The following is a 228,880-nucleotide window of genomic DNA, read 5'->3' as shown; positions in this document are numbered from 1 at the left end:
AAACCGCGTTCCACCGCCAGATTTCTTTCCGGTGTGCGTGGCTTTTACCGCTATTTGCTGCGGGAGAAGCTGATTACGGTCGATCCGACCTTGCGCGTCGACATGCCGCAACTGGGCAGGCCGCTGCCCAAATCGTTGTCGGAAGCCGACGTCGAAGCGCTGCTCAAGGCGCCGGATCTGAGTGAAGCCATCGGTCAGCGTGATCGCGCCATGCTTGAAGTGCTGTACGCCTGCGGGCTGCGCGTGACCGAACTGGTCAGCCTGACGCTGGAGCAGGTCAACCTGCGTCAGGGCGTGTTGCGGGTGATGGGCAAGGGCAGCAAGGAGCGGCTGGTGCCGATGGGCGAGGAGGCGATTGTCTGGATCGAACGCTACATGCGCGATGGTCGCAGCGAGCTGCTGGGCGGGCGCCCCAGCGATGTGCTGTTCCCCAGCCAGCGCGGCGAGCAGATGACCCGCCAGACCTTCTGGCACCGGATCAAGCATTGGGCCAAGGTCGCCGGGATCGGCAAATCGCTGTCGCCGCACACTTTGCGTCACGCCTTCGCCACGCACCTGCTCAACCACGGCGCCGATCTGCGGGTAGTGCAGATGCTGCTCGGCCACAGTGATCTGTCGACAACGCAGATCTACACCCATGTGGCACGTGCCCGCCTGCAAGACCTGCACGCCAAACATCACCCGCGCGGCTGATGCCCCCCTGTAGGAGCTGCCGAAGGCTGCGATCTTTTGACTTTGCTTTTGGAATAACAAGCAGGATCAAAGGATCGCAGCCCTCGGCAGCGCCTGCATGTCTTGTGTCAGGCGCATTCGGCCATGCGAGCCTTATGTGGTAGGCTTTGCCGGTTTGCACGATGGACGGTTATGACCCGGTGTTCCGGCACGGGCGTTCTGACCGTTTCATTTGTCCGCCTTCAGGAGTTCTCATGCGTCTGACCCAGATTTTCGCCGCCGCAGCCATTGCGTTGGTCAGCACCTTTGCCGTCGCCGATGACGCGGCCGACAAAGCCATTCGTCAAAGCCTGGAAAAACTCGAACTCGAGGTTCCGGTAGAAAGCATCAGCACCAGCCCGTTGCCGGGCATGTATGAAGTCAAGCTCAAGGGCAGCCGCGTGCTGTACGCCAGCGCTGACGGCCAGTACATCGTTCAGGGCTACCTGTTTCAGCTCAAGGACGGCAAACCGGTCAACCTGACCGAGAAGACCGAACGCCTGGGCATCTCCAAACTGATCAATGCCATTCCGGTGGCCGAAACCGTGGTTTACCCGGCCGTGGGCGAGACCAAATCGCACATCACCGTGTTCACCGACACCACCTGCCCGTACTGCCACAAGCTGCACGCCGAAGTGCCTGAGCTGAACAAGCGCGGCATCGAAGTGCGTTACGTGGCGTTCCCGCGTCAGGGCCTCGGCTCGCCGGGTGACGAACAACTGCAAGCCGTGTGGTGCTCGACCGACAAGAAAGCCGCCATGGACAAAATGGTCGATGGCAAGGAAATCAAGGCCGCCAAGTGCGCGAACCCGGTCTCCAAACAGTTCGCCCTCGGTCAGTCGATCGGCGTGAACGGTACACCGGCCATCGTTTTGGCCGACGGACAAGTCATTCCGGGCTACCAGCCGGCGCCACAAGTCGCCAAACTGGCGCTGGGCGCCAAGTAATTCGCATCGTCACGGTCAGCCTTTGACGATCATGGTCCGGTGGTAATCTCGCCGGGCCATTAATAGAGAGCCGCGAACACGCGGTTGTTTTCCGGCCGACCTTGCGTCGGCCGTTTCATGGGGAGTTCACAGTGAATCCGGTCAAAGTAGGCATCTGTGGGTTAGGGACCGTCGGTGGCGGTACCTTCAACGTACTTCAGCGCAACGCCGAGGAAATTGCTCGTCGTGCCGGGCGTGGGATCGAAGTGGCACAAATTGCCACGCGCACGCCAAAGCCTCAGTTCCAGACGACCGGTATTGCGATTACCAACGATGTCTTCGAAGTGGCCACGAACCCTGAGATCGACATCGTCATAGAGCTGATGGGCGGCTACACCGTTGCCCGCGAGCTGGTACTCAAGGCCATCGAGAATGGCAAGCATGTGGTCACCGCGAACAAGGCACTGATTGCCGTTCACGGTAATGAGATTTTCGCCAAGGCACGCGAGAAAGGCGTGATCGTGGCGTTCGAAGCGGCCGTGGCCGGTGGCATTCCGGTGATCAAGGCGATCCGTGAAGGCCTGTCCGCCAACCGCATCAACTGGGTCGCCGGGATCATCAACGGTACCGGTAACTTCATCCTCACCGAAATGCGCGAGAAGGGTCGCACCTTCGAAGACGTGCTGGCCGAAGCGCAAGCGCTGGGCTACGCCGAAGCCGACCCGACCTTCGACGTTGAAGGCATCGACGCGGCGCACAAGCTGACGATTCTGGCGTCGATCGCGTTCGGCATTCCGCTGCAGTTCGACAAGGCTTACACCGAAGGCATCACCAAGCTGACCACCGCTGACGTGAACTACGCCGAAGCGCTGGGCTACCGCATCAAGCACCTCGGTGTGGCGCGCAGCACCGCTGCCGGCATCGAGCTGCGCGTGCACCCGACGCTGATCCCGGCCGATCGTCTGATCGCCAACGTCAACGGGGTGATGAACGCAGTAATGGTCAACGGTGATGCCGCCGGTTCGACGCTGTTCTACGGCGCCGGTGCCGGCATGGAGCCGACCGCTTCGTCGGTGATCGCTGATCTGGTGGACGTGGTTCGCGCCATGACTTCCGATCCGGAAAACCGTGTGCCGCACCTGGCCTTCCAGCCGGACTCGCTGTCGGCGCATCCGATTCTGCCGATCGAAGCCTGCGAAAGCGCTTACTACCTGCGCATCCAGGCCAAGGATCATCCGGGCGTACTGGCTCAGGTGGCGAGCATTCTCTCGGAGCGCGGCATCAACATCGAGTCGATCATGCAGAAGGAAGTCGAGGAACACGACGGCCTGGTGCCGATGATCCTGCTGACCCACCGCGTGCTGGAACAGCACATGAACGATGCGATTGCCGCTCTGGAAGCATTGGCCGGCGTCAACGGTCCGGTTGTGCGGATCCGCGTCGAGCACCTTAACTAAGCAGAAGCAGCTGCAAGCGTCGAGCTGCAAGCGGCAAGAGAAAAGCGGTCTGGCTTTTACTTGCAGCTTGTAGCGCGTAGCTTGAAGCTCAAACCGAAGGTTTGCCCTTATGCGTTATATCAGTACCCGCGGCCAGGCACCGGCCCTGAATTTCGAAGACGTCCTGCTGGCCGGTCTGGCCACCGACGGCGGTCTGTACGTCCCGGAAAACCTGCCACGTTTCACCCAGGAGGAAATCGCTTCCTGGGCCGGCCTGCCGTATCACGAGCTGGCTTTCCGCGTCATGCGCCCGTTCGTGACCGGCAGCATCCCGGACGCCGATTTCAAAAAGATCCTCGAAGAAACCTACGGCGTGTTCTCGCACAGCGCCGTAGCCCCGCTGCGTCAGCTCAACGGCAACGAATGGGTGCTCGAACTGTTCCACGGCCCGACCCTGGCGTTCAAAGACTTCGCCCTGCAACTGCTCGGTCGTCTGCTCGATTACGTGCTGGAAAAACGCGGCGAACGCGTGGTGATCGTCGGCGCCACCTCGGGTGACACCGGTTCGGCCGCCATCGAAGGCTGCAAACACTGCGAAAACGTCGATATCTTCATCCTGCACCCGCACAACCGTGTGTCCGAAGTGCAGCGTCGGCAGATGACCACCATCTTCGGCGAGAACATCCACAACATCGCCATCGAAGGCAACTTCGATGACTGCCAGGAAATGGTCAAGAACAGCTTCGCCGACCAGAGCTTCCTCAAGGGCACGCGCCTGGTAGCGGTGAATTCGATCAACTGGGCGCGGATCATGGCCCAGATCGTCTACTACTTCCACGCAGCCCTGCAGCTGGGCGGCCCGGCGCGTTCGGTGTCGTTCTCGGTACCGACCGGCAACTTCGGCGACATCTTCGCCGGTTACCTGGCGCGCAACATGGGCCTGCCGATCAACCAGTTGATCGTCGCCACCAACCGCAACGACATCCTGCACCGCTTCATGAGCGGCAACCAGTACGTCAAGGAAACCCTGCACGCCACGCTGTCGCCGTCGATGGACATCATGGTTTCGTCGAACTTCGAACGCCTGCTGTTCGACCTGCACGGTCGCAACGGCGCAGCGATTGCCGGGTTGATGGATTCGTTCAAGCAGGGCGGTGGTTTCAGCGTCGAGCCAGAGCGCTGGACCGAAGCCCGCAAGCTGTTCGACTCGCTGGCCGTGGACGATGCGCAAACCTGCGAAACCATCGCTGAAGTCTACGCGCAGTGCGGCGAAGTGCTGGACCCGCACACCGCCATCGGCGTGCGTGCTGCCCGCGAATGCCGTCGCAGCCTGGATATCCCGATGGTGATCCTGGGTACTGCGCATCCGGTGAAATTCCCGGATGCCGTGGAGAAAGCGGGTGTAGGAAAAGCTCTCGAACTGCCTGCACATCTTTCTGATTTGTTTGAGCGAAACGAGCGCTGCACCGTTCTGCCAAACGAGCTGAAAGCCGTACAGGCCTTTGTCAGCCAGCATGGCAACCGCGGCAAGCCGCTGTAAGCCGTAAAAGCTGTCACATTTTGAAGCCCGTCTCCTGACGGGCTTTTTTGTTTCTGCTGCCACACTGCTCGGGTTTTCGCCCATGAAGGACGGGTGAGTCGATCTCGAAGGAAGTGGCAATGCTGTTTGAAAGAGGATGGAAACACACCCTGAAGCAGGCACTGCTGTTGTGCCTGTTGTACGGCTGGCGCGTGAGCGCGGTTGCGCACCTGGTGCATGAAGAGAAGTTGAACATCGGCACCGTGGTGCTGGATGAAGAAGAGCGGCAATGGATTCGCGACAATCCGACGGTGATCGTGGCGGCGGAGCAGTACCCGTTGTACCTGTTTCTGGATGAGCACGGTCATTGGAGTGGCCTCAACAGCGATGTGCTCAAGCGCATCAGCGCCATGACCGGCTTGCAGTTCATCTACCGGGAGTCCTTTTCCACCGCGCAGATGCTCGAGCGCCTGGAGACCGGTGCCGCCGATATGAGCACGACCCTGGCGATGAATGATGAGCGCCGATTGAGTCTGGATTTCAGTCATGCCTTTGGCGGTGCCGGCTGGGTATTTGTCGGCCGCGCCGGCGAGCCGGGAGTGCAATCGCTGGAGCAGTTGGCCAAACGGGTGCTGGTATTGCCGGGTCGGCATGCGCTGGAGGGGGTGATCCGACGCGATTATCCGTCCATCGAATTACGCTCGGTGAAAACCTATGCCGAGGCGCGGGCGCTGGTCGAAAGCGGTGAGGCCTATGCCACCATCGAAAATGAAATCGGTGCGCAGCTCTATCCCTCAGGCCTGCTACAGGTCGGCGAAATTCTGGAAGGCAAATGGGAGGCCGATCTTTTGGCAGTGCGCAGAGGCCAGCCGCAATTACTGAGCATTCTGAACAAGGCGCTCGAAGCGTTCCCGGCCTCCGAGCTGCGTGCCATTCGCCTGAAATGGCTGGGCGGCATCGGGCCGAAACCGGCCGCCGCCGGTTGGCAGCACTGGCTCCGCTCAAGCTGCTGGGGGGTGGTTTTGGTGGGGGGCTTTTGTGTGATGTCGCTGTTATGGAATCGGCGAATGGCGGCCGTGATCAAGCAGCATCGAGACGTGCAAAGCGAGCTCGGCGATCAGTTGGTCTTCCAGCGCGCCTTGATTGATGCCATGCCCGATCCGGTGTTTGTCCGTGACCTGGAAGGGCGCCTGATCCTGTGCAACAAAAGTTATGAAGAGGCGTTGTCGCTCCGCTTTGAACAGGTGCAGGGATGCCGCTTGATCGACGTCGATGCGCTACCGCGAGCCACCGCCGACATGCTGCATGATGAGTTCCTGATTCAGTTGAGAACGCGCAGAACCCGTTTCAGCAGACGCCGTTTGCAATTCAACGATGGCAATCGGGAAATCTACCAGTGGACCGTCCCGTTCTACAGCGCCAATGGGGAATTGCGCGGCCTGCTCGGGGGCTGGACGGATATCACCCAGCGTGATGCAACGGCGGGATGACGTCCGCATTGATATAGGGAAATTTCCTATGTCACACGCCTCTTTTTCCGATGGGGGACTGAAGGAGGCTGCCCTAAAGTGGTCAGCAACTGCGGACGAGTCCGCGATTGCCGTTTCCGAGGTCGCCCATGCGCTCGCTCAAAGTCCTGATTCTCGAACCTGATCCTTATCGAATGATGGCGTTGCACCAGATGCTCAACGCGGTCGGTATCTATGACGTACTCACGGCGCCATCGCTGGCCTCGGCACGCTGCTCGCTGGAGCGGCGCACCCGGGTCGACATCGCGATCTGCGATCCGCAACTGCGTGGCGGAGAGGGCCTGGCGCTGATCCACCATCTGGCGGCCGAACGGGAGGCCAGCGCGCTCATTCTGCTGGGGCGAGTAGCACCGGGCCTGCTGAGCGATCTGGAAAACCTGCTGCAAGCACAGGAGTTGACGCTGCTGGGGCGCCTGCAGACGCCGGTCTCGGCAGTGCTGATGCGCGGGCTGCTGGACACCTACTTGCAAGCGGTAGCCCATCCAGCGGGGGCTTGAGCCGATGGTTATGTTTCTGTCATCTTCACCGTGCATGCTCTGACAGACCGCTAACTGCTCCGGGAGCAGCGCGGTATTCAGAACTTTCTTCTCGGGCCGGTGGTCATTTATTGTGAACACGCCCCAGGCACAATGTTTTCGGACTATTGAGTGGAGATCGAGATGGAAAGTATCAGTCTATTGCTCGGTGAGGCTCTGAGCCCGTATCAGGTGACGTTGACCCCCCGTGGTGCCCATGGCGAGTGCCTGGTGACCTTGAGGAACAGCAACGGCGCCCTCGTGGTGGAGCGCGAATTCAATCAGGCGCAATTGAGCGACAAACGCCTGCTGACAGATGTGGTCGACGGTTTGCACCGTGACGTCCTGATCGCCGAAGGGCGACTGGAGCCCTGTGTTATCGCGGCCTTGCGTAATGCAGCACTCGATAAGCGCGCGGCATTGTGAAGATGAAATAATTTTTGTGGGAACCTTCCTGCATCCCCGTCAGTCAGACCCCGTAACAGCAGGATCAAGCATTGTGCTCCGGTGCTTGTCGCTTGCTGCTACGGGTCTTTATGTAGACCGCGTTTAACCCCGAGTCGTCTCCCCACTTCTCGGGGTTTCTTTTTGCCCGCAGGTTTTATGGCGCAGCCTGTTGCTCGAAAAAAATCCGCGCCTGGTGCAGGTAATCCGTGCGCATTTCGGGGTCCAGCCAGTCGGCATACGACTGGTTCAGTTGCTCGTGGGGCAGGGTACGCAGCAGTTGGTTGATCTCACTGATCGCCTGACGGCCCTGGGGAGTATCGGAACACCCGACATAGCCAGACAGATACTTGCCGGTGCCGCGAATCGGATAGAACACCAGTTCGTCTTCGGCAATTTGCGCCTGATGCGCCTGATAGCGGATCTCCGGCGAGTAACCCAACACCACTTGCAGGCGCCCCAGACGCTGCATCGACAGCAGGCTGCTCAGGGCGTCGTTGCCATAATGCGGCGTCAGCGCACCGTCCGGGGCCTGCTTGAGCAGCGTGTCGAGAAACTCGCCGTAACTGCGCTCGGCGACGACTCCGACCTTGATTTCGCCGTTGGCCAGAAATGCCGTCAGATCGACTTCACCGTCGATCAGGTACGGCGCCAGCACATTGCGATCTTTCTGACGCACCACCAGTCCATTACTGACAGCGCGAAACGCCGGGATAGAGAACGCGATCCATTGCGTGCGCTCCTTGCTCCAGATCAGTGAGGGGTCGCAGGTGAAGGACGGCTCGTGCAGCATCTGCATGCCACGGGCGCGATTGACCCGCATCAACGTGTGTTCGTATTGCGGCATGCCGGCGATCAGCATCGGCATCAGTTGATCGATCACACCCTGGCCCTTTTTCGGGCCTTCGAAGATGGTCAGGGGCGGCAGGTCACGCAACAGCCAGACCAGCGTGGGTTTCGCTTGCGCCCAGGCGGGCAGGGCGAGCAGAAACAACAGGCCGAACAGCCGCCACGTCCACCAGTGGTGGGCGCGGTTGGCGTCCGATGTCCGGTGATGTTTCAGGTTAGATAGCTCCGTCTGCGCGCAACCGGGCGATCTGCTGTTCGTCGTAGCCAAGATCGTTCAGTACCTGCGCATTGTGTTCACCGAGCTGCGGCCCGACCCATTCGGAAGTGCCCGGTGTCTCAGAGAGTTTCGGCACGATGCCCGGCATCTTGAAAGGCTTGCCGTCCGGCAGTTTTGCCTGCAGGAACATTTCCCGGGCGAGGTACTGCGGATCGCTGAACATGTCTTCGGCACTGAAGATCCGGCTGGCTGGTACTTCCGCCTGATTGAGCAGGTCGAGCACGCTTTGCAGCGGCAGCGAATTGACCCAGCGGTCGATCACGCCATACAACTCGTCACGGCGACTGTCGCGCCCGTCGTTGCTCGCCAGCGTCGGATCGTTGGCCAGATCTTCGCGGCCGATGATCAGCATGAAGCGCTTGAAGATCGCGTCGCCATTGGCGCCGATCTGCACATGTTTGCCATCGGCGCTGGTGTGGATCGATGACGGCGTGATGCCCGGCATGATGTTGCCGGTGCGCTCGCGGATGAAGCCGAACACGTCGAATTCCGGCACCATGCTTTCCATCATGGCGAAAATCGCCTCGTACAACGCGACATCGACCACTTGGCCGAGACCGCCGTTGACCTCGCGATGACGCAGCGCCATCAGCGCGCCGATCACGCCCCACAGCGCAGCAATCGAGTCGCCAATGGAAATCCCGGTACGCACCGGTGGCCGGTCTTCGAAACCGGTGATGTAACGCAAACCGCCCATGGACTCACCGACCGCGCCGAAGCCCGGTTGATCTTTCATCGGCCCGGTCTGGCCGAAGCCCGAGAGGCGCACCATCACCAGTTTCGGGTTCAGGGCATGCAGGGTTTCCCAGCTCAGCCCGAGTTTTTCCAGCACGCCGGGGCGAAAGTTCTCGATCAGGATGTCGGCTTCGCCCAGCAGTTTTTTCAGGATCGCCAAGCCCTCGGGGTGCTTGAGGTTCAGGGTCAGCGACTTCTTGTTGCGCGCCTGAACGAACCACCACAGCGAGGTGCCTTCATACAATTTGCGCCATTTGCGCAGCGGATCGCCGCCGTCGGGCGATTCGATCTTGATCACTTCGGCGCCGAACTCGCCGCAAATGCGCGAGGCGAACGGCCCGGCAATCAACGTACCCAATTCAATGACTTTCACACCGCTGAGCGGTTTGTTGGCGAACGGCATACTGAATCCTGTAGGACAAGGCTGAGCGAATACAGCGTTTTAACATAGCCGGCTGTCAGACGCCGCAGCTTGATCGCCATCAATTCGATGATTGCCTACGGCATCGGTTAGACTTGCCGACTTTCCTCGTATCAAGAAGCCCGTTCATGGCCCAGCCGTCTACCACGTACAAATTCGAACTGAACCTCACTGACCTCGACCGCAGTATCTACGAGAGCGTCAAGCAGACCATCGCCCGTCACCCTTCGGAGACCGAAGAGCGCATGACCGTGCGGCTGCTGGCCTACGCGCTCTGGTACAACGAGCAGCTGTCGTTCGGCCGTGGTCTGTCGGACGTGGATGAACCTGCGCTGTGGGAAAAAAGCCTGGATGACCGCGTTCTGCACTGGATCGAAGTCGGTCAGCCAGACGCTGATCGCCTGACCTGGTGCTCGCGTCGCACCGAACGCACCAGCCTGCTGGCCTACGGCAGCCTGCGCGTGTGGGAAACCAAAGTGATCCCGGCGATCAAGAACCTGAAAAACGTCAACATCGCTGCCGTCCCGCAGGAAGTGCTGGAAACCCTGGCCAAGGACATGCCGCGCGTCATCAAGTGGGACGTGATGATCAGCGAAGGCACGATCTTCGTTACCGACGACCGTGGTCAGCACGAAGTCCAGTTGCAATGGCTGCAAGGTGAACGCGGCTGACCCTGCGCCGTTCACTGATTAATCCCACGTATTCAAGAGAAGTTTCCGTTAGCCCATGCGTATTGAACCTCGACCGTTGCCTGCCACGCTGCCGTTTCTCGGTGACCTGCCACCTTTGCTGACCCGTTTGTACGCGGCGCGGGGTGTGCAGTCCGAGGCGGAGCTGGATAAAAGTCTGGCGCGGCTGATTCCGTTCCAGCAGCTCAAGGGCATCGAGGCGGCAGTGGACCTGCTGGTGACGGCACTGGAGCAACGTCAACGGATTCTGATCGTCGGTGACTTCGACGCCGATGGCGCGACGGCCAGTACGGTTGGCGTGCTCGGCTTGCGTCTGCTGGGCGCGGCGCATGTCGATTATCTGGTGCCGAACCGCTTCGAATACGGCTATGGCCTGACCCCGGAAATTGTCGAAGTCGCCCTGACGCGCGAGCCGCAGTTGCTGATCACCGTCGACAACGGCATCTCCAGCGTCGAAGGCGTGGCGGCGGCAAAAAAGGCCGGGCTCAAGGTGTTGATCACCGACCACCACTTGCCCGGCGATGAACTGCCGCTGGCCGATGCGCTGGTCAATCCGAACCAGCCCGGTTGCGAGTTTCCGAGCAAGGCGCTGGCCGGGGTCGGGGTGATTTTCTACGTATTGATGGCTTTGCGCGCGCGCCTGCGCACCCTCGGCTGGTACGAGAGCAAGCCGCAGCCGAACATCGGTGAACTGCTGGATCTGGTGGCGCTGGGCAGCGTTGCCGACGTGGTGCCGCTGGACGCCAACAACCGGATTCTGGTGCATCAGGGCCTCGAGCGGATTCGTGCCGGGCGCGCACGGCCGGGGATCAAGGCGATTCTTGAAGTGGCCAAGCGTGACGCCGCGCGGATTACCTCCACCGACCTGGGTTTTATCGTCGGCCCGCGTCTGAACGCGGCGGGGCGCCTGGATGACATGAGTCTCGGGATTGAATGCCTGCTCACCGCCGACGCCAATCTGGCGCGGGAAATGGCCGCGCAACTGGACGGCATGAACCAGGATCGCAAATCCATCGAGCAGGGCATGCAGCGCGAGGCGCTGGCCCAGCTCAAGGATTTGCCGGTGGAATCGATGCCGTTCGGCCTGTGCCTGTTCGATCCCGAGTGGCACCAGGGCGTGATCGGCATTCTCGCCTCGCGGATGAAAGAACGTTATTTCCGTCCGACCATTGCCTTCGCCGATGCCGGTGACGGCCTGCTCAAGGGTTCGGGACGTTCGGTGCAGGGTTTCCACATTCGCGATGCCCTGAGCGTGGTCGCGGCGCAGCATCCGAACCTGATCGCCAAGTACGGTGGCCATGCGATGGCGGCCGGTCTGACCTTGCCGCAAGAGAATTTTCCGCTGTTCGCCGAGGCGTTTGACGCTGAAGTGCGTCGGCAACTTCGCGAAGAGGACCTGACCGGGCGCATGCTCTCGGATGGCACGCTGGCGGTCGAGGAATTCCATCTGGAACTGGCCCGTGCCCTGCGTCATGCGGGGCCTTGGGGCCAGCACTTCCCGGAGCCGCTGTTCCATGGCGTGTTCCAGTTGGTCGAGCAGCGGGTGGTCGGCGAGCGGCACCTGAAGGTGGTGCTGAAAAGTGAATGCGGTTCGGTGAAGCTGGATGGCATCGCTTTCGGCATCGATCGTGATGTCTGGCCGAACCCGACCATTCAGTGGGTCGAGCTGGCTTATAAGCTCGACGTTAACGAGTTTCGGGGCAACGAGACGGTGCAATTGATGATTGCCCACATCGAACCACGCTGACCCCTTTGTGCTTGTGTGGCGAGGGAGCTTGCTCTTGCTGGGAGCAGGCTCCCTCGCCACAGGTTCGGTGGCACTCACAGAAAACGTCTTGAACCCTCCCTCATCCCCGGTTGTCGACTAGGCTCTAAGCACTGCTTGATTGGCCTTGTGACGTCTTGTCGAATTTTTTGCCCGCGGGGGCGGGTGCTGCACCTTTTCCTGTCACTCGTCGACTTTTCAAACAGAACCCTGGAGCCTGCCCACTGATTTGAGAGGTGCCCCATGAGTCTGCTGCTCGAACCCTTTACCCTTCGCCAACTGACCCTGCCCAACCGCATCGCCGTGTCGCCGATGTGCCAGTATTCCAGCGTCGACGGTCTGGCCAACGACTGGCATCTGGTGCACCTGGGTAGCCGCGCGGTGGGCGGTGCCGGACTGATTTTCACGGAAGCCACGGCGGTCACCGCCGACGGGCGAATCACCGCCGAAGACCTCGGTTTGTGGAACGACGAACAGATCGAACCGCTGCAACGCATCACCCGTTTCATCACGGCTCAGGGCGCTGTCGCCGGCATTCAACTGGCCCACGCCGGGCGCAAGGCCAGCACCCATCGGCCATGGATCGGCAAACACGGTAGCGTCAAGCCGGAGGATGGCGGCTGGATCCCGGTCGGGCCATCGCCGATTGCTTTCGATCCGCAACACACGCAACCGAAACAGCTCGATGAAGCGCAGATCGCCGACGTAATTCAGGCGTTCGTTGCCGCCGCCAAGCGCGCATTGACCGCAGGTTTCAGCGTGGTTGAAGTGCATGCCGCCCACGGTTATCTGTTGCATCAGTTTCTGTCGCCATTGAGCAACCAGCGCCGCGATCAGTACGGTGGTTCGTTCGAAAACCGTATTCGGCTGGTGTTGCAGGTCACCGAGGCTGTTCGTGAGGTCTGGCCGCAAGAGTTGCCGGTGTTCGTCCGGGTTTCGGCCACCGACTGGGTGGAAGACGGCTGGAACCCGGATGAAACCGTGGAGCTGGCGCGCCGCCTCAAGGCACTGGGAGCGGATCTGATCGACGTCTCCTCCGGTGGTACCGCCGCCAACGCCGAGATTCCCGTGGGGCCGGGTTATCAGACACGCTTCGCCGAACGGGTGCGCAAGGAGTCCGGCATCGCTACCGGCACCGTCGGCATGATTACCGAGCCGGCGCAGGCTGAGCACATTCTGCGCACCTGTCAGGCCGACATCATCTTCCTCGCCCGCGAGCTGTTGCGTGACCCGTACTGGCCGCTGCATGCCGACGATGATCTGGGTGGGCGTAAAGCGGTGTGGCCGGCGCAATATCAGCGCGCCACCCATCGTGATCAGCCGATTCACGAGTCTGACCTGCGCGATTGAGTCGGTTGCGGTAAAGCAAAAAGCCCCGGTCAGTGATGGCCGGGGCTTTGTTTGGTCTGGTTGTCGTTGCGCTGCCTGGTCGGACGCTATCGCGAGCAGGCTCACTCCTACAGTTGATCTGCGTCGAACACTCATTTTGTGAACGATAGATCCCCCTGTAGGAGTGAGCCTGCTCGCGAAGAGGCCAGGTCAGGCGCTACATAACCCTCAAGGGTATTTACGCTTGTCCGGCGCCGGCGGGAAGTACTGGTACAACCAGGTCTCGCTCAGCGTGCGGTCATTGGTGCGGATGAACAGCCGCAGTTCCACCGGGTCGACGCTGTCGCTGGTCGGGTACCAGTCGAACAGGATCCGGTAACCCTTGATGTCATCGAGCACCAGCACGCTGAAGTCTTGCACCTTGCCGTTGGAGCAAGTGACCACCGGTTCGATCCCGGTGCCCTGCGGCAGGCGATCCAGGCCGCCACCGGTAAAGTCCACGGCAAAACGACGGGCCCAGACCGGCGGGTAATGCTCGCCCGGTGCCCAGCCTTCGACGAATCCACCCATGCCCGAACGTGTCGCATGCACCCGCGCCAGCGGCGTGCCCACCGGTGGCAGGGCGCTCCAGTAAAGCTTATAGCCGTAGTTCAGCGAGTCGCCGGCAGCCACTGGCTTCTTCGGGGTCCAGAACGCGACGATGTTGTCGAGGGTTTCGCCGGTGGTAGGAATTTCCAGCAGATCAATCGAGCCTTCGCCCCACGCGGTGGTCGGTTCGACCCACAGGCTCGGGCGCTTGCTGTACCAGTCGACAGTGTCCTGATAGTTGGCGAATTCGTGGTCGGTCTGCACCAGACCAAAACCCTTCGGATCCTTGTCGGCGAACGCGTTGAACTGCAGGGTCGCCGGGTTGTTCAGCGGACGGCAGATCCACTCGCCATTGCCACGCCACATCGCCAGGCGATCAGAGTCGTGGATCTGCGGGTGAATGGTGTCGCACATGCGGCGTTCGTGGGTGCCGCAGCTGAACATGCTGGTCATCGGCGCGATGCCCAGTTGTTCGATGGCGGTACGCGCGTTGATGTGGGCGTCGATCTCCATCACCACGCGCTCGGCCTGGCAATCGATGTCGAAGCGGTAGGCACCGGTGGCGCTCGGCGAGTCGAGCAGGGCGTAGACCACGAAGCGCGTGGCGTTCTGTTCCGGGGTCTCGAACCAGAATTTGGTGAAGTCGGGGAATTCTTCGCGCTTTTTCGCGTAGGTGTCGACGGCCAGACCACGGGCGGATAGGCCATATTGGCCAGTGGCATCCACCGCGCGGAAATAGCTGGCACCGAGGAACGACACCACGTCATGGCGATCCAGTTCCGGGGCCTTGAACAGCTTGAAGCCGGCAAACCCCAGGTCGCCTTTGAGCTGCTGGGTGTCGACCGAGGTGTTCTCGTAGTTGAACAGCGTCGGGCGAAAATGCACTTCGCGCGCGGTACGGGTCTTCGGATCGACGCTGTACATGCGCACCGGCTGGCGGAACCCCATGCCGACGTGGAAGAACTGCACGTCCAGCTGACCCTTGTTTTCCTTCCACAGCGAATGGTCGCCGTCGTAGCGGATCGCGTTGAAGTTCTGCGGGGTCATGGTCGCCAGAGTCGGTGGCAGCACCTGTTTGCTGTCCTGATAGGCCGAGCCGGCCAGTTGCTTGGCCTGACGCTTGAGCGCTTCGAAGTCGAAGGCCTGCGCTTCACCATCGGCAGCGCCACCATTGGCGGCCCAGGCACGGGCGGCCAGCAGGCCGGAAGCCGAGAGACCGGTGTAAGCCGCAATGGCCATCGACGCTTTGAGCAAATTCCTGCGGTGCATAATTACAACCTGTCGTGAGCAATCCCGCGCCGTTCCTGGCACGTGCTGGATCAGAAATTACGGTTCGGACAAGCCTTCGGCCAAACGCAACGGACTATAAACAGATGCCGGCTAGCTTAAACGGTTCGCTCGCCGAGCAAAATTCGTTGATACACAGTGACAGAGTGTCAATGAAACAAGACATGTCGGTTAAATGTCTGACGGCACTTTCTGATTTACAGGGCATATCTGCTTTTTTCGACTAATTACTCTAAAAACCGCTTTTCAGCGCCGATTAAATTTCTATTCTATGGGCATGGCCGGCACGACCGGCAGGGCACAGGCGCTGCTGTAAGGGGCAGGGCGATGTGGTGATCAAGCAATTCTTCGAAGTATCAGAGAAGGACATCGTCCATGGCAAAAATTCAAGGCATCGCCGAAATGCTCGGCATCTTTCCCTGCCTCGGCAGCGGCCGCAGAAGGCGTCGTTTGAGTTCTGAAGAGCTGAAGCTGGTGGAACGTTATCGCGAGTTGTCGGAGAGTGACCGGATTGCGATGCGGTATCTGGTGGATGCGATGCGCAGTGTTTCGCGGTTTTAACGCTGGGATTGCGATCGTGAAAGCCATTTGGCTTTTACGGTCGCCAAGTCAATCAACTTGCCTGCGTCGGCATCAGCGATGCCGACTTTTATTGCTTCCTGGCGCATGGCTACGCTGATTTGCTTTAGGTAACACTCTGCGAAGAACTCATCGCTTGGGATAACTTCCAGAACGTGGGGCATTTCAGTGATTGGCAATCTCGTCTGCAAAACAACTCGTCTAGAGGTTTAAACGCTGGACCTGTGGCGAGGGAGCTTGCTCCCGCTGGACTGCGCAGCAGTCCCCTGCTTTTTGTAGAGGGGCCGCTGCGCGACCCTGCGGGACGGTGCGACGATTCGACAAGCTCCCTCGCCACAGGTTTTTTATTAGATGGGCTTCAGCTACAGGTTCCGAGCACCGGATACGGCTGCTGGCCGTGCATCAACTCCGGCACGTCACGCCATTTGACCCACGCCTGTTGCTGCCAGTGCAGCAGCGGCACAGTGACGCCAGCCCAGTTCACCGAACTCAGGCTCGGGCAGTTCTCCAGAGATATCGCGCTGGTTTCGCGCAACATCGGAATCACTTCATGGCTCAGCCATTGGCGCAGGTTGCGGTTTTCCGGAACGAAGTGATGAACGAGCAGTGCGAACAGGCCGGATTCGCTGACCATCGCGCAATCGATAATTTCGCCATCCCGACGCAGGAGGACATGGCGGCGCTGATCGGGATCGAGTTTCAGGGTGAGGCGTTCGTTTAGCGGATAGCCCATCAGGCGACCGAGATCCTGAACACAAAACCAGGCTTCGTGTTCCTGCATGAAGGCGTGGAGGAAGCGGTTGTGGCGGGTGAAGACGGTGGGGGTGAAGTGAGGAAAGTTTTCAGAGGTGTTTTTGATTTGTTTAGGCATTTGTCGACTCCAATATTCAGAATAGAGCCGCCACTCAAATGAGCGCGGTTGCGCCATGTTGATTTTGTTCCGGCTTCGACACCGGGCTGCTGATTTCACAGCCGGAAAGAAGACTATCTCCCGGATGCTCTCCGCGCCAAGTCTGCGCTATCGACACTAACTGTAGGAAACGGAGCTTTTTCAGGAGGGCTGCGTCTGTAGGAGATGCCTGTTTTTGCACTGGCGCCAGTGAAACGACCCCTAACCAGTGTTTTTTCCGCTATTTGTTTGAATCTCGCGCATCGCTTCAGATGCTCGGCCCTTGGTTTCAGGGCTCAAAGGATCGTTATGAATAATGGAGAATTCAATGAAGGTATCCCTCAAACAGATCAATGGACCTTGGGATCAGGGCTGGGTGCTGGACAAACACATGGTAAGTAGTACCTTTCTTGGCAACGATGATCGCGGGTATCCATGCTTCGATAACCAGCGCACCGAGATCGGCGAAGCGACCTACCAGCTCAAATACCAGAAGGATTGGACTCAGGTCGGCCCACTCGCCCAAGCGGTAGCGACAAATGTGTTCCCAAAACTGGATCAGGTCGGATTTGTGGTACCTATGCCTGCTTCAAATATTCGTCAGCGACAACCGGTAACCGAGGTTGCCCTGGCGTTAGGACAAATTACTGGGCTGCCGGTTTTCTCTGATTTGCTTCGAAAAGCGGCCACTGGAAAATCGCTCAAGGATTTGCATTCCAAAGCAGACAAGATTGCTGCGATTGGGGACAGTTTCAGCGTCAATGATGAAATCACCACGGATGGGCGCTGGAATGTATTGGTTGTAGATGATCTGTTTGATAGCGGGGCGTCGATGGACGCGGCCTGCGCTGTTTTGCGTAAATATCCCAAGGTAGGGAAGATTTACGTAGCGGCGCTAACTTGGAAGTGAACTCAATGACCACTGTATTTATTGCCGGCTCTATCAACATCAAGAACCTTGATCCGAAGGTTAAAGAGCGTATCAATAATATCGTTGCGTCCGATTTTGAGGTGGTGGTGGGTGATGCAGGGGGGGCCGACACTTCCATTCAGGAGTATCTGCTGAGTCTTGAGAGATCCAGAACCACGGTGTTCTGCAGCGGTTCGGCACCGAGGAATAACCTTGGGAAATGGCCCGCCAGAACAGTCGACTCCAAACATTCCAAAGGGTCGAGAGCCTTCTTCACCGAAAAAGACGTGGTGATGGCCGAAGCGGCTGATTACGGCCTGATGATCTGGGATGCAAAGAGCACCGGCACGCTCAGCAACGTCATTGAACTGTTGTCGAGAAAGAAGAAGTCGCTTGTCTTCGTCAACAAGGAAAAGGAATTCAAAGTGGTCGGAGACGTCAGTCAGCTCGAAGAGTTGATTGCATTCATGTCCGATCACGCCAAGCAAAAAGCCAATGAAAAAATCAGGTTGTTCGATCGTATTTCCTTGCTGAAGCACGATCAGGCAGAGCTTTCTTTTTGATGACTTTTTTCGTCTTTGCTGAACCCCGACACCTTGTCGGTGCCGGGGGCAGAAGCGCTTAGCGACTCACCTTCCACGCATCCCCAGCCGGCGCCTTCCCATGGTCATACGGCTTGCCGATCCACATATAAACCAACCCCAGTCCAATCACGATGGCCGTGCTCAACACCATCGCATAGTTCACATACCAAGCCGCATCCGGCGTGCGTGGCCAGGCCATGTTGATGATCGCGCCGACGCCATACACCAGCGCGCCGATGTTCACTGGCCAGCCCCAGGCGCCGAGGGTGAATTTGCCGCTGGGTTTCCAGCCTTTGCTGCGGGCGTACAGCGCGGCGAGGACGATCATCTGGAACGCGAGGTAGATGCCGATGGCGGCGAAGCTGACGATGGTGGCGACGGCGTCTTGCAGGAAGAAACCGAGGGCGATGATCAGGGCGGGCAGTACGCCGGACACGAACAGCGCGGCAACCGGCACCTGGGTTGTAGGAGAAATCTTTTTCAGCAGTCGGCTGCCGATGACCATTTCATCGCGAGCGTAGGAGTACAGCAGACGACTCGCTGCGGCCTGCAGGCTGATGACGCAGGAGATGAAGGAAATCATCACCACGCCCATCACCACTTTCGAGCCGATCGGGCCGAAGGCGTTGTTGAGGATGGTGGTGACCGGGTCTTTGTCGGTGCCGTTGATCACCGCTTGCATGTCCGGCACGGCGAGGATCAGCGCCAGGCAGGCGAACATCGCCGCGACGCCGCCGATGTAGATGGTCATGCGCATGGCCACCGGGATTTTCGCGCTGGGGTTCGGGGTTTCTTCGGCGACGTCGCCGCAAGCCTCGAAGCCGTAGTAGAGGAACATCCCCGCCAGCGAAGCGGTGAGGAACGCCGGCAGGTACGAGCCATCGACGCTGATGTCGAAAGTGTTGAACAGTACGCTCAGCGGTTGGTGGCGCTCGAAGATCAGCAGGTACACGCCGACGATCACCGCGCCGACCAGTTCGCAGAGGAAGCCGAACATGGCAATGCGCGCCAGTACTTTGGTGCCGCTCAGATTCACCAGCGTGGCGAACAGGGTCAGCACCAGCGCGATGACGATGTTGGTGTTGTTGCTCGGCTCAAACCCGAGCATCGCCGCCAGATACGGGCCGGCACCGACGGCGACTGCCGCGATGGTCACACACAGAGCGATGGAGTAGATCCAGCCGACCATCCATGCCCATTTCTTGCCGACCAGACGTCGTGCCCAAGGATAAACACCGCCGGAAATCGGGAACTGCGAAACCACTTCGCCGAAGATCAGACACACCAGCAACTGCCCGCAGCCGACCAGCAAGTAGGCCCAGAACATCGGTGGCCCACCCGCGGCGAGGCACAGGCCGAACAGGGTATAAACCCCTACGACCGGTGACAGATAGGTGAAACCTAACGCGAAGTTTTCCCACAGGCTCATGCTGCGGTTGAAGTTCGAGGTGTAGCCGAGTTTGCGCAGTTGTTCGGCATCGCTGTCGGCAACGGCGGCCGAGAATTCGGGTGAGGCACTCATGGGTGTTTGCTCCGTGAAATCGGCAGATTTCGGATGGCCGAGGCCGTGGCGGGGCTTTGCGGGCGCCGCCCGGGTCGGTAGTTATTGTTTTGGTTTCGGTTAAGCCTGGTGGTGAATCGCCGACATCATCCATGTGTCGCGGAAAAGATCGCAGCCTGCGGCAGCTCCTACAGGAGCACGGCGTCCATCTTGTAGGAGCTGCCGCAGGCTGCGATCTTTTTGCTTTTAGTGCTTGAACATCACATGCCGAACCGTGGTGTAGTCCTCCAGCCCGTACATGGACATGTCCTTGCCGTAGCCGGACAATTTCTGACCGCCATGCGGCATTTCGCTGACGAGCATGAAGTGTGTGTTAACCCAGGTGCAGCCGTACTGCAGCCGCGCCGACAAGCGATGCGCGCGTCCGACATCCGCCGTCCACACTGAAGAGGCGAGGCCGTAGTCGGAGTCGTTGGCCCACGCCAGCGCCTGCGCTTCATCGGTGAACTTGGTCACCGACACTACCGGCCCGAACACTTCGCGGCGGACGATCTCGTCATCCTGCTGCGCGTCGGCCAGCACCGTCGGTTCGAAGAAGAAACCGTCGCCTTCCACAGTCTTGCCGCCGGTGATCAAGCGAATGTGCGACTGCGCCACGGCGCGTTCGACGAAAGCAGCCACGCGGTCGCGATGTTGCGCAGTGATCAACGGCCCCAACTCGGTCGACGGATCATCCTGCAAGCCGTACTTGATGCTGCTGACCGCTGCGCCGAGCTTTTCGACGAACCGGTCGTAGATGCCTTGCTGCGCGTAGATCCGGCACGCGGCGGTGCAGTCCTGTCCGGCGTTGTAGAACCCGAAGGTGCGAATGCCTTCGACGGCGGCATCGATGTCGGCGTCGTCGAAGATGATCACCGGCGCCTTGCCGCCCAGTTCCATGTGCATGCGTTTGACGCTGTCGGCGGTGCTGGAAATGATGTTCGAGCCAGTGGCGATGGAGCCGGTCAGCGAGACCATGCGCACTTTCGGATGCGTGACCAGCGGGCTGCCGACGGTAGGACCACGGCCGAACACCAGATTGAGTACACCCGCCGGGAAGATTTCCGACGCCAGTTCGGCCAGACGCAGCGCGGTCAGCGGGGTTTGTTCCGACGGCTTGAGCACCACGGTATTACCGGCAGCGAGGGCCGGGGCGATTTTCCAGGCGACCATCATCAGCGGGTAATTCCACGGCGCGATGGACGCGATCACGCCCACCGGGTCGCGGCGGATCATCGAGGTGTGGCCGGGCAGGTATTCGCCGCCGGCCGAACCGCTCATGCAACGGCTGGCGCCGGCGAAGAAACGGAACACGTCGGCAATCGCCGGGATCTCGTCGTTCAGCGCGGCGCTGTAGGGTTTGCCGCAGTTGTCGGATTCGAGTTTCGCCAGTTCCTCGCCATGGGATTCGATGGCGTCGGCGAGTTTGAGCAGCAGCAGCGAACGGTCTTTCGGCGTGGTTTGCGACCACTCGGCGAACGCGCTGTCGGCGGCGCGCACGGCGGCATCAACCTGGGCCTCGCTGGCTTCGTTGATTTCCACCAGTACGCTGCCGAGCGCCGGGTTGAGCACCGGTTGGGCCGGGCCTTCGCCGTTGACCAGATGGCCGTTGATCAAGAGTCTGGTTTGCATGGTTCTGTCCTCTGCGAATCCATTATTTTTCTCTGGAGAAACCGGATCCCGTGTAGGAGCTGCCGCAGGCTGCGATCTTTTGATCTTGATCTAAAAAAACATCAGAAGATCGCAGCCTGCGGCAGCTCCTACAGGGGGGATTTATTTCCCGCCACTACCGGCGACACTCTCGCCACCCCGGGTCAGGTAGTACGCGCCAAGGATCGGCAACATGGTCACCATCATCACCAGCATGGCGACGACATTGGTCACCGGCACATCCCGTGGCCGGCTCAGTTGATTGAGCAGCCACAACGGCAACGTGCGCTCATGCCCGGCGGTGAACGTGGTGACGATGATTTCGTCGAACGACAGCGCAAAGGCGAGCATGCCGCCAGCCAGCAAGGCCGAGCCGAGGTTCGGCAGGATGATGTAGCGAAAGGTCTGCCAGCCGTCGGCACCCAGATCCATCGAGGCCTCGATCAGGCTGTGCGAAGTGCGGCGCAGGCGGGCGATGACGTTGTTGTAGACGATCACCACACAGAAGGTCGCGTGGCCGACGATGATGGTGAACATCCCCGGCTCGATCCCCAGCGTCTTGAACGTCGCCAGCAACGCGATCCCGGTGATGATCCCCGGCAGCGCGATCGGCAAAATCAGCATCAGCGAAATGCCCTGCTTGCCGAAGAAGTCACGGCGGTACAACGCCGCTGAAGCCAGCGTGCCGAGCACCATCGCGATCAACGTGGCGATGGCGGCAATCTGCAGCGAGAGCTTGATCGCCTCCAGCACATCCGGCCGGGAAAACGCCACGCTGAACCAGTGCAGGGTGAAGCCCTTCGGCGGAAAGCTGAACGCGGCTTCTTCGGTGTTGAAGGCGTAAAGAAAGATGATCAGGATCGGGAAGTGCAGAAACACCAACCCGCCCCAGGCAGCAATGCGCAGGCCCGGTGAAGCGCGCTCAGAGTGCATCGAAGGCCCCCAGACGTTTGACGATGGACAGGTAAATCGCGATCAAGACAATCGGCACCAACGTGAACGCTGCGGCCATCGGCATGTTGCCGATCGCACCTTGCTGCGCGTACACCATGCTGCCAACGAAGTAGCCGGGCGGCCCGACCAGTTGCGGCACGATGAAATCGCCCAGGGTCAGCGAGAACGTGAAGATCGATCCGGCAGCAATTCCCGGAATCGACAGCGGCAGAATCACCTGCATAAAGGTCTGACGCGGCTTGGCGCCAAGGTCGGCGGAAGCCTGCAACAGCGACGGCGGCAGACGCTCCAGCGAGGCCTGAATCGGCAGGATCATGAACGGCAGCCAGATGTAGACGAACACCATGAACCGTCCCAGATGTGAGGTCGACAGGGTGCTGCCGCCGACACCGGGAATCCCCAGAATGAACTGCAGGACCGGCTCCAGTCCCAGATGCTGGACGAACCATTGTGCGACGCCGCCCTTGGCCAGCAACAACGTCCACGCATAGGCCTTGACGATGTAACTGGCCCACATCGGCAGCATCACCGCGATGTAGAAAAACGCCTTGGTCTTGCCGGTGGTGTAGCGCGCCATGTAATAGGCAATCGGGAACGCGACAATGGCGCTGGCGATCGACACGACGATGGCCATGCTCAGCGTGCGCAGGATGATGTCGAAGTTCGACGGCTGAAACAGCGCAGCGAAATTCGCCAGCGTGAGGTCAGGGGTGACCGCCATGGTGAAGTCGTCGAAGGTGTAGAAACCCTGCCACAACAGCACCAGCAGCGAGCCGAGATAAATCGCGCCGAACCACAGCAGTGGCGGCACCAGCAGCAGCGACAGATACAGATTCGGCTTGCGATAAAGCAGGTTGGAAAACCGGCGCAAGGGCGCTGTTTGAGTCATCGTGAGCGTGCTCATTTCACACCCCGCCGGCCACGGTGTCGTGCAACGGGATCATTGCTTCCCGCGCCCAGCGCGCGCTCAGGCGCTGGCCGGGCTGGTGTTGTGCGCTGCTGTCGATCCACTGATTGTTGGCGTGGCTGATGCTCAGGGTCTGGCCGTTTTCCAGCGTCAGTTCATAACGCGTGGCGCTGCCCTGATACTGGATGTCGTGGAGCAGACCGCTGACTTCGATTTCGTGGCTGGCGAGGGGGCCTTCGGCGAAACGCACGTGCTCGGGGCGGATCGAAAACGGCTGCGGATGGCCGCTGAGCTGGCGCGCCAGATCGCCACGGATCACGTTCGAAGTGCCGACGAATTCGGCGACGAAGGTGGTGGTGGGTTTCATGTACAGATTGCGCGGGGTGTCGACCTGTTCAATGCGGCCCTTGTTGAACACCGCCACGCGGTCGGACATCGACAATGCTTCTGTCTGGTCGTGGGTAACGAAGATGAAGGTGATGCCGAGCTGGCGTTGCAGCTTCTTCAGTTCGCTCTGCATTTGCTCGCGCAGTTTCAGGTCGAGCGCGCCCAACGGTTCATCGAGCAACAGCACCCGTGGTCGATTGACCAAGGCGCGGGCGAGGGCGACCCGCTGGCGCTGACCGCCGGACAACTGCACCGGTTTGCGTGCGCCGTAGCCACCGAGGGCGACCATGTCCAATGCCTCTTCGGCGCGCTTGTGGCGTTCGGTTTTGCTCACGCCTTTGACCTTCAAGCCGTAGGCGACGTTGTCCAGCACGTTCATGTGCGGGAACAGTGCGTAATCCTGGAAGACGGTGTTTACATCACGCTGATACGGCGGCAGACCGGCCGCTTCGGCGCCGTGAATGCGGATCGAGCCGGCGCTCGGTTGTTCGAAACCGGCGATCAGGCGCAGGCAGGTGGTCTTGCCCGAGCCCGAAGGGCCGAGCATGGAAAAGAACTCGCCGTCCTGGATATCGATGGAAACCCGGTCAACGGCCTTCACCTCGCCGAACTGCCGGGAGACGTTGGTGAACTGGACTGCAAGCGTCATGGTGCGGTGCTCCAAAAAGGCGTGGGCCGTCGCAGCGGTCCTCGCCTGGACTTCTGAAAAAGCTGAATCTTGTTGCTTTTGTGGCGAGGGAGCTTGCTCCCGCTGGAGTGCGCAGCACTCCCAAATTGGCCACATGCGATTTGAATGGCAGACCGCATTGCCAGGTCTTGGGGCGGCTTCGCCACCCAGCGGGAGCAAGCTCCCTCGCCACAGGTGAGCGGCGTGTCAGCGGCCGCCCATGATCGCGATGTAGTCCTGGGTCCAGCGGCTATAAGGCACGAATTTTCCGCCCTCAGCCTGTGGGGTTTTCCAGAAGGCGATCTTGTCGAACTGGTCGAAGCCATTGGTCTTGCAACCCTCGGCACCGAGCAGTTCGCTCTCCTTGCACGCCGCCGGCACGGCTGGCAGCGAACCAAACCACGCCGCCACGTCACCCTGGACTTTCGGCTGCAGCGACCAGTCCATCCACTTGTACGCGCAGTTCGGGTGCTTGGCCTCGGCATGCAGCATGGTGGTGTCGGCCCAACCGGTAGCACCTTCTTTCGGAATGGTCGAAGCGATCGGCTGTTTCTCGTTGATCAGGCCGTTGACCTGATACGGCCACGCGCTCGACGCCACCACACCTTCGTTCTTGAAGTCGCTCATCTGTACCGTGGTGTCGTGCCAGTAGCGGTGAATCAATGGCTGCTGTGCGCGCAACAGATCGAGCACAGCCTTGTACTGTGCTTCGGTCAGTTGATACGGATCCTTGATCCCCAGCTCAGGTTTGGCGGTCTTCAGGTACAGCGCCGCGTCGGCGATGTAGATCGGGCCGTCATAGGCTTGTACGCGGCCCTTGTTCGGTTTGCCGTCGGGGAAATTCTGCGCGTCGAACAGGACGTTCCAGCTGGTCGGCGGCGTCTTGAACACGTTGGTGTTGTACATCAGCACGTTCGGGCCCCACTGATACGGGGTGCCGTAGGTCTGGTTGTTGACCACGTACCACGGCGCGTCTTTCAGGCGCGGATCGAGGGTGTTCCAGTTCGGGATCAATGCGGTGTTGATCGGTTGCACGCGCTTGCCCACGATCAGGCGCAACGAGGCATCACCGGACGCGGTGACCAGGTCGTAACCGCCCTTGGCCATCAGACTGACCATCTCGTCGGAGGTCGCGGCGGTCTTGACGTTGACCTTGCAGCCGGTTTCCTTCTCGAAACCGGTCACCCAGTCGTAGGCCTTGTCGCTCTCGCCACGTTCGATGTAGCCCGGCCAGGCCACGATATCCAGCTGACCCTCGCCGGCGCCGACCGCCTTCAACGGCTCGGCAGCTTGCAGGCTGGCGCTGGCCAGCAAGGCTGTGGTGATTGCACTGAGCAGTGCGGTCTTGTGCACGAACATGGTTGAACCCTCTTCTTTAAATTATGGTCGGGGCAGTTGTGAACGCGGTGAAGCATGCCGTTGGCGGCTTGTTATTAGCGTAGTCAGAGATGCTGGCCGTGGCGGGCCATGATGTGCCGCACCACGCTGTAGTCCTGCAGCGAATCACTGGATAAGTCTTTGCCGTATCCGGAGCGTTTCAGCCCGCCGTGGGGCATTTCGCTGACCAGCATGAAATGGCTGTTGATCCAGGTGCAGCCGTACTGCAAACGGGCGGCGACCTGCATTGCCTTGTCCAGATTCTGCGTCCACACCGATGAGGCGAGGCCGTATTCGGAGTCGTTGGCCCAGTCCACGGCTTGCGCGAGTTCGTCGAAACGGGTCACGGTGACCACCGGGCCGAACACTTCGCGCTGGACGATTTCATCAGTCTGTTTGCAACCGGCCAGCAACGTCGGCTGGTAGAAGAACCCGGCGCCGGAATGCACCGCCGCGCCGGTCACGCGCTCGATGTGCGGCTGGCCGAGGGCGCGCTCGACGAAACTGGCGACGCGGTCGCGCTGACGGGTGCTGATCAGCGGGCCGATCTCGTTGTCGGCATCACGCTTGCCGGCGAAGCGCAGGCTGCTGACTGCCGCACCAAGTTCGGCGACCAGTTTGTCGTGAATCCCGGCCTGCGCGTAGATCCGGCACGCAGCGGTGCAGTCCTGCCCGGCGTTGTAGTAACCGTAGGTGCGCACGCCGTCGACCACCGCTTGAATATCCGCGTCGTTGCAGACAATCACTGGGGCTTTGCCGCCGAGTTCAAGGTGTGTGCGTTTCAGGGTTTTCGCCGCAGCCTGGAGGATCTTCTGCCCGGTGACGATATCGCCGGTCAGCGAGACCATGCGCACCTTGGCGTGCCCGACCAGATGGCTGCCGACGCCTTCGCCGCCACCGCAGATGATGTTGATCACCCCACGCGGCAGGATCTCGGCGAGTGCTGGCGCCAACGCGAGGATCGACAGCGGTGTGTGTTCCGACGGCTTGAACACCAGCGTATTGCCGGCGGCGAGGGCCGGGGCGATTTTCCACGCGGCCATCATGATCGGGTAGTTCCACGGCGCGATCGACGCCACCACGCCAATCGGATCGCGACGCACCATGCTGGTGTAGCCCGGCAGGTATTCGCCGCTGAGCTGACCGGTCTGGCAGCGCACGGCGCCAGCGAAGAAGCGGAACACATCGACAGTGGCGGTCAGATCGTCCTGCCGCGCCAGGTGCAGCGGCTTACCGCAATTCAGTGCTTCGAGGCGAGCGAGGTAATCAGCGTGTTTTTCGACGGCGTTGGCGATGTCCAGCAGCAGACTGGAACGTTGTTGCGGCGTGGTGCGTGACCATTCGCCAAAAGCGCGATGAGCGGCGAGGATCGCGGTTTCGACCTGCTCGGTGCTGGCCTCGGCGATGTGGGTGAGAATTTCACCGCTGGCCGGGTTGAGGATCGGTTCGACGAAACCTTGCCCGGCGATCAGTTCGCCGTCGATCAACAACGCGGTACACATCGGGGTCTGCACGCCAGCCATTTTCCGCGATCTCTTTTCTTGTGTGGTCATTGTGGCTCCCGTGCCCGGGAGCCGACCGTCTTATAGATGCAGCAAGACTAGTGCGCGGCTCCGAGGTCGACAAATTCTAAATACTGAAGGTGGCATTCGATTAAATAGATGGTTTGCGTCCGCCGTGTGGCTGCTCGCGGGCCACGGTCAGAAATGGATCAACCAGGGCAGGGCGCGCTGTCCCGCGGCGCCAGGCCAGACCGACATCGAGGGTCTGGTTGAGGTCGGCAATCGGCCGCGCTTCGATGATGTCGCCTTCGAGCGACCATGGGCGGTAAGTCATGTCCGGCTGGATTGATACACCCAGACCTGCTGCAACGAGGCTTCGCACGGCTTCGGTGGATGCCGTGCGCAGGGTGATCTTCGGTTGCAGCCCGGCGCCGCGCCACAGGCGTTGGGCATTGCGATCCATCTCGTCGACGTTCAGTTGAATCAACGGCTCGCGAGCGACGTCGGCGAGGTTGATGCTGTCGTGTTCCAGCAGTGGATGCTGGGCTGGCAGCCACAGACGATGCGGCGAGTGGGTCAGCACTTCGGTCTGCAGGGCGTGACGGTCTTCGAGGTTGGAGAGGATCAGCACGCCGACATCGATTTCGCCGCTGACCAGCAAATGCTCGATGTACGGCCGCTCGTCCTCCATCACCCGGATCTCGACGTTGGGATAGGCGCGCTGGAAACGGGTCAGCAAATCGGCCAGGTAATAACCGGCGACGAGGCTGGTTACGCCGACGATCAACTGTCCGGCGACCTGATCGGTGCTTTGTTGCAGGCTGCGTTTGGCGTTATCCACCGTTGCCAGTATCAGGTGCGCCTGCCGCAGGAACTGATGACCCTGATGAGTCAGCGTCATGCCCTTGGCGTGACGGCTGAACAGGCTGACGCCGATTTCCTCTTCCAGTTGCTGGATCGCCAAGGTCAGGGTCGATTGGGAAATGAACGCGGTTTGCGCAGCGGCGGAGATCGAGCCGGTCTCGGCCACCGCAATGAAGTGACGGATCTGACGCAGGGTCATCATGAGGAGGGTACCCGGTGGGCGGTTTTTATCGATTGGCTGGAGTGTATATCGTTTTTTTTGATGGGGGCGCGAGCGGCAAGCTGCAACGCAAAGCCTGAGCAACATCTGGAAGCACACTCGCAGGCCGGGCCGGGGCACTTTCCAACTAGGCTGAGGGCCTGATAGATCCGGATAACCCCTGTTTTGGAGGCGGAACATGAACACCCGTGGATTGCTCGATCAACTACTCAAATCCGGCCAGGATCTGTTGCAGAACAAGGCTGGCGGTTCGCATAACAAACCGGCGGCTGGCGGGCTGGGCGGCTTGCTTGGTGGGTCTTCTGGCTCCGGGGCGCTGGGCGGCCTGCTCTCGGGGGCGGGCGGTGGAGCTCTGGCGGCTGGGGCCATGGGCCTGCTGCTCGGCAGCAAAAAGGCCCGTAAGGTCGGCGGTAAAGTCGCGGTATACGGTGGCCTCGCCGCGCTCGGGGTGCTGGCTTACAAGGCCTACGGCAACTGGAACGCCCAGAAAGGCACCGCCCCGCAAACCGAACCGCAGACGCTGGATCGACTGCCACCGGCGCAAGCCGAGCAACACAGCCAGGCGATTCTCAAGGCGCTGGTCGCTGCCGCAAAGGCCGACGGCCACATTGATGACCGTGAGCGCCAGTTGATCGAAGGCGAGTTCACCAGACTCGACAACGATCAGGAACTGCAGCACTGGCTGCACGCCGAACTCAACAAACCCCTCGACCCCTCCGACGTCGCCCGCGCCGCGAGTACGCCGGAAATGGCGGCGGAGATGTACATCGCCAGCGTGATGCTGGTGGACGAGGAGAGTTTTATGGAAAAGGCGTATCTGGAGGAATTGGCCAAGCAACTGAAGCTGGAGCCGGGCTTGAAGGTAGAACTGGAGAAACAGGTGCGGCAGGCGTCGCTATAAAACTGCCTGAACCCGGTACTCATGTAGGAGCTGCGGCACGCTGCGATCTTTTGATGTTGGCTTTAAAAATCAAAAGATCGCAGCGTGCCGCAGTTCCTACAAGGTTTTGGACTGGACGGCGAAATTCATGGGAGCGAGCCTGCTCACGATTGCGTTTTCAGCCGCGCATCCACAGCAATGGCCGATCCAGCGCCCCTTTTTGCCGTTCCATCACTGGCACGCCAGCCCCGGATTGTCGGACAGTCCCACCCCAGAGCCTTCCCGCCAACCACGTCGGGCCGGCTCGAGGGTTAAAAAGCGTCTTATAAATGAAACACCGCCCTCGGCTATACTCCCCGCATTTCGACTTAGGCACGAGGAATCACTGTGAAGAACTGGACGTTGCGCCAACGCATTTTGGCGAGCTTTGCGGTGATTATCGCCATCATGTTGCTGATGGTGGTCGTTTCGTATTCGCGGCTGCTGAAGATCGAGGCCAGTGAAAACAGCGTGCGTGATGACGCGATTCCCGGCGTCTATTACAGCTCGATGATTCGCGGTGCGTGGGTCGACAGCTATCTGCAGACCCAGGAACTGCTCGGGCTCAAGGAAGGTCAGGGGGTTTCCAGTGAGGATGCGGCGGACTACAAGTCGTTTGAGGTGCGTTTGCAGGAGCAGATGGCCAACTATCGCAAAACCATGGCCACTGACGAGGATCGTACCGAATTCGCCGCGTTCGAGAAGTACCACGACGCCTACATGCAGATCCAGGATCAGGTGCTCGACTTGCACAAGCGCAACCTGGAAGCCGAAGCGGTCAAGCTGTTCACCGAGAAGCTGACCCCGGCCTGGTACACCGGCCGTATGAAACTCAATGACATCATCGGCGAGAACAAGCGGGTCGCTGATCAGGCCATGGCCAACATCGACGAAGCTGTAGCGGCGGCCAAGGTCAGCATGTTCGTCTCGCTGTTGGTGGCCGTGCTCGCAGCCGGTGCCTGCGGTCTGTTGCTGATGCGCGCGATCATGGCGCCGATGAACCGCATCGTGAAGATCCTCGAAATCATGCGCACCGGCGACCTCAGCAGCCGTCTCAATCTGGATCGCAAGGACGAGTTCGGCGCGGTGGAAACCGGCTTCAACGACATGATGACCGAGCTGACTTCGCTGGTGTCCCAGGCCCAGCGTTCCTCGGTGCAGGTGACCACTTCGGTGACCGAAATCGCCGCCACCTCCAAGCAGCAACAGGCCACCGCCACCGAAACCGCGGCCACCACCACCGAGATCGGCGCGACCTCACGGGAGATTGCCGCGACTTCGCGGGATCTGGTGCGCACCATGACCGAAGTGTCCACCGCCGCCGATCAGGCCTCGGTACTTGCCGGTTCCGGCCAGCAAGGTCTGGCGCGCATGGAAGACACCATGCACTCGGTGATGGGCGCGGCCGATCTGGTCAATGCCAAACTGGCGATCCTCAACGAGAAGGCCGGCAATATCAACCAGGTGGTGGTGACCATCGTCAAGGTCGCCGACCAGACCAACCTGCTGTCGCTCAACGCGGCCATCGAGGCCGAGAAGGCTGGCGAATACGGTCGCGGTTTTGCCGTGGTCGCCACCGAAGTGCGGCGTCTGGCGGATCAGACCGCCGTCGCCACTTACGACATCGAGCAGATGGTTCGCGAGATCCAGTCGGCGGTGTCTGCCGGCGTGATGGGCATGGACAAGTTCTCCGAAGAAGTGCGCCGGGGCATGGCCGAGGTGCAACAGGTCGGCGAGCAGCTGTCGCAGATCATCCATCAGGTGCAGGCGCTGGCGCCGCGGGTGTTGATGGTCAACGAAGGCATGCAGGCCCAGGCCACCGGTGCCGAACAGATCAACCATGCACTGGTGCAGTTGGGCGACGCCAGCAGCCAGACCGTCGAGTCTCTGCGTCAGGCCAGTTTCGCCATTGACGAACTGAGCCAGGTGGCCGTCGGGCTGCGCAGCGGCGTTTCGCGATTCAAAGTCTGATGAGCGAAATTACCGCCAAACGCAGCGCTGCGCCGGTGGCGAAGCAGGCGTTGTTCCTGCTGTTTCGCATCGGCAGCGAGCGTTACGCCTTGCGCGCCACCGAGGTGGCGGAAGTGCTGCCGCGCCTGCCGTTGAAGCCAATTGCCCAGGCGCCGAACTGGGTCGCCGGGGTGTTCGCCTATCGTGGTGCGGTGGTGCCGGCGATCGACCTCAGTGCGCTGACTTTCGGTCATCCCGCCGAGGCGCGCACCAGTACCCGGCTGGTGCTGGTGCATTACCGCCCGGATGCACTGCAGCCGCCGCGCTGGCTCGGGCTGATCCTTGAGCAGGCGACCGACACCCTGCGTTGCAATCCCGAGGATTTTCAGCCGTATGGTCTGGACAATCGTCAGGCGCCGTACCTCGGTCCGGTGCGCGAAGATGCTCAGGGGCTGGTGCAATGGGTGCGGGTCAACGACTTGCTGGATGACGCCGTGCGTAGCCTGCTGTTTCCGGTGCCGCTTGAGGCGCAGTCATGAGCAGCGATCAGCGTTTTTTCGATTTCCTCAAGGAACGCATCGGACTGGATGTCACGTCGGTGGGGCCGGCGATCATCGAGCGCGCGGTGCGTCAACGCACCACGCTCTCGCAAGCGGCGCACAGCGATGAATACTGGCAACTGCTGCAAGGTTCGCGGGACGAACAGCAGGCGTTGATCGAGGCGGTAATCGTCCCCGAAACCTGGTTTTTCCGTTATCCGGAATCCTTCGCCACGCTCGGCAAGCTGGCGCGCAAGCGTCTGGACGAATTGAACAACATGCGCGCGCTGCGCATCCTCAGCCTGCCGTGCTCGACCGGCGAAGAACCCTATTCGATTGCCATGGCCCTGCTCGATGCCGGGCTCAAGCCGCATCAGTTCAAGGTCGACGGCATGGACGTCAGCCCGCTGTCGGTGGACAAGGCGCGGCGCGGGCTTTATGGCAAGAACTCGTTTCGGGGTCAGGATCTGGACTTTCGCGAGCGTCATTTCACGGCCGAGCAGGATGGTCATCGAGTCAGCGAAGCCGTGCGCGAGCAGGTGCGCCTGCAGGCCGGCAATGTGCTGGATCCGACGCTGCTGGCGGGTGAGCCGCCGTTCGACTTCGTGTTCTGCCGCAACTTGTTGATCTATTTCGATCAGCCGACCCAACAGCAGGTTTTCGCCGTGCTCAAGCGCCTGACGCACGTCGACGGCGTGTTGTTCATCGGCCCTGCCGAGGGCAGTCTGCTCGGGCGCCTGGGCATGCGCTCCATCGGCATCCCGCAGTCGTTTGCCTTCAGTCGACACGCTGAACCCATGCCCGAACCTGTGGCATTGCCGACCCCAACCCCTTTGCCGGTGCGCCAACCGCTGCGCAGTCCGCCGCCAGTACCGCCGCCGGTGCGTCCACGTCCGTTTGCCAGCGTTGCACCGTTGCCTGTCAGCAGCAAAAGCGCCAACCCGGACGCGGCGACCTTGCTCGCCAACATCGCTGCGCTGGCCAACGAAGGCAAGAGTGCCGAGGCCCGAGCGGCGTGCGAGCAGTATCTGCGCAGTCACGAACCGGTGGCGCAGGTGTTCTACTGGCTCGGCCTGCTCAGCGACGTGGCCGGCGCAGCGCTCGAAGCCCAGAGTCATTACCGCAAGGCCTTGTACCTTGAACCGCAACATCCCGAAGCGTTGATGCACCTGGCCGCCTTGCTGCAGGCCCAGGGTGACAGCGCCGGTGCCAGACGATTGCAGGAACGCGCCGCCCGCAGCGGCCGCACCGCCGACAGTGAGCGTAAACGATGATCCCGTCCGACACCTTGAACGTCACCCACGAAGACGCCCGGGCCATCGATGATTGCTGGAACCGTATCGGCATTCATGGCGACAAGTCGTGCCCGTTGCTGGCCGAGCATATTCATTGCCGCAACTGCGCGGTGTATTCCGCCGCCGCTACGCGCCTGCTTGACCGTTATGCGTTGCAGCAGGACGAACGCGATCCGGTCGCCGTGGCGGTCGAAACCGATGTGAAAACCCGTTCGCTGCTGATGTTCCGTCTCGGCGAAGAATGGCTGGGGCTGGCCACCCGCAGCCTGGTGGAGGTAGCGCCGCTGCAGGCGATTCACTCGCTGCCGCATCAGCGTTCGCGGGCCTTGCTCGGCGTGGCGAACGTGCGCGGGGCATTAGTGGCGTGCCTGTCGCTGGTCGAATTGCTTGACCTGGATGGCAACGCCGCACCGGCCACTGGCGCGCGAATCATGCCGCGCATGCTGATCATCGCCGCCCACGGTGGGCCGGTGGTGGTGCCGGTGGACGAAGTCGACGGCATCCACGCCATCGACGAACGCATTCTCGACGCGGCCTCGCGTGCCGGCGCTGAACACCACAGCACGGCCAGCGCCAAATACACCCGTGGAGTCCTGCAATTCCGGGGGCGCAGCCTGCGTTGGCTGGATGAAGAACAGCTGCTGTCCGCCGTGACCCGGAGCCTCACATGACCCCCGAGCAAATGCGCGACGCCTCGCTGCTGGAGCTGTTCAGCCTTGAAGCCGAAGCCCAGACCCAGGTGCTCAGCAGCGGGCTGCTGGCGCTGGAACGCAACCCGACTCAGGCCGACTATCTGGAATCGTGCATGCGCGCGGCGCACTCGCTCAAGGGCGCGGCGCGGATCGTCGGCATCGACAGCGGTGTCAGCGTCGCCCACGTGATGGAAGATTGCCTGGTCAGCGCGCAGGAAGGGCGGCTGTTGCTGCGTCCCGAGCACATCGATGCGTTGTTGCAGGGCACCGATCTGTTGATGCGCATCGCCACGCCGGCCAATGCTCCGCAAGCGCCGGACATCGAAGCGTATGTGGCGTTGATGGGGCGCCTGCTCGACCCTTCGGCACCGTACGCAGTCGCGCCGCCGCCCATGGCCGAATTGCAGATGCAGGCGCCGCCGCCTGCACCTGCACCGATTGAAACCCCGGCGCCATTGATCGATACACCGCTGGAAACCTCCGACCCGGCCCCGCGCAAGAGCAAGCGCACCACCGAGGGCGGCGAACGGGTGCTACGGGTCACCGCCGAACGCTTGAACAGCCTGCTCGACCTGTCGAGTAAATCACTGGTCGAAACCCAGCGCCTCAAGCCGCATCTGGCGACCATGCAGCGTCTCAAGCGCATGCAGAACAATGGCCTGCGGGCATTGGAAAGCCTCAATGTGCACCTCAAGGAACATGCGCTGAGCCTTGAGGCCCAGGAAGCCCTTGAAGACGCGCGGCGCTTGCTGGCTGAATCCCAGCAATTGCTCGCGGAAAAGAACGCCGAACTCGACGAGTTCGCCTGGCAAGCCAGCCAGCGCGCCCAAGTGCTCTACGACACCGCGCTGGCCTGTCGCATGCGCCCGTTCGCCGACGTGCTCACCGGTCAGGTGCGCATGGTTCGGGACCTGGGGCGCAGCCTCGGCAAACAGGTGCGGCTGGAGATCGAAGGCGAGAAGACCCAGGTCGATCGCGACGTGCTGGAAAAACTCGAAGCGCCGCTGACCCATCTGCTGCGCAACGCGGTCGATCATGGCATCGAAACCCCGGAACAACGCCTGCTCAAAGGCAAGTCCGCAGAAGGCCTGATCCGCCTGCGTGCTTCGCATCAGGCCGGTTTGCTGGTGTTGGAGTTGAGTGATGACGGCAATGGCGTCGATCTGGAAAAGGTCCGCCGCAGCATTGTCGAACGTCAGCTGTCGCCCGCCGAGACGGCGGCGCAGTTGAGCGAAGAGGAACTGCTGACGTTCCTGTTCCTGCCGGGTTTCAGCCTGCGCGATACGGTGACTGAAGTGTCCGGGCGTGGCGTCGGTCTTGATGCGGTGCAGCACATGGTCCGGCAACTGCGCGGCGCGGTGGTGCTGGAGCAGACGGCGGGCGAGGGCAGCCGCTTTCATCTGGAGGTGCCGCTGACCCTGTCGGTGGTGCGCAGTCTGGTGGTGGAAGTCGGCGAGGAGGCTTATGCGTTTCCGCTGGCGCATATCGAACGCATGTGCGATCTCGAGCCACAGGACATCGTGCAGATCGAAGGACGCCAGCATTTCTGGCACGAAGGCCGGCATGTCGGGCTGGTTGCGGCCAGTCAGTTGCTGAATCGTCCGGCCAGTCAGAGCAGCGGCGAAACCCTCAAGGTCGTGGTGATCCGCGAGCGCGACGCGGTCTACGGGGTGGCGGTCGAGCGGTTTGTCGGCGAGCGCACGCTGGTGGTGCTGCCGCTGGATGAGCGGCTGGGCAAGGTTCAGGACATTTCCGCCGGGGCCTTGCTCGACGATGGTTCGGTGGTGCTGATCGTCGATGTCGAGGACATGTTGCGTTCGGTGGACAAGCTGCTCAACACCGGGCGTCTGGAACGCATCGCGCGTCACGGCAATCAGGCCGCCGAAGTGGCGCGCAAACGGATTCTGGTGGTCGACGACTCGCTGACTGTGCGCGAGTTGCAACGCAAGCTGCTGCTCAATCGCGGCTACGACGTCGCGGTCGCGGTGGACGGCATGGACGGCTGGAACGCGCTGCGTTCGGAGGACTTCGATTTGCTGATCACCGACATCGACATGCCGCGCATGGATGGCATCGAACTGGTCACCCTGTTGCGCCGCGACAACCGCCTGCAATCGCTGCCGGTGATGGTGGTCTCGTACAAGGATCGTGAAGAGGACCGGCGTCGTGGACTGGACGCCGGCGCCGACTATTATTTAGCCAAGGCCAGTTTTCATGACGACGCCCTGCTTGATGCAGTGGTTGAGCTCATTGGAGGAGCGCGGACATGAAAATCGCAATCGTCAACGACATGCCCCTGGCGGTGGAGGCTTTGCGCCGTGCGCTGGCCTTCGAGCCGGCGCATCAGGTGGTCTGGGTCGCCAACAACGGTGCCGAGGCGGTGCGTCTGTGCGCCGAAAACACCCCGGATCTGATCCTGATGGACCTGATCATGCCGGTGATGGATGGCGTCGAGGCGACCCGGCGGATCATGGCCGAAACCCCGTGCGCCATCGTCATCGTCACGGTCGACCGCCAGCAGAACGTGCACCGGGTCTTCGAAGCCATGGGCCATGGCGCGCTGGACGTGGTCGATACCCCGGCCATTGGTGCGGGGAACGCGCAGGAAGCGGCGGCGCCGTTGCTGCGCAAGATCCTCAATATCGGCTGGCTGATCGGCGAGAAAACCCCGCGCTCGCGCCCGGTGCCGACGCCCCACCGCAGTTCGGCGTCGTGCAAGCGGCTGGTGGCGATCGGCTCGTCTGCCGGCGGACCGGCAGCGCTGGAAGTCCTGCTCAAGGGACTGCCACGCAATTTCTCGGCAGCCATCGTGCTGGTGCAGCACGTGGATCAGGTGTTTGCCGCGGGCATGGCCGAATGGCTGGCCAGCGCCAGCGGTCTCGACGTACGTCTGGCCCGCGAAGGCGAGCCACCGCAGGCCGGCGCGGTGCTGCTGGCCGGCACCAACCACCATATTCGTTTATTGAAAAACGGCACGCTGGCCTATACCGCCGAGCCGGTCAACGAGATTTACCGACCTTCGATCGACGTGTTTTTCGAAAGTGTCGCCAGTTATTGGAACGGCGATGCCATCGGGGTTTTATTGACCGGGATGGGACGCGACGGGGCCCAAGGGCTTAAGCTCATGCGCCAGCAGGGTTATCTGACCATCGCGCAGGACCAGCAAAGCAGTGCGGTGTACGGCATGCCCAAGGCAGCAGCGGCCATTGATGCGGCCGTCGAAATCCGTCCACTGGAAAAGATAGCGCCACGATTGCTGGAGGTATTCCCCAAATGAACAGGCTATTCCGCAATCCTGGCCCCCGCAGTACTCAGGTGACCGCCCATGAATGATTTACAGATCGACGACATTAAAACCGACGAAAACGCCGCCATGGTGTTGTTGGTGGACGATCAGGCGATGATCGGCGAAGCCGTGCGCCGTGGGCTGTCGAATGAAGAGAACATCGACTTCCACTTCTGCTCCGACCCGCACCAGGCCATCGCCCAGGCGGTACGGATCAAGCCGACGGTGATTCTGCAGGACCTGGTGATGCCCGGCCTCGACGGCCTGAGCCTGGTGCGCGAATACCGCAATCATCCGGCGACCAAGGACATTCCGATCATCGTGCTGTCGACCAAGGAAGACCCGCTGATCAAGAGCGCGGCGTTTTCCGCCGGGGCCAACGATTATCTGGTGAAACTGCCGGACACCATCGAGCTGGTGGCGCGCATCCGTTACCACTCGCGCTCCTACATGACCCTGCTGCAGCGGGATGCGGCGTACCGTGCGTTGCGCGTCAGTCAGCAGCAGTTGCTCGATACCAACCTGGTGCTGCAACGGCTGATGAACTCCGACGGCCTGACCGGACTGTCCAACCGTCGGCACTTCGACGAGTACCTGGAGCTGGAATGGCGCCGCTCGCTGCGCGACCAGAGCCAGTTGTCGTTGCTGATGATCGACGTCGATTACTTCAAGTCCTACAACGACAGCTTTGGGCACGTCGAAGGCGACGAGGCGCTGCGCAAGGTCGCCACGGCGATCCGCGACGCCAGCGCGCGACCGTCGGACCTGCCGGCGCGTTATGGCGGTGAAGAGTTCGCACTGGTGCTGCCGAACACCTCGCCGGGCGGCGCACGACTGGTGGCGGAGAAACTGCGCCAGACCGTGGCGGCGCTGAAGATTCCACACAACACCCCGGGCGACGGGGCGAGCCTGACCATCAGCATCGGCCTGGCGACCATGGTGCCGCAGTCGGGCAGCGATTGCCGGCTGCTGATTTCGGCGGCGGATCGCGGGCTGTACCTGGCGAAGAACAACGGCCGCAACCAAGTCGGCATCGAATAACCCACGCAAGCCCACTGTGGGAGCGAGCCTGCTCGCGAAAGCGGCCGCACGGGCGACAGTGATGTTGTCTGATGCACCGTCTTCGCGAGCAGGCTCGCTCCCACAATGGATCGGCGGCATGTCAAGTGATTCGCCCTGACAGCCGCCAGACGGGCTGCCGTGACAGCTTGATTACGTTATACTCGCCGGCTTTCAAAAGTTCGCCAACGAGTGCTGCCCGTCATGGAAATCAACCCGATCCTGAACACCATCAAGGACCTGTCCGAGCGCTCCGAAACTATTCGGGGGTATCTTTGACTACGATCAAAAGCATGAGCGTCTGACTGAAGTCAATCGCGAGCTTGAAGATCCGAGTGTCTGGAACAAGCCTGAATACGCCCAGGAACTGGGCCGCGAGCGCTCGGCGCTGGCGCAGATCGTCGACACCCTCGACGAGCTGAACGGCGGTCTGGCCGATTGCCGCGACCTGCTGGACATGGCCGTCGAGGAAAACGACGAAGGTGCAGTGGGCGATGTCGTCGCCGAGCTGGCCCGTCTCGAGGAAAACCTCGCCAAGCTTGAATTCCGCCGCATGTTCAGCCACGAGATGGACCCGAACAATGCCTACCTGGACATCCAGGCCGGCTCCGGCGGCACCGAGGCTCAGGACTGGGCCAACATCCTGCTGCGCATGTACCTGCGCTGGGCGGACAAACGCGGTTTCGACGCAACCATCATGGAGCTGTCGGCCGGTGAAGTCGCCGGTATCAAAGGTGCGACCGTGCACATCAAGGGCGAATACGCCTTTGGCTGGCTGCGTACCGAGATCGGCGTGCACCGTCTGGTGCGCAAGAGCCCGTTCGACTCCGGCAACCGTCGCCACACCTCGTTCTCTGCCGTTTTCGTCTCGCCAGAGATCGACGACAAGGTCGAAATCGAAATCAACCCGGCAGACCTGCGGATCGACACCTATCGTTCCTCCGGTGCCGGTGGTCAGCACGTAAACACCACCGACTCGGCCGTACGTATCACCCACGTACCGACCAACACCGTGGTCAGTTGCCAGAACGAACGGTCCCAGCACGCCAACAAGGACACCGCCATGAAAATGCTGCGGGCCAAGTTGTACGAGCAGGAAATGCAGAAGCGCAACGCTGCTTCCCAGGCGCTGGAAGACACCAAGTCGGACATCGGCTGGGGTCACCAGATCCGTTCGTACGTGCTCGACGCGTCGCGGATCAAGGACCTGCGCACCAACATCGAACGCAGCGACTGCGACAAGGTGCTCGACGGCGACATCGACGAATACCTGGAAGCCAGCCTGAAATCGGGGCTGTAAAAGACGCACACAGGATCGCTGATGCAACGCGATCCCTGTAGGAGCCAGCCCTGCTGGCGATTCCCGGGCCGTCAGGCCCGGGGGCAACGAACCTGATGGAATATCTGAAGACATGAGCGACCAACAACTCGACCCGCAAGCCCTGCAACAGGAAGAAAACTCCCTGATCGCCCTGCGCAAGGAAAAGCTGGCTGCCGAGCGCGCCAAGGGCAACGCCTTCCCGAACGACTTCCGCCGCGAAAACTACTGCGAAGATCTGCAGAAGAAATACGCGGACAAGACCAAGGAAGAGCTGGCCGAGGCTGCAATCCCGGTCAAGGTTGCCGGTCGCATCATGCTCAACCGTGGCTCGTTCATGGTGATCCAGGACATGACCGGTCGCATCCAGGTCTACGTCAACCGTAAAACCCTGTCCGAAGACACCCTGGCCGCCGTCAAGACCTGGGACATGGGCGACATCATTGCCGCCGAAGGCACCCTGGCGCGCTCCGGCAAGGGCGATCTGTACGTCGAAATGACCCACGTGCGCCTGCTGACCAAGTCGCTGCGCCCGCTGCCGGACAAGCACCACGGCCTGACCGACACCGAACAGCGCTACCGTCAGCGTTACGTTGACCTGATCGTCAACGAAGACGTGCGCCAGACCTTCCGCGTGCGTTCGCAAGTGATCGCGCACATCCGCAGCTTCCTGATGAAGCGCGACTTCCTCGAAGTCGAAACGCCGATGCTGCAGACCATTCCAGGCGGCGCCGCGGCCAAGCCGTTCGAAACCCACCACAACGCGCTGGACATGGAAATGTTCCTGCGTATCGCGCCTGAGCTGTATCTGAAGCGTCTGGTGGTTGGCGGTTTCGAGAAAGTGTTCGAGATCAACCGCAACTTCCGTAACGAAGGCGTTTCGACCCGTCACAACCCTGAATTCACCATGTTGGAGTTCTACCAGGCTTACGCCGACTACGAAGACAACATGGACCTGACCGAAGAACTGTTCCGTGAGCTGGCGCAGCTGGTGCTGGGCAGCACCGACGTGCCGTACGGCGACAAGGTGTTCCACTTCGGCGAGCCGTTTGTCCGTCTGTCGGTGTTCGACTCGATCCTCAAGTACAACCCTGAGCTGACGGCCGATGATCTGAACGACATCGACAAGGCGCGCGCCATCGCCAAGAAGGCCGGCGCCAAGGTGTTGGGCTTTGAAGGTCTGGGCAAGCTGCAGGTGATGATTTTCGAAGAGCTGGTCGAGCACAAGCTGGAGCAGCCGCACTTCATCACTCAGTACCCGTTCGAAGTGTCGCCGCTGGCCCGTCGTAACGACGAGAACCCGAACGTCACCGACCGTTTCGAGCTGTTCATCGGCGGCCGTGAAATCGCCAACGCCTACTCCGAGTTGAACGACGCGGAAGACCAGGCCGAGCGCTTCATGGCGCAGGTGGCCGACAAGGACGCCGGCGACGACGAAGCCATGCACTATGACGCCGACTTCGTGCGTGCGCTGGAGTACGGCATGCCGCCAACGGCCGGTGAGGGTATCGGCATCGACCGTCTGGTGATGTTGCTGACCAACTCGCCGTCGATCCGCGATGTGATCCTGTTCCCGCACATGCGACCGCAAGCGTAAACGTTTCAGTTAAAAAGCCGCCTAAAACAGGCGGCTTTTTATTGCCTGTCTGGTACAAATGTATCAATTGGTTAATTTTGCAATAGCAGAGGAAGTCCAGTCGTGATGGTTGCAATCGCTCAAGAAGGTGCAGCGGGTATCGCCACTGCGGTCGCTGAAAGTGTTCAGTACCAGGGCCGCAAGGCCAGCCGACAGGGCAGTGAGCAGCGTCGACAGGACATTCTCGACGCAGCGATGCGCATTGTCGTGCGCGACGGCGTGCGCGCCGTGCGCCACCGGGCGGTGGCGGCCGAGGCCGGTGTGCCGCTGTCGGCCACCACTTATTACTTCAAGGATATCGATGACCTGCTCACCGATACCTTCGCCCAATACGTCGAACGCAGCGCGGCCTACATGGCCAAGCTGTGGATCAACAACGAAGGCCTGCTGCGCGAGATGGTCGTCAGTGGCGACGGCAGCCCCGAGTCGCGCTCGCAACTGGCGGACGACATCGCGCGGCTGATGGCCGACTATGTGCACCGGCAACTGGTCAATCGTCGCGAGCACCTGATGGCCGAGCAGGCGTTCCGTCAGGAAGCGCTGCTCAACCCGCGTCTGGCGGATCTGGTGCGCTCGCATCAGCAGATTCTGCTGCAGGGCACCTGCCAGTTGTTCCAGGTGCTGGGCTCGCGTGAACCGCAGCAGGATGCCAAGGTGTTGACGGCGATTATCGGACGGATGGAATATCAGGGCCTGCTCAACGACGCCGAGCCTTTGGCCGAACAGGACATGCTCGGGATTCTGACGCGGTATATGCATCTGGTCCTCGCCTCGGTGTAACGCCAATCCCTGTGGGAGCGAGCCTGCTCGCGAATGCGGTCTGACATTCAACATCTTTGTTGCCTGACACACCGCTTTCGCGAGCAGGCTCGCTCCCACAGGTGAAAGTGGTGATCGTCAGGGCGGGATATGTTCATAGGGAGTATTGAATGAAAGCCTGGCGTGGCGTGCTGATCGCCTTGTCGTTCCTGCTGCTCAGTGGCTGTCTGGTGACCTTCAAGGATCCGCTGCCTGCCAGTGACCCGGCGCCCAAGGGCCTGCTGGGCACGTGGTCGAGCACCAATGCCTGGGGCGAGCCGATGAACCTCGAGCTGACCCGCGTCGGCAATAATCGCTATCAGGCCATCACCTGGTTCAAGGCCCGGCCTCACGAGCGCGAGGCGTACCCGTTCACCGTGTCGCGCCATGGCAGTCGCTGGTACCTGTCGGCGAAAGTCCCGGCGAGTTACGGTGGCCAATACACCATCGCCGGTTTCGAACTCACCGACAAACACGAGCTGGTGGTGTACAACCTCGACCTCGAACAGATCAATCAGGCGATCAAACAGCAAGCCCTCGACGGCCAGCCGTTCCAGACCGCCGACGACGGCGACGGCGTGCAGGTCGACAGTAGCCTCGACAAGGTCTTTGCTTACCTCGACGATCCGGCCAATTCCGATGTATTCGTCGAGGCCGCGCGCTATCAGCGTCAGGCCCGCGCCAAATAATTCAGTTATTTACAGGAGTTTCGGGTGGACGATTACCAGCAGACGATACGCACGCTGTCCGATCGCATTGTGCTGGCGCAGACGCCGATCCGCGTGCTCGATGCGGTGAAGTGGGACGAGAACATCCGCAAGGGGTTTCTCAAGGCCAAAGGCAAGGAAATGCCGGCGGTGGATCGTGACTACTACCTCAATCGGCCGCTGTCCTTCGATTCGAGCAAGGTCAAACTGGAATTCCAGAACATCGAGCGCGACATCACCCGCCAGCTCGGCCAGTTCAACCCGGTCGGGCAGATCATGCGGCGCATGTGCAAGGAATACCGCATGGTGGTGCGCATGCTCGAAGCGCGCGGCACCGAGGATTTCGGCCTGATCTCCCAGGAACTCTACGGTGCCGCCTCCGATGCGTTCCACGCCGGCGACCCGACCCTGGCCGACCTCGGCCTGATGATGTCCGACTATCTGAACAACATTGATGGCCGTGGCGACCTGAAGGACGAACCGAAGATCCTCACCGCCAAGGATGCCGTGCACCTGCTGCAAACCCGGTTGAACAAGGTGTTTGGCGAGGCCGAGGAAACCATCCGCGTGTTCGAGTCCGACGGCATCGTTGCCGACGCGGCGGCAGGCGCCGACTACATCAAGATCCGCACCGACGCGCTGTTCAACGACCGCGACGTGCGTGCGCTGGAAGTCCACGAAGGTCTGGTACACGTCGGCACCACGCTTAATGGTTTGAATCAGCCGATCTGCACCTTCCTGTCCAAGGGCCCACCCTCGTCGACGGTGACCCAGGAAGGTCTGGCGATCCTGATGGAAATCATCACCTTCGCCTCCTACCCGAGTCGCCTGCGCAAACTGACCAACCGTACCCGCGCCATTCATATGGTCGAGGAGGGCGCGGACTTTTTGCAGGTGTTCGAGTTCTTCCGTGAGCAGGGCTTTGAAATGGCCGAAAGCTACGGTAACGCCAGCCGGGTGTTCCGTGGTTCGACCCCGACCGGTCTGCCATTCACCAAAGACTTGTCCTATCTCAAGGGCTTTATCATGGTTTACAACTACATTCAGTTGGCCGTGCGTAAAGGCAAGCTCGAGCAGGTGCCGCTGCTGTTCTGCGGCAAGACCACGCTGGAAGACATGCGTACCCTGCGTCAGTTGGTCGATGAAGGTCTGGTGGTGCCGCCGAAATATCTGCCGGAACAGTTCCGCGACATGAACGCGCTGTCGGCGTGGATGTGCTTCTCCAACTTCCTCAATCACTTGAGCCTGGACCGGATTGAGGCGGATTACTCCAATATCCTCTAACCCACACACAAAACCCTTGTAGGAGTGAGCCTGCTCGCGATAGCGGTGTGTCAATAACATAAATATCGACTGACACACCGCTATCGCGAGCAGGCTCACTCCTACAGTTTTTGACGGTATTCCAATTCGAATTCTGCGAGGTTTCACCGGATGAGAATCCTCGGCATCCTTTGCCTGCTCCTGACCCTCGGCGGTTGCAGTTCGCTGTTGTTCTACCCCGAACCGGGCCAGATCTTTACCCCTGAAAAAGCCAGACTCGAGTACCGCACCGTTACCCTGATCACCGCCGATGGCCTCAAGCTCAACGCCTGGTGGCTGCCGGCCAAACCCGGGGTCGAGGTCAAAGGCACAGTCCTGCACCTGCACGGCAACGGCGGCAATCTGCCGATGCACCTCGGCGGGAGCTGGTGGTTGCCGAAAAACGGCTATCAGGTGCTGCTGGTGGACTATCGCGGGTATGGCTTGTCCGAGGGCAAGCCGAGCCTGCCGGCGATCTATCAGGACATCGACGCCGCGTTCGCCTGGCTGGATCAGGCGCCCGAGGTCAAAGGCAAGCCGCTGATCCTCCTCGGCCAGAGCCTCGGTGGCTCGATGGCCGTGCATTGGCTGGTGCAGCACCCCGAGCGGCAGAAACAGCTCAAGGCCTTCGTACTCGACGGTGTTCCCGCCAGTTACCGCAGCGTCGGCCAGTACGCCCTCAGCACGTCGTGGCTGACCTGGCCGTTCCAGGTGCCGCTGTCGTGGCTGGTGCCGGACGGCGACAGCGCGATCCACTCGATGCCGCAGCTCAAGGGCGTGCCGAAGCTGATTTTTCACAGCATCGACGACCCGCTGGTGCCGATGTCCAACGCCATCCGCCTGTATCAGGCTGCGCCGCCACCGCGCGTGCTGCAACTGACCCGCGGCGGCCACGTGCAGACCTTCGGCGACCCGGTCTGGCGGCAGGTGATGCTGCGTTATCTGGAAGATCCCGAACACTTCAACGGCCTGCGCCGCCTCGGCGAGATCCCGAATTATCCGCAACCTCCGAATTCTGAAGATGAGAGTCCGCAATGACTGAAGAACGTAACGCCATCCCGCTGATCATCACCGGTATCTGCAGCATCCTCGGCACGGTCGGGGCGCTGTGGTACTACGGCTACCTGCACTTCGCCAAACCCGAGGATGCGCTGCTGCTCAACGAGTTCACCATGCTCAAGACCGTGCCGGGCGAAGACTACAAAGTCTCGCTGGACCCGGCGCCGCAAGTGGCGCAGTGCATTGATGGCGTGCTGGTGCTGTTCGACACCGAGCAGAAAGGCCTGACCGGTGTGCTGATCAATGCGCAGAAAAAAGCCGTGCGCTGCATGGGCCAGGAAACCCCGCAGAAACTCGAACCATAAAAGCAAAAGATCGCAGCCTTCGGCAGCTCCTGCAGGAGAATGCATTCCAATGCAGGAGCTGCCGAAGGCTGCGATCTTTTGATCTTAAAAAGCCCCGCCTGATCACTCAGGCGGGGCTTTTGCGTTAGCGCGTGTTGCTTAGTTCGAGCTGACTGCCGAACGTGGCATCACTGGCTGGTTGTCGTTGGAAATGGTCACTTCCACACGACGGTTCATTGCACGACCCGAGACGCTGCTGTTATCGGCAACCGGGTATTCCTTGCCATAACCCTGAACCACGATGCGCGAAGGATCGACGCCCATCTTGATCAGAGCGACTTGTACCGAGGTGGCACGACGCTCGGACAGCGACTGGTTGTACGAAGCAGCGCCGGTGCTGTCGGTGTAACCCTCGACGATCACTTTGCGATCAGGGTTTTCCTGAAGGAATTGCGCCAGTTTGTTGATGTTCACCAGACCGCTGGATTTCAGGTCAGCCTTGTTGGTAGCGAACAGTACGTCACCGAAAGTCACCAGGGTACCGCGATCGGTCTGCTTGGCGTTCAGGCTGTTCTGCAGCTGTTTGATCTGCTGATCACGAGCGTCCAGACGCGCCTGGGCACGTTGCGCGGCGGCGTTCTTCAGGTTGTTCTCAGCGGTGCGCAGGGCGATGGTCTGCTTGGCCACTTCCACGCGCTGGTTGGTCAGGTAGGCCAGTTGGTCAACCTTGGCCGCGTCTTGCTTGTCCAGGTAAGCCTTGTCGGCCTTGTCCAGGTAATCGCTGGCGTCCTTGGTTTCCAGGGCAGCGACTTTGCTCGCCTGCGGGTTGGCCTGCAGGCCGGCGTAGTTGGTGCGCGCCTGCTCCAGGTTAGGGTTAGGCGGAGTGGAGCAGGCAGCCAGGGCAACGCTTGCGGCCAGAAGAGCGGGGATCATCAGTTGCTTACGCATAATTTGTCGTCCTTTCTATCGATAAAAGTTTCAGCTTTGCGATTCGGGATGCGCGCTTACTGCACGGTGCGCTGACTTTCCTGACGCAGTTCCTGAACACCTTTCTGGGAATCCTTCACAGCCTGTTCGGCCTTGGCAGCCTGAGCCTTGCGTTCTGCTACGCGAGCGTCCCATTCGGCTTGCTCGGCAAGGGTACGAGCCTGTTCATACTTCTTGTCGTGCATGGCGATTTCGGCTTGCTTGAGCTTGTCCTGAGCCTGCTTCATTTCCACTGCAGCGAACTCGGTACCACCGGCGCTGACGGCGCTGTTGACGGCCGATTGAGTCACGGCGTACTGCTCGGTCGGCGGGTTACCGGCGCAACCGGCCAGAACGAAGCTGGTACCGATAGCCAGAGCAGCCAGTTTCAGACCGCGCAGGTGGGAGAACGAGGTTTGGGTCTTCATGGTCTTCAACTCCATTGTTTAACTCCTGATAAAACCGAAAATCCATCCTGGTCGAGGAGTCGCAAGCGTCATGTGAAAGCGCGTTTTTGAAACGCTCGTTCCAGGCGTGGTTACAGGTTCCGACCGGAGGCGTTTTTCAAAAGTTCAGAAAAGATGGCCTATCGCCAAATTTTTTTTTGACCAAATCGACAAGGCTCTAAACCGGGAACTTTGGAGGCGGGGAGAGGTACGCGCGAGGAAAAGTCAGACAACTTTTCAAAAGGAAACACGACCCTGTAGGAGTGAGCCTGCTCGCGATAGCATTGTGTCAGTCAGCATCAAAAGCCACAGATACACCGCTATCGCGAGCAGGCTCACTCCTACAGTTTGATCTATGTTGTGTCAGTGTTTTTGCTTGCCGGCGGCAGTCGACAAATCCTGCAGATGCCGGCGCGACAGTGCCAGAAAACGTGGTGTCGGCCCGACGTCCTCATACAGCGGATCACCTTCCTCATCAGTCGCCACCACCGTCGAGCCTTTCACATACGGCAGGCTCGCTTCGAACTCTTCGAGCGCGGCGCCGATCAGTTCGCCGAGCAGTTCTTCCGGGTGGCGTTTGGGGTACATCTCGGCAATCGCCGCCAGTCGCGCTGCGGCCTCGACGTCCAGATGAATCGTGTAGCCGGTGTCGGTCAGGCGACCCTTGGCGTTTTCTTCCCAATGCTGGGCGAGTTCACGAATTTTCATGATGACCTCATTTCGCGCCTGCTCGTGGCAGGCCTGGGTGAGTGTCCGGCGGGGCCGGCGGCAAGCCGTTGTGCGGCTTACTGTTGAGACTAGCTCCAAGCCCCAAGGTTTAAAGTCCCTTCGTCGTCTGCTTGTAAGAAGCGCCGTAGAGCGGCACTCTCTGGGCAAAGCATTCGTTTCTGCGCCGTCCCGATTAACGCTGGAGAACTGCTGATGACCGATATTGATGCACGCTTGCGCGAGGACGTTCACCTGCTCGGTGAGCTGTTGGGCAATACCATCCGTGACCAGTATGGCGAGGAATTTCTCGACAAGATCGAGCAGATCCGCAAGGGCGCCAAGGCCGACCGCCGTGGCTCGATGGACGCCGAACTCAGCGCCAGCCTCAATCAGTTGAGCGAAGACGAACTGCTGCCGGTGGCGCGGGCGTTCAACCAGTTTCTCAACCTGGCAAACATCGCCGAACAGTATCAGCTGATTCATCGCCGCGAAGAGTCGCAACCGGCGCCGTTCGAGTCCCGCGTCCTGCCGGAACTGCTCGCCCGTCTGCGTAACGAAGGCCACAGCGCGGAATCGCTGGCGCGGCAACTGGCGCGCCTGGAAATCGAACTGGTGCTGACCGCGCACCCGACCGAGGTGGCGCGGCGCACGTTGATCCAGAAGTACGACGCGATCGCTGCGCAACTGGCGGCACAGGATCATCGCGACCTGACCAGCGCCGAGCGCGAACAGATCCAGAACACCCTGCAACGGCTGATCGCCGAAGCCTGGCACACCGAAGAAATCCGCCGCACCCGGCCGACCCCGGTCGATGAAGCCAAATGGGGTTTTGCGGTGATCGAACACTCGCTCTGGCAGGCGATTCCCAACCATATGCGCAAGGCCGACAAGGCGCTGTATGAAGCGACGGGCCTGCGCTTGCCACTGGAGGCGGCGCCGATTCGCTTTGCTTCGTGGATGGGCGGCGACCGCGACGGCAACCCGAATGTCACAGCCGCAGTGACCCGCGAAGTGCTGTTGCTGGCGCGCTGGATGGCTGCCGACCTGTACTTGCGCGATGTCGATCACCTGGCCGCCGAACTGTCGATGCAGCAGGCCAGCGATGCGCTCAAGGCCAAGGCCGGCGACAGCGCCGAACCTTACCGGGCGGTGCTCAAGCAATTGCGCGAACGCCTGCGCGCCACGCGCAACTGGGCCCATGCGTCGCTGACTGCGAGCACGCCGGCGCCGGCCGACGTGCTGCACAACAACCGCGATCTGCTCGATCCGCTGGAACTGTGTTTCAACTCACTGCACGAATGTGGCATGGGCGTGATCGCCGATGGGCCATTGCTCGATTGCCTGCGTCGGGCAGTGACCTTCGGCCTGTTCCTGGTGCGCCTCGATGTGCGTCAGGATTCGACGCGGCACAGTTCGGCGATGACCGAAATCACGGACTACCTCGGCCTCGGTCGCTACGAAGACTGGGACGAAGAACAGCGCATCAGCTTCCTCACCCGCGAATTGAGCAATCGCCGGCCACTGCTCCCGGCGCATTTCAAACCGTCCGCCGACACCGCCGAAGTGCTCGCCACCTGCAAGGAAATCGCTGCCGCACCGGGCGCCTCGCTGGGTTCCTACGTGATCTCGATGGCGGGCGCCGCCTCCGACGTGCTGGCGGTGCAATTGCTGCTGAAAGAGTCAGGCGTGCTGCGGCCGATGCGTGTGGTGCCGCTGTTCGAAACCCTCGCCGACCTCGACAACGCCGGGCCGGTGATGGAGCGTCTGTTGCTGCTGCCGGGCTACCGCGCAAGGCTGCAAGGCCCGCAGGAAGTGATGATCGGTTATTCCGACTCGGCCAAGGATGCCGGCACCACCGCTGCGGCCTGGGCGCAATATCGCGCGCAGGAGCGGCTGGTGGAGATCTGCCGCGAGCAGCAAGTCGAACTGCTGTTGTTCCATGGTCGCGGTGGCACCGTGGGCCGTGGCGGCGGTCCGGCGCACGCGGCGATTCTGTCGCAACCGCCGGGGTCGGTGGCGGGGCGTTTCCGCACCACCGAGCAGGGCGAAATGATTCGATTCAAATTCGGCCTGCCGGACATCGCCGAGCAGAACCTCAATCTGTATCTGGCCGCGGTGCTTGAAGCGACATTGTTGCCACCGCCGCCGCCAACGCCAGAATGGCGGCACCTGATGGATGAACTGGCCGCCGATGGCGTCGCCGCGTATCGCGCCGTGGTGCGTGAGAATCCGCAGTTCGTCGAGTACTTCCGCCAATCGACGCCGGAGCAGGAGTTGGGACGTCTGCCCCTCGGTAGCCGTCCGGCCAAGCGCCGTGCCGGTGGCATCGAAAGTCTGCGGGCGATCCCGTGGATTTTCGGCTGGACTCAGACTCGTCTGATGCTGCCGGCCTGGCTCGGCTGGGAAACCGCGTTGAGCAAGGCGCTGGAGCGCGGCGAAGGCGAGTTGCTCGGGCAGATGCGCGAACAGTGGCCGTTCTTTCGCACGCGTATCGACATGCTGGAAATGGTCCTGGCCAAGGCCGACGCCGACATCGCGGTGTCGTACGACCAGCGTCTGGTCGAGCCGGACTTGCTGCCGTTGGGTGCGCAGTTACGCGACCTATTGTCGCAGGCGTGCGCAGTGGTGCTTGGCCTGACCGGGCAGTCGCAGCTGCTGGCACATAGCCCCGACACCCTGGAATTCATCCGTCTGCGCAACACCTATCTTGATCCGCTACATCTATTGCAGGCCGAGCTGTTGGCCCGTTCACGGCAACAGAATGTCGAGCAGGGCAGCCCGGTGGAGCAGGCGCTGCTGGTGTCTGTGGCGGGTATTGCCGCTGGTTTGCGAAATACCGGCTAAGGTTTTTGCTGTGGTATCAGGCGCCCGGTGCACAGGCCGGGTGCCGCTTTGTACACAGGCACAAAGTGCGGGCAGGCGACAGTTAATGATGGGGTTGCGACTTGGGTTACCGCGTCGCAAGGTCGCGGCAGGCACCGGTTTCTCCGACTTTTGGCGTCTTGTGTGGGCGCAGCCTGCTGTGTATCTTGATCAGCCTTTGGCCGTTTGTGCGGCCACGACCCGTTTTTTAAGATTGGCCCAAAGAGGCGAATCCCGTTGTTTTCTATATAAAAAATTGAGGAGCACATCGATGCGCGTCATTCTGCTGGGAGCTCCCGGGGCCGGTAAAGGTACTCAGGCTAAGTTCATCACCGAGAAATTCGGCATTCCGCAAATCTCCACCGGCGACATGCTGCGTGCTGCGGTCAAGGCCGGCACTCCGCTGGGCATTCAGGCCAAGAGCATCATGGATGCCGGCGGCCTGGTGTCGGATGACCTGATCATCGCGCTGGTGCAGGATCGCATCGCTCAACCAGACTGCGCCAACGGCTTTCTGTTCGACGGTTTCCCGCGCACCATTCCACAGGCCGAAGCGCTGGTAACTGCCGGTGTCGAGCTGGACGCCGTGGTTGAAATCGCTGTTGAAGACGAAGAAATCGTTCAGCGTATCGCCGGTCGTCGCGTTCACGAGGCCAGCGGCCGCGTTTACCACATCGTCTACAACCCGCCGAAAGTGGCTGGCAAAGACGATGTCACCGGCGACGATCTGGTGCAGCGCAAGGACGACACCGAAGAAACCGTGCGTCATCGCCTGTCGGTCTACCATTCGCAGACCAAGCCGCTGGTGGAGTTCTATCAGAGCCTGTCCGCCAAAAATGCTGGCAAGCCGAAGTACAGCCACATTCCGGGCGTTGGTTCGGTTGAAGCGATCACCGCCAAGGTGCTCGAAGCACTGAGCTGAAAAAGCTGACGTGTTGCATCATCCACGGCCCGCTTGCGGGCCGTAGTTGTTTATACTGACGCACTTTTTTCCCACCTGTTTTGGATACATCGATGAGCACCTTGCTGGCCCTGGACACCGCGACCGAAGCTTGCTCCGTTGCCTTGCTGCATGACGGCAAGGTCACGAGCCATTACGAGGTGATCCCGCGTCTGCACGCGCAGAAACTGCTGCCGATGATCCAGCAACTGCTGGCCGATGCCGGCACCACGTTGCAGGCGGTGGACGCGATCGCGTTCGGTCGCGGGCCGGGTGCGTTTACCGGTGTACGGATTGCCATCGGCGTGGTGCAGGGGCTGGCGTTCGCGCTGGATCGTCCGGTGTTGCCGGTGTCGAACCTCGCCGTACTGGCGCAACGTGCGTATCGCGAACACGGCGTGAGCCAGGTCGCGGCGGCCATCGATGCGCGAATGGATGAAGTGTATTGGGGCTGCTACCGCGAGACCGCAGGCGAAATGCGTCTGGTCGGTGTCGAAGCGGTACTGCCGCCGGAAGTGGCAGCGCTACCGGGCGATGCCAGCGGTGAGTGGTTCGGTGCCGGGACGGGGTGGGGTTACGGTGAGCGGATCGCGGTCAAACCGAGCGGTCAGGACGCTGGCATGCTGCCTCACGCCGAAGACCTGCTGACCCTGGCGCGATTTGCCTGGGAACGCGGCGAGTCGATCCCGGCAGACGATGCGCAACCGGTTTACCTGCGCGACAAAGTCGCCACCCCGAAGGCTCGCTGAGCCTTTAACAGATCGCAGCCTGCGGCAGCTCCTACAGGGGTTGCACGCTTCTGTAGGAGCTGCCGAAGGCTGCGATCTTTTGCTTCTACAGCTGCCAATCATCAGTTTCCATCCCCTCGCTTTAAACCTTTTGCGCTTTATGTGTTCTAGTTATCACTCGGCAGTTTGCTAAGTCGGTCAAGTGCCGCTAAATTGCCATCATCGATACCGAGCATGAAATTATGCGTATAGACGGCCTTTCCTCTCAGTCCTACCCCATCAAGCGCAAGCCTCGCAAAGGCAATGTGGCGCTGGATGAATCCGTCGACGATATCGACGGCGAGCTGGAATTCCCGACTGAAGAGCAAATGGCCGCCCGCGCTGCCAAAGCCCCCGCACAACGCCTGGCCAATCTGCCCGCCCGTCAGCAAGACATGATTTATCACCGCGCCATGAGCAAAAGCGTAGCGATGGCCCTGGCCAGCTACCTGAGCACCGCCGGGTTTGTCGATTGGGATGCGGATGTGCTGGGCCTCGACCTGTACATCTGATGGATCTGCCTTACTACCTCGGTTGTCCGTCCTGGAGTGAAAACGCCTGGCGCGAGTACCTGTACCCCGAAGACGCCAAGACCTCGGACTTCCTCAGTCTTTATTCCCAAGTGTTCAACGCCGTGGAGGGCAACACGACCTTCTACGCCAGCCCCTCGCCGGCCACCGTGCAGCGCTGGGCCGAGACCATGCCCGAACACTTTCGCTTCACCGCCAAGTTCCCCGGCGACATCAGCCACAGCGGTGACCTGCGTGATCAACTGACCGCTGCCGAAACCTTCGTAAATCTTCTCGGCCCGCTCGGCGAGCGCGTTTCGCCGCTGTGGCTGCAACTGTCGAAAAGCTTCACCCCGCATCGATTGCCCGAGTTGACCGCGTTCATCGACGCGCTGGATCGGCCACTGGCGGTGGAAGTGCGCCACGAACAGTTCTTCGCCAAGGGCGAGAGCGAACGCCTGCTCAATCGCTTGCTGCTGGACCGTGGCGTGGAACGCATCTGCCTCGATCCACGGGCGCTGTTCAGTTGTCTGTCCACCGAGTCTTCGGTGATCCATGCACAATCGAAAAAGCCCCGGGTGCCGACCCGTCCGGCGGCGTTTACCCAGTTCCCGCAGGTGCGCTTCATCGGCCACCCGGAGCTGGAAGCCAACGATCCGTTCCTCGTGCCGTGGGTGGCGAAAATCGCCGAATGGATCGAAGAGGGCCGCACGCCTTACATCTTCCTGCACACCGCCGACAACGTCATGGCGGCGAAGCTGGCGCAACGTTTTCACGCAAAATTGATGCAACGTTTGCCTGGCCTGCCATCCCTGCCTGAGCTATACAGAGAACCCGCCGCCGAGCAACTCGGCTTGCTCTGAAGGCGGATTTTTCCCCTGCCCAGGAGCCTGCCGATGGACGCCCACGCCCTTCAAGAACAAGCCCGCAAAGCCCAGGCCTTCAAGGCCCTGCATGAGCGATCGGGGATTTTCGTGATTCCCAACCCGTGGGATGCCGGCTCGGCGAAGATGCTCGCCAGTCTGGGCTATCAGGCACTGGCAACCACCAGCGCCGGTTACGCGTTTTCCCAAGGCAAGGCCGACGGTGCCTTGAGTCTCGACGACACCCTGGCCAATGTCCGGGCGATTGTCGCGGCGACCGATCTGCCGGTGGCGGTGGACCTGGAAAACGGTTTCGCCGATGACCCGGCCGAGTGCGCCAAAAGCCTGTTGCGTGCTGCCGAGGCCGGCGCGGTCGGTGGTTCGATCGAGGACGCCACGGGCCGCGTCGACGCGCCGATCTATTGCTTTGAACACGCTGTGGCGCGCATCGAAGCTGCTGTCGCCGCGGTGCGCACGCTGCCATTTCCCTTCCTCCTGACGGCCCGCGCGGAAAATTATCTGCACGGCAATCCCGATCTCAACGACACCATCCGCCGCCTGCAAGCCTTTGCCGAGGCGGGCGCCGACGTGCTGTATGCGCCGGGTTTGCGCAATGCCGAAGAAGTGCTGGCGGTGGTGCGCGCGGTGGCGCCGAAACCGGTCAATGTGTTGATGTCCGGCGGTTTGAAACTGACTGTGCAGGCGCTGGAAGAAATGGGTGTGCGCAGGATCAGTACCGGTTCGGCGTTGGCCTTGGCTGCGTTCGGCGAGTTCTTCCGCGCGGCTGAAGAGATCCAGCAGCACGGCACCTTCGGCTTCACTGCGCAATCGATGCCGTACGCCCAGGCCAATCAGTTTTTCAAGGGCTGAGCATGGGCCGCTGGATCACGCTGTCAGTGCTGTTGATAATTGCTGGCGCCGTGCTCAGCGTCTGGCGCGGCTGGCTCGACGTGCCGGCCGAGTGGAATCCGTGGGCGCCGCTGGATGTGAAGGCCGCGCCCAATTGGCTGACCGGTTTCAAACTGATGCGCCTGCGCAGCAATCCCGAGTTGTGCGCGCAAGTCCTGAGCAACGCGGGTCTGCGCGTCACAGCGCAAGCCGACAGCCCCGGCGCCAAGTGCCCGCTGATCGGCGCCGTGCGCGTGCAGGGCGGTGAGGTGGCGCTGAGCAGCAGCTTCCTTGCCAGTTGCCCGCTGGCGGTGGCTTACGCGATGTTTGAACGGCATACCCTGCAACCCGCCGCGCAATCTGTTTACGGGCAGAGGGTGGCGCGCCTTGATCACCTTGGCAGCTTTGCCTGCCGCAATGTCTATAACCGCGAGAGCGGGGCGCTCAGTCGGCATGCCAGTGCCGATGCGCTGGATATCAGCGGATTTCGTCTGGCGGACGGGCGCAGCATCAGCGTGCTCAAGGACTGGCCGAAACAGAATCAGGATGCGCAGTTTCTGCGTCAGGTGCGCGATGGCGCCTGTGAGGCGTTCAGTGTGGTGTTGAGTCCGGATTACAACGCCGCACATCGCAATCACTTTCATGTCGATGTCGGGCGCTGGAGCGTGTGTCGCTGAGGGATCAGGCGGCGATGCGCAGGTTCTGCAGGACGATCGGGCGCGCCCAGCCGTTATCGAAGTCCAGCGCTTTCTGCTGCTCGACGATTTCTTCCGGCGGGAACGGTGGATAAGGTTTTTGCAGCAGATCGAGGTCGAACTCGGCAATCGGCAAGTACAGCGGCTTCTTCTGCGGCGCCGGGCCAGGCTCTGGCACCGGCTGACCATTGTTGATCACGATCGGACGGACCCAACTGCTGTCGAAGTCCTGCTGCTCCTGCTGAGCCTTGAGTTCTTCTGGCGGGAATGGTGGGAACGGCTTGTCCAGCAGATCGGTTTCGAACTCGGCGATCGGCAGGAACAGCGGCTCCGGCGGACGCACCTCGGTCTCGACCACGTCGCACTGACGCTGCTCGACGATGTGCGCGTGCAGCTCGCTGCCCAGGGTCGGTTCTTCCGGGCTGTTCAGGTCAACCGGTGGAAAGGTGCCACAGGCCGGCACCACATCGCTCGATTGTTCGGCCAGGGCCTGGGCAAAGAAATCCTGCCACAGGTGACTGACGCCGCCCAATGCTTGAGTGTTATGACGGCTGAAGTCGCCCTTGGGCGAAATGTAGCCAATCGATGTGGGAAGAATGCCTGACATTTTTTTCGGTTGACGCTCAGCTCTGGCAAAATGCGCGTTGATTGGTTTATCGGCCACCTTCTGCCGATCCTTAACTTTTTTGAGCGTGTTTTCATGATTGAGCAACCCGCGGCCTGCCGCATCCATGTCCAGGCCCTCGGCCCGACGTTTGAAGCGCAAGCCGAGCAGTGGGCCGAGCGTCTGGGCCTGCCGCTGCAGGTGGACGACGGCGAGTTCGCCTTGCAGCTGGGCGAGCAGGGTTTGCAGCTGCAGCAGCTCGGCCCGGATGCACCGGGGCCGGTACGGGTGGACTTCGTCGAGGGTGGCGCGGCGCACCGGCGTCTGTACGGCGGCGGCAGCGGGCAGATGATCGCCAAGGCGGTCGGCATTGCCCAAGGCGTGCGTCCACGGGTGCTGGACGCGACGGCGGGGCTGGGCAAGGATGCGTTCGTGCTGGCCAGTCTGGGCTGCGAGATGAGCCTGATCGAGCGTCAGCCGTTGATCGGGGCGTTGCTGGAGGATGGTCTGGCGCGGGCGGCGGAAGATTTCGACGTGGCGCCGATTGTCGCGCGGATGAAGCTGCTCAAGGGCAACTCGATCGAGGTCATGCGCAACTGGGAGGGCGAGCCACCGCAGGTGATTTACCTCGACCCGATGTTCCCGCACCGCGAGAAAACCGCGCTGGTGAAGAAGGAAATGCGCCTGTTCCGGCCGCTGGTCGGGGATGATCCGGATGCGCCGGCACTGCTCGAAGCGGCGCTGGCCCTGGCGACACACCGTGTGGTGGTCAAGCGCCCGCGCAAGGCACCGTGCATCGAGGGGCCGAAGCCGAGTCATGCGCTGGATGGCAAATCCAGTCGGTACGACATCTACCCGAAGAAAGCGCTCAAGGCCTGAGACCGCGTCTACCCCTTCGCGAGCAGGCTCGCTTGTATGCTGGTACTTGAAGGGAGGAGGAGGGACAAGGCTCGATTCTGACTGTTGACGCAGTACAGATCCGTGGGAGATTTCGCCCCTCCTCCTTTCACCCAAGCGCCGATAAAGAATGCATCTGGCTAGACCGACGATAGGAACAAGCCTGCGCCTCTGGGTGAGCCCTTCAAGTGCTCAAAACCATATCTCGGGGAGTGTTCAATGGCAATGTCGGTTTCTGTTTCCAAGCCAATCGTGGGCGTGGATGTCGCCAAAAATGAACTGGTGATCTACCAGGCCGAACTGGACCTGCTTGAGACGCTTCCCAATAACAAGCCCGCCATCAAGAAATGGCTGAAAGCCTTGCCGGCACCGGTCGACGTAGCGATTGAGTCGACCAATATCTATCACTTGGAATTCGCCGATCTGGCCCATGATGCCGGCTGCACGATTTACATGGTCGGTGGCTATGAACTCAGCCACTACCGCAAAGGGGTGAAGGTTCGCGCCAAAACCGACGCGCTGGATGCAAAGCTGCTCGCCCGTTATCTGAAAAATGAATATGAAGAGCTTCACCCATGGACTCCACCATCGCCGCTGTATCGTCAACTCTTGAGCCTTTTCCGCCGGCGCGCCGCGCTGGTTCAGGCACGAGTGGGCCTGGTACAGAGCTGGGCAAATGAACCGCTGCTCAAAGCCGCTTTTGCCGAGCAAATAGCCTCAATGCAGAGGCTTGAAGTGCTGGTCGAGAAGATGATCAACGACCAGCTTAAAGAGGCCGGTCTACTTGCCCATCTAAGGCGCTGCATGAAAGTTGAAGGCATAGGCTTTTTGACTGGAGCTCGCCTGATCGCGGCGTTTCAGCGGGGCGAGTTTAAAAACGCTGACGCATTCATCGCCTTTTTGGGAATGGATTTACGAGTTTCACAGTCGGGACAGAAGGACGGTCGCCGCAGTCTGACAAAACGAGGTGATCCGGAGGCGCGCCGACTTTTGCACAATGCAGCCATGTCGGCCAGCCGAACGGCGACCTGGAAAGGCTTTTATGAAGAGCAACGAGCTAAAGGGTTCAGCACCACTCAGGCACTGGTGATTCTGGCTCGTAAACTTGCTCGTGTCGTATTCGCACTACTGAAGGGGCAGAGCGAATACCAGCCGAAAGCAGGTTGAGGGCTTCCCCTCAACCATAGAATCTCCCACATTGGAATGCATTTCAAATGTGAAAGTGAGCCTGCTCGCGATGGGGCCATTCAATACACCGCATAATCAGGGCCGATACGCCCGCATGAACAACCCCACCACTTCCTGCACATGACTCTCTGAGGCCTCTTCGCTCAGCGGCTCACCGCAGCAATACAACAAGCGAAAATTCCCCGCGCCCTTGATCAGGCAGAAGAAGTGCTCGGCCGCATTACGCGGCAGGTCGATGCTCAGCGCGCCGGTTTCGTCGATGCGTTTCAGCAGCCGCTCCATGCCTTGCACCATGCGTTCGGGGCCGGCCTCGAAGAAAATCTGTGACAGCTTCGGATCCTGCGTGCCCAGCGCCATCATCAGCCGGTGCAGATTCACCGACTCGTCGCTGTTGATCAGTTGATGAAAGCCTCGGGCAATGTTCAGCAACACATTTTCCACGGGGGTGCCGCCGGGCAATTCGAAGAACAGCGGCGGTAACTGCTCCTCGCATTTGGCCATCACGGCGGAGGAGAACAGCGTCTCCTTGTCGTTGAAGTGGCTGTAAACCGTCAGTTTCGACACGCCAGCCTCGGCGGCGACCGCGTCCATGCTGGTGTTGGCGTAGCCGTGACTCAGAAACAGGGTTTTCGCCGCGTCGAGGATCGCCCGGCGCTTGGCCGGATCCTTCGGACGGCCCGGGCCGTTTGGAGCTGAAAGATTGTTCGACATTCTTCGCTTTTAATACTGGACTGGTGAGTTTGCTATTAATACCATACCGACCAGTATAAATATTCCAAGCACCATTAGCGAAAGGTCCGTCACCATGTACCGTCATGCACTGCACCTCATGTGGCCATTTGCATTGCCAGTCAGTCTGGCTTTTTTGTTGGCAGCCTGCGGTCAGGAAGAGGCGACGCAAGTCAGCGTGCGACCGGCTATGGTGGTTCAGCCAGAGCCTTCGGCGCAGGCGATGGAAAGTTATCCGGGCGAGGTGCGCGCCCGCTACGAGCCCGATCTGGCGTTCCGCATTGGCGGCAAAGTCAGCCGACGACTGGTCGAGGAAGGCCAGCGGGTGAAGGCCGATCAGCCACTGGCCGAGCTCGATCCGCAGGACGTGCGCCTGCAACTCGAAGCCACCCGCGCACAGGTCGCCGCCGCCGAAGCCAACCTGAATCTGGTGCGCGCCGAGCGTGACCGTTACAAGACCTTGATGGAGCGGCAGATGGTCAGCCGTTCGGCCTACGACAACGCGGAAAATCTCTACCGCTCCGGCGAAGCACGCCTCAAGCAGATCAAGGCCGAATTCAACGTCTCGACTAACCAGGCCAGTTACGCCGTGCTGCGCGCGCCGCAGGACGGCGTGGTGGCCAAGCGTTCGGTGGAAGTCGGGCAGGTAGTCGCCGCCGGGCAAACCGTGTTTACCCTCGCCACCGATGGCGAGCGTGAAGTGTCGATCAGCCTGCCGGAGCAGAGCTTCGGGCGGTTCAAGGTCGGCCAGCCAGTCACCGTTGAACTGTGGGCCCAGCAGAACCAGCGCTTCGCCGGGCAGATTCGTGAGCTGTCGCCGGCAGCCGATCCGAAATCCCGCACCTTCGCTGCACGCATCTCGTTCACCAGCGGCAAGGTTCCGGCCGAACTCGGCCAGAGCGCCCGGGTTTTCGTGCAATCGGCAGAAAGCGTGTCGCTGTCGGTGCCGCTCTCGGCGCTCACCGCGGAAAACGGCGCGACCTACGTCTGGGTCGTCAGCGCCAACAACACCCTTAAAAAGACCCCGGTGCGCATCGGCCCGTTTGGCGAGAAAAGCGTGCCGGTGCTCGAAGGCCTGAATGCCAGCGACTGGGTGGTGGCCGCCGGTGTTCACGTATTGCTTGAAGGTCAGCAGGTGCGTCCAGTGGATCGCTCCAACCGTGTGGTCAATCTGGCGGACAAGGAGTAAGTCCCGATGCGCTTCAACCTTTCCGAATGGGCGCTGCGTAATCGCCAGATCGTACTGTTTCTGATGCTTTTGCTGGCCGTCGTCGGCGCGCTGTCCTACACCAAACTCGGCCAGAGCGAAGACCCGCCGTTCACCTTCAAGGCCATGGTCATCCAGACCCGCTGGCCGGGAGCGACTGCGCAGGAGGTCTCGCGGCAGGTCACCGAACGCATCGAAAAGAAACTCATGGAAACCGGCGAGTACGAGCGCATCGTATCGTTCTCCCGCCCGGGCGAATCGCAGGTCACCTTCATTGCCCGCGACTCCATGCATTCCAAGGAAATCCCTGACCTGTGGTATCAGGTGCGCAAGAAGGTCAGCGACATTCGCCAGACCTTGCCGCCGGGGATTCAAGGGCCGTTTTTCAATGATGAATTCGGTACTACCTTCGGCAACATTTACGCGCTGACCGGCGACGGTTTCGACTACGCGGTGCTCAAGGATTACGCCGACCGTATCCAGATCCAGCTGCAACGGGTCAAGGATGTCGGCAAGGTCGATCTGCTCGGTTTGCAGGACGAGAAGATCTGGGTCGAACTGTCCAATGTAAAACTGGCGACGTTAGGATTGCCACTGGCGGCGGTACAGCAGGCGCTGGAAGAGCAGAACGCGGTGTCCACCGCCGGCTTCTTCGAAACCGGCAGCGAGCGTGTGCAACTGCGGGTCTCGGGGAATTTTCAGACGGTCGAGGAGATCAAGAACTTCCCGATCCGGGTCGGTGACCGGACGTTCCGCATCTCCGATGTCGCCGATGTGCATCGCGGTTTCAACGATCCGCCGGCGCCGCGCATGCGCTTCATGGGTGAAGACGCCATCGGTCTTGCGGTGGCGATGAAGGACGGCGGCGACATTCTGGTGCTGGGTAAAGCGCTTGAGGGCGAGTTCTCGCGCCTGCAGAAAAACCTCCCGGCCGGCATGCAATTGCGCAAGGTATCCGACCAGCCCGCCGCGGTGAAAACCGGCGTCGGCGAATTCGTCCAGGTGCTGGTCGAGGCGCTGGCAATCGTGTTGCTGGTGAGCTTCTTTTCTCTCGGCGTGCGCACCGGCATGGTCGTCGCGCTGACCATTCCGCTGGTGCTGGCGATGACCTTCGCCTGCATGTATTACCTGGGCATCGGTCTGCACAAGATCTCCCTCGGTGCGCTGGTGCTGGCGCTGGGCTTGCTGGTGGACGACGCGATCATCGCCGTGGAAATGATGGCGATCAAAATGGAGCAGGGTTTCGACCGGATCAAGGCCGCGAGCTACGCCTGGACCAGCACCGCGTTCCCGATGCTTACCGGTACGCTGATCACCGCTGCCGGCTTCCTGCCGATTGCCACCGCGCAGTCCGGCACCGGCGAATACACCCGTTCGATCTTCCAGGTGGTGACCATCGCGTTGCTCGCCTCATGGGTCGCGGCGGTGATGTTCGTGCCGTATCTGGGGGAAAAACTCCTGCCGGATCTGGCGAAGATTCATGCCGCCAAACACGGCACGACCGATGGCCAGGCCGACCCGTATGGCACGCCGTTCTATCAACGGGTGCGACGTCTGGTGGAGTGGTGCGTGGCGCACCGCAAAACCGTGATTGTGCTGACAGTGGGGCTGTTCATCGCTTCGGTGATGCTGTTCCGTTTCGTGCCGCAGCAGTTCTTCCCGGCCTCCAATCGACTGGAGTTGATGGTCGATCTGAAACTGGCCGAAGGTGCGTCGCTGGCCAACACCACGGCCGAGGTCAAACGCCTGGAAGCGATGCTCAAGGATCACGCCGGTATCGACAATTATGTGGCGTATGTCGGCACCGGTTCGCCGCGTTTTTACCTGCCGCTGGATCAACAACTGCCGGCAGCGAGCTTCGCCCAGTTTGTGGTATTGGCGAAAAACATCGAGGAGCGCGAGACCCTGCGTACCTGGTTGATCGAGACCCTTAACGAGCAATTCCCGGCCATGCGCTCGCGGGTCACGCGTCTGGAAAACGGTCCGCCGGTTGGCTATCCGGTGCAGTTCCGCGTCACCGGTGAACACATCGAGGAAGTCCGTGCGCTGGCGCGCAAAGTGGCGGCCAAGGTGCGCGAGAACCCGCACGTGGTCAACGTGCACCTGGATTGGGAAGAACCGAGCAAAGTGGTGTACCTGAACATCGATCAGGATCGTGCGCGGGCGCTCGGTGTGAGCACGGCCAATCTGGCGAAATTCCTCCAGAGTTCGCTGACCGGTTCGAGTGTCAGCCAGTATCGCGAGGACAACGAACTGATCGAGATCCTGTTGCGCGGCACGGTGCATGAGCGTACTGAGTTGTCGTTGCTGCCGAGTCTGGCGGTGCCGACCGATAACGGTCGCAGTGTGGCGCTGTCGCAGATTGCCACGCTGGAGTACGGGTTTGAGGAAGGGGTCATCTGGCATCGTAATCGTCTGCCAACCGTGACCGTGCGGGCTGACATTTATGGCAAGGAGCAGCCGGCGACGCTGGTGAAGCAGATCGAGCCGACGCTGGATCCGATCCGTGCCGAATTGCCTGACGGGTATCTGCTGGATGTTGGCGGCACGGTGGAAGATTCGGAGCGTGGGCAGAAGTCGGTGAATGCCGGGGTGCCGATGTTCATTGTGGTGGTGCTGACGTTGCTGATGGTGCAACTGCGCAGTTTCTCGCGCACGGCGATGGTGTTTTTGACGGCGCCGCTGGGGTTGATCGGGGTGGTGTTGTTTCTGATGGTGTTCCGCCAGCCGTTCGGGTTTGTGGCGATGCTGGGGACGATTGCACTGTCGGGGATGATCATGCGCAACTCGGTGATTCTGGTGGATCAGATCGAGCAGGATATTGCCTCTGGTCTTAAGCCTTGGCAGGCGATTATCGAGGCGACGGTGCGGCGGTTTCGGCCGATTGTGTTGACGGCTTTGGCGGCGGTGCTGGCGATGATTCCTTTGTCGCGCAGTGTGTTTTTCGGGCCGATGGCGGTGGCGATCATGGGGGGGTTGATTGTGGCTACGGCTTTGACGCTTTTGTTTTTGCCTGCTTTGTATGCGGCCTGGTTCCGAGTGCGTCGTGACGCTTGATGGTTTTGGACGTGGCGGCCTTTGGGCCGACCATGTTCTGGGTGTTCTTTGTGAATATCCGTTGCTTCGGGTGGTGCCACTGGCGGTTTCGCCCTTACGGCGAGTCACTTTTCCAGACGCCGAAAAGTAACCAAAAGGCTTGGCCCCGGCGTACGGCCCTCGCCGTGGCTCGGGTTCCTTCGTTGCGGGGCTCATCCGGCGGCATCGCCTCCGGTTTGCTTCGCTGCACCTCCTCTCGATGTGTTTGGCTGCGCCAAACGTCGCTGCGCTCCCACCCCCGGATAAGCCCCTCCACTCAGCCTGCCGATGGGGCCGGCACGGCAAGATCAAGAGCTTTCGGCGAGCTGACACTCGGCCATTTGAGTGGTGAAGAGCATGCGCTCGGCTTTTGCTCTTCTGTAGGAGCCAGCCTGACAGCGACCACTCTCCAACTGCCCGCACCCAATCCCACTGTAGGAGTGAGCCTGCTCGCGATGGCGGCCTGACAGCCGACCACCCTCCAACTGCCCGCACCCAATCTCCTGTAGGAGCTGCCGAAGGCTGCGATCTTTTGACCCTGGCTTTTCAAAAATCCAAAGCCAGATCAAAAGATCGCAGACTTCGTCAGCTCCTACATTGAGTCTGGTTGTGTTTAAGGGTGTGAGAGAAAACCAGAACCTTCCCAAGTGCTTTTGTGGGAGCCAGCCTGCTGGCGATGGCGGCCTGACAGCCGACCACTCTCCAACTGCCCGCACCCAATCTCCTGTAGGAGCTGCCGAAGGCTGCGATCTTTTGACCTTGGCTTTTCAAAAATCCAAAGCCAGATCAAAAGATCGCAGCCTTCGGCAGCTCCTACATTGAGTCTGGTTGTGTTTAAGGGTGTGGGAGAAAACCAGAACCTTCCCAAGTGCTTTTGTGGGAGCCAGCCTGCTCGCGATGGCGGCCTGACAGCGACCACTCTCCAACAGACCACACCCAATCTCCTGTAGGAGCTGCCGAAGGCTGCGATCTTTTGACCCTGGCTTTTCAAAAATCCAAAGTCAGATCAAAAGATCGCAGCCTTCGGCAGCTCCTACATTGAGTCTGGTTGTGTTTAAGGGTGTGGGAGAAAACCAGAACCTTCCCAAGTGCTTTTGTGGGAGCCAGCCTGCTCGCGATGGCGGCCTGACAGCGACCACTCTCCAACAGACCACACCCAATCTCCTGTAGGAGCTGCCGAAGGCTGCGATCTTTTGACCCTGGCTTTTCAAAAATCCAAAGTCAGATCAAAAGATCGCAGCCTTCGGCAGCTCCTACATTGAGTCTGGTTGTGTTTAAGGGTGTGGGAGAAAACCAGAACCTTCCCACAAGGTTTTCAGGTTGCCCGTCTGGCCCATGCCTGCGAAACGCTGGCCTCGGCCAATGTCATGGCCAGTGAGTTGGCGTTTACCCTGAGCGGCCCGACGTGCAGTCAGCTGCTTGGCATTCAACAGATGATTTCGCTCGCTGGGCTGTCGGTAAACCGCGTCCTCGATCAGGTCGAACCGCAAGGCTGACACGCAACAAAAAGCCCGCTGACCTTCACCGGTTCAGCGGGCTTTTGTGTGCAGCGGCAAAAATTACAAAGTCTCGAAGACCTTTTTCGCCAGACCGGTCGCTGCAGCTGCCGGATTCTTGCGGATGGTTTCTTCCTGTTTGCCGATCATTTCGAACAAGCCATTGAGCGCTTGTTCGGTGACGTAGTTTTCGACGTTGGCGCTCTTAGCATCCACCACACCCAGGGTCGCGGCCTGGCCGGCGAAGGCGTTGTATTTCTGCGCCACGCCGACTTTGTCGGTGGCTTGTTTGACGATGGGCAGGAACTTGGCGCGGATCTGTTCGCGGCTGGTCTTGTCCAGGTATTGGGTGGCCGAGTCGGTGCCGCCGCTGAGGATGCCCTTGGCGTCGGCCACGGTCATTTTCTTCACGGCGTCGACGAGGATCGGTTGGGCCTGGGTCACGGCACTTTCTGCGGCCTTGTTCATGGCGGTTTCGAGTTCGTCGACCTGGGCGCCCATGCCGAAGGCTTTCATCTTGCCGGCGACTTTGCCGAGTTTGCCCGGCAGTTCGATCTTCACCTCCGGGTTGTTGCTGAAACCGCCCGGGGTGCCGAGTTGTTTGACAGCGATTTGCGCGCCTTGGGTCAGGGCGTCCTTGAGGCCGCCGGTGGCGTCTTGTTGCGAGAGGTCGCTGAGCGACAGCGCCAGGGCGCTGGCAGAGACCATCAGGCCCGCGCACAGGCCGGCGAAGCGAAGGGTAGGGCGGAACATGGCAGCTTCCTTGAAAGACAATTAACGAATCGCGTCGACGCGGATTTTCAGCGGCTGCGGATCGTTGCCGTCCAGTTGCACGGCGTGATTTTCGGTGGTGATGAACATCAGCTCGCCGTTGACTTCAATGCGCGCGCTGATCGAGTAGCGGTGGCCGGGCTTGACCTGGGCCGGATCGTAACTCAAGTGGAACGGCAGCGGCACCTGGCCTTTGACCGGGCCTTTCTGTTCGTCGAGAACCACCGCCGGGGCGTCGGCCAGCGACACGTCCTGCAGGCTCACGCTCAGGGTCGCGCTCGGTGGCAGGGCGATGCGTTGCAGGTAGAACACTTCGCCATCGAGGCCGACTTTGCCGGCAGGGTTGGTCGACTGGCAGGCGCTCAACAGGGTGGCTGCGGCGAGAAGGGTGAGTTTTTTCATCGGGACCTCTGAGACTTTCGCGCCGGAAAAATCCCGGCGCCGAAGCAAATCTAGCGGATTTTGGCGCCAGCGTCAGTGAACAAACGTAAGGGTTTTTCCAGCCACTGCATCAATTTTTGAAACGACTGCGCGCTTGTATTGGGCATCGCGGGAACCAGTTCTACTTGTTCAGGCGAAATCCTAAGACGTTGATGGTAGCGGTTTTCAATACCCGTCAGTGCATAGCGCTTACCGGGTATAACGCTGTCAGGATCATATTTCAGATAAAACCCGGAGACTGACTGTTCGTCCTGTTTGACACTTACCAACTCAACGTCGGGAGACTCTGCTTCATGCAGACTGATGGTGATCGCTTCTTCTGGCGCAACAATCTCGGCTTCTTGAGCCTCGACATATAGAAACCCGATCGGACTCAAGTGCAGGGTTTGACGGTGGGGAGTGTTGTTGACAGTAACAAAGTAGTCCTGCTCGATCAGCAAGGGTATTTGGTTATGAAGGATCTGGACATTGACTTGATACCTGACGCCTACATCGCCGTAGTGATGAGGGAAGTCAAATTTCCAACCGGCGTCGAAGATCGAAGCACGGTGCCAGTCCTTGATGTTAATAGGCGATTGGGAATTGAATACTTTGATGCTGACAATGGTTTCATTGACACCATCGGCAGGTGCGCGGAATTCGGGTGGTAGACGGAAGTCCAGGATTACTGTGCAAGTTTCTTCGATTAACAGGCTCATCTCGATATCCGTATCGTGATTGGTGGATTGAGCCTATTAATCCATGAATCAACTAACGGGGCCATTGAAGTGTGCGCCCGTTAGTTGTCAGCAAGTTTCAGGCTTGTGGTGTATTCGCTGTTTCGGCGGCATCTTCACTGCGGTGCAAAGCCACCTGACGAATCGATAGACGAATCTCCGCTGGCAACACCCGTTTGGCCGCGCCTTCGGCCAGTTCGCCGAGCAGTTCGTGGTAGCTCAGCTTGCCCGCTTCGTCGCGGCGCAGGACGTCGAGGTCGAGCAGGGTCTGGATGAAGTGGCGGAACAGGCTCTTGTCGAAGAACTCCGGGGCGTTCAAACCGTGAAGGATCGACAGACGCTGGGCCATGACCGTGCACAGGTCTTCCAGCTCTTCGGCGCTGATGCTGTTCTGGCCGCTGTTGAGCAACAGGGACACGGTCATGTAGAAGCGCTGCAGGGTTTGCGCGATGCTTTTCGACAGCAGGGTCAGCAGCACAAAGTGCCGCGAACTTGGCGCCGGACGCAGGTACACGTCCTTCTCGAAACGCAACAGGCCTTGCTCGACGAAGGCTTCCAGCCATTGATCGACCACACCGTCCAGTTCATCCAGCGACCAGCGAATGAACAGCTCCGACTGCAGGTACGGATACAGCGCGCGGGTGTAGCGCAGGATCTGCTCGCGGCTCATGCGCGAGGTGCTCTGGAAGAAGCTCGCCAGCAGCGCCGGCAAGGCGAAGATGTGCAGCACGTTGTTGCGGTAGTAGGTCATCAGGACCGCGTTCTGCTCGTCCAGATAGAGAATCTTGCCCAGCGCATCGTTTTGCTCGGCCAACAGATCCATGTCCTTCACATGCTCGATCAGCGCGCGACCATCGCCTTCCGGCAGGGTGGTATGCGGCGAGTACGGGACTTTGCGCAGCAGTGCCAGATACAGATCCAGCACCCGCGCCATGGCTCGATCGTCCAGTGCCAGGCGGGTGGTCGAGAGCAGCGCCAGCGCCACCAGGTTGACCGGATTGATCGCCGCTGCTTCGTTCAGGTGCTGCGCGACTTTCTCGCCAAGGCGGTTGGTGGTTTCGTTGAGCCACGCCGGTTTGTACTGCGGGCCGAGTTCCTGCTGGCGCCAGTCTGGCTGTTCGCTGTCGAGGAACTCCGCGAGTTTGATTGGCTCGCCGAAGTTCACCGCGACCTGACCGAAGCGTTGCTTGAGCGCGCCGATGACTTTGAAAATGTCGAAGATCGACTCTTTCTTCTTGCTGGCGCCACGCAGTTCGCCGAGGTAGGTGCGGCCTTCAAGAACGCGCTCGTAACCGATGTATACCGGTACGAAGACGATTGGCATCCGCGACGAACGCAGGAAACTGCGCAGGGTGATTGCGAGCATGCCGGTCTTCGGTTGCAGCATGCGCCCGGTGCGCGAGCGGCCGCCCTCGACGAAGTATTCGACCGGGAAGCCTTTGGTGAACAGAGTGTGCAGGTATTCGTTGAACACCGAGGTGTACAGCGGATTGCCCTTGAACGTGCGACGCATGAAGAACGCCCCGCCTCGGCGCAGCAGACTGCCGATCACCGGCATGTTCAAGTTGATCCCGGCGGCGATGTGCGGCGGGGTCAGGCCGTTGCGAAACAGCAGATACGACAGCAGCAGGTAGTCGATGTGGCTACGGTGGCACGGCACGTAGATCACTTCGTGACCCTGAGCGACCTTCTGCACGCCCTCGATGTGGTTGACCTTGATCCCGTCGTAGATCTTGTTCCAGAACCAGCTCAGCACCACTTCAAGGAAGCGGATCGCGGTGTAGGTGTAGTCCGAGGCGATCTCGTTGCCGTAGCGCAGGGCCTGGGCCTTGGCTTTTTCCGGGGAGATGTTCTCGCGTTCGGCTTCGTCGAGGATCGCTTGCTTGACCAAGGGCTGGTTGAGCAGGCCCTTGACCAGATTGCGCCGGTGGGAGATGTCCGGGCCGATGACAGCTGCCTTCAGGTTACGGAAGTGCACGCGCAGGATGCGCTGGGCCATGCGTACGGTGCGTTCGTGGCCCTTGTTGTGCTCGATCAGTTCGCGCAGGTGGATCGGCGCGGAGAACTGCACGCGGGTCTTGCGCCCCAGAACGATGATGCTCAGCAGTCGACGCAGGCGCCCGGTGACCGCCCAACTGTCGGCGAACAGCAGCTTCCACGGACTGTTTTCGCTGTCCGGCGACTGGCCCCAGAACACACTGACCGGAATGATCTGCGCGTCTTCGGCGGCGTTCTGGGTCAGGGCGCTGACCAGACGGGTCAGGGTCGGCGGTGCGCCGCGCTTGTCCTGACGGCCGAGCCAGTCCGGGTCCGGTGTCAGATAGAAAAACGCCGCCGGTTCGATCAACGGCCCCACCGACACCGGCAGCACCGGACGTGGCAGACCGGCCTTGGTGCACTCGGTGTCGACCACCGCCAGATCGGTGAGCGAGGGGTTTTGCAGGACGTAGAACACCGGGCGACTGCGGTCGAGGTTGAGGGTGAACGACGACTGGTTGATCGTCTCCGAGCGAACCCAGAGATACAACAGTCGGCGCAAGGTGCCAAACACAAGACGGCGGAACGGGGAACGGGTCATACGGCTTCTGCGTGAGTGAATAAAACCGAGCAGATGCTCGGGGGCGGACAGTTTGCCGTATTCACCGAAAATCGGCAAAAAAGCGGCGAAGTAATCTCCTGTTGAGAGTTTTTGCGCCTGTCATATACTCGGCAATCTGTCGCCGGGGCCCTTTATGGACGTCGGGCGCAGGCTGACGTTCCGCAAAGGCTTTCCTGCGAAAAGCCTGTTCAATAATAAAAAAGGAGTATGAACAGATGGCAACACGTGAAACCGGCAATGTGAAGTGGTTCAACGACGCCAAGGGCTACGGCTTCATTCAGCGCGACGACGGGGTGGACGTGTTCGTGCACTACCGCGCGATTCGCGGTGAAGGGCATCGCTCGCTGACTGAAGGTCAGCAGGTTGAGTATGCGGTGGTGACGGGGGAGAAGGGGTTGCAGGCAGAAGATGTGGTAGGTCTGTAACTTTCAAGATCAAAAGATCGCAGCCTTCGGCAGCTCCTACAGTTCGGAATGCATTCCCCTGTAGGAGCTGCCGAAGGCTGCGATCTTTTGCTTTCAGGCAGTCTTCCAGGTGATCTCTTCTTCACCATCTTCGCTGATGCGAATCCAGCGATCAGCGGTTTCCTCACCTTCTTCCTCGACCCACGTGCCCGGTGCGCAACGCACCTCGACGTTCAGCGCGGCAAAGGCTGCACGGGCGCAGGCGATGTCGTCGTCCCATGGGGTCGCGTCGCTTTCCAGGTACAGGCTGTTCCACTTGCCCACGGCTTTCGGCAGCCAGGTCACCGGAACATCGCCAGCCTTGCACTTGTAGGTCTGCCCCTTCTGTACCCAATCGCTGCACGGGCCCAGAGCCTCACCGAGCCAGGCGGAAATCGCCTTGTGGTCGACGTCGGCGTCTTTCAGGTAAATCTCGATATCCGGTTGGCGCATGGATGTCCTCACTGCGGGTCTGAAAAATCCATTCGCGGATTTAGCCGGCCGCGGGCACTTGCCCGAGACCAAAAGTTATTGAAGAACGAAATAATCGTAGCGCATCGACACGGTGGTCACGAACGGCTCGGCCTGCTCGATCACTGCGGCGCGGCGTTCGGCACTGGCGCGCCAGCCGTGGGGCGTCATCGCCAACAGGTGGGCGCGATCCTCGGGCTTGTCCAGCGTCAGTTGGAATTCCAGGGTTTCACTGTGCGCCAGCGCCATGCCTTCGGGCACTAATGCCAGATGCTTGTCGTCGGTGTACTCACGCACTTCGTCGTACAGACGTTCGCGCAGCTCCATCAGGTGGCCGCTGGTCGGTCCGACCTTCATCAGGCCGCCGCCGACGCTGAGCAGACGCTTGGCCTCTTCCCAGTCCAGAGGACTGAAAACGCTGGCGAGAAACTGGCAACTGCCCGACGCCAATGGCACGCGGGCCATGCTGGCGATCAACCAGGTGATTGCCGGATTGCGCTTGCAGGCGCGTTTCACCGCCTCGCGGGAGATGTCCAGCGCGTAGCCATCGGCGTCCGGCAGGGCATCGGCGATCTGTGCGGTGTAGTAACCCTCACCGCAACCGATATCGACCCAGCGTGCCGGCGCATAACTCGCCGCCAGCTCGGCCAGACGCTTGGCCACCGGCGCGTAATGCCCGGCGTTCAAGAAGTCGCGGCGCGCCTCGACCATCGCCTGATTATCACCAGGATCACGGCTGTTCTTGTGCTGCACCGGCAACAGGTTCAGGTAACCCTGACGCGCACGGTCGAAGCGGTGGCCGGCGGGGCAGACCACGCCGTTGTCGACGCTGTTCAGCGGTTCACTGCAGATCGGGCACGCGAGCATCAGGCGAGCAACTTGATCAGGGTCTGGTAGTAGATCTCGGTCAGCACGTCGAGATCGGCCGCCAGCACGCGCTCGTTGACCTGGTGAATGGTCGCGTTGACCGGGCCCAGCTCAACTACTTGCGTGCCCATGGTCGCGATGAAGCGGCCATCGGAGGTACCGCCGCTGGTCGACGCCTTGGTCTCGCGGCCGGTGATGTCCTTGATGCTCGACGACACCGCGTCGAGCAGTGCGCCCGGCTCGGTGAGGAACGGCAGGCCGGACAGCGCCCAGTCGATGTGCCAGTCCAGAGCGTGCTTGTCGAGGATGTCGGCCACGCGTTTCTGCAGGCCTTCGACGGTGGATTCGGTGGAGAAACGGAAGTTGAACACCGCCACCAGATCACCCGGGATCACGTTGGTCGCGCCGGTGCCGGAGTTGAGGTTGGAAATCTGGAAACTGGTCGGCGGGAAGAAATCGTTGCCGTGATCCCAGTGCTCGGCGGCCAGCTCGGCCAGCGCCGGAGCGGCGAGGTGGATCGGGTTCTTCGCCAGATGCGGGTAGGCCACGTGACCCTGCACACCGCGCACGGTGAGCTTGGCGCCCAGCGAGCCGCGACGACCGTTTTTCACCACGTCACCGACCAGCGTGGTGCTCGACGGTTCGCCGACGATGCACCAGTCCAGACGTTCCTTGCGCGCCACCAGACGTTCAACCACCGCTTTGGTGCCGTGGTGCGCCGGGCCTTCTTCATCGCTGGTGATCAGAAACGCGACCTTGCCCTTGTGGTTCGGGTAGTCGGCAACGAAACGCTCGGCGGCCACGGTCATCGACGCCAGGCTGCCTTTCATGTCCGCTGCGCCGCGACCGCAGAGCATGCCATGCTCATCGATCACCGCGTTGAACGGGTCGATCTGCCAGGCGGTCACCGGACCGGTCGGCACCACGTCGGTGTGGCCGGCGAAGCACAGCACCGGGCCGTCGTTGTTGCCGTGGGTGGCCCAGAAGTTATCCACATCTTCGATGCGCATCGGTTCGAGGGTGAAACCGGCATCGCCCAGGCGCTGCATCATCTGCTTCTGGCAATCGGCGTCGACCGGCGTCACGGACGGACGGCGGATCAGGTCGATGGCGAGTTGGAGGGTCGGCGAAAGGTCGGCGTGGGCCGTCATGTAATAACTCCGGGGTGCGCACGGTAAACCTGTAGGAGCTGCCGCAGGCTGCGATCTTTTGATTTTGTTTTTGAAAATCTACAGCGAGATCAAAGGATCGCAGCCTGCGGCAGCTCCTACAGGATGTGTTGGCATTGAAAAAGGCGACCATTCTAATGCAAAACGGCGACCCGAAGGCCGCCGTTTGACGTTCAACAATAACTGATCAAGCGGCGGCCGGTTCAGGCTCCGCCGCAGGTTTCGGCAGCGACGACAGGAACGCCATGATCAGCGCCGCGAGGTACGGCAGTGACTGCACCAGCAGCATTGCGACCCAGAAGCGCATGTCGTTGCTCGGAATGCCCTGCACCAGGTAGATCCCCAGCGCCGCGCCCCACAACAGCAGCATGATGAAGAGTTCTTCGCGAGCTTCGGAAATCGCCACCCAGAAGCCGTGGTTGTCGGCGTTTTTCGGTGTGCGGAAGAACGGAATGCTGCTGGTGAAGAAGCCGTACAGCACCGCTTTGGCGATGGTGTGCGACAACGCCAGACCGGCCAATGCCGCGCAGAACGCATCCTTGAGGTTTACGCCGACGGCGCGACGGTACAGGAAGATGATCTTGCCGACCTTGAACACGAACAGCGCCAGCGGCGGGATTGCGAAAATCAGCAGCGGCGGATCGACCCGTTGCGGCACGATGATCATCGCCGCCGACCACAGCAGCGCGCCGACGGTGAAGAAGATGTTCATACCGTCCGCGACCCACGGCAGCCAGCCCGCGAGGAAGTGGTAACGCTGGCCACGGGTCAGCTCGGTGTCCTTGCCGCGCAGCAGGCTACGGGTGTGGCGCTTGATGATCTGGATCGCGCCATAGGCCCAGCGGAAACGCTGCTTCTTGAAGTCGATAAACGTATCCGGCATCAGACCCTTGCCGTAGCTGTCGTGGTAATACGCCGCCGACAGGCCTTTTTCGAACACGCGCAGACCGAGTTCGGCGTCTTCACAGATGCACCAGTCGGCCCAGCCCAGCTCTTCCAGAACCGAGCGTCGGGTCATGGTCATGGTGCCGTGCTGAATGATCGCGTCGCGGTCGTTACGAGTGACCATGCCGATGTGGAAGAAGCCCTTGTATTCGGCGTAGCAGAGCTTCTTGAAGGTGCTTTCGTTCTGGTCGCGATAGTCCTGCGGCGACTGCACCACGGCGATTTTCGGATCGGCGAAGTGCGGCACCATGTGCTTGAGCCAGTTCGGGTGCACGCAGTAGTCGGAGTCGATCACCGCGATCACTTCGGCGTCCTTGGCGGTGTGCGGAATCAGGTAGTTCAGCGCGCCGCCCTTGAACCCGGCCAGGGGCGAGACGTGGAAGAACTTGAAGCGCGGGCCGAGGGTTGCGCAGTAGTCGCGCACCGGCTCCCAGACGGCCGGGTCTTTGGTGTTGTTGTCGATGATCAGGACTTCATAGTCCGGGTAATCGAGGGCGGCCAGGGCATCAAGGGTCTGTTTGACCATCTCCGGCGGCTCGTTGTAGCAAGGGACGTGGATCGAGACTTTCGGCCTGTAGTCCGAGTCGCCCACCACCGGCAGGAATTCACGCCGGCGCTTGTGGGTCCAGACCGCCTCGGCCAGTTCATGCGCCTCGGTCAGCAACACGATGAACACCCCGAGCGCACCCAGCGCCAGCAGGAAACCGACCGTCAGGCTGAACCACGTGCTGTATTGCTGGCTGTAGTCGTAACCGATCCACACCAGCACCGAACCGCAAAGGAACGCGATAAAGGTCAGGAAGGTGCGGCCACGCTGGCGCAGGGCCGAGCCGTCGATCATCAGCAGGGTCAGCGACAGCAGCGCCAGCACCACCGAACCGATGGCCAGCACGCGCCATTGCGGGATGGCGACGACCGGGCCTTCGAAGTTGAATTTCTGCTGGCGCGCGGCGTTGAACACGCCCCAGTAAGCGCCCACCGAACCTTCGTCACTGGCCTTCCACGGCTGGTCGAACGCTTCGATCACGAAGTAGTTGAAGCCCTGACGGTTGAGTTTGTTGACCAGGGTGCGCAGGTAGATCGCCTGATCCGCCGGCGATGCATCGGCGCCACCGCGCATGCGACCGTTGCTCGGCCAGCCGACTTCGGACAGCAGCAGCGGCTTTTTCGGGAACAGCTTTTTCAGGTCGCGGGCGCGGTCGAAGACGAATTGACCGGCCTTGTCGACGGGGATGAATTCCCAGTACGGCAGGACGTGCGCAGCGATCAGGTCAACATGCTTGGCCAGTTCCGGGTGTTCTTCCCAGACGTGCCACTGCTCGGAGGTGGTCACCGGCACTTTCACCGCTGCGCGCACGCGATCCAGCAGCACGCTCAGTTGCTCGGCAGTGATTTCCTTGCGGAAGATCGCTTCGTTACCGACCACCACGCGAACCACGCTGCGTGAGGTGTTGGCCAGTTCGATGGCGCGCTGGATTTCCCGCTCGTTGCGTTCCTGATCGGGGCTGATCCAGATCCCGAGGGTCACGCGCAGACCGAACTCTTCCGCCAGTTTCGGGATGTCCTGCAGCGAACCGTCGACCGAGTAGATGCGGATGTTGTCCGTCAGCTTGCTCATGATCTCCAGGTCACGGCGCATTTCATCGTCAGTCGGATACTGATCCTTCTGCGGGAATTGGCCCTGCTGGAATGGCGAATAAGAGAAACCGGAGATCTGCTCCGGCCAGTTGGGCGCGGAGACCGGGCGGTTGATCAGCGCCCAGAAACCGGTGAACAGGGCGGCGATTGCCAGAACCACCACCAGGTTGAGACCAAATTTACGCGATGACATAGCTATTTCGGGTTCCAAAGGCTGTGGAACGAAGGAACGGGTCGGCTTACGCCAAAAGGGCGCGAATCCTACACCGGCAGTTCACTGCTCGTACACCGGGCAGGAAAATGCCCGACATTGGGCAGTCCAACCTGATTTAAGTTCTTTAGTAACAGCTTGTAAGAGAAAACTTTGTTGTTTAGTTATAGCAATTCCCCGTGGCGAGGGAGCTTGCTCCCGCTGGACTGCGAAGCAGGCCGCTTTCAAAGGGCCGCTTCGCGACCCGGCGGGAGCAAGCTCCCTCGCCACAAGGTTTGTGCAAACGGCTGCGTTCACCGTTCATAGCATCAAAGATGCTCTTGTCCGCCGACGGCCCTATAATGCGCGCCGGTTTTTGGGGTAATGGTCATGAGTACAGAAGATCCGCGGTTTGCAGGCATCGCCCGTTTGTATGGCATCGAGGGCCTTGAGCGTCTGCGTGCGGCCCATGTGGCGATTGTCGGCGTTGGTGGCGTCGGCTCCTGGGCGGCGGAAGCCATGGCCCGCTGTGGCGTCGGTGAGATTTCGCTGTTCGACCTCGACGACGTCTGTGTCAGCAACGCCAACCGCCAGTTGCATGCGCTGGACAGCACCGTCGGCAAGCCCAAGGTCGAAGTGATGGCCGAGCGCCTGCGCGGGATCAACCCGGATTGCACGGTGCATGCGGTGGCGGATTTCGTTACCCGCGACACCATGGCCGAGTACATCACGCCGAACATCGACTGCGTGATCGACTGCATCGACGCGGTCAACGCCAAGGCTGCGCTGATCGCCTGGTGCAAACGGCGCAAGATTCAGATCATCACCACCGGCGGTGCGGGCGGGCAGATCGATCCGACGCTGATTCAGGTGTGCGACCTCAACCGTACCTTCAACGATCCACTGGCCTCGAAAGTGCGTTCGACGTTGCGTCGCGACTATGGCTTCTCGCGCACCGTGACCCGCCATTACAGCGTGCCGTGTGTGTTTTCCACCGAACAACTGCGCTATCCGAAACCGGACGGCAGCATCTGTTTGCAGAAGAGTTTTGTCGGCGACGGGGTGAAGCTCGACTGCGCCGGCGGGTTTGGCGCGGTGATGATGGTCACGGCGACGTTCGGCATGGTCGCGGCGACCAAGGCGGTGGACAAGATTGTGGCGGGTGTGCGGCGCCCGGCGGACCGAGTAAAACCTCAGGTTTGATGCCGGGGCTGAGGGCCTCATCGCGAGCAGGCTCACGTATTCCCCTGTAGGAGCTGCCGCAGGCTGCGATCTTTTGATCCTGATTTGAAAAAAACAAAATCAAAAGATCGCAGCCTGCGGCAGCTCCTACAGGGTGGCGGCCAACTCATTCATCCGCTGGAGCACGGCATTCAAGCCATTGCTGCGCGATGGCGATAGCTGGCGGGAAAGGCCGAGTTGACTGAACCAGTCTGGCAAGTCCACCTGCTGCAACTCGATGGCAGACAAACCGTTGACCCGCAACAGCAGCAACGCCACCAACCCGCGAATCATCCGTGCATCGCTGGCAGCGCTGAACTGCCATTGGCCGTCCTGCAACTCACCCACCAGCCACATTTGACTCTCACAGCCATGCACGCGGTTGGCTTCGCATTTGTCCGCGTCATCCAGCGGTGGCAGACGATCGCCAAACTGCATCAGCAACCGCGCCCGTTGTTCCCAACCGGCGGCATTCTGAAAGGTCTGCAGCGCTTCGGCGGCAGCGAGCGGCAGGCTCATCGCAACAACTCCAGGGCCTGATCCAGCGCGTCAAAGAAACGCTCCAGATCCTCGGAATCGTTGTACAGCGCCAGCGACACACGAATGGCGCCGGCCAGCTCCAGGCTTTTCAGCAACGGCATGGCGCAGTGATGCCCGGCGCGCACGGCGATGCCTTGCTCGGTCAGCAGGTGCGCCAGATCGGCGTTGTGCACACCCTCGACGACAAAACTCGCCAGCGCCAATTGTGGCTTGCCCAGCAGACGAATGCCGTTGCGCGCGGCCAGGCCTTGCAGCAGGTAGGCGTGCAGCGCCGCTTCGTGGGCCGACACCGCGTCCTGATCCAGCCTGGCCAGATAATCGAGGGTCGCGCCGAGGCCGATCACGCTGGCGATCGGCGGCGTGCCCGCCTCGAAACCCAGCGGGGCAGGGCGGAAGCGTGAATCGTGATAATTGGCTTCCAGCACCATTTCGCCGCCGAACTGCCACGGCTGCAGTTGCTCAAGTGCGGTGTTGCGCCCGAACAGCACGCCGAGGCCATCGGGGCCGTACAGCTTGTGGCTGGAAAACACATAGAAGTCACAGCCCAGCGCCTGCACATCGTGGCGACCATGCACCACACCCTGGGCGCCATCGACCACGGTCAGCGCGTTGTGCGCCTTGGCCATCGCCAACAGCGCCGGCAACGGTTGCCAGGCACCGAGCACGTTGGACAGCTGACTGACCGCCAGCAAGCGAGTGCGTGGGGTGATTAGACGCACAGCCGTGCCGAGGTCGATCACGCCGTCGGCGTCCAGCGGCAGGATCACCAGTTTCAGCTCGCGACGCTGCGCCAGTTGCTGCCACGGCAGCAGGTTGGCGTGATGCTCCAGGGCGCTGATGACAATTTCATCGCCCGGTTGGAAAAGATGTTCCAGGCCATAGGCCAGAAGATTCAGCGCACTGGTGGCGCCGTGGGTGAAGATGATCTGCCCGCTGTCACCGGCATTCAGCCACTGGGCAACCTTGAGCCGACTGTCTTCGAACGCCTGCGTCGCGTGGGCGCCGGGCAGATGCTGTGCACGATGCACATTGGCCGCGCCGTTGGCGTAATAATGCGTCAGTGCGTCGAGCAGGGCCTGGGGTTTTTGCGTGGTGGCGGCGTTGTCCAGATAGGTCTGGTCTTGCCGTTGCAGGGCGGCGATGGCCGGAAAATCGGCGCGCCACGGGGAGGGAATCATCATGGGTTCAGCCCTGTGAACTTGGGCGGGGTGTACACAAGACACAGTGGGAGCTAGCCTGCTCGCGAAGCTTTTTGCGACCTCAAGGACGCCTTCGCGAGCAGGCTCGCTCCCACAAGTGCCTGCGGCACTTAGTTGTGAGCGTGCAGCGCTTCGTTCAGTTCGATCGCCGATTTGTGGGTCTTGCATTCCACGGCACCGGTTTCCGAGTTGCGACGGAACAGCAGGTCGGTCTGACCGGCCAACTCACGCGCCTTCACAACTTTGACCAGGTTGTTGTGCTCGTCCAGCAGCGCGACTTTGGTGCCGGCGGTCACGTACAGGCCCGACTCGACGGTGTTGCGGTCGCCCAACGGGATACCGATACCGGCGTTGGCGCCGATCAGGCAGCCTTCGCCAACCTTGATCACGATGTTGCCGCCACCCGACAGGGTGCCCATGGTCGAGCAGCCGCCGCCCAGGTCCGAACCCTTGCCGACGAATACGCCAGCGGAAACGCGGCCTTCGATCATGCCCGGGCCTTCGGTGCCGGCGTTGAAGTTGATGAAACCTTCGTGCATCACGGTGGTGCCTTCGCCCACGTACGCACCCAGACGCAGACGTGCCGCGTCAGCGATACGCACGCCGGCCGGTACCACGTAGTCGGTCATTTTCGGGAACTTGTCCACCGAGAACACTTCCAGCAGCTCGCCGCGCAGACGGGCTTCGAGTTGCAGTTCGGCCAGTTCGCTCAGGTCGATCGCGCCCTGGCTGGTCCAGGCAACGTTCGGCAGCAGCGGGAAGATCCCGGCCAGGCTTACGCCGTGCGGTTTGACCAGACGATGCGACAGCAGGTGCAGCTTGAGGTACGCCTCAGGCGTCGAGGTCAGCTGTGCGTCTTCGGCCAGCAGAGTGGCGACCAGCGGCTTGTGGCTCTCGGCCAGACGGGTCAGCAGTTTGCCTTGAACGGCGTCGATGCCTTTGACCGCTTCAGCCAGTTGCGCAGCCTGCGCGGTGGTGAACGTGATGGCCTGGTTGCCTTCGGTGTAGCCGAGGATCGGCGCAACGGCGGCGACCAGTTCGGTCGACGGGTTGAGCAGCGGCTGGGCGTAGAACACTTCCAGCCAGGCGCCTTGACGGTTTTGCGTGCCGACACCAAAGGCGATGCTGAACAGAGAGTTGGACATGTGAATACCTCTAGCAATAAGTGACGGGCTGCTTACTTGAGCGCGGCCGCGTAGATGTCTGGCTTGAAGCCAATCAGGGTTCGGTCACCGAGATCGAGCACCGGGCGCTTGATCATCGAGGGTTGAGCGAGCATCAGTTCGATGGCTTTCGACTGGTCGAGATCGGCTTTACGTTCGTCGTCGAGTTTGCGAAAGGTCGTGCCTGCACGGTTCAACACCGTTTGCCAGCCGTGCTCGTCACACCATCGGGTCAGGTGCTCACGGTCGATACCGGCGGTTTTGTAGTCGTGGAAGTCGTAGCTGACAGCGTGTTCATCGAGCCAGGTGCGCGCCTTCTTCATGGTGTCGCAGGCTTTGATGCCGAAAAGGTGCAACGTTTTACTTGAAACGGTCAAGGAATCGCCCCCTTTACAGGTGCTGGAAAAAAATGGTGTCGGATTATGCCATGACCAAAGCGTTTCGGGCGCCCGGCTTCATTACCCTGCACAAATCCCTGTAGGAGCTGTCGAGTGAAACGAGGCTGCGATCTGTTGATTTTGTTTTTAAACATCAAAAGATCGCAGCGTGCCGCAGCTCCTACATAGGGCGTGTGCGACATAGGTGCAAACGCCAGACGCATCCTAAGCGGCTAATATGGCAGTTCAACGCTGCCGATTGTCTGAGATTTCCGCTTTATGCAAACCGCTTATACCGTCCTGATCCTGCTGATGCTGGTCAGCGTCTCCCGGCTGGTCGGACGGGTCATCCCGCTGCCACTGCCCCTCGTGCAAATCGCCGCCGGTGCCTTGCTGGCCTGGCCGACACTGGGCCTGCACGTCGCGCTGGACCCCGAATTGTTCCTGTTTCTGTTCCTGCCGCCGCTGCTGTTTTCCGACGGCTGGCGCATGCCCAAGCGCGAGTTCTGGCACTTACGTGGACCGATCCTGACGCTGGCGGTCGGTCTGGTGTTGTTCACGGTGGTTGGCGCCGGGTACTTCATTCACTGGCTGCTGCCGAGCATTCCGCTGCCGGTGGCCTTCGCGCTGGCCGCCGTGTTGTCGCCGACCGATGCCGTGGCTGTTTCGGCGATCTCGCAGAACCGCTTGCCGACGCCGCTGATGCACATCCTGCAAGGCGAAGCATTGATGAACGATGCCTCGGGTCTGGTGACGTTCAAGTTTGCCTTGGTGGCGGCGGTGACCGGGGTGTTCTCGCTGGCCAATGCGAGCCTGACTTTCGTGCTGGTGGCGGTCGGGGGCTTGGCCGTCGGCGTCGCGCTGAGCTGGCTGGTCGGGCGCTTGCGCGCGTGGATGATCGCCCGTGGCTGGGACGATCCGGCCACCCACGTGGTGTTCATGTTGCTGCTGCCGTTCGCTGCTTATGTACTGGCCGAGCGCCTGGGTGCATCGGGGATTCTTTCGGCTGTCGCGGCGGGGATGATGCAGAGCTGGCTTGATCTGCTGCCGCGGCAGACCAGTACCCGGCTGCTCAATCGCAGTGTCTGGTCATTGCTCGAATTTGCCTTCAACGGTTTGATCTTCTTGCTGCTGGGCCTGCAATTGCCGGACATCATCAAGGCCGTGGTCAGCCACGAACCGACGTTGTGGCCGACGCTGCTCTATCGCGGCCTCGACGTGGTGGCGATTTTCCTCGCGCTGGTGCTGTTGCGCTTTGTCTGGGTGCAAAGCATCTGGCGTTTGTCGGTGCTGCTGCGACGGCTGCGCGGCAAGGGTGACCTGACGCAAGTGCCGACCGCGCGATCCTGCTGGTTGCTGACCGTCGGCGGAGTGCGTGGGGCGGTTACGCTGGCCGGTGTGATGTCGGTGCCGATGTTGATGGGGGCCGAGGCGTTCCCCGAGCGTGATCTGCTGATCTTCATCGCCGCCGGGGTGATTCTGTTGTCGCTGATTTGTGCCTGTATCGCCTTGCCGTTGCTGCTGCGTGGCATCGAGAAAAGCCCGGACGACAAGCGTCGCCAGGAAGTGCGCGATGCCTGGCGCAAGACTGCCGAAGCGGCGATCCATGCGCTGGAAACCGAAGAGGTCGGCCCGCAGGATGCTGCGCAGGCCGCGCTCTCGGCGGAACTCAAGGCACGAATCATGTCCGAGTATCGTCATCAGCTCGACGTCTTCAACGATTCCGCCGAAGCCCAGGCGCTGGCGTTCCAGATGGATCTGCTGGAACGCCGTCTGCGTTTGAAGGCGCTGCGGGCGCAGCGTCTGGAGTTGTATAGCCTCAGTCGTCACCATCAGATTGGTGATGACGTGTTGCGCGAAGTTTTGGCAGACCTGGATTTAAGCGAGGCGAATCTGGGGCAGGTCAAATAGTTATTCGCTGTTGAATGACCTTACTGGCTCGTTTCTGCCGGATAGGGATAGGCCTTCGCCATGAAGGCTTTATCCTTATCGCTTAGACTCAAATTTAAAAAGTTCTGAAAGTCGCCTTTTGTCCAGGACTGATAAATGACGTAGTGCATGATCGATTTTCGGTCGTACTCCGAATAAATGCTTTCGCTGGGGTCTGCACGATCCAGATACCATTGGTGCAGTCTTTCACGCGTCACTCTGGCTTGAGAGTCATCATCTTCCGGGTTTTCGGTGATTCCGAATTGTGCGTAGATGGCCGGCTTGTCCCAGGGAATATCTGCCGTGGGATTGGTCTGTTCATGCTCCGCGCCCAGCATGTGACCGAATTCATGCATGGCATTGGCTGCGAAGTAACGTGCCTGACCTGGATGGGGCCAGAGTTTCATGGTCGGCTCATCGGGATGTAACAGAGCATCCGTGCCGATCAGGGAGGAAAACGTGCCTTCCTCACTGAGTATGCGGATGTCGCCCACTTCACCCTCGACGAAATCGAACTTCAAGTTGATGTGCGGCAACCAGTTGCTGGCAGCGGTGATGGTCGCGTCCTTGAATGCCTGCGTGCCGTTGAGGAAGGCGATGCGAAGTGTGCTGCCGGGAGTCCAGAATTTTGCCGGATTGTTTTTAGCCCACATTGTTCTGAGTCTCCCGAGTGCATTTGATGTTGCGCGAGAAGAGTGCAGTTTCGATTTTTTTGCCTGGCTGAAGCCGGATTAGGTGCATAGCTGAACATCCATGTTTTAATTTTTCGGATTTAACTTGTCGAGTTGCTTGTTGTTTCCGACAAGTCGCTTTGGGTGAAGAGTACTAGTTGCTGGGCTTGAGTAACTAAATTGAAGGTGTTTACGATTTTATGACCGGCTACGGTGCCAGCAGAACTGGCAGGGTAAAGGCGCTATGACTGGCGACTGGCGAACGTACGAATCCGCTCTGCAACCTCGACACACTCAGCCAGCGACGAACTCGATTTGAGCGAAGCCAATGTCGGCACCGTGAAGCAAGACAGTGCGGGTGTTCGAGTATTTGCCTGAGTCAGCGAGGATAAACGCTACGCGCCAAGTGTTTATCCTTTTCACTTAGCTCCATGTTTTCACCGACTTCGAATACGCCGTCAGTCAAATCCTTGTCAATCGGGTAGTGCATGATTGACTTGGAGTCGTAGGCGGTGACTGTCATGGGTTCGTTGATCTGGTTGAAGATATTCTGATCAACTGACTCTCGACTCCAGCCTTCTTCCTCCATGTAGTACTCATAAACCTTTGGCTTGTTCCATGGGATATTTATGTCCGGGTGCAGGTGTTCGTGCTGAAAACCAAGGGCATGGCCAAACTCGTGCAATACCGCGGATCTGAAAAACTCTGTATTGGGTTTGTCAGCAATGTACATGGTTGGATCTGCCGGATCGACGAGAAGCGCATCGGTCCCGATTGCCGAGCTGTTAAGACTGGCTTCGGTCTTGATGCGAATATCGGCTTTGGGGTCGCTGGTGAATACGATGCTCAGATTGATATGGCTCGCCCATTCTCGAATCACTGTTATATATTCCCAGCGATCGGCTTTTGACATGTCATCAAGAAAAGCTACAGTAAGGTTATGGAATGCTTTCCATAACCTTCTATCAAGGACGACACCCCGTAGCGAAATTCCTTGGTAGGGAGCGTTGAGATTTTTTGCGGTAAATGTTTTACAGAATCTGCTTCGGGGCATTCTTTAAATCCTTTTCAAGTGATGCGTTGGTTTGCTGGGTGATTTGGCAAAACGTCCACATGGAGTATTTTTGGTGGTTGTCTTAATCGCGAGTGACGAACGTGCGAACTGGTTCTGCAGCATCGACGCATTCAATCAAGGCACGGTGAAATAAAGCAATCGCGGTATTTGGCTGTGTCTTTAAGTATCGGATTAACGATCCTGATGTCCAGAGCGCGAGACGTTAACGTTTATCGCTTTGTTGAGCAGCTATTTACTGTTGATGATTTTTTTCGTGGTTTAACGTGGATAAATCAACCGCATGAGCTGTTTGTCTTTCTCACTGATTTCTCGATTTGTCGGGTTCTCCCAATTGCCCAGCGTCAAGCTATTGGAAACCGGATGGTGCATGATGGATTGTCGATCGTACGGCAAGTAAAGTGCATCGGCATCGTCAAAGGGTGTAAATATATTGTCGTCAACTTCGTTTCGCGACAGAGGATTTAACGGCCTGTTCTGGTAATAGTTATAAACGTTTTCTTTGTTCCAGGGGATTTGCGCCTTGGGGTGCTGGTGTTCGTGCATCGCGCCCAGTGCGTGGCCAAACTCGTGAATGACGACCGTCTCGAAGTCTTCGTGTTCGGGGGCGATGCCAAGGTTCATGGTGGGCGAATCAGGAAAGATATCCAGTGCGTCGTTGCCCAGAAATGAACTGTTCACAACGCCCTCGGTAGCGATTCGGATGTCACCCTCTACGCCCTCGACAAACTCAAACTTCAAGCTGATATAAGGAAGCCATTTTTCGGCGGCGGCAATGATGTTCTTTTTGTGCTCAGAAGTTGGGTTATCCATGAAAGCTATTTTCAGCGTGTGTCGGCTTGGCCATAGTTTGGCATAGTGCACTAAAGAGCGTTTTTGTCGGCGGTTGTTAATGTCTTTGGGGTTTGGTTCTTTAGACGGTTTTTGAAGCGTGCAGTAATGAAAGGTGTCCATGGTTATCTTTCTCCTTGATATGTTTTTTTGGTTGTTTTACGCATGCAAAAGATCACTGCGCAAGATTAAACTTCGGGCAGTGTCTGGAGTAGTCGTAAAGTGGTTTTAAATGTAACTTGAGGGATATGTCCGTGCCAGATGACTGGCACGGACATTAAAACGTTAACGTTGGCGGGTGATGAAGTCGCGGATCCGTTCTGCAGCTTCAACACATTCAGCCAGTGGCGCAACCAAGGCCATGCGCACTCGGCCGGCGCCTGGATTGACACCGTCTACTTCGCGCGACAGATACGAGCCTGGCACCACGGTCACGTGTTCCTGTTCGAACAGATCGCGACAGAATGCGGCATCGTCACCGGCCACGTTCGGCCACAGATAGAAGCTGCCGTCCGGGCGCTGCACGTCCATCACCGGGCTGAGGATTGCCAGCACTGCGTCGAACTTCTCGCGATACAGCGCGCGGTTGGCGCGAACGTGCACTTCGTCATTCCAGGCGGCGACGCTGGCCAGTTGGGTTTGCACCGGCATCGCGCAGCCGTGGTAGGTGCGGTACAGCAGGAAGCCCTTGAGGACGTCGGCGTCGCCCGCGACGAAACCGGAGCGCAGGCCCGGCAGGTTCGAACGTTTGGACAGGCTGTGGAACACCACGCAACGCTTGAAGTCCTTGCGACCCAGTTCGACGCAGGCGCTGAGCAGGCCCGGCGGCGGGGTCTGTTCGTCGAAGTACAGTTCGCTGTAGCACTCGTCGGCGGCGATCACGAAGTCGTATTCGTCGGCCAGAGCGATGAGTTTTTTCAGTACATCGACCGGGATCAGTGCGCCCGTCGGGTTGCCTGGCGAGCACAGAAACAGGATCTGGCAGCGTTTCCAGATCTCTGGCGACACGGCGTCGAAATCCGGGTTGAAGCCGTTTTCGTCCAGGCACGGCAGGTAGTGCGGCTTGGCCCCGGCGAGGAACGCTGCACCTTCGTAGATCTGATAGAACGGGTTCGGGCTGACTATCAGTGCATCGTCACCCCGATTGACCACGGTCTGGGTGAAGGCGAACAGCGCTTCGCGGGTACCGTTGACCGGCAGCACATTGCGCGCCGGATCAATCCAGCCGCTTGGCACGCCGAAGCGACGTTCGCACCAGCCGGCGATAGCCTCACGCAGGGCCGGGATACCGAGGGTGGTCGGATACACCGCCATCTGATCCAGATTGTTCGCCAGCGCTTCGGCGACAAAGCCTGGCGAGCGATGTTTCGGCTCGCCGATCGACAGGGCGACCGGGCGTTTGTCCGGGTTCGGGGTGACCGTGCCCAGCAGGGCGCGGAGCTTTTCGAACGGGTAGGGCTGGAGCTGGTTCAGAGCGTTGTTCATGGGGGCCTCGTTCAATGTGGAGAGAACTCCGTGGCGAGGGGATTGATCCCCGATCGGCTGCGCAGCAGTCGCAAAACCATCGCGTGCGGTGTAGCGGATGCACCGCGATTGCAGGTTTTTGGGGCCGCTTCGCAACCCATCGGGGATAAATCACCTCACCACAAAAGCCCCGGGCAGCTATATCTGCCTCCACAGGGATAGTTTGTTAATTCAAATACTGATGCGCGACAGTTTGATATCCGGTTCCTGATTGACGCTCAGTTGCTCGACGATTGCGTCCTGCAAACGGCTGCACAGCAGCGGATCGGAGAGTGGCTGGTTGTGGGCGTCGGTGATGAAGAACACGTCTTCCACGCGCTCGCCCAGGGTCGCAATCTTGGCGTTCTGCAGCGACAGGTCGAACTCGAGGAAGATCCCGCCGATCCGCGCCAGCAGGCCCGGGCGATCCGGTGCGGTCAGTTCCAGCACCGTCACCGGACGCTGCGCGTCGTTGTGGATCGTCACCTGCGGCGCGAAGGCGAAGTGCTTGAGCTGGCGCGGCACCCGGCGCTGGATGATCGTCGGGTAATCGTCGGGGTTGCGCAGGGCTTCGGTCAGGCCGTCGCGAATCTGTTTGACCCGGGCCGGGTTGTCGCCGATCGAGTCGCCGTCGGTATCGAGCACGATGTAGGTGTCGAGGGTGAACTGGCTGCTCGAAGTGATGACCCGGGCGTCGTGAATGTTCAGGTTGAGCTGGTCCATCGCGGCCACGGTTACGGCGAAGAAGTCGTGCTGGTCCGGGGCATAAATGAAGATCTGCGTGCCTCCCTCGAACTCGCGCTGGGTGGTTTCCTTGATCAGCACCAGCGGACCGCCATCGGCCGGCTGCTGCAGGATCGCATCGCTGTGCCAGGCCACGTCGCCAGCGGTGTGACGGAGGAAATAGTCATCGCCCAACTGCGCCCACAACTGCTCGACGTCGTCCGGATCAGTGCCGCCGCGCACGAGGATGTCCAGTGCCGCACTTTGGGTCTGGCGAATCTGCTCTTCGCGATCCACCGGGTTTTCCAGGCCTCGGCGCAGGGCGCGTTTGGTCTCGGTGTAAAGCTGGCGCAACAGGCTCGCGCGCCACGAATTCCACAGGGTCGGGTTGGTCGCGTTGATGTCGGCCACGGTCAGTACGTACAGGTAGTCCAGACGGGTTTCGTCGCCGACGATCTGCGCGAAATCGTGGATCACCTGTGGATCGGACAGATCCTTGCGCTGTGCGGTGGTCGACATCACCAGGTGGTTCTGCACCAACCAGACGATCAGGCGGCTGTCCCACAGGGGCAACTGATGGCGCTGGCAGAACGCTTCGGCATCGACCGCGCCGATGTCCGAGTGATCGCCATGCCGGCCCTTGCCGATGTCGTGATACAGGCCGGCCATGTAGATGAGTTCGGGCTTGGGCAGTTTGGCCATGAGCTTGGCGGCCAACGGGAATTTTTCCGACACCTGGGTGTACTGCAACTTACGCAGGTGTTTGATCAGGTTCAGCGTGTGCGCATCGACTGTATAAATGTGGAACAGGTCGTGCTGCATCTGCCCGACGATGAAACCGAACTCCGGCAGATAGCGCCCGAGGATGCCGTAGCGGTTCATCCGGCGCAGGTTGCGGTGCACGCCGATCTTGCACTTGAACAGCTCGATGAACAGGCTGGTATTGCGGATGTCATTGCGGAAGTTGTCGTCGATCAGATGACGATTTTCCCGCAGCAGGCGAATGGTATCGGCGCGCACGCCTTTGATTTCAGGCTGCTGGGCCATCAGCACGAAGATCTCGAGCATGGCGAGCGGCGTGCGGCGGAACACGTTGTCGTTACGTGCTTCGATGTAGCCGTCGTGCAGTTGAAAGCGCGAGTTGATCGGCTGCGGCGGCGCTTCGTCTTCCGGGGCGAGGATGACTTCCTCGAAATGCTGAATGATCAGGTCGCTGAGCTGGGCGATGCTCATCACCACGCGGAAATATTGCTGCATGAAGTTTTCGACGGCCTGTTTCGCGTCGTCACCTTCAAAGCCGAGCAGGCCGGCAATCGTCCGTTGATGGTCGAACAAAAGGCGATCTTCGGAGCGACCGGCGAGCATGTGCAGGGCGTAACGCACTTTCCAGAGGAATTCCTGGGACGACGCCAGCAGGGCGTTTTCGCTCTCGACCAGGAAACCTTCGCCGGCGAGGGCGCGCAGGTTCAGGGTGCCGTATTGACGCCGGGCCACCCACAGAATCGTCTGGATATCCCGCAGGCCACCGGGCGAGCCTTTGACGTTGGGTTCCAGGTTGTATTCGGTGTCGTTGTACTTGTGGTGACGGGCCTTTTGCTCAGCGCGTTTGGCCAGGAAAAACTCCTTGGCCGGCCACATGTGGGCCGTACTGGTGACATCGAGCATGCGCTGGCGCAGGCGCTCGGGGCCGCAGATGGTGCGGCTTTCCATCAGGTTGGTGACCACCGTCAGGTCGGCGCGGGCTTCTTCGGCGCATTCGTCGACCGAGCGTACGCTCTGACCGACTTCCAGGCCGATGTCCCACAGCAGCGTCAGAAAACGCTCGATGGAATCGCGAAAGACTTCGTGATCGGCGCTGTCCAGCAGGATCAGCAGGTCGATGTCGGAATAGGGGTGCAACTCACCACGGCCGTAGCCGCCGACCGCGACCAGCGCGATATCGGCGTCTTCGCTCCAGTTGAACTGCTCCCAGGCCTTTTGCAGGATATTGTCGACGAACCACGCCCGGTCTTCGATCAGCCGGCGAATGTCGCGACCACTGCGAAAACGCGTGTCGAGGACCTCGCGAGCCTGGCGGATCGCCTTTTTGAACGCCGCAATGGGACTCGCTTTCAGGGCCAGTTCAGCCTGGAACTGGCCGCGGTCGAAGAGTTCGGGATCCACCTGCGGCATCGATTGGCTTTCCTTCTATAAGGCTGGGAGCGTTCTTGGGGTCAGGCCGAGACGCGCGGGATGGTGTCGTCGGCGCGCAGGGTGAAGATCTCGTAGCCGGTGTCGGTCACCAGCAGGGTGTGTTCCCACTGTGCCGAGAGCTTGCGGTCCTTGGTGATCGCAGTCCAGCCGTCGCCCAGTACCTTGGTGTCAGCCTTGCCCTGGTTGATCATCGGCTCGATGGTGAAGGTCATGCCGGCCTTCAGTTCCATGCCGGTACCGGCGCGGCCGTAGTGCAGGATCTGCGGTTCCTCGTGGAACACCTTGCCGATGCCGTGGCCGCAGAATTCGCGAACCACCGAGAAACCGTTCTTTTCCGCGTGCTTCTGGATGATCTCACCGATGTCGCCGAGGCGGCAGCCAGGTTTGACGATTTCGATCGCCTTGTACATGCATTCCTGGGTGACCTGCGACAGGCGTTCGGCCCAGACCGGCACTTCGCCGATGTGGAACATGCGGCTGGTGTCGCCGTGGTAGCCGTCCTTGATCACGGTGACGTCGATGTTGAGGGTGTCGCCATTCTTCAGCGGCTTGTCATTCGGAATGCCGTGGCAGACCACGTGGTTGATCGAGGTGCAGATCGACTTCGGGTAACCCTTGTAGTTGAGCGGGGCAGGGATGGCCTGCTGCACGTTGACGATGTAGTCGTGGCAGATCTGGTTCAGTTGATCGGTGGTAACGCCCGGTTTGACGTGTTCGGCAATCATTTCCAGCACATCGGCGGCCAGCTTGCCGGCGACACGCATGCCAGCGATGTCCTCGGGGGTTTTGAGGTTGACGGTCATACAGGCTCTCTCTGCGCTCGGCGGCGCTTACTGATACGGACCAGGGTGGCAGGTGTGCGTTTTGCGACCCTGAAAAACCCGATTCTAACAGACGAAAGGCGCAAATCCGCGCCTGCGTGCATCGTCTCTCTCTATACAATGGTGTGCCTTGAGGCGATTCCAAGGGGGCTGCGCCCATGTCCTTGGTGCGATTACAGATTCCGGGTTCCGTTTCTGCGCACCCTGTGGTATAAAATGCGCCGCTTTCCGGGGATACCCCGAAAAGCTTAAATCCACACACGTGTCGACACGATGACCTGGGTGCTTTTGGCTTTATGCCACTGGTTGGTCATTGGGATACGTGGAGGCCAAACCCGACTTATTAAGGAACTATCATGTCCCAAGTCAACATGCGCGATATGCTGAAGGCCGGTGTGCACTTCGGTCACCAAACCCGTTACTGGAATCCGAAAATGGGTAAGTACATTTTCGGCGCGCGTAACAAGATTCACATCATCAACCTTGAAAAAACCCTGCCAATGTTCAACGAAGCTCTGACTTTCGTAGAGCGTCTGGCCCAGGGCAAAAACAAGATTCTGTTCGTCGGCACCAAGCGTTCCGCTGGCAAGATCGTTGCTGAAGAAGCAGCACGTTGCGGTTCGCCGTACGTCGATCACCGCTGGTTGGGCGGCATGCTGACCAACTTCAAAACCATTCGTGCTTCCATCAAGCGTCTGCGTGACCTTGAAGTTCAAGCCGAAGACGGTACTTTCGCCAAGCTGACCAAGAAAGAAGCGCTGATGCGCTCCCGTGACCTGGAAAAGCTGGATCGCTCGCTGGGCGGCATCAAGGACATGGGCGGTCTGCCAGACGCACTGTTCGTGATCGACGTTGACCACGAGCGCATCGCGATCACCGAAGCCAACAAGCTGGGCATCCCAGTAATCGGCGTTGTCGATACCAACAGCAGCCCGGAAGGCGTTGACTACATCATCCCAGGCAACGATGACGCAATCCGCGCTATCCAGCTGTACATGGGTTCGATGGCTGACGCAGTGATCCGTGGTCGCAACAATGTTGCTGGCGGCACTGTTGAATTCGCAGCTGAAGAAACTCAGGCTGCAGCTGAGTAATCGACGCCCTGGCGTTGACTCAGTAAGCAAAAAGGGGGCTTGGCCCCCTTTTTGCCACCTCGAAAACCGTTTGTTGGCGCCCACTTGTGGCAGCGCACCTCCTGCATTTGTAACGTGCAGCAGCTACAAGGTGTTTCGGGAAGAATTGAACGCCCGTTCGATCGGGTGGAATGGTTGAAAACCTATCCAAGAGGAATTTGAAAATGGCAGCAATTACTGCAGCGTTGGTTAAAGAACTGCGCGAGCGTACCGGCGAAGGCATGATGGACTGCAAGAAAGCCCTGGAAAAGGCTGACGGCGACATCGAAAAAGCCATTGATGACATGCGTGCTTCGGGCGCGATCAAGGCTGCGAAAAAGGCTGGCAACGTTGCCGCTGAAGGCGCAATCGCAATCAAGGACGACGGTAAAGCTGCCGTTATCCTGGAAGTGAACTCGCAGACCGACTTCCTGGCTCTGCAAGACGACTTCAAGAACTTCGTTGCTGCCAGCGTTGAAAAAGCTTTCGCTGACAAGCTGACCGACGCTGCTCCGCTGATCGCTTCGCAAGAAGCTGCTCGCGAAGCACTGGTTGCCAAAGTAGGCGAAAACGTCAACATCCGTCGTCTGACCCGTATCGAAGGTGACGTTGTAGGTTCCTACCTGCACGGCAACAAGATCGGTGTTGTTGTGGCTCTGAAAGGCGGTGACGTCGAGCTGGCCAAAGACATCGCGATGCACGTAGCTGCCAGCAACCCTGAGTTCCTGCTGCCTTCGCAAGTTTCGGCTGAAGCGATCGAGCGTGAAAAAGCTGTGTTCCTGCAGCTGAACGAAGAGAAGATCAAAGGCAAGCCAGAAAACATTGTTGAGAACATGGTCAAAGGCCGTATCAGCAAGTTCCTGGCAGAAGCAAGCCTGGTTGAGCAGGCGTTCGTCAAGAACCCTGAAATCAAGGTTGGTGAGCTGGCCAAGAAAGGCGGCGCAGAAATCGTTTCCTTCACCTACTTCAAAGTAGGCGAAGGCATCGAGAAGCCGGTCGACAACTTCGCTGAAGAAGTTGCTGCCCAGCTGGCTGCCGCCAAGCAATAAGACGGTTTTTCAACTGTCGCCCGAAAGAGGCTGCCCGCTCACGCGCGCAGCCTCTTTTCAGATGGGGTTACCAATTTTTAATTGGTTTCCACTGGGAACTGACTTACAAAGCCAGGTTCCGATGGCGCTGAAGCAGCGCCAAGCTAGAGTGAACGGCAGCTGTAAAACAGCTTGCACAGAATTTTTTTAATACGCCGCAGGAGAGATTCGCAATGGCTCAGCAGGGCAGTGGTTATCAGGCTCGCTATAAACGCATTCTACTCAAGCTTAGCGGCGAGGCCCTGATGGGCTCGGAGGAGTTCGGGATCGATCCAAAAGTGCTGGATCGGATGGCGCTGGAAGTCGGCCAACTGGTTGGCATCGGCGTACAGGTCGGTCTGGTGATCGGCGGTGGCAACCTGTTCCGTGGCGAGGCCTTGAGCAAGGCTGGCATGGATCGGGTGACAGGCGACCACATGGGCATGCTGGCCACTGTGATGAACGCCCTGGCCATGCGCGATGCGCTGGAACGTGCCAATATCTCGGCTATCGTGATGTCGGCCATTTCCATGGTTGGCGTGACCGATCACTATGATCGCCGCAAAGCCATGCGCCACCTGAACTCCAAGGATGTGGTGATTTTCGCCGCCGGTACCGGCAATCCGTTCTTCACCACGGATTCGGCAGCCTGCCTGCGTGCCATCGAGATCGACGCCGACGTCGTTCTGAAGGCGACCAAGGTCGATGGCGTCTATACCGCTGACCCGTTCAAAGACCCGCATGCCGAGAAGTTCGATCATCTGACTTATGATGAAGTGCTGGATCGCAAGCTGGGTGTAATGGATCTGACAGCTATTTGCCTGTGCCGCGACCACAAGATGCCGCTGCGCGTATTCAACATGAACAAGCCTGGCGCCCTGCTGAACATCGTGCATGGCGGCGCTGAAGGCACCCTGATCGAGGAAGGTCAACAATGATCAACGAAATCAAGAAAGACGCTCAAGAGCGCATGCAAAAATCCCTGGACTCTCTGGCCCACGCATTCGGCCAGATTCGTACCGGCAAGGCTCACCCAAGCATCCTGGGCAGCGTGATGGTGCCGTACTACGGCGCAGACACTTCCATTACTCAAGTGGCCAACATCACTGTAAAAGACTCCCGCACCCTGCAAGTTGTCGCTTTCGAGCGCAACATGCTGGCGGCCGTCGACAAAGCGATCCAGAGCGCCGGTCTGAACCTGAACCCGACCAACCTGGGTGAACTGCTGCTGATCTCCATGCCGGCCCTGACTGAAGAAACCCGTAAAGGCTTCACCAAGCAGGCGCGTGCAGCAGCCGAAGATGCGCGTGTTGCCGTGCGCAATATCCGTCGTGATGCGCTGGGCGAGCTGAAGAAGCTGGTCAAGGATAAAGAAATCAGCGAAGACGAAGAGCGTCGTGCCACCGCTGATATCGACAAGCTGACCAAAGACTTCGAGGCCCAGATCACCAAGGCCACGGACGAGAAAGAAAAAGACCTGATGGCCGTATAAGGGTCGAGTTTTAAATGGACAAGACCAAGCAGTCTGCGCCGTCCGCGGTGCCGCGCCATGTCGCGATCATCATGGATGGCAATAATCGCTGGGCGAAAAAACGCTTTATGCCGGGTGTCGCCGGGCATAAGGCGGGCGTGGATGCTGTGCGGGCGGTGATCGAGGTGTGCGCCGAGGCCAAGGTCGAAGTGCTCACCCTGTTCGCCTTTTCCAGTGAGAACTGGCAGCGCCCGGCCGATGAAGTCAGTGCCTTGATGGATCTGTTTTTCAAGGCGCTGCGTCGTGAGGCCAAGCGCCTCAACGACAACAACATCAGCTTGCGCATCATTGGCGATCGCTCGCGCTTCCATCCTGAGCTTCAGGTGGCGATGCGCGAGGCGGAAGCCATGACGGCCGGCGCCAACCGCTTCATCCTGCAGATCGCCGCCAACTACGGCGGTCAGTGGGATATTGCCCAGGCGGCGCAGCGTCTGGCGCGTGAAGTCCAGGCCGGGCATCTGCGTCCGGAAGACATCACTCCGGATCTGCTGCAGACCTGTCTGGCCACCGGCGACCTGCCGTTGCCGGATCTGTGCATCCGCACCGGTGGCGAGCACCGCATCAGCAACTTCCTGCTGTGGCAACTGGCGTATGCCGAGTTGTACTTCTCCGACCTGTTCTGGCCGGACTTCAAACACGAAGCCATGCGCACCGCGCTGGCCGATTTCGCTTCGCGCCAGCGTCGCTTCGGTAAAACGAGCGAACAGGTCGAAGCTGGAGCCCGGGTTTAATGCTTAAACAACGAATCATCACTGCGCTGATCTTGCTGCCGATCGCTCTATGCGGGTTTTTCCTGCTCGAAGGATCCGGTTTTGCGCTGTTCATCGGTTTGGTCGTAAGCCTGGGCGCCTGGGAATGGGCGCGCCTGGCTGGCTTTACCGCACAGTCGTTCCGTGTCGGCTTTGCCGCTGTCGTCGCGCTGATGCTGTTCGTCATGTACGTCCTGCCGGGCCTCGCCCCTTGGGTGTTGGGCGCTTCGGTGTTGTGGTGGGCGGTGGCGACGTACCTGGTGCTGACGTATCCGCGCTCCAGCGAGCACTGGTCCACGGCGGCCACCAAACTGGTGATCGGCTTGCTGATCCTGCTGCCGGCCTGGCAAGGTCTGGTGCAGATCAAACAGTACCCACTGGGTAACTGGCTGATCATGGCGGTGATGGTGCTGGTCTGGGGGGCCGACATCGGTGCCTATTTCTCCGGCCGTGCCTTTGGCAAGCGCAAGCTGGCGCCGCAAGTCAGCCCGGGTAAAAGCTGGGAAGGCGTTTACGGTGGCCTGGCGCTGAGTCTGGTGATTACCGCCATCGTCGGCCTGGTTCGCGACTGGACGGTGGCTGAGCTGCTCAAGGGGCTGATCGGCGCTGCGTTGATCGTGTTCATTTCGGTGGTGGGTGACCTCACCGAAAGCATGTTCAAGCGTCAATCCGGCATCAAGGACAGCAGCAACCTGCTGCCCGGTCATGGCGGTGTGCTTGATCGCATCGACAGCCTGACAGCTGCGATCCCGATTTTCGCTGTATTGCTGTGGATGGCTGCACCGTGAGCGGCCCGCAACAGATTACCGTTCTGGGAGCCACCGGCTCGATCGGTCTGAGCACCCTCGACGTCATTGCTCGTCATCCTGAGCGTTATCAGGTTTTCGCCCTGAGTGGTTTCACGCGCCTGAGCGAGCTGCTGGCCTTGTGCATCCGCCATGTGCCGCAGTTTGCCGTGGTGCCGGAAGTGGCGGCGGCGCGGGGGTTGCAGGACGACCTGCGGGCTGCCGGTTTGCCAACCCGCGTATTGGTCGGGGAGGAGGGCCTGTGCCAGGTCGCCTCCGCGCCCGAAGTCGATGCCGTGATGGCGGCCATCGTCGGTGCTGCGGGCCTGCGCCCGACTCTGGCAGCGGTGCAGGCCGGGAAAAAAATCCTTCTGGCCAACAAAGAAGCGTTGGTGATGTCCGGCGCGCTGTTCATGCAGGCCGTGCACAAGAGCGGTTCGGTGTTGTTGCCGATCGACAGCGAGCACAATGCGATCTTCCAGTGCATGCCGCAGGATTTTTCCCGCGGGCTGGGTGCGGTTGGCGTGCGGCGGATTTTGCTGACTGCTTCGGGCGGTCCTTTCCGTCAGACGCCGATGAGCGAGCTGGCGCATGTTTCGCCTGATCAGGCGTGTGCGCACCCGAACTGGTCCATGGGGCGCAAGATCTCGGTGGACTCGGCCAGCATGATGAACAAGGGCCTGGAGTTGATCGAGGCCTGCTGGCTGTTCGATGCCAAGCCGTCGCAGGTCGAGGTGGTGATCCATCCGCAGAGTGTGATTCACTCGCTGGTCGACTATGTGGATGGCTCGGTATTGGCGCAGTTGGGCAACCCTGACATGCGCACGCCGATTGCCAACGCATTGGCCTGGCCTGAGCGGATCGACTCGGGTGTGGCGCCGCTGGATCTGTTTGCCGTTGCGCGCCTGGATTTCGAGGCGCCGGACGAACAGCGCTTCCCTTGCCTGCGCCTGGCGCGGCAGGCGGCGGAGGCCGGCAACAGTGCGCCGGCCATGCTCAATGCGGCCAATGAAGTGGCAGTCGCGGCGTTTCTCGACGGACGCGTTGGCTATCTGGAAATCGCGAGTATCATTGAGGACGTGCTGAACCTCGAGCCAGTGGTTGCGCTTGAGGATCTGGACGCGGTGTTTACCGCAGACGCGAAAGCGCGGATTCTGGCCGAACAGTGGCTGAATCGTCACGGCCGATAGCCGTTGCAGAACCATGGCTTCACGCGGCACTGAACAGGATTGCGGAGAAAGTAGATGAGCGCGCTCTATATGATTGCCGGCACCCTGATCGCTTTGGGTGTGCTGGTCACCTTTCACGAATTCGGCCACTTCTGGGTCGCGCGTCGCTGTGGCGTCAAGGTTTTGCGTTTCTCCGTGGGCTTCGGCATGCCCCTGCTGCGCTGGCACGACAAGCAGGGCACCGAGTTTGTCGTCGCCGCGATTCCGCTGGGTGGCTACGTCAAAATGCTCGATGAGCGTGAGGGCGAAGTCCCGGCCGATCAACTTCATCAATCCTTCAATCGCAAATCGGTTCGCCAGCGCATCGCTATTGTCGCGGCGGGACCGATCGCCAACTTCCTGCTGGCCCTGGTGTTTTTCTGGGTGCTGGCCATGCTCGGCAGTGAGCAGATCCGTCCGGTCATCGGTGCGGTCGAGTCCGGCAGCATCGCGGCCAAGGCCGGTTTGAATGCCGGTCAGGAAATCGTCGCTATCGATGGCGAGCCGACTTCCGGCTGGGCGGCCGTCAATTTGCAATTGGTCCGTCGTCTTGGGGAAAGTGGTTCCCTGCAGTTGCTCGTGCGTGAGCAGGGGTCTACCGCGGATACGCCGCGCGAACTGGCGCTGGATCACTGGCTCAAAGGGGCTGATGAGCCCGATCCGATTCGCTCGCTGGGTATTCGCCCATGGCGCCCGGCCTTGCCACCGGTGCTGGCCGAGCTCGATCCAAAAGGTCCGGCACAGGCCGCTGGTCTGAAAACCGGCGACCGCCTGTTGTCGCTCGATGGCCAGGCGCTGGGTGACTGGCAGCAAGTGGTCGATACCGTTCGTACGCGTCCTGATACCAAAATCTTGCTGCGCGTCGAACGCGACGGTGCTCAAATCGACGTCCCGGTGACCCTGGCTGCGCGTGGCGAAAGCAAGGCGCCGAGCGGTTATCTGGGGGCTGGCGTGAAAGCTGTGGACTGGCCGCCGGAAATGATCCGCGAGGTCAGTTATGGCCCGTTGGCCGCGATTGGCGAGGGTGCCCGGCGTACCTGGACCATGAGCATCCTGACGCTGGACTCACTGAAGAAAATGCTGTTTGGCGAGCTCTCGGTAAAAAACTTGAGTGGGCCGATAACCATTGCTAAAGTGGCGGGCGCTTCTGCCCAGTCGGGCGTTGCTGATTTCCTGAATTTCCTTGCTTATCTGAGTATTAGCCTGGGGGTTCTGAATTTGCTGCCCATTCCTGTACTGGATGGGGGGCATTTGTTGTTTTATCTGATTGAGTGGGTGCGTGGTCGCCCCTTGTCGGATCGGGTGCAAGGTTGGGGGGTGCAGATCGGTATCAGTTTGGTGGTCGGAGTGATGTTGCTTGCTCTGGTCAATGATCTGGGTCGACTGTAAAGCTTCGCTGAATTGCGAATCTGCCGCATTTTGCGGCAGTTTGTTTATTGCCAGTTGGAATAAGAAAGGACTTCATGAAACGTCTGCTGCTAACTGCGGTTCTCACCGTATTGATGATCGCCGAAGTTCACGCCGAGTCCTTCACTATCTCTGATATTCGCGTCAATGGCCTCCAGCGGGTCTCCGCGGGTAGCGTCTTTGGTGCCTTGCCGTTGAACGTCGGCGAGCAGGCGGATGATCGTCGCCTGGTGGAATCCACTCGTGCGTTGTTCAAAACCGGTTTCTTTCAAGATATCCAGCTGGGCCGCGAAGGCAACGTTCTGGTGATCACGGTCGTCGAACGTCCGTCGGTCGCGAGTATCGAGATCGAAGGCAACAAGGCGATCTCTACCGAAGACCTGATGAAAGGCCTGAAGCAGTCCGGTCTGTCCGAAGGCGAGATCTTCCAGCGCGCCACCCTCGAGGGTGTCCGTAACGAGCTGCAACGTCAGTACGTTGCCCAGGGCCGTTACTCGGCGACCGTCGACACCGAAGTGGTTTCGCAGCCGCGTAACCGTGTGGCGCTGAAAGTGAAGATCAACGAAGGCACTGTGGCTGCCATCCAGCACATCAACGTGGTGGGTAACACGGTCTTCCCTGATGACGATCTGATCGACCTGTTCGAGCTGAAAACCACCAACTGGCTGTCGTTCTTCAAGAACGACGACAAGTACGCCCGTGAAAAACTCTCCGGTGACCTGGAGCGCCTGCGTTCCTACTACCTGGACCGTGGCTACATCAACATGGACATCGCTTCGACCCAGGTGTCCATCACCCCGGACAAGAAGCACGTCTACATCACCGTCAACATCACCGAAGGCGAGAAGTACACCGTTCGTGACGTCAAGCTCAGCGGTGACCTGAAGGTGCCTGAAGATCAGGTCAAGTCGCTGTTGCTGGTGCAGAAAGGCCAGGTGTTCTCGCGCAAGCTGATGACCACCACCTCCGAACTGATCACTCGCCGTCTGGGTAACGAGGGTTACACCTTCGCCAACGTCAACGGCATACCTCAGCCGCATGACGACGATCACACTGTGGACATCCTGTTCGCCGTCGATCCGGGCAAGCGCGCCTACGTCAACCGCATCAACTTCCGTGGCAACACCAAGTCCGAGGACGAAGTGCTGCGCCGTGAAATGCGCCAGATGGAAGGTGGCTGGGCTTCGACCTACCTGATCGACCAGTCCAAGACTCGTCTGGAGCGTCTGGGCTTCTTTAAAGAAGTGAACGTCGAAACGCCGGCTGTTCCGGGTGTCGACGACCAGGTTGACGTGAACTACGCCGTTGAAGAGCAGGCATCCGGTTCGATCACCGCCAGCGTCGGTTTCGCCCAGAGCGCCGGTCTGATCCTCGGTGGTTCGATTACTCAGAACAACTTCCTGGGTACCGGTAACCGTGTGAGCGTGGGCCTGACCCGCAGCGAATACCAGAGCCGCTACAACTTCGGCTACGTTGACCCGTACTGGACCGCCGATGGCGTGAGCCTGGGTTATAACGCATTCTATCGCACCACCGACTACAAAGACCTCGACGTCGACGTAGCGAGCTATGCGGTAGACAGCCTGGGTGCCGGCATCAACGTTGGCTACCCGATCAGCGAGACTTCGCGTCTGACCTTCGGTCTGTCTGCTCAGCAGGACAAGATCAAGACCGGTCAATACACCGTTGACGAGATTTTCGACTTCGTTAACAAGGAAGGCGACAACTACCTGAACTTCAAGGCTTCGGCCGGCTGGTCCGAGTCGACCCTGAACAAGGGCGTACTGCCGACACGTGGCCGTTCGCAGAGCCTGACGCTGGAAACCACGATCCCGGGCAGCGACCTGTCGTTCTACAAACTCGACTACCGTGGTCAGTTGTTCCAGCCAATCACCGAAAACTACACCCTGCGTCTGCACACCGAACTGGGTTATGGCGACGGTTATGGTTCGACCGACGGCTTGCCGTTCTATGAAAACTACTATGCTGGTGGTTTCAACTCGGTTCGCGGCTTCAAGGACAGTACGCTGGGTCCTCGCAGTACCCCGAGTCGTGGCACTAATCCGGGCACCTCGGTCGACCCGGATCAGGATCCGCTGCCGTTCGGTGGCAACGTATTGATCCAGGGCGGTGTCGAGGTTCTGTTCCCGCTGCCGTTCGTCAAGGATCAGCGCTCCCTCCGTACCTCGGTATTCTGGGATGTGGGTAACGTTTTCGATTCGCAATGCAAGGACACCACCAACGCGAATGGCTCTTCGTCGAACACCAAGTGCAACGACATCAGTCTGAGCAACATGGCCAGCTCCGTCGGTGTCGGCGTGACCTGGGTCACCGCACTGGGCCCGCTGAGCTTTGCACTGGCGATGCCGATCAAGAAACCGGATGAAGCTGAAACTCAAGTGTTCCAATTCTCCCTCGGCCAGACGTTCTAAGCGTCTGACCCAAGATAACGACAATGGATTTTGTAGGAGTGCATCGTGCGTAAGTTGACTCAATTGGTTCTCCTGGCCTCCGTGCTGGTGGCAGGCCCGGCGTTCGCCGACATGAAAATCGCCGTTCTGAACTATCAGATGGCACTGCTGGAATCCGACGCGGCCAAAAAATACGCCGTGGATGCCGAGAAGAAGTTCGGCCCGCAACTGACCAAGCTCAAGACGCTGGAAAGCAGCGCGAAGGGCATTCAGGATCGTCTGATGGCCGGTGGCGACAAGATGCAGCAGGGCGAGCGTGAGCGTCTGGAGCTTGAATTCAAGCAAAAGGCCCGTGACTTCCAGTTCCAGTCCAAGGAGCTGAACGAAGCCAAGGCAGTTGCCGACCGCGAAATGCTCAAGCAACTGAAGCCGAAACTGGATAGCGCAGTGGAAGAAGTCATCAAGAAAGGTGGTTTTGACCTGGTGTTCGAGCGTGGCGCTGTGATCGATGTCAAACCTCAGTACGACATCACGCGCCAGGTTATCGAGCGCATGAATCAGCTGAAGTAACCCATGACCGTGACTATCAAGCTCGGCCAGTTGGCCGAGTTCCTCGGCGCCACCCTGCGTGGCGAACCCGAGACGCAAATTACTGGGCTAGCCACCTTGCAGGAGGCTGGCCCAGCTCAGTTGAGCTTTCTGGCAAATCCTCAATATCGCAAATACCTGGCAAGTTCCCAGGCGGCTGCGCTGTTGCTCAAGGAAGCCGATGCCGAAGGTTTTTCCGGCAACGCGCTGGTGGTGCCTGATCCTTACCTGGCTTACGCCCGTATCTCTCACCTGTTCGATCCCAAGCCGAAAGCCGCTGCGGGTATTCATCCCACAGCGGTGATTGCGCCGGATGCGGTGGTTGATCCAAGCGCCAGCATCGGCCCGTTCGTGGTGATCGAGGCCGGTGCGCGCATCGGCGCGCAGGTCACCCTGGGTGCCCATTGCGTCATCGGTGCCCGCAGTGAAATCGGCGAGGGCGGCTGGCTCGCTCCACGGGTGACGCTGTACCACGACGTGCGCATCGGCAAGCGTGTAGTGATCCAGTCCGGTGCCGTGCTCGGCGGTGAAGGCTTCGGTTTTGCCAACGAGAAAGGTATCTGGCAGAAGATCGCCCAGATCGGCGGCGTGACCATCGGCGACGATGTCGAGATTGGCGTGAACACCGCCATCGACCGTGGCGCGCTGGCAGACACCGTGATCGGCAACGGCGTGAAACTCGACAACCAGATCCAGATCGCGCACAACGTTCAGGTCGGCGATCACACCGCAATGGCGGCGTGTGTCGGTATCTCCGGCAGCACCAAAATCGGCAAGCACTGCATGCTCGCCGGTGGTGTCGGTCTGGTTGGGCACATCGATATTTGCGACAACGTTTTCCTGACCGGGATGACCATGGTGACCCACTCGATTACCGAGCCAGGCGCCTATTCTTCCGGCACAGCCATGCAACCGGCGGCCGAATGGCGCAAAAGCGCGGCCCGCATCCGTCAGCTCGATGACCTCGCGCGACGTTTGAAGCAGCTGGAAAAGCGCGTCGGGGAAGTGACCCCCGGCAGCAATGCTTCATCTGATGGCTGATACCATTTCCATATCAAGTGTGCACAGCCTCTAGACTGCCTCCTTGATTTGCTAGAGGAGTGCGCGTCAGTCGCGCTCCCAATCTTTACATAGGCTTCCCCCCGAAATGATGGACATCAACGAGATTCGCGAATACCTGCCTCACCGTTACCCGTTCCTGCTGGTGGACCGGGTGGTGGAACTGGACACTGAAGGCAAGCGCATTCGCGCCTACAAGAATGTCAGCATCAATGAGCCATTCTTCAACGGCCACTTTCCAGCGCACCCGATCATGCCGGGCGTACTGATCATCGAAGCGATGGCCCAGGCTGCCGGGATCCTCGGTTTCAAAATGCTCGATGTGAAACCGGCCGATGGCACCCTGTACTACTTCGTCGGTTCCGACAAACTGCGTTTCCGTCAGCCAGTGCTGCCGGGCGATCAGTTGATCCTGGAAGCCAAGTTCATCAGCTGCAAGCGTCAGATCTGGAAATTCGAATGCCAGGCTTCGGTCGACGGCAAGCCAGTCTGCTCGGCTGAAATCATCTGTGCGGAACGCAAGCTATGAGTTTGATTGACCCTCGCGCAATCATCGATCCGTCGGCCGTTCTGGCTGACGGCGTCGAGGTCGGCCCGTGGTCGATCATCGGCGCAGGTGTGGAAATCGGCGAGGGTACCGTGATCGGACCGCATGTGGTCCTCAAAGGCCCGACCCGTATCGGCAAGCACAATCGCATCTACCAGTTTTCATCGGTCGGTGAAGACACTCCTGACCTGAAGTACAAGGGTGAGGAAACCCGTCTGGTGATCGGTGATCACAACGTCATTCGCGAAGGCGTGACGATTCACCGGGGCACCGTGCAGGATCGTTCGGAAACCACGCTGGGTGATCACAACCTGATCATGGCCTACGCCCACATCGGGCATGACAGCGTCATCGGCAACCACTGCATTCTGGTGAACAACACGGCATTGGCCGGGCATGTGCACGTTGATGACTGGGCGATCCTTTCCGGGTTCACCCTGGTGCATCAGTACTGCCACATCGGCGCTCACAGCTTTTCCGGCATGGGCACTGCCATCGGCAAGGACGTTCCGGCGTTCGTGACCGTATTCGGCAACCCGGCCGAAGCGCGCAGCATGAACTTCGAAGGCATGCGCCGCCGTGGCTTCAGCGAAGACGCGATTCACGCGCTGCGCCGCGCCTATAAAACGGTGTACCGCCAGGGCTTGACTGTGGAGCAAGCGTTGGCCGAATTGGCTGAGCCTGCTGCGCAGTTTCCGGAAGTTGCGCTGTTTCGTGACTCGATCCAGTCTTCGACTCGCGGCATCACTCGCTGATCATGGCCAGTCTGCGTATTGCGCTGGTGGCGGGAGAAGCTTCCGGTGACATTCTGGGCGCCGGTCTGATGCGCGCCCTCAAGGCTCAACACCCGGCGGTCGAGTTCATCGGTGTCGGCGGTCCGTTGATGCAGGCCGAGGGCCTGACGTCTTATTTCCCCATGGAGCGCCTGTCGGTCATGGGGCTGGTGGAAGTCCTCGGGCGGCTGCGCGAGTTGCTCAAGCGCCGCAAGGATCTGATCGCCACGTTGATCGCCGAGAAACCGGATGTGTTCATCGGCATCGACGCTCCCGATTTCAACCTCAACATCGAACTCAAGCTGCGTCAGGCCGGGATCAAGACCGTGCATTACGTCAGCCCTTCGGTGTGGGCGTGGCGGCAGAAGCGTGTACTGAAGATTCGCGAAGGCTGCGATCTGATGCTCACCCTGTTGCCGTTCGAAGCAAAATTCTACGAAGAGAAGGGCGTGCCGGTGCGGTTCGTCGGTCATACGCTGGCCGATACCATTCCGCTGCAGGCCGATCGCGCCGCCGCGCGTGCCGAACTCGGCTTGCCCGACGGGCCGCTGGTGGCGTTGATGCCCGGCAGTCGTGGCGGTGAAGTTGGCCGTCTCGGTGCGCTGTTCCTCGATACTGCCGAACGTCTGCGGGCCATGCGCCCGGGGCTGCGCTTCGTCATCCCGTGCGCCAATGCCGAGCGTCGCGCTCAGCTCGAAGAGTTGCTGGTTGGCCGCGACTTGCCGGTAACCCTGCTCGACGGCAAGTCGCATCTGGCCTTGGCGGCGTGTAACGCAGTGCTGATCGCCTCCGGCACGGCGACGCTTGAAGCGTTGCTGTACAAGCGGCCAATGGTCGTTGCGTATCGCCTGGCGCCGCTGACCTTCTGGATTCTCAAGCGCATGGTCAAGAGCCCGTACGTGTCGCTGCCGAATCTGCTGGCCCAGCGTCTGTTGGTGCCGGAACTGTTGCAGGATGATGCGACAGTCGAGGCATTGGCGCAGACCCTGTCGCCGCTGATCGAAGGTGGCGAAGAACAGACCCGTGGCTTCGACGAGATCCACCGCACCTTGCGGCTGGATGCTTCCAATCAGGCGGCGGATGCCGTCCTCAACCTGATCGGTCAGAAACAATGAGCAAGACGATGCAGATGGGCCTGGATTTCACCTTGGTCGCCGAAGTCGAAGAGCTGGTGGCCGGTGTCGACGAAGTCGGTCGCGGCCCGTTGTGCGGCGCGGTGGTGACGGCGGCGGTGATCCTCGATCCGAACCGGCCGATCCTCGGCCTCAACGATTCGAAGAAGCTCACCGAAGCCAGGCGCGAGAAGCTCTACGACGAGATCATCGAGAAATCCCTGAGCTGGTGCATCGCCCGCGCCGAAGTCGAGGAAATCGACGAGCTGAACATCCTCCACGCGACCATGCTCGCCATGCAGCGCGCGGTGGCCGGTCTGCATATTCAGCCGAAACTGGCGATGATCGACGGTAACCGCTGCCCGAAACTGCCGATGCGCGCCGAAGCGGTGGTGAAGGGTGACAGCAAGGTACCGGCGATTGCCGCGGCGTCGATTCTGGCCAAAGTCAGTCGCGATCGCGAGATGTCGGCATTCGAATTGATCTACCCGGGATACGGCATCGGCGGCCATAAAGGCTATCCGACGCCCGTTCATCTGGAAGCGTTGGTGCGTCTTGGCCCGACGCCGATTCACCGGCGCTCGTTCGCCCCGGTGCGTCAGGCTTACGAAGCGCTGGAAGGTCTGACGCAGGTTTAGGCGCAAGGCTGATGTTTTGTTCGAGGCCCGGTACAATCCGGGCCTTGTTGTCTCTATGTAACTGGACAGGATCACTATGCCGGCTTCATTCGTTCATCTACGCCTGCACACTGAATACTCCCTGGTCGACGGGCTGGTGCGGATCAAGCCACTGGTCAAGGCGCTGACCGGCATGAACATGCCGGCCGTGGCGGTCACCGATCAGAACAACATGTGTTCCCTGGTCAAATTCTATAAAAACGCCATGGGCGCCGGCATCAAACCGATCTGCGGCGCCGACCTGTGGCTGTCGAACAAGGATCCGGACGGGCCATTGAGCCGGATCAGCCTGTTGGTGATGAACGCCAAGGGTTATCGCAATCTCACCGAGTTGATCTCGCGCGGCTTCATCGACGGCCAGCGCAACGGCATGATCATCATCGAGCGCGAATGGGTCGCCGAGGCCAACGAAGGCCTGATCATGCTGTCCGCCGCCAAAGAAGGCGAGATCGGCATGGCCATGATCAGTGGCAACCCGGACGAAGCCGAGACCTTGGCGCGCGAATGGATGGCGGTGTTCCCGGATCGTTTCTATCTGGAAATCCAGCGTACCAATCGCCCTAATGACGAAGAGCAACTGCACGGTGCCGTGGCCCTGGCCGACAAGCTCGGCGCGCCGCTGGTGGCGACCAACGATGTGCGCTTCATCAAGCAGGAAGACTTCGCCGCCCACGAAACCCGCGTGTGCATTGGTGAGGGCCGCGCCCTTGACGATCCGCGGCGTTCGAAGAATTACAGCGACCAGCAATACCTCAAAAGCGCCGAGGAAATGGCCGAGCTGTTCAGCGACATTCCCGATGCCATCGAAAACACTGTCGAGATTGCCAAACGCTGCAACATTGAAGTGAAGCTGGGCACGCACTTCTTGCCCAACTTCCCGATTCCCGATGGCATGACCATCGACGAATATTTCCGCAAGGTATCCTTCGATGGTCTCGAAGAACGCCTCGCGGTGCTGCTGCCCAAGGACACCACCGAAGACTATGAGGCCAAGCGTCAGGTTTACGTCGACCGCTTGAATTTCGAGCTGGATATCATCATCCAGATGGGTTTCCCCGGTTACTTCCTGATCGTGATGGACTTTATCCAGTGGGCCAAGAACAACGGCGTGCCGGTAGGCCCTGGCCGTGGATCGGGTGCCGGCTCGCTGGTGGCTTACGTGCAGAAGATCACTGACCTTGATCCGCTGGAATACGACCTGCTGTTCGAACGTTTCCTTAACCCGGAACGGGTATCGATGCCCGACTTCGACGTCGACTTCTGCATGGACGGTCGTGACCGGGTGATCGACTACGTGGCCGAGAAATACGGCCGCAACGCGGTAAGCCAGATCATCACTTTCGGTTCCATGGCCGCCAAGGCAGTGGTGCGCGACGTGGCGCGGGTGCAGGGCAAGTCCTACGGTCTGGCGGATCGTCTGTCGAAGATGATTCCGTTCGAAGTCGGCATGACCCTGGAAAAAGCCTACGAGCAGGAAGAGATCCTGCGTGACTTCATCAAGGTTGATGAGGAAGCGGCGGAAATCTGGGAGATGGCGCGCAAGCTCGAGGGCGTGGTGCGTAACGTCGGCAAGCATGCTGGTGGTGTGGTCATCGCGCCGACCAAGCTGACCGATTTCTCGCCGATCTACTGCGACGAGGCCGGTGACGGTCTGGTAACCCAGTTCGACAAGGACGACGTGGAGGCCGCCGGTCTGGTGAAGTTCGACTTCCTCGGCCTGCGGACCCTGACGATCATCGACTGGGCGCTGAAAACCATCAACCGTGACCGCGCCAAGGTCGGCGAAGAGCCGCTGGACATCGCGTTTATCCCGCTCGACGACAAACCGACTTACAACCTGTTGCAGAAAGCCGAAACCACGGCGGTGTTCCAGCTTGAATCGCGCGGCATGAAAGAGCTGATCAAAAAGCTCAAGCCCGACTGCCTGGAAGACTTGATCGCACTGGTGGCGCTGTTCCGTCCGGGCCCGCTGCAGTCCGGCATGGTGGACGACTTCATCAACCGTAAGCACGGTCGCGCCGAACTGGCGTACCCGCACTCGGACTATCAGTACGAAGGTCTCAAGCCGGTACTGGCGCCGACGTACGGCATCATCCTGTATCAGGAACAGGTGATGCAGATCGCCCAGGTCATGGCCGGTTACACCCTTGGTGGTGCGGACATGCTGCGGCGAGCCATGGGCAAGAAAAAACCCGAGGAAATGGCCAAGCAGCGCGGCGGTTTCATTGAAGGTTGCGCGACCAACAATATTGACGCCGACCTCGCCGGTAACATCTTTGACCTGGTGGAAAAATTCGCCGGTTACGGCTTCAACAAATCCCACTCCGCCGCCTACGGCCTGGTGTCGTACCAGACCGCCTGGCTGAAGGCGCATTACCCGGCGCCGTTCATGGCTGCGGTACTCTCGGCGGATATGCACAACACCGACAAGGTCGTGACCTTGATCGAGGAAGTGCGCACGATGAAGCTGCGCCTCGACGCGCCGGACGTGAACACTTCGGAGTTCAAGTTCACGGTGAACGACGACGGCCGCATCGTCTATGGCCTCGGCGCGATCAAAGGTGTCGGCGAAGGCCCGGTGGAAGCGATCACCGAAGCGCGTCAGGACGGCCCGTTCAAGGATCTGTTCGACTTCTGCGCCCGGGTCGACCTCAAGCGCATCAACAAGCGGACGCTGGACGGTCTGATCCGCAGCGGCGCGCTGGACCGCCTCGGCCCCTACTTCCACGATGAGCAAAAGGCTTATCAGGCCAACATCGACCGCAACCGCGCGGTGCTGCTGGCGGCGATGGAGGAGGCGATCAAGGCTGCCGAACAGACCGCCCGTACCCACGACAGTGGTCATGCTGATTTGTTTGGCGGGCTGTTCGTCGAGGAAGATGCCGACGTTTACGCGACACATCGCAAGGCCAAGGAGCTGACCCTCAAGGAGCGTCTCAAGGGGGAGAAAGACACCTTGGGCCTGTACCTGACCGGTCACCCGATCGACGAGTACGAAGGCGAGATTCGCCGTTTCGCCCGGCAGCGCATCATCGACCTGAAACCGGCCCGCGACACGCAAACCGTGGCCGGGATGATCATTGCCCTGCGGGTGATGAAGAACAAGAAGGGCGACAAGATGGGCTTCATCACCCTCGACGACCGCTCGGGACGGATCGAAGCCTCGCTGTTTGCCGATGCGTTCCACTCCGCGCAGTCGCTGTTGCAGACCGACGCAATGGTGGTGGTCGAAGGCGAAGTCAGCAACGACGACTTCTCCGGCGGCCTGCGCCTGCGGGTCAAGCGTGTGATGAGCATGGAAGATGCACGGACCAATCTGGCCGAGAGCCTGCGCCTGAAGCTGCACACTCAGGACTTGAAAGGCGATCAGCTACGCTGGTTGGGTGAGCTGCTCAAGCGTCACCGCGGGGCGTGCCCGATCACCATGGAGTACACCAGTCCCGATGCGAAGACCTTGCTGCAGTTCGGCGAGACCTGGCGAATCGACCCGGCGGATGCGTTGATTCAAGCCCTGCGTGACCAGTTCGGACGAGACAACGTCTTCCTCCAATACCGTTGACCGGCAAGTGCCATCATTGCGCTTGCCCACAACCTGAATTTTTAATCTCGACCTCAGCGCGCCTCTCCCTTAAGGTAGGGCGCGAATAGACAACCGGCCGGCCCAAGCTCATTTGGGACACGACCCAAGACGGACGCCTATGAACCCGAATTTTCTAGATTTCGAACAGCCGATCGCCGACCTGCAAGCCAAGATCGAAGAGTTGCGCTTGGTCGGTAATGACAATTCGCTGAATATCGGCGATGAGATCTCCCGCCTGCAGGACAAGAGCCGCACGCTGACCGAAGACATCTTCGGCAAGCTGACCAGCTGGCAGATCGCACGCCTGGCGCGTCACCCGAAACGCCCGTACACCCTCGACTACATCGAGCATATCTTCACCGAGTTCGACGAACTGCACGGTGACCGTCATTTCTCCGACGACGCAGCGATTGTTGGCGGCGTGGCACGTCTGGAAGACCAGCCGGTGATGATCATCGGTCACCAGAAAGGCCGTGAAGTGCGTGAGAAGGTACGCCGCAACTTCGGCATGCCGCGTCCGGAAGGCTACCGCAAGGCTTGCCGTCTGATGGAGATGGCCGAGCGTTTCAAGATGCCGATCCTGACCTTCATCGACACCCCGGGCGCCTATCCTGGTATCGACGCTGAAGAGCGCAACCAGAGCGAGGCTATCGCCTGGAACCTGCGCGTGATGTCGCGTCTGAAGACCCCGATCATCGCCACCGTTATCGGTGAAGGTGGTTCCGGCGGTGCACTGGCGATCGGCGTCTGCGATCAGCTGAACATGCTGCAATATTCGACCTACGCGGTGATCTCGCCGGAAGGTTGCGCTTCGATTCTGTGGAAAACTGCCGAAAAGGCACCGGATGCCGCTGAAGCCATGGGCATCACCGCCGAGCGCCTGAAAGGTCTGGGTATCGTTGACAAGGTGATCGGCGAGCCTCTGGGTGGCGCCCACCGTGATCCGGTGGCTGCCGCTGCGTCGATCCGTGCCGAACTGAGCTCGCAACTGGCGATGCTGAAGAAGTTCGACAACGAAGCGCTGCTCAAGCGCCGTTACGATCGTCTGATGAGCTACGGTCTCTAAGTCGACTGCGCAGTATCCCTGTAGGAGCTGCTGCAGGCTGCGATCTTTTGATCTTGAAAAGTAAAGTCAAAAGATCGCAGCCTGCGGCAGCTCCTACAAGGTTTTAAGAAGCGACCCTCTCTATGAATCCTTCGAAGAGTGATTTGCCGTCGCGGCTTATGTTGAGCCTTGAGCCTTGGCGCAACGCCGCTCAGTGGCGCATCGCCTTCTCCGGTGGTCTGGATTCCACCGTCCTGCTGTATCTGCTTGCCCATCTCGCCAAAGACCATTCCCTGCCGGCGCTCAGCGCCATCCATATCCATCACGGTCTACAGGCTGCGGCCGATGCGTGGCCGGCGCATTGTCAGTCAGTCTGCGACGCATTGGGTGTCCCGTTGCAGGTGATGCGGGTGACGGTGCAACCCGGCGCCAGTCTGGAGCGGGCAGCGCGGGAGGCGCGTTATGCCGCATTCACCTCGCTGACCGAGGCGGATGAGGTGCTGCTGACCGGGCAACACCGTGATGATCAGGCCGAAACCCTGCTGTTTCGCTTGATGCGCGGTGCCGGCGTTCGTGGACTTTCGGCGATGCCGGCGCAGCGGGCGTTGGGGCGTGGCACGCTGCTGCGGCCATTGCTCGACGTCACGCGCTCAGAGCTTGAGGTTTACGCCCACGCGCATCAGTTGCGCTGGATCGAAGATCCGTCCAACCAGAATCGACAGTATTCGCGCAACTACCTGCGCCATCAGGTGCTGCCGGCATTGTCCGAGCGCTGGCCGCAGGCGCAGGCGAGCATGGCCCGCAGCGCGGCGCACCTGCGTGAGGCGCAAGGCTTGCTCGATGAGCTGGCACAGATTGATCTCGCGCAAGCCGCCACACCACACGAGTTTTCATGGCTGGGCCTGCCGTCGCTGGAACTGGCGCCGCTGGCGAATGTGTCCGCCGCTCGTCAGCGCAATGCACTCAGCCACTGGCTCGAACCGCTGACCCGGCTGCCCGACACTGACCATTGGTCGGGTTGGGACGATCTTTGCGGCGCTGGCAACGATGCTTCGCCGATCTGGCGTCTGGCCGATGGTGAACTGCATCGCAGCGCCGGTCGGGTATGGTGGTTGAGCAGCGACTGGCTGCGCGCGCCAGCGGTCAGCGTCGAGTGGCCTGACCCGTCGACGCCGCTACGCTTGGCGAATAACGGGCGTGTCATGTTCAGCGGGCAGGCTCCCGTCGGACCGTTGCGGGTTGGCTATCGGCAGGGCGGCGAGGTGATGCAACTGGCGGAGCGCGGCCACCGCGATCTCAAGCGCCTGCTCAATGAGCGCGCGGTGCCGGCCTTCGTCCGTGGCAGATTGCCGCTGCTGTTTCGCGGCGCAGAATTGCTCGCGGTGGCGAACCTGCCGGGCCTTGACGGGCAGGGGGCGGACGGCTGGAAATTACATTGGCAGCCAACAGACGAAGATCAAGGTTTGAGATGAAAGGGGCATTCCGGTAGACTACGCTCCCTTCTTGATACAACTTCTGTGGATTCGCCTGAATTGCAGGAGTTGCCGATTACCAAGCAGTCTTTGCTGGGCGATTCCAAAAAATGTGTAGCGAGCAACGTACCGGTGTTTCATCTGCCGGTCTGTCCCAACGCGGCGGTTTTTTTGAAAGGTGCACTGTGATTAATGCAGGTGATCGGGGGCTTCGGCCTTCCTTCGCTTTCCCCGGCGGCTCGTACCGCTTTAACGCAGACTTCTAGGGTTTTTCATGACGCGCTACATATTCGTCACGGGCGGTGTTGTTTCTTCATTGGGGAAAGGCATTGCCTCGGCTTCATTGGCAGCCATCCTGGAGGCGCGGGGACTTAAGGTCACCATGCTGAAGCTGGATCCGTACATCAACGTCGACCCGGGCACCATGAGCCCGTTCCAGCACGGTGAAGTGTTCGTCACCCACGACGGCGCCGAGACCGACCTGGACCTGGGCCACTACGAGCGGTTCATCCGCACGACCATGACCCAGAACAACAACTTCACCACCGGCCGTGTCTACGAGCACGTGCTGCGCAAAGAGCGCCGTGGTGACTACCTGGGTGCAACCATCCAGGTGATTCCGCACATCACCGACGAAATCAAGCGTCGCATCATCAAGGGTGCCGGCGATGCCGACGTGGCCCTGGTGGAAATCGGCGGTACCGTTGGCGACATCGAATCGCAACCGTTCCTCGAAGCCATCCGTCAACTGCGTGTGGAAGTCGGTTCCAAGCGCGCGATGCTGATGCACCTGACCCTGGTTCCGTATATCGCCACCGCTGGCGAAACCAAGACCAAGCCAACCCAGCACTCGGTCAAAGAGCTGCGTTCGATCGGTCTGCAGCCAGATGTGCTGATCTGCCGCTCCGACCATCCGGTGGATGTGTCGTCGCGTCGCAAGATCGCGCTGTTCACCAACGTTGAAGAGCGTGCGGTGATCTCCCTGGAAGACGTCGACACCATCTACAAGATTCCGGCCGTGCTGCACGCTCAGGGTCTGGACGATTTCGTCGTCGAGCGTTTCGGCCTGCAATGCAATGGCGCCGACCTGTCCGAGTGGGAAAAGGTCGTTGATGCCAAGCTCAATCCAGAGCACGAAGTCACCATCGCGATGGTCGGCAAGTACATGGAACTGCTGGACGCCTACAAGTCGCTGATCGAAGCGATGAGTCACGCCGGCATCACCAACCGTACCAAGGTCAACCTGCGTTACATCGACTCCGAAGACATCGAGAACCAGGGCACTGCGCTGCTCGAAGGTGTCGACGCGATCCTCGTACCGGGCGGCTTCGGTCTGCGCGGCGTCGAGGGTAAGATCACGGCCGTTCAGTACGCTCGTGAAAACAAGGTTCCTTACCTGGGCATCTGCCTGGGCATGCAAGTGGCGGTCATCGAGTTCGCCCGTAACGTGCTGGGCTGGAAAGACGCCAACTCCACCGAGTTCGATCGCGCCAGCGGCCACCCGGTCGTGGGTCTGATCACCGAGTGGGAAGACGCCACCGGCGCAGTTGAAGTACGTACCGAAGCGTCCGATCTGGGCGGCACCATGCGTCTCGGCGCTCAGGAATGCCTGCTCGAAGCCGGCTCCAAGGTGCACGATTGCTATGGCAAGGACGTGATCGTTGAACGTCACCGTCACCGCTACGAAGTGAACAACAACCTGCTGCCACAAATCATCGAAGCCGGCCTGAAAATCTCCGGTCGCTCCGCTGACGCCGCGCTGGTTGAAGTGGTGGAAGCGCCGGATCATCCATGGTTCGTTGCTTGCCAGTTCCACCCGGAGTTCACCTCGACGCCACGTGACGGTCACCCGCTGTTCAGCGGTTTCGTAAAAGCAGCGTTGGCTCAACACCAGAAGAAGGCGTAACCCGATGGCACAGAAGATCATCCGCGTCGGCGACATCGAGATTGCCAACGACAAACCCATGGTGCTGTTCGGCGGCATGAACGTGCTGGAAAGCCGTGACATGGCCATGCAGGTTTGCGAGGAGTACGTGAAGGTCACCGGGAAACTCGGCATCCCTTACGTGTTCAAGGCCAGTTTCGACAAGGCCAACCGGTCTTCTGTGACTTCGTATCGCGGTCCTGGCCTGGAAGAGGGCATGCGCATCTTCCAGGACATCAAACAAGCCTTCGGCGTGCCGATCATCACCGACGTCCACGAGCCTGACCAGGCCGCGGTCGTCGCTGAAGTCTGCGACATCATCCAGCTGCCGGCCTTCCTGTCGCGCCAGACCGATCTGGTCGTCGCGATGGCCAAGACCAACGCTGTGATCAACATCAAGAAAGCCCAGTTCCTCGCGCCTCAGGAAATGAAACACATCCTGAACAAGTGCGTGGAAGCGGGTAACGATCAATTGATCCTCTGCGAGCGTGGTTCGAGCTTCGGCTACAACAACCTCGTGGTCGACATGCTCGGCTTCGGCATCATGAAGCAGTTCGAGTATCCGGTATTCTTCGACGTGACCCACTCGCTGCAAATGCCTGGCGGTCGTTCCGACTCCGCCGGCGGTCGCCGTGCACAGGTCACCGATCTGGCCAAGGCAGGCATGAGCCAGTCGCTGGCCGGTCTGTTCCTCGAAGCGCACCCGGACCCGGACAACGCCAAATGCGACGGTCCCTGCGCCTTGCGCCTGGACAAACTGGAGCCATTCCTGGCCCAGCTCAAAGCCCTGGACGAACTGGTGAAGAGTTTTCCGACGGTAGAAACCGCGTAAAGCTCATTTCTCCGGTAAAGTACCGCACGATTTGTCGCACATGCCCTCGGGCATGTGCGTTGTCGTCTGCAAGCTGCCCGCTGCACACCACTTGCCGACGGTAAAAGATTTCCTCTAGCTGCGTCGTTTTCGTCAACTTTGGAGTGTTTACAACAATGGCAAAAATCGTCGACATCAAAGGTCGTGAAGTTCTCGACTCCCGTGGCAATCCCACCGTGGAAGCGGACGTGCTTCTCGACAACGGCATCATCGGCAGCGCTTGCGCGCCGTCCGGTGCATCCACTGGCTCGCGTGAAGCGCTCGAGCTGCGTGATGGCGACAAGAGCCGTTACCTGGGCAAGGGTGTGCTCCAGGCAGTAAAAAATATCAACGGTCCGATCCGCGAGCTGCTGCTGGGCACTGACCCAAGCGACCAGAAAGCCCTCGACCACGCGATGATCAATCTCGACGGTACTGAAAACAAGGCAAAACTGGGCGCCAACGCCATCCTCGCCGTGTCCCTGGCTGCGGCCAAGGCGGCTGCACAGGACCAGGATCTGCCACTTTACGCACACATCGCCAACCTGAACGGTACCCCGGGTGTTTACTCGATGCCGGTGCCGATGATGAACATCATCAACGGTGGCGAGCACGCCGATAACAACGTCGACATCCAGGAATTCATGGTGCAGCCCGTTGGCGCCAAGACGTTCTCGGAAGGTCTGCGCATGGGCACCGAGATTTTCCATCACCTCAAAGCTGTGCTGAAGGCCCGTGGCCTGAGCACCGCCGTTGGCGACGAAGGCGGTTTCGCACCGAACCTGGCCTCCAACGAAGACGCGCTGAAAGTGATCTCCGAAGCCGTGGCCAACGCCGGTTACAAGCTGGGCACCGACGTGACCCTGGCGCTGGACTGCGCAGCCAGCGAATTCTACGAAGACGGCAAGTACAACCTGTCCGGCGAAGGCCAGGTGTTCACCGCTGAAGGTTTTGCCGATTATCTGAAAGGTCTGACCGAACGTTATCCGATCATCTCGATCGAAGACGGTCTGGACGAGTCCGACTGGGCTGGCTGGAAGATCCTCACCGACAAGATCGGCGAGAAGACCCAACTGGTCGGCGACGACCTGTTCGTGACCAACACCAAGATCCTGAAAGAAGGCATCGATAAAAAGATCGCCAACTCGATCCTGATCAAGTTCAACCAGATCGGCACCCTGACCGAAACCCTGGAAGCCATCCAGATGGCCAAGGCTGCCGGTTACACCGCAGTGATCTCGCACCGTTCGGGCGAAACCGAAGATTCGACCATTGCCGACCTGGCTGTGGGTACTTCGGCTGGTCAGATCAAGACCGGTTCGCTGTGCCGTTCCGACCGCGTATCCAAGTACAACCAACTGCTGCGTATCGAAGAGCAGTTGAATGGCAAAGCCAAGTACAACGGTCGCAGCGAGTTCCGCGGCTGAGTTGTAAATGGTAAAAAGACACCGGATTGTGTCGGAAAAGTCGTGACAGCGATGGATTTGCCACTAATCTGATGCCTTATATGCACAAGCCTGGATCTTCCAGGCTTCGTGCTATCAGACGTTTCAAAGTTTTCGCGTGGCTGTCTTTTTTCACTGGATACCTGATATTCGATGCGCAGTCCTTACTGGTTGTTTCTCGTTTTGCTCTTGCTGCTGGCCGGTCTGCAGTACCGCCTGTGGGTGGGCAATGGCAGTCTGGCGCAGGTCGCCGAGCTGAAGCAGCAGATTGCTGATCAGCACGCCGAGAACGAAGGCCTGCTGGAGCGCAATCGGGTGATGGACGCTGAAGTCAGCGAATTGAAAAAAGGCATGGAGACCGTTGAAGAGCGGGCTCGCCATGAGCTGGGCATGGTCAAGGACGGTGAAACCCTTTACCAGCTCGCGCAATGATCGATTCCCTGCCGGCCTTCTGGGCCGTGATTCCTGCCGCGGGCGTCGGTGCCCGAATGGCCGCGGACCGTCCCAAGCAATACCTGCAACTGGGCGGGCGCACAATTCTCGAACACAGCCTCGGCTGTTTCCTTGATCACCCGAGCCTCAAGGGGCTGGTGGTCAGTCTGGCGGTTGATGATCCTTATTGGCCCAACCTGGCTTGCGCCACCGACTCGCGGATTCAGCGGGTCGAGGGCGGCGCGGAGCGTTCCGGGTCGGTACTCAATGCCTTGCTGCATCTGCATGCGCAAGGTGCCGACGATGAAGACTGGGTGCTGGTGCACGATGCTGCCCGACCTAACCTGAGTCGTGACGATCTCGACAAGTTGCTGGCTGAGCTGGCGGATGATGCCGTCGGCGGTCTGCTGGCCGTGCCGGCGCGCGACACCCTGAAGCGGGTCGACAAGCACGGTCGTGTGCTCGAAACCGTGGATCGCAGCGTGATCTGGCAAGCCTATACGCCGCAGATGTTTCGCCTCGGTGCCTTGCATCGGGCGCTGGCTGACAGTCTGGTGGCGGACGCGGTGATTACCGATGAAGCCTCGGCGATGGAGTGGGCCGGTCTGGCGCCGCGCCTGATCGAAGGGCGAGCGGACAACCTCAAGGTCACCCGGCCGGAAGACCTGGAGTGGTTGCGTCAGCGCTGGGCCAATCGCCGCTGATTGCTGTGGCGCCTGTCAGATTGCCTTCGCGAGCAGGCTCGCTCCCACATTTGATTTGCGCCTGACCCCGAATTTGTATGCACCGCCGATCCCCTGTGGGAGCGAGCCTGCTCGCGAAGGCGATAGTTCAGGCAATCCATCTTTCAGCTCCGATACTCCGGCCGCTCGGCCAACCCTTCCTTCAAGAAATCCACCAGCTTGCGCACCTTCGGCGACAGATGCCGCTGCTGTGGATACAACGCCCACACCGCCGTGTTCGGCGGCTGATGCGCCTCCAGCAACGAAATCAAAGCCCCACTGTGCAAATGCTCCAGCACGTAATAGTCCGGCAGTTGACACAAGCCGACCCCTTGCAGCGCCGCATCCAGCACCGCCTGCCCACTGTTGCAGCGCCAGTTTCCCTGCACGCGCTGGGAAAATTCCCGTCCGTTCTGCTCCAGTTGCCACAGGTCAGAGCTGCCGATCAGGCAATTGTGGCGGCTCAGTTCCGACAAACTGTGTGGGCGGCCATACCGTTCCACGTAGGACGGAGACGCGCACAGATACATCCGACGCGGCGCCAGGCGGGTGGCGACCAATCGAGAATCCTGCAGGCGACCCAGACGGATCGCCAGATCCAACCCTTCATGCACCAGATCGAGTTGACGGTTGCTCAGCTCGATATCGATCCGCAGTTGCGGGTACAGCCCCATGAATCGCGTCACCAGCGGCACGATAAACCGCTCGCCATAGGCCACGGCGCAGGTCATGCGCAGCATGCCTTTCGGTTCACTGGTCAGGTCGCCGACCGCGCGCAGGGCCTCTTCTCGACCGTCCTGCAGGCGCTGGCAATGCTGCAGAAAGGTCTGCCCGGCTTCGGTCAGGGTCACGCGACGGGTACTGCGATAGAGCAGGCGCGTCTGCAAACGCTCCTCAAGCCGTACGATTTGTCGACTGATATGCGAGGACGAAACCCCAAGACGTTCTGCGGCGGCGGTGAACTGGCTGCATTCGGCGACAGCGACGAACTCGTCGATGCCTTCCCAGCGGTTTTCCGACATCGGGATTATCCCTGTATGGCAATAATGTTTTGCTTTTGTCCGGATTATTCATCAGATCGCGCTGTACTACACTGCCGGTCTGGTTTTTTTATTCAATGGATTCACTGGAGAGTCAGCATGATCAAGTCGCGCGCCGCCGTTGCCTTCGAGGCCAAGAAGCCGCTGGAAATCGTAGAAGTCGATGTGGCCATGCCCAAGGCCGGTGAAGTGTTGCTGCGCGTGGTGGCTTCCGGGGTCTGCCACACTGACGCCTACACCCTGTCCGGCGCGGATCCGGAAGGCATCTTCCCGTCGATCCTCGGCCACGAAGGTGGCGCGATCGTTGAAGCGATCGGCGAGGGCGTAACCTCGGTCGCCGTCGGTGACCACGTGATTCCGCTGTACACCCCGGAATGCGGCCAGTGCAAGTTCTGCAAGTCGGGCAAGACCAACCTGTGTCAGGCGATTCGCGCCACTCAGGGCAAAGGTCTGATGCCGGACGGCACTTCGCGCTTTTCCTACAAGGGCGAAACGATTTTCCACTACATGGGGACTTCGACCTTCTCGGAGTACACCGTACTGCCGGAAATCTCCGTGGCGAAAATTGCCAAGGATGCGCCGCTGGAAAAGGTCTGCCTGCTCGGTTGCGGCGTGACCACCGGTATCGGTGCGGTGCTCAACACCGCCAAGGTCAAGCCGGGTGACACCGTGGCGATCTTCGGTCTGGGCGGCATCGGTCTGTCGGCAGTCATTGGTGCAGTCAAGGCCAAGGCCGCGCGGATCATCGCCATCGACATCAACCCGGCCAAGTTCGAGATCGCCAAACAGCTGGGCGCTACCGATTGCGTCAACCCGAAAGACTTCGATCGTCCGATCCAGGAAGTGATCGTCGACATGACCGATGGCGGCGTCGACTTCTCCTTCGAATGCATCGGCAACGTGCAGCTGATGCGCGCTGCGCTGGAATGCTGCCACAAGGGCTGGGGCGAATCGGTAATCATCGGTGTTGCCGGTGCCGGTCAGGAAATTTCGACCCGGCCATTCCAACTGGTAACCGGCCGCGTCTGGCGTGGTTCGGCATTTGGCGGTGTGCGTGGTCGTACCGAGTTGCCAAGCTACGTCGACATGGCGCAGAGCGGCGAGATTCCGCTGGATACTTTCATTACCCACACCATGGGTCTGGAAGATATCAACAAGGCCTTCGACCTGATGCACGAAGGCAAGAGCATCCGTACCGTCATTCATTTCTGATCAATCGCGCCCCGGCTACAGACCTTGAAGGTTTGTAGCCGTGGCCGCGTAGGAGTCTTTACATGAGTCTGGAAAACATCTCCTGTCAGAAAAGTTTCGGCGGCTGGCACAAACGTTATCGCCACCGTTCCGACGTGCTCGGCTGTGACATGGTGTTCGCCGTGTACCTGCCGCCGCAAGCGGAGCAGGGCGGCAAGTTGCCGGTGTTGTACTGGCTGTCGGGCCTGACGTGCACCGACGAGAACTTCATGCAGAAGGCCGGGGCGATGCGCATGGCCGCCGAACTCGGCCTGATCATCGTCGCACCGGATACCAGTCCGCGTGGTCCGGACGTGCCGGGTGATCCTGATGGCGCCTGGGATTTCGGCCTTGGCGCCGGGTTCTATCTGAATGCCACGCAGGAACCTTGGTCGCGCCACTATCGGATGCATGACTATGTCGTGCAGGAATTGCCTGCACTGGTTGAAGCGCATTTCCCGGCGTCGGACAAACGCAGCATCAGCGGCCACTCCATGGGCGGTCACGGTGCGCTGGTCTGTGCGCTGCGCAATCCGGGGCGTTATCAGTCGGTGTCGGCGTTTTCGCCGATCAACAATCCAATGGATTGCCCGTGGGGGCAGAAGGCGTTCTCCCGTTACCTGGGCGAAGACCGTTCCAAGTGGAAGGAGTGGGATGCCTGCGCGCTGATCGCTGAAGCCGACGAGAAACTGCCGTTGCTGGTCGATCAGGGTGATCGCGATGACTTTCTGGCCACTCAACTCAAGCCCGAAGCCCTGCAACAAGCGGCAAAACAAGCGGATCATCCGCTGACGTTGCGCCTGCAACCGGGCTACGACCACAGCTATTTCTTCATCTCAAGCTTCGTAGACGACCACTTGCAGCATCACGCACGCGCCCTGCGCAGTTAATGCAGGTAGAATCACGCCCTGACAAAAATCGGGGCGTTTTTTTATGCGTATTGGCCACGGCTACGATGTTCACCGTTTCGCTGAAGGCGATTTCATTACTCTGGGCGGCGTGCGCATTGCACACGGCTATGGGCTGCTCGCTCACTCCGACGGTGACGTCCTGCTGCACGCCTTGAGCGATGCCTTGCTCGGCGCGGCTGCGCTGGGCGATATCGGTAAACACTTTCCGGATACCGATCCGCAATTCAAGGGCGCCGACAGCCGCGTGCTGCTGCGTCATGTGGTCGCGTTGATCCATGCCAAGGGCTGGAAAGTCGGCAACGTTGACAACACCATCGTCGCCCAGGCACCGAAAATGGCCCCGCATATCGAAGCGATGCGCGCGTTGATCGCCGCCGATCTGCAAGTTGAACTGGATCAAGTGAACGTGAAAGCTACCACCACCGAAAAGCTCGGCTTTGTCGGTCGCGAAGAAGGCATCGCCGTGCATTCCGTTGCCTTGTTGCTGCGCGCATGAACGAACTGCAATTGCTCGGCCCGCGGGCCTATGGCGAACCGCTCGGCACTGCGGTTCTGAAAGCCATCGCCGAAGATTTCCAGGTCGATGAAGTGCTCGACATCCCGTTCAGCGGCGATGGCGAACACCTGTGGATCTGGGTCGAAAAACGTGGCCTGAACACCGAAGAGGCGGCGCGCCGAATTGCCAAGGCAGCGGGCGTGCCGTTGCGCACCGTCAGTTATGCCGGGCTCAAGGATCGTCAGGCGCTGACCCGTCAGTGGTTCAGCGTGCAACTGCCGGGCAAGGCTGATCCGGATCTGTCGGCGGCGGAAAACGACACGCTGAAGATCCTCAAGACCACGCGTCACAAGCGCAAGCTGCAACGCGGCGCGCATTCGGCCAACGGCTTCACCTTGCGCCTGACCCAGTTTTCCGGCGACAAGGACGCGATCGAACAGCGTCTGCAGCTGATCGCCAAGCAAGGCATTCCCAATTATTTCGGCGCCCAGCGTTTCGGCCATGACGGCGGCAACGTCGTTGATGCGCGTGCCTGGGCGGCGCGCAAAGCATTGCCCGAGCAGCGCAATGTGCGCTCGCGGCTGCTGTCGACGGCGCGCAGTTTTCTGTTCAATCAAGTGCTGGCGGCGCGGGTTGCCGACGGCACCTGGCAGCAGGCGCAGGTCGGCGACCTGCTGGCATTCACCGACAGCCGCAGTTTCTTCCCGGCGGGTGTTGCCGAATGCAGCGATCCGCGCCTGGCGATTCTCGACCTGCATCCGACCGGCCCGCAGTGGGGCGAAGGTGACTCACCGACCGCTGGCGCTGTCCATGATCTGGAGCAGGGGATTGCCGAGCGTGAGGCGGATCTGCGCGATTGGTTGATCAATGCCGGAATGAGCCACGAACGTCGCATCCTGCGGCTGCCCATTGGCGGGTTGTCGTGGCATTATCCCCAGCCTGACATTCTGCAACTGGAATTCGTCCTTCCGGCCGGATGCTTCGCCACCGTATTGGTGCGCGAACTCGTTGATCTGGTGCCGGTGGGGCAGACGGACAGCCCATGCGTATTCTGATTTCTAACGACGATGGGGTAACCGCACCCGGTCTCGCCGCGCTTTATGCTGCGCTGGCGGATTACACCGAGTGCGTGGTTATCGCCCCGGAGCAGGACAAAAGCGGCGCCAGCAGTTCGCTGACGCTCGACCGTCCGTTGCACCCGCAATACCTGGCAAACGGTTTCATCAGCCTCAACGGAACCCCCACCGACTGCGTGCACCTGGGCCTCAACGGCCTGCTGGAGCGCGAGCCGGACATGGTGGTTTCCGGGATCAACCTCGGTGCCAATCTGGGCGATGATGTGCTGTATTCCGGCACTGTGGCAGCAGCCCTCGAAGGGCGCTTTCTCGAGCGCCCTTCGTTTGCGTTTTCGCTGTGTTCGCGACAGGTGGACAACCTGGCGACAGCCGCACATTTCGCGCGCAAACTGGTCGAGGCTCATGCCGGGCTGGATCTGCCGCCGCGTACGGTGCTGAACGTGAACATTCCCAATCTGCCGATCGATCATATTCGTGGCATTCAACTGACCCGTCTGGGCCATCGCGCCCGGGCTGCGGCACCGATGAAAGTGGTCGACCCGCGTGGCAAGGCCGGCTACTGGATTGCCGCGGCCGGCGATGCCGAAGACGGCGGCCCGGGCACTGACTTTCATGCGGTGATGCAGGGGTATGTGTCGATCACGCCGTTGCAGCTCGATCGCACCTTCAACGATGCCTTCAGAAGTCTCGACGGCTGGCTGGAGGAACTGCGCTGATGGCTCGTGAACACGAAGACAGACTGCGCAGCGGTATCGGCATGACGTCCCAGCGCACGCGTGAACGTCTGATCCAGCGTCTATATGAAGAAGGCCTGTCCAACGCCAAGGTGCTGGAGGTGATCCGCCGTACGCCGCGTCATCTGTTTGTCGATGAAGCACTGGCGCACCGCGCGTACGAAGACACCGCACTGCCGATCGGCCACAACCAGACCATCTCCCAGCCTTATATGGTGGCGCGCATGAGCGAGCTGCTGCTGGAAGCGGGGCCGCTGGACAAGGTGCTGGAGATCGGTACCGGTTCGGGTTATCAGACGGCCGTGCTGTCGCAACTGGTTGAGCGGGTATTTTCGGTCGAACGCATCAAGGTCCTGCAGGATCGGGCCAAGGAACGCCTGGTCGAACTCAACCTGCGCAACGTGGTGTTCCGCTGGGGCGATGGCTGGGAAGGCTGGCCGGCGCTGGCGCCATACAACGGCATCATCGTCACCGCAGTCGCGACCGATGTACCGCAGGCCTTGCTCGATCAACTGGCACCGGGTGGGCGGATGGTGATTCCGGTCGGCTCGGGGGAAGTGCAGCAACTGATGCTGATCGTGCGTGAAGAACACGGCTTTTCCCGTCACGTTCTGGGGGCGGTGCGCTTCGTGCCATTGCTCAATGGCCCGCTGGCCTGAGCATTTATTTGCGGGCGCTGAATTCCTTGCGCTGGCCTGTGTCTTACACCGGCAGCGATGGTTTAAACGCTACGAATTGTCCACGGGCAAACGTGTGCGTGAAGCGTTTTCGCATCTTTAACGGTAAAGCCAGTTCGGCCCGTTATACTTGCGACACTACTTGCCGCGATTCGGCATTCCACATATTTCAGCCACCACAAAGGGAGCGGCGGGTGAGTCTCACAGTCATTGCGCAGCGTATGGGTAACACGAGCTTTCAGCGCCTGGTGACTGGCCTTGTATTGAGCACCTTGCTGGTTGGTTGCTCCAGCACCAAATCGAGCAACGTGCGGGTGGTCGATCGCAACAGCGCGGCGGCCCAGCGGCCTGCCGTTACGACCGGGCAGTATGTAGTCCGTCCGGGTGATACGCTGTTTTCCATCGCTTTTCGCTACGGCTGGGACTACAAAGCCCTCGCGGCCCGGAACAACATTCCTACGCCGTATACGATCCACCCGGGTCAGACAATTCGCTTTGACGGTCGTACCGGTTCAACGCCGACGGCCGTGGTGAGCAACAGCAGTTCTGCGCCATCATCGTCGAGCAAAACCACGGTAATCCGACGCCAGGCGAATGGCACAACGACCACCACCGTGACCGGCTCCGGAGCCGCTGCTGCGGGGGCTGCACCGTCCGTCGCGAACAAATCGGCACCGGCGCCGCTGCCTCCACCGGGCCCGGCCCCGACCGGCTGGGGATGGCCATCTAATGGCATTCTGATTGGAAAATTCTCTTCAAACGGTAGTTTGAATAAAGGAATTGATATCGCCGGAGATTTGGGACAGCCTGTTTTAGCTGCGTCTGATGGGACGGTGGTTTACGCCGGGAGTGGCTTAAGGGGCTACGGCGAATTAGTCATCATCAAACACAGCGAAACCTACGTCAGTGCCTACGGACACAACCGCAGGCTGTTGGTACGGGAGGGGCAGCAGGTCAAGGTCGGACAGACAATTGCCGAAATGGGGTCAACGGGTACAGACCGGGTGAAACTGCATTTTGAGATTCGCCGCCAAGGTAAACCTGTAGATCCGCTGCAGTTCCTGCCCAAACGTTGATTTGAGGCCAGCCTGTTCCGTCGCGTAGAGGGGACAGGCTCCAGCGCTGCCAAGGATAAAGGCGTCGCTTGAGCTTGGGGTCGAACTCACCAAAGGACTATAACAATGGCTCTCAGTAAAGAAGTGCCGGAGTTTGACATCGACGATGAGGTTCTCCTTATGGAGGCCGGCATCGATTCGGAATCTTCGATGTCGAATGATGAAGGGGCTGCTCCACCTTCCGTTCGTTCCAAATCCAGACAATCCGCTTCACTTAAACAACACAAGTACATCGACTACACTCGGGCACTCGATGCCACGCAGCTGTATCTCAACGAAATCGGCTTTTCACCACTGCTCTCCCCGGAGGAAGAAGTTCATTTTGCGCGTCTGTCGCAAAGTGGCGACCCTGCCGGGCGCAAGCGCATGATTGAAAGTAACCTGCGGCTGGTCGTGAAGATCGCCCGGCGTTACGTCAATCGGGGGCTGTCGCTGCTGGATCTGATCGAAGAGGGTAACCTCGGCCTGATCCGCGCAGTGGAAAAGTTCGATCCCGAGCGCGGCTTCCGCTTCTCGACCTACGCGACCTGGTGGATTCGTCAGACCATCGAGCGCGCGATCATGAATCAGACCCGGACCATCCGGCTGCCGATCCATGTGGTCAAGGAACTCAACGTGTACCTGCGGGCGGCACGGGAGCTGACGCAAAAGCTCGATCACGAACCTTCACCCGAAGAAATCGCCAACCTGCTGGAAAAACCGGTGGGCGAGGTCAAGCGCATGCTCGGCCTGAACGAGCGGGTTTCTTCGGTCGACGTCTCGCTGGGTCCGGATTCGGATAAAACCCTGCTGGACACCCTGACGGATGACCGTCCGACCGATCCATGCGAACTGCTGCAGGATGACGACCTGTCGCAAAGCATCGATCAATGGCTCTCGGAACTGACCGACAAGCAGCGCGAGGTGGTCGTACGCCGCTTCGGCCTGCGCGGCCATGAGAGCAGCACGCTGGAAGACGTAGGCCTGGAGATCGGCCTGACCCGGGAACGGGTACGGCAGATCCAGGTGGAGGGCCTCAAGCGCCTTCGCGAAATCCTCGAGAAAAATGGCCTGTCGAGCGAGTCGCTGTTTCAGTAAGCGCCTCTGACGCCCGCCCATAAAAAGCCCCGACTGGTTCGGGGCTTTTTTATTGCTCGGATATTGGCTGAATATTGTCTGTGGCGAGGGAGCTTGCTCCCGCCGGGCTGCGCAGCAACCCCAAAGATTCATGAGCGCTGCGCACTCAAGCGGGAGCAAGCTCCCTCGCCACAAAGTACATTGGCGGACGTACGGTCAGCATTTCCATCGTTTGTAGTCTCGCGGTGTAAGCCTTGGCTTACTCTTTCGTAAGCGTTCCCTATTTTTGCAGGACGGCAGACGTCGACTGCTGATGATAATCTTATTTAAACAATTGATTTATATGCTTATTTTTTAATATGAAGTGCTTATTACAGCGACTTTCATCCTGTAGGGCCGATTGCTCTCGGCAGGGAACTCTTTAGTATCAGCACTGTGTCCACGGACAGACACGCCCTTCAAGGAAGAGGGGAACGGACATCGCAGGACGCGATTCATCAGGACGATGAAAAGGAATACAGGGAATAGGGAAAAAATGTGGGCGGGTCAAACCGCCCCTTTTTTTTGCCTGTAGAAAAGTAAAATCCGAACAAGCAAAAAGGCCCGCAAGGGGCCTTTTCGTAACGCGCGACAGATCAGCGTTCGAGGTCTTTGATCTTGCCTTTGACGCCATCCCACTCTTCGGCATCCGGCAGCGATTCTTTCTTCTCGGTGATGTTCGGCCAGATTTCAGCCAACTCAACGTTCAGCTGAATGAACTCCTGCATCTCTTCCGGAACTTCGTCCTCGGAGAAAATCGCGACGGCCGGGCATTCCGGTTCGCACAGGGCACAGTCGATGCACTCATCCGGGTGAATCACCAGGAAGTTCGGGCCTTCGTAAAAGCAGTCCACCGGACACACTTCTACGCAGTCGGTGTACTTGCACTTGATGCAGTTGTCGGTGACGACGAAGGTCATTTCTAATTTTCTCCTCAGGCGGCGGCAGCGTAGCCCCTTCACGGTTGGGGTCGCCAGGTTCGGGAGCGATGTCTGCCAGCCAGGCTATTAGCCAGCAGCATCCCAAACCGCGCGAGATTCTAACAGCTTGAAGCCGTTTGCGTTATATCCGGTTCTTTGCTGCTTAGATCCGGTTCTTAAGTGCATATAACAATTCGAGCGCTCGACGCGGGGTCAGATCATCGAGATCCACTTTCGCCAACTCATCGAGCACCGGATGCGGCAGGCTGGCGAACATGTCGCTCTGCTGCGGGGCAGCCGGTTTGCCTTTGACGGCAGGCTTGGGCGCTTCATGCGGCAAAGCGGTGTCTTCCAGTCGGCTCAGGTGCTCGCGGGCACGCACGATCACTTCACTCGGCACGCCGGCCAGTTGCGCCACCGCAAGGCCGTAGCTCTGGCTGGCAGGCCCTGGCAATACGTGGTGCAGGAACACGATGCGCTCGTTGTGCTCGGTGGCATTCAGATGCACGTTAGCCACCAAAGGCTCGGCTTCCGGCAACACGGTCAGTTCGAAATAGTGCGTGGCAAATAGAGTATAGGCGCGCAGATGCGCCAGACGCTCGGCGGCGGCCCATGCCAGGGACAGACCGTCGAAGGTGCTGGTGCCGCGACCGACTTCGTCCATCAGCACCAGGCTGCGTTCGGTGGCGTTGTGCAGGATGTTGGCGGTTTCGCTCATCTCGACCATGAAGGTCGAACGGCCACCGGCCAGGTCGTCGCTGGAACCGATCCGGGTGAAGATCCGGTCCACCAGCGACAACTCGCAACTGGCCGCCGGCACGAAGCTGCCGATATGCGCCAGCAGCACGATCAATGCGGTTTGGCGCATGTAGGTGGATTTACCGCCCATGTTCGGGCCGGTGATCACCAGCATTCGGGTGTTGTCATCCAGGCTCAGGTCGTTGGCCACGAACGGCGTAGTCAGCACCTGCTCGACCACCGGGTGACGACCCTGGGTAATGCGCATGCACGGCTCGCTGACGAAACGCGGACAGTTCAGGTCAAGGTTCAACGCACGCTCGGCAAGGTTGCTCAGCACATCCAGCTCGGCCAATGCACCGGCAGTATCCTGCAGCGGTGGCAACTGGCTGATCAGATCTTCCAGCAGCGCCTCGTAGAGCATTTTCTCGCGGGCGAGGGCACGGCTTTTGGCCGACAGCGCCTTGTCTTCGAATTCTTTCAGCTCCGGCGTGATGAAACGCTCGGCGCCCTTGAGCGTCTGGCGACGGATGTAGTCGGCTGGAGCGGATTCGGCCTGCTTGCTCGGCAGTTCGATGAAGTAGCCGTGAATACGGTTATAGCCAACTTTCAGGTTAGCCAGACCGGTGCGGGCCTTCTCCCGGGCTTCCAGGTCGATGAGGAACTGGCCGGCGTTTTCGCTCAGCGATTGAAGCTCGTCGAGTTCGCTGTCGTAACCGGTTTTCAGCACGCCGCCGTCGCGGATCACCGCTGGCGGGTTGTCGATGATGGCTTTTTCCAGCAGCGCCGCCAGTTCCGGGTAGGTGCTGGTGGTGGTCGCCAGGCGTTGCAGATGCGGCGCTTCGAGGTCGGTCATCGCCACTTGCAGTTGCGGCAGGGCACCGAGAGCATCGCGCAGGCGGGCAAGATCACGGGGCCGCGCATTGCGCAGGCCGATCCGCGCCAGAATCCGCTCAATGTCGCCGATTTCCTTGAGCTGCGGCTGGAGTTTTTCGAAGCGGTAGCCGTCGAGCAGGCATGTGATCGACGTCTGGCGCGCCAGCAATACTGTCAGATCGCGCAGCGGACGGTTCAGCCAACGGGTCAACAAGCGGCTGCCCATCGCGGTCTGGCAACGATCGACCACCCATTGCAGGGTGTTGTCGCGACCGCCGGCCAGGTTGGTATCGAGTTCGAGGTTGCGGCGGCTCGCGCCGTCGAGCACCACGGTGTCGTCCAGACGCTCATGACGCAGGCTGCGCAGATGGGGCAGGGCGGTGCGCTGGGTTTCCTTGGCATAGGCCAGCAGGCAACCGGCAGCGCCGATGGCCAGGGTCAGGGTTTCGCAACCGAAGCCTTTGAGATCTTGTGTGGAAAACTGCTGGCAGAGGCTTTTCAGCGCCGAATCTCGCTCGAAATCCCACGGCGCGCGTCGACGCACGCCACGGCGTTTTTCCGCCGGCAGGTCTTTCGGCCAATCGTCCGGGATCAGCAGCTCTACCGGGTTGACCCGCTCCAGCTCCGCCAGCAGGTTTTCCCAGCCCTTGATCTCCAGCACAGTGAAGTTGCCGCTGGTGATGTCCAGCACCGCCAGACCGAACAGGCGCTCGTCGCCCAGTACAGCGGCAATCAGGTTGTCGCGGCGTTCATCAAGCAGCGCTTCGTCGCTGACCGTACCCGGTGTGATGATGCGCACCACCTGACGTTCTACCGGGCCCTTGCTGGTGGCCGGATCGCCGACCTGCTCGCAGATCACCACCGACTCGCCGAGCTTGACCAGTTTCGCCAGGTAACCTTCCGCCGCGTGGTAAGGAATCCCGCACATCGGAATCGCTTGCCCCGCCGACTGACCGCGCGCGGTCAGGGTGATGTCGAGCAACTTGGCAGCCTTCTTCGCATCTTCATAGAAGATCTCGTAGAAGTCGCCCATGCGATAGAACATCAGCTGATCCGGGTGCTGGTTCTTCAGACGCCAGTATTGCTGCATCATCGGGGTGTGGGAGGACAGGTCGGAGACGGCTTTATTCATCGGATTGTCAGGTAACTCGTTAAATGATGTAGGGCAAAAGCGAGGGCAACTGCCGGGCTTTTCCGCGATGGACGCAAGGTTACCATGGGCGGTCGGCTCGACGCAGGCATGACGACCCATTGACACTTTCTGCGTTTATTTGTGATATATGCACGATTTATGCAAATCAGCATTTGTCTTCGGAAAAAACTTCAAGCACTATGCGCGTTATGCAAAAACGCAACGTATCCTCCGTCTTAAGAGCACTGCTCGACCAGCACGGGATCTCCCCCACGGAGCTCCACCGTCGCACCGGCGTGCCTCAATCAACGCTCTCGCGGATTCTCAGCGGGAAGATCGTCGATCCTTCGGATAAACACATTTCGAAGATCGCCGAATACTTCAATGTGAGCACTGATCAATTGCGTGGCCGCGCGGATGTCGCCCCGGCGACTGGCGGCGCGCGCGATGACGTGCATGCGGAACTCAAGGACATAAGCCTGTGGGACGACGATACCCCTGTCGATGACGACGAGGTGTCGGTGCCCTTCCTTCGTGAGGTTGAATTGGCTGCTGGATCAGGAAGATTCGTCATCGAAGAGAGCGAGCGCTCCAGTCTGCGCTTCGGCAAGCGCAGCCTGCGCCACAACGGTGTGCAGTTTGACCAGGCCAAATGCGTGACAGTGCGCGGTAACAGCATGATGCCGGTGTTGCGTGACGGCGCCACGGTCGGAGTCAATGCCGGCAAGTGCGGGATCGGCGACATCATCGATGGCGACCTGTACGCGATCAACCACAACGGTCAATTGCGCGTGAAGCAGCTCTATCGCCTGCCGACCGGCATCCGTCTGCGCAGCTTCAACCGCGATGAGCATCCGGACGAGGACTACAGCTTCCAGGACATGCAGGAAGAGCAGATCGTCATCCTCGGTCACGTCTTCTGGTGGGGCATGTATGCCCGATAGGCAATCCCCTTCTTAGAAAACCCGCCCATGGCGGGTTTTTTTTCGCCTGAACAAAACCCTCGAAGCCTTGATTTATGCGGTATGTATGCGGTAGTGCATTTCTTGCGCAGAAATAAATGCATTTATGCATTGACTGTATATGCATCCATGCATATTCTTGCCACCAAGCCGCTCGACAAAGCGGCTGGCAACAACAGCTCTTTAGTTCCACAAGAACAGGCAGCGATGAACCGGCCTCAACGGTTCAGAGGGTTGGCAACTGACCCGGGTGTGCAGCGTAAAGCACCAAGAGCAGTTATCCGGCGGGCAGGGACCGCGGTCGGAAAAACAATTTGAATGGACTCGTACCGCGCCAGTAGCGCCGAAAAGTCAGCTTCCTTCACGTACACAGGATTGAAGGAAGGCGAAGGAGCGCATTACTGAAAAGCCCGGCGAGCTGCCGGGCTTTTTGGAATGCCTGCCAGATGTCTTCTCGAACCTCATGGAAACCAGCAGGCCGAGGAGGTTGGAAAGAGCAGCCGGGCTCTCCGGCAAACCGTCTGTTCAGTCGTCTCGCACTGACAGACATCTACAAGCCGAGTTCGCTTTAGAACCGCTCATAAGGAAAATGGAATGAATCGATATGCACTGACATTGTATGTGATGGGTTACACCGTCGTTCTTCAGGTGCTGGACACTGAGGGGGAACCGCCAGCCGTCCCGGCTGCTGAGCCGAATGCCGGCTGGCGGAACATCACCGGTAACGACGCTGTGCAACCGGGGATGAAGTGGCAGTTTGGGCCTGCCGGCGAAGAGTATCTTGAGACAACTGCCGCAGAGCAGGAGCTGTTCACCAACGGTCGCATGCAACAGCGATTTGACGACGCCAAGCGCTGGCTGGACTTCAACCCTCTGCAATACAAGCTGGATCTGGGAGTCGCCACTCCGGCGGATGAGGCGGCACTGGTTGCCTACAAGCAGTATTTCATTGCGTTGAGTGAAGCGAAAAACAACGCAGTGTTTCCGCAGATCAATTGGCCGGTTGCTCCTTTCTGATTCGCGGCGCCGATCCACTCCCGGCTCCGGGAATGCATTGCTGAAAAGCCTGGCCCTGGTGCCGGGCTTTTTGGAATGCCTACCTCAAGAGAAACCGTTTGAACCAAACACATACCACTCATCCATCACACCAGGAGGCGTGACATGACAAACGAGCAACAAGCGTTGGCGGACATGCCGATCTGGCTGGTCATCCTCCTCGCCGTGGTGGGCGGGGTGTCCGGCGAAATGTGGCGCGCCGACAAGGAGGGCGCTCGTGGCTGGTCATTGCTGCGGCGTCTGGCCCTGCGCTCCGGCGCCTGCATGATCTGCGGCGTGTCGGCGATCATGCTGCTTTACGCCGCCGGGCTGTCGATCTGGGCGGCCGGCGCCTTCGGTTGCCTGACTGCCATGGCCGGGGCCGATGTGGCCATCGGTCTGTACGAACGCTGGGCCGCCAAGCGCATCGGCGTTTGCGAAGTTCCCCCGCCGCGCGACCCACAGTAACCCTTCACTTTCTTGCCTCGATGCAACTGATGCGGCGGGGCTGCGCGTGGACATTTGAAAAGGAGGTCATGCATGCCCGCACCGATCCAGCAGCCTTCGCAGCTGTTCACGGCGATGGCAACAACCTTGCGCAACAGCGCCGGCCTGAATCTGCAGGTTGGCAATCACGACGACTTCACAACACCCGGTGCTCAGGCCTGGGCATTGATCGACTTTGATCGCAATGCACAGGGAGTGCGCTCCGCTGATGGGCGCATTGCTCATGTCATGACGGTGTCGCTGCAAGTCATTCCGGCACTGTCCGCCAGTGCATTTGCCGCCTGCGATCTGATCGCCATGCTGAAAAACCTGATCACCGACAACCGTTGGGGCCTGCCCGGCGCTCAATGTGATCTGCCGATGAACATTGATGGTCTGCCGTCAGTGCTCACACGCGCCGACCAGCAATACAAGGCGTGGACCCTGACCTTCACCCAGACCCTCTATCTCGGCCCGACCTTGCTCGACGACCCGCTCGGTACGCCGAAATTCGCCCGTACCTGGGAAGTCAACGATATCGACGACCCCGACCAATACACCGCGCTGGAGGCCTGATCGATGTTCGACGCATTACTGCGCATGCAACTGGGGCCGATCATCGAGCGGCTGGCCGAGATGGAAGCCGAGATCGATGACCTGCACCGCCGCGCCGAGAGTTTCTGTCGCATCGGCGTCTGTCAGGCAGTCGATGCTGCGAGCAACACTTGTCAGGTCAGCCACGGTGGACTGCTGACGCCGGCCATCAAGTTCTTCAACCCGAGCGCCGGAGCGCAGAGCGAATCGCGGATTCCGAGCGTGGGCGAGCAGTGCCTGCTGCTCAACTACGGCAGCGGTGAAAGCGGCGCGCAAAGCGTGGCGTTGTTCGGTTTGAACAGTGACCGCTTTCCACCGACGGCAACGGTACCGACGCTGACGCGCCGGGTGCACGTCGACGGCACTGAAAGCGGCTACGACGACGCCACGCACACCTTGCATTGGCAGAACGGCCCGGCCGCATTCAGTGGCTCTCGCGAATCGCTTGCACTGAGCATTGGCCCGGCGCAACTGACGATGACGCCACAGCTGATCAGCCTGCAACTGGGCGCCGTCGGCCTGACCATCGACGCCTCGGGCGTGCACTTCAGCGGCCCGCTGGTGGATCACCAGGGCCGCGTCATCAGCCCCTGAATCAAGAGCTTCCCATGATCGGAATCGATAGAGACTCCGGGGCCACGGTCGACGACTGGCTGCAGTTCGTGCAGCGCGCGACCCGGGCCCTGACCACGCCGCTGGGCACCCGGCAAAAAAGGCCCCTTTATGGCTCGCTGATCCCCACGTTGCTGGGGCAGAACCTCGGTGACGACGTTCTGCTCCTGGCCCAGAGCCACGCGGCTCAGGCGTTCTACAACACGCAGAACGGGATCAGTGATTTTCAGCCGAGCGTGATCGTCGCCAGCCGTCACGGCGCCGGCCTGCTGCTGCGTTTCGCCGGCACCTGGAAAAACCGTCAACAGACATTCGAGGTCGTGACATGAGCATGTTGATCCCCGGCCAGAACCAATTGGCCGAACCGGCGCTGATCACCGTCGACGCCTTCGAAGACTTGCTCGCCGAGTTCAAGACTTTCGTCGTCGAATACGTCGGCGCCCGGGCGCCGGACAGCGCGGCGAAACTCAAGACCAGCCTCGACAACGAGAGCGAGCTGCTGACCTTGGCGCTGGAAGCCTTCTGCGTGCGTCTGCAAACCCATGAACGCAAATACAACGCCCGCATCAAGCAGATGCTGGCGTGGTGGGCGACCGGCAGCAACCTCGACGCCCGCCTGGCGGACATGGGCCTGGAGCGCCAGTTGCTCGATGCGGGTGACCCGGCAGCCTTCCCGCCAATACCACCGATTTATGAAAGCGACGACGACGCCCGGTTGCGCTACTACCTGGCGCCGCACGCCCCGGCAGCGGGCTCGCGGATGCAGTATCGCCGCGAGGTGTTCACTCTCGGTGAACGGCCGACGGTGAAAGTCGAATCCACCGATGCTGGTGTGGTGAATGTCACCTACACCTTCAACCCTGATGGCCTCGCGGCACAGGTCAAGGACGGCAACGGTCGGCGTACTGCGCCGGGCGAAGTGCAAGTCACGGTGTTGTCGCGAGACGGCGATGGCACCCCGTCTGCAGCGCTGCTTGACGGTGTACGCCAGCACTTCGCCCGGCCCGATGTGCGGCCGGAAACCGACCTGGTCACGGTCAAGGCTGCCGACATTCAACGCTACAAGATTCGTGTGGTGGCGAAGATCAATTCCGGCCCCGATTCGGGCCTGACCAAAGTCGCCGCGCAGCAACAATTGCAGGCCTACGCCGACAGTTGTCATCGCCTCGAAGGGCGTGTCGACCCGAGCTGGATCGACTACACGCTGCACAGCGCTGGCGCCGTGCAACTGCAGATTCTTGAACCGCTGGCGCCGATCGTGACCACTGCGTTTCAGGCGCCGTACTGCACGGCGGTCGAGGTCGAGGTGCTGACGCTATGAGTGAGCCAACGCAACGCCCGACCTTGTTGCCGGCCAACAGTTCGGCACTCGAACGCGGACTGGATCTGGGCTTTGGCGCACTGCTTGATCGCATCGCGCCGCCGTTCCCCGAACTGATGAATCCGAGCGAAACACCGGTCGCATTCCTGCCGTATCTGGCAGCGGATCGCGGCGTCGCCGAATGGAGCACCAGCGCACCGGAAGTGGAAAAGCGCCTGACCGTCGAACTGGCCTGGCCCACCGCACGCCAGGCCGGTACTCGCAAGGCGCTGGAGAACGCAGCCAAGGGTTTGCAACTGCGCCCCGAAGTCCGCGCCTGGTACGAACAGACGCCGCTCGGCGTGCCTTACAGCTTCTCCGTGCGCGCCTTCAGCGAGCAACCCTACAGCGCAGAAATCGACGCCCGTCTCGACCGACGCCTGGCCGATGCCAAAAGCGAACGGGACATTCTTTCGGTGACGGTTGGCTTGAGCGCGTTCGGCAGTCATTGCATCGCCGCCGCGACCTTCTGCGGCGAACTGACGACGATCTATCCGGTGTTCATCGAAGGGCTCGAAACCTCGGGAGAGGCGTTCATGGCCGCCGGTATGTACACCGTCGAAACATCCACTATTTATCCTCAGGGGGCCTGAATGGCTGACTATTACACCCTGCTCACCAACGCAGGGATTGCCTACGAAACAGCGTGCAAGGCTGCGGGCGTGCCGATCAAGCTGACGCAGATTTCCGTCGGCGACGGCGGCGGCGCGGTCTACAACCCGGCGGCGACCGCCACCGCGCTGAAACGCGAAGTCTGGCGCGGGCCACTCAACGCACTGTTCCAGGACGAGAAGAACCCGAGCTGGCTGCTCGCCGAAGTCACCATTCCGCCGGATGTTGGCGGCTGGTATGTACGGGAAGCGGGACTGTGGACGGATACCGGGATTCTTTATGCCATCGTCAAATACCCGGAGTCGTTCAAGCCGGTTCTGGCCACGTCGGGCTCGGGTAAAGAGTTCTACATTCGCTCGATTTTCGAGACCAGCAATGCGTCGCTGGTGACGTTGCTGATCGATGACACGGTGGTCAAGGCCACCCGTGCCTGGGTGACAGGGTATGTGGCGGATGAGCTAGCGAAGCTTGATTCCAAGCAGTCTGTACGTGTTGCCACTACGAGCAATATCGTGCTGAAAGCTTCACAAACTATTGATGGTGTTGCAGTCGTTGCGGGAGACAGGGTGCTGGTTAAAAACCAGACATCAGCGAAAGACAATGGACTGTACGTTGTTGCAAATGAATTCTGGGTTCGCACAAAAGATGCCGACTCGGATCTCAACGTAACGCCAGGTCTTACCGTATCTATTGAGCAAGGCACCACTCAAGCCGACACGATCTGGCAGCTTGTTACCGATGCCCCTGTGCTCCTCGGCACTACTGCTTTGGTGTTTCAAAACATCACTTTCGGCTTTGCACCGCTGAGTTCTCCGGTGTTCTCCGGTAGCCCGACAGCGCCCACGGCCAACGTTTTTAGTAATGATGATGTTCTGGCAACTACTAAATTTGTTCAGCGTGCGCTGGGTAGTTACGCCGGCCAGACAAACTATGAAGCCAACACCCAATTGACAGTTGCCGACGTCGGGAAACTATCGATCTTCACCGCACCTGGTTTGACGGCGACACTTCCAGCCTGGGACAGCGTTCCTCCCGGGGGATTGGTTCATCTGACAAGCACTGGAGGGGTAACTGTCAAGACTCGGGCGGGGGAAACGTTTGGAGCAGTCAATACCACCAACTTGACCAGCGTTGTACTTCAACCTGGCAATTTTGCGGTTTTCCGACGCTTATTGTTGGGTCCCGGCTGGAGTTTGGACTCGGGGGATACTGCGCTGAAATATTCGCCGATGTTTGCCACCAACGGAGCAGTAACCGGATATATGAAACATCCGGGTGGAGCAATTGAGCAATGGGGGATCGGAACGACCGATGCTGAGGGCTATGTTTACATCACCTATCCATTGGCGTTCCCTACGGCCATGCGCTCAATCAGTTGTCTTCATATGGGTTCCATGGGATTGATGAGCTGTGTTGTTTACAACTCTATCCAGAAGACCGGATGTACTCTTCGAGTTCAAAACGGCAGTAACGGGACTCTGGCCACTTGGGCAGTTTACTGGCGAGCAATAGGGGTTTGAGCATGACAGAGATTATTTTATTTAGCCCCAGCACATGCGGTGCTTACCTTCCTGACGTCCACGAACTCGATATTCCAGACGATGTGGTACCCGTATTCCTGCGTAATTGGGAGGCGCTGCTGAACGAGTTGGCAACAACACCAAAAAAAATCGGAGCGGGACCTGATGGTCAGCCAATTCTGGTCGAGCCTCCGCCGTTTGACAGAGCGACTTTGCAGTCCATAGGCCTCGAATGGCGCAACGCGCAGTTGGCATCAACCGATACTCTTGTTGCAAGGCATCGAGACGAATTGGAAGGAAGCGGCCTTACTACGCTAACTGCTGTGCAGTACTCCGATTTACAAATGTATCGGCAGCAGCTACGTCAGTGGCCGCAGAGGGAGGAATTTCCTTCGATTCAATATCGCCCCCAATTGCCTGATTGGTTGAGTGAAAGGACCTGATAGACGCCCCGCACCCCGGGGCGTTTTCTTTCCCGCAAAAAACAATTCAACACCCGCCAAAGCCCCTCCCCACGAGGGGCTTTCCCGTTTATGGAGAAACGAAAAATGGCAACCCGCCAAACCTACACCGTGCTCGTTCCATTCCCCACCGGCGGTGGGCACTGGTCGAGCGTCGGTCAAGACCTTGATCTGCTCGACGTCGAGGCCAGTGCGCTGCACAGCGCCGGTCGTCTGGAACTGAAAACACCCTCCACCCAGGCCAAAAAGGCCGCTGCCAAGAAGGCTGACTAACCATGGCTGAGGTTTTGAACTTCGAGCACAACGGCATTACCGTCAATGCCACTGAATCCCCCGAGGCCATGGGTGGCCTGGGTGACAACATCATCGGTCTGGTCGGCACCGCGCCGAAGGCTGATCCGCTGATTCCGCGCAACGCACCGTTCCGCATCAACAGCTTCACCACCCACGCGCTGCTCGATCCGACCGGCGCCGAAGAGGGCACGCTGTATCACGCCGTCTACCAGATTCTGAAAGTGGTCAAGGTGCCGGTGTACGTGGTGATCGTCGAAGCGGGCGCGACTCCGGCCGACACCGTTAACGCAGTGATCGGCGGTGTTGATCCAACCACCGGCCGCAAGCTCGGTCTGGCCGCACTCGGCAGCGTCCCGGAAGACCTGACCATCATCGGCGCGCCGGGCTTCACCGGCACCAAAGCGGTGGCCAGCGAGTTCGCCTCGTTCGGCAAACGCATCAAGGCCCGCGTGGTGCTGGACGGCAAGGACGCCTCGGTCGCTGATCAAGTGACTTACAGCCAGGAACTGGGTGGCGCCGACCTCGGTTTCGACCGTTGCCTGGTGGTGCACAACATGCCGGCGGTGTACTCGAAAGCGGCGAAGAAAAATGTGTTCCTCGCGCCGTCCAGCCTGGCGATCGCCGCGCTGGCCAAGGTCAAGCAGTGGGAGAGCCCGGGCAACCAGGTGACCTACGCCGAAGACGTGTCCCGCGTCGTTGAATACAACATCCTCGACACCTCCACCGAAGGCGATCTGCTCAACCGCTACGGTGTCAGCTATTACGCCCGCACCGTGCTGGGCGGCTTCTCGCTGCTGGGTAACCGCTCGATCACCGGCAAGTTCATCAGCTATGTCGGCCTCGAAGATGCGATCAGCCGCAAGCTGGTCAAGGCCGGCCAGAAAGCCATGGCCAAAAACCTGACCAAGTCGTTCATGGATCAGGAGGTCAAGCGCATCAACGACTGGCTGCAGACCCTGGTCGCCGACGAAACCATTCCTGGCGGCAGCGTCTATCTGCACCCGGAACTCAACAGCGTCGAGAAGTACAAGAACGGCACCTGGTATGTGGTCATCGACTACGGCCGCTACGCGCCGAACGAACACATGGTTTATCAACTCAACGCCCGCGATGAAATCATCGAGCAGTTCCTGGAGGACGTTCTCTAATGTTTACCAACCGCGTAAGACAGGCCATCGCGGCCACCCTGCAAGGTTTGCCGTTGTCGGCGACCGTGGAAGAGTTCACCCCGCCGAAAATCGATTTCGACATGGAAAGCATGACGGGCGGGCGCTTCATCGTTGAGGAAATGGCCAAGAGCGCCAAGCCGCTGAATGCCACGCTCAAGCTGCAAGGCACCGGTGCTGAAGTGTTGCTGGCGATGGGAGTAAAGCTGGGCGACGACATCCTGCTGAACGTGCGTGAAGCCGGTCAGGATCAGGACGGCAACACCTGGTTCACCTACCACACAGTGGGCGGCAAGCTGAAATCTCTGGCTGAAGATGCGCTGAAAATGGGGGGTAAAGCCATCACCACACTGGAGCTGTCCTGCCGCACCTACAACCGCCTGGAAAACGGCATCCCGGTGATCGACATCGACGTGCGCACCCAGAAATTCGTGCTCAACGGCGTCGATATCCTCGGTGATGCGCGTCGTGCGGTGCTGATGCCGTAACCCTCGGCACACCATAAACCCTGTAGGAGTGAGCCTGCTCGCGATGAGGACAGCACATGCAACATCAATGTGCCTGAAAGATCGCTATCGCGAGCAGGCTCACTCCTACAAGGGAATAGCGACCCCCCTAAAAAAGAATCACCAAGGAATTCATACATGTCGTGGATGCCACCCAAGCATGACCTGCTGTCGCCGATCACCGGCGACGACGGCGCGCAGATCGAGCAGATCCAGCTCAAGCCGCTGTTCTACGCTGCGCAGAAAGAAGCGCTGGAACGCGCCGGCGATGATGAAGACGATCAGTTCTTCGAACTGGCGCTGCTCGCCACCGGCCTGTCGGTCAAGGAACTCGACCAGCTCAAACGCCCGGACTACGTGAGCATCGCTCAGTACGTGCACGAGATGTCGACCCGTCCGGCGTCGTACTTTCTGGAGCAGGTCGAGGACGCGGAAAAGACCGACGATCCTGACGAAGTGCAGCTGCTGCAACCGCTCGCCGTGACAGGCCGCACCGTGACCTCGCTGTCGCTGGAAATGCCCGCACTGCGCGCCACCAAAGTGATGAAGAAACTGAAAACGGCCAAGGAACGCGCCGAGTTCATCACCGCCCATTGCACCGGCCTGATGATCCCCGATCTGGCCCAGCTGAGCGTCCCGGACTGGACCCAATTGCAGGTGCGCATCGACGATTTTTTAAACCAGCCGGCGGCCTACTTTCGGAACGCGACATCGAAGTAATCCTCGATATCGTCCCGCTCATTTACTCGGTAAGTGAAGCGGAGATTCTGCAATGGGACGCCGAAAAGGCGTTGCGCCGCTACGACATAGCGATCACTCGCCTTGGCGTGAAACAGGAGTAGAGCGGCATGGCAGAGAGTAAAAACGCGCTCATGTACGCCGGTGAGAGCACGAGTTCCGCGAGCCGCAATATCGGCTTGACCACTGCAGCAACGAGCACGACGACAGCAGGCCTGGATCGGGATAAGGTCGCCGACCTGAGGCAAACGTTGAGCACGGCAAGTGAGCGAATCGTTTCGCTCACTGCAGCCATCGATTCGCTGATCCTCACCTTGGCGACCCAACGTTCTTTGTCGAAGAGCGCGGTCAATGGCGACGGCGGATCTTCCGCGCAGAAGGCTACAGACAAGGTAGCCGGCGCCGCCCCTCCCGAGTTGCTCAAAGCCGCTGTCGCGATGGACACAGCCGCTGCGAACCTGAGCGAAGTCGCTCGACTGACTCCGGTTCAGGGCAAGGAAATGGCTCAGGCAAGCCTGATCACGGCCAGTGCGCCGTTAGTGGCTGCCGGAGGAACCACCGGGGTTGAATTGGTCAATGCCGCGGCGTTGGGTGCCAAGGCGGGGATTGGCATCGACTTGCCCAATGCCTCGGACAAGCAGTTCGAACTGCTGAAGTTTGCCGATGACGCTGCGCTCACCGCGTCAGCATTCAAGGTGCCAGCGCTACAAGTTGCCGAGATGATGGCGGCCTGGCGTACCTCGATGAAACTGACCCGTGATCAGGCCATCGATCTGGCAGATGCGGCTCACCACTTGGGCAAAATGCCCGGAGATGTAAACGCGGCAGACATCGGCTCGGTGTTGCAGCGTTCCGGCGACGCGGCGATTGCTGCGGGGTTGCAACCCGAGCAAGCCGCAGCGCTGTCGGCAGCCTTGCTGAACACCGGAACGAAAGAAGGTGAAGCAAGCGTTGCGTTGAAGAGTATTTCCACAGCCTTGAGCAAGGGAGACCAGGTCTCTGTCGCCGAACAGGGAGCGTGGAAACAACTGGGGGTCGATCCCAAGGCCGTGTCTGCGGCGATGCGTGATCCGAACAAGGACAATGCACAAGGCGCGTTGCTGACAGTGTTGGCCGCATTGAACGCCAGACCGCCAGAACAACGCGCAGTGTTGGCCAGGACGTTGTTCTCCGATGGCGGTGATGCTGCGCAGAAACTCTCGCAAAACCTCGGCGAGGTTAATGAGACGTTCTGGCAGGTCAAGGACAAGCAGCGATACGCAACGTCGGAGCTGGGCGAGAAGGGGTCGGTAAAACAGGCTGCCCTGGCGCTTTCCGGTACTCAGCAAGGACAGCTGAATATTCTGAATGCCCGTAGCGAGCGATTGGCCGTCGCCAAAGGCAACGCGTTGGCGCCCTCCAGCGATTCGCTGGCCTCCGCTGGGGTCGACAAGCTCAGTGAACTGACTGAAACCTATCCGAAAACCGCTGGTGTGGTGTTGACGGTGAGCGCGTTTCTCAAACCGTTGTTCGATCAAGCGCTCGATGCCATTGGCAGCGATATCAAAGACCGGGTTGGCAAGAAAGTCGTGGATAAGGGCCTGTCCGTTTTCACCGGTGCCGCCACCGGCACAGCGGGGGCCGCCGCTGCTGGCAGCGGTTTGAAGATCCTCGAGCAAACTTCGCGGGTGCGGGCCCCGCTCCTGGAGTCGACCACCGCTGCCATGCGCCCTCTGTCACGCGCAATGCCCTGGCCTGTAAAAACCGTCACTGCCCTCGCAGGCCTGGCGGCCGGGGTGGCCACTGGTGACGAAACCCAGATAGCTAAAAGCGTCGGCGCAGCGGGCGGTGGAATGGCCGGCGCTCTTGCAGGCTCTGCCTTCGGCGCGTCACTCGGAGCCGTGGGTGGCCCACCCGGCATGGCCATAGGTGGCGTTCTCGGTGGATTGCTTGGCGGTTGGCTGGGCAGTGAGGGCGGTTCCCTTCTGGGCGAAAAACTCGGCAGTACCCCACCGGACAAACTCGCAGCACCGGCTCAGGTCAGTCAGGCGTTGGCCAGCGCCCAGGCGCCCACGGTGCCAGCCCCCTACGCGCCCACCGTTCAGGTGTATTGCAGCGACCCGGGCAGTGTGGAAAAGATTGGTCAGTTGGTCGACTTTCACCTGAGATCTCAATTCAGCAACGAATTCATTCCACTGATGAACACCAACAGCCTCGCCACTCGCCGTGACGCAGCCCTGACCGATGGAGTCGACTGATGAAACAACAAATGGCTCTAGGCAGTTTCATCTTCGGCCTGTCGCGCAACTTCGCTTACAGCACGCTGGCGCGAAAGTCCGACGGTGGCTGGAGCGACATCCAGATCCTGACCAGCAAACCGAAATCCAGTCAGACCGGGCAGAAAGCGGAATCGCTGACCATCAGCGGCACCTCGATGTATGCCGTGGCCATGGATCGACTCGATGAATTGCGCGCCCTTCAGGCACAGCGGGTGCCGCTGCCGTTGATTGACGGTATCGGGCGCAACTGGGGCCTGTGGCGGATCAACAGCATCGACGAAAACCAGAGCGAGGTCATCGATGACGGCACCGCGATGGTGATCAAGTGGGTGGTCGGGTTAACGGAGTTCAACAATGCGTAAGGTACGAAGCGTGGCCGGTGATTCGGTGAATCTGCTGCTCTACCGCGAAACCGGACGCAGTGATGACGCCGCTGAAGAGGCCCTGTGGAAACTCAACCCGACCTTGGCCGAATACGGCCCGATCCTGCCTGCGGGCGTTTGGGTCACGCTGCCGGAACTCGACTCGAAACCGGCCACGATCAAACCGCTCACGGCCTGGGATTAAGGAGGTTGCATGGCACTGGGTTTCACCCCGGCGGTAAGACTCTACGGGGCCCATTCGGCCCTGCTCAATCAACGCCTGATCAGTTGGGAACACATCGATGCAGCCGGTTTCGAGTCCGATCAACTGACGTTGACGATCGATCTTGAAGGCCTCGAAGGGCTGCCGGATCTGGGCGGGAAAATCGGCCTTGAGGTCGGCTATCTGGAGTCGGGAATGGTCGACAAGGGCCAGTTCAAAGTGACGCGCCTGACACCGACGCTGTTCCCGTTTCGCCTGACTCTGGTGGCCACGGCGGCACCGTTCAGCAAGGATGATGAGACGGGCTTCAAGCAACGCCGCACGGCCAGTCATGGCCCTACCACATTGGGTGCGCTGTTTCGCAAACTGGTGTCGAGCCATGGCTTTTCACCGCGCGTCGCTCCTGAGGTGGCGATGATCAGAATCGCGCATGTCGACCAGTCCAACGAAACCGACATGAGCTTTCTGACGCGCCTGGCGAAAAAGTACAACGCGGTGACCAAACCCTACGACGACGTGTACGTGCTGGCCCGTCCCGGCCAGACCAAATCGTTGTCGGGCCAGGTGCTGGCGGACGTGACTTTGTCGGTGACCAGCAACAACCGTCCCGGCGATCACGCATTCATCAGCGCCACGCTGGAGGAGTCTGCCCGTGAGCAGACCAAGGGCTGCAAGACCTGTTTCTGGGATGGTGCCGCGGGTGTGTTGCGCTGGGTTGAAACGGGACTTGCGCCGTTCAAGACCCTCCGCCAGAAGCAACCCAGCGAAGCCGATGCGATCGCCGTCGGCGAAGGCGAAGTGCGCAAGATGCTCCGGCAAAAGTACAAGGTCAAGATCAGCTGTCCCGGCGATCCACGGCTGGCGGCCGAAGGCCTGGTGCTGCTCGATGAGACCTGGCCGGACTTCATGCGCGGGCGCTGGTCGATCGACAAGGTCACCGCCAGTGGCAATCGCGAGAACAGCTATCGCTGCGTGATCGATGCCAGCGGTCTTGATCCCAAGGCTGAAGCCAAGGACTGATTCACTCTTTCTCAGAGCGACACAAACCCCTGTGGGAGCGAGCCTGCTCGCGAAAGCGGTGGATCGATCAACATTGTTTTTGAATGTAGGTCCGCCTTCGCGAGCAGGCTCGCTCCCACATTGGTCTTGCGGTAACTCCCCCACACTCTGGAACACCACCATGAAGATCACCCCGATCCTCACGCAACTGCGTGCGCAATGCCCAAGCCTTGCCAACCACATTGCGGTGGGCGTCGATCTGGCGTTGCTGCAAGGCAATGCCGATCTGCCGACGCCTTCGGCCCATGTGCTGCCGCTGGCCGATGTAGCCAGCAACAGCACCGCGCAAAACCTCACCGCGCAACCGATCCGCGACCGCTTCGAAATCGTCCTGGCGCTTGATGCCAGCGACGGCACAAAAGCGCTGGATCTGTTGCACGACCTGCGCGCCGAACTGTGGCGCGCGCTGGTGGGGTTCAAGTCGGGCACTGACTACAGCGCCATCGTCTACGACGGCGGCGAGATGGTCTCGATCAACAGCAGCCGGGCCTTCTATCGGCTGCGCTTTTTTGCCGAGTTCCAGCTCGGCCGCAATCTGCCCAGTCAGCCTGCGGAGAGTTGGCACGAACGTGAACTGGACGGCTTGTCGTCCTTTACCGGGGTCACTGTGCGGGTCGATGCGATCGACCCGGCCGACCCCAATCTGAAACACCCGGGCCCTGACGGGCGCGTGGAACTGACTTTCTCTGGAGACGTAACCCCATGAGCAATCGCATCACCGTACTGCCGGCCGCTGGCCGTGCCGTGCCTGACCCGGAAGCGGGCGATCTGCTGCCCAAAGAAGGCCGTGAAGTGCTGGACAGCGCCTGGTGGCGCCGACGTCTGGCCGACGGCGATATCACCCTCAAAACCGTAAAAGTCAAAGCACAGGGAGCCAAATAATGGCGATCGGATTCAGCAACATCCCCGCGGACATTCGTGTACCGCTGTTCTATGCCGAAATGGACAACTCGGCCGCCAATAGCGCGACCTCGGCCATGCGCCGTCTGATCGTCGCTCAGGTCAACGACAACATTGCCCCGACTGAGGTCGGCAAACTGGTGCTGGTCTCCAGCGTTGCGCTGGCGAAAAGCATCGGTGGTCAGGGCTCGATGCTCGCTTCGATGTACGAGACCTTCCGCAAGGCAGACCCGATCGGTGAGATCTGGTGCCTGCCGCTGCACAACACTGAAGGCGCCATCGCCAAAGGCGTGCTGACCCTGACTGGCACTGCGACTCAGGCTGGCGTGCTCAACCTGTACGTCGCTGGTGTGCGTGTGCAGGCCACCGTGGTCAACGGTGCCACCGCTGCTCAAGCGGCTACCGCACTGGCACAGAAAATCAATGCCACCGCCGATCTGCCGGTGAGCGCTGCGGCTGCCGAAGGTGTGGTCACCCTGAACGCCAAGTGGACCGGCGACAGCGGTAACGACATCAGCCTGCAGTTCAATCGCCTGGGCAAGAGCAACGGCGAAGAAACCCCGGCCGGCCTGACCACTGCGATCACCGCCATGACCGGCGGCGCCGGTGTGCCGGATCAGGTCGCAGCTGTGGCTGCACTGGGCGACGAGCCGTTCGAGTTCATCGCACTGCCGTGGTCGGATCTGTCGACTCTCAATACCTGGCAAGCAGTGATGGATGACAGCACCGGTCGCTGGTCCTGGGCCAAGCAACTGTTCGGTCACGTCTACAGCGCCAAGCGTGGCACCGTCGGCACGCTGGTTGCTGCTGGCCAGGCACGTAACGACCAGCACATGACCATTCAGGCGCTGGAGCCGGGTGTACCGCAACCGTTCTGGGTACAAGCTGCAGCACTGGCTGCGCGCACCGCGGTGTTCATCTCCGCCGATGCCAGCCGTCCGACCCAAAGCGGCAGCCTGCCGGGCGTTGATCCGGCGCCGGCCAGCGAGCGTTTCACCCTGACCGAGCGTCAGTCGCTGCTCAACTACGGCATCGCCACCGCGTACTACGAAGGCGGTTACGTGCGCATTCAGCGTTCGATCACCACCTACCAGAAGAACGCTTACGGGCAGGCCGACAACTCCTACCTGGACAGCGAAACCATGCACCAGTCGGCGTTCATCGTGCGTCGTCTGCAAAGCGTGATCACCAGCAAATACGGTCGCCACAAACTGGCCTCCGACGGCACCCGTTTCGGCGCCGGCCAGCCGATCGTCACCCCGGCGACCATTCGCGGCGAGCTGATTGCGCAGTACGCCAAGCTGGAACTGGAAGGCCACGTGGAGAACGCCGAGCTGTTCGCCGAGCACCTGATCGTCGAGCGCGACGTGCAGGACCCGAGCCGCGTGAACGTGCTGTTCCCGCCGGATTACATCAACGGTCTGCGCGTGTTCGCACTGCTCAACCAATTCCGTCTGCAATACGACGACGCGGCCTGATAACCGCGTTTGGCCGCAAGCATTCAGCCCACCTCGGTGGGCTTTTTTATTTGAAGGGAGTAACACCATGGGTCAAGTGATTGCAGGCACCTGCTACGTCAAAGTCGACGGTGCACAACTGACTATCAACGGCGGCTGCGAAGCCCCGCTGATGGCCGTCAAACGCGAAACCGTCGTACCGGGTTTCTACAAGGAAACCGACATCGCGCCGTCGTTCAAAGTGACCGCGCTGCACACCGCCGACTTCCCGCTGAAGAAGCTGATCGAAGGCACCGACATCACCGTCACCTGCGAATTCAGCAACGGCAAGGTCTACGTGCTGGCCGGTGCCTATCTGGTCGAAGAGCCGGTTTCCAAGGGCGATGACGCCACCATCGAACTGAAATTCGAAGGCATCAAGGGGACCTGGCAATGAGCGGCGCCGTGAAGCTTCAGGTTGCGATCGAAGCTCACGGCGAGCCCCTGACCGAACTCGTCCTGCGCCGTCCGACGGTGCAGGAAGTGCGAGCGATCAAGGCGCTGCCGTACAAGATCGACAAGAGCGAAGAAGTCAGCCTCGACATGGACGTGGCGGCCAAATACATCGCCGTGTGCGCCGGCATCCCGCCGTCGTCGGTCAACCAGCTCGATCTGGCTGACCTCAATGCGCTGAGCTGGGCCGTTGCGAGTTTTTTCATGAGTGCGGCGTCGGAGCCATCACCGACCTGATCGCAGTCGCCTATGACCTGGCCTGGTTCTGGAAGGTTGACCCCGAACAGATGATGGCCAGGCCACTGGATGTGCTCCGCGAATCGCTGGAGCACGCGCAACGGATCAATGCGATGCAGCAGGTGCAGTGATGGCAGACGAAGAAAAGCAAGTGCAAACACCGGTGCTGATCACGGGCATCGATGAACTGTCGCCCAAACTCGGCGCCCTGCGAGTAAAGGTCGAGAGCTTCAAGAAAAACCTGGAACAGACCGGCCTCGGCAAACTGGACATCAGCGGTCTGTTCAAGGGCGGCAGCGTGATCACGCCGTTCGTGGACGGGATCAAGTCGGCGGCGGCGTTTCAGGGCAAATTGACGGAAGTCAGCGAGACGGCGAAAACCGTCGATCTGCCCGCCGCGCCGAAAGTCGCTGCACAGAACATGAACGTGTTCAGTGCGTCGATGGAAAAGGTTTCCGCTGCTGTCGACGCGGCGTTGGTGCCGGCGGTCGGGGCGTTGGTGGTCGGGCTTGAGCCGATGATGACTCAGGTCAGCAGTCTGCTTGCCGACAACCCGCAACTGGTGGAAGGCCTGGCTGCGGCGGCCATCGCCTTCTCGGCGATGCAAACTGCGGTCAGCGGTGCGACGCAAGTGTTCGACGTCATGAGCATGGTGCTCAAGACCAATCCGATCATGCTCATTGCCATGGGCATCGCGGTGGCAGCCGGTTTGATCTATGCCAACTGGACGCCGATCAGCGCGTTCTTCAAAGGCATGTGGGAAGGCGTGAAAAACATCGGTGCGAGTGCGATGGCGACGTTGCGCTCGATTCTTGACTGGCGACCACTGGATGCACTGGCGGCGCTGTGGTCACCGGTTGCGGGATTCTTCTCGGGCATGTGGGACGAGGTCAAAGCCGTCACTGCGCCGGTAATCGACTTCTTCAAATCGGTGTTCTCGTGGACGCCCGCCGGCATGATCCTGGACAACTGGGGGCCGCTGACGGGGCTGTTTTCGGCGATCTGGGAACTGCTCAAGGCCTTGAGTGTGCCGGTGATGGCGTTCCTCAGAAACCTGTTCGATTTCTCGCCGATGCAGATGATCAACAGTGCGTGGGGCGGTGTTGTCAGGTTCTTCGAGCCGATGTTCGATGGCCTGCGAAAAGCCGCGCAGCCGGCCAAGGCGTTCCTGGCTTCGTTGTTCGACTTCTCGCCCATGCAGATGATCACCAGCGCCTGGGGCGGTGTTGTTGCGTACTTCCAGCCGGTGTGGACGACGCTGCAATCGGCTGTGCAAAGCACCCGGGATACATTGCGGACGTTGTTCGATTATTTCCCCATGGAAATGATCACCAGCACCTGGGGTGGTGTCGTCGGGTACTTCGAACCGATCTGGACGGCACTGCAAACGTCAGTGCAGCGGGTCAAAGGCTTTTTCAACAGCCTGTTCGAATGGTCGCCGCTGGAGCAGATTGCGCAGTACTGGCAGCCGGTCGGCGACGTCTTTTCGGCGCTATGGGATGTTGTGCTGGCGGCGTCTGCGCCGGTTGTGGACTTTCTGCACACCCTGTTCGAATGGAAACCTCTGGATCAGATCATCGAGAGCTGGGGGCCGATTGTCGGGTGGTTCGGCGAGTTGTGGCAAAAGCTGCAAACCGTCATCGCGCCGATCAAGGAGCTGTTCGACGGTGGTTTCGCCGGGTTGATCGCCAAGGTCACCGGCAAGGTCGAAACCCTGACCGAGGCGCAGCGCCAGACCAATGCCGAAGGCAAGGGTGAGCTGGCGCCGGCGTTCTTTGGCGCAAGTCCCGCGTCTGCTGGAAACGGGGCGTTGCAGGGCGGATCGCTGCCGCAATCCTCCAGCGCCCTGATCCAGCAAAGCGCTGCCAACAACCGTACGCAACTCGAAGGCGGCCTCACCGTGCGCTTCGAAAACGCACCGGCCGGGTTGCGTACCGATCAACCGCAAACCAATCAACCGGGGCTGGCGCTGTCTTCGCGCATCGGCTATCGCTCGCTGTCGGCAGGAGGTTCCAATGAACTGGCGTGACCGTTTGTTGCCGGCATCGTTTCGCGGTGTCGGGTTCTGGATCGATCAGGCGAAAAGCCCGGTCGGTCGCAAAGGTCAGTTGCACGAGTATCCGCAACGTGACCTGCCGTATTTCGAGGATCTCGGCCAGCAGGCCAAGACCCACGACATCACGGCGTTCATCATCGGCGCCGATTGCCTTGAGCAGCGCGACAAGCTGCTCAAGGCCTTGGAGGCGGGCAGTGGTGAACTGGTGCATCCGTGGCTCGGACGCCTGCAAGTCAAGGTCGGCGAATGCGACATGACCCACACCCGCCAGGATGGCGGGTTGGTGACCTTTAGTCTGAAGTTTTATCCCGATCAGCCGCTGCCGTTTCCAACGGCCAGCGTCAGTACCCAGAAAGTGCTGCTGGCCAAAGCCGACAGTCTGTTGGGGTCTGCGGTGGCGCGTTTCGAGCAGGCGATGACGTTGATCAAGGCTGCGCGGATCGGCATTGCCAATCTGCGCAACAGCCTGACCGGGGTTTATGAGGTGATCAAGGAGCAGCTCAAGCCGTTGATCGCGCAGTACAAGCAGATCACTGAACTGGTGAAAGCCGTCAAGGAGTTGCCCAAGGAAGTGGCAGCGGAGTTCAAGGGCTTGCTCGGCGATATCAAGGAACTCAAGGAATTCGCGAAGGAGGGCTACCGTGGCGTGATTGCCGACGTGTCCCAACAACTCGAAGCCATCCGCAAGGCTGATGCGCCGAAGATCACTACCGGCAAGGACACCAATGCAGCAGCGCAAGCCATGGCTGATCTGGTGCAGGACACGCTGATCGTGAAGGCGGCGCAGTGGATCGCTTCAATGCCGGTTGCAAGCAAACCGGTGAAATTGCCGTCGATACCTTCCGTGGGCCAGCAGGCGAATCAGCCGATCAATCGTGCGGACGTGCCCGCCATCGATGATGTGCAGGCGATACAGCAGACGCTGATCGATACCCTTAACCTGGTGAAAACCAAGGCCGGCCCGGCACACCACCAAATGATCAGCGATCTGCAGGATGCAGCGGTCGCGCATCTCAAGTCGGTCGCGTCCTCGGGTATACGGCTCGTCACTAAAACCCTGCAGGAAAGCGCGCCGGCAGTGGTGATCGCCTACAAGTACCTCGGCGATGCCACGCGGGTCACTGAAATCCAGCAGCGCAATCCGACGAACCATCCCGGGTTCTCGCCCAACGAAGTGAAAGTCTCCGGGGAGTAAACCATGAGCGAAATGGATAATCGCGTCACGCTGACCGTCGACAACATGGAATACGGCGGCTGGAAAAGCGTCGAAATCACCGCTGATCTTGAGCGTCAGTTCCGCACCTTCAAACTCGACATCACCTGGCAGTGGCCGGGGCAGACGGTGGACAAACCGATCAAGCCGGGCGATCCGTGCGAAGTGAAAATCGGCCAGGACCTGGTGCTCACCGGTTACGTGTTCAAAGCCCCGGTCACTTACGATGGACGCCAGATCAGCCTGAGCATCGAGGGCAGTTCCTGTACTCAGGATCTGGTGGACTGTGCCGCGATCAACCGCCCGAACCAGTGGAAAGACCAGCCCATGCTGAGCATCGTCGAGGCATTGGCGTCGTCTTACAAGGTCAAGGTCGTCAGCGAGATTGCCGAAACCACGCGATTGGGCAGCTACACCCTGGTGCCGGGGGAGACGGTTTTTCAATCGATCGATCGTCTGCTTTCGCTGTTTCGGGTGTTCTCCACCGACGATGCGTCAGGGCGGCTGGTACTGGCCAGACCTGGCAGCGGTGGCCGGGCCAGTGATGCGCTGGAGCTGGGCAAGAATATCCTTTCGGCTAACGCGCCGATGGATTACAGCCAGGTGTTCTCTGAATACCGGGTCATTGGCCAGCAGAAGGGCAACGATCAGAAAAGCGGCGCAGCGGTCAGCGAGATTGAATCGATCGCCACGGATCTGGGCTACAAGCGCCGCCGCGTGACCGTGATCAACGAGGGCCTGCAGATCAATCCTGATCTGTCGCTCAAACGGGCTCTCTGGGAAAGCGCCACGCGTGTTGGCCGGGCGCAGACCACCACCTATCAGGTGCAGGGCTGGCGCCAGGCCAATGGTGATCTGTGGCGCCACAACACACTGGTGAAGGTCAAGGATCCGGTACTCGGTTTTGACGGCGACATGCTGATCTCCAAAGTGACGTATTCGCTGTCGGCGCAGGGCTCGGTGACCACGCTGCAAGTGGCGCCGCCGCAGACCTTTGATCCTGATCCAACGCCCCCGAAAAAAACCTCATAGCCCGGAAAAGATCGCAGCCTTCGGCAGCTCCTACAGGTGTACGCCGATCCTATGTAGGAGCTGCCGAAGGCTGCGATCTTTTGACCTCGGCCCGTTTCGTACAGGAACCAAGCATGAGCCTACTGACACGCCTGCTGGCGCGCGGCACTGTCGTGCTCGCCCATTCGGCATCCAAGCTGCAATCGCTGCAAATGCGCCTCACCGCCGGTGAAGTGAACGACGATCTGGAGCACTTCGAACCCTACGGTTTCACCAGCAACCCGCTGGCCGGCGCCGAAGGCATTGTCACGTTTCTCGGCGGTGACCGTTCCCACGCCATCGCCCTGGTGGTCGCCGATCGCCGTTATCGCCTGCAGTCGCTGGCTTCGGGCGAAGTGGCGATCTACACCGACGAGGGCGACAAGATTCACTTCAAGCGCGGGCGGATCATCGACATCGAAACCGCCACCCTGAACATCCGCGCCAGCAGCGCGGTGAACTTCGACACGCCGGTGATCAATCAGACCGGCAAGATCGTTTCCACCGGTGATCAGCTCGCCGGTGGCATCAGTCAGATCAAGCACGTGCACGTTGGCGTGCAGGCCGGCAGCGGCCAGACCGGTGCGCCGGCAGGAGGCCAATGATGTTCATCAGCCAGAACCTCCACGCCGCACTGACCCGCGCCGTGCTCATCAGCCTGTTCACCTGGCGGCGCGCCGCCGATGACGACGCCCTCGACGACGAGGAGCGCTTCGGCTGGTGGGGCGACAGCTTTCCCACCGTCGCCGACGACCGCATCGGTTCGCGGCTGTGGCTTTTGCGTCGAGTCAAGCTGACCCGACAGACCCAGATGGACGCCGAGTTCTATGCCCGCGAAGCCTTGCAATGGCTGATCGACGACGGCCACTGCAGCGCCATCGACATCATCAGCGAACGCCTTGACGCCCAGCGCCTGAACCTGCGCACGGTCCTGACCCTGGCCGACGGCGAACGTCTGGACATCAACCCCGATAACAGTTGGCAGGTGATCTATGCCGTTTGAAACCCCTTCGCTGCCGGTGCTGATCAAGCGCACCCAAAGCGACCTGGCCGGCGATTCGCTGCGCCAGTCCGATGCGCAAGTGTTGGCCCGCACCCTCGGTGGCGCCGCGTATGGCCTGTACGGTTATCTCGACTGGATTGCCGAGCAGATCTTGCCGGACAAGGCCGACGAATCGACCCTGGAACGCATCGCCGCCCTGCGCCTGAACCAGCCACGCAAACCGGCGCAAGTCGCCACCGGCAGCGTCAGTTTTACCGCGACCGCCGGTGCGGTGCTGGATGTCGACACGCTGTTGCAAGCGAGCGATGGCCGCACCTACAAAGTCACCGCCGCGCGCACCACCGTCAATGGCAGCAATACCACCACCATCGCGGCGCTCGACGCTGGCAGCCTGGGCAATGCCGATGGCGGTCTGGCACTGAACCCGGTGCAGCCGATCGCCGGCGTGGTCGGCAACAGTTTTGTGGTGCTCGCGCCCGGCCTCAGTGGCGGTGTGGCGCGGGAAAGTCTGGAGTCGTTGCGCTCGCGGGTGATCCGCTCTTATCGCGTGATCCCCCACGGCGGTTCGGCCAGCGACTACGAGACCTGGGCGCTGGAAGTGCCGGGCGTGACGCGGGCCTGGTGTCGCGGTGGTTTCCTTGGTCCGGGCACGGTGACGGTGTTCATCATGCGTGACGAAGACCCGCAACCAGTGCCCAATGACGAACAACTGGCGGAGGTTCAGGAGTACATCGAACCGCTGCGTCCGGTGACGGCGGAGGTGCACGTGCAGCGGCCGATTCAGGTGCCGGTGGTGTATCGCTTCAAGAGCGTCAATCCGGACACCAGCGCTGTACGCGCCGCTGTTGAAGCGCAACTGCGCGACCTGCACAACCGCGAGGCCGATCTGGGTGTGCCGCTGCTGATCAGCCATATCCGCGAAGCCATCAGCAGCGCCGGCGGTGAGTACGATCACACGCTGACCGCACCGACCGCTGACGTGCCTGCCGGGCAAAGCGAACTGCTGACCTTCGGAGGCTGCGTATGGGGGGCATAAGAACCGCCGCGCAATATCAGGCGCAGCTGCGCGCGTTGCTGCCGAGCGGCCCGGCGTGGGACCCGGAGCGCGTCCCGGAACTCGAGGAAGTGCTGCAAGGCGTCGCCGTCGAACTGGCGCGTCTCGATGCCCGCGCCGCCGACCTGCTCAACGAGATGGACCCGGCGGGCGTCAGCGAATTGGTGCCGGACTGGGAGCGGGTGATGGAGCTGCCCGACCCGTGCCTGGGCGCCACACCGCTGTTCGACGACCGCCGCCTCGCCGTACGCCGCCGCTTGCTTGCGGTCGGCAGCCAGGCTGTCGGCTACTACCTCGACATCGCCAAAAGCCAGGGCTACCCCAACGCCAGCATCACCGAACACGAAGCCCCACGCATGGGCCGCTCGCGTTTCGGCGCCGCGCACTGGGGCACCTGGGAAGCGCAATTCATGTGGACCCTCAACACCGGCGGCCGCCTGCTGCTCGGCCGGCGCTATGGCGCGAGCTACTGGGGCGAGCGCTTCGGCGTCAACCCGGGCTCGGCACTGGAGTGCCTGATCCACCGCAGTGCGCCGGCGCATACCAAGGTGCACATCAATTATGACTAGGGAGGGATGACGGGATGGATTATCCGAAAAGCATGCCGGGTGTCGGTCTGGTCAACAGCCGTTTTGTCGATGAAAACCCGATCACCGGGACCCCCGGATCGTTGATTCCCGCGGAGTGGGGCAACGCCCTGACCGAGGAGGTTTTGACGGTTATCAAAGCTGCCGGGATCGAACCCACCGAGGGGCTCAACACGCAATTGCTGGAGGCGTTGCGCGGAAAAAAGCTATATGAGACGCCACCTCAATTCGATGTCAGTCAGAAGGTTGCGACGACAGAGTTTGTTCAGCGCGCGCTGGGCAGTCTGGCGGGGCAGACCAACTATGTAGGGGATGTGACGCTGACGGTGGCTGATGTTGGCAAGCTATCAGTCTTCACTGGCCCATGTACGGTGACTCTGCCTGATTGGTCCAGTGTTTCTCCAGGTGGACTGGTCAGCATTCTGAGCAGCACCGGTAGTTTGACGGTAAAGGCTCGTAGTGGTGAAAGTCTGAGCACCATCAATGGGGTACCCACTACCTCCTTGTCATTTGCAGGGGGGTGTTTCGTAACCTTCAGGCGACTGCTATTGGGTGGGGGGTGGGGACTGGACTCCGGCGATGGCGCGCTCAAATATTCGCCGATGTTTACCGCTTCCCTGGGCGACAACGGCTATCAGCGCTTACCCAGCGGCATGATTTTGCAGTGGGGAACGGCTTCGGGGGGAGGGCTGAGTGAGACCGTCACTTATCCGATCGCATTTCCCAACAAAGTGCTTCTGCTGTCGGGAGGCGATATTTCTCCGGCATTCGCCGACCTGCGTTTCTCCTTGTGGAAACTCTCGTCAAGCCAGTTTCAGCGCTTCTCAAATGGCGACCCCGGCGGGTGGAACTGGTTCGCCCTGGGCTTCTGACGATAAAGGTGAGGACGATGAAATACATTCATTTCGATGCCCAGGGCGAACTTCTTGGGCGCTACGACTCGGCTATTCACCTGCAGATTCCTGCCGGCGCGGTGGAGATCTCCGACGAACTGTTCCTGCGCACGATTGACGAGCGCGACGGCATCTGGCGATACACCGACGGCAAGGTCACCAAACATTCTTTGCCAAACGCTTCGCAAGTGGTTGATGGCGAGCGAAGAGCTACCGCTCTGGCGCGCCGTGATGAGCTGTTGGCCGAAGCCGATCAGCAAACCGTCGGCATGGCGGACGCCTACATCGCGGGCCTGCTCGATGCAGACGATATGCAGCGATTCAAGGCATTCGCCACCTACAAACTGGCGCTGAACAAGATCGACAAGCAGCCGGGCTATCCGCAAAACGTGGTCTGGCCCGTCTTGCCCGCCTGAGGCCTGTTCCGGTCGAAACCTGAAAACCAGTCTCACAAACCATCACTCTGAATAACGGGAGGTCCGTCCGTGGACTATCCAAAAAGTGTGCCCAGCGCCGGTCTGGTGAATGGCAAGTTTATTGATGAAAACCCTCTGACCGGGACCCCGGGATCGCTGATCCCGGCAGATTGGGGCAACGGGGTTACGCAGGAAATTCTCAACGTGATCAAGGCCGGGGATCTGACTCCGGACGAGAAGAAATACGATCAGTTGTTGCAGGCGATTCAGAGCGTTTCGGCCAAGGGCTGGAATCTGGATTCGGCGTTGCCGATCGGGTCTTTGCCGACCGCGACGGTGGCGACGCCGGACGGACGTCTGGCGATCACTCCGGCAGCGGTTGCCACCAGTGGCGGACGGATCTCGATTCCGGCGGGCGTGCTGATCAGTCTCGGTCAGGAAGTGGTGGCCGGGCAGTTGGGGCGTGCGCGTACGTTCACCACCCAGGTGTGGAGCAGTCCCGATTTGCTGCCAAGTACCGGCTACTTCCTCCGGGCGCAGGTGATTGCGGGCGCGCTGACCTTCTATATGCAGCGCGGCACGATTTATGACGCTGCACCGGAAGGGTTGAAGGGAACGGTCAATGGTGCGGCGGGCGGTGGTTTCCAGTCGACGCCGCTGGACATCTGTCTGGCCTGGGTCGTTACGGCGGGACCTGGGTCTACACCCATTGTCAGGGCGATCTACAACCGTAACCGGTTGTCGTGGACGCAGACCGTCAATGGCAATGGCGTGGTTTACCTGCCACTTGATCCGCATGCTCGAGCGGCGCGGTTGGTAGTGGGTAACCCCACGCCGCATCCCACCGGGATTACCAGCGTGAACTTCGCGCCGACGGGTTGGCTGGGGGGCAACTACTGCTACCTCAACCCGACCGTCGGTACGTCCAACAACTGGGATGGCTGGGCAACAGCGGGCGGCGCGGTGCTGATTTTTTCCAGCAACGTGGTCAGCGATACAACGGTTTCGACCTTGACAGCCAGCTTCGATCACAACGAATTGCGCTCGCTGTGGCAGTCGTACCAGGCCGAACATACGTTGGGCGCAGGCAATGCCGCCAGTGACGAATTGTTGTTCAGCATGGGACTCAAGAGTGTTGGCCCGGCCGATTACGCCAATGGCATCGCGGTTAATTTTTCTGCAGCGGTAAACGTGAATTTTTCCTGGGAGTTGATCCGATGATCATCATTCAAGAACTGCATCAGTTCGAGGAAGGCTTGCGTCCGGCCCAGCCGTCCAGTGCCCATGATTGGAATGGAGAAAAGTGGCAGCTGAATGCGTCCAGAGTCGCCGAGATGGAACTTCAGGAAGGCGAACAGCTGTGTTCCAAGGTCGACGCGGCGGCCGACAGTGCTCGTACCGTTTTGGCCGGCGACCCGCTCAAAGCCATGGAGTACGCCCAGGCTGCTGCCGACGCTCAGGCTTATCAAGACGCCGGTTATCCGAAAAAAGAGGTGCCGTTGTCGGTTGCTGCGTGGGTAGTCAAAGGTCGAACTGCCAAACAGGCTGCCGAACAGATTCTGAGCAAGGCCGAGCAACTCACCGACCATTTGCTGACCCTGCGCACCTTGCGCCTGAAGGCCAAAAACCAGATCCGCGCGCATGCGGCCAAAGGCAATCCCGATCTGGCGCGCCGTGCTGGCGATGACGCGTTGGCGGCGATTCGCGAACTGCTCAGCGGCCACACTTTCTAGTCGCACCGTCTGCGTGCTGCATCACTCAAGCCCACTTCACCGTGGGCTTTTTATTTTCAGAAAACAGACCGCCGCTGGCTCGCACTCGCGATCGCCACGACGCGGTTCATTTGTTATTTCAGAGGAACGAAAAACCTATGGATTATCCAAAAAGCGTCCCCAGCGTCGGCCTGGTCGATGGCCGCTTTGTCGATGAAAACCCGGTGGCAGGGACACCGGGGTCGTTGATTCCGGCGGTGTGGGGCAACAGCGTGACTCAGGAGATCCTGAGTGTGATTAACGGTGGCGGGCTGGTGGCTTCTGAAGCTGATACCGCTCAGTTGTACAAGGCGATTCAGTCGATCATCGGCAGAGCGAGCCCGATGCGTTCGGTCATCACCCGACTGGCCGCGTCGAAAACCCTGACCGAGGCCGAGCTTGGCCTGGTGCTGATCGACGGCAGCCCAGGGCCAGTGACCTTGCTGCTGCCACCGGCCAACGCCGCACTCGGTGTGCGCGACGTGATTGTTCGGCGAGTGGACAACAGCGGCAATCGCATGGTCATTCAGGCGTCAGGTACTGACGGGATTCGTTTTCACACTCATCTGTCGGCCAGCGGTTATCCGTTCTTCGTATTGATGGGCGGCGGTGACTGGTGGCATTTGCGCAGTGATGGGGCCGGGAGCTGGTGGCCGGTAGGTCGTTTTGACAATACCCCGTTGGGGCGGCCGTTTTTCGAGACGACCCTGATGCTCAGTCCCGGTGGGTACGGTGCGCTCAATGGCTCCGTCATGAAACGCGCGGAATGGCCGTGGCTGTGGGACCACGCCCAGCAGTCAGGAATGCTGGGGGCAGAAGCGTTACGCGTAGGCACTGAGGGGAAATGGACCACGGGTGACGGTGCTACGACCTTTCGTGGCCCCGAAGGTCGAGGGGAATTTCTGCGGGTTCTGGATGAAGGTCGTGGTGTGGATGCCGGGCGTGCGATGGGTACTTTTCAGCCTGGATCGACGCATTCGTATGCGATGGGGGCGAATGGCGGTGGCGCGGTCGGATCGCGCTGGACGGACAGCCTGACGGCAGTGGGCGCGGACACTCGGGAGGAACCTCAATATGTATCGGGGCTGAGTAATGGCGGACCGATTTTTCCAGTGGGTACCAGTTATCAAATGGATCCGGCAGCAACATTGCTCTACGCCTTCAAATCCCGCCCGCGCAACATCGCCTATCCCGGCCGCATCAAACTCATCTGAGGCACTTTATGTTCAATTATCTATTTGATGGCTCGGGCGCTCTGTCCGGGCCTGTCGAGTTCATTGTCACGCCGGGCATTGGCATCCAGTTACCCGGTAATGCTGTTGAGCTGGCGTACGAATTGCCTGAGCCGGAAACCGGCCGTAGCTGGGCACTGATCAACGGCGTACCGCGTGAGGTGATCGATCGCCGTGGCGTGGTTTATCGCAAGGATGGCGGCGCGCAACAGATCTGGACCGAGCTGGGTGAGTTGCCGGACACCCTGACCGCGCAACCATGGCCAGGTGAGTTCCACATCTGGCGCGACAACGCCTGGGTACTGGATGAGCAGGCTCGTTTGGCGAGCGTCAGACAGCAATGTCTCGGCCAGCGCGACGCATTGCTGCGCGATGCCGTCCTGCGCATCGCGCCGCTGCAATACGCCGAAGACATCGGCGATGCCAACCATGACGAACAACTGCTGCTGATCGAATGGAAGCTTTACAGCGTAGAGCTGAACCGGATCGAAAAGCAGGCCGGATTCCCCGACAAAATTACCTGGCCCGTTGCACCCGGATCAGCAGTAAACACCTGACTCACACACAAGGAGAAGTACCGTGGACTACCCAAACAGTGTCCCGAGTGCCGGTCTGGTCAACGGCAGGTTTGTCGATGAAGACCCGCTGACCGGTAAGCCGGGGTCGTTGATTCCGGCGAAATGGGGCAATAGCGTTACCCAAGAGTTGTTGAATGTCATCAATGCTGGCGGCACCACTCCGACGGAAGCGAAAGATGATCAGGTGCTAACCGCATTGCGCAGCAACAAGTTGTTTTTGACTTCACCACAGTTCTCCAATGATCAGTCGATGGCGACCACCGAGTTTGTTACGCGGGCGGGATTACAGTTCTCCGGTTTTGCCTCCTACGCCGCCAGCACTGTGTTGAACGCTGCGAATATTGGCGGTGTCGCGAGTTTCTCCAGTGCCAGCGCGTTGACTGCGACGCTGCCTTCTACCAATGGTGTGGCCCATGCGAGCACGATTCACGTAATCAACGCGGGTAACGGCGTGTTGACCGTCAATCCTTCCGGTAACGATGGGCTCCTCACCTGTAATGGCACATCCGGCCCGCTGAAGTTGGGTATTGGTGACACCGCCTACCTGATCAAACTCACGGGACAGTGGCGCCTCTATGGCGGCTCGGTGAGTGATCGATATGCGTCGGCGCACTCCGGTGTGTACGGCAACATTGGCTACCAGCGTTATGCCAGCGGAAATATCGATCAATGGGGTGTTGGCACGACGGATGCCAATGGCGATGTCAACGTGGTCTTTCCGATCTCTTTCCCTACCGCGTTTTCTTCGATCATCGCCATGCACGTAGGAGGCGATGGAGCGATGGTCATCATGTACGCGAACTCTGCATCGAAGCAGGGTTGCCGTCTGAAAGTTCGAAGCTACAGCGGCGAAGTGTCTGCAGGTTGGGGTATCAACTTCTTCGCAAAGGGTTATTAAATGAATCCGTTCAATGTCTTGTTCAGCGCCAGCACCCGTGGGGTTTATGTTCCCGCTATCAACTCATCGGATATTCCGGATGACGTCATTGAAATCCCCCAGACCTATTGGATATCACTGCTACAGCAACTGGCGGTGAGTGCAAAAGTGGTCGGCGTGCACGCGGATAACGGTTATCCGACTCTGGTTGATCCACCACCTTATTCGGCAGAGGAAGCGGCCGATGCTGAACGTCGCTGGCGTACAGCACAACTGGCTGCCACCGATGGTCTGGTAGCACGTGACCGCGATGAACTCGAGGATGGCGGCGGTACTACATTGACCACCGAGCAATACGCCGAACTGCAAACCTATCGCCGTGAGTTGCGGGACTGGCCGCAAGGCTCATTTTTTCCGTTCAGCGAGCATCGGCCGGTAGCGCCGAGGTGGCTGGCTGCTGCGCTGTAATTCATCAGGGAAGTTGAAATGGATTATCCAAAAAGCGTTCCCAGCGTCGGGCTGGTGAACGGCAAGTTCGTCAATGAAGACGCCGTCGCCGGCCTGCCCGGATCGCTGATCCCGGCAACCTGGGGCAACAGCGTTACCGATGAACTGTTGAATGTCGTTAAATCTGCGGGTCTTGAACCCAGCGAAATCGATGCCACGCAGTTGTTGCAGGCGCTGAAAAAAATCAGTCAGGCCGGTGAAGACAAGCATGCGACCGATATCGGTGCCGCCAATCTGTACATGGCCAACTACGTGCCCGCCATCGCTACGTTGAAAGACGGTCTGGCGCTGCGCTTTACCGCTGGCAATGCCAATACCGGGGCGAGCACGTTTGCGCCCAATGGCTTGCTGCCCAAGCCGCTGGTGAGTCTGGCGCTGAGTGCGCTGCGACCTGCCGAAATTGTCGCCGGCAGTATGTGTTCGGTGGTGTACAGCGCGGCGCTGGATAGTTGGGTGCTGGTGTATGCCAGCGGTGGCGGTGCGGCGAGTGGGCGCTTATTGGGAGTGAAGACGTTTACCTCGTCTGGCACTTATGTGCCGACGGTGGGGATGAAGAATGTGCTGGTCAAGGTCGTCGGTGGTGGTGGCGGGAGTGCGGGAATTGCCGCAACCACCGGCAGTGAGATCGGAGTATCGGGAGGTGGTGCTTCCGGCAGTTATGCTGAAGCCTGGATTCCCTCTTCAAGCGTTGGTAGCAGCCAGATTGTGACAGTGGGTGCTGCTGGCCTCGCGGGTGCTATCGGGGGGAGTGCCGGGCCCGGGGGAACCAGTTCAATTGGATCTCTTGTCTCTGCGCCTGGCGGTGGCGGAGCACCGAACGTCGGTGTAGTTGGAGTTTCACAGTTTGGCTTGTTTGTCGGTGGCGCGCCTGGCATTGCGGCCACTGGTGCAAACATTGTCAGTAGCGCAGGTGCAGCCGGCAGTCCTGGAATTTGCGTCAACGGTTCGATTCTTCCGGGACATGGTGCACTTTCCCCTTTGGGGGCGGGCGGCGCTGGCACCAGTGCCGCCGGAGCTGTGGCTGCACCCGGCTCGGGTTATGGTTCCGGAGCGGGCGGCATCGCCAACGCCCCGAATCAACCGGGTAGACCCGGCGGTGCCGGAGCCCGTGGCGTTGTAATCATCTACGAGTACGCCTGATGAAAACCTACGCACGCATCGTCAACAACGCCGTGGTCGAACTGTTCTCGACTGACGGCAACATGGCCGAGATGTTCCACCCGGATCTGATCTGGGTCGATATCACCGACATTACTCCGCTACCGCAAATCGACTGGAACGCCAACTTCGGCACCCTCGGCTGGGTGTTCACAGCCCCCGAAGTCGCGGCACCGAACAACACCCTGACAACTCTGGCAAAAAAATGGCTGGGGGCTGTTGCCCGTCAACCATGATTCAATCGGAGCATCCAGGGAGGATTACGCATTATGCAAATAACCGAAGACAACCTTAAAACCATCATGCCCAACGCCCGCAGCCAAGCGGGCGTTTTTGTTTCTGCACTGAATAACGCAATGACTCGCCGCCATATCGACACGCCAAAACGTATCGCTGCGTTTCTCGCGCAAATCGGCCACGAGTCGGGCCAGTTGCAATACGTGCGCGAACTGGGCAACAACCAATACCTGAGCAAATACGACACCGGCACGCTGGCGTTACGTCTGGGCAACACGCCCGAGGCCGACGGCGACGGGCAGAAGTATCGCGGTCGCGGGCTGATCCAGATCACCGGGCGCAGCAACTATCGTCAGTGCAGCCTCGGCCTGTTTGGCGACGAGCGCTTGCTGTCCTTGCCGGAATTGCTTGAGCAACCGCAATGGGCAGCGGAATCGGCGGCATGGTTCTGGGAACAGAACGGCCTGAACGATCTGGCCGATCGCGACCAGTTCAACAGCATCACCCGCCGAATCAACGGCGGGTTGAATGGCTTGCAGGATCGTCTCGACATCTGGGCGCGGGCGAGGGCGGTGCTATGTCCATCTCCTGGCGCCTGATCGGCGTTTTGCTGCTGTTCGCGGTAGCAGGCGCGCTGGCCTGGCAGTTTCAGGACTGGCGCTACGGGCGGCAACTGGCAGAGCAGGCGCAGTTAAACGCCGACACTCTCAATCAGCTGAATGTGGCCGCAGCCAGCGCGCAGCAGGTCGAGCAGGATAAACGTCTGGCCCTCGAGCGACGCCTGGCGGCCAGTGAACAAACCCACTATCGAGCCATGAGCGATGCCCAACGTGATCAAGATCGCCTGCGCGATCGTCTTGCCACTGCTGATCTGCGCCTGTCAGTCCTCATCGACGCCGGCGATGCTGCCCAAGGCTGCGGGGTGCCAGCCACCGCCGGTGCCGGCGGCGTGGATCATGCAGCCGTACGCGCCCGAATTGACCCGGCGCATGCTCAACGAATTATCGCCATCACCGACACCGGCGACCGCGGACTGATTGCCTTGCAGGCGTGTCAGGCCTATGTCAGAGCGCTGGCGCCCGAACATTTTGAATGAGTCTGTGTATTGAAAGCGCAACCGGGTCGTGTACGGTGGTAGTCATTCCACCCGATCCGGAGCGCACCGTGAAAGAGATCACTCAACTGGCTGCCGAGCTTGGCCGACGTTTGCAGTTGCTCAATGCCCACGTCACCACGGCCGAGTCGTGTACCGGTGGCGGGATTGCTGAGGCGATCACGCGGATTCCGGGGAGCTCGGCGTGGTTCGAGGCCGGTTATGTGACCTACTCCAACCGGCAGAAGACCCAGCAACTGCATGTCCCCATCGAATTGTTCGGCACGGTGGGTGCGGTCAGTCGCGAAGTCGTCGAGTCGATGGTGCGGGGCGCGCAGAAGCACAGCCTGGCGCGGTTCGCCGTGGCAGTCAGCGGCGTGGCCGGGCCCGACGGTGGTACACCGAACAAACCGGTGGGCACCGTATGGCTGGCCTGGGGTGTGGGCGATGCGGTTTCCAGCGAGGTTCAGCACTTCCCCGGCAACCGCGACGAAGTGCGCCGACAAACGGTGAAGGCCGCGCTAGAGGGGCTGCTGCGACTAGCGGCACGAGAAATCGAAAATCAGGGGTAGGCGATCCGCGAACGCTGTGGAATAATACTGGCTACTTATACAGGTGTTGGCCGTCAGGCCTTATTGATTACGTGAGGACTTTAATGGACGACAACAAGAAGAAAGCCTTGGCTGCGGCCCTGGGTCAGATCGAACGTCAATTCGGCAAGGGTGCCGTAATGCGTATGGGCGATCAGGACCGTCAGGCGATCCCGGCTATCTCCACCGGCTCTCTGGGTCTGGACATCGCACTCGGCATCGGCGGTCTGCCAAAAGGCCGTATCGTTGAAATCTACGGTCCTGAATCTTCCGGTAAAACCACACTGACGCTGTCCGTGATCGCCCAGGCTCAAAAAGCCGGCGCGACCTGCGCTTTCGTCGATGCCGAACACGCCCTCGATCCTGAGTACGCCGGCAAACTGGGCGTCAACGTCGACGACCTGCTGGTTTCCCAGCCGGACACTGGCGAACAGGCGCTGGAAATCACCGACATGCTGGTGCGCTCCAACGCCGTCGACGTGATCATCGTCGACTCCGTAGCCGCCTTGGTACCGAAGGCTGAAATCGAAGGCGAAATGGGTGACATGCACGTGGGCCTGCAAGCCCGTCTGATGTCCCAGGCGCTGCGTAAAATCACCGGTAACATCAAGAACGCCAACTGCCTGGTGATCTTCATCAACCAGATCCGCATGAAGATCGGCGTGATGTTCGGCAGCCCGGAAACCACCACCGGTGGTAACGCGCTGAAGTTCTACGCCTCGGTTCGTCTCGACATCCGCCGTACCGGCGCGGTGAAGGAAGGCGACGAAGTGGTCGGCAGCGAAACCCGCGTCAAGGTTGTGAAGAACAAGGTGGCGTCGCCGTTCCGTCAGGCCGAGTTCCAGATCCTTTACGGCAAAGGCATCTACCTCAATGGCGAGATGATCGACCTGGGTGTGCTGCACGGTTTCGTCGAGAAGTCCGGCGCATGGTATGCCTATGAAGGCACCAAGATCGGTCAGGGCAAGGCCAACTCGGCCAAGTTCCTGGCAGACAACCCGGAAGTCGCTGCCAAGCTCGAGAAGCAGTTGCGTGACAAACTGCTGTCGCCAGCAGTGATCGCGGACTCCAAGGCCTCTGCGGTCAAAGAGACCGAAGACGACCTGGCTGACGCTGATATCTGATAACAGCGATGACCACCGCCGTACTCGATACCCTCGTCGCGGTGCGGCGAACCGCCATGGATCTGCTCGCTAGACGCGAGCACGGTCGAGTCGAACTGACGCGTAAATTGCGTCAGCGCGGCGCTGAGGCGGAAATGATCGAAACAGCCCTCGACCGGTTGACGGAAGAAGGGCTGCTTTCCGAAGCCCGTTACCTTGAAAGTTTTGTTTCCTACCGTGCCCGTTCCGGCTATGGCCCTTTGCGCATTCGCGAAGAGCTGGGCCAGCGTGGTTTGCAACGCGCCGATATCGAATTCGCTCTGCGTGAAAGCGGTATCGACTGGCAGGAGCAGCTTCGCGAGACGTGGCAGCGCAAGTTCTCCGGACACTTGCCGATCGATGCCAAGGAACGCGCCAAGCAAGGCCGCTTCCTCGCCTATCGGGGTTTTTCGATGGAGATGATCAACCGCTTGTTCAGCGGCAGAGGGATGGACGATTAAGACGGTTGAACAAAAAACGGCCCGCTATGGAAATAGCGGGCCGTTTTTTTTTGCCTTCAACTTACCTTTGATGGCTCACGTGCACGTTGGGTGGTCTGCGGTTTGCTGTGGGCCCAGTTTTCCGGGAGATTGATGTAATCCACCAGCTCCCTGAGTCGGCCATGGTTCCGGGCATTGAACGCGAAGGCCAACCGCACCAGATGGCTGTACTGCGCTTCGTCATGTTCTTCGCCGCTGTAGGCGTGTTGATGGAAATGGTCACTCAGGCACAGATCAGCGAAAGCATCTTGCATATGTTCCAGAGCCTGCTCGCTGAGTTTGTGATGCATACGAATCACGAACTGACGCTTGAGCCAGCGGCTGGAGTGGAAGTTGCTGTAGAACTGGTTGATCTGCTGCACCGCCTCATCGACGCTGTAAACCAGGCGCATCAGTTTCAAGTCAGTGGGCAGAATGTAGTGGTTTTCTTCGAGCTGCTGGCGAATGAAATCCAGGGCGCCCTGCCAGAACGTACCCCCCGGCACGTCCAGCAACACCACGGGCACCAATGGACTTTTACCGGTCTGGATCAGTGTCAGTACTTCCAGTGCTTCGTCCAGGGTGCCGAATCCGCCAGGGCACAGCACAAGCGCATCGGCCTCCTTGACGAAGAACAGTTTGCGGGTGAAGAAGAAATGGAATGGCAGCAGGTTGCCAGTACCATTCACGGTCGGGTTGGCATGTTGTTCGAAGGGCAGGGTGATGTTGAACCCGAGACTGTGATCGCGCCCGGCGCCTTCGTGCGCGGCGGCCATGATCCCGCCACCAGCACCGGTGATGACCATCATGTCTGATCGCGTCAGGGCCGCGCCGAGTTCCCGGGCCATCGTATATAAGGGGTGCTCGACCGGCGTGCGCGCCGAGCCGAATACCGTGACTTTGCGTCGTCCCTTGAATTGTTCCAGCACCCGGAACGCCTGCTCCAGTTCGCGCAAGGCTTGCAGGGTGATCTTGGCGTTCCAGCGGTTGTGATCCTCTTGGGCCATGCGCAACACGGTCAGGATCATGTCGCGATAAATCGGCAGGTTCGGGCTGTCGGGGGAAACCTGAGTGAGTTGTTCTTCGACCTTGCTGATGAGGTCGGGGAGTTGTTCCTGAAAATGCCGGCTGAGCAGGTCATTCGGTTGGTAAGGCATTCAACGTCTCCTTCTGCACAGAGCTGTGGCTCTGACGTGCGGCGTCAGTGCCGCGCTGCAAAAACACACACGATCGGCAGTTCCTTTGCTGCCGTGAACAGATGATCGGAATACTTTGAATCTAGACCCTTGCACGCAATTGCGCTGACTTCATCATTGCCATGCGGACTCGTTGCGGGCAACCGCTCATTGTTTTTTGCCGCAATGAGTTCACCGCTCGTCCGAACGTCCACCGTAGAGCAAACACTCTGATTTACTGACTTACAGGCACCGTACGACAGTTTTGCGACAACGTCTGTACGCAAGGTGCACGCTTTTCAAGGATTCGCGGTGGCATGGAGGCGGGATAGATGGCCAGAGTGGTTCTGGAAATCGATACGCAGTTGTATCGGATGCTGAAAGCATCAGCCGAGACCAATCAAGTGAGTCTCGAAGAGGAGTGCTGCCGTCGGTTGGCAGGTGGAGAACGACGTTCTCGCTACTTGCAGGCCCTGGTGGCCGAATTGCGCGCCGAGGATGAACAACGGCGCGCCAATACCCGATGATTACTTCTTCTTCGCCGGGGCAGCTTTCGGGCAATCGGAATCCTGGTAGCTGGCCGAGCCGATGGCCTTGTTGGTTTTATATTCACTGAAGTCGTAACGCATGATCGCACCTTTGGCCATCAGCTTGCGGTACGACGGGTTATTGCACACCGAGGCACCGAGCTGGAAATACACGGCTTTTGGATCGGCGCGCATCTTCTCGGCGTGGCTGGCTTGCACGCTCAGGTGGTTGATCAGGGTAACGCCTTCAACGGTGTAGCCCTGATCGAGAATGTCTTCGTTGATCGCCCGTGGTGTGCCGACGCTGCTTTGTTCGGCGATGTTGCGCAGTTCCCGGTTGAGATTCTGCTCTTTCAGGGACGCAGCCTGTGCGCTGAAGGACAACGCCAATGCGATGGCCGCGGTAGGAACGATAAGGCGCAGCATGAAACTCTCCTGATTCAGTGACTGGTGGTTCGACCAGCCCCGTGGCTGTGCGTTCAGTGGCGGCGAATTATAGGGGAGCCGGTCTGGACGGTACAGGCTTGTGCCCGTCGCTCTGATAAACTGGCGATCTTTATTGCCTTGCCGAGTGTTGTTCGTGTCGAGTTTTCCTGCCTCCGGGCGCTGCCTGCAATGAATCACGCCCCCAACGCGGTCGCCCGCCTGCGCGACCAGCGCGAAGATGAAGGTATCAAGCCGATTCAGGCCCGTGGTTTTCGCTCCGAGCGTTGTCGCGACTGTCGGGTGATCATCAGCCATTGCCTGTGCGCCTGGCGACCGACCGTCGAAACCCGTTCCGGGGTGTGCCTGATCATGACCGGCAAGGAAGTGTTCAAGCCGAGCAACACCGGCTGGCTGATCGCCGATGTAGTGCGCGACAACCACGCATTCATCTGGTCGCGCACCGAGCCGGACGAACAGATGCTGGCGCTGCTAAATGATCCGCAATGGCAGCCGTATCTGGTGTTTCCCGGCGAATACGTCGAACCGTCAAGGGTCACCAACACCGTAGTGCCTGATAGCAGCAAGCGTCCGTTGTTCATTCTGCTGGATGCGACCTGGACCGAGGCGCGCAAGATCTTCCGCAAGAGTCCGTACTTCGACCGCTTGCCGATCCTGAGCCTGCTGCCCGACAAACTTTCGCGTTATCGCCTGCGCCGCTCCACCCGCAGCGAGCACCTGTGTACCGCCGAAGTTGCAGCGTTGTGCCTGGAGTTGGCGGGGGACAGCGATGCCGCTTCGGCTCTGGACGCTTATTTCGATGTGTTCAGCCAGCATTATCTGGGTGCAAAGCAACAACTGGACGTCAACGAGTCGACCCCGGCCCACGCCGAGTTGTTGCCTTATATACGAAAGCCGCAAGCCGTGTTGGCCCGATAGTGGCCCATACTCCACACAGCGGCGGCCGTGCTGCTTGACCACCCCGGCTTCGCTGGGCATGCTTGGCGCCGATTGGGGTGCGGCCAAGGTTTGAAACGCCGTGTTTGCAGGAGATTGGCGTTGAACGTGCCCTTGTGGATAGCGCTGTGCGGCGGTATCTCGAGTTGCTTTGGTGAGCCCCGAATGCGTCGGGTCTGCCATCAAAAAACAGGATCATTTGAAAAATGGCCACATACGACATCCTGATTGCCGATGATCACCCTCTGTTTCGTAGCGCACTGCACCAGGCGGTGACCCTGGGCCTTGGCCCGGATGTGCGACTGGTGGAGGTGGCGAGTATCGCCGAACTGGAAACGCGTCTGACCGAAAAGGCTGACTGGGATCTGGTCCTGCTGGATCTGAACATGCCCGGCGCTTTTGGCTTTTCCGGGTTGGTCATGCTACGCGGTCAATATCCGCAGATTCCGGTGGTGATGGTTTCGGCGCAGGAAGAAGCCTCGGTCATGGTCAAGTCTCGCGAGTTTGGCGCCAGTGGCTTTATTCCCAAGTCCAGCGACCTGAGCGTGATTCAGCAAGCCGTGCGCAGGGTGCTCGATGGCGACGTGTTCTGGCCTCCGCAGGCGTTCGAGGCGGTCAGCGTCTCCGCCGAAGCCAAAGCCGCCAGCGACGGCCTTGCCAGCCTGACCCCGCAACAGTTCCGCGTACTGACCATGGTCTGTGAAGGCCTGCTGAACAAGCAGATTGCCTACGAGCTGAACGTGTCCGAAGCGACCATCAAGGCCCACGTCACCGCGATCTTTCGCAAGTTGAACGTACGCACCCGGACACAGGCTGCCTTACTTCTGCAACAACTTGAGTCAATTCCGAGCCAATAAAGGCTGGCGTCTTCACGCTTTTTTGACTTTTGTTGCTCTAGCTTTCCCACTCCTTTCTGGTTGGTTTTTACGTTATGTCACCTTTCAAGGGCCAGACCGGCCTGAAACGCATCCTCAACGCTTCCGGTTACTCGCTCGACGGCCTGCGCGCAGCCTTCACCGGCGAAGCCGCATTCCGCCAACTGGTGCTGCTCAATGTGGTGCTGATTCCGCTGACGTTCTTCCTGAATGTCAGTCGCGTTGAACAGGCGCTGCTGATCGCCGTGTGCCTGCTGGCGCTGATCGTCGAGTTGCTGAATTCGGCGGTGGAAGCGGCCATTGACCGCATTTCACTGGAACTGCACCCGTTATCGAAGAATGCCAAGGACATGGGCAGCGCCGCGCAATTCGTGGCACTGAGCATGATTGCCCTGGTGTGGGCGGTGATTCTGCTTTAAGCGATACTCGGCAAGACGATCTCGTCGCTGCGCTGCACCCCGGCGGTGAAAGCGCGGCACAGATCGAGAAACTCACGCATGGCCGAGGTCTGGTATTTCTGCTTGTGCCAGATGAAGTAGAACTGCCGGGACAGATCCAGATCCGGCGTTTCCACCGCCACCAGGCTGCCGCGCCGAAACGCATCACGCAGCGCCAGCCGCGAAATGCAGCCAATCCCCAATCCCGATTCCACCGCACGCTTGATCGCCTCGGTGTGTTCCAGCTCCAGGCGGATATTCAGCGCACTGCGATGGTGACGCATGGCCTGATCAAAGGTCAGCCGCGTACCAGAACCCTGTTCACGCAGAATCCACGCTTCGTGCGTCAACTCTTCCATGGTCGCGCTGCCGCGCTTGGCCAATGGATGCTGCGGGGCGCAAAACACCACCAGTTCATCTTCGACCCAGCTCTGTACCTCGATGTCCGGGTGGCTGCAGTCGCCTTCGATTAGACCCAGATCAATTTCGTAGTGGGCGACTTGATGCACGATATTGGCAGTGTTCTGTACATGCAGCTTCACCTGGCTTTCCGGATGGCGCTGCATGAAGCCGCCGATCAACAGGGTCGCCAGGTAATTGCCGATGGTCAGGGTGGCGCCCACCGACAGTGAGCCGAAGCCGGACTTGCCGTTGAGCAGATCTTCGATTTCCTTGGACTGGTCGAGCAGTGCCACCGCTTGCGGCAACAGCTGTTTGCCGAGGGCATTGAGGCTCAGCCGTTTGCCGGCGCGGTCGAACAGCTGGCAGCTGGACTGGCGCTCCAGTTCGGTGATCGAGGTGCTCGCCGCCGACTGCGAGAGGTTGAGCAGACCCGCAGCACGGGATACGCTTTCCTGCTGGGCGACGGCGACGAAGACTTGCAGTTGACGAAGAGTAAATCGCATATCGATATAACCGATAACCCTTATCTTAATAATCCAGTTAACAGATATTGTCGTCGCTATTAGAATGCGTTGCAATTGCGCACTGTCGGCCGCAAAGGCGAGCGCAGACCCAATATCCAGGAGTCCCACGTACATGAGCAACATGAACCACGAGCGTGTCCTCAGTGTTCATCACTGGAACGACACTCTGTTCAGCTTCAAGTGCACCCGTGATCCGGGCCTGCGCTTCGAGAACGGTCAGTTCGTGATGATCGGCCTGCAACAGCCCAACGGCCGCCCGCTTATGCGCGCTTACTCGATCGCCAGCCCGAACTGGGAAGAGCATCTCGAGTTCTTCAGCATCAAGGTGCCTGATGGTCCGCTGACCTCGCAGCTGCAGCACCTGAAGGAAGGCGACGAGATCATCATCTCGAAAAAGCCTACCGGCACCCTGGTGCTCGACGACCTGAATCCGGGCAAACATCTGTATCTGCTGAGCACCGGCACGGGTCTGGCGCCATTCATGAGCGTGATCCAGGACCCGGAAACCTACGAGCGCTTTGAAAAAGTGATCCTGGTGCACGGCGTGCGCTACGTCAACGAAGTCGCCTACCGCGAATTCATCACCGAGCACCTGCCGCAGAACGAGTTCTTCGGTGAAGCGCTGCGTGACAAGCTGATCTACTACCCGACCGTGACCCGCGAGCCGTTCGAGAACCAGGGCCGTCTGACCGACCTGATGCGCAGCGGCAAGCTGTTCAGCGACATCGGTCTGCCACCGATCAATCCGCAGGACGACCGTGCGATGATCTGCGGCAGCCCGAGCATGCTCGACGAGACCAGCGAAGTGCTCGACAGCTTCGGCCTGAAGATCTCGGCGCGGATGCGCGAGCCGGGTGACTACTTGATCGAGCGTGCGTTCGTCGAGAAGTAAGCCCCACGAAAAAGCCCCCATTGCCGGCGAAGGCAATGGGGGCTTTTTTATGCCCGAAATATTTCCTTCATTCCTGCCTCAATCCATGTAGGAGCTGCCGCAGGCTCGGGCCGCGATCGGACGATCTTTTGATCTTAAAAAGGCAAGATCAAAAGATCGTCCGATCGCGGCCCGAGCCTGCGGCAGCTCCTACATGGGGAAGTGTTTCAGGCAGTGGCGGGGATGACTTCCAGCACGCAAATCTGTTCCGGCGTCGGGTAATGCCAGCGCACGTCCAGATCCCAGAATTGCGCACCGTACTCGCGTTCTGGCACCGGCGTCTGATACGCCGGACGCGGATCCTGGGCCAGGCACTGCTCGATCAACTCGACCAGTGGCTCGCCAAGACGCTGAGCATGGCCGTGCGCCTGTTGCAGCGCGGCGTCCTTCCACTGCACGTCAATCAGCTGTGGCGCCGCGCTGGCGATGCTGTTGGAGGCGTCAGCGATGATATCGGCGTAAGGCACATAGGGTTTGATGTCGAGAATCGGTGTGCCGTCGAGCAAGTCGATCCCCGAGATAAACAGGCGATTGGCCTCGACCTTGTCCAGCTTCACCACTGACTGCCCGATGCCATTGGGCCGGTGCGTCGCACGGGTGGCGAACACGCCCATGGACTTGTTACCGCCCAGACGCGGTGGCCGCACCTTCAGACGCGGCTTCTCTTCCAGCGCCTGATGAAACAGGAACAACAGCCAGACATGGCTGACCTGCTCCAGCCCTTGCACGGCGTCTCCCTGATCGAACGGCGCCACCAGCTCCAGCACGCCACGGGCGGCGGGGGCCAGTTGCGGCTGGCGCGGGATGGCGAACTTCTCCTTGAAACAGGAGCGCACGAAGCCGATGGGGGAGACGCGGTAAGTCATGTCGCGTGATCAGCCGCGAACGCGCAGGGTCAGGCCCTTGAGGAAGTTGCGCAGCAACTGGTCGCCGCACGCGCGGTAATTGGTGTGGCCGACCTTGCGGAACAGCGCGCTCAGTTCAGGTTTGGACACCGGGAACTCGGCAGCCTTGAGGATCGCGTGCATGTCGTCTTCCTTCAGTTCGAACGCCACGCGCAGCTTCTTCAGGATGATGTTGTTGGTCACTGGCACTTCGATCGGCTGCGGCGGACGGCTTTCGTCCTTGCCGCGCTTGAACACCACCAGACCGTCGAGGAAGTGCGCCATGACTTCGTCCGGGCAGCGTACGAAGCCTTCTTCGTCTTCTTCTTTCTTGTCGAGGTACGCGACGACGTCTTTCAGCTCCACGTCCAGGCCGCCGAGCTTGATGATCTCGATGACTTTCTTGTCGCTGATGTCGAGCATGTAGCGCACGCTGCGCAATACGTCGTTATGAATCATGTGGGTAATCCTGATATTTCGTTGTGGGCAACGCGCAGGCGCGTTGCCGGAGTGTGTGGCGGCAACAGAGACGTCAGAACTTCTCTTTGCCGGACAGGTAGCGCCATTGGCCCACCGCAACCTTGCCGATCGACACGCCGCCGATGCGGATGCGACGGATGCCGACGACCTTCAGGCCAACCGCTGCGCAGAACTGCGCGATGATCCCCGGCTGCGGGTTCTTCATGGCGAAGCGCAGGCGGTTTTCGTTCTGCCAACTGGCTTTGACCGGCGGCAGCTCCTTGCCCTTGTGGGTGAGGCCGTGTTGCAGGCGATTGAGGCCGTGGGCAACCATGTCGCCTTCGACTTCAACCACATATTCCTGCTCGATCTTGGCCGCATCGGCAGTCAGCTTGCGCAGTACTTTCCAGTCTTGAGTAAACACCAGCAGACCGCTGGCCTTGGGCTGCAGATCGGCGCTGGCCGTCAGGCGCAGAAAGTGGCCGCGCAAAGGGCGTTTGCCGTAGCGGTGCTCTTCGCTGAGGGTGTCGGCGCTAAGCGATTGCATGGCGGTGTCGACGTCCATGCCCGCCGGCACGTTCAGCAGGATGGTCACTGGCTCCGGCGCGGTGGCCTGAGCGTCCTTGTCGAGCTCGACCTTCTGCTCGCCGACCTTGAATTGCGGTTCGTCGATCACTTCGCCGTCCACGGTGACCCAGCCGCCCTCGATGAACAGCTCGGCCTCGCGGCGGGAGCAACCCACCAGTTCGATGAGGCGTTTGGAGAGGCGAATCGGGTCAGTCATGACAGGGCCGTAACAAAAAAGGGGTGGGCATTGTACCTGCCTGGCGCCGGTTAAGCCCGGTTCCATTTGCAGGCGCTGCCGAAGGCTGCGATCTTTTGATCTTCAAAAAGCAAAAGATCGCAGCCTTCGGCAGCTCCTACAGTGGGATTTTGGTGTGTCAGGCATGGCTTGAGCGCTGCTGGTTCTGCCGCAAGCGCATATGCAGCAACGGGTACGGCTGGCCCATGCCATCCACTTCCGAGCGGCCGATCACTTCAAAACCCTGCTTGAAATAAAACCCCAGTGCCTGCGGGTTCTGTTCGTTGACGTCGAGTTCATCGGCATTCAGATGCTGCATGGCGTAGTTGAGCAGTTTCTTGCCCAAACCCTGACCGCGATGCTCGGGATCGATGAACAGCATCTCGATCTTGCCCGCCGCCACCCCGGCGAATCCGGTGATGCGGTGCTGATGATCCCTGGTGCAAATCAGCATCACCGCGTCCAGATAGCGGGTGAGCACCAGATTGCGCAGTAACTCGATGTAGCTGTCCGGCAGAAAATCATGGGTCGCGCGGACCGAGGCCTCCCAGACCCGGGTCAGTTCCTGATAATCGCTGAGTTTCGGCGTGTGAATGACCGAATGCTGACGCATGCCCGGCTGCCTCTTTTCAAGTGGATGAGCGGGATTCCTTCCCACTGCAAACGATAGACGCAAAAAAGCCCCGCATCTCGTAAAAAAGAGCGAGGCTTTTTTGATACCCGCGCAATCCCTGTAGGAGCTGTCGAGTGAAACGAGGCTGCGATCTTTTCAAGATCAAAGGATCGCAGCCTTCGGCAGCTCCTGCAGGGTGTGCGGTGGTTAGATCTGCTCAGCCCACAGGTCGTATTCGTCAGCGTCAGTCACCTTGCACCAGACCTTGTCGCCCGGCTTGAGGTTGCTGCCGTTGTCGATGAACACGTTGCCGTCGATTTCCGGGGCATCGAAGAAGCAGCGGCCGACTGCGCCTTGCTCGTCGACTTCGTCCACCAGCACTTCGATTTCACGGCCGATGCGCATTTGCAGGCGTGCCGAGCTGATCGCCTGCTGGTGCGCCATGAAACGCTCCCAACGGTCCTGCTTGACGTCGTCCGGCACCACTTCCAGGTCCAGGTCATTGGCAGGCGCGCCATCGACTGGCGAGTACTGGAAGCAGCCGACGCGGTCGAGCTGGGCTTCGGTCAGCCAGTTCAGCAGGTACTGGAAGTCTTCTTCGGTTTCGCCCGGGAAGCCGACGATGAAGGTCGAACGGATGATCAGGTCCGGGCAGATTTCGCGCCAGTTCTTGATCCGCGCCAGGGTCTTGTCTTCGAACGCCGGGCGTTTCATCGACTTCAGCACTTTCGGGCTGGCGTGCTGGAACGGGATGTCCAGGTACGGCAGGATCTTGCCGGCGGCCATCAGCGGGATCAGCTCGTCAACGTGCGGGTACGGGTAAACATAGTGCAGACGCACCCACACGCCGAGGGTGCTCAGCGCTTCGCAGAGTTCGGTCATGCGGGTTTTCACCGGCGCGCCGTTCCAGAAACCGGTGCGGTATTTCACGTCGACGCCGTAGGCGCTGGTGTCTTGCGAAATCACCAGCAGCTCTTTGACGCCGGACTTGACCAGGCGCTGGGCCTCGTCGAGCACATCACCCACCGGACGGCTGACCAGTTTGCCGCGCATCGACGGAATGATGCAGAAGCTGCAGCTGTGGTTGCAGCCTTCGGAAATCTTCAGATAGGCGTAGTGACGCGGGGTCAGCTTGATGCCTTGCGGCGGTACCAGATCGATCAGCGGGTTGTGATCCTGACGCGGCGGCACCACTTCGTGCACCGCGTTGACCACTTGCTCGTACTGCTGCGGACCGGTCACGGCCAGCACGCTCGGGTGTACGTCGCGGATATTGCCTTCTTCCACGCCCATGCAACCGGTGACGATCACCTTGCCGTTTTCCTTGATCGCTTCACCGATCACTTCCAGCGATTCAGCCTTGGCCGAGTCGATGAAACCGCAGGTGTTGACCACCACCACGTCGGCGTCCTGGTAGGTGGACACTACGTCATAGCCTTCCATGCGCAGCTGGGTCAGGATGCGCTCGGAGTCGACCAGTGCTTTCGGGCAACCCAGAGATACGAAGCCAACCTTTGGATTGGCCGGCGCAGGAGTGGTGGACATGTCTAACCTCGGTATTTTGTGACGCTGCTTGCCGTGTGGGAAAGCCGACGGATGGGCGCTTAGGGCGCGCCTCTGATCAAAAAGTGCGCAATTCTAGCGATGAGCAACGCACTTGACCAGCTTTATGCAGGGAAATACGACGAGTGCTGCGCTATGCTTCGCGCCGTTGAGCTTTACCAGTTTTTTACAGTCAACAAAACGTCTGTAACAACAGGTAAAACAGCGCATGCTGCACCACAAAGCATAGTGCTTCATTCAAAGAAGCCGGTTTGAGAATCAGGAGTGTTGGATGGGTCAGGCAAGTAGTCAGGCGGCGGGCGCCGAGCATTCGGCTGCAAAACCGCTGAGCATGCTGGTCGCGGCAGTCGGGGTGGTTTACGGCGACATCGGCACGAGCCCGTTGTACACCCTCAAAGAAGTGTTTGCCGGTCACTACGGGGTGCCAGTCAACCACGACGGGGTCTTCGGGATTCTGGCGTTGATTTTCTGGTCGTTGATCTGGGTGGTCACGATCAAGTACGTGTTGTTCGTACTGCGCGCCGACAACCAGGGGGAAGGCGGGATTATGGCGCTGACTGCCCTGGCGCGACGTGCATCGAGTCGCTACCCGAAGTTGCAGGCGGTACTGGTGATTCTGGGGCTGATTGGAGCAGCGCTGTTTTATGGCGACAGCATGATTACCCCGGCGATTTCCGTGTTGTCGGCGGTTGAAGGTCTGGAGCTGGCGTTCGACGGTCTGGAGCGCTGGGTGGTGCCGATGGCACTGGTGGTGCTTGTCGCACTGTTCCTGATCCAGAAACACGGCACCGATCGCATCGGCAAGCTGTTTGGCCCAGTGATGGTGGCATGGTTCCTGGTGCTGGGCGGTCTGGGTATCAGCGGGATCGTCAGACACCCTGAAGTGTTGAATGCGCTGAACCCGATCTGGGGCGTGCGCTTCTTCATCGTGCACCCGGGCATGGGCGTGGCGATTCTCGGCGCGGTAGTGCTGGCATTGACCGGCGCCGAAGCACTGTACGCCGACATGGGCCACTTCGGGCGCAAGCCGATTGCCCGCGCATGGCTGGTTCTGGTGCTGCCGGCGCTGGTGCTGAACTACTTCGGTCAGGGCGCATTGCTGCTGGAAAACCCGGAAGCGGCACGTAACCCGTTCTACCTCTTGGCGCCGAACTGGGCACTGGTGCCACTGGTGATGCTGGCAACCCTGGCCACGGTGATCGCTTCGCAAGCGGTAATTTCCGGTGCGTTCTCGTTGACCCGTCAAGCCATTCAACTCGGCTACATCCCGCGCATGCACATTCAGCACACGTCCAGTGCCGAACAGGGGCAGATCTACATTGGCGCGGTGAACTGGGCGCTGATGGTCGGCGTGATCCTGCTGGTGATCGGTTTCGAGTCCTCCGGCGCGCTGGCGTCTGCCTACGGTGTGGCGGTGACCGGCACCATGCTGATCACCAGCATCCTGGTGGCGGCGGTTATCCTTCTGCTGTGGAAATGGCCGCCGCTGCTGGCGGTGCCGATTCTGCTCGGCTTCCTGCTGGTCGATGGCATGTTCTTCGCCGCCAACGTGCCGAAGATCATCCAGGGCGGTGCGTTCCCGGTTCTGGCGGGGATTGTGTTGTTCATCCTGATGACCACCTGGAAGCGTGGCAAGGAGTTGCTGGTCGATCGTCTCGACGAAGGCGCGTTGCCATTGCCGATCTTCATCAGCAGCATTCGCGTGCAACCGCCGCACCGCGTGCAGGGTACCGCCGTGTTCCTCACCGCACGCTCCGACGCGGTGCCGCACGCGCTGTTGCACAACCTGCTGCACAACCAGGTATTGCACGAGCAAGTGGTACTGCTGACCGTGGTCTACGAAGACATCCCGCGCGTGCCGCCATCGCGGCGCTTCGAAGTCGAGGCCCACGGCGAAGGCTTCTTCCGGGTGATCCTGCACTTCGGCTTCACCGACGAGCCGGACGTGCCGCAGGCGCTGAAACTGTGCCACCTGGATGAACTGGACTTCAGCCCGATGCGCACCACCTACTTCCTCAGCCGCGAAACGGTGATCGCCTCGAAACTCGAAGGCATGGCCCGTTGGCGCGAGGCGCTGTTTGCGTTCATGTTGAAGAATGCCAACGGCAACCTGCGTTTCTTCAATCTGCCGCTGAACCGGGTGATTGAACTGGGGACGCAGGTGGAGATGTAGGCCTGCATCAACTGAAAAGCCCTCGTCAGTCTTGGCTGGCGGGGGCTTTTTTGTGGCCGCGTATAAACCTCAAATCTACCGAAAACCAGCTGTAGGAGTGAGCCTGCTCGCGATGGTGGAGTGTCAGCTTGCAAATCAGTGACTGACACTCCGCCATCGCGAGCAGGCTCACTCCTACAGGAGAATGGGGTGGTCCTCTGGAATGTAAAAAGCCTCCGACATCGTGAGATGGCGGGGGCTTTTTTGTGGCCGCGTATAAACCTCAAATCTACCGAAAACCAGCTGTGGGAGTGAGTCTGCTCGCGAAGGCGGAGTGTCAGTCGACCACTTCAGATCAAAAGATCGCAGCCTTCGGCAGCTCCTACATGGAATGCAAAACCTGTAGGAGCTGCCGAAGGCTGCGATCTTTTGATCTCTGTGCCTCTACAGGCTTTCAGGCAGGTTGGCTTCGGGATTCGGTCTTGGTTCGTTCAGATCGTGAGTCCTGCGCAATTTCCTGTAGGCGTGAGCCTGCTCGCGATGGCGGAGTGTCAGCTTGCAAATCAGTGACTGACACTCCGCCATCGCGAGCAGGCTCACTCCTACAGGGGAATGGGGGGCTGCTCTGGAATGTAAAAAGCCTCCGACATCGTGAGATGGCGGGGGCTTTTTTGTGGCTGCGTATAAACCTCAAGTCCACCGAAAACCAGCTGTGGGATTGGGCTTGCTCGCGAAGGCGGAGTGTCAGTCGACCACTTCAGATCAAAAGATCGCAGCCTTCGGCAGCTCCTGCATGGAATGCAAAACCTGTAGGAGCTGCCGAAGGCTGCGATCTTTTGATCTCTGTGCCTCTACAGGCTTTCAGGCAAGTCGGCTTCGGAATTCGGTCCTGGTTCGTTCAGATCGTGAATCCTGCGCAATTTCCTGTAGGAGTGAGCCTGCTCGCGATGGCGGAGTATCAGCTTGCAAATCAGTGACTGACATTCCGCCATCGCGAGCAGGCTCACTCCTACAGGGGAATGGGGGGCTGCTCTGGAATGTAAAAAGCCCCCGACATCGTGAGATGGCGGGGGCTTTTCGTTTTGCCGGATCAGATCACTCTGTCGGCTGATCCTTGCTCTGACGCTTCTCGATCAAGTCCACCAGACGCTTGGCCAACGCAGGGTAGTTCTCGTCGAAGTGGTGGCCGCCGGGCAGTTTCACCGCTTCGCCGACTGCCGTCTTGTCGGTGCAGCCGCTTTCGTCGGTTTCTTCCGCGCCGTAGATGCAAACTACTTTGGCGGCGGGCAGCTTGGCCATTTCCGGGCCAGTGGCGGCTTCTTTGCCAGCGTTGCCGAGCCAGCCTTCGACTTCGATTTCGAAGCTGCCGGTGCGGGCGAAGGCCAGCAGGATGATGGCGTCGACGCGTTGCTGCTCAGTCTCCGGCAGGCGGTTGTAGATCGCCGGCAGGACGTCGGCACCGAACGAGTAACCGGTCAGGATGAAGCGCTTGGTGCCCCATTTCTGGCGGTAGTGCTGCATCAGCTCGGTCAAGTCCAGTGCGCTTTGCTCAGGGCTCTTGTGCTGCCAGTAGTAGCGCAGGGTGTCGATGCCGACGACGGGATAGCCAATCTTGGCCATCTCGCCGGCTACGTCGCGGTCGAGGTCGCGCCAGCCGCCGTCACCGGAGAGAAACAGGGTCACGGTATCTTTGGCCTGGCCGGCCGGCACTTCAACCACCGGGATCGCCAGACCGCCGTTGGCCTTGTCGCCGCCGACGAGAATCTTGCGCAGCTCGTTGTTCAGCACTTGCGGCAGGTTGATGTCGTAGTCACTGATGCTGGTTTCGGCGTTCGGTTGATCGCGTACGAAACCGGCGCTGGTGTCGTCCGGGTTGTCGTTCCACGCCACCAGCCAGTGGCCATGAGCCGCGGATTTCGGCAACAGGTGGGTGCAGCCGGGTTTTTCCAGGGCCAGGTCAACCGAGATGGCCTGGGCCTTGTCGTCCTTCTGCTCGGACAACCAGCGCCAGGCCAGCACCGCGCCAGGGCCGATACCGCTGACCAGTGTGGCCGGGCCATTCAGTTCGCGCAGGCCGGTTTGCAGGGCGCGGCTCTGTTGCAGGCAGTCCTTGGGCAAAATCACCTGAACGATCTGCGCCGAGGCGCTGCGGCTCAGGGTGCTCAGTTGGTTGTCGGTCAGCTTCTGGTCGTCATTGACCGCGACCAGCACCTGCGCTTTGGGCTGGGTGCCGGGAATGACGCGGGTCATGACCGTGCCGTCGGCAGCAGTCAGTGGTTGCAGCGTCGGTTGCGGTGCCGGGCGTTTGAGGTACCAGTAACCGCCGCCGGCAATCACGGCCAGCACGATCAGTGCGGCCAGGATGTACTTCAGGGAGCGTTGAATCATCAGCGTTTCACCAATCCAGTCAAGCCGCCCGCGATCAGGGCAGCAGTATCGGCCAGCGCCACCAGCGGATCGAGTCCGGCGGGCACTGCCATATAACGGGGTTCCCAGTCAGGCTGGAACTTGTCTTTGAAGCGGCGCAAGCCTTGGAAGTTGTACAGCTGCTCACCACGGCGGAAGACCATCGAGCCCAGACGCTGGGTCAGCGGTGCACCACGCCGGGGTTGCAACCCCGACAACGGCACCATGCCCAGGCTGAAGCGCGCGTATCCGTGACTCTTATAGTGTTGAATCAGGCCGACCATCAGGAATTCCATGGTCAGCTTGGGGGCGTCCGGGTGCGAGCGCATCAGATCGAGACTGGCCAGGTCATGGCTGTAAGTCTCGAGCAGGTTGGCGAACGCCACCGGGCGGCCTTCGAAGCGAATCACTGCAATGCGGAAATGCTTCAGGTAATCGTCGCTGAATCGACCGAGGGAGAAACCTTTCTCGCGCACGTTCTTGCCGGTCAGCCACGCATCGGAAATCACTTTCAACTCGTCCATCGGCGCCTGGCCCGGCTCATGGATTTCCAGCGACAGGCCGTCGCGGGTGCCACGGTTCCAGGTGTAGCGCAGGTCCTTCATCTCTTTGCCCTTGGCTTCCAGGTCAAAGCGCTGCAGATCGACCCGGGCTTCTTCGCCGAGCTTGATCGCGGTCAGGCCGATGTCCATGTAGTACGGCAGGTTTTCCGCACGTACCTGATAGAACACCGGACGGGCGTGATGGATGTCGCACAGGTCGCGGAACTGCCAGATCATCTCGGCGCGTTGCTGTCCGGGGCCGATCGGGTCGTACAGTGCCACCAGGCTACGGCCACGGCGGGCGTACATCAGGAAGGCTTCGTCGTTCTGGTGAAACAGCAACGCCTTGTCACCGGTCAGCGCGAGGCCACCATCGGGTTGCGACGAGGCCATCAGGATTTTTGCGGCGCGATCCAGTTCGTCCGGGGTCGGCAGGTGGATCACCGGGCGCGCGGTACGCAGCAGCCAGGTCAGCGCGATCACCAGCAACAGCACGGCGGCGCCGAGCAACGAGCGCAAGCCGCGCGGGGCGTCAGCGTCGAGGGTGAACTGCCACCACAGTTGATGGCTGTAAGGCACGTCCTGATAGGCGAACAGCAGCAACCAGGTCGAGGCGCCCAACACGCAGAGACTGGCCACCAGATACAGCGGCGAGAACGGCAGTTCGGTCAGGCGACTCGGGCGATAGAACGAGCGGCGAAACACTCCCAGCAGCGCAGCGGTGAGTGTCATCAGCGTGGCTTCTTCCCAGTCGAAGCCTTTGAGCAGCGAGAGCAGGGCGCCGACCAGCAACAGAATGGTGGTCAACATCCACGCGGCTGACAGGCGACGGCGCAGGCCCTGCGCCAGCATCAGACACAGCACACCGATCAGACTGGCGCCGAAGTGCGAGGCGTCGACCAGTCGATGCGGGATCAGAAAGCCGATGTGTTCAAGACGCGTGTCGATCTCCGGGGTGGCGCCGGAAAACAGCAGCACCACGCCGGACAGGAACACCAGCACCGCCAGAATCGGCGCGGCCAGACCGGATGCGGCGCGCATGGTCTGGGTCTGGAACAGGCGCTGGCCTTCGTTGATCAGCAAAAACAGGCAGGCCACCAGCAGCGGCAGCACCACATAGATCAGGCGATAGAGCAGCAGGGCGGCGGCCAGCGGCGCGGCACCGAGAGTGTCGGCAAACGCAGCGAGCAGGATCGCTTCGAAAACCCCGACACCGCCAGGCACGTGGCTGAGGACGCCGGCGGCCAGGGCCAGCAGGTACACCAGCAGGAACGCGCCGAACGGCGGGGCTTCCGGCAGCAGCAGATAAAGCACGGTGGCCGCTGCGGCGACGTCGAGGGCGGTGATGATCAGTTGCAGGAAGGTCAGGCGTCGGCCGGGCAGGCGCAGCGTCCGGCGACCGGCCCTGACCAGCAGGTTGTCGCGGTACGGCTGCTCCGGCAGGCGGCGGCGATAGATGCCGATCGCCAGAATCGCGCCCAGACCCAGCACCACCATGGCAATCGTGCCGAGCAGGCCTTCTGACAGGCCCAGTGCGGCGGAGGCCGCGGGCAGGTCGCTCAGGGTCGCAAGGGCGGCCAGCGGTGGCAGGGCGCAACCCAGCGACAGGCTGGCGAACAGGGTCATGTGCGCGACTTCCGACGCCCCCAGGCCATGGCGTGCATATAAACGGTAGCGCACCGAGCCACCGGACAGCAGCGACAAGCCTATGGCATTGCCAATCGCAAACGCGGTGAAGCCGCCCAGCGCCAGAGTGCGCGGCGGTAGCGTCACGCCGGCATAGCGGCTGGCCGACCATTCATAGCCAAGCAGTATGATGAAGCCGACCACCGTCGCACCCACTGCGCCGAGCAGGGCCGGTTTCGGCACGGCCAGGATCGAGTCGTGCAATGCGTAGAGATCGAGCTCGCTCAGCAGGTGGCGACAGGCAATCAGCGCAATGGCAAACAGCAGCAACGTGACCGCCAGACCGATCGGCTGGCGATATTTGCTCAACCGATCCAGCAAGCGCAGGCGCTCGGGTTTGATCGGTTGTTCTGCTGTGACGGTGTCTTGTGAATCAGACGAGTTGGCGCGCATCAATCACCTCTTGGATTGTGCGCGACAGGATGGAGGTATCCAGCCAAGTTACCAATCCCTGTAGAAAAAAATAATCACAAAATACTACGCCTCTCATCCGGGATCGGCGAGGGCGGGTCATGGATTGCAGACGTCTTGCCTGCGACTCAAGCATAGTCGCAACTGGGCGGTCTGATGATCCTGAGCGTTTCACTGCAGCGTGACAGATCATTGTTGCGAAAGGACTTTTTTCACAGATACAAAAAAGGCCACTCTTTCGAGCAGCCTTTTTTGATGTTTGGTTGCGGGAGCCGGATTTGAACCGACGACCTTCGGGTTATGAGCCCGACGAGCTACCAGACTGCTCCATCCCGCGTCTGTGTGGCGGCATTCTACAGGCGAACGGCGAGGTGTCAACCGCTAATCCCGTAAAGGGTCAAATAAGTGTGAATTTGCGTCAAACGGTCGCAGTAGTGCGGTAAGTTTCGGAAATGCAACGAATTCCTGTTCGCCCGGATGTGCGTGATGCGGAAGCTGGTCTGAAAAACACACAGGCACAAAAAAGGCCACTCTTTCGAGTAGCCTTTTTTGATGTTTGGTTGCGGGAGCCGGATTTGAACCGACGACCTTCGGGTTATGAGCCCGACGAGCTACCAGACTGCTCCATCCCGCGTCTGTGTGTCGGCATTCTACAGAGGATCGCCGGGCTGTCAACCTTGAATCTGGATAATTCTGTTCCTGTTCAATCGGTTAGCGCTTTTTACGGTGCGGACGAAGGGGGCGCAGGGCAGGTGGGGCAAGGCTTTCAGCTCTATCGGTCGGTGATTTTTGATTGAGGAAATAAATTCATCGTTGTTTTCCTACAGCCTGAAAAGAACATTCAGACTACTGGTGCTATATACAGGTGTCAGTGAGATACTGCGTTTCCGGCTCGCCATGTTTCCTTTTCTGTCATGACCCAGCGAAAAATCATCCACGTCGACTGTGACTGTTTCTACGCCGCCATCGAGATGCGCGACGACCCGAACCTGGCCGGCAAGCCGCTGGCGGTGGGCGGGTCGGCGGATCGGCGTGGGGTGATTGCGACCTGCAACTATGAAGCGCGGGCGTACGGCGTGCGTTCGGCGATGTCATCCGGGCATGCCTTGAAGCTGTGCCCCGACCTGACTATCGTCAAGCCGCGCATGGATGCCTATCGCGAAGCCTCGAAGGAAATCCATACGATTTTTCGCGATTACACCGACCTGATCGAGCCGCTGTCGCTGGACGAGGCCTATCTCGACGTTTCCGACAGCGCGCATTTTGGCGGCAGCGCCACGCGCATCGCGCAGGATATTCGCCGGCGTGTTTCCAATCAGTTGCATATCACCGTGTCTGCCGGCGTGGCCCCGAACAAGTTTCTGGCCAAGATCGCCAGTGACTGGAAGAAGCCCAACGGGTTGTTCGTGATTACCCCGGATCAGGTCGAGGATTTTGTCAGCGGCTTGCCGGTGAGCAAGTTGCACGGCGTCGGCAAGGTCACTGCCGACAAACTGGGCAAGCTCGGTATCGTCGATTGCCTGCAACTGCGCGAGTGGGACAAGTTGGCGCTGGTGCGCGAATTTGGCAGTTTCGGTGAGCGACTCTGGAGTCTGGCCCGTGGGATCGATGACCGGTTGGTGCACAACGACAGCCGCCGTCAGTCAATCAGCGTGGAAAACACCTACGACGTCGATCTGCCGGATCTGCGCAGTTGCCTAGACAAGCTGCCGGAGCTGCTGGAAACCCTGAAAACCCGCATGGAGCGGATCGACAGCAGTTATCGACCGGGCAAGCCGTTCGTCAAAGTGAAGTTTCATGACTTTACCCAGACCACACTGGAACAAGCCGGAGCGGGGTGCGATCTGGGCAGTTATCAGTTGATGCTGACGCAGGCGTTCAATCGGGGCGGGAAACCGGTGCGGTTGTTGGGGGTGGGGGTGAGGCTGGAGGATTTGCGCGGTGGGTTTGAGCAGATGGAGTTGTTTGAACGGTAGATGTGCGGTGTCTGTCAGGACCTCTTCGCGAGCAGGCTCGCTCCCACATTAGATTGCATTTCACTGTGGGAGCGAGCCTGCTCGCGAAGCTTTTGCTGTTAATTCGGTCCAGGATCGGCGACCAGACGCCCCGCATCCTTGGTCAGCGACTTGAGAAACTCGGCCTGCAACTCAGGATCGTTACGCGTCAGTTCGATCAGGCTTTGCTCCAGCTCGCTGGCTTCTTCTTCCAGACCCAGTTCCGACAGACGCTTGACCCGGTGGACCCACTGGCTCACTTCGTCGTCTTCCAGATCGTCGTAAATCAACCCGTGCGCTTCGAGCAACTTGCTGCGCAAATGGCTGCTGATCGCCAGGGATGAATCGCTGTGCACGTCATCCTTGCCGTCTTCGACGCTGATCTGCAGTTTGCCGATATGATTCAGGTCATTTTCGGCGAACGGACTGTCCAGCAGGTTCAGGCGCAGCACGCCGTTGCGGTCGGTGGTCATGTCAAAGGTCTGCTTGCCGGCCTTGACCTGCACCGGGCGCTCGCTCCACGGCAGGCTCGAATACTCCGTGCGCTTGTCGCGCTGGACTTCATCGATACCGGCCAGGTTCTGTTGCGCACGACCGTGGGACTGCACGTTCATGAACGGGTTGACCCCGGCAATGCCGTAGTTCAACCAGTCCTTGGTCACGCTGTCCGGCAGGTTGCCCAGGGCGAATACGTTGACCACATTGGCGCCGATACCGGCAACCACGGCCACCGCACCCAGCGGAATCTCGTAGATTTCGCGCCAGGGCTGGTAAGGCGTGTAGCGATCGTAACGGCGGGTGACTTCGAACTCGGTGACTTCAAAGGTCTTCTGTTCGTTGATCTTCACGCGTCGTTGCGGCAGCTCGAGCACCTTAGGCTCACCGACATCGATCTGCAGGCTGTGATCGAGCAATTTGCGCTCGACCCGCTCTTCGTGCTCGCTGCGTTGTGACATTTGATTGGCACAGCCGCTGACCAGCAGGGCGCCGCACAAGGCGGCACCACCGAGGCCCAAGGTGTTTCGCTTGAACATGAGGTCTCTATCTGGATTCAGCGGCGGATACGGGCCTGAAGGAAGGACAGCACATCGGCGACCGGCAGCGCTTGCGCTTCGGCCTCGGTGCGGCTCTTGTATTCCAGGTTGCCTTCGGCGAGGCCGCGGTCACTGACCACGATCCGGTGAGGAATGCCGATCAGCTCCATGTCCGCGAACTTGATGCCCGGGCTGGTTTTCTTGTCGCGATCGTCCAGCAACACTTCGAAACCGGCCGCCGTCAGTTCTGCGTACAGCTTGTCAGTGGCTTCGCGCACCTGCTCGGTTTCATAACGCAGCGGCACCAGGGCGATCTGGAATGGCGCCAGGGTGTCGCTCCAGATGATGCCTTTGTCGTCGTTGCTCTGCTCGATGGCGGCAGCGACCACGCGGGATACGCCGATACCGTAGCAACCCATTTCCAGGGTGACCGGCTTGCCGTTCTCGCCCAGCACTTCGCACTTCATCGCCTTGCTGTACTTGTTGCCCAGCTGGAAGATGTGCCCGACTTCGATGCCGCGCTTGATTTCCAGGGTGCCTTTGCCGTCCGGGCTTGGGTCACCGGCCACGACGTTACGCAGGTCGGCAACGGTCGGAACCGGCAGATCGCGCTCCCAGTTCACGCCGAAGTAATGCTTGTCATCGATGTTCGCACCGATGCCGAAGTCGCTCATCAGCTCGACCGAACGGTCGATGATGATCGGCAGCGGCAGATTCAGCGGGCCGAGCGAACCGGCGCCGGCGCCAATGGCGTCACGCAGTTCTGCATCGGAAGCCATGACCAGCGGGCTGGCAACGCCTGGTTGCTGGGCAGCTTTGATTTCGTTGAGCTCGTGGTCGCCACGGATGACCAGGGCAATCAGTTTGCCTGGCTCTTCAGCGTGGACGATCAGGGTCTTGATGGTCTTTTCAATCGGCAGATTGAATTTTTCCACCAGTGCAGCAATGGTCTTGGTGTCTGGAGTGTCGACCAGGCGCAGCTCTTCTGCCGGCGCTGGACGCGAGGTTTCGCGTGGCACGGCTTCGGCTTTCTCGATGTTCGCCGCGTAGTCGGAACCGTTGCTGAAGACGATGTCGTCTTCGCCGGACTCGGCCAGTACGTGGAACTCGTGGGAGCCAGCGCCACCGATCGAGCCGTTGTCGGCTTCAACCGGACGGAATTTCAGGCCCAGACGGGTGAATACGTTGCAGTACGCCTGATGCATGCGGTCATAGGTGACCTGCAGCGAAGCCTGATCGGCGTGGAACGAGTAGGCATCCTTCATGATGAACTCGCGGCCGCGCATCAAACCGAAGCGTGGGCGGATTTCGTCACGGAATTTGGTCTGGATCTGGTACAGGTTGATCGGCAGCTGTTTGTAACTGCTCAACTCGTTGCGCATCAGATCGGTGATCACTTCTTCGTGGGTCGGGCCCGCGCAGAAGTCGCGACCGTGGCGGTCTTTGATGCGCAGCAGCTCAGGGCCGTATTCTTCCCAGCGCCCCGATTCCTGCCACAGCTCGGCCGGTTGGGTGCTCGGCATCAACACTTCAAGAGAACCGGCAGCGTTCATTTCTTCGCGAACGATGGCTTCAACCTTGCGCATTACCCGCAAGCCCATCGGCAGCCAGGTGTACAGGCCCGAAGCGAGTTTGCGGATCATGCCGGCGCGCAGCATCAGCTGGTGGCTGACGACGACCGCATCGGAAGGCGTTTCTTTCTGTGTGGCGAGCAAAAATTGACTGGTGCGCATGGTTGGCCGTTGTCGGTTGCTATGACTGGAAATGACGGAGCAGTGTACCGGCGAGATTTGCCGACGTACAGGATTGCGCTCGGCGGTGAGGCTCAACGGCGGGAATCCTCCCGCCGTAGCTGAAATGTCCTACGACTCTTCGACGACGGAGGTCGGTGCAGGCTCGGGCGTTGGCGTCGGGCCCGCGCGGCGATTTTCCTGGAACCAGTGCAGGGCGATCAACAACAGCGTCGGCACGCCGAGCAGCGCGGTGATCATGAAGAAGCTGTGGTAGCCGAACTTCTCGACCATTACCCCGGAATAACCGCCCATCAGACGCGGCAACAGCAGCATGATTGAACTGAGCAGGGCGTACTGCGTGGCCGAAAACTTGAGGTTGGTCAGGCTCGACAGGTAGGCGACGAACGCCGAGGTCGCGAGCCCGGAACTGAAGTTGTCGAGGGAGATGGTCACCACCAGCATCTGCAGGTTCGGCCCCATGTCGGCCAGCATCACGAACAGCAGGTTGGTCGCCGCCGACGCCGCACCGCCGATGAACAGGATCGGCAGGATACCGAAGCGCACAATCAGCAGGCCGCCCATGCCGGCGCCGACCAGGGTCATGATCAGGCCAAAGATCTTGCTGACGCTGGCGATCTGATCCTTGGTGAAGCCCTGGTCGATGTAGAACACGTTGGCCATTACGCCCATTACCGTGTCGGACATGCGGTAGGTGGCGATCAGCCCGAGCAACAGCAACGCCTGCCAGCGGTAGCGCAGGATGAAGTCGTTGACCGGGGTCAGTACCGGCGCCAGGCCGCGACGGCCCATGGTCGACAGGCACAGGCCGGTGAGCAGGGTATAAAGGATCGCGCGCAGGAAGGCGCGGTCTTCGAGCAGCAAGTCGAGCGGACTCATCTGGCCGAACAGTACGCTGGCGAAATCGGTGTTGTAGAGCTGGGTGAACATCGCCGGAACCGACACCAGCAGCACGATCAGCACGAATACCGAGGCCAGCTGATGCACGAAGCTGTAGCGGCCGGCCTGCAGCTGCGTGCGCAGTGGCACTGGCGGTTCGCGCATCAGCAGTGAAGTCAGCAGGGCAGGGACCATCAACACACCGAACAGGGCGTAGGTGCCGGTCCAGGCCGAATGTTGATAGTTGAAGCCAGTGGAGCCGAAACCTTCGGCGAAGAACAGTGCGCCCGCCGTGGCCAACAGGGCGGCGACGCGATAGCCGGACATGTAACTGGCGGCCAGTGCGGCCTGACGGCTATCGTCGGCGATTTCCAGGCGATAGGCGTCTACCGCGATGTCCTGGGTGGCGGAGGCGAAAGCGACGATAACGGCAATGGCGATCAGCCAGGACAGGTGTTTCTGCGGGTCACAGAAGCCCATGCCGATCAAGCCCAGAATCACCAGAGTCTGCGAGAGCACCAGCCACGAACGGCGGCGGCCAAGCTTGCCCAATAAAGGCAGGCGCCATTGGTCGAGCAGCGGTGACCAGACCCATTTGAAGGCGTATGCCAGACCGATCAGGCTGGCGTAGCCAATGGTTTCACGGGCAACGCCGGCCTCACGCAGCCAGACGGACAGCGTCGAAAACACCAGCATGTACGGCAGGCCGGCAGCAAAACCGAGCAACAACAGCACGAGCGTCGAAGGACTGGCATAGGCGGCGAGCGCGGCGCGCCAGGTTTTACGGGGCATGGGCTGAAGTCTGCCTCAAGATTGCGAAAACAAAGCGCGCACTCTAACCGCTGTGCTCTATCGGACGCCAGCCATGGCGCCGAATATCCACACGATTGTTCAGGACGGTGACGCCTTCAGAACGCAATCGTGCCCGTTGTTCGTCCCCCGAGGGGCTGCCCAGCGGCAGACTGATCCGACCGCCGGCACCGAGTACCCGGTGCCACGGCAGCCTGGTGTCGGCGGGCAATTGGCTCAGGGTCCGGCCGACCCAGCGGGCGGCGCGCCCCAACCCCGCGAGTTCAGCCAACTGACCATAGCTGACCACCTTGCCTTCAGGTACCTGGGCAAGGGTGGAGTAAAGCGCCGTGCGTCGGATTTGCGCTTCGCTTTCCTCGGGATGATTCGGCTCTTTCACCTGCGCAGTTCCTGAACAATAGTCGTATCGACGGGCTCAAGCGTAATCGCTCGTTGGCCAGATGAGAAATGAACTCAAGGGAATTCGCCCGGTCAGTCCTTGTCAGGGCCTTATTCCTACGGATAATGCCGACCTTTTTCGCAAACTTGAGCCCTCGATCCGCTTATGTTGTCCAGAACCTTGTTGTGCCTTGCTGTCTTCAGTGCCTCCACGCCGCTGCTTGCCGATACCGTCTGGTTGAAGAACGGTGACAAGTTGAGCGGTAAGATTTCCGTTTTCGATGGCGGCAAATTGCTGATTCAGACCCAGTATGCAGGTGCGGTCAGCATCGACTGGAAAGAGGTCAAGACCCTGCAAAGCGATCAGGAGCTGCTGGTCAAACAGGACGCCTACAACGGTGAAAAAGCCAAGTCGCTGACCGCCGCCGATGACGGCAAGGTCACCTTGGCCAATGGTGAAGCACCGAAAACCGTGGAGCTGGCGAGCATTCAGCAGATCCTCAAACCGAAACCGGTGGTCGAGGATCTGGTGTGGAAAGGCAATATAGGCCTGGCGATGGATTATCAGCGGGCGGAAAAGGACACCGACGACTACGACATCGACTTCAAGACCACTGCGCGTCATGGCCGCTGGCGGCACACCGCCGAGGGCGAGTACAACCGCGAAGTGCAAGACGAGCAGGTCACCACCAATAACTGGCGCGCCGAATACGCACTCGACCGCTTCCTGACTGACAAGTGGTTCTGGCAGGGCCGCCTGAATTACAAGCGTGACTATGTTGAAGAACTGTCGCGTCAGCGCGTGGTCGGTACCGGTCCGGGTTACCAGTTCTGGGATGACGAACTGGGCGCGTTCTCGCTCGGTTCGCTGCTCAACCGCACCGATTACGAGTACAGCGATGGCGGCAAGGACAACTTCTATTCGGTCGCCATGAAGTGGGATTACAACCGCTACCTGATCGGCAAGAAAGTCGAGTTCTTCACCAATGGCGAACTGGGCAAGCCGCTGTCTGACGTAGCCAACTACGCGCTGGATGCCGAGATGGGCTTGCGCTACAAGGTCACCGACTGGGCGTCGCTCAACCTCAAGGCCGAACGCGACATCATCAGTGGTACCAAGGATGCGGATTTGAACAAGACCCGCTACACCGCAGGGTTTGGCGTGGCCTGGTAAGGCACAAACGAAGGATCGCAGCTGCGGCAGCTCCTACAGGAGGGCTGTCGCGGACTGCGATCTTTTTTGTGGCCGTTAAAAACACACGCCCACAAAAAAGCCCCGCTTGAGGGCGGGGCTCTTTTCTAAAGAAGCTACAAGTTAGATAACTTGTACTTCTTCAGCTTGCATGCCTTTCTGACCGCGGGTAGCGATGAAAGAAACCTGTTGGCCTTCTTTCAGGCTTTTGAAGCCGTCGGATTGGATAGCTTTGAAGTGAACGAACAGGTCGTCACCGGATTGTGGAGTGATGAAGCCGAAGCCTTTTTCATCGTTGAACCACTTAACGGTACCGGTTTGGCGATTAGACATGGTGTAACTCCTTGAACAAAGATAACTGCGACTCAGGAAGAACCCTGGCCGAGACTGAGTGCAAAGAGCAGGAAAAATTCTTGTAGATGGTTGGATCGAAATTCAACATATCGTGTAGAGATTCTCAGTGACACAAGCAACACAGTGGCGCCACCTTAACCCTTTTTCCTGAACGTGCCAATGTTTCTTGCGAAGGTTTCTCTGTTTTAGGGATCGACGGTGTGACGGTTCGTCGCCAGGGCCTGTATTTCCTGCGTGTTCGGCGAGAATTGCAGCGCGGACTTTGAACCCGGCGGCGCGCCCGGTAAGATGCCGGACAGATTTTTTCCACCTCGCTATTCAGGACACCCGCCATGAGCATCAAATCGGACAAGTGGATTCGCCGCATGGCGCAGGAACACGGCATGATCGAGCCTTTCGTCGAGCGCCAGGTGCGCGGCAGCGACGACAGCCGTGTGATCTCCTACGGTGTTTCGAGCTACGGCTACGATGTGCGCTGCACCAACCATTTCAAGGTGTTCACCAACATCAATTCGGCGATCGTCGATCCGAAGAACTTCGACGCCGGCAGCTTCGTCGACATTCACAGCGACGTCTGCATCATTCCGCCGAACTCCTTCGCCCTGGCCAGCACCGTCGAATACTTCCGCATTCCGCGCAACGTATTGACCATCTGCCTGGGTAAAAGCACCTACGCGCGCTGCGGCATTATCGTCAACGTCACCCCGCTCGAGCCTGAGTGGGAAGGTCACGTGACGCTGGAATTCTCCAACACCACCAATCTGCCGGCGAAAATCTATGCCAACGAAGGCGTAGCGCAGATGCTGTTCCTCGAATCCGACGAGCAGTGCGAAGTTTCGTACAAGGATCGCGGCGGCAAATATCAGGGCCAGCGTGGCGTGACTCTGCCGCGTACCTGATCCATCCGGCAGTTCGCGGGAATTCTTTGGCGGGCAGACACTCTATGGGGTGTACTGCCCGTTTTTGCTTCTGGCAAAGCGGGCCTTCGCCGAGGAGGGTTCCATGAAGATCGATCCGCATATCACCGCCGAACTGGCAAGGCTTGAGCCCAATCAGGTTGGCGTTTTGGCCTGGTCCTTGTTGGCCCACCCGCTGAACATGGCTGGCGGGATTCCTGGTCAGCCTGATCCCGACACCCCCAACGAACAACCGACCGAGCCGGGCGAGCCGACGCTGCCGGACGAGCCACCACCCGCGCCAGTGGCCTGAGCCGCTACTCCATGAATGGCCAGTCAGCTGAGGTTTGCCCAAGACCTCAGCTGACTGGCCATATTTCGTCGTCGCCGATGACAAAAATCCTGCAGGTGTCGTCTTTCTCTACCGGATAGCCGCCGGTAAACGCGCCAAACGCCGGCAACAGGCTCAAACGTTCGCCCAGCCGGAAACACGCCAGACGCAAACTCTGCCGCCCCTTGCCGTTAAGCCGATAGACCGGATGCACGTGCCCGGCCAGCACATGCCGTTCGGGATGCGGGTCGGGTTCGTGTTGCAGGGCAAACGGCCCGAGCAGCAGCGGTTCCGGTACTACCCTGATGTTCAACGATAGGGGCGGATCCCCGGCACGTTTGTCGTGGTTGCCGCGAATCAGCGTCATCGGCAGATCCGCGTGACGTGCGCGCCATTCGACCAAGGCATTCAGCGTGCCCGCCGCATGCGAACCGGGGCCGTGCAGAAAGTCACCGAGGAAAATCAACTGCCGGCAGGGCAGTCTCGCCAGCAAGCGGTCGAGCACTTCGATGTTCGCCGCCGTGGTTCCCTGCGGCACCGGCTGGCCGAGGCTGCGGTACGCCGCAGCCTTGCCGAAATGCACATCGGCGATCAGCAGTGCCTGTTGCGCTGGCCAGTACAGGGCCTTTTCCGGCAGTAGCCAGAGTTCTTCGCCGGCCAGGCGCACTGGATAAGCTGCGCTCATGAGGCTTGACCCTTGTCGGCGGATTTCTCCAGGTCGCCGACCATGCGTCGGATGCGGTCGGCGAGTTTTTCCGAACTCATGCTTTCGCGCATGCGTTCGACCAGTAACGGAAAACCCAGCGGTGTAGGACGTTTGATCAGGTGCATGTCCAGTTTCATCCGGTTGATCCGCTCCAATGTCTGTTCCAGACGACGAATATCCAGTTCTTCCCGTAGGACTTCTTCCCCGGCCTGGGCCAGCAGCAGGTTGTCGGCGTCGTATTGCTTGAACACTTCGAAGAACAATCCGCTGGAGGCCTGCACCTGACGGGTACTTTTCGGCGCGCCGGGATAGCCGGCGAATACCAGCCCGGCGATCCGTGCGATCTCGCGAAAGCGCCGCAACGCCAGCTCACCGGCATTGAGGCTGGCCAGCACGTCGCGTAACAGATGCTCGGGGCTGAGCAGCGCCGCATCGAGTTGCCCGGACCAATCGACTGGCGTGGCGCTGAGCAACTCCAGCCCATAATCATTGACCGCAATCGAGAACGTCAGTGGCTGGCGCTGGCTGACGCGCCACGCCAACAGGCTGGCAAGCCCCAGATGGACCTGGCGCCCGGCAAACGGGTAGAGGAAAAGGTGCCAGCCCTCGCGGGATTTCAGCACTTCGGCCAACAGATTGGCGGAGGTGGGCAGACCCGACCAGCGCACCTGGGTTTGCAGCAACGGTTGCAGCGCCTGCATTTCCGGGCCGACGAACTCACCGCGCGCTGCCGCCGTGAAACGACTGACCACGGCGGCGGCCAGTTCGTTGGAAAGGGGCATCCGCCCGCCATTCCAGCGCGGCACGGCGGCTTTTTTCGCGGTGCTGCGTTTGACGTACGCGGTCATGTTTTCCACCCGCACCAACTCCAGCAGGCGCCCGGCAAACAGAAAGCCATCGCCCGGTTTCAGCCGCGCGATAAAACCTTCCTCGACACTGCCCAACTGCTTGCCGCCACCACCCTTGCTCCAGAATTTCAGATTGATGCTCGCGTCGCTGACGATGGTGCCAATGCTCATGCGATGACGGCGTGCCAATCGCGCATCGGGCACACGCCAGACGCCGTGTTCATCCGGTTCGACCCGGCGGTAATCCGGATAGGCTGTAAGAGAAAGCCCGCCGTGACGTACGAAAGCCAACGCCCAGGCCCAATCTGCCGGCGTGAGGTCACGATAGGCCCAGGCCCCTCGGACTTCTTCGTATAGCTCCTCGGGAATAAAGCCTCCGCCCAGCGCCATGCTGACCAGATGCTGCACCAGCACATCCAGCGGTTTGTGCGGCGACAGACGCGGTTCGATGAGTCGTTGCGCCACGGCGTCGCCTGCAGCGGCGGCTTCGATCAGCTCCAGGCTGTGGGTCGGCACCAGCGTCACTCGCGAGGTGCGCCCCGGCGCGTGACCGGAGCGCCCGGCGCGTTGCATCAGCCGCGCCACGCCTTTCGCCGAGCCGATTTGCAGCACCCGTTCCACCGGTAAAAAGTCCACGCCCAGATCCAGGCTCGACGTGCAGACCACGGCTTTCAATTGCCCGTCCTTCAACGCTTGCTCGACCCAGTCGCGGGTCTCGCGGGACAGTGAACTGTGGTGCAGCGCGATCAGTCCGGCCCAGTCCGGCCGCGCTTCGAGCAGCGCCTGATACCAGATTTCCGACTGCGCACGGGTGTTGGTGAACACCAGGCTGCTGGCACAGGCGTCCAGTTCGGCGACCACTTGCGGCAGCATCTTCAGACCGATGTGCCCGGCCCACGGAAAACGCTCGATGGCGGGTGGGATCAAGGTGTCGACCTTGAGTGATTTTTCGCTCTGGCCCTGCACGCTGATGCCGCCACCCTGTGGGATCAGCACCTGTTCGGCGTGGGATTGATTTCCGAGGGTGGCGGACACGCCCCAGACGATCAGGTCCGGTTGCCAATGACGCAGGCGGGCGAGGGCCAGTTGCAGCTGTACGCCGCGTTTGTTGCCGAGCAGTTCGTGCCATTCATCGACGACGATCATCCGCAGGCTCGACAAGGCAGCCTTGGCGTCGGCACGGGCGAGCAGCAGGGTCAGGCTTTCCGGGGTGGTGATCAGCGTGGTCGGCAGGCGCCGGCCCTGACGCGCACGTTCGGCGCTGCTGGTGTCGCCGGTACGCAGACCGATGCTCCACGGAATCTGCAAATCGCTGACCGGTGCTTGCAGGGCGCGTGCGGTGTCGGCGGCGAGAGCACGCATCGGCGTGATCCACAACACGGTCAGCGGTTCGCTATGGGGTTTGCGTTTGCTGGTCGTGGCTGCGGGCGCGGCTGAACGGGCGAAGCGGTTGAGCGCGGCGAACCACACCGCATAGGTTTTACCAGCGCCGGTGCTGGCGTGCAGCAACCCCGACTGACCTTGTCTGACGGCGGCCCACACCTGCTTTTGAAAGGCGAACGGCTTCCATTTGCGTGCGCTGAACCAGGTTTTTGCGAGGTCGGGGAGTTTCGCCATGCCTGCTGCGCGCGCTCTGGAAGTGTTCTTCCAGTGACCACGCCGACGTACGAAAGGTTTAATCACACCGCATCCCCTGTAGGAGCTGCCGCAGGCTGCGATCTTTTGATCTTGAAAAGCAAAATCAAAAGATCGTCCGAACGCGGCCCGAGCCTGCGGCAGCTCCTACACGGGGGATCCGGGGTTACTTGAGGTTACCGCTGAGGAACTGCTTCAGCCGTTCGCTTCTCGGATTGCCCAGCACATCTTCCGGTGCGCCTTCTTCCTCCACCAGCCCCTGATGCAGGAACAACACCTGGCTGGAGACCTTACGGGCGAAGCTCATTTCATGGGTCACCATGATCATCGTCCGGCCTTCTTCAGCCAGACCCTGAATCACCCGCAGCACCTCACCCACCAACTCCGGGTCGAGCGCCGAGGTCGGTTCGTCGAACAGCATCACTTCCGGTTCCATCGCCAGTGCCCGGGCGATCGCCACCCGCTGTTGCTGGCCGCCGGAGAGAAACGCCGGGTACTGATCGGCAACCCGCGCCGGCAGGCCGACCTTGTCCAGGTAACGGCGGGCGCGGTCTTCGGCTTCCTGCTTGCTGCAACCCAGCACCCGGCGCGGGGCCATGGTGATGTTTTCCAGCACGGTCATGTGGCTCCACAGGTTGAAGTGCTGGAACACCATCGCCAGTCGCGTGCGCAGGCGTTGCAGTTCATTCGGGTCGGCGACGTGCATGCCGTGACGGTCGGTGATCATGCTGATCGCCTGGCCATCGAGGCTCATGGCGCCGTCGTTGGGTTGCTCGAGGAAGTTGATGCAGCGCAAAAAGGTGCTTTTGCCCGAGCCGCTGGCGCCGATCAGGCTGATCACGTCGCCAGTTTTGGCCTTGAGCGAAACGCCTTTGAGTACCTGATGGTCGCCATAGCTTTTGTGCAGACCTTCAACAGTCAATTTGTACATGGGACAGACATCCTCAAGGCGAAAGTAGGTAGCCGCTGCGATAGGCTTCGGCGCCCGCCACATGGGCGATCACCATGCCGGCAGTGGCCATGCGCCGCAGCGAGCGGGCGTACAGCAGGCCGGCGGCAGTGCAATGAATGGGGGTGACCCGGTCGTGGATCGGGTCGATGATTTCGGCAATCTGTTGCCCGGCTTGCAGGTACTGCCCGGCCGTGGCGGTGTACACCAGCAAGCCGCCCACCGGCGTGGTCACCGGTTGGACGCCGGCCAGCGGCGTGGCAGGGAAAGGCAAGGGCGGCTGCGGCTTGGTCTCGCCGACGATCGCATCGAACTGGATCAGATAATCGATCAAGGCCTGGCAGTCTCGACTGGCCATTGGGTGATTGACGTCACCCTGGCCGCGCAACTCCACGGTCACCGAAAAACTGCCCAGCGGAATCTCGAAGTGCTCGCCAAAGCGTTCCTGCAGTTGCCACCACAGCAGGGTGAAGCATTCGTCAAACGACTGGCCGCCGGAATCGGTGGCCAGCAGACTGGCCTGTGCTTCGATGTAGCGCGCCAGCGGCTCGACCTGCGGCCACGCTTCGGGCGTGGTGTAGAGGTGAACCACGGATTCGAAATCGCAATGCAGGTCCAGCACCATGTCGGCGTCGCACGCCAGCCGTTGCAGGGTCAGGCGCTGGGATTGCAGTTGCGTGGCGGGCGTCTGGCGGGCGAGGGCGTTGCGCAGGCTGGCGCGGATCAGCTCAAGGTTGCGTTGCGGGTCGTCGCCCAGCTTGCCCTCGATGTCGTTGCCGATTTCTTCGCTGAGGTCGACGAACCAGCGATTGAAATTCTGCCCGCTCTCCATCTCGTAACGGCCCAGCGGCACGTCCATCAGCACTTGTTCGAGGCCGACCGGATTGGCCACCGGCACCAGCACGATCTGGCTGCGCAGGCGCCCGGCGGCTTCCAGTTCCGCCAGCCGCTGCTTGAGGTGCCAGGCCACGAGCATGCCGGGCATTTCGTCGGCATGCAGCGAGGACTGGATGTAGATCTTGCCTTGGGCCTGCTCCGGGCCGAAGTGGAAGCTGTGGATCTGTCGTGCGGTCCCCGGCACCGGGGCCAACAGGTCATGGATCTGGTGTCGCATTACAGGTTTCCTAGTGGGTCGGCCCGAGGAATGCCAGCCAGCGGCGTTCGGCGAGGCGGAACAGGCCGACCAGCGCGAAGGTGATGGTCAGGTAGATCAGCGCGGCGATGCCGAACGACTGGAAGGTCAGGAAGGTCGCCGAATTGGCGTCCCGGGCGACTTTCAGGATATCGGGGATGGTCGCGGTGAAGGCCACGGTGGTCGAGTGCAGCATCAGGATCACTTCGTTGCTGTAATACGGCAGCGAACGCCGTAAGGCTGAAGGCATGATCACGTAGGCATACAGCTTCCAGCCGGTCAGACCGTAGGCCTTGGCCGCTTCGACTTCGCCGTGGTTCATGCTGCGGATCGCCCCGGCGAAAATCTCCGTGGTGTAGGCGCAGGTGTTCAGGGCGAATGCGAGGATCGTGCAGTTCATCGCATCGCGAAAGAAACTGTCGAGCAACGGCTGCGCGCGCACGGCAGCCAGGCTGTAGATCCCGGTGTAGCAGATCAGCAACTGGATGTAGAGCGGCGTACCACGGAACAGGTAGGTGTAGAACTGCACCGGCCAGCGCACATAGAAATGCGAAGACACCCGGGCAATCGACAGCGGGATCGACACCAGGAAGCCAATGAAGATCGACGCGCTGAGCAGCCACATCGTCATCGCCAGACCGGTGATGTTGGTGCCGTCGGTATAAAGGAAGGGTTTCCAGTATTCCTGCAGGAGTTCGATCATCGTACGGCCTCCCGTGCGCCGGCGGCGTAACGGCGCTCGAGCCAGCGCAGGATGACGTTCGAAGCACTGGTGATGAGCAGATAGATCAAGGCGGCAAGTACCAGAAAGTAGAACAGTTGATAGGTGCTTTTACCGGCGTCCTGCGCGGCTTTGACCAGATCGGCCAGGCCGATGATCGACACCAGCGCGGTGGCCTTGAGCATCACCATCCAGTTATTGCCGATGCCCGGCAGGGCGAAGCGCATCATTTGCGGGAACACCACGAAGCGAAAGCGCTGGCCGCGCTTGAGGCCATAGGCGGTGGCGGCTTCGACTTGACCGCGCGGCACGGCAAGGATCGCCCCGCGGAAGGTTTCGGTGAAATACGCGCCATAAATGAAGCCCAGGGTCAGCACCCCGGCACTGAACGGGTCGATCTCGATGTATTCCCATTCCATGTAGTCGGTGAGCGACGTCAGCCAGGTTTGCAGGCTGTAGAAGATCAGCAGCATCAGCACCAGATCCGGCACCCCGCGAATCAGCGTGGTGTAGAGCTGGGCGGGCAGACGCAGCAGTTTGACTTTTGACAGCTTGGCACTGGCGCCGAGCAGGCCGAGCAACACGGCCACCAGCAGCGACATCGCCGATAATTTGATGGTCATCCAGGTGCCTTGCAACAGCAATGGGCCGAAACCCTGAAGGCTGAACGCGGAGAGCCCCAGATTTTGTAAGAGGTTTTCGAACATAAATCAGCAACCTGAGCGGATGGAAAAGGCGCCCATCGAGGATGGGCGCCGGGGCATTATTTGCCGCTGTACAGATTCAGATCGCCAAAGTGTTTCTTTTGAATCTCGGCGTATTTGCCGTCGTCGTGTAACGCTTTGATACCTTTATCTAAAAGCGCTTTCAGCTCAGTGTTACCTTTCTTGATACCGACAGCGGTTTTGGCCGGCAGCAATTCGCTGTCGACTGGCTTGCTGACTTCGTAGCCTTCGCCTTTTGGCGACTTCAGGAAGCCCAGTTCGGCTTGCAGCATGTCCTGAATGGCGGCATCGAGGCGACCGGAAGTCAGGTCGGAGTAAACCTGGTCCTGATTCTGATAGGCCTGAGTCTTCACGCCAGCCTTGTCCAGCACGGCTTTGGCGTAGGCTTCCTGAATGGTGCCTTGCTCGTAGCCGACGGTTTTGCCCTTGAGGGACGCGACGTCTTCGCTCAGGCCGGAACCCTTCTTGAACACATAAGCGGTCGGGCCGGAGAACAGTTCGCTGGAGAAGTCGATGACTTTCTCGCGGGCCGGGGTCACGGTCATCGACGAGATCACACCGTCGAATTTATTGGCCTTGAGGCCCGGAATCATGCCGTCGAAATCGCTTTCGACCCATTTGCACTTGACCTTCAGCTCGGCGCAGATCGCGTTGCCCAGGTCGATGTCGAAGCCCACCAGGCTGCCGTCGGCCGCTTTCGACTCGAACGGTGCGTAGGAAGGATCAACGCCAAAACGCAGCTCTTTGTATTCCTTGGCCAGCGCGGAGCCGGCAGCCATGCACAACGCCAGTGCAGAAAGGGTCAGCAATGCTTTTTTCATTATTCAATCCCTAAGAACCAATATGAGCGCTTGTGGCGCAGAATTATTGTTACTGGAACGCGTACGACCTATAGAAAGTAGCAATTTCCGAACCAGAGTCCCGAACAAGTGTTTTAAAAGGTTGGGGGAGGGAGGAGGGAGAGGGATTGGTGCACGGGAATGGGCGGCTGTTGAAGGCTGCACCATGTTGGGTCGAGACATGCATTTACAAGGGATAAAACGAGCCGTTGTGGCGAGGGAGCTTGCTCCCGCTGGAGGGCGAAGCACTCCCCTGCGTTTTTCAGACAGACCGTCATTTTGCGACTGCTGCGCAGTCGAGCGGGAGCAAGCTCCCTCGCCACAGGAACTTCGTTCGGTCAAAGGTGATGAATGTCCCGGCAAACCGGGTCAGGCCAGCAAATCCTGCAACGTCGCCAGACTGTCTGCTTCATCCACCGTCTTGTCCTGCCGCCAGCGCAGCATTCGCGGAAAGCGCACGGCAATGCCGCTCTTGTGCCGTCGCGACAGGGCAATCCCTTCGAAACCCAACTCGAACACCAGACTCGGCTTGACGCTGCTGACCGGGCCGAATTTTTCCACGGTGGTCTTGCGCACGATGCTGTCGACCTGGCGCATCTCCTCGTCAGTCAGCCCCGAATACGCCTTGGCGAACGGCACCAGCGCTCGTTGGCTGGATTCGGGCGGGCCGTCCCACACAGCGAAGGTGTAATCGCTGTATAGACTGGCGCGCCGGCCATGTCCGCGCTGGGCGTAGATCAATACTGCGTCGACGCTGAACGGATCGACCTTCCACTTCCACCACACGCCCATGTCTTTGGTCCGGCCCACGCCATACAGGGCATCGCGAGCCTTGAGCATCATGCCCTCGACCCCCAGTCGCCGTGAGGCTTCACGCTGACGGGCGAGATCGAACCAGTCACTGCCGGTCAGAATCGGTGAGGCCAGTAACACCGGGTTGTTACCGTGCGCGATGACTTGCTCCAGTTGCGCACGCCGTTCGGCCTGCGGACGGTTGCGCCAGTCTTCGCCTTGCCACTCCAGCAAATCGTAGGCGAGCACCACCACCGGCACTTCTTCGAGGATTTTCTTGTCGAGGGTTTTGCGCCCGATGCGTTGCTGCAACAGGGCGAAGGGTTGCACCGCTGGTGGCGCGGTCGATTGCGGATCGAAGGCGTCTTCGGTGCTCGGATGGGTACTTTTCCAGACCACGATTTCGCCGTCGATCACCGTGCCGTCGGGTAACGCGTGGACCAGTGTGTCGAACTCGGGGAAACGCTCGGTCACCAGCTCTTCACCCCGCGACCAGACCCACAACCGACCCTCGCGCTTGACCACCTGCGCGCGGATCCCATCCCACTTCCACTCCACATGCCAATTGCTCGCCGGCCCCAGCAGCGCTTCAAATTCCTCGACCGGTTGCGACAAGGCATGCGCGAGGAAAAACGGGTAGGGCTGACCGCCACGTTGCGCGTGTTCGTCGGCGGATTCAGGGGCGATCAGCTTCAGGTAGCTGGCCGCGTTCGGCCGGTTCGACAGGTCGGTGTAACCCACCAGTCGCTGCGCCACGCGTTTGCTGTCGAGGCCGGCCATCGACGCCAACGCGCGAGTGACCAGCAGTTTCGACACGCCAACGCGGAAGCTGCCGGTGATCAACTTGATGCACAGCATCAGGCTCGGCCGATCCAGTTGCGACCATAGGGCGGGCAGTTGGCGGGCGAGGTATTCCGGGGTTTCACCACGCAGTGGCAGCAGCTTGTCTTCGATCCATTCGGCAAGGCCGGCTTCGGAGCTGTGCGAATTTTCCGGCAGCACCAGCGAAATGGTTTCCGCCAGATCGCCGACGGATTGATAGCTTTCCTCGAACAGCCACGGCTGCAACCCCGAGACCTCCACCGCCAGTTCGCGCAGGATGCGCACCGGCACCAGTTGCCGCGGGCGCCCACCGGACAGAAAGTACACCGCCCATGCAGCGTCTTGCGGTGCAGCCTGGGCGAAATAGGCTTGCATGGCGGCCAGTTTGGCGTTGCTGGACGTGGTGGCGTCGAGTTCGGCGTACAACTCGGCGAAAGCTTTCATGCTTGCACCTCGGCGATGGCAGGTTCGGCGTCGATGTTTTCCTCCTCATCGTCGCCGTATTCGGTGTTGAAGCCCTGCGCATCCAGGCCTTGTTCACGCAGATGGCGCACCAGCACGCCGATCGAGCCGTGGGTGACCATCACCCGTTCGGCGCCGGTCTGTTCGATGGCCCAGAGCAGGCCGGGCCAGTCGGCGTGATCCGAGAGCACGAAACCGCGATCCACGCCGCGCCGCCGGCGGGTGCCGCGCAGGCGCATCCAGCCGCTGGCAAAGGCGTCACTGAAGTCGCCGAAACGGCGCATCCAGGTGCTGCCACCGGCCGAGGGCGGGGCGATGACCAGCGCCTGACGCATGATCGGGTCGGATTTTTTGATGTCGCCGGCGTAGATCGTCGGCGGCAGGTACACGCCGGCCTCGCGGTAGACCCGGTTCAGCGGTTCGACGGCACCGTGACTGAGGATCGGGCCGAGGCTGGCGTCGATGCCGTGCAGGATCCGCTGAGCTTTGCCGAATGAATAACAGAACAACACGCTGGCCTTGCCGGCGGCGATGTTCGCCTGCCACCACTGGTTGATCTCGCTGAACACCTGCGCCTGTGGTTGCCAGCGGTAGATCGGCAGGCCGAAGGTCGATTCGGTGATAAAGGTGTGGCAGCGCACCGGTTCGAACGGTGCGCAGGTGCCGTCGGGTTCGATCTTGTAATCGCCGGATGCGACCCAGACTTCGCCGCCGTATTCCAGACGTACCTGGGCCGAACCGAGCACATGCCCGGCGGGATGGAAACTCAAGGTCACGCCGTGGTGGGTCAGCCGCTGACCGTAGGCGAGGGTTTGCAGGTTGATGTCCTGACCCAGACGCGCACGCAAAATCCCTTCGCTGGCGCTGCTGGCCAGATAATGCTGATTGCCGTTACGGGCGTGATCGCCGTGGGCATGGGTGATCACCGAGCGCTCGACCGGGCGCCACGGATCAATGTAGAAATCCCCGGCAGGGCAGTACAAACCTTCGGGGCGGGCGATAACAAGGTCCATGTCGTTACCAGAATGGGGGGCTTGTTAGCTATGAGGTTGGCGCGAGTCCGGAAGTTCTATCGATTATTTTAGAGTCGCTACAAAACCAATGTGGGAGCGAGCCTGCTCGCGAAAGCGGTTTAACTGACACATCTATTCTGACTGTGTCTCCGTCTTCGCGAGCAGGCTCGCTCCCAAAAGGGAACTGCGTTTATTTGCCCGGAGTCAGGGTCAAACGCGTCTTGCCATACACCCGGTCAAAGTTCTGCGGCTGCAGCGGCAAGCCGATGTACTGGCCCTTGAGCCAGGCGTCGATGCCGTTGAGGTAGTTCGGGCTGGCCGGGTTGCCGGACTGGCCAGTGCCGTTCTGCCCCATGAGCGGCTCGCTCTGGCTGAAGTCGACGATGAAGCGCATCGACGGCGCACGCGTGGTGTTGAAGTCCTGACCCCAGGCAAACGCCGCGGTATTGAGCGTGGTGTGATCGCCGCCAGCTGCCAGCGGGCCGCGAACGGTCTGGCCGCTGGCGTTTTTCCACGTGTAGCTGTGCAGTTTGCCCCACTGCCAGGCCTTGCGATCGCCACCCAATTGACGGTCGCCAGCGTTGATCGCGGCCGCCAGACTGCGCGCCAGAATCTGCGCCTTGTCTTCTTTCTGCGGGGTGCGGATGTCATCCCAGAACGGGCTGTCTTCGCGCCCCAGCAGGTGATCGGCTTGTGCCGCGTAGGACAAGTCACCGTTGGCGATAAAGACTTTCCACGCCGGGCTCGACTCGGGGCCGAGCTCGTCAAGGAAGATCTGCTTCATGCTTTCTTGCAGGAACAGTTCATAGATCGCCGCATCGGCCGACGTCGGGCTGAGCTTGCCGTCAAACGCCATCAATCGGGTAAACGCTTCGCGCGCCTTGCTGCGATCCGCTTCCGGCAGGGCATCGATTGCCTGCTTCAGTGGCTGCTTCATGCCCGGCGCTTCGAACATCTTCTTCAGTTTGGCAGCGAAGGTGGTGGTCTGGTCGTACTGCATGGCGATCACGCTGCGACCGTCCTGTTTGCCACTGCCGGCCAGTTCTGCCAGACGTTCGCCGCGTTCCGGTGCCGCCCACGAGTTGGACAACTGCATGCCGTAGCCGTGAGGAATGACCCGCTGGTTGGCGGTGCCGAGCCAGCCCTGGGTCGGGTCCTGATCGTACGGATGGAGCATCGGGTCGGCGTAACCGTCCCAGTCGTAGCGACCCTCCCAACCCGGCGATGGCAGCAGGCCTTCGCCTTCGCGCCGGTTGGGGAAACGCCCGGTGACTTGCCAGCCAATATTGCTGGCGTCGGCGAACACCATGTTCAGGGCGATGGCGCGGATCTCGCGACTGGCGTCCGACGCACGTTCAACGTTCTGCGCGCGGGTCAGGTCAAAAAAGGCGTCCAGCGATTTGTCGTCGGTGAAGCTCGGGGTTTGCAGGGCCAAGCCAAAACCGTTGCCCTGTACGGCCTGAGCACTGTTGAGCAGCGCGCCGTGGCGGGTTTCGTAAACCGCTTCGCGAATCGGCCGCTGGCCTTTGACGAAATAGGTTTCGTTGCGCACGCCCAGCGGCTGCCATTTGCCGTTGACCTCATAGGTCAGGCTGTTGCCCTGACGGCGGATTTTTTCCAGGAACAGGTCCTGGTTGTCGCCGAGCACGCTGGTGGCGCTCCACGCGACTTTGCCGTTGAAACCACCGAGCACCATCGGCAAACCGGCAACGGTGACACCGGCGGCCTGATATTTCGGCGCGCGGATCTGCACGAAGGTCCATAGCGACGGCGCGGCCAGTGGGCCGTGGCTGTCGCTGGCGAGGATACTCTTGCCGCTGCGGCTGCGTTGCGGGGCAATCGCCCAGTTGTTCGAGGTGCTGGTGCCGAGCAGATTCACCGTCGCCAATTGTTGGCCGGCGTTGCTCAGCTCGGTGAGGCCAGGAATCTGCCCGTTGAGCTTGAGACCTTGCAGCTTTTCGGCCTCGGCCATTGGCAAGTTCTCGTCCGGTGCGGACGGGGTCAGCCAGGCGAGTTTGTCGCTGGTCACGGTTTGCGCGAGCACCAGCGAGGAAATCTCTTCCGGCAGGTTGGCCGACTGGCTGAAGTTCAGCAACGCGAACATCAGTGCCGAATCTTCCGGTTTCCAGTATTCCGGTTTGTAGCCGCTGGAAGCGAGATCGCCCGGCAGTTTGTCGGCATAGCGGAACAGGTAGGCGTTGACGCCCCGCGCATAGACTTCGAAGAAGCGCTTTAGTCTTGGCGACGAGGCCTTGTACAGCTCGTCGGCGCTTTTCTTCAGGTTGACCGCGCGCATGTAACGGTCGGCATCGAGCATCGAGGCGCCGGACATTTCCGCCAGACGGCCCTGGGCCAACAGGCGCAGGGTGACCATCTGGTTGATGCGGTCGCTGGCGTGCACGTAACCGAGGGTGAACAGCGCATCGTGGAAGCTGTTGCTTTCGATCAACGGCATGCCCATGGCATTGCGTCGCACCGAAACGTTCTGCGCCAGGCCCTTGAGCGGTTGCACGCCGGAGGTGGGCGGGAGAGTGTCCTGCGCGTTCCAGGTCTGGCAACCGGACAGGCTCAAGACACCGGTCACTGCTGCGGCGACGCCGAACCGGGGAAGAAAATGTGTAAGGGCTGGCGAGGCCATGGCAAAGCTCCTGCGGGGGTGTAGAGGCTGAGGGCGCAATAAAGCCGCTACGTTAGTGAGCAGGAGGTGGCCGCGCAAGCGGGCGCGGGGGTTATTTGTGTATTTCTGTCGAATGGAAAAGATCGCAGCCTGCGGCAGCTCCTAAATTGAATTGAGTACACCCTGCAGGAGCTGCCGCAGGCTGCGATCTTTTGATCTTGGCGGGTTGATCTTATGCGCTTGCCTGATACGTGGAGGTGATGCTGAACTGCGGAACTCAACGATCCTGCATGAGAAAAAACGCCATGGAGCTTCAGGCCAACGCGGCACTGATCATCATCGACCAGCAACAAGGCATTCTGCAGCCGCGCCTGGGGCGGCGGAATAACCCACAGGCCGAAGAACGCATGCTCGATTTACTGAGGGCGTGGCGCAGTAGCGGGCGGCCGGTGATTCATGTGCAGCACCTGTCGCGTGAACCGGATTCGGTGTTCTGGCCCGGGCAGTCAGGGGTGGAGTTTCAGCAGAGATTCTTGCCGCACGACGGCGAATGGCTGATCCAGAAGCAGGTGCCGGATGCATTGTGTGCCACGGGGCTGGAAGCGCAGTTGCGTGAGGCAGGGATCGGGCAATTGATCATTGTTGGCGTGGCGACCAACAACTCAGTGGAGTCCACGGCGCGTACGGCGGGCAATCTGGGGTTTGCGACGTGGGTGGCGGAGGATGCGTGTTTCACCTTCGACAAGGCCGATTACTTCGGCACGCTACGTTCAGCCGAAGAGGTGCACGGGATGTCGCTGGGGAATTTGCACGGGGAGTATGCGACGGTGGTCAGCGCGAAGCAGATTCTGGCGGCTGTCTGACAGTGCTTTGGTGAATGTGCCGGCCTCATCGCTGGCAGGCCAGCTCCCACAGGGGGTTGCATTCCAGCTGGAGGAATGCGCTCGAATGTAGGAGTGAGCCTGCTCGCGATGGCGATCTTTCAGGCGAAGAAGATCTTCACCTGAAACATCAAGCGCCGTGGCACTTCTTGAATTTCTTGCCGTTGCCGCATGGGCAAGGATCGTTGCGGCCGACGTCTTTCAAGGCGTTGCGCACCGGTTCCTGGTGGGCGTGGCCACAGTTCGGGCCGTGGACATGGCCATGGTCGTGATCGTGATGATGGTCATGATCGTGGTTGCAGTCAGGGCCATGGACATGAGGTTGCTGAGTCATCGGTTGTACTCCGGAATTAAATCGGCGGGGATTATCACGCCATTGCGCTCCAGGTGCACGTAGTGGGCGATGAATAAACCGGTTTCCATCTCGCCCTGCAATCGATAGGGAATCTGCTGGTTGGGATTTTTCAGCATTTTCACCACGTCTTTTACCCGAGGCCACAGGTTGGTGCGGATCGGCACTTTGAAATATGCACTGCGTTTTGGCCCGACGGTGAACCAGTGCTCATGCTCGCCTTCCGCCAGCAACAGGTCTGCCAGATGAATCCGGTATTCCAGACCGCGCACGGTCAGTTCGCTGTCGTTGGGGTTGTCGATGCGAAAGTGCAGGATGAATTTCTGTTCGAGCAATTTGGCCCGCACCACCTCGACTTTCACCAGATGCACGGCGGGATCGACGCTGCCGTCGCTGAACCACGAGGCGCAACCGCCGAGGTTCAGGATCAGCAGCAGGGGAAGAATTTTGAGTGTGCGCCATAGTCCGAGCATGAGTTAACTCCCTTTGCTGGCAGTCTAGACGCTAAAAGATCGCAGCCTGCGGCAGCTCCTACATGAGACGCGTCCCCTGTAGGAGCTGCCGCAGGCTGCGATCTTTTGATCCTATGCGCCGAAATACCCCGCACAGCATTTCTTGAACTTCTGCCCGCTCGCACACGGGCACGCGTCATTGCGCCCCAGCTTCAACTGCACGGTCGGGTCGATGAAGTACCAGCGCCCGGCGTTCTGCACGAACGAGGAGCGCTCGCGGTGACTGTGTTCGCCCTGACTGTCGTGCCAGCGCGCGGTGAAGGTGACGAAAGCGTGCTCCGGCTGGCCGCCGAACACTTCCGAGCTTTCGACCTCAAGACCGAGCCAGGTGCTCTGCGCGCTCCAGGCACTGATCGACTGGCGATCCAGACCGGCCTGCTGGGCGGGCAGGGTGGTGGCGACCAGATAATCGATCAGCCCCAGCACGTAGGCACTGTAGCGCGAACGCATCAGCGCTTCGGCGCAAGGCGCCGGGTGACCTGCGTGATAGTGACCGCAGCAGGCCTCCAGCAGGTTGCCGCTGCCGCACGGGCAAATGGCTGTACTCATTGCATTACCACCAGTATTTGCCGAAGTTTTCCGGATTGGCCCAGAACCGCGAGTTGAGCCAGTCGGGGACTTGTTTGTAGTCAAGCAGATCGTAGGTGAACAGGGTCAGTACCTGCTCGTCACGCTGAAAGCGTTCACTGGCCTGCAGCGCCAGCGAGTAGAAGTCGGTTTCCTGCCAGCCGCTGGCTGGCAGATCCGCCAGCACCGCGATGCGACTGGCGTTGAGGTTGCGAATTCCGCCCAGCAGATTCAGGCCGTCACGCTTGGGCAGGTGCTCAAGACAATCGACCACCAGCGCCAGGTCGAAGCGCCGCGCTGCGAGTTCGGCGGGCAACGCACCGGGTTCGGCGTGGGCCACGCAGCAGTCCGGGTGCGCCTGTTTAAAAGCGGCGAGCGCCGGAAATTCGCTGGCGCCGATCAGCAGCAGACGCGCCGGGGCATAGCGATCCAGTAAAGCAGCCAGCGCCTGTTGCGGCGTGCGCGAAGAAATGGCGACGTTCATCGAAGCTCCTCAATCAGATCGCCAAGACTAGCGCGCCAGACGGATCCGGCCTAGACCCCGATTTACCGTGTGCGGCAAAAGTGCCGAATCCCTGTGAACACGCTCCCAAATGCCAGTGGCCTATTGCTGGCGGAGATTAAAACTCCGGTCTTTACTCCGTGAATCGGTTCTAAGCCGATCCCTCAGGAGAAAACCAGATGAGCATAGTTCGGACAGCATTACCTTTGATTCTGCTAACCAGTGTGTTGACTGGTTGCGCAGGTTTGCAGAAAACCGATTGGCCGACCTGTGCGGCGGTCGGCGGTGTGGTCGGCGCGGGCCTCGGTGCGACGGAGAGTTCGGCATGGGCCGGTTACGGCGCCCTGTTGGTCGGCGGTACGGCAGCGGCCTATTGCTGGGTGCACGGTGATGGTGACGAGGACGGCGATGGTGTGCCGGACAGTCGCGACAAGTGCCCGGGCACGCCTAAAGGCGTGCAGGTCGATGCTGACGGCTGCCCACCACCTGCCCCTGCGCCAGTGGTAGAAGAGGCGGTTGTGGTCAAGGAAGAAACCATCGTCATTCGTGATGTGCACTTCCAGTTCGACAAAGCCACCCTGACCGGCTCCGACAAACAGGTTCTGGATAAAGTCGCCACGCGCCTGAAACAAGAGTCTTCCACGGCGCAACTGACCGTGACCGGCCACACCGACAGCGTCGGCAGCGATGCCTACAACAAGAAACTGTCGGATCGCCGTGCGCACTCGGTGGTGGAGTACCTGATCCAGCAAGGTGTGCCGCGTGCCAGCTTCGTTTCGGTATCGGGCATGGGTGAAAGCCAGCCAGTGGCGGATAACAAAACCGCTGACGGTCGCGCACAGAACCGTCGTACCGAAATCAAAATCGTCCGCTAGCCCCTCTCGCATCCGCGGCTTGTGCAGTCGCGGATGCGGGTCTTTACTCCTGTGTAACCGGTATGGGCCGGTGACACAGGAGCTTTCACAATGACTGTTTTCTCAAGGTCCGTCTTGCCGGTGCTGCTGCTGGGCAGCCTGCTCACCGGTTGCGCCACTCATAGCGATGGCGATGCACCCCTCAATCAACGTACGTGGCCGATCTGCAGCCTGATCGGCGGGCTGGTCGGCGGCGGTCTCGGCGCCATTGAAAGTGGCGGCTGGGCCGGCGGCGGTGCGGCGCTGGGGATTCTGACTGGCGGGCTGATCTGTTATGCCCAGGATGGCGATGAAGACGGCGATGGCGTATTCGACCGCCGCGACCGTTGCCCGGACACTCCGGAAAATACTCCGGTCGATCACCGCGGCTGTCCGCTGCCGCAATATCCGGTCACTGCAAAAGCCCCCGAGCCTGCACCGCAATCGGAAGTCATCACCCTCAGCGATGCCGGCAATGTGTTGTTCGATTTCGACAAGTCGGATCTGACCCCGGCCGCCAAAGCGCAGCTCGATACGCTGATGGACAAGTTGCGCAATGCCGACGTGGTCAGCATCAAGGTCATCGGCCATACCGACAGTAAAGGTTCGGATGCCTATAACCAGGCACTGTCGGAACGACGCGCCAGCAGCGTGGCGGCGTACCTGTTGAGTCAGGGCCTGGCGCCGAACAAACTGACCAGTGAAGGACGCGGCGAGAGCGAGCCGGTGGCTGATAACGCAACGGACGAGGGACGGGCGAAAAACCGTCGGGTGGAGTTGCATATCAATCGCTAGGACTTGTCTGTAGTCCGCAGGCTAGAGCTGCCGGTCGACGATCGTCGTCGAACCGGCAGCGATCCGACGACTGACAAATGTTTTTTCTTTTGCCCCTCTGGCTTATCCCCCGCGTAAGCCGTTACTGTGCGCCCAAAGAATAATTCCGACACGGGGGAGCGTATGAAGGTTTTCTGGGGGCTGGGGCGTTTGCTGACCCTGCTGTTCTGGTGCGTGGTGGTGGTTAATCTGCTGATGCCGTTTGTGCATCCGCTGCATTTGCTGGTCAATCTGGCCGGCGCCTTGTTGCTGGCGCTGCATGTGCTGGAGTTGCTGTTCTCTCGCCTCAAGGGGCGTACCAACCCGTGGCGCGATCGTCTGCGCATCCTGCTGTTCGGCGTTTTTCACCTGCAAACCATCCCGGCCCCGGCCGCTCCGGAGGCTTCTTCCCATGCGTAAACTTTGCCTGCTCGCTGCATTCATCAGTCCTCTGGCCTGCGCTCAGGTGGTCAGCGTCGAAACCAACTCCCTGATGCGTTTGCCCAACACCACCAGCACCCTGCAGCTGGAACGGCTGGACGTGGCGGACTACGGCACCTTGCTGATTCCTGCCAATGTGACCGAGCTGACCGTCGGCGAATTGCACCTGGGCCACGAAGCGCGCATCGCGATCGTCCCGAGTGAACAGGCGCTGGACATGAAAGTCATTCGTGCCGAACTGTCCGAAGGCAGCCTGATCACCGCACGCGGCGCGCCGGGAACCTATGAAAAAGCCGCCCGTGCCGGGCGCAATCTGAATTTGCAGTTCAAGGCGCTGAACGCGCCAAAGCTGTTTGTGGATGCTCGCGGCGGTACCGGCGCACCGGGTTTCGTCGGCCTGGATGGTGGCAACGGTGAAGATCCGGGCTGCACCTGGGGCGCAGCTGGTCATGGTTTTGATGGCAGTAATGGCAGCGACGGCCAGCCGGGTGCACCGGGGGCGTTGGTGCGCCTGGAAGTGCCGCGCGAGTTTCCGGCCGAGCTGATCAAGGTCAACGTCGCTGGTGGCGCCGGTGGCCCGGCGGGTATCGGCGGCAAGGCAGGCAAGGGCGGCCAGTCCAAGGGCTGCCTGGTGTATCGCGCCGATGGCGGCAAGAACGGCAAGGCCGGCGCGGATGGACAGCCTGGGCCTGCGGGCGCGGCGGGGGCAGTGACCGTACAGCGCCTCTGACGAACAGCGCTATTCACAATTGTGGCGAGGGAGCTTGCTCCCGCTGGGTCGCGTAGCGGCCCCACCCCCGATACTGCGTTTCGTCAGATTGAGCGCGTCAGCTGATTTGGGGCTGCTGCGCAGCCCAGCGGGAGCAAGCTCCCTCGCCACAAAAATGCTTGTGGTCAGCGGGTCAGAACATCGGCCGAGCCGACGCAATCGCCACCAGCACCAACCCGACAATCAAATTGATCCCCACCACCCGGCGAATCCGGCCCAGCACCGCCGTACCCGCCGACCAGTCCTTCGCCTCAACGGCCTTGCGCAACTCCGGCAGCATCAAACCCTGAATCCGGATAAACAGCGCCGTCATCACCACGTACAGCCCGATCATCACCTGCACGTATTTTGGCGCGGTCTCGAAACCGACCTGCTGCAAGTGCAACATGCCGACGCCGCTGATCGGCAGCAGGATCACCGCGACCCAGACCCAGCGGAAAAAACCTTGAAACACTTCCACCCACAAGGTCAGGCGGGCGGGGCCGTCGAGAGCCTTCACCGCCGCCGGGCGCAGGACCATCCAGGCGAAAAACATGCCACCGACCCAGACCAGGGCGGACAGGACATGCAGCGGATAAACGAGGCTAAAAGGTGTCATTGGGGTACTCCGTTCTGCGCGGGATCGATTCGCGGGGTATGATAGCCGCCGAACCGAACCACTGAAAATTTATCCAGCGTTTTTGCGCCCGACACTCAATGATCAGCACTGAACTCAAAACCACGATCCAGGGCGCCTATTCGCGTTTTCTTGAAGCCAAGAGCCTCAAGCCGCGTTACGGCCAGCGCCTGATGATCGCCGAAATCGCCAAAGTCCTCGGGGATATCGACACCGACGACGAAGGCCGGCGCAGTGGCGACCCCGCGATTGTCGCGGTGGAAGCCGGCACCGGTACCGGCAAGACCGTGGCCTACAGCCTCGCGGCAATCCCCACGGCGAAGCTGGCCGGCAAGCGGCTGGTGATCGCCACCGCGACCGTGGCCCTGCAAGAGCAGATCGTCTACAAGGACTTGCCCGACCTGATGCGCAACAGCGGGCTGAACTTCAGTTTTGCGCTGGCCAAGGGCCGTGGCCGTTACATGTGCCTGTCCAAACTTGACATGCTGCTGCAGGAAGGCCACGCGCAAACCGCCACCGCGCAGCTGTTCGAAGAAGAAGGCTTCAAGATCGAGGTCGACGAGGCCAGTCAGAAGCTGTTCACCAGCATGATCGAGAAACTCGCCGGCAATAAATGGGACGGCGACCGCGACAGTTGGCCCAACGCGCTGGAAGACGCCGACTGGGCGCGCCTGACCACCGATCACAGCCAGTGCACCAACCGTCATTGCCCGAACTTCGGCCAGTGCGCCTTCTACAAGGCGCGCGAAGGCATGGGCAAGGTCGACGTGATCGTCACCAACCACGACATGGTGCTGGCTGATCTCGCGCTCGGCGGCGGCGCGGTGCTGCCCGATCCGCGCGACACCATTTATGTGTTCGACGAAGGCCATCACCTGCCGGACAAGGCCATCGGCCACTTCGCCCACTACACGCGCCTGCGTTCCACCGCCGACTGGCTGGAAACCACCGCCAAGAACCTCACCAAACTGTTGGCCCAGCATCCGTTGCCGGGCGATCTCGGCAAGCTGATCGAGCAAGTGCCCGAGCTGGCGCGCGAGATCAAGACCCAGCAGCAGTTCATGTTCACCGCGTGCGAGCAGATTGCCGATTTCAAACCCGGCGAAGACGTCGAAGGTCGCGAGCGGCCACGCCATCGTTTCGTCGGTGGGGTGATTCCCGAACACATGCGCGAAATGGGCATCGAGCTGAAAAAGGGTTACTCGCGGCTCAACGATCTGTTCACCCGCCTGACCGACCTGCTCAAGGAAGGCATGGACGGCGAGGTCAACATCGGCATCGCCAGCAACCAGGCCGAAGAGTGGTATCCGCTGTTCGGCAGCCTGTTGTCGCGGGCGTCGGGCAACTGGGAGTTGTGGACCGCATTCACCGCCGAAGACCCGGAAGACAGCCCGCCGATGGCCCGCTGGCTGACGCTGGCCGAAAGCGGTTCGCTGTTCGACATCGAGGTCAACGCCAGCCCGATTCTCGCGGCGGAAACCCTGCGTCGCAGCCTGTGGAACGTGGCCTACGGCTGCCTTGTAACGTCGGCAACTCTGACCGCTCTGGGCACCTTCGACCGTTTCCGCATGCGCGCCGGCCTGCCGAAAAAAGCCGTCACCGCCGTGGTGCCGAGCCCGTTCCATCACGCCGATGCCGGTGTGCTGCGGGTGCCTGACCTGAAGGCCGACCCACGCGACGCCGCTGCTCACACCGCGGCGATCATCCGCGAGTTGCCGGATCTGGTCGAAGGCTCACGGGGCACGCTGGTGCTGTTCTCTTCGCGCAAACAGATGCAGGACGTGTTCGACGGCCTCGACCGCGACTGGCGCAAGCAGGTGTTCATTCAAGGCAACCTGTCGAAACAGGAAACCCTGAACAAACACAAGGCGCGGGTCGATGGTGGCGATTCCAGCGTGCTGTTCGGCCTCGCCAGTTTCGCCGAAGGCGTGGATTTGCCAGGTGCCTATTGCGAGCACGTGGTGATCGCCAAGATCCCGTTCTCGGTGCCGGACGATCCGGTCGAGGCCGCGCTGTCAGAGTGGATCGAGGCCCGTGGCGGCAATCCGTTCATGGAAATCTCGGTGCCCGACGCCTCGCTGAAACTGGTTCAGGCCTGCGGGCGTCTGCTGCGTACCGAAGAAGACCGCGGCACCATCACCTTGCTCGATCGGCGCCTGGTCACCCAGCGCTACGGCAAGGCGATCCTCAATGCGTTACCTCCATTCCGTCGTGAAATATCCTGAGACAACGGTGGGCAGTTTTGCCCGCCGCGCTGTCTATCTCTCTGCCATGCTTTTCCATTGGCCTTAGTTGGTCGTTAGGGAGAACTCCGTTCTTATGATTCGCCGCTCGTTGCCTGCCGTATTCGCCTTGATTTTCGCTGCCCCGTTACTGGCGGCGCCTGCGGGTCAGCAGACCCTGTTCAACTTCGTCCGTCCTGCCGACGTGGTGAAAGTCGTCACCGAAAACACTGACCTGCCACAAGCCAACGCCGAGCAAACCCCGGAAGGTGAAGTGCTGCGCCGGGTGACGTTCAATCCGGTAGCCCGTCCGACCCTGCGCCTGACCCCGCAAACCGGCGCCTGGGACTGGTCGCAGTCGGGCATGATGAGCCTGCGTCTGCAAAGCGCAATGAACTGGGCCGTGACGGTCTACGTGCAAATCCAGAGCAACAACGGGCAGACGCTGACCAGCCGCGTCGACTTGCCGGCAGGCCCGGCGCAAACCCTCTTGGTGCCGTTGGTGGCGACTTCGCCGCTGAGCCAGGGCATGAAGGCCGGACCGCCGATGCCGATGACCGTCGATGGCCAGCGAATTCTGCTGGCCAGCAGCAGCGGTGAACTGGATCGCAGCCAGGTGGTGTCGGTCAGCTTGTGGATGGATCAGCCGAAAGCAGCGCAGAGCCTGCTGCTCGAACGTTTCGGCGTGCAGGACGGCGATGCCGTGATCCAGGCCGTCTACGGCAATCTGGTGGATGCCTACGGTCAATCGACCCGCAGCAAATGGCCGGAAAAAGTCAGCAACGACGAACAGCTGAAATCCGCCGCCGCCAAGGAAGAGCAACAGCTGAAAACCTGGCTGGCCGAGCGCGAAAAGTCTTCGCTGGACAAGTTCGGTGGCTGGAACAATGGCCCCGCGTTCAAGGCCAGCGGCTTTTTCCGCACCGAAAAACGCGACGGTCGCTGGTATCTGGTGACCCCTGAAGGACATCCGTTCTATTCGCTGGGGGTCAACACCGTCAGCCCGCAGGTCAACCAGACCTACGTCGCCGGACGTGAGTGGATGTTCGAATCCCTGCCCAAGCCTGACGAGCCACTTGCCAGTCATTTCGGCGAAGGCGACAACCGTGGAGGCAACGGCGCCGATCAGGGCCGAGGCTATGGTAACGGGCGCTGGTACGATTTTTACGGTGCCAACCTGCAACGCCTGTACGGCGAGCCATGCAAACCGGACAGTTACACCAAGGCCGGGATTGCTGAAGCGGCCAAGGCGGGTGCCGTTGAAGAAACCGCAGTGAAAGCTGCCGAGCCTGCGCCAAAGCCAAACGAGGCGAAGGCCGGTGTCGCCGCAGCGGCGAAAACAGACGCCGTAGCGACGACTGCTGAAAAGGCTGCCGATCAACCCGTCGCTGCGCCGTGCAAAGCCACGGTCGACGAGCAGAAGTGGGCTACGCACACCCTCGATCGCCTGCAGGCCTGGGGTTTCAACACCGTCGGCAACTGGAGTGCCGACTCGCTCGCCGACGCCGAGCGGGTGCCGTACACCTTGCCGCTGTCGATCGTCGGCGACTACACCAGCATCAGCACCGGCAGCGACTGGTGGGGCGGCATGCCCGACCCGTTCGACCCACGTTTCGCCATGGCCACCGAGCGCGCCGTGGCCATTGCCGCCCGCGATCATCGTGATGATCCGTGGCTGATTGGCTACTACGCCGATAACGAGCTGGCGTGGGCCGGTCCGGGCGACGACCCGCAGTCGCGCTATGCGCTGGCCTATGGCACGTTGAAAATGACCACCGACGTCCCGGCCAAACGCGCATTCCTCAAGCAGTTGCGCGACAAGTACCGCAACCAGGCGGGCCTGTCCAAAGCGTGGGGCATTGATCTGCCAGCGTGGGAATTGATGGAAGACCCGGGTTTCGTGCCGCCGATGCCGAATCCGGAGCACCCGGAAATCGAAAACGACTTCAAATACTTCCAGAAGGTGTTCGCCGACACCTACTTCAAAACCATCTCCGATTCGCTGAAATGGCATGCGCCGAATCAGTTGCTGCTCGGTGGCCGGTTCGCCACCAGCACTCCGGAAGCGGTGGCGTCCTGCGCGCAGTATTGCGACGTGCTGAGTTTCAACATGTACACGTTGAAACCGCAGGACGGCTATGACTTTGCCGCCTTGCGCGCCCTCGACAAACCGGTGCTGATCACCGAATTCAACTTCGGCTCCAGTGATCGTGGGCCGTTCTGGGGTGGCGTGACCCAACTGCCGCGGGAAGAAGATCGCGGCCCGGCGTATGCCAATTTCCTCAAACAGGCGCTGAGCGAACCGGCGATTGTCGGCGTGCACTGGTTCCAGTATCTGGACCAACCGGTGACCGGGCGTCTGCTTGATGGCGAGAACGGGCACTTCGGTCTGGTGGGGATTACCGATCTGCCGTATCAGGGCTTTGTCGAGGCGGTGCGCAAGAGCAACCTGCAGGCAGTTGATCAGTTGGGCAAAGAGGCTGAGAAGGCCGCGGCCGCCGCCGGTCATGAAGCGGAGGGCGGGCGCAAGGGTGAAGCCGGCAAAGGTCCGGGGGCCGGGCATGCGGGTGGGCATTCGGGCAATGGTCACTAAGACTTGATGCCTTGAAAGATCGCAGCCTTCGGCAGCTCCTACAGGGAATGCTTGATTCTGTAGGAGCTGCCGAAGGCTGCGATCTTTTGATTTTAGTTGGAAATGACCACCCGGCCCGCAGCTGTTCCCAAATCCCTCAAGGGCTGGAACAATGCGGGCCACTTTGTAGAGCGTTTTCGCGGGGGAGTTGCGGGTGCAGATTCAGGGACATTACGAGCTTCAATTCGAAGCGGTGCGCGAGGCTTTCGCGGCACTGTTCGACGATCCCCAGGAGCGCGGCGCAGCCCTGTGCATCAAGGTCGGCGGCGAAACCGTCCTTGATCTTTGGTCCGGTACCGCCGACAAGGACGGCACCGAGGCCTGGCACAGCGACACCATCGCCAACCTGTTTTCCTGCACCAAGACCTTCACCGCAGTCACCGCGCTGCAATTGGTCGCCGAAGGCAAACTGCAACTGGATGCACCGGTTGCCCGTTACTGGCCGGAATTCGCTGCCGCCGGCAAAGAAATCGTCACCCTGCGCCAATTGCTCTGCCATCAGGCCGGTCTGCCGGCCCTGCGGGAGTTGCTGGCGCCCGCGGCCCTCTACGAATGGCAAACCATGGTCGACGCCCTTGCGGCCGAAGCGCCTTGGTGGACGCCCGGCACCGGCCACGGCTATGCCGCCATCACCTATGGCTGGCTGGTCGGGGAGTTGCTGCGTCGCGCTGACGGTCGCGGGCCGGGCGAGTCGATCGTCGCCCGTGTCGCCAGGCCGCTGGGGCTGGATTTCCATGTCGGTCTGGCTGACGAAGAGTTCCACCGCGTGGCGCACATCGCTCGCGGCAAGGGCAACGTCGGCGATGCCGCGGCCCAGCGCCTGTTGCAAGTGACCATGCGCGAACCGACCGCCATGACGACTCGCGCCTTCACCAATCCGCCGTCTGTGCTCACCAGCACCAACAAACCGGAATGGCGACGCATGCAGCAGCCTGCCGCCAACGGTCATGGCAACGCGCGCAGCCTGGCCGGTTTCTACGCCGGTTTGCTTGACGGCAGTCTGCTCGAAAGCGAAATGCTTGAAGAGCTGACCCGCGAACACAGCTACGGCGAGGACAAGACCTTGCTGACCCGTACCCGTTTCGGCCTGGGCTGCATGCTCGATCAGCCGGACATGGCGAACGCGACCTACGGTCTCGGCCCGCGGGCGTTTGGTCATCCGGGGGCGGGTGGTTCGGTGGGTTTTGCTGATCCGGAGCACGATGTCGCATTCGGTTTTGTGACAAATACCCTTGGGCCGTACGTCTTGATGGATCCGCGCGCACAGCAACTGGCGCGGGTACTTGCCACTTGTCTGTAAAGCTTTACATGAGGTTCCAGGGTTGGAACCAGATCCGGTTTTTCGATTCAAAGCGTCAGTTTATCCGGGCAAAAGAGCTCTGATTTTTTATTACTTCACTTTGTGGATTTTCAATGTCATCCAAAAAAACTCTCGCCCTGGCCCTGTGTGTTGCGATTACCGGTTGTGCACAGACTCCTAAAAACGATGCGGACGGCGGCAGTTGGTGGCCGTTCGGATCCTCCGACAAAGTGGCGGCCAAAGAGCCGGCACCGGCTCCGGCCCCGCTCAAGCCTGCCGCTACTGCTCCAGTGGCCAAGACTGAAAGCGGCAGCCACTGGTACTGGCCGTTCGGCGGATCCGATGATTCGACCGCCAAGGGCGATGTGAAAGCCGAAGTAAAACCAGAAGCCAAACCGGCGGTAGTGGCCAAGGCTGATGCCGATACCGGCACAAAGTGGTGGTGGCCGTTCGGCGGCAAGGATCAGTCCACTGCCAAAGTGGTGCCGATGCCTGACCCGAAAGTCACCCAGGCCTGGCTGGATGACTACGAGCCTCGCCTGCGTGCGGCGATCAAGGACAGCAATCTGCAACTCGAGCGTCGTGACAACGTGTTGGTGGTGATCGCGCCGGTTGAAGGCTCGTTCAACCCGAAGCGTCCAGCCATGCTGCTGCCGGTGACCCTCAGCCCGTTCACCAACGTCGCGAAAATCCTTGAAGCTGACCCGAAAACCGCAGTCCTGGTGCTCGGTCACAGCGACAACACCGGTGCAGCGCCGGCCAACGTCAAGCTCAGCCAGGAACGCGCCCAGTCCGTGGCGGCGATCTTCCGCTTGAGCGGCTTGCAGCGCGATCGCCTGATGCTGCGTGGCATGGGCGGCGATGCCCCGCGTGCCGCCAACGACAGCGCCGAAGGCCGTGCCCTGAACCGTCGCGTCGAACTGCTGGTGACCCCGCAGAACACCATGGTTGCACTGCTGAGCAAGTACAACATGCCGGCGCCGGCACCGACCACGATGATCGCGGCACAGGACGTCAAGCCTGCAGCCAAACCGGTAACCCCGGCGCCGGCTGCTTCGAAGGCCGCCGTACCTGCGAGCAAAAAGGCTCCAGCGAAGAAAGCCGCCGCCAAGGCGCCGGCGAAAAAAGCGGCGACCAAGGCACCGGCAAAAACGCCTGCCAAGAAAACCGCTCCGGCCAAAGCCGCGGCGACTGACAAGAAAGTTGCCGCAAGCGATACTTCCAAGCAGTGATCCGCTAACGAAAAGGAATGCGCCATGACCCAGGCTCTGGCAGATATGCGTCGTGATTACACCCGGGACGGACTGACCGAGGCGCAAGCTCCTGCGGAGCCGTTTGCGCTGTTCCACCAATGGTTTGCCGACGCGGTGAAAACCGAACAGGCGCCAGTGGAAGCCAACGCCATGACCCTGGCCACGGTGGATTCGGACGGGCGGCCGCATTGCCGCATTCTGCTGCTCAAGGGCCTGGACACGCAGGGCTTCACTTTTTTCACCAACTACGACAGCGCCAAGGGCCAGCATCTGGCGGCGAATCCTTTCGCGGCCATGACGTTTTTCTGGCCCACCCTGGAACGCCAGGTGCGCATCGAAGGGCGCGTGGTGAAGGTCACGCCGCAAGAGTCCGACGCGTATTATCAGGTGCGTCCGCTGGGCAGTCGGCTTGGGGCCTGGGCCTCACCGCAGAGTCGAGTGATCAACGGGCGCGACGAGCTGGAAGACCTGCTCAAGGCCACTGAGCAGCGCTTCAGTGATACCCAGCCCGACTGCCCGGAGCATTGGGGCGGTTATCGCTTGCTGCCCGAGCGCATCGAGTTCTGGCAGGGCCGTCCAAGTCGCCTGCACGATCGCCTGAACTATCGTCAGCAAGGTGCCAACTGGATTCTTGAACGTCTGGCGCCCTGAGCAGTCTACCGAGCGGGGTAGCCTGCCGCAGCGGCCTCAAGCCACTTCGGCAGGTCTCGGCGCTTGATTTTTTGCGCGCGGGCATCGGCCAGCCGTTCCAGCATGAAGGCACGTTTGTCTTCATCTTTACCCGCCAGCGACAGTGCCAGATCACGTTCCATCCAGCGTTTGATCCGCACGTACAGCCACCCGTGGAAGTACAGGCCGGCGATGGTGGTGACGAAAATGATCAGGTAGTCCATGAAAAATCCTTGGGTCGGCAGGGCAGATTGGGCGATTTGGCGCTACTGTTGGGTGGGACTGCAGGTGCCTGTACCGGGCCTGAATAAAATCAAGTTTATCCGGGCTGCGTCGTGACAGGCGTCAAGCAGCGGGGTTTAATGAACACCTGTTCTTTTGGAGTTGATGCTATGCGTAAGTCTGTTCTGCTGGTTGCTTCCTTTTCCACGATGGCGATGTTGCTGACCGGCTGCCAGTCGAGCCTGACCGGTGACTCCTACTCCCGTGACGAAGCGCGTCGTGTGCAGACGATTCGCATGGGCACCATCGAATCCCTGCGTCCGGTGAAAATCGAAGGCACCAAGACCCCGATCGGCGGCGCTGCAGGCGCAGTGGTTGGCGGTGTCGGCGGCAGCGCCATCGGTGGTGGCAAAGGCAGCATCGTTGCGGCGGTCATCGGCGCCGTGGCCGGCGGCCTGATCGGTTCGGCCACCGAAGAAGGCCTGACCCGCACCCAAGGCGTGGAAATCACTGTGCGCGAAGACGACGGCAGCATGCGCGCCTACGTGCAACAGGTTCAGGAAAACGAAGTGTTCCGTGTCGGTGAGCGCGTGCGCATCTCCACCGTCGGTGGCACCAGTCGCGTTTCGCACTAAGCGCAAACGAGCGGTAAAGAAAAACCCCGATCAGGTGACTGGTCGGGGTTTTTTGTTTGTTTCAATTCGCCCGCTCAGTGCTGGGCACAGGTGCCCATGAAATACTCCAGACCCTTCGGGAAGCTGACGTTCAGAAGGACTTCCAATGCGCTTACTTGATCCGGGCTCAATAACAACTCCCCAGGCTCCAGTTCGTTAAGCGGCCTGGATTCAATCAGCTGTGCAACCTTTTCATTCATTTCGCTACCGTTGATATCCATTTCAAACTGTAGCGAGCTGTCTTGAATTTCGTCAGGGTAAAACCCGGTTATTGAAAGGTAACGCATGTTTTAGTCCCTTAATTTCTAGAGGTTCTTCTATCCGGCTCAGCAGGCCCGGTTTGTTCACCAGTAATATGATTGAACTCACCCAAATGAGTGGTTCCCAATTTGGCGTATTTTTCTACAGCATTGCTTTTGTAATCCCATTAATAGATCCGACCTTTGCGGTCTACCCAGCGTGCTCGCCGCTTTCCTCCACCCTGAACCGATGACTTGGACTTCACTCTGACTGCATCAGGAAACGCAGGTAGCGTCTTTGGGTGGTCGTAGTAGGCATGGTCGCGAGCTCGACTGAGCACAACGTAAACCGGCCGAACCCCCGAATCCGCCGGAAACACAAGAATGAAATCCCGATACTCCGGCGGATAAACCGGATTCACCAGAATCCCGTCCGCCGCTTTTGTCGGTGGATACACCCAGATGTGCGGTGCCTGCGGTGCAGCCTCCAGTGCCGGAATACCGAGAACGTCCGAGCCATCCGCCGCCGGCGTCCAGAGCAGTTCGACCCCTTCACCCAGGTCGGCGACGAACCGGATTTATCCCCGGCTTTGTTCGCTGGTTTTCAGACAGGGCTGGATTTGTGGCGAGGGAGCTTGCTCCCGCTGGGCTGCGCAGCAGACCCGGGATGTTGGGATCGCCTCGCGCTCCAGCGGGAGCAAGCTCCCTCGCCACAAAAAATCCCAATCACAGGTGTTCTATGCAGGTAGATCCGTTCTCCGGCGACTCGCCGCCGCCGTCACCGCATACCCGATCAACGCCGCCAGAATCGAGCCGGTCAGAATGCCCATCCGGTCCATCCCGGCGTAGTCACTCACGCCCGGCTCAAAGGCCAGCGAACCGACAAACAGGCTCATGGTGAAACCGATGCCGCAGAGGATCGCCACACCCAATACCTGACCCCAGTTGGCACCGTGGGGCAGGGCGGCGATGCCGATTTTCACTGCCAGCCAGGTCAGGCCGAACACGCCGACGGTCTTGCCCAGCAGCAGGCCGATGGCGATGCCCATCGGTACGTGATGAGTGAAGCTTTCGACGCTCACCCCGCTCAGCGACAGCCCGGCGTTGGCGAAGGCAAACAGCGGCAGAATGCCGTAGGCCACCCATGGATGCAGCGCGTGCTCGAGGGTCATCAGCGGCGAGGGCTCGGCATTTCTGGTGCGCAGCGGGATGCAGAACGCCAGCGTGACACCGGCCAGCGTCGCGTGAACCCCGCTCTTGAGCACGCACACCCACAGGATCAGACCGATGATCATGTACGGCCCGAGCCTGACTACGCCAAGCCGGTTCATCGCCACCAGCGCCGCAATGCACGCCGCCGCCAGGCCCAGCGACAGGCTCGAGAGTTCGCCGGAATAGAAGATCGCAATGATCACGATGGCACCCAAGTCATCGATGATCGCCAGGGTCATCAGAAACAGTTTCAGCGACACTGGCACGCGCTTGCCGAGCAAGGCCAGCACACCGAGGGCGAAGGCAATGTCGGTGGCGGTGGGAATCGCCCAGCCGTCGAGGGCTGGCGGGTTGTCGCGGTTAAGAAACCAATAAATCAATGCCGGCACGACCATGCCGCCGACCGCCGCCGCGCCGGGCAGAACAATCTGCGACGGTTTCGACAGCTGACCGTCGAGCACCTCGCGCTTGACCTCCAGACCGATCAGCAGGAAGAACAGCGCCATCAGCCCGTCGTTGATCCACAACAGCAGCGGCTTGGCGATTTTCAGCGCACCGATCTGCGTCACCACCGGAGTGTCGAGCAGGCTGGTGTACAGCCATGACAGCGGTGAGTTGTTGATGATCAGGGCGAGGATGGCGGCGGCAATCAACAGCAGCCCGCTGGCCGCTTCCAGCTGAAAGAAACGAGTGAAGGTTCTACGCAGCGGCAAGGTGGCTCTCCATGATTGCAAAAGGTCGGACACGTACTTGCACAGAGCCTAGCAGTTGGCGGATATATTGGGCCTCAGCTGTATCTGTGAGCCTTGTAGGTTTTTTCCTATGCTGGGTGGCTGAGCCTGTAGCGAGGCAACTTCTGCCCGAACCAACGAGAGCATGACCATGAGCGACAACCGACAGTGGGCCCGCGAAGCCATCCGCATCATCGAAGCGGACTTTCAGCGCAGCGCCGACACCCATCTGATCCCCTTGCCGCTGCCGGGGTTTGCAGGTATCGAGTTGTATTTCAAGGACGAGTCGAGCCATCCCACCGGCAGCCTCAAGCATCGCCTGGCGCGGTCGCTGTTCCTGTATGCGTTGTGTAACGGCTGGCTCAAGCCCGACGCGCCGGTGATCGAGGCGTCCAGCGGTTCGACGGCGATTTCCGAGGCGTATTTCGCGCGCATGCTTGGCCTGCCGTTCATTGCGGTGATGCCGGCGACCACCTCGAAAGAGAAGATCGCGCAGATCGCCTTCTATGGTGGTCAGAGCCATCTGGTCAAGGATCCGACGCAGATTTACGCCGAGTCCGAGCGCTTGGCTCGCGAGCATGGCGGCCACTTCATCGACCAGTTCACCTACGCCGAGCGGGCCACCGACTGGCGGGCGAACAACAACATCGCCGAGTCGATCTTCCAGCAGATGCGTTTCGAGAAACACCCGGAGCCGAGCTGGCTGATTTCCAGCCCCGGCACCGGCGGCACCACCGCGACCCTGGGGCGTTACGTGCGTTATCGCCAGCATTGCACCCGGGTTTTGTGCGCCGACGCCGAGCGCTCGGTGTTCTTCGATTACTACCAGAGCGGCGACGCGAGTCTGCGACTGGACTGCGGTTCGCGGATCGAAGGCATTGGCCGGCCACGGGTCGAGGCGTCGTTCCTGCCGAAGGTGATCGATGCGATGGTCAAGGTGCCCGACGCCTTGTCGCTGGCGGCCATGCATTATCTGGCGCAGCGTCTGGGACGGCATGTCGGCGGGTCGAGCGGCACCAACCTGATCGGCGCGCTGATGGCGGCGCAGCAGATGAAAGCGGCGGGGGAGTCGGGGTCGATCGTGGCGATTCTGTGCGATGGCGGCGAGCGTTATGCCGATACCTATTACGATCAGGCCTGGCTGAAGGCGCAGGGCTATGAGCTGGAAGGGTTGATTGCAGCGGTGGCGGCGAGTGCCGAGCGCGGTGAAGCGCTGCCGACTTCAGTGTTGCGCGCCAATATCTAAAAGCAAAAAGATCGCAGCCTGCGGCAGCTCCTACAGGGGAGTACATTCCTGTAGGAGCTGCCGCAGGCTGCGATCTTTTGATCTTGAAAATTAAGCCTCAATCCCCAGAATGTCGCGGGCCACAGCTTCCGCGATACGAATCCCGTCCACACCCGCCGACAGAATCCCGCCCGCGTAACCTGCGCCTTCGCCGGCCGGGAACAGACCTTTCACATTCATGCTCTGCAGCGATTCGTTACGCGTGATGCGCAGCGGCGACGAGGTACGGGTTTCGATGCCGGTCAGTACGGCATCGTGCAGCGAGTAACCGCGAATCTGCTTCTCGAACGCCGGCAACGCTTCACGAATCGCTTCGATGGCAAAGTCCGGCAGTGCCAGGGCCAGGTCGCCCAGGGCCACACCCGGTTTGTACGACGGCTCGACTTCACCCAGCTCGGTGGATGGGGTGCCATTGATGAAGTCGCCGACCAGTTGCGCCGGGGCCTTGTAATCGCTGCCGCCAAGGATGAACGCGTGGGACTCCAGACGCTCCTGCAACTCGATACCGGCCAGCGGGCCGCCCGGGTAATCGACTTCCGGGGTGATGCCGACGACGATCCCGGAGTTGGCGTTGCGCTCGTTACGCGAGTACTGGCTCATGCCGTTGGTGACCACGCGGTTCGGCTCGGAAGTCGCCGCCACCACGGTGCCGCCCGGGCACATGCAGAAGCTGTAGACCGAACGGCCGTTCTTGGCGTGGTGCACCAGTTTGTAGTCGGCAGCCCCAAGTTTTGGGTGGCCTGCGTATTTGCCCAGCCGCGCGCGGTCGATCAGCGATTGCGGGTGTTCGATGCGGAAGCCCACCGAGAACGGCTTGGCCTCCATGAACACGCCACGGCTGTGAAGCATGCGGAAGGTATCGCGGGCACTGTGGCCGAGGGCCAGAACCACGTGTTTCGAATGCAGGGTTTCGCCGCTCGCCAACTCGACGCCGACCAGTTGGCCGTCTTCGATCAGCACATCGGTGACGCGTTCCTGGAAGCGTACTTCGCCACCCAGGGCGCGGATCTCCTCACGCATGGTCTCGACCATGCCGGTCAGACGGAACGTACCGATGTGCGGCTTGCTGACGTAGAGGATTTCTTCCGGCGCGCCGGCCTTGACGAATTCGTGCAGGACTTTGCGGCCAAGGAACTTCGGATCCTTGATCTGGCTGTACAGCTTGCCGTCGGAGAACGTGCCCGCGCCGCCTTCGCCGAACTGCACGTTGGACTCGGGGTTGAGCACGCTTTTACGCCACAGGCCCCAGGTGTCCTTGGTGCGCTGACGGACTTCGGTGCCACGTTCAAGGATGATCGGCTTGAAGCCCATCTGCGCCAGCAACAGGCCGGCGAAGATCCCGCACGGGCCGAAACCGACCACGATCGGGCGCTGGCTCAGGTCGTTTGGCGCCTGGCCGACGAATTTGTAGCTGACATCCGGCGCCACGTTGACGTTACGGTCGTCGGCGAACTTGCCCAGCACCTTGGCCTCGTCGCGCACGTTGAGGTCGATGGTGTAGATGAAGCACAGTTCGGAGGACTTTTTGCGCGCGTCGTAGCTGCGCTTGAACAAGGTGAAATCGAGCAAGTCATCGCTGGCGATGCCCAGGCGCTGCACGATGGCGGCACGCAGGTCTTCTTCGGGATGGTCGATTGGCAGCTTGAGTTCGGTGATTCGTAACATGGCGAGGATCCGGATTCGCGGGGCGCACAACTGCGCCAGGGCGTTTGAAGGCCGCGATTATAAGCCGCAAAGGCCGGATCCGGTGAGGCTAAAACGCTCAGTCGTTACGCGATCCGCCGAAATACCCGCAACCACGCTCGACCTTGCCGTCGATGCGCAGTTCGGCGCTCATGTGCTGCACGCTGCCGGTGCTGCTGTCGACGCAGCGTTGCGGCGCGACCCACAACTCGATGCGCTGGTTGTTGGCTTCGCTGCTGAGGTTGAAGCGGCCGTCGCCCAGTTGCTCTTCGACATAAGGCACCGCCAGCGCGGGCTGGCCTTCACGATCGATGACCATGCCCTTGCCGCTGACTTTGACGTTCCACTCGGGACCGTGGCCCGCGGCACGCAGGATCAACAGTTTGAAGTTCGGGTCATCGCACGCGGTGCCGGAACGCTCGACCCGATACAACTGGCCGAGGTCGAGGCGGTCGCCGGCGATCTTCCCGCGCACATCGGCAAACAGCTTGCCCTGCTGATCGGCGAGGCTCGCGGCCTCTTGCAGCACGCTGGTGCCGCCGATGTCGTTGACCACGTACTGACGTTGTTCGCCACAGGGCTGGAACACCAGTTTGCCGTCGGCCGCCGTCAACTGCCCCTGCATCCGGGTTTGTCCGATGTGGGACGCGCTTTCCCGCGGGCCATCGAGCAATTGGCAGGCGGCGAACAGTGGCAGCAGGGCAACAACGATCAACGAACGGGCAACACGCATCTTCGGCTCTCCAGACAAGTGCCGCCACGTTACGCAGGCTGACCGTCGATCACAAGACTTGAGTGGGCGGCTTGGGCTCGCTATTGAGTTGCCCGTTGCCCGCCAGCATAGTGACGTACCTGTGCGGGCATGGATTGATGGTGCATGAAGCAAAACCCTTCGGTATTCCCTGAGCGGCTGTACGCGCTGGACGCCCTGCGCGGCATCGCGGCATTGGCTGTCGTGTTCTGGCATTGGCAGCACTTCTTTTTTCAAGGCGCAGTGCCCGGACCGTTGCAACGTGAAGACCAGCCGTTGTACAGCCTGTTTTCATTGTTCTACCGACATGGCGGTGATGCCGTTTCGCTCTTCTTCAGTCTTTCCGGATTCATTTTTTTCTGGTTGTTCGCCCGAGCGCTGGCGCAACGCGAAATCAGCGGCAAACAGTTTTTCAGCGAACGTTTCAGTCGGATCTATCCCTTGCACCTGGCGACTTTTTTGGCGGTAGCCATGCTGCAGAAAATCTACAGCGCGCACACCGGCAACGCGTTTGTCTACCCGTTCAACGATGCCTGGCACGCGCTCCTCAATGTGTTTCTGGCTCCGGCCTGGGGGCTGGAGCAGGGCTGGTCATTTAACGGCCCGGCCTGGTCGATATCGGTGGAGGTGTTGCTTTATGCAGGGTTTTTCCTGCTGTGGCGTTACTCGCCGGCGCCGCTGCTGATCAGTGCGTTGCTGATTGCCGTAAGCCTGTGGCTGTTTCCGACGCAGTACAAAATCAGCCTCGGGGTGTTTGGTTTTTTCTGTGGTGGATTGGCTTATATCGCCGTGGACTGGTTGTTGCGGCGTTTTGATTTGCGTTGGGTCGCCGCCGGGCTGGTGCTGACCTGTGTGGCGGGCTGGTGGTGGATCGGCAGCGATGAGGCGCAATCACAACGCATCAGGTTTGCCGTGCTGTTACCGTTGACCATCGTTGCCGTTGCGGCTTGTCACCCATGGTTGCAGCCGCTGGCGCGCCGTTTGTCCTGGCTTGGGGACATCAGCTATGCCTCCTACCTGCTGCACTTTCCGCTGCAGATTGTCGCGGCCCTGCTGGCTGATAAATTCCTGCCCGGACGCGCCGTTTTTTATCAGCCGTGGAGCCTGCTGCTGTTCTTTGCCGTGCTGATCGGCAGCAGCCTGCTATGTCACTACTGGTTCGAACGGCCGTTGCAGCGCTGGTTGCGCGAACGTGCGGGCGGGCGCACCGCAGGAGCCGAAGTGGCCCGTTGATGCACCCCTGCCTGCGCGGTCTTCAGTTGACGTGAAAGGTCTGACCGGTTTGCAGGCCTTCGACACTTTTGGCGTAGGCCAATGCCACATCGGCTGCAGGAACCGGCTTGTAGCCACGGAAGTACGGGGCGTAGCTGCCCATGGCTTCCAGCAGCACGGTCGGGCTGATCGAATTCACCCGTAGACCGCGCGGTAATTCGATGGCGGCGGCTTTGACGAAGCTGTCCAGCGCGCCGTTGACCAAGGCCGCCGAGGCGCCGGTACGGATCGGGTCATGACTGAGCACGCCCGTGGTGAAGGTGAACGAGGCACCGTCGTTGGCGTATTCGCGACCGATCAGCAGCAGGTTGACCTGGCCCATCAGCTTGTCTTTGAGGCCCAGAGCGAAGCTGTCAGCGTTCATCTCGCCGAGCGGAGCAAAGGTCACGTTGCCGGCGGCACAGATCAGCGCATCGAACTTGCCGGTCTGTTCAAACAGCTTGCGAATCGATGCGCTGTCGCTGATGTCCACCTGGAAGTCGCCGCTGCTGCGACCGATGCGAATCACTTCGTGACGCTGGCTCAGCTCTTTATCCACGGCCGAACCGATGGTGCCGGCGGCACCGATCAACAGAATCTTCATGGGACTGTTCCTCAATGGGTTGAACGAGGTTTCAGTCTAGAGTGGTTTTTTCTGCGGATAAGCGCACTAATAGGCAACCTTTGGTTTTCAAATGGAAACAATCCATGAGCGAAATGGATGATCTGGCGGCGTTCGCGGTGTTGATCGAGGCCGGCAGTTTTACCCTGGCGGCGCAGCAACTGGGTTGCAGCAAGGGCCAGTTGTCCAAGCGCATCAGTCAACTGGAGGCGCAGTTTTCCGTGGTGCTGCTGCAACGCACCACCCGCCGTCTGAGCCTGACTGCCGCCGGCGCCGCGCTGTTGCCCCAGGCGCAGGCGCTGGTCGTCCAGGTGGAGCGCGCGCGGCAGGCATTGGCGCGTTTGAAAGACGACATGGCCGGCCCTGTGCGGATGACGGTTCCAGTCTCGCTGGGGGAAACGTTTTTCGATGGCTTGCTGCTGGAGTTCTCGCAGCAATACCCCGAGGTGCAGATCGAGCTGGAGCTGAACAACCACTATCGCGACCTGTCTCGGGATGGCTTCGATCTGGCGATTCGCTCCGAGGTGGCCAATGACGAGCGGCTGGTGGCCAAACCGCTGCTGGCGTGGCAGGAAATGACCTGCGCCAGCCCGGCCTATCTAGAGCAGTTCGGCGAACCGCTGACCCCGCAGGAGCTGGCCGAACACCGTTGCCTGCTCAACAGCCACTACAGTGGCCGCGAGGAATGGCTGTATCACCAACAGCACGAATTGCTGCGGGTGCGGGTGTCGGGGCCGTTCGCCAGCAACCATTACAATCTGCTGAAGAAAGCCGCACTGGCGAGCGCCGGCATCGCCCGTTTGCCGTCGTACCTGCTGCAACGCGAATTGGCTGACGGTCGATTGCGCTGGCTGCTGCGGGACTTTCAGACGCGCCGGATGCCGATGTATCTGGTGCACCCCTACCAGGGCGGGTTGCCCAAGCGCACGCAGGTGCTGGCGGATTATTTGATCGGGTGGTTCAAGCGCAGCGGCGAGGCGCTGGATCGGCTATCGCGTTGACCAAGATGCCCGTGATACCCGTGATACCCGTGATGTCCCTGTAGGAGCTGCCGAAGGCTGCGATCTTTTGATCTTCAAAATCAAAAGATCGCAGCCTTCGGCAGCTCCTACAGGGACATCGGGGACATCGGGGACATCAGGGATATCACGGACATCAGCGTTTGTAGTACCTGGCGATCAGGTGGTCGATCGACAATTTCCCCGGTCCGGTCGCCATCAGGTACAGCAACACCGCCGCCCAGGTGCCATGGGTCGGGTAGGCATCGGGGTAGACGAACACCTCGATGACCAGCGTCATGCCCAGCAGCGCCAGCGCCGAAAACCTCGTGGCGAAGCCGATCAATATCAGCACCGGAAAGAAGTGTTCGGCAAACGCCGCCAGGTGCGCGGCGATTTCCGGTGACAGCAGCGGCACGTGATATTCGCTCTGGAACAAAGGAATCGTCGAGTCCGCCAAGCGTGGCCAGCCGAGTTGAAAGGTGCCGTCGATCAAATCGATGGCCAGCCCCTCGACCTTGGTCTGCCCGGACTTCCAGAACACCGCGGCAATCGAGAACCGCGCGATGAAGGCGATCAGGCTGTGGGGGATTTTTTCCATTAGTCCGATGGCGCGAGTGATGAGATTGTTCATGGCGATACCTGGTAGTTCAAGTCGGTGATGGCGTGGTGGCCGATCAGCAGGGCGAGGGTCTGCGGCAGATCGAAGGGCGGACTGTCTTGCGCCGCTTGCAGCAGCGGTCGGTGATGGAGCAGATGGCGGATGAACACGCTGGCGCCGTGATCGAGGGCAAAGACCTCGACCTCCAGACCGTTGCGCAGCACCAGTGCCTGTTGCCGTTGATGGACGTCGATGCCCGCCAGTGTGGCGTCCTGCTGATGCGCGGCCCAGATCGAAACCACCGCGTAGGCCGAGTCGAGCAGGTGCAGCGAGGGATGCAGGGCGATGTTCAGTTCGGCGAGTGTTTGCGGATCGGCCAGTGCAGCGCTGATCTGTTGCGCACTGACCGGCGCGGCATCGGCGGCGTGATAAGCGCGGGTGCGCAAGCGTTCGAGCCGTGCGACATCGGCCAGATACGGCACCTCGGCCGCTGGTTCGAATAGGTCAATGAAGTCCGCCAGACTGTCGCCATAACGGCTCATCAGCGGACTGCGCGGTGGCTGCTGCTGGATGAAAGTGCTCGCCATGCCACGGAAGAATTCCTCACCGACCAACTGCTGCACCACCGGATAACTGTCGGCCAGCGCGTTGATCAACGAGCCTTGCACGTTATTGCGATACACCAAGAATCGGCTGGCAGGATCAGCACCGTTGGCGCTGCACAGGCCAGCGGGGCAGGGCAGGCGAGTGTCGAGCAGGGCGGCGCTGAAGTCGGCTTGAGTGCTCATGGCCGACTCCCTGCGTGCCGCAACAACGCTTCGGCCTGCTGCGCCTCGGCCAGCAGCACATTGAACGCCGGGACCTGATTGTCCCGTTCGATCAAGGTTGCCACCGGGCCGACTCGTTCGAGCGCTTGTCGGTACAACGCCCAGACTGCGTCATCAATCGGCGCGCCATGATCATCGATCAGCAAGCGGTCGCCGAGGCTGTCGGCATCCTCGGCGAACCCGGCCAGATGAATCTCGCCGACCGCGTGCAACGGCAGCGCGTCGAGGTAGGTCAGTGGATCGCGTTGATGATTGATGCACGACACGTAGACGTTGTTGACGTCGAGCAGCAGACCGCAGCCGCTGCGGCGGATCACCTCGGCGATGAACTCCGGCTCATCGATGGTCGAACGCTGAAACGCCAGATAAGTGGAGGGATTCTCCAGCAGCATTGGGCGCTTGAGGCTGTTCTGCACCTGATCGATATGCGCGCAGACGCGGTTCAGGGTCGGCGTGTCATACGCCAGCGGCAGCAGGTCATTGAGGAACACCGGGCCGTGGCTCGACCAGGCCAGGTGTTCGGAAAAGGACTGCGGTTGATAACGCTCGATCAGTGTTTGCAGGCGTTGCAGGTGCTGCACGTCCAATGGCCCTTCGGCCCCGATCGACAGCCCGACGCCGTGCAGCGACAGCGGATACTGCTCGCGGATCAACCCGAGAAAATGATGAAACGGACCGCCGTCGACCATGTAGTTTTCGG

220 protein-coding genes, 2 tRNA genes and 2 pseudogenes (2 of these 224 only partly in view) are annotated in these 228,880 nt (G+C 60.3%); 144 read left to right on the top strand and 80 right to left on the bottom strand.

Annotation, left to right across the window (positions count from 1 at the left end):
- The 7 genes from xerD to BW33_RS22935 form a co-directional block, all read left to right on the top strand.
- Positions 1-693: the 3' portion of a site-specific tyrosine recombinase XerD gene (gene xerD / locus BW33_RS22965; RefSeq protein WP_003221987.1), read on the top strand. The gene continues 204 nt to the left of window position 1, outside the view; the window shows 693 of its 897 coding nt (coding positions 205-897); its start codon lies beyond the left edge, outside the window; it ends in the stop codon at positions 691-693.
- Between the two features lie 233 nt (positions 694-926).
- Positions 927-1,658 carry a bifunctional protein-disulfide isomerase/oxidoreductase DsbC gene (gene dsbC, locus BW33_RS22960; RefSeq protein WP_047601378.1) on the top strand — a complete coding sequence of 244 codons (732 nt, stop codon included), beginning with the start codon at positions 927-929 and terminating at the stop codon, positions 1,656-1,658.
- Positions 1,659-1,789: 131 nt separating this feature from the next.
- Entirely contained in the window at positions 1,790-3,094 is a 1,305-nt protein-coding gene (locus BW33_RS22955) for a homoserine dehydrogenase (RefSeq protein ID WP_003221992.1), read from the top strand.
- 109 nt (positions 3,095-3,203) lie between these two features.
- A complete protein-coding gene (thrC, locus tag BW33_RS22950; RefSeq protein WP_047601377.1) occupies positions 3,204-4,613 on the top strand; it encodes a threonine synthase in 1,410 nt (469 codons plus the stop codon).
- A 119-nt stretch (positions 4,614-4,732) separates the two neighbouring features.
- Positions 4,733-6,082, top strand: a complete 1,350-nt coding sequence (locus BW33_RS22945; protein WP_047601376.1) for a transporter substrate-binding domain-containing protein — start codon at positions 4,733-4,735, stop codon at positions 6,080-6,082.
- A 128-nt stretch (positions 6,083-6,210) separates the two neighbouring features.
- A complete protein-coding gene (locus BW33_RS22940) occupies positions 6,211-6,618 on the top strand; it encodes a response regulator transcription factor (protein WP_047601374.1) in 408 nt (135 codons plus the stop codon).
- A gap of 162 nt (positions 6,619-6,780) precedes the next feature.
- The gene (locus tag BW33_RS22935; protein ID WP_047601372.1) at positions 6,781-7,062 is read left to right on the top strand and encodes a DUF3509 domain-containing protein; all 282 of its coding nucleotides are present in this window, start codon (positions 6,781-6,783) and stop codon (positions 7,060-7,062) included.
- Between the two features lie 175 nt (positions 7,063-7,237).
- Here the strand turns inward: BW33_RS22935 and BW33_RS22930 are convergent, their stop codons facing one another.
- The gene (locus BW33_RS22930) at positions 7,238-8,197 is read right to left on the bottom strand and encodes a TIGR02285 family protein (protein WP_177327519.1); all 960 of its coding nucleotides are present in this window, start codon (positions 8,195-8,197) and stop codon (positions 7,238-7,240) included.
- The gene (locus tag BW33_RS22925; RefSeq protein WP_047601371.1) at positions 8,145-9,344 is read right to left on the bottom strand and encodes a CaiB/BaiF CoA transferase family protein; all 1,200 of its coding nucleotides are present in this window, start codon (positions 9,342-9,344) and stop codon (positions 8,145-8,147) included. The genes BW33_RS22930 and BW33_RS22925 overlap by 53 nt, the downstream gene beginning before the upstream one ends.
- 146 nt (positions 9,345-9,490) lie before the next feature.
- On the opposite strand from BW33_RS22925, the gene BW33_RS22920 reads away from it, so the two are divergent.
- From BW33_RS22920 to BW33_RS22910, 3 genes are all read left to right on the top strand, one after another.
- Entirely contained in the window at positions 9,491-10,033 is a 543-nt protein-coding gene (locus BW33_RS22920) for a YaeQ family protein (protein WP_047601370.1), read from the top strand.
- Positions 10,034-10,088: 55 nt separating this feature from the next.
- Entirely contained in the window at positions 10,089-11,798 is a 1,710-nt protein-coding gene (gene recJ, locus BW33_RS22915; RefSeq protein WP_047601369.1) for a single-stranded-DNA-specific exonuclease RecJ, read from the top strand.
- 261 nt (positions 11,799-12,059) lie between these two features.
- The gene (locus BW33_RS22910) at positions 12,060-13,166 is read left to right on the top strand and encodes an NADH:flavin oxidoreductase/NADH oxidase (protein ID WP_047601368.1); all 1,107 of its coding nucleotides are present in this window, start codon (positions 12,060-12,062) and stop codon (positions 13,164-13,166) included.
- Between the two features lie 207 nt (positions 13,167-13,373).
- Here the strand turns inward: BW33_RS22910 and BW33_RS22905 are convergent, their stop codons facing one another.
- Positions 13,374-15,002, bottom strand: coding sequence for a glucan biosynthesis protein D (locus BW33_RS22905; protein WP_047601367.1), 1,629 nt, complete (start codon positions 15,000-15,002; stop codon positions 13,374-13,376).
- Between the two features lie 393 nt (positions 15,003-15,395).
- Between BW33_RS22905 and BW33_RS22900 the strand changes: the two genes are divergently transcribed.
- Positions 15,396-15,581 (top strand): hypothetical protein, encoded by a 186-nt coding sequence (locus BW33_RS22900; RefSeq protein WP_003222012.1) that lies wholly within the window; start codon positions 15,396-15,398, stop codon positions 15,579-15,581.
- A gap of 376 nt (positions 15,582-15,957) precedes the next feature.
- Here the strand turns inward: BW33_RS22900 and BW33_RS22890 are convergent, their stop codons facing one another.
- Positions 15,958-16,470: a BRO-N domain-containing protein gene (locus BW33_RS22890; RefSeq protein ID WP_047601365.1), complete on the bottom strand. Its 513-nt coding sequence runs from the start codon at positions 16,468-16,470 to the stop codon at positions 15,958-15,960.
- 346 nt (positions 16,471-16,816) lie between these two features.
- Between BW33_RS22890 and BW33_RS22885 the strand changes: the two genes are divergently transcribed.
- Entirely contained in the window at positions 16,817-17,398 is a 582-nt protein-coding gene (locus BW33_RS22885; RefSeq protein WP_047601364.1) for a ComF family protein, read from the top strand.
- Between the two features lie 5 nt (positions 17,399-17,403).
- Positions 17,404-17,961 (top strand): hypothetical protein, encoded by a 558-nt coding sequence (locus tag BW33_RS22880; RefSeq protein WP_047601363.1) that lies wholly within the window; start codon positions 17,404-17,406, stop codon positions 17,959-17,961.
- Positions 17,962-18,019: 58 nt separating this feature from the next.
- Here BW33_RS22880 and BW33_RS22875 read toward each other — a convergent pair whose 3' ends face one another.
- The 8 genes from BW33_RS22875 to BW33_RS22840 form a co-directional block, all read right to left on the bottom strand.
- Entirely contained in the window at positions 18,020-19,504 is a 1,485-nt protein-coding gene (locus tag BW33_RS22875; RefSeq protein WP_047601362.1) for an APC family permease, read from the bottom strand.
- A gap of 225 nt (positions 19,505-19,729) precedes the next feature.
- A complete protein-coding gene (locus BW33_RS22870; RefSeq protein ID WP_047601360.1) occupies positions 19,730-21,154 on the bottom strand; it encodes a gamma-aminobutyraldehyde dehydrogenase in 1,425 nt (474 codons plus the stop codon).
- Positions 21,155-21,295: 141 nt separating this feature from the next.
- Positions 21,296-22,105 carry an ABC transporter permease gene (locus BW33_RS22865; protein ID WP_047601359.1) on the bottom strand — a complete coding sequence of 270 codons (810 nt, stop codon included), beginning with the start codon at positions 22,103-22,105 and terminating at the stop codon, positions 21,296-21,298.
- On the bottom strand, positions 22,095-23,030 hold the full coding sequence (locus BW33_RS22860) for an ABC transporter permease (protein ID WP_047601357.1): 936 nt from the start codon (positions 23,028-23,030) through the stop codon (positions 22,095-22,097). Before BW33_RS22860 ends, BW33_RS22865 begins: the two co-directional genes overlap by 11 nt.
- A 1-nt stretch (position 23,031) precedes the next feature.
- On the bottom strand, positions 23,032-24,069 hold the full coding sequence (locus tag BW33_RS22855) for an ABC transporter ATP-binding protein (RefSeq protein ID WP_047601356.1): 1,038 nt from the start codon (positions 24,067-24,069) through the stop codon (positions 23,032-23,034).
- A gap of 225 nt (positions 24,070-24,294) precedes the next feature.
- Positions 24,295-25,446: a putative ABC transporter substrate-binding protein YdcS gene (gene ydcS / locus BW33_RS22850; protein ID WP_047601354.1), complete on the bottom strand. Its 1,152-nt coding sequence runs from the start codon at positions 25,444-25,446 to the stop codon at positions 24,295-24,297.
- Between the two features lie 83 nt (positions 25,447-25,529).
- Positions 25,530-26,987, bottom strand: coding sequence for a gamma-aminobutyraldehyde dehydrogenase (locus tag BW33_RS22845; protein ID WP_047601352.1), 1,458 nt, complete (start codon positions 26,985-26,987; stop codon positions 25,530-25,532).
- Positions 26,988-27,117: 130 nt separating this feature from the next.
- A complete protein-coding gene (locus BW33_RS22840) occupies positions 27,118-28,032 on the bottom strand; it encodes a LysR family transcriptional regulator (RefSeq protein WP_007967749.1) in 915 nt (304 codons plus the stop codon).
- 196 nt (positions 28,033-28,228) lie between these two features.
- Here BW33_RS22840 and BW33_RS22835 point away from each other — a divergent pair, with 196 nt between their 5' ends.
- The 15 genes from BW33_RS22835 (at position 28,229) to BW33_RS22760 (ending at position 44,915) form a co-directional block, all read left to right on the top strand.
- Positions 28,229-28,951: a tellurite resistance TerB family protein gene (locus BW33_RS22835; protein ID WP_047601351.1), complete on the top strand. Its 723-nt coding sequence runs from the start codon at positions 28,229-28,231 to the stop codon at positions 28,949-28,951.
- Between the two features lie 366 nt (positions 28,952-29,317).
- Positions 29,318-30,940, top strand: coding sequence for a methyl-accepting chemotaxis protein (locus BW33_RS22830; protein WP_047601350.1), 1,623 nt, complete (start codon positions 29,318-29,320; stop codon positions 30,938-30,940).
- On the top strand, positions 30,940-31,458 hold the full coding sequence (locus tag BW33_RS22825; protein WP_047601349.1) for a chemotaxis protein CheW: 519 nt from the start codon (positions 30,940-30,942) through the stop codon (positions 31,456-31,458). The genes BW33_RS22830 and BW33_RS22825 overlap by 1 nt, the downstream gene beginning before the upstream one ends.
- Positions 31,455-32,732, top strand: a complete 1,278-nt coding sequence (locus BW33_RS22820; protein ID WP_047601348.1) for a CheR family methyltransferase — start codon at positions 31,455-31,457, stop codon at positions 32,730-32,732. The genes BW33_RS22825 and BW33_RS22820 overlap by 4 nt, the downstream gene beginning before the upstream one ends.
- Positions 32,729-33,424 carry a chemotaxis protein CheW gene (locus tag BW33_RS22815; protein WP_047601347.1) on the top strand — a complete coding sequence of 232 codons (696 nt, stop codon included), beginning with the start codon at positions 32,729-32,731 and terminating at the stop codon, positions 33,422-33,424. The genes BW33_RS22820 and BW33_RS22815 overlap by 4 nt, the downstream gene beginning before the upstream one ends.
- Positions 33,421-35,715, top strand: coding sequence for a hybrid sensor histidine kinase/response regulator (locus BW33_RS22810; RefSeq protein WP_047601346.1), 2,295 nt, complete (start codon positions 33,421-33,423; stop codon positions 35,713-35,715). Before BW33_RS22815 ends, BW33_RS22810 begins: the two co-directional genes overlap by 4 nt.
- A complete protein-coding gene (locus tag BW33_RS22805) occupies positions 35,712-36,722 on the top strand; it encodes a chemotaxis response regulator protein-glutamate methylesterase (RefSeq protein ID WP_047601345.1) in 1,011 nt (336 codons plus the stop codon). Before BW33_RS22810 ends, BW33_RS22805 begins: the two co-directional genes overlap by 4 nt.
- Before the next feature lie 48 nt (positions 36,723-36,770).
- Complete coding sequence (locus BW33_RS22800) at positions 36,771-37,772, top strand: diguanylate cyclase domain-containing protein (protein WP_047601344.1); 1,002 nt, start codon at positions 36,771-36,773, stop codon at positions 37,770-37,772.
- Positions 37,773-37,994: 222 nt separating this feature from the next.
- Positions 37,995-39,090, top strand: a protein-coding gene (gene prfB, locus BW33_RS22790; RefSeq protein WP_103485386.1) for a peptide chain release factor 2 whose coding sequence is annotated in 2 segments (ribosomal slippage) — positions 37,995-38,066 and positions 38,068-39,090 — 1,095 coding nt in all. Because the reading frame shifts where the segments join, the coding sequence is not laid out codon by codon here.
- Between the two features lie 112 nt (positions 39,091-39,202).
- Positions 39,203-40,705, top strand: a complete 1,503-nt coding sequence (gene lysS / locus BW33_RS22785) for a lysine--tRNA ligase (protein WP_047601341.1) — start codon at positions 39,203-39,205, stop codon at positions 40,703-40,705.
- Positions 40,706-40,810: 105 nt separating this feature from the next.
- On the top strand, positions 40,811-41,524 hold the full coding sequence (locus BW33_RS22780; protein WP_007964212.1) for a TetR/AcrR family transcriptional regulator: 714 nt from the start codon (positions 40,811-40,813) through the stop codon (positions 41,522-41,524).
- A 149-nt stretch (positions 41,525-41,673) separates the two neighbouring features.
- The gene (locus BW33_RS22775) at positions 41,674-42,231 is read left to right on the top strand and encodes a hypothetical protein (protein WP_047601339.1); all 558 of its coding nucleotides are present in this window, start codon (positions 41,674-41,676) and stop codon (positions 42,229-42,231) included.
- 24 nt (positions 42,232-42,255) lie between these two features.
- A complete protein-coding gene (locus tag BW33_RS22770) occupies positions 42,256-43,533 on the top strand; it encodes a flavohemoglobin expression-modulating QEGLA motif protein (protein ID WP_003222055.1) in 1,278 nt (425 codons plus the stop codon).
- A 150-nt stretch (positions 43,534-43,683) separates the two neighbouring features.
- Positions 43,684-44,589 carry an alpha/beta hydrolase gene (locus tag BW33_RS22765; RefSeq protein ID WP_047601337.1) on the top strand — a complete coding sequence of 302 codons (906 nt, stop codon included), beginning with the start codon at positions 43,684-43,686 and terminating at the stop codon, positions 44,587-44,589.
- Positions 44,586-44,915, top strand: a complete 330-nt coding sequence (locus BW33_RS22760) for a hypothetical protein (protein ID WP_007964217.1) — start codon at positions 44,586-44,588, stop codon at positions 44,913-44,915. Before BW33_RS22765 ends, BW33_RS22760 begins: the two co-directional genes overlap by 4 nt.
- A 138-nt stretch (positions 44,916-45,053) precedes the next feature.
- On the opposite strand, the gene BW33_RS22755 is transcribed toward BW33_RS22760, so the two are convergent.
- From BW33_RS22755 to BW33_RS22745, 3 genes are all read right to left on the bottom strand, one after another.
- Entirely contained in the window at positions 45,054-45,842 is a 789-nt protein-coding gene (locus BW33_RS22755; RefSeq protein WP_047601335.1) for an OmpA family protein, read from the bottom strand.
- 56 nt (positions 45,843-45,898) lie between these two features.
- Positions 45,899-46,303, bottom strand: coding sequence for a DUF4398 domain-containing protein (locus BW33_RS22750; RefSeq protein ID WP_007964219.1), 405 nt, complete (start codon positions 46,301-46,303; stop codon positions 45,899-45,901).
- A 366-nt stretch (positions 46,304-46,669) separates the two neighbouring features.
- Complete coding sequence (locus tag BW33_RS22745) at positions 46,670-47,014, bottom strand: hypothetical protein (protein WP_007964220.1); 345 nt, start codon at positions 47,012-47,014, stop codon at positions 46,670-46,672.
- 213 nt (positions 47,015-47,227) lie between these two features.
- Between BW33_RS22745 and ppc the strand changes: the two genes are divergently transcribed.
- The 7 genes from ppc (at position 47,228) to BW33_RS22710 (ending at position 54,520) form a co-directional block, all read left to right on the top strand.
- Complete coding sequence (gene ppc / locus BW33_RS22740; protein ID WP_047601334.1) at positions 47,228-49,858, top strand: phosphoenolpyruvate carboxylase; 2,631 nt, start codon at positions 47,228-47,230, stop codon at positions 49,856-49,858.
- 289 nt (positions 49,859-50,147) lie between these two features.
- Complete coding sequence (gene adk / locus BW33_RS22735) at positions 50,148-50,798, top strand: adenylate kinase (protein WP_047601333.1); 651 nt, start codon at positions 50,148-50,150, stop codon at positions 50,796-50,798.
- 92 nt (positions 50,799-50,890) lie between these two features.
- The gene (gene tsaB, locus BW33_RS22730) at positions 50,891-51,565 is read left to right on the top strand and encodes a tRNA (adenosine(37)-N6)-threonylcarbamoyltransferase complex dimerization subunit type 1 TsaB (RefSeq protein ID WP_047601332.1); all 675 of its coding nucleotides are present in this window, start codon (positions 50,891-50,893) and stop codon (positions 51,563-51,565) included.
- Positions 51,566-51,786: 221 nt separating this feature from the next.
- Positions 51,787-52,095 (top strand): hypothetical protein, encoded by a 309-nt coding sequence (locus tag BW33_RS22725; protein ID WP_047601331.1) that lies wholly within the window; start codon positions 51,787-51,789, stop codon positions 52,093-52,095.
- Positions 52,095-52,955: a DUF72 domain-containing protein gene (locus BW33_RS22720; protein WP_047601329.1), complete on the top strand. Its 861-nt coding sequence runs from the start codon at positions 52,095-52,097 to the stop codon at positions 52,953-52,955. Before BW33_RS22725 ends, BW33_RS22720 begins: the two co-directional genes overlap by 1 nt.
- 33 nt (positions 52,956-52,988) lie before the next feature.
- Complete coding sequence (locus BW33_RS22715) at positions 52,989-53,825, top strand: isocitrate lyase/PEP mutase family protein (RefSeq protein WP_047601327.1); 837 nt, start codon at positions 52,989-52,991, stop codon at positions 53,823-53,825.
- A gap of 2 nt (positions 53,826-53,827) precedes the next feature.
- On the top strand, positions 53,828-54,520 hold the full coding sequence (locus tag BW33_RS22710) for an extensin-like domain-containing protein (RefSeq protein WP_047601325.1): 693 nt from the start codon (positions 53,828-53,830) through the stop codon (positions 54,518-54,520).
- A gap of 4 nt (positions 54,521-54,524) precedes the next feature.
- Here BW33_RS22710 and BW33_RS22705 read toward each other — a convergent pair whose 3' ends face one another.
- Positions 54,525-55,145, bottom strand: a complete 621-nt coding sequence (locus BW33_RS22705) for a hypothetical protein (protein ID WP_047601491.1) — start codon at positions 55,143-55,145, stop codon at positions 54,525-54,527.
- A 93-nt stretch (positions 55,146-55,238) separates the two neighbouring features.
- Between BW33_RS22705 and BW33_RS22700 the strand changes: the two genes are divergently transcribed.
- Both BW33_RS22700 and BW33_RS22695 read left to right on the top strand, forming a co-directional pair.
- Positions 55,239-56,021, top strand: a complete 783-nt coding sequence (locus tag BW33_RS22700; RefSeq protein WP_047601323.1) for a class I SAM-dependent methyltransferase — start codon at positions 55,239-55,241, stop codon at positions 56,019-56,021.
- Between the two features lie 237 nt (positions 56,022-56,258).
- Positions 56,259-57,206 (top strand): IS110 family transposase, encoded by a 948-nt coding sequence (locus tag BW33_RS22695; RefSeq protein ID WP_047601322.1) that lies wholly within the window; start codon positions 56,259-56,261, stop codon positions 57,204-57,206.
- Between the two features lie 96 nt (positions 57,207-57,302).
- Here BW33_RS22695 and BW33_RS22690 read toward each other — a convergent pair whose 3' ends face one another.
- Positions 57,303-57,938 (bottom strand): TetR/AcrR family transcriptional regulator, encoded by a 636-nt coding sequence (locus BW33_RS22690; RefSeq protein WP_047601321.1) that lies wholly within the window; start codon positions 57,936-57,938, stop codon positions 57,303-57,305.
- Positions 57,939-58,032: 94 nt separating this feature from the next.
- Here BW33_RS22690 and BW33_RS22685 point away from each other — a divergent pair, with 94 nt between their 5' ends.
- The 3 genes and pseudogenes from BW33_RS22685 to BW33_RS22675 all read left to right on the top strand — a co-directional run.
- The gene (locus BW33_RS22685) at positions 58,033-59,145 is read left to right on the top strand and encodes an efflux RND transporter periplasmic adaptor subunit (protein WP_047601320.1); all 1,113 of its coding nucleotides are present in this window, start codon (positions 58,033-58,035) and stop codon (positions 59,143-59,145) included.
- A gap of 6 nt (positions 59,146-59,151) precedes the next feature.
- Entirely contained in the window at positions 59,152-62,220 is a 3,069-nt protein-coding gene (locus tag BW33_RS22680; RefSeq protein ID WP_047601319.1) for an efflux RND transporter permease subunit, read from the top strand.
- A 1,346-nt stretch (positions 62,221-63,566) separates the two neighbouring features.
- Positions 63,567-63,734, top strand: a pseudogene (locus tag BW33_RS22675) (DUF6124 family protein); the annotation flags it as partial.
- A 63-nt stretch (positions 63,735-63,797) separates the two neighbouring features.
- Here BW33_RS22675 and BW33_RS22670 read toward each other — a convergent pair.
- The 4 genes from BW33_RS22670 to plsB all read right to left on the bottom strand — a co-directional run bounded on the left by BW33_RS22670 (position 63,798) and on the right by plsB (position 68,240).
- Positions 63,798-64,487: a DUF4197 domain-containing protein gene (locus BW33_RS22670; RefSeq protein ID WP_047601317.1), complete on the bottom strand. Its 690-nt coding sequence runs from the start codon at positions 64,485-64,487 to the stop codon at positions 63,798-63,800.
- Positions 64,488-64,508: 21 nt separating this feature from the next.
- Complete coding sequence (locus tag BW33_RS22665; protein WP_047601316.1) at positions 64,509-64,907, bottom strand: YbaY family lipoprotein; 399 nt, start codon at positions 64,905-64,907, stop codon at positions 64,509-64,511.
- A 50-nt stretch (positions 64,908-64,957) separates the two neighbouring features.
- Positions 64,958-65,644 (bottom strand): hypothetical protein, encoded by a 687-nt coding sequence (locus BW33_RS22660; protein ID WP_047601315.1) that lies wholly within the window; start codon positions 65,642-65,644, stop codon positions 64,958-64,960.
- 97 nt (positions 65,645-65,741) lie between these two features.
- Positions 65,742-68,240 (bottom strand): glycerol-3-phosphate 1-O-acyltransferase PlsB, encoded by a 2,499-nt coding sequence (gene plsB, locus BW33_RS22655; RefSeq protein WP_047601490.1) that lies wholly within the window; start codon positions 68,238-68,240, stop codon positions 65,742-65,744.
- A gap of 236 nt (positions 68,241-68,476) precedes the next feature.
- Between plsB and BW33_RS22650 the strand changes: the two genes are divergently transcribed.
- Positions 68,477-68,686 (top strand): cold-shock protein, encoded by a 210-nt coding sequence (locus BW33_RS22650; protein WP_003222087.1) that lies wholly within the window; start codon positions 68,477-68,479, stop codon positions 68,684-68,686.
- 93 nt (positions 68,687-68,779) lie between these two features.
- Here BW33_RS22650 and BW33_RS22645 read toward each other — a convergent pair whose 3' ends face one another.
- The 4 genes from BW33_RS22645 to BW33_RS22630 all read right to left on the bottom strand — a co-directional run bounded on the left by BW33_RS22645 (position 68,780) and on the right by BW33_RS22630 (position 73,987).
- Positions 68,780-69,157: a hypothetical protein gene (locus BW33_RS22645; RefSeq protein WP_047601314.1), complete on the bottom strand. Its 378-nt coding sequence runs from the start codon at positions 69,155-69,157 to the stop codon at positions 68,780-68,782.
- Positions 69,158-69,232: 75 nt separating this feature from the next.
- A complete protein-coding gene (locus BW33_RS22640) occupies positions 69,233-70,042 on the bottom strand; it encodes a putative RNA methyltransferase (RefSeq protein WP_047601313.1) in 810 nt (269 codons plus the stop codon).
- A complete protein-coding gene (gene dapE, locus BW33_RS22635) occupies positions 70,042-71,193 on the bottom strand; it encodes a succinyl-diaminopimelate desuccinylase (RefSeq protein ID WP_047601312.1) in 1,152 nt (383 codons plus the stop codon). The genes BW33_RS22640 and dapE overlap by 1 nt, the downstream gene beginning before the upstream one ends.
- 205 nt (positions 71,194-71,398) lie before the next feature.
- Positions 71,399-73,987, bottom strand: a complete 2,589-nt coding sequence (locus tag BW33_RS22630; RefSeq protein ID WP_047601311.1) for a glycosyltransferase — start codon at positions 73,985-73,987, stop codon at positions 71,399-71,401.
- Positions 73,988-74,368: 381 nt separating this feature from the next.
- Here BW33_RS22630 and tcdA point away from each other — a divergent pair, with 381 nt between their 5' ends.
- Complete coding sequence (gene tcdA, locus BW33_RS22625) at positions 74,369-75,187, top strand: tRNA cyclic N6-threonylcarbamoyladenosine(37) synthase TcdA (protein ID WP_003222099.1); 819 nt, start codon at positions 74,369-74,371, stop codon at positions 75,185-75,187.
- A 126-nt stretch (positions 75,188-75,313) separates the two neighbouring features.
- Here the strand turns inward: tcdA and BW33_RS22620 are convergent, their stop codons facing one another.
- The 4 genes from BW33_RS22620 to BW33_RS22605 all read right to left on the bottom strand — a co-directional run bounded on the left by BW33_RS22620 (position 75,314) and on the right by BW33_RS22605 (position 78,484).
- Entirely contained in the window at positions 75,314-75,724 is a 411-nt protein-coding gene (locus BW33_RS22620) for a SufE family protein (RefSeq protein ID WP_047601309.1), read from the bottom strand.
- Positions 75,721-76,926 (bottom strand): aminotransferase class V-fold PLP-dependent enzyme, encoded by a 1,206-nt coding sequence (locus BW33_RS22615; protein WP_047601308.1) that lies wholly within the window; start codon positions 76,924-76,926, stop codon positions 75,721-75,723. Before BW33_RS22615 ends, BW33_RS22620 begins: the two co-directional genes overlap by 4 nt.
- Before the next feature lie 128 nt (positions 76,927-77,054).
- Positions 77,055-78,089 (bottom strand): 2,3,4,5-tetrahydropyridine-2,6-dicarboxylate N-succinyltransferase, encoded by a 1,035-nt coding sequence (gene dapD, locus BW33_RS22610; protein WP_047601307.1) that lies wholly within the window; start codon positions 78,087-78,089, stop codon positions 77,055-77,057.
- A gap of 32 nt (positions 78,090-78,121) precedes the next feature.
- Complete coding sequence (locus BW33_RS22605; RefSeq protein ID WP_047601306.1) at positions 78,122-78,484, bottom strand: ArsC family reductase; 363 nt, start codon at positions 78,482-78,484, stop codon at positions 78,122-78,124.
- Positions 78,485-78,763: 279 nt separating this feature from the next.
- On the opposite strand from BW33_RS22605, the gene BW33_RS22600 reads away from it, so the two are divergent.
- Positions 78,764-80,395 carry a Na+/H+ antiporter gene (locus tag BW33_RS22600; RefSeq protein ID WP_047601304.1) on the top strand — a complete coding sequence of 544 codons (1,632 nt, stop codon included), beginning with the start codon at positions 78,764-78,766 and terminating at the stop codon, positions 80,393-80,395.
- A 20-nt stretch (positions 80,396-80,415) separates the two neighbouring features.
- Here BW33_RS22600 and BW33_RS22595 read toward each other — a convergent pair whose 3' ends face one another.
- From BW33_RS22595 to map, 6 genes are all read right to left on the bottom strand, one after another.
- Positions 80,416-81,066 (bottom strand): hypothetical protein, encoded by a 651-nt coding sequence (locus tag BW33_RS22595; RefSeq protein ID WP_047601302.1) that lies wholly within the window; start codon positions 81,064-81,066, stop codon positions 80,416-80,418.
- A 397-nt stretch (positions 81,067-81,463) separates the two neighbouring features.
- On the bottom strand, positions 81,464-82,138 hold the full coding sequence (locus tag BW33_RS22590) for a M12 family metallopeptidase (RefSeq protein ID WP_052032742.1): 675 nt from the start codon (positions 82,136-82,138) through the stop codon (positions 81,464-81,466).
- 279 nt (positions 82,139-82,417) lie between these two features.
- On the bottom strand, positions 82,418-83,110 hold the full coding sequence (locus tag BW33_RS22585) for a M12 family metallopeptidase (RefSeq protein ID WP_047601301.1): 693 nt from the start codon (positions 83,108-83,110) through the stop codon (positions 82,418-82,420).
- A 162-nt stretch (positions 83,111-83,272) separates the two neighbouring features.
- Positions 83,273-84,472: a succinyldiaminopimelate transaminase gene (gene dapC, locus BW33_RS22580; RefSeq protein WP_047601300.1), complete on the bottom strand. Its 1,200-nt coding sequence runs from the start codon at positions 84,470-84,472 to the stop codon at positions 83,273-83,275.
- A 210-nt stretch (positions 84,473-84,682) separates the two neighbouring features.
- Positions 84,683-87,385, bottom strand: coding sequence for a [protein-PII] uridylyltransferase (locus BW33_RS22575; protein WP_047601299.1), 2,703 nt, complete (start codon positions 87,383-87,385; stop codon positions 84,683-84,685).
- Positions 87,386-87,426: 41 nt separating this feature from the next.
- Entirely contained in the window at positions 87,427-88,209 is a 783-nt protein-coding gene (map, locus tag BW33_RS22570) for a type I methionyl aminopeptidase (protein ID WP_047601298.1), read from the bottom strand.
- 374 nt (positions 88,210-88,583) lie between these two features.
- Here map and rpsB point away from each other — a divergent pair, with 374 nt between their 5' ends.
- From rpsB to ispD, 23 genes are all read left to right on the top strand, one after another.
- A complete protein-coding gene (gene rpsB / locus BW33_RS22565) occupies positions 88,584-89,321 on the top strand; it encodes a 30S ribosomal protein S2 (RefSeq protein WP_003222119.1) in 738 nt (245 codons plus the stop codon).
- A gap of 203 nt (positions 89,322-89,524) precedes the next feature.
- A complete protein-coding gene (gene tsf, locus BW33_RS22560) occupies positions 89,525-90,388 on the top strand; it encodes a translation elongation factor Ts (protein ID WP_003222121.1) in 864 nt (287 codons plus the stop codon).
- Positions 90,389-90,600: 212 nt separating this feature from the next.
- On the top strand, positions 90,601-91,344 hold the full coding sequence (gene pyrH, locus BW33_RS22555; protein ID WP_003222124.1) for a UMP kinase: 744 nt from the start codon (positions 90,601-90,603) through the stop codon (positions 91,342-91,344).
- Positions 91,341-91,898, top strand: a complete 558-nt coding sequence (frr, locus tag BW33_RS22550; RefSeq protein WP_047601296.1) for a ribosome recycling factor — start codon at positions 91,341-91,343, stop codon at positions 91,896-91,898. The genes pyrH and frr overlap by 4 nt, the downstream gene beginning before the upstream one ends.
- Before the next feature lie 14 nt (positions 91,899-91,912).
- Positions 91,913-92,668 (top strand): polyprenyl diphosphate synthase, encoded by a 756-nt coding sequence (gene uppS, locus BW33_RS22545; protein WP_047601295.1) that lies wholly within the window; start codon positions 91,913-91,915, stop codon positions 92,666-92,668.
- Positions 92,668-93,474: a phosphatidate cytidylyltransferase gene (locus tag BW33_RS22540; protein ID WP_007964272.1), complete on the top strand. Its 807-nt coding sequence runs from the start codon at positions 92,668-92,670 to the stop codon at positions 93,472-93,474. The genes uppS and BW33_RS22540 overlap by 1 nt, the downstream gene beginning before the upstream one ends.
- Entirely contained in the window at positions 93,471-94,661 is a 1,191-nt protein-coding gene (ispC, locus tag BW33_RS22535) for a 1-deoxy-D-xylulose-5-phosphate reductoisomerase (RefSeq protein ID WP_047601294.1), read from the top strand. Before BW33_RS22540 ends, ispC begins: the two co-directional genes overlap by 4 nt.
- A 54-nt stretch (positions 94,662-94,715) precedes the next feature.
- Positions 94,716-96,068 (top strand): sigma E protease regulator RseP, encoded by a 1,353-nt coding sequence (gene rseP / locus BW33_RS22530; RefSeq protein WP_047601293.1) that lies wholly within the window; start codon positions 94,716-94,718, stop codon positions 96,066-96,068.
- A gap of 74 nt (positions 96,069-96,142) precedes the next feature.
- On the top strand, positions 96,143-98,518 hold the full coding sequence (gene bamA, locus BW33_RS22525; protein WP_047601292.1) for an outer membrane protein assembly factor BamA: 2,376 nt from the start codon (positions 96,143-96,145) through the stop codon (positions 98,516-98,518).
- Between the two features lie 45 nt (positions 98,519-98,563).
- Complete coding sequence (locus BW33_RS22520; RefSeq protein WP_003222140.1) at positions 98,564-99,067, top strand: OmpH family outer membrane protein; 504 nt, start codon at positions 98,564-98,566, stop codon at positions 99,065-99,067.
- A gap of 3 nt (positions 99,068-99,070) precedes the next feature.
- Positions 99,071-100,126: a UDP-3-O-(3-hydroxymyristoyl)glucosamine N-acyltransferase gene (gene lpxD / locus BW33_RS22515; protein ID WP_047601291.1), complete on the top strand. Its 1,056-nt coding sequence runs from the start codon at positions 99,071-99,073 to the stop codon at positions 100,124-100,126.
- 106 nt (positions 100,127-100,232) lie between these two features.
- Entirely contained in the window at positions 100,233-100,673 is a 441-nt protein-coding gene (gene fabZ, locus BW33_RS22510) for a 3-hydroxyacyl-ACP dehydratase FabZ (protein ID WP_003222142.1), read from the top strand.
- Positions 100,670-101,446, top strand: coding sequence for an acyl-ACP--UDP-N-acetylglucosamine O-acyltransferase (gene lpxA / locus BW33_RS22505; RefSeq protein ID WP_047601290.1), 777 nt, complete (start codon positions 100,670-100,672; stop codon positions 101,444-101,446). Before fabZ ends, lpxA begins: the two co-directional genes overlap by 4 nt.
- A gap of 2 nt (positions 101,447-101,448) precedes the next feature.
- Positions 101,449-102,579, top strand: a complete 1,131-nt coding sequence (gene lpxB, locus BW33_RS22500) for a lipid-A-disaccharide synthase (protein ID WP_047601289.1) — start codon at positions 101,449-101,451, stop codon at positions 102,577-102,579.
- An 8-nt stretch (positions 102,580-102,587) separates the two neighbouring features.
- Positions 102,588-103,214 carry a ribonuclease HII gene (gene rnhB / locus BW33_RS22495; RefSeq protein ID WP_003222148.1) on the top strand — a complete coding sequence of 209 codons (627 nt, stop codon included), beginning with the start codon at positions 102,588-102,590 and terminating at the stop codon, positions 103,212-103,214.
- 76 nt (positions 103,215-103,290) lie between these two features.
- Entirely contained in the window at positions 103,291-106,812 is a 3,522-nt protein-coding gene (dnaE, locus tag BW33_RS22490; RefSeq protein ID WP_047601288.1) for a DNA polymerase III subunit alpha, read from the top strand.
- 139 nt (positions 106,813-106,951) lie between these two features.
- Complete coding sequence (locus tag BW33_RS22485) at positions 106,952-107,899, top strand: acetyl-CoA carboxylase carboxyltransferase subunit alpha (protein ID WP_047601286.1); 948 nt, start codon at positions 106,952-106,954, stop codon at positions 107,897-107,899.
- Between the two features lie 122 nt (positions 107,900-108,021).
- Positions 108,022-109,350: a tRNA lysidine(34) synthetase TilS gene (gene tilS, locus BW33_RS22480; protein WP_047601285.1), complete on the top strand. Its 1,329-nt coding sequence runs from the start codon at positions 108,022-108,024 to the stop codon at positions 109,348-109,350.
- 274 nt (positions 109,351-109,624) lie between these two features.
- The gene (locus BW33_RS22475) at positions 109,625-111,256 is read left to right on the top strand and encodes a CTP synthase (protein WP_003222153.1); all 1,632 of its coding nucleotides are present in this window, start codon (positions 109,625-109,627) and stop codon (positions 111,254-111,256) included.
- A gap of 4 nt (positions 111,257-111,260) precedes the next feature.
- Positions 111,261-112,106 (top strand): 3-deoxy-8-phosphooctulonate synthase, encoded by an 846-nt coding sequence (gene kdsA, locus BW33_RS22470; protein WP_047601283.1) that lies wholly within the window; start codon positions 111,261-111,263, stop codon positions 112,104-112,106.
- A 155-nt stretch (positions 112,107-112,261) separates the two neighbouring features.
- The gene (gene eno / locus BW33_RS22465; protein ID WP_047601282.1) at positions 112,262-113,551 is read left to right on the top strand and encodes a phosphopyruvate hydratase; all 1,290 of its coding nucleotides are present in this window, start codon (positions 112,262-112,264) and stop codon (positions 113,549-113,551) included.
- 171 nt (positions 113,552-113,722) lie between these two features.
- Positions 113,723-114,001: a cell division protein FtsB gene (gene ftsB, locus BW33_RS22460; RefSeq protein WP_007964293.1), complete on the top strand. Its 279-nt coding sequence runs from the start codon at positions 113,723-113,725 to the stop codon at positions 113,999-114,001.
- On the top strand, positions 113,998-114,705 hold the full coding sequence (gene ispD, locus BW33_RS22455) for a 2-C-methyl-D-erythritol 4-phosphate cytidylyltransferase (protein ID WP_047601281.1): 708 nt from the start codon (positions 113,998-114,000) through the stop codon (positions 114,703-114,705). Before ftsB ends, ispD begins: the two co-directional genes overlap by 4 nt.
- A 143-nt stretch (positions 114,706-114,848) precedes the next feature.
- Here ispD and BW33_RS22450 read toward each other — a convergent pair whose 3' ends face one another.
- Complete coding sequence (locus BW33_RS22450; RefSeq protein ID WP_047601280.1) at positions 114,849-115,745, bottom strand: LysR substrate-binding domain-containing protein; 897 nt, start codon at positions 115,743-115,745, stop codon at positions 114,849-114,851.
- A gap of 117 nt (positions 115,746-115,862) precedes the next feature.
- Between BW33_RS22450 and BW33_RS22445 the strand changes: the two genes are divergently transcribed.
- From BW33_RS22445 to rpoS, 8 genes are all read left to right on the top strand, one after another.
- Positions 115,863-116,975 carry an S-(hydroxymethyl)glutathione dehydrogenase/class III alcohol dehydrogenase gene (locus tag BW33_RS22445; RefSeq protein ID WP_047601278.1) on the top strand — a complete coding sequence of 371 codons (1,113 nt, stop codon included), beginning with the start codon at positions 115,863-115,865 and terminating at the stop codon, positions 116,973-116,975.
- 62 nt (positions 116,976-117,037) lie between these two features.
- Positions 117,038-117,883, top strand: coding sequence for an S-formylglutathione hydrolase (gene fghA / locus BW33_RS22440; protein WP_047601276.1), 846 nt, complete (start codon positions 117,038-117,040; stop codon positions 117,881-117,883).
- 43 nt (positions 117,884-117,926) lie between these two features.
- The gene (gene ispF, locus BW33_RS22435) at positions 117,927-118,400 is read left to right on the top strand and encodes a 2-C-methyl-D-erythritol 2,4-cyclodiphosphate synthase (RefSeq protein WP_047601275.1); all 474 of its coding nucleotides are present in this window, start codon (positions 117,927-117,929) and stop codon (positions 118,398-118,400) included.
- Positions 118,397-119,455: a tRNA pseudouridine(13) synthase TruD gene (truD, locus tag BW33_RS22430; RefSeq protein ID WP_047601273.1), complete on the top strand. Its 1,059-nt coding sequence runs from the start codon at positions 118,397-118,399 to the stop codon at positions 119,453-119,455. The genes ispF and truD overlap by 4 nt, the downstream gene beginning before the upstream one ends.
- Complete coding sequence (gene surE, locus BW33_RS22425; protein ID WP_047601272.1) at positions 119,443-120,192, top strand: 5'/3'-nucleotidase SurE; 750 nt, start codon at positions 119,443-119,445, stop codon at positions 120,190-120,192. Before truD ends, surE begins: the two co-directional genes overlap by 13 nt.
- A gap of 41 nt (positions 120,193-120,233) precedes the next feature.
- A complete protein-coding gene (locus BW33_RS22420) occupies positions 120,234-120,869 on the top strand; it encodes a protein-L-isoaspartate(D-aspartate) O-methyltransferase (RefSeq protein ID WP_169841266.1) in 636 nt (211 codons plus the stop codon).
- Between the two features lie 212 nt (positions 120,870-121,081).
- Positions 121,082-121,963 carry a peptidoglycan DD-metalloendopeptidase family protein gene (locus tag BW33_RS22415; RefSeq protein ID WP_047601271.1) on the top strand — a complete coding sequence of 294 codons (882 nt, stop codon included), beginning with the start codon at positions 121,082-121,084 and terminating at the stop codon, positions 121,961-121,963.
- A 105-nt stretch (positions 121,964-122,068) separates the two neighbouring features.
- A complete protein-coding gene (gene rpoS / locus BW33_RS22410; RefSeq protein ID WP_007964304.1) occupies positions 122,069-123,079 on the top strand; it encodes an RNA polymerase sigma factor RpoS in 1,011 nt (336 codons plus the stop codon).
- Positions 123,080-123,693: 614 nt separating this feature from the next.
- On the opposite strand, the gene fdxA is transcribed toward rpoS, so the two are convergent.
- Both fdxA and mutS read right to left on the bottom strand, forming a co-directional pair.
- A complete protein-coding gene (gene fdxA / locus BW33_RS22405; RefSeq protein WP_007908827.1) occupies positions 123,694-124,017 on the bottom strand; it encodes a ferredoxin FdxA in 324 nt (107 codons plus the stop codon).
- A 163-nt stretch (positions 124,018-124,180) separates the two neighbouring features.
- Entirely contained in the window at positions 124,181-126,763 is a 2,583-nt protein-coding gene (mutS, locus tag BW33_RS22400; RefSeq protein ID WP_047601269.1) for a DNA mismatch repair protein MutS, read from the bottom strand.
- A gap of 200 nt (positions 126,764-126,963) precedes the next feature.
- Between mutS and BW33_RS22395 the strand changes: the two genes are divergently transcribed.
- The 46 genes from BW33_RS22395 to recX all read left to right on the top strand — a co-directional run bounded on the left by BW33_RS22395 (position 126,964) and on the right by recX (position 161,995).
- Positions 126,964-127,707 carry a LexA family transcriptional regulator gene (locus BW33_RS22395; RefSeq protein WP_081794245.1) on the top strand — a complete coding sequence of 248 codons (744 nt, stop codon included), beginning with the start codon at positions 126,964-126,966 and terminating at the stop codon, positions 127,705-127,707.
- Between the two features lie 27 nt (positions 127,708-127,734).
- On the top strand, positions 127,735-128,043 hold the full coding sequence (locus BW33_RS29900) for a hypothetical protein (protein WP_160168823.1): 309 nt from the start codon (positions 127,735-127,737) through the stop codon (positions 128,041-128,043).
- 276 nt (positions 128,044-128,319) lie between these two features.
- Positions 128,320-128,742, top strand: a complete 423-nt coding sequence (locus tag BW33_RS22390; RefSeq protein WP_047601266.1) for a tail fiber assembly protein — start codon at positions 128,320-128,322, stop codon at positions 128,740-128,742.
- Between the two features lie 144 nt (positions 128,743-128,886).
- Positions 128,887-129,228: a phage holin family protein gene (locus tag BW33_RS22385; RefSeq protein WP_003222183.1), complete on the top strand. Its 342-nt coding sequence runs from the start codon at positions 128,887-128,889 to the stop codon at positions 129,226-129,228.
- A 72-nt stretch (positions 129,229-129,300) separates the two neighbouring features.
- Positions 129,301-129,822, top strand: coding sequence for a hypothetical protein (locus BW33_RS22380; RefSeq protein ID WP_047601265.1), 522 nt, complete (start codon positions 129,301-129,303; stop codon positions 129,820-129,822).
- Positions 129,823-129,825: 3 nt separating this feature from the next.
- Positions 129,826-130,434, top strand: coding sequence for a phage baseplate assembly protein V (locus BW33_RS22375; RefSeq protein ID WP_047601264.1), 609 nt, complete (start codon positions 129,826-129,828; stop codon positions 130,432-130,434).
- A 14-nt stretch (positions 130,435-130,448) separates the two neighbouring features.
- Complete coding sequence (locus BW33_RS22370) at positions 130,449-130,781, top strand: phage baseplate protein (protein WP_047601262.1); 333 nt, start codon at positions 130,449-130,451, stop codon at positions 130,779-130,781.
- A complete protein-coding gene (locus BW33_RS22365) occupies positions 130,778-131,773 on the top strand; it encodes a baseplate J/gp47 family protein (protein WP_047601261.1) in 996 nt (331 codons plus the stop codon). Before BW33_RS22370 ends, BW33_RS22365 begins: the two co-directional genes overlap by 4 nt.
- Positions 131,770-132,405 (top strand): phage tail protein I, encoded by a 636-nt coding sequence (locus BW33_RS22360; RefSeq protein WP_047601260.1) that lies wholly within the window; start codon positions 131,770-131,772, stop codon positions 132,403-132,405. The genes BW33_RS22365 and BW33_RS22360 overlap by 4 nt, the downstream gene beginning before the upstream one ends.
- Entirely contained in the window at positions 132,406-133,944 is a 1,539-nt protein-coding gene (locus BW33_RS28675; RefSeq protein WP_081794244.1) for a phage tail protein, read from the top strand.
- Between the two features lie 2 nt (positions 133,945-133,946).
- Positions 133,947-134,387: a phage tail assembly chaperone gene (locus tag BW33_RS22350; RefSeq protein WP_047601258.1), complete on the top strand. Its 441-nt coding sequence runs from the start codon at positions 133,947-133,949 to the stop codon at positions 134,385-134,387.
- Between the two features lie 105 nt (positions 134,388-134,492).
- Positions 134,493-134,678, top strand: a complete 186-nt coding sequence (locus tag BW33_RS22345; RefSeq protein WP_007964321.1) for a hypothetical protein — start codon at positions 134,493-134,495, stop codon at positions 134,676-134,678.
- Positions 134,679-134,680: 2 nt separating this feature from the next.
- Positions 134,681-135,847, top strand: a complete 1,167-nt coding sequence (locus tag BW33_RS22340; RefSeq protein WP_047601257.1) for a tail protein — start codon at positions 134,681-134,683, stop codon at positions 135,845-135,847.
- Positions 135,847-136,353 (top strand): phage major tail tube protein, encoded by a 507-nt coding sequence (locus BW33_RS22335; RefSeq protein WP_047601256.1) that lies wholly within the window; start codon positions 135,847-135,849, stop codon positions 136,351-136,353. The genes BW33_RS22340 and BW33_RS22335 overlap by 1 nt, the downstream gene beginning before the upstream one ends.
- A gap of 156 nt (positions 136,354-136,509) precedes the next feature.
- Positions 136,510-137,091: a phage tail assembly protein gene (locus BW33_RS22330; RefSeq protein ID WP_047601254.1), complete on the top strand. Its 582-nt coding sequence runs from the start codon at positions 136,510-136,512 to the stop codon at positions 137,089-137,091.
- 269 nt (positions 137,092-137,360) lie between these two features.
- Positions 137,361-139,346, top strand: coding sequence for a phage tail tape measure protein (locus BW33_RS22325; RefSeq protein WP_160168822.1), 1,986 nt, complete (start codon positions 137,361-137,363; stop codon positions 139,344-139,346).
- On the top strand, positions 139,346-139,729 hold the full coding sequence (locus BW33_RS22320; protein ID WP_047601251.1) for a phage tail protein: 384 nt from the start codon (positions 139,346-139,348) through the stop codon (positions 139,727-139,729). The genes BW33_RS22325 and BW33_RS22320 overlap by 1 nt, the downstream gene beginning before the upstream one ends.
- The gene (locus tag BW33_RS22315) at positions 139,722-139,934 is read left to right on the top strand and encodes a tail protein X (RefSeq protein ID WP_047601250.1); all 213 of its coding nucleotides are present in this window, start codon (positions 139,722-139,724) and stop codon (positions 139,932-139,934) included. Before BW33_RS22320 ends, BW33_RS22315 begins: the two co-directional genes overlap by 8 nt.
- Before the next feature lie 9 nt (positions 139,935-139,943).
- On the top strand, positions 139,944-140,972 hold the full coding sequence (locus tag BW33_RS22310; RefSeq protein WP_047601249.1) for a phage-like tail protein: 1,029 nt from the start codon (positions 139,944-139,946) through the stop codon (positions 140,970-140,972).
- A gap of 160 nt (positions 140,973-141,132) precedes the next feature.
- Complete coding sequence (locus BW33_RS22305) at positions 141,133-141,717, top strand: phage tail terminator protein (protein ID WP_047601248.1); 585 nt, start codon at positions 141,133-141,135, stop codon at positions 141,715-141,717.
- The gene (locus tag BW33_RS22300; protein ID WP_027611066.1) at positions 141,714-141,893 is read left to right on the top strand and encodes a DUF2635 domain-containing protein; all 180 of its coding nucleotides are present in this window, start codon (positions 141,714-141,716) and stop codon (positions 141,891-141,893) included. Before BW33_RS22305 ends, BW33_RS22300 begins: the two co-directional genes overlap by 4 nt.
- Positions 141,893-143,389: a phage tail sheath subtilisin-like domain-containing protein gene (locus BW33_RS22295; protein WP_027611067.1), complete on the top strand. Its 1,497-nt coding sequence runs from the start codon at positions 141,893-141,895 to the stop codon at positions 143,387-143,389. The genes BW33_RS22300 and BW33_RS22295 overlap by 1 nt, the downstream gene beginning before the upstream one ends.
- A 67-nt stretch (positions 143,390-143,456) precedes the next feature.
- Entirely contained in the window at positions 143,457-143,804 is a 348-nt protein-coding gene (locus BW33_RS22290; RefSeq protein WP_047601245.1) for a phage tail tube protein, read from the top strand.
- Positions 143,801-144,097, top strand: a complete 297-nt coding sequence (locus tag BW33_RS22285; protein WP_003222226.1) for a phage tail assembly protein — start codon at positions 143,801-143,803, stop codon at positions 144,095-144,097. Before BW33_RS22290 ends, BW33_RS22285 begins: the two co-directional genes overlap by 4 nt.
- Positions 144,098-144,227: 130 nt before the next feature.
- Positions 144,228-146,126, top strand: a complete 1,899-nt coding sequence (locus BW33_RS22280) for a hypothetical protein (RefSeq protein ID WP_047601243.1) — start codon at positions 144,228-144,230, stop codon at positions 146,124-146,126.
- Positions 146,113-147,348, top strand: coding sequence for a DNA circularization protein (locus BW33_RS22275; RefSeq protein WP_047601241.1), 1,236 nt, complete (start codon positions 146,113-146,115; stop codon positions 147,346-147,348). Before BW33_RS22280 ends, BW33_RS22275 begins: the two co-directional genes overlap by 14 nt.
- A 3-nt stretch (positions 147,349-147,351) precedes the next feature.
- A complete protein-coding gene (locus BW33_RS22270) occupies positions 147,352-148,398 on the top strand; it encodes a phage baseplate assembly protein (protein WP_047601239.1) in 1,047 nt (348 codons plus the stop codon).
- 113 nt (positions 148,399-148,511) lie between these two features.
- A complete protein-coding gene (locus tag BW33_RS22265) occupies positions 148,512-149,021 on the top strand; it encodes a phage baseplate assembly protein V (protein WP_047601237.1) in 510 nt (169 codons plus the stop codon).
- Positions 149,021-149,419, top strand: coding sequence for a phage GP46 family protein (locus tag BW33_RS22260; protein WP_047601236.1), 399 nt, complete (start codon positions 149,021-149,023; stop codon positions 149,417-149,419). The genes BW33_RS22265 and BW33_RS22260 overlap by 1 nt, the downstream gene beginning before the upstream one ends.
- The gene (locus BW33_RS22255; RefSeq protein ID WP_047601235.1) at positions 149,409-150,455 is read left to right on the top strand and encodes a baseplate J/gp47 family protein; all 1,047 of its coding nucleotides are present in this window, start codon (positions 149,409-149,411) and stop codon (positions 150,453-150,455) included. Before BW33_RS22260 ends, BW33_RS22255 begins: the two co-directional genes overlap by 11 nt.
- A complete protein-coding gene (locus BW33_RS22250; RefSeq protein WP_007964344.1) occupies positions 150,443-151,042 on the top strand; it encodes a YmfQ family protein in 600 nt (199 codons plus the stop codon). The genes BW33_RS22255 and BW33_RS22250 overlap by 13 nt, the downstream gene beginning before the upstream one ends.
- A gap of 14 nt (positions 151,043-151,056) precedes the next feature.
- Positions 151,057-151,932 (top strand): gp53-like domain-containing protein, encoded by an 876-nt coding sequence (locus BW33_RS22245; protein ID WP_052032741.1) that lies wholly within the window; start codon positions 151,057-151,059, stop codon positions 151,930-151,932.
- Positions 151,933-151,949: 17 nt separating this feature from the next.
- Positions 151,950-152,369, top strand: coding sequence for a phage tail assembly chaperone (locus BW33_RS28090; protein ID WP_052032740.1), 420 nt, complete (start codon positions 151,950-151,952; stop codon positions 152,367-152,369).
- A 69-nt stretch (positions 152,370-152,438) separates the two neighbouring features.
- Positions 152,439-153,590 (top strand): hypothetical protein, encoded by a 1,152-nt coding sequence (locus tag BW33_RS22235; RefSeq protein ID WP_047601234.1) that lies wholly within the window; start codon positions 152,439-152,441, stop codon positions 153,588-153,590.
- Positions 153,587-154,102: a hypothetical protein gene (locus BW33_RS22230; protein ID WP_047601233.1), complete on the top strand. Its 516-nt coding sequence runs from the start codon at positions 153,587-153,589 to the stop codon at positions 154,100-154,102. The genes BW33_RS22235 and BW33_RS22230 overlap by 4 nt, the downstream gene beginning before the upstream one ends.
- Before the next feature lie 137 nt (positions 154,103-154,239).
- A complete protein-coding gene (locus BW33_RS22225) occupies positions 154,240-155,334 on the top strand; it encodes a hypothetical protein (RefSeq protein WP_047601232.1) in 1,095 nt (364 codons plus the stop codon).
- A gap of 8 nt (positions 155,335-155,342) precedes the next feature.
- Entirely contained in the window at positions 155,343-155,909 is a 567-nt protein-coding gene (locus BW33_RS22220) for a tail fiber assembly protein (protein ID WP_047601231.1), read from the top strand.
- Between the two features lie 22 nt (positions 155,910-155,931).
- Complete coding sequence (locus BW33_RS22215) at positions 155,932-156,828, top strand: gp53-like domain-containing protein (RefSeq protein ID WP_047601230.1); 897 nt, start codon at positions 155,932-155,934, stop codon at positions 156,826-156,828.
- The gene (locus BW33_RS22210; RefSeq protein WP_047601228.1) at positions 156,829-157,275 is read left to right on the top strand and encodes a phage tail assembly chaperone; all 447 of its coding nucleotides are present in this window, start codon (positions 156,829-156,831) and stop codon (positions 157,273-157,275) included.
- Positions 157,276-157,293: 18 nt separating this feature from the next.
- Positions 157,294-158,454 (top strand): hypothetical protein, encoded by a 1,161-nt coding sequence (locus tag BW33_RS22205; RefSeq protein ID WP_047601226.1) that lies wholly within the window; start codon positions 157,294-157,296, stop codon positions 158,452-158,454.
- Positions 158,454-158,708 (top strand): hypothetical protein, encoded by a 255-nt coding sequence (locus BW33_RS22200; protein ID WP_047601224.1) that lies wholly within the window; start codon positions 158,454-158,456, stop codon positions 158,706-158,708. Before BW33_RS22205 ends, BW33_RS22200 begins: the two co-directional genes overlap by 1 nt.
- Positions 158,709-158,741: 33 nt before the next feature.
- The gene (locus tag BW33_RS22195; protein ID WP_047601223.1) at positions 158,742-159,308 is read left to right on the top strand and encodes a glycoside hydrolase family 19 protein; all 567 of its coding nucleotides are present in this window, start codon (positions 158,742-158,744) and stop codon (positions 159,306-159,308) included.
- Positions 159,287-159,805 carry a lysis system i-spanin subunit Rz gene (locus BW33_RS22190; RefSeq protein ID WP_047601222.1) on the top strand — a complete coding sequence of 173 codons (519 nt, stop codon included), beginning with the start codon at positions 159,287-159,289 and terminating at the stop codon, positions 159,803-159,805. Before BW33_RS22195 ends, BW33_RS22190 begins: the two co-directional genes overlap by 22 nt.
- Before the next feature lie 68 nt (positions 159,806-159,873).
- Complete coding sequence (locus BW33_RS22185) at positions 159,874-160,374, top strand: CinA family protein (RefSeq protein WP_047601221.1); 501 nt, start codon at positions 159,874-159,876, stop codon at positions 160,372-160,374.
- A gap of 83 nt (positions 160,375-160,457) precedes the next feature.
- The gene (gene recA / locus BW33_RS22180) at positions 160,458-161,516 is read left to right on the top strand and encodes a recombinase RecA (protein ID WP_003222269.1); all 1,059 of its coding nucleotides are present in this window, start codon (positions 160,458-160,460) and stop codon (positions 161,514-161,516) included.
- Between the two features lie 8 nt (positions 161,517-161,524).
- The gene (gene recX, locus BW33_RS22175) at positions 161,525-161,995 is read left to right on the top strand and encodes a recombination regulator RecX (protein ID WP_047601220.1); all 471 of its coding nucleotides are present in this window, start codon (positions 161,525-161,527) and stop codon (positions 161,993-161,995) included.
- A gap of 56 nt (positions 161,996-162,051) precedes the next feature.
- On the opposite strand, the gene BW33_RS22170 is transcribed toward recX, so the two are convergent.
- Entirely contained in the window at positions 162,052-163,170 is a 1,119-nt protein-coding gene (locus BW33_RS22170) for a TIGR00730 family Rossman fold protein (RefSeq protein WP_047601219.1), read from the bottom strand.
- A 350-nt stretch (positions 163,171-163,520) separates the two neighbouring features.
- Between BW33_RS22170 and BW33_RS22165 the strand changes: the two genes are divergently transcribed.
- Complete coding sequence (locus BW33_RS22165) at positions 163,521-163,715, top strand: hypothetical protein (RefSeq protein ID WP_027611087.1); 195 nt, start codon at positions 163,521-163,523, stop codon at positions 163,713-163,715.
- Here BW33_RS22165 and BW33_RS22160 read toward each other — a convergent pair whose 3' ends face one another.
- On the bottom strand, positions 163,716-164,141 hold the full coding sequence (locus tag BW33_RS22160) for a PA3611 family quorum-sensing-regulated virulence factor (protein ID WP_047601217.1): 426 nt from the start codon (positions 164,139-164,141) through the stop codon (positions 163,716-163,718).
- A gap of 189 nt (positions 164,142-164,330) precedes the next feature.
- Here BW33_RS22160 and BW33_RS22155 point away from each other — a divergent pair, with 189 nt between their 5' ends.
- The 3 genes from BW33_RS22155 (at position 164,331) to BW33_RS22145 (ending at position 166,389) form a co-directional block, all read left to right on the top strand.
- Positions 164,331-165,077 carry a tRNA-uridine aminocarboxypropyltransferase gene (locus BW33_RS22155; RefSeq protein ID WP_047601216.1) on the top strand — a complete coding sequence of 249 codons (747 nt, stop codon included), beginning with the start codon at positions 164,331-164,333 and terminating at the stop codon, positions 165,075-165,077.
- Positions 165,078-165,301: 224 nt separating this feature from the next.
- Positions 165,302-165,952 (top strand): response regulator transcription factor ErdR, encoded by a 651-nt coding sequence (gene erdR / locus BW33_RS22150; protein WP_047601215.1) that lies wholly within the window; start codon positions 165,302-165,304, stop codon positions 165,950-165,952.
- A gap of 74 nt (positions 165,953-166,026) precedes the next feature.
- Positions 166,027-166,389: a diacylglycerol kinase gene (locus BW33_RS22145; RefSeq protein ID WP_003222276.1), complete on the top strand. Its 363-nt coding sequence runs from the start codon at positions 166,027-166,029 to the stop codon at positions 166,387-166,389.
- On the opposite strand, the gene BW33_RS22140 is transcribed toward BW33_RS22145, so the two are convergent.
- Complete coding sequence (locus BW33_RS22140; protein ID WP_025110814.1) at positions 166,386-167,312, bottom strand: LysR family transcriptional regulator; 927 nt, start codon at positions 167,310-167,312, stop codon at positions 166,386-166,388. The genes BW33_RS22145 and BW33_RS22140 overlap by 4 nt on opposite strands.
- 133 nt (positions 167,313-167,445) lie before the next feature.
- Here BW33_RS22140 and fpr point away from each other — a divergent pair, with 133 nt between their 5' ends.
- On the top strand, positions 167,446-168,225 hold the full coding sequence (gene fpr / locus BW33_RS22135; RefSeq protein ID WP_003222277.1) for a ferredoxin-NADP reductase: 780 nt from the start codon (positions 167,446-167,448) through the stop codon (positions 168,223-168,225).
- Positions 168,226-168,431: 206 nt separating this feature from the next.
- Here the strand turns inward: fpr and tsaA are convergent, their stop codons facing one another.
- From tsaA to rimO, 5 genes are all read right to left on the bottom strand, one after another.
- Positions 168,432-169,130: a tRNA (N6-threonylcarbamoyladenosine(37)-N6)-methyltransferase TrmO gene (gene tsaA, locus BW33_RS22130; RefSeq protein WP_047601213.1), complete on the bottom strand. Its 699-nt coding sequence runs from the start codon at positions 169,128-169,130 to the stop codon at positions 168,432-168,434.
- A 9-nt stretch (positions 169,131-169,139) separates the two neighbouring features.
- Positions 169,140-169,607, bottom strand: coding sequence for a DUF1456 family protein (locus BW33_RS22125; protein ID WP_027611093.1), 468 nt, complete (start codon positions 169,605-169,607; stop codon positions 169,140-169,142).
- A 73-nt stretch (positions 169,608-169,680) separates the two neighbouring features.
- Complete coding sequence (locus BW33_RS22120; RefSeq protein WP_047601211.1) at positions 169,681-170,391, bottom strand: rRNA pseudouridine synthase; 711 nt, start codon at positions 170,389-170,391, stop codon at positions 169,681-169,683.
- Positions 170,392-170,548: 157 nt separating this feature from the next.
- Positions 170,549-171,022 (bottom strand): GNAT family N-acetyltransferase, encoded by a 474-nt coding sequence (locus BW33_RS22115; protein ID WP_047601210.1) that lies wholly within the window; start codon positions 171,020-171,022, stop codon positions 170,549-170,551.
- Between the two features lie 207 nt (positions 171,023-171,229).
- Complete coding sequence (rimO, locus tag BW33_RS22110) at positions 171,230-172,567, bottom strand: 30S ribosomal protein S12 methylthiotransferase RimO (protein ID WP_024011887.1); 1,338 nt, start codon at positions 172,565-172,567, stop codon at positions 171,230-171,232.
- A 349-nt stretch (positions 172,568-172,916) separates the two neighbouring features.
- Between rimO and BW33_RS22105 the strand changes: the two genes are divergently transcribed.
- Positions 172,917-174,758, top strand: coding sequence for a potassium transporter Kup (locus BW33_RS22105; protein ID WP_432214152.1), 1,842 nt, complete (start codon positions 172,917-172,919; stop codon positions 174,756-174,758).
- Positions 174,759-175,832: 1,074 nt separating this feature from the next.
- Here BW33_RS22105 and BW33_RS22100 read toward each other — a convergent pair.
- The 4 genes from BW33_RS22100 to BW33_RS22085 all read right to left on the bottom strand — a co-directional run bounded on the left by BW33_RS22100 (position 175,833) and on the right by BW33_RS22085 (position 180,416).
- Positions 175,833-177,125, bottom strand: a complete 1,293-nt coding sequence (locus tag BW33_RS22100; RefSeq protein ID WP_047601207.1) for a virulence factor family protein — start codon at positions 177,123-177,125, stop codon at positions 175,833-175,835.
- On the bottom strand, positions 177,125-179,764 hold the full coding sequence (gene mprF / locus BW33_RS22095; protein ID WP_047601206.1) for a bifunctional lysylphosphatidylglycerol flippase/synthetase MprF: 2,640 nt from the start codon (positions 179,762-179,764) through the stop codon (positions 177,125-177,127). The genes BW33_RS22100 and mprF overlap by 1 nt, the downstream gene beginning before the upstream one ends.
- Before the next feature lie 278 nt (positions 179,765-180,042).
- Positions 180,043-180,119 (bottom strand) — tRNA-Met (locus BW33_RS22090).
- A gap of 220 nt (positions 180,120-180,339) precedes the next feature.
- Positions 180,340-180,416: transfer RNA gene (locus tag BW33_RS22085), tRNA-Met, on the bottom strand.
- A gap of 280 nt (positions 180,417-180,696) precedes the next feature.
- On the opposite strand from BW33_RS22085, the gene dinB reads away from it, so the two are divergent.
- Positions 180,697-181,758 (top strand): DNA polymerase IV, encoded by a 1,062-nt coding sequence (gene dinB, locus BW33_RS22080; protein WP_047601204.1) that lies wholly within the window; start codon positions 180,697-180,699, stop codon positions 181,756-181,758.
- 98 nt (positions 181,759-181,856) lie between these two features.
- Here the strand turns inward: dinB and BW33_RS22075 are convergent, their stop codons facing one another.
- From BW33_RS22075 to BW33_RS22060, 4 genes are all read right to left on the bottom strand, one after another.
- On the bottom strand, positions 181,857-182,810 hold the full coding sequence (locus BW33_RS22075; protein WP_027614341.1) for a hypothetical protein: 954 nt from the start codon (positions 182,808-182,810) through the stop codon (positions 181,857-181,859).
- A 17-nt stretch (positions 182,811-182,827) separates the two neighbouring features.
- Positions 182,828-184,543 carry a proline--tRNA ligase gene (locus tag BW33_RS22070; protein WP_047601203.1) on the bottom strand — a complete coding sequence of 572 codons (1,716 nt, stop codon included), beginning with the start codon at positions 184,541-184,543 and terminating at the stop codon, positions 182,828-182,830.
- Between the two features lie 129 nt (positions 184,544-184,672).
- Positions 184,673-186,232, bottom strand: coding sequence for an AmpG family muropeptide MFS transporter (locus BW33_RS22065; protein WP_047601201.1), 1,560 nt, complete (start codon positions 186,230-186,232; stop codon positions 184,673-184,675).
- Positions 186,233-186,275: 43 nt separating this feature from the next.
- The gene (locus BW33_RS22060; RefSeq protein ID WP_047601199.1) at positions 186,276-186,629 is read right to left on the bottom strand and encodes an MGMT family protein; all 354 of its coding nucleotides are present in this window, start codon (positions 186,627-186,629) and stop codon (positions 186,276-186,278) included.
- A 165-nt stretch (positions 186,630-186,794) separates the two neighbouring features.
- On the opposite strand from BW33_RS22060, the gene BW33_RS22055 reads away from it, so the two are divergent.
- Positions 186,795-187,802, top strand: a complete 1,008-nt coding sequence (locus BW33_RS22055) for a DUF481 domain-containing protein (RefSeq protein WP_027614345.1) — start codon at positions 186,795-186,797, stop codon at positions 187,800-187,802.
- A 141-nt stretch (positions 187,803-187,943) separates the two neighbouring features.
- Here the strand turns inward: BW33_RS22055 and BW33_RS22050 are convergent, their stop codons facing one another.
- Entirely contained in the window at positions 187,944-188,153 is a 210-nt protein-coding gene (locus BW33_RS22050; protein ID WP_002554837.1) for a cold-shock protein, read from the bottom strand.
- A 353-nt stretch (positions 188,154-188,506) separates the two neighbouring features.
- On the opposite strand from BW33_RS22050, the gene dcd reads away from it, so the two are divergent.
- Positions 188,507-189,073, top strand: coding sequence for a dCTP deaminase (gene dcd / locus BW33_RS22045; RefSeq protein ID WP_003222308.1), 567 nt, complete (start codon positions 188,507-188,509; stop codon positions 189,071-189,073).
- A gap of 103 nt (positions 189,074-189,176) precedes the next feature.
- Positions 189,177-189,383 (top strand): hypothetical protein, encoded by a 207-nt coding sequence (locus tag BW33_RS22040; protein WP_003222309.1) that lies wholly within the window; start codon positions 189,177-189,179, stop codon positions 189,381-189,383.
- 46 nt (positions 189,384-189,429) lie between these two features.
- On the opposite strand, the gene pdeM is transcribed toward BW33_RS22040, so the two are convergent.
- The 10 genes from pdeM to BW33_RS21990 all read right to left on the bottom strand — a co-directional run bounded on the left by pdeM (position 189,430) and on the right by BW33_RS21990 (position 202,683).
- Positions 189,430-190,086, bottom strand: a complete 657-nt coding sequence (gene pdeM / locus BW33_RS22035) for a ligase-associated DNA damage response endonuclease PdeM (protein WP_047601196.1) — start codon at positions 190,084-190,086, stop codon at positions 189,430-189,432.
- Positions 190,083-192,572 carry a ligase-associated DNA damage response DEXH box helicase gene (locus BW33_RS22030; RefSeq protein ID WP_047601194.1) on the bottom strand — a complete coding sequence of 830 codons (2,490 nt, stop codon included), beginning with the start codon at positions 192,570-192,572 and terminating at the stop codon, positions 190,083-190,085. Before BW33_RS22030 ends, pdeM begins: the two co-directional genes overlap by 4 nt.
- A gap of 184 nt (positions 192,573-192,756) precedes the next feature.
- Complete coding sequence (locus BW33_RS22025; protein WP_047601193.1) at positions 192,757-193,521, bottom strand: ABC transporter ATP-binding protein; 765 nt, start codon at positions 193,519-193,521, stop codon at positions 192,757-192,759.
- A 13-nt stretch (positions 193,522-193,534) separates the two neighbouring features.
- Complete coding sequence (locus BW33_RS22020; protein WP_047601192.1) at positions 193,535-194,653, bottom strand: succinylglutamate desuccinylase/aspartoacylase family protein; 1,119 nt, start codon at positions 194,651-194,653, stop codon at positions 193,535-193,537.
- 10 nt (positions 194,654-194,663) lie between these two features.
- A complete protein-coding gene (locus BW33_RS22015; RefSeq protein WP_047601191.1) occupies positions 194,664-195,374 on the bottom strand; it encodes an ABC transporter permease in 711 nt (236 codons plus the stop codon).
- Complete coding sequence (locus BW33_RS22010; protein ID WP_047601190.1) at positions 195,371-196,099, bottom strand: ABC transporter permease; 729 nt, start codon at positions 196,097-196,099, stop codon at positions 195,371-195,373. The genes BW33_RS22015 and BW33_RS22010 overlap by 4 nt, the downstream gene beginning before the upstream one ends.
- A gap of 56 nt (positions 196,100-196,155) precedes the next feature.
- Positions 196,156-196,938: a transporter substrate-binding domain-containing protein gene (locus tag BW33_RS22005; RefSeq protein WP_042557957.1), complete on the bottom strand. Its 783-nt coding sequence runs from the start codon at positions 196,936-196,938 to the stop codon at positions 196,156-196,158.
- Between the two features lie 387 nt (positions 196,939-197,325).
- Positions 197,326-199,014, bottom strand: a complete 1,689-nt coding sequence (locus tag BW33_RS22000; protein ID WP_047601188.1) for an ATP-dependent DNA ligase — start codon at positions 199,012-199,014, stop codon at positions 197,326-197,328.
- Positions 199,011-200,045: a ligase-associated DNA damage response exonuclease gene (locus BW33_RS21995; protein WP_047601187.1), complete on the bottom strand. Its 1,035-nt coding sequence runs from the start codon at positions 200,043-200,045 to the stop codon at positions 199,011-199,013. Before BW33_RS21995 ends, BW33_RS22000 begins: the two co-directional genes overlap by 4 nt.
- A 190-nt stretch (positions 200,046-200,235) precedes the next feature.
- Complete coding sequence (locus BW33_RS21990) at positions 200,236-202,683, bottom strand: penicillin acylase family protein (RefSeq protein ID WP_047601185.1); 2,448 nt, start codon at positions 202,681-202,683, stop codon at positions 200,236-200,238.
- Positions 202,684-202,967: 284 nt separating this feature from the next.
- On the opposite strand from BW33_RS21990, the gene BW33_RS21985 reads away from it, so the two are divergent.
- The gene (locus BW33_RS21985; protein WP_047601183.1) at positions 202,968-203,525 is read left to right on the top strand and encodes a cysteine hydrolase family protein; all 558 of its coding nucleotides are present in this window, start codon (positions 202,968-202,970) and stop codon (positions 203,523-203,525) included.
- A 148-nt stretch (positions 203,526-203,673) separates the two neighbouring features.
- Here the strand turns inward: BW33_RS21985 and BW33_RS21980 are convergent, their stop codons facing one another.
- The 4 genes from BW33_RS21980 to BW33_RS21965 all read right to left on the bottom strand — a co-directional run bounded on the left by BW33_RS21980 (position 203,674) and on the right by BW33_RS21965 (position 205,458).
- Positions 203,674-203,877 carry an SEC-C metal-binding domain-containing protein gene (locus BW33_RS21980; RefSeq protein ID WP_003198420.1) on the bottom strand — a complete coding sequence of 68 codons (204 nt, stop codon included), beginning with the start codon at positions 203,875-203,877 and terminating at the stop codon, positions 203,674-203,676.
- Positions 203,874-204,368 (bottom strand): LEA type 2 family protein, encoded by a 495-nt coding sequence (locus tag BW33_RS21975; protein ID WP_047601182.1) that lies wholly within the window; start codon positions 204,366-204,368, stop codon positions 203,874-203,876. The genes BW33_RS21980 and BW33_RS21975 overlap by 4 nt, the downstream gene beginning before the upstream one ends.
- A 111-nt stretch (positions 204,369-204,479) precedes the next feature.
- Complete coding sequence (locus BW33_RS21970) at positions 204,480-204,956, bottom strand: YchJ family protein (RefSeq protein ID WP_047601180.1); 477 nt, start codon at positions 204,954-204,956, stop codon at positions 204,480-204,482.
- A gap of 4 nt (positions 204,957-204,960) precedes the next feature.
- Positions 204,961-205,458 carry a DUF6231 family protein gene (locus tag BW33_RS21965; RefSeq protein ID WP_041070621.1) on the bottom strand — a complete coding sequence of 166 codons (498 nt, stop codon included), beginning with the start codon at positions 205,456-205,458 and terminating at the stop codon, positions 204,961-204,963.
- Positions 205,459-205,655: 197 nt separating this feature from the next.
- Between BW33_RS21965 and BW33_RS21960 the strand changes: the two genes are divergently transcribed.
- From BW33_RS21960 to BW33_RS21945, 4 genes are all read left to right on the top strand, one after another.
- A complete protein-coding gene (locus tag BW33_RS21960; protein ID WP_047601178.1) occupies positions 205,656-206,351 on the top strand; it encodes an OmpA family protein in 696 nt (231 codons plus the stop codon).
- A gap of 90 nt (positions 206,352-206,441) precedes the next feature.
- Positions 206,442-207,164 (top strand): OmpA family protein, encoded by a 723-nt coding sequence (locus BW33_RS21955; protein ID WP_047601176.1) that lies wholly within the window; start codon positions 206,442-206,444, stop codon positions 207,162-207,164.
- Between the two features lie 162 nt (positions 207,165-207,326).
- Complete coding sequence (locus tag BW33_RS21950; protein WP_047601175.1) at positions 207,327-207,602, top strand: DUF1145 domain-containing protein; 276 nt, start codon at positions 207,327-207,329, stop codon at positions 207,600-207,602.
- Entirely contained in the window at positions 207,595-208,353 is a 759-nt protein-coding gene (locus tag BW33_RS21945; RefSeq protein WP_047601173.1) for a collagen-like triple helix repeat-containing protein, read from the top strand. Before BW33_RS21950 ends, BW33_RS21945 begins: the two co-directional genes overlap by 8 nt.
- 172 nt (positions 208,354-208,525) lie before the next feature.
- Here the strand turns inward: BW33_RS21945 and BW33_RS21940 are convergent, their stop codons facing one another.
- Complete coding sequence (locus tag BW33_RS21940) at positions 208,526-208,990, bottom strand: CopD family protein (protein WP_047601167.1); 465 nt, start codon at positions 208,988-208,990, stop codon at positions 208,526-208,528.
- 98 nt (positions 208,991-209,088) lie between these two features.
- On the opposite strand from BW33_RS21940, the gene dinG reads away from it, so the two are divergent.
- The 5 genes from dinG to pdxH all read left to right on the top strand — a co-directional run bounded on the left by dinG (position 209,089) and on the right by pdxH (position 217,066).
- Positions 209,089-211,233: an ATP-dependent DNA helicase DinG gene (gene dinG, locus BW33_RS21935; protein WP_003222341.1), complete on the top strand. Its 2,145-nt coding sequence runs from the start codon at positions 209,089-209,091 to the stop codon at positions 211,231-211,233.
- A 94-nt stretch (positions 211,234-211,327) separates the two neighbouring features.
- On the top strand, positions 211,328-213,823 hold the full coding sequence (locus BW33_RS21930) for a beta-galactosidase (RefSeq protein WP_047601166.1): 2,496 nt from the start codon (positions 211,328-211,330) through the stop codon (positions 213,821-213,823).
- A gap of 193 nt (positions 213,824-214,016) precedes the next feature.
- A complete protein-coding gene (locus BW33_RS21925) occupies positions 214,017-215,162 on the top strand; it encodes a serine hydrolase domain-containing protein (RefSeq protein ID WP_047601165.1) in 1,146 nt (381 codons plus the stop codon).
- A 113-nt stretch (positions 215,163-215,275) separates the two neighbouring features.
- Entirely contained in the window at positions 215,276-216,394 is a 1,119-nt protein-coding gene (locus BW33_RS21920; RefSeq protein ID WP_047601164.1) for an OmpA family protein, read from the top strand.
- Positions 216,395-216,418: 24 nt separating this feature from the next.
- The gene (gene pdxH / locus BW33_RS21915; protein ID WP_047601163.1) at positions 216,419-217,066 is read left to right on the top strand and encodes a pyridoxamine 5'-phosphate oxidase; all 648 of its coding nucleotides are present in this window, start codon (positions 216,419-216,421) and stop codon (positions 217,064-217,066) included.
- A gap of 5 nt (positions 217,067-217,071) precedes the next feature.
- Here pdxH and BW33_RS21910 read toward each other — a convergent pair whose 3' ends face one another.
- Positions 217,072-217,308 carry a hypothetical protein gene (locus BW33_RS21910; protein WP_047601162.1) on the bottom strand — a complete coding sequence of 79 codons (237 nt, stop codon included), beginning with the start codon at positions 217,306-217,308 and terminating at the stop codon, positions 217,072-217,074.
- 168 nt (positions 217,309-217,476) lie between these two features.
- Between BW33_RS21910 and BW33_RS21905 the strand changes: the two genes are divergently transcribed.
- Positions 217,477-217,941, top strand: coding sequence for a glycine zipper 2TM domain-containing protein (locus BW33_RS21905; RefSeq protein WP_007969461.1), 465 nt, complete (start codon positions 217,477-217,479; stop codon positions 217,939-217,941).
- A 74-nt stretch (positions 217,942-218,015) separates the two neighbouring features.
- On the opposite strand, the gene BW33_RS21900 is transcribed toward BW33_RS21905, so the two are convergent.
- The 3 genes and pseudogenes from BW33_RS21900 to nhaA form a co-directional block, all read right to left on the bottom strand.
- Entirely contained in the window at positions 218,016-218,267 is a 252-nt protein-coding gene (locus BW33_RS21900) for a pyocin S6 family toxin immunity protein (protein WP_047601160.1), read from the bottom strand.
- 11 nt (positions 218,268-218,278) lie between these two features.
- Positions 218,279-218,794: pseudogene (locus tag BW33_RS28670) on the bottom strand (colicin E3/pyocin S6 family cytotoxin); the annotation flags it as partial.
- A 162-nt stretch (positions 218,795-218,956) separates the two neighbouring features.
- Positions 218,957-220,144: a Na+/H+ antiporter NhaA gene (nhaA, locus tag BW33_RS21895; RefSeq protein WP_047601158.1), complete on the bottom strand. Its 1,188-nt coding sequence runs from the start codon at positions 220,142-220,144 to the stop codon at positions 218,957-218,959.
- Positions 220,145-220,313: 169 nt separating this feature from the next.
- Here nhaA and BW33_RS21890 point away from each other — a divergent pair, with 169 nt between their 5' ends.
- Positions 220,314-221,408: a PLP-dependent cysteine synthase family protein gene (locus tag BW33_RS21890; protein WP_047601157.1), complete on the top strand. Its 1,095-nt coding sequence runs from the start codon at positions 220,314-220,316 to the stop codon at positions 221,406-221,408.
- A gap of 90 nt (positions 221,409-221,498) precedes the next feature.
- Here the strand turns inward: BW33_RS21890 and BW33_RS21885 are convergent, their stop codons facing one another.
- Together BW33_RS21885 and BW33_RS21880 are read right to left on the bottom strand one after the other, a co-directional pair.
- Entirely contained in the window at positions 221,499-223,112 is a 1,614-nt protein-coding gene (locus BW33_RS21885) for an NAD(P)/FAD-dependent oxidoreductase (protein ID WP_047601156.1), read from the bottom strand.
- A gap of 97 nt (positions 223,113-223,209) precedes the next feature.
- Positions 223,210-223,863 (bottom strand): COG3650 family protein, encoded by a 654-nt coding sequence (locus BW33_RS21880; RefSeq protein WP_047601154.1) that lies wholly within the window; start codon positions 223,861-223,863, stop codon positions 223,210-223,212.
- 144 nt (positions 223,864-224,007) lie between these two features.
- Between BW33_RS21880 and BW33_RS21875 the strand changes: the two genes are divergently transcribed.
- Positions 224,008-225,114 (top strand): acyltransferase family protein, encoded by a 1,107-nt coding sequence (locus BW33_RS21875; RefSeq protein ID WP_047601152.1) that lies wholly within the window; start codon positions 224,008-224,010, stop codon positions 225,112-225,114.
- Positions 225,115-225,136: 22 nt separating this feature from the next.
- On the opposite strand, the gene BW33_RS21870 is transcribed toward BW33_RS21875, so the two are convergent.
- On the bottom strand, positions 225,137-225,736 hold the full coding sequence (locus tag BW33_RS21870; protein WP_047601151.1) for a short chain dehydrogenase: 600 nt from the start codon (positions 225,734-225,736) through the stop codon (positions 225,137-225,139).
- A gap of 104 nt (positions 225,737-225,840) precedes the next feature.
- On the opposite strand from BW33_RS21870, the gene BW33_RS21865 reads away from it, so the two are divergent.
- On the top strand, positions 225,841-226,755 hold the full coding sequence (locus tag BW33_RS21865; RefSeq protein ID WP_047601150.1) for a LysR family transcriptional regulator: 915 nt from the start codon (positions 225,841-225,843) through the stop codon (positions 226,753-226,755).
- Between the two features lie 154 nt (positions 226,756-226,909).
- On the opposite strand, the gene BW33_RS21860 is transcribed toward BW33_RS21865, so the two are convergent.
- The 3 genes in view from BW33_RS21860 to bufB are tightly spaced (each overlapping or abutting the next) and all read right to left on the bottom strand, a layout consistent with a single transcriptional unit that may run on beyond the window.
- Positions 226,910-227,386 (bottom strand): DoxX family protein, encoded by a 477-nt coding sequence (locus BW33_RS21860; RefSeq protein WP_047601149.1) that lies wholly within the window; start codon positions 227,384-227,386, stop codon positions 226,910-226,912.
- Positions 227,383-228,141 (bottom strand): HvfC/BufC N-terminal domain-containing protein, encoded by a 759-nt coding sequence (locus BW33_RS21855; protein ID WP_047601148.1) that lies wholly within the window; start codon positions 228,139-228,141, stop codon positions 227,383-227,385. The genes BW33_RS21860 and BW33_RS21855 overlap by 4 nt, the downstream gene beginning before the upstream one ends.
- Positions 228,138-228,880, bottom strand: the 3' portion of a protein-coding gene (bufB, locus tag BW33_RS21850) for an MNIO family bufferin maturase (protein ID WP_047601147.1). Its footprint extends 145 nt past the window's final position; 743 of the gene's 888 nt are visible here — the last part of the coding sequence; the start codon falls outside the window, past its right edge — the gene reads right to left on this strand; it ends in the stop codon at positions 228,138-228,140. Before bufB ends, BW33_RS21855 begins: the two co-directional genes overlap by 4 nt.

The organism is Pseudomonas sp. RIT288 (genome assembly GCF_000631985.1).
GTDB lineage: Bacteria > Pseudomonadota > Gammaproteobacteria > Pseudomonadales > Pseudomonadaceae > Aquipseudomonas.
The sequence above is the reverse complement of the archived record's forward strand: the minus strand, read 5'-3'. Positions and strand labels throughout refer to the sequence as shown.

Coding starts and splice junctions, on each gene's coding strand:
- dsbC (WP_047601378.1), top strand. CDS start 927: ATGCGTCTGACCCAGATTTTCGCCGCCGCAGCCATTGCGTTGGTCAGC.
- thrC (WP_047601377.1), top strand. CDS start 3,204: ATGCGTTATATCAGTACCCGCGGCCAGGCACCGGCCCTGAATTTCGAA.
- BW33_RS22945 (WP_047601376.1), top strand. CDS start 4,733: ATGCTGTTTGAAAGAGGATGGAAACACACCCTGAAGCAGGCACTGCTG.
- BW33_RS22940 (WP_047601374.1), top strand. CDS start 6,211: ATGCGCTCGCTCAAAGTCCTGATTCTCGAACCTGATCCTTATCGAATG.
- BW33_RS22935 (WP_047601372.1), top strand. CDS start 6,781: ATGGAAAGTATCAGTCTATTGCTCGGTGAGGCTCTGAGCCCGTATCAG.
- BW33_RS22925 (WP_047601371.1), bottom strand. CDS start 9,344: ATGCCGTTCGCCAACAAACCGCTCAGCGGTGTGAAAGTCATTGAATTG.
- BW33_RS22920 (WP_047601370.1), top strand. CDS start 9,491: ATGGCCCAGCCGTCTACCACGTACAAATTCGAACTGAACCTCACTGAC.
- recJ (WP_047601369.1), top strand. CDS start 10,089: ATGCGTATTGAACCTCGACCGTTGCCTGCCACGCTGCCGTTTCTCGGT.
- BW33_RS22910 (WP_047601368.1), top strand. CDS start 12,060: ATGAGTCTGCTGCTCGAACCCTTTACCCTTCGCCAACTGACCCTGCCC.
- BW33_RS22905 (WP_047601367.1), bottom strand. CDS start 15,002: ATGCACCGCAGGAATTTGCTCAAAGCGTCGATGGCCATTGCGGCTTAC.
- BW33_RS22900 (WP_003222012.1), top strand. CDS start 15,396: ATGGCAAAAATTCAAGGCATCGCCGAAATGCTCGGCATCTTTCCCTGC.
- BW33_RS22890 (WP_047601365.1), bottom strand. CDS start 16,470: ATGCCTAAACAAATCAAAAACACCTCTGAAAACTTTCCTCACTTCACC.
- BW33_RS22885 (WP_047601364.1), top strand. CDS start 16,817: ATGAAGGTATCCCTCAAACAGATCAATGGACCTTGGGATCAGGGCTGG.
- BW33_RS22880 (WP_047601363.1), top strand. CDS start 17,404: ATGACCACTGTATTTATTGCCGGCTCTATCAACATCAAGAACCTTGAT.
- BW33_RS22875 (WP_047601362.1), bottom strand. CDS start 19,504: ATGAGTGCCTCACCCGAATTCTCGGCCGCCGTTGCCGACAGCGATGCC.
- BW33_RS22870 (WP_047601360.1), bottom strand. CDS start 21,154: ATGCAAACCAGACTCTTGATCAACGGCCATCTGGTCAACGGCGAAGGC.
- BW33_RS22865 (WP_047601359.1), bottom strand. CDS start 22,105: ATGCACTCTGAGCGCGCTTCACCGGGCCTGCGCATTGCTGCCTGGGGC.
- BW33_RS22860 (WP_047601357.1), bottom strand. CDS start 23,030: ATGAGCACGCTCACGATGACTCAAACAGCGCCCTTGCGCCGGTTTTCC.
- BW33_RS22855 (WP_047601356.1), bottom strand. CDS start 24,069: ATGACGCTTGCAGTCCAGTTCACCAACGTCTCCCGGCAGTTCGGCGAG.
- ydcS (WP_047601354.1), bottom strand. CDS start 25,446: ATGTTCGTGCACAAGACCGCACTGCTCAGTGCAATCACCACAGCCTTG.
- BW33_RS22845 (WP_047601352.1), bottom strand. CDS start 26,987: ATGGCTGGCGTGCAGACCCCGATGTGTACCGCGTTGTTGATCGACGGC.
- BW33_RS22840 (WP_007967749.1), bottom strand. CDS start 28,032: ATGATGACCCTGCGTCAGATCCGTCACTTCATTGCGGTGGCCGAGACC.
- BW33_RS22835 (WP_047601351.1), top strand. CDS start 28,229: ATGAACACCCGTGGATTGCTCGATCAACTACTCAAATCCGGCCAGGAT.
- BW33_RS22825 (WP_047601349.1), top strand. CDS start 30,940: ATGAGCGAAATTACCGCCAAACGCAGCGCTGCGCCGGTGGCGAAGCAG.
- BW33_RS22820 (WP_047601348.1), top strand. CDS start 31,455: ATGAGCAGCGATCAGCGTTTTTTCGATTTCCTCAAGGAACGCATCGGA.
- BW33_RS22815 (WP_047601347.1), top strand. CDS start 32,729: ATGATCCCGTCCGACACCTTGAACGTCACCCACGAAGACGCCCGGGCC.
- BW33_RS22810 (WP_047601346.1), top strand. CDS start 33,421: ATGACCCCCGAGCAAATGCGCGACGCCTCGCTGCTGGAGCTGTTCAGC.
- BW33_RS22805 (WP_047601345.1), top strand. CDS start 35,712: ATGAAAATCGCAATCGTCAACGACATGCCCCTGGCGGTGGAGGCTTTG.
- BW33_RS22800 (WP_047601344.1), top strand. CDS start 36,771: ATGAATGATTTACAGATCGACGACATTAAAACCGACGAAAACGCCGCC.
- lysS (WP_047601341.1), top strand. CDS start 39,203: ATGAGCGACCAACAACTCGACCCGCAAGCCCTGCAACAGGAAGAAAAC.
- BW33_RS22780 (WP_007964212.1), top strand. CDS start 40,811: ATGGTTGCAATCGCTCAAGAAGGTGCAGCGGGTATCGCCACTGCGGTC.
- BW33_RS22775 (WP_047601339.1), top strand. CDS start 41,674: ATGAAAGCCTGGCGTGGCGTGCTGATCGCCTTGTCGTTCCTGCTGCTC.
- BW33_RS22765 (WP_047601337.1), top strand. CDS start 43,684: ATGAGAATCCTCGGCATCCTTTGCCTGCTCCTGACCCTCGGCGGTTGC.
- BW33_RS22760 (WP_007964217.1), top strand. CDS start 44,586: ATGACTGAAGAACGTAACGCCATCCCGCTGATCATCACCGGTATCTGC.
- BW33_RS22755 (WP_047601335.1), bottom strand. CDS start 45,842: ATGCGTAAGCAACTGATGATCCCCGCTCTTCTGGCCGCAAGCGTTGCC.
- BW33_RS22750 (WP_007964219.1), bottom strand. CDS start 46,303: ATGGAGTTGAAGACCATGAAGACCCAAACCTCGTTCTCCCACCTGCGC.
- BW33_RS22745 (WP_007964220.1), bottom strand. CDS start 47,014: ATGAAAATTCGTGAACTCGCCCAGCATTGGGAAGAAAACGCCAAGGGT.
- ppc (WP_047601334.1), top strand. CDS start 47,228: ATGACCGATATTGATGCACGCTTGCGCGAGGACGTTCACCTGCTCGGT.
- adk (WP_047601333.1), top strand. CDS start 50,148: ATGCGCGTCATTCTGCTGGGAGCTCCCGGGGCCGGTAAAGGTACTCAG.
- tsaB (WP_047601332.1), top strand. CDS start 50,891: ATGAGCACCTTGCTGGCCCTGGACACCGCGACCGAAGCTTGCTCCGTT.
- BW33_RS22725 (WP_047601331.1), top strand. CDS start 51,787: ATGCGTATAGACGGCCTTTCCTCTCAGTCCTACCCCATCAAGCGCAAG.
- BW33_RS22720 (WP_047601329.1), top strand. CDS start 52,095: ATGGATCTGCCTTACTACCTCGGTTGTCCGTCCTGGAGTGAAAACGCC.
- BW33_RS22715 (WP_047601327.1), top strand. CDS start 52,989: ATGGACGCCCACGCCCTTCAAGAACAAGCCCGCAAAGCCCAGGCCTTC.
- BW33_RS22710 (WP_047601325.1), top strand. CDS start 53,828: ATGGGCCGCTGGATCACGCTGTCAGTGCTGTTGATAATTGCTGGCGCC.
- BW33_RS22705 (WP_047601491.1), bottom strand. CDS start 55,145: ATGTCAGGCATTCTTCCCACATCGATTGGCTACATTTCGCCCAAGGGC.
- BW33_RS22700 (WP_047601323.1), top strand. CDS start 55,239: ATGATTGAGCAACCCGCGGCCTGCCGCATCCATGTCCAGGCCCTCGGC.
- BW33_RS22695 (WP_047601322.1), top strand. CDS start 56,259: ATGGCAATGTCGGTTTCTGTTTCCAAGCCAATCGTGGGCGTGGATGTC.
- BW33_RS22690 (WP_047601321.1), bottom strand. CDS start 57,938: ATGTCGAACAATCTTTCAGCTCCAAACGGCCCGGGCCGTCCGAAGGAT.
- BW33_RS22685 (WP_047601320.1), top strand. CDS start 58,033: ATGTACCGTCATGCACTGCACCTCATGTGGCCATTTGCATTGCCAGTC.
- BW33_RS22680 (WP_047601319.1), top strand. CDS start 59,152: ATGCGCTTCAACCTTTCCGAATGGGCGCTGCGTAATCGCCAGATCGTA.
- BW33_RS22670 (WP_047601317.1), bottom strand. CDS start 64,487: ATGTTCCGCCCTACCCTTCGCTTCGCCGGCCTGTGCGCGGGCCTGATG.
- BW33_RS22665 (WP_047601316.1), bottom strand. CDS start 64,907: ATGAAAAAACTCACCCTTCTCGCCGCAGCCACCCTGTTGAGCGCCTGC.
- BW33_RS22660 (WP_047601315.1), bottom strand. CDS start 65,644: ATGAGCCTGTTAATCGAAGAAACTTGCACAGTAATCCTGGACTTCCGT.
- plsB (WP_047601490.1), bottom strand. CDS start 68,240: ATGACCCGTTCCCCGTTCCGCCGTCTTGTGTTTGGCACCTTGCGCCGA.
- BW33_RS22650 (WP_003222087.1), top strand. CDS start 68,477: ATGGCAACACGTGAAACCGGCAATGTGAAGTGGTTCAACGACGCCAAG.
- BW33_RS22645 (WP_047601314.1), bottom strand. CDS start 69,157: ATGCGCCAACCGGATATCGAGATTTACCTGAAAGACGCCGACGTCGAC.
- BW33_RS22640 (WP_047601313.1), bottom strand. CDS start 70,042: ATGCTCGCGTGCCCGATCTGCAGTGAACCGCTGAACAGCGTCGACAAC.
- dapE (WP_047601312.1), bottom strand. CDS start 71,193: ATGACGGCCCACGCCGACCTTTCGCCGACCCTCCAACTCGCCATCGAC.
- BW33_RS22630 (WP_047601311.1), bottom strand. CDS start 73,987: ATGTCATCGCGTAAATTTGGTCTCAACCTGGTGGTGGTTCTGGCAATC.
- tcdA (WP_003222099.1), top strand. CDS start 74,369: ATGGTCATGAGTACAGAAGATCCGCGGTTTGCAGGCATCGCCCGTTTG.
- BW33_RS22620 (WP_047601309.1), bottom strand. CDS start 75,724: ATGAGCCTGCCGCTCGCTGCCGCCGAAGCGCTGCAGACCTTTCAGAAT.
- BW33_RS22615 (WP_047601308.1), bottom strand. CDS start 76,926: ATGATGATTCCCTCCCCGTGGCGCGCCGATTTTCCGGCCATCGCCGCC.
- dapD (WP_047601307.1), bottom strand. CDS start 78,089: ATGTCCAACTCTCTGTTCAGCATCGCCTTTGGTGTCGGCACGCAAAAC.
- BW33_RS22600 (WP_047601304.1), top strand. CDS start 78,764: ATGCAAACCGCTTATACCGTCCTGATCCTGCTGATGCTGGTCAGCGTC.
- BW33_RS22595 (WP_047601302.1), bottom strand. CDS start 81,066: ATGTGGGCTAAAAACAATCCGGCAAAATTCTGGACTCCCGGCAGCACA.
- BW33_RS22590 (WP_052032742.1), bottom strand. CDS start 82,138: ATGCCCCGAAGCAGATTCTGTAAAACATTTACCGCAAAAAATCTCAAC.
- BW33_RS22585 (WP_047601301.1), bottom strand. CDS start 83,110: ATGGACACCTTTCATTACTGCACGCTTCAAAAACCGTCTAAAGAACCA.
- dapC (WP_047601300.1), bottom strand. CDS start 84,472: ATGAACAACGCTCTGAACCAGCTCCAGCCCTACCCGTTCGAAAAGCTC.
- BW33_RS22575 (WP_047601299.1), bottom strand. CDS start 87,385: ATGCCGCAGGTGGATCCCGAACTCTTCGACCGCGGCCAGTTCCAGGCT.
- map (WP_047601298.1), bottom strand. CDS start 88,209: ATGACCGTCAACCTCAAAACCCCCGAGGACATCGCTGGCATGCGTGTC.
- rpsB (WP_003222119.1), top strand. CDS start 88,584: ATGTCCCAAGTCAACATGCGCGATATGCTGAAGGCCGGTGTGCACTTC.
- tsf (WP_003222121.1), top strand. CDS start 89,525: ATGGCAGCAATTACTGCAGCGTTGGTTAAAGAACTGCGCGAGCGTACC.
- pyrH (WP_003222124.1), top strand. CDS start 90,601: ATGGCTCAGCAGGGCAGTGGTTATCAGGCTCGCTATAAACGCATTCTA.
- frr (WP_047601296.1), top strand. CDS start 91,341: ATGATCAACGAAATCAAGAAAGACGCTCAAGAGCGCATGCAAAAATCC.
- uppS (WP_047601295.1), top strand. CDS start 91,913: ATGGACAAGACCAAGCAGTCTGCGCCGTCCGCGGTGCCGCGCCATGTC.
- BW33_RS22540 (WP_007964272.1), top strand. CDS start 92,668: ATGCTTAAACAACGAATCATCACTGCGCTGATCTTGCTGCCGATCGCT.
- rseP (WP_047601293.1), top strand. CDS start 94,716: ATGAGCGCGCTCTATATGATTGCCGGCACCCTGATCGCTTTGGGTGTG.
- bamA (WP_047601292.1), top strand. CDS start 96,143: ATGAAACGTCTGCTGCTAACTGCGGTTCTCACCGTATTGATGATCGCC.
- lpxD (WP_047601291.1), top strand. CDS start 99,071: ATGACCGTGACTATCAAGCTCGGCCAGTTGGCCGAGTTCCTCGGCGCC.
- fabZ (WP_003222142.1), top strand. CDS start 100,233: ATGATGGACATCAACGAGATTCGCGAATACCTGCCTCACCGTTACCCG.
- lpxA (WP_047601290.1), top strand. CDS start 100,670: ATGAGTTTGATTGACCCTCGCGCAATCATCGATCCGTCGGCCGTTCTG.
- lpxB (WP_047601289.1), top strand. CDS start 101,449: ATGGCCAGTCTGCGTATTGCGCTGGTGGCGGGAGAAGCTTCCGGTGAC.
- rnhB (WP_003222148.1), top strand. CDS start 102,588: ATGCAGATGGGCCTGGATTTCACCTTGGTCGCCGAAGTCGAAGAGCTG.
- dnaE (WP_047601288.1), top strand. CDS start 103,291: ATGCCGGCTTCATTCGTTCATCTACGCCTGCACACTGAATACTCCCTG.
- BW33_RS22485 (WP_047601286.1), top strand. CDS start 106,952: ATGAACCCGAATTTTCTAGATTTCGAACAGCCGATCGCCGACCTGCAA.
- tilS (WP_047601285.1), top strand. CDS start 108,022: ATGAATCCTTCGAAGAGTGATTTGCCGTCGCGGCTTATGTTGAGCCTT.
- BW33_RS22475 (WP_003222153.1), top strand. CDS start 109,625: ATGACGCGCTACATATTCGTCACGGGCGGTGTTGTTTCTTCATTGGGG.
- kdsA (WP_047601283.1), top strand. CDS start 111,261: ATGGCACAGAAGATCATCCGCGTCGGCGACATCGAGATTGCCAACGAC.
- eno (WP_047601282.1), top strand. CDS start 112,262: ATGGCAAAAATCGTCGACATCAAAGGTCGTGAAGTTCTCGACTCCCGT.
- ftsB (WP_007964293.1), top strand. CDS start 113,723: ATGCGCAGTCCTTACTGGTTGTTTCTCGTTTTGCTCTTGCTGCTGGCC.
- ispD (WP_047601281.1), top strand. CDS start 113,998: ATGATCGATTCCCTGCCGGCCTTCTGGGCCGTGATTCCTGCCGCGGGC.
- BW33_RS22450 (WP_047601280.1), bottom strand. CDS start 115,745: ATGTCGGAAAACCGCTGGGAAGGCATCGACGAGTTCGTCGCTGTCGCC.
- BW33_RS22445 (WP_047601278.1), top strand. CDS start 115,863: ATGATCAAGTCGCGCGCCGCCGTTGCCTTCGAGGCCAAGAAGCCGCTG.
- fghA (WP_047601276.1), top strand. CDS start 117,038: ATGAGTCTGGAAAACATCTCCTGTCAGAAAAGTTTCGGCGGCTGGCAC.
- ispF (WP_047601275.1), top strand. CDS start 117,927: ATGCGTATTGGCCACGGCTACGATGTTCACCGTTTCGCTGAAGGCGAT.
- truD (WP_047601273.1), top strand. CDS start 118,397: ATGAACGAACTGCAATTGCTCGGCCCGCGGGCCTATGGCGAACCGCTC.
- surE (WP_047601272.1), top strand. CDS start 119,443: ATGCGTATTCTGATTTCTAACGACGATGGGGTAACCGCACCCGGTCTC.
- BW33_RS22420 (WP_169841266.1), top strand. CDS start 120,234: ATGACGTCCCAGCGCACGCGTGAACGTCTGATCCAGCGTCTATATGAA.
- rpoS (WP_007964304.1), top strand. CDS start 122,069: ATGGCTCTCAGTAAAGAAGTGCCGGAGTTTGACATCGACGATGAGGTT.
- fdxA (WP_007908827.1), bottom strand. CDS start 124,017: ATGACCTTCGTCGTCACCGACAACTGCATCAAGTGCAAGTACACCGAC.
- mutS (WP_047601269.1), bottom strand. CDS start 126,763: ATGAATAAAGCCGTCTCCGACCTGTCCTCCCACACCCCGATGATGCAG.
- BW33_RS22395 (WP_081794245.1), top strand. CDS start 126,964: ATGCGCGTTATGCAAAAACGCAACGTATCCTCCGTCTTAAGAGCACTG.
- BW33_RS29900 (WP_160168823.1), top strand. CDS start 127,735: ATGGCGGGTTTTTTTTCGCCTGAACAAAACCCTCGAAGCCTTGATTTA.
- BW33_RS22390 (WP_047601266.1), top strand. CDS start 128,320: ATGAATCGATATGCACTGACATTGTATGTGATGGGTTACACCGTCGTT.
- BW33_RS22385 (WP_003222183.1), top strand. CDS start 128,887: ATGACAAACGAGCAACAAGCGTTGGCGGACATGCCGATCTGGCTGGTC.
- BW33_RS22380 (WP_047601265.1), top strand. CDS start 129,301: ATGCCCGCACCGATCCAGCAGCCTTCGCAGCTGTTCACGGCGATGGCA.
- BW33_RS22375 (WP_047601264.1), top strand. CDS start 129,826: ATGTTCGACGCATTACTGCGCATGCAACTGGGGCCGATCATCGAGCGG.
- BW33_RS22370 (WP_047601262.1), top strand. CDS start 130,449: ATGATCGGAATCGATAGAGACTCCGGGGCCACGGTCGACGACTGGCTG.
- BW33_RS22365 (WP_047601261.1), top strand. CDS start 130,778: ATGAGCATGTTGATCCCCGGCCAGAACCAATTGGCCGAACCGGCGCTG.
- BW33_RS22360 (WP_047601260.1), top strand. CDS start 131,770: ATGAGTGAGCCAACGCAACGCCCGACCTTGTTGCCGGCCAACAGTTCG.
- BW33_RS28675 (WP_081794244.1), top strand. CDS start 132,406: ATGGCTGACTATTACACCCTGCTCACCAACGCAGGGATTGCCTACGAA.
- BW33_RS22350 (WP_047601258.1), top strand. CDS start 133,947: ATGACAGAGATTATTTTATTTAGCCCCAGCACATGCGGTGCTTACCTT.
- BW33_RS22345 (WP_007964321.1), top strand. CDS start 134,493: ATGGCAACCCGCCAAACCTACACCGTGCTCGTTCCATTCCCCACCGGC.
- BW33_RS22340 (WP_047601257.1), top strand. CDS start 134,681: ATGGCTGAGGTTTTGAACTTCGAGCACAACGGCATTACCGTCAATGCC.
- BW33_RS22335 (WP_047601256.1), top strand. CDS start 135,847: ATGTTTACCAACCGCGTAAGACAGGCCATCGCGGCCACCCTGCAAGGT.
- BW33_RS22330 (WP_047601254.1), top strand. CDS start 136,510: ATGTCGTGGATGCCACCCAAGCATGACCTGCTGTCGCCGATCACCGGC.
- BW33_RS22320 (WP_047601251.1), top strand. CDS start 139,346: ATGAAACAACAAATGGCTCTAGGCAGTTTCATCTTCGGCCTGTCGCGC.
- BW33_RS22315 (WP_047601250.1), top strand. CDS start 139,722: ATGCGTAAGGTACGAAGCGTGGCCGGTGATTCGGTGAATCTGCTGCTC.
- BW33_RS22310 (WP_047601249.1), top strand. CDS start 139,944: ATGGCACTGGGTTTCACCCCGGCGGTAAGACTCTACGGGGCCCATTCG.
- BW33_RS22305 (WP_047601248.1), top strand. CDS start 141,133: ATGAAGATCACCCCGATCCTCACGCAACTGCGTGCGCAATGCCCAAGC.
- BW33_RS22300 (WP_027611066.1), top strand. CDS start 141,714: ATGAGCAATCGCATCACCGTACTGCCGGCCGCTGGCCGTGCCGTGCCT.
- BW33_RS22295 (WP_027611067.1), top strand. CDS start 141,893: ATGGCGATCGGATTCAGCAACATCCCCGCGGACATTCGTGTACCGCTG.
- BW33_RS22290 (WP_047601245.1), top strand. CDS start 143,457: ATGGGTCAAGTGATTGCAGGCACCTGCTACGTCAAAGTCGACGGTGCA.
- BW33_RS22285 (WP_003222226.1), top strand. CDS start 143,801: ATGAGCGGCGCCGTGAAGCTTCAGGTTGCGATCGAAGCTCACGGCGAG.
- BW33_RS22280 (WP_047601243.1), top strand. CDS start 144,228: ATGGCAGACGAAGAAAAGCAAGTGCAAACACCGGTGCTGATCACGGGC.
- BW33_RS22275 (WP_047601241.1), top strand. CDS start 146,113: ATGAACTGGCGTGACCGTTTGTTGCCGGCATCGTTTCGCGGTGTCGGG.
- BW33_RS22270 (WP_047601239.1), top strand. CDS start 147,352: ATGAGCGAAATGGATAATCGCGTCACGCTGACCGTCGACAACATGGAA.
- BW33_RS22265 (WP_047601237.1), top strand. CDS start 148,512: ATGAGCCTACTGACACGCCTGCTGGCGCGCGGCACTGTCGTGCTCGCC.
- BW33_RS22260 (WP_047601236.1), top strand. CDS start 149,021: ATGTTCATCAGCCAGAACCTCCACGCCGCACTGACCCGCGCCGTGCTC.
- BW33_RS22255 (WP_047601235.1), top strand. CDS start 149,409: ATGCCGTTTGAAACCCCTTCGCTGCCGGTGCTGATCAAGCGCACCCAA.
- BW33_RS22250 (WP_007964344.1), top strand. CDS start 150,443: ATGGGGGGCATAAGAACCGCCGCGCAATATCAGGCGCAGCTGCGCGCG.
- BW33_RS22245 (WP_052032741.1), top strand. CDS start 151,057: ATGGATTATCCGAAAAGCATGCCGGGTGTCGGTCTGGTCAACAGCCGT.
- BW33_RS28090 (WP_052032740.1), top strand. CDS start 151,950: ATGAAATACATTCATTTCGATGCCCAGGGCGAACTTCTTGGGCGCTAC.
- BW33_RS22230 (WP_047601233.1), top strand. CDS start 153,587: ATGATCATCATTCAAGAACTGCATCAGTTCGAGGAAGGCTTGCGTCCG.
- BW33_RS22225 (WP_047601232.1), top strand. CDS start 154,240: ATGGATTATCCAAAAAGCGTCCCCAGCGTCGGCCTGGTCGATGGCCGC.
- BW33_RS22220 (WP_047601231.1), top strand. CDS start 155,343: ATGTTCAATTATCTATTTGATGGCTCGGGCGCTCTGTCCGGGCCTGTC.
- BW33_RS22210 (WP_047601228.1), top strand. CDS start 156,829: ATGAATCCGTTCAATGTCTTGTTCAGCGCCAGCACCCGTGGGGTTTAT.
- BW33_RS22205 (WP_047601226.1), top strand. CDS start 157,294: ATGGATTATCCAAAAAGCGTTCCCAGCGTCGGGCTGGTGAACGGCAAG.
- BW33_RS22200 (WP_047601224.1), top strand. CDS start 158,454: ATGAAAACCTACGCACGCATCGTCAACAACGCCGTGGTCGAACTGTTC.
- BW33_RS22195 (WP_047601223.1), top strand. CDS start 158,742: ATGCAAATAACCGAAGACAACCTTAAAACCATCATGCCCAACGCCCGC.
- BW33_RS22190 (WP_047601222.1), top strand. CDS start 159,287: ATGTCCATCTCCTGGCGCCTGATCGGCGTTTTGCTGCTGTTCGCGGTA.
- recA (WP_003222269.1), top strand. CDS start 160,458: ATGGACGACAACAAGAAGAAAGCCTTGGCTGCGGCCCTGGGTCAGATC.
- recX (WP_047601220.1), top strand. CDS start 161,525: ATGACCACCGCCGTACTCGATACCCTCGTCGCGGTGCGGCGAACCGCC.
- BW33_RS22170 (WP_047601219.1), bottom strand. CDS start 163,170: ATGCCTTACCAACCGAATGACCTGCTCAGCCGGCATTTTCAGGAACAA.
- BW33_RS22165 (WP_027611087.1), top strand. CDS start 163,521: ATGGCCAGAGTGGTTCTGGAAATCGATACGCAGTTGTATCGGATGCTG.
- BW33_RS22160 (WP_047601217.1), bottom strand. CDS start 164,141: ATGCTGCGCCTTATCGTTCCTACCGCGGCCATCGCATTGGCGTTGTCC.
- BW33_RS22155 (WP_047601216.1), top strand. CDS start 164,331: ATGAATCACGCCCCCAACGCGGTCGCCCGCCTGCGCGACCAGCGCGAA.
- erdR (WP_047601215.1), top strand. CDS start 165,302: ATGGCCACATACGACATCCTGATTGCCGATGATCACCCTCTGTTTCGT.
- BW33_RS22145 (WP_003222276.1), top strand. CDS start 166,027: ATGTCACCTTTCAAGGGCCAGACCGGCCTGAAACGCATCCTCAACGCT.
- BW33_RS22140 (WP_025110814.1), bottom strand. CDS start 167,312: ATGCGATTTACTCTTCGTCAACTGCAAGTCTTCGTCGCCGTCGCCCAG.
- fpr (WP_003222277.1), top strand. CDS start 167,446: ATGAGCAACATGAACCACGAGCGTGTCCTCAGTGTTCATCACTGGAAC.
- tsaA (WP_047601213.1), bottom strand. CDS start 169,130: ATGACTTACCGCGTCTCCCCCATCGGCTTCGTGCGCTCCTGTTTCAAG.
- BW33_RS22125 (WP_027611093.1), bottom strand. CDS start 169,607: ATGATTCATAACGACGTATTGCGCAGCGTGCGCTACATGCTCGACATC.
- BW33_RS22120 (WP_047601211.1), bottom strand. CDS start 170,391: ATGACTGACCCGATTCGCCTCTCCAAACGCCTCATCGAACTGGTGGGT.
- BW33_RS22115 (WP_047601210.1), bottom strand. CDS start 171,022: ATGCGTCAGCATTCGGTCATTCACACGCCGAAACTCAGCGATTATCAG.
- rimO (WP_024011887.1), bottom strand. CDS start 172,567: ATGTCCACCACTCCTGCGCCGGCCAATCCAAAGGTTGGCTTCGTATCT.
- BW33_RS22105 (WP_432214152.1), top strand. CDS start 172,917: ATGCTGGTCGCGGCAGTCGGGGTGGTTTACGGCGACATCGGCACGAGC.
- BW33_RS22100 (WP_047601207.1), bottom strand. CDS start 177,125: ATGATTCAACGCTCCCTGAAGTACATCCTGGCCGCACTGATCGTGCTG.
- mprF (WP_047601206.1), bottom strand. CDS start 179,764: ATGCGCGCCAACTCGTCTGATTCACAAGACACCGTCACAGCAGAACAA.
- dinB (WP_047601204.1), top strand. CDS start 180,697: ATGACCCAGCGAAAAATCATCCACGTCGACTGTGACTGTTTCTACGCC.
- BW33_RS22075 (WP_027614341.1), bottom strand. CDS start 182,810: ATGTTCAAGCGAAACACCTTGGGCCTCGGTGGTGCCGCCTTGTGCGGC.
- BW33_RS22070 (WP_047601203.1), bottom strand. CDS start 184,543: ATGCGCACCAGTCAATTTTTGCTCGCCACACAGAAAGAAACGCCTTCC.
- BW33_RS22065 (WP_047601201.1), bottom strand. CDS start 186,232: ATGCCCCGTAAAACCTGGCGCGCCGCGCTCGCCGCCTATGCCAGTCCT.
- BW33_RS22055 (WP_027614345.1), top strand. CDS start 186,795: ATGTTGTCCAGAACCTTGTTGTGCCTTGCTGTCTTCAGTGCCTCCACG.
- BW33_RS22050 (WP_002554837.1), bottom strand. CDS start 188,153: ATGTCTAATCGCCAAACCGGTACCGTTAAGTGGTTCAACGATGAAAAA.
- dcd (WP_003222308.1), top strand. CDS start 188,507: ATGAGCATCAAATCGGACAAGTGGATTCGCCGCATGGCGCAGGAACAC.
- BW33_RS22040 (WP_003222309.1), top strand. CDS start 189,177: ATGAAGATCGATCCGCATATCACCGCCGAACTGGCAAGGCTTGAGCCC.
- pdeM (WP_047601196.1), bottom strand. CDS start 190,086: ATGAGCGCAGCTTATCCAGTGCGCCTGGCCGGCGAAGAACTCTGGCTA.
- BW33_RS22030 (WP_047601194.1), bottom strand. CDS start 192,572: ATGGCGAAACTCCCCGACCTCGCAAAAACCTGGTTCAGCGCACGCAAA.
- BW33_RS22025 (WP_047601193.1), bottom strand. CDS start 193,521: ATGTACAAATTGACTGTTGAAGGTCTGCACAAAAGCTATGGCGACCAT.
- BW33_RS22020 (WP_047601192.1), bottom strand. CDS start 194,653: ATGCGACACCAGATCCATGACCTGTTGGCCCCGGTGCCGGGGACCGCA.
- BW33_RS22015 (WP_047601191.1), bottom strand. CDS start 195,374: ATGATCGAACTCCTGCAGGAATACTGGAAACCCTTCCTTTATACCGAC.
- BW33_RS22010 (WP_047601190.1), bottom strand. CDS start 196,099: ATGTTCGAAAACCTCTTACAAAATCTGGGGCTCTCCGCGTTCAGCCTT.
- BW33_RS22005 (WP_042557957.1), bottom strand. CDS start 196,938: ATGAAAAAAGCATTGCTGACCCTTTCTGCACTGGCGTTGTGCATGGCT.
- BW33_RS22000 (WP_047601188.1), bottom strand. CDS start 199,014: ATGAAAGCTTTCGCCGAGTTGTACGCCGAACTCGACGCCACCACGTCC.
- BW33_RS21995 (WP_047601187.1), bottom strand. CDS start 200,045: ATGGACCTTGTTATCGCCCGCCCCGAAGGTTTGTACTGCCCTGCCGGG.
- BW33_RS21990 (WP_047601185.1), bottom strand. CDS start 202,683: ATGGCCTCGCCAGCCCTTACACATTTTCTTCCCCGGTTCGGCGTCGCC.
- BW33_RS21985 (WP_047601183.1), top strand. CDS start 202,968: ATGGAGCTTCAGGCCAACGCGGCACTGATCATCATCGACCAGCAACAA.
- BW33_RS21980 (WP_003198420.1), bottom strand. CDS start 203,877: ATGACTCAGCAACCTCATGTCCATGGCCCTGACTGCAACCACGATCAT.
- BW33_RS21975 (WP_047601182.1), bottom strand. CDS start 204,368: ATGCTCGGACTATGGCGCACACTCAAAATTCTTCCCCTGCTGCTGATC.
- BW33_RS21970 (WP_047601180.1), bottom strand. CDS start 204,956: ATGAGTACAGCCATTTGCCCGTGCGGCAGCGGCAACCTGCTGGAGGCC.
- BW33_RS21965 (WP_041070621.1), bottom strand. CDS start 205,458: ATGAACGTCGCCATTTCTTCGCGCACGCCGCAACAGGCGCTGGCTGCT.
- BW33_RS21960 (WP_047601178.1), top strand. CDS start 205,656: ATGAGCATAGTTCGGACAGCATTACCTTTGATTCTGCTAACCAGTGTG.
- BW33_RS21955 (WP_047601176.1), top strand. CDS start 206,442: ATGACTGTTTTCTCAAGGTCCGTCTTGCCGGTGCTGCTGCTGGGCAGC.
- BW33_RS21950 (WP_047601175.1), top strand. CDS start 207,327: ATGAAGGTTTTCTGGGGGCTGGGGCGTTTGCTGACCCTGCTGTTCTGG.
- BW33_RS21945 (WP_047601173.1), top strand. CDS start 207,595: ATGCGTAAACTTTGCCTGCTCGCTGCATTCATCAGTCCTCTGGCCTGC.
- BW33_RS21940 (WP_047601167.1), bottom strand. CDS start 208,990: ATGACACCTTTTAGCCTCGTTTATCCGCTGCATGTCCTGTCCGCCCTG.
- dinG (WP_003222341.1), top strand. CDS start 209,089: ATGATCAGCACTGAACTCAAAACCACGATCCAGGGCGCCTATTCGCGT.
- BW33_RS21930 (WP_047601166.1), top strand. CDS start 211,328: ATGATTCGCCGCTCGTTGCCTGCCGTATTCGCCTTGATTTTCGCTGCC.
- BW33_RS21920 (WP_047601164.1), top strand. CDS start 215,276: ATGTCATCCAAAAAAACTCTCGCCCTGGCCCTGTGTGTTGCGATTACC.
- pdxH (WP_047601163.1), top strand. CDS start 216,419: ATGACCCAGGCTCTGGCAGATATGCGTCGTGATTACACCCGGGACGGA.
- BW33_RS21910 (WP_047601162.1), bottom strand. CDS start 217,308: ATGGACTACCTGATCATTTTCGTCACCACCATCGCCGGCCTGTACTTC.
- BW33_RS21905 (WP_007969461.1), top strand. CDS start 217,477: ATGCGTAAGTCTGTTCTGCTGGTTGCTTCCTTTTCCACGATGGCGATG.
- BW33_RS21900 (WP_047601160.1), bottom strand. CDS start 218,267: ATGCGTTACCTTTCAATAACCGGGTTTTACCCTGACGAAATTCAAGAC.
- BW33_RS21890 (WP_047601157.1), top strand. CDS start 220,314: ATGAGCGACAACCGACAGTGGGCCCGCGAAGCCATCCGCATCATCGAA.
- BW33_RS21885 (WP_047601156.1), bottom strand. CDS start 223,112: ATGTTACGAATCACCGAACTCAAGCTGCCAATCGACCATCCCGAAGAA.
- BW33_RS21880 (WP_047601154.1), bottom strand. CDS start 223,863: ATGCGTGTTGCCCGTTCGTTGATCGTTGTTGCCCTGCTGCCACTGTTC.
- BW33_RS21875 (WP_047601152.1), top strand. CDS start 224,008: ATGAAGCAAAACCCTTCGGTATTCCCTGAGCGGCTGTACGCGCTGGAC.
- BW33_RS21870 (WP_047601151.1), bottom strand. CDS start 225,736: ATGAAGATTCTGTTGATCGGTGCCGCCGGCACCATCGGTTCGGCCGTG.
- BW33_RS21865 (WP_047601150.1), top strand. CDS start 225,841: ATGAGCGAAATGGATGATCTGGCGGCGTTCGCGGTGTTGATCGAGGCC.
- BW33_RS21860 (WP_047601149.1), bottom strand. CDS start 227,386: ATGAACAATCTCATCACTCGCGCCATCGGACTAATGGAAAAAATCCCC.
- BW33_RS21855 (WP_047601148.1), bottom strand. CDS start 228,141: ATGAGCACTCAAGCCGACTTCAGCGCCGCCCTGCTCGACACTCGCCTG.